Genomic DNA, 230,686 nt, shown 5'->3' with positions numbered 1-230,686 from the left:
GTCAGTATGTTCAGCTTTGAATTTTCGGGAGGAGGAGCTTATTTCAATAAGGTGATGGATTTTAATTCAGACACGCCTTCCCAGTATCCTATAGGTCAGTATCGAAACATTGATGCTCCTAGGGAACTAACTGGAGAAGACACCATTAGACTCAGTTCAGGTAATTATGCTTATCCGATCAATCTGGGCGTTCGGGTCAATGTCTTCAATACCATTACAATTGGCGCAGGATATGGACGGGAATTTGGACGGGTTTCCTTTCCTATAGGGGACAATTACAGATTGCTTTATGAAAATGAAAGTTACACCTTTGATAAATATTACGGGACAGTAGGGTTAGTACTCTATGATGCCAGAAAGAGGGCCAAATTTCTCAACTGGCGTTACAGAAAATATGCCTCACAAAATATTTACATGCAGGGTGAAAAAAACCAAAGGATCCGGCAGAACTATCCTTGGAGGTTTATTGCAGAAGGTGAGTTTGGCAACTTAATTTTAAGAAAAAACATTGATAGTAGGTTAGTTCCGGGTGATCAACCATTTTATGGTATAGCTTTGAGGATAGAGCGGGACTTCAGTGAATATGCAAGATTATTTATAAAAGGGGGTGCTGAATTCAGAAACTTTGTGTTTCAGGCCGAAAGTTTAAATGAATTTCAGAACTTAAATCAAACCCTTTATGTAGCCCAAGTAGGACTTTCCATCAGTCTTCCAGGAACTAAAAGATGTAAAGTCCCGGGTTGTGGAGTGGTTATGAAGCACTTACATGACGGAGTGGAATACAGAGGTAGTTCCATCTTTAGGCTTCAAAACAGAAGAGTTGGTCAGTGGTACGGCAATTGATGTTTTTACACCAGCCGTTGACCAAATAATCTATTTCAAAACCGTATTCTTTTTATTAACTTGCCCGCTTATTGAGCACGAATTAAACTATGGCGCAAGGAGAAAACGAGAACATTATACCTATTAATATCGAGGATGAAATGCGTGGAGCCTACATCGATTATTCGATGTCTGTCATTGTTTCCAGAGCACTTCCCGATGTAAGAGACGGACTGAAACCCGTCCATAGAAGGATACTTTTTGGAATGCAGGAACTCGGAGTCCTTCACAACAAACCTTATAAGAAATCAGCTAGAATCGTTGGGGAAGTTTTGGGTAAGTATCACCCTCATGGTGACTCTGCGGTCTACGAAACAATGGTCCGTATGGCTCAGCCCTGGTCCCTGAGGTATCCTTTGGTTGACGGTCAAGGTAACTTTGGGTCAGTAGATGGTGACAATCCGGCAGCGATGCGTTATACAGAAGCACGTCTAAAGAGAATCGCAGAGGAATTATTGATTGATATCAACAAAGAAACGGTTGATTTTCAGCTCAACTTCGATGATTCTTTGAAAGAGCCGGTAGTGCTTCCTGCCAAAATCCCTGCTTTACTACTGAACGGAGCTTCGGGAATTGCGGTAGGTATGGCAACGAACATGGCTCCCCACAATCTTGGAGAGGTAGTAGACGGCATTATCGCCTATATCGATAATAAAGAGATTACGGTCTCTGAATTGATGGAATATATAGTTGCTCCTGATTTCCCTACCGGCGGAATTATCTATGGTTACAATGGTGTGAAAGCAGCATTTGAAACAGGTAGAGGTAGGGTAGTCATAAGAGGAAAAGCAGAAGTAGAAACCAAGGATTCCGGAAAAGAGGCCATCATAATTTCCGAGATTCCTTATTTGGTCAATAAGGCAAGTATGATTGAAAAAACTGCCCAGTTGATCAATGAAAAGAAAATTGATGGTATTACCGCTATACGTGACGAGTCAGATAGACAAGGTATGCGTGTAGTATATGAATTGAAAAGAGATGCCATTCCCAACGTGGTACTCAACAACCTTTACAAGCAAACTCAGTTACAGACCTCATTCTCAGTCAATAATGTGGCACTGGTAAAAGGCCGGCCACAAACCTTAAACCTTAAGGACATGATTTTTCATTATGTCAACCACAGGCATGAGGTAGTGGTCAGGAGAACTGAGTACGAATTAAAAGAAGCTGAAAAAAGAGCTCATATCCTGGAGGGTTATTTGATTGCATTGGATAATCTTGACGAAGTCATTTCCCTTATCAGAAGCTCAAGAGATCCTGAAACTGCAAGGAATGGACTTATTGAAAGGTTTAGCCTTTCGGAAATCCAAGCCAGGGCAATCCTTGATATGCGACTTCAGCGTCTTACCGGAATGGAAAGAGATAAGATCCAAGAAGAATACAAGGAAATCATGGCCTTGATCGAGGATCTTAAGGATATTTTGGGAAGTGAAGAAAGAAGGATGCAGATCATCAAGGATGAACTGACAGAAATAAAAGACAGGTATGCAGATGCAAGAAGGACTGTAATCGAGCACAACGCGGAAGACTTCAGCTATGAGGATATGATTCCAAATGAAGAAGTGGTCATTACAGTTTCCCATCAGGGATATGTCAAGAGAACTCCTCTTACTGAGTACAGAACTCAGAGTAGGGGTGGCGTGGGATCTAAAGGGGTTTCGACCAAAGAGGATGATTGGACAGAATACCTTTTTACAGCTTCTACACACAATTACCTTTTGATATTTACCGACCATGGAAAATTATTCTGGCTGAAAACTTACGCCATTCCAGAAGGATCCAAAACTTCAAAAGGAAGACCTATCCAAAATCTGATCAATATCGATTCTGAAGATAAAATCAGGTCAATTATACAAGTCGGTGACCTCAATGACGAGGATTACATCAACAACCATTTCCTTGTAATGGTGACAAAACTAGGAATTATCAAGAAAACAACCCTTGAACAATATTCCAGACCTAGATCCAATGGTATTATTGCTTTGAATATCAGGGAAGATGATCAATTGCTGAGGGTAGATATGACCAATGGTGATTCACATATCATCATTGCTGCCAGATCAGGAAGGGCAATCCACTTCCATGAATCTACTGTAAGGCCAATGGGAAGGACTGCTACAGGTGTAAAGGCAATTAAGTTAAGTGATGTTAACGACGAGGTCGTTGGCATGGTATGTGCAGCCAGAGAAGATGCCAATCTTCTGGTAGTCTCAGAAAAAGGATACGGTAAAAGATCACCCTTAGATGAATACCGTATCACCAACAGAGGCGGAAAAGGTGTTAAAGCCATGAACGTGACCGAAAAAACCGGAAATCTAGTGGCTATCAAAGAAGTGGTAGATTCTGATGATCTGATGATTATCAACAAATCAGGAATCACCATTAGGACTCCGGTTGCCGATCTAAGAGTAATGGGACGTGCTACTCAGGGAGTGCGCTTGATCAAATTAAGTGAAAATGACCAAATTTCTTCTGTTGAAAAAATCGAAAAGGATGAAGAAGAAATTGTGGAAATTGAAAACCTTGAAAATATTGAGGGGGGAATAGCTCCTCAGGATAATGAAGAATCACCGGATGCTCCTGAAGAAAAAGGAGAAGAATAATCAGAATATATTTAGAACCATTCAATTAGCAAAAACAGTCAAATGAAAAAGTTAATCTTTACTCTAGCACTTGCAGCATTTACCACTGTTGCTTTTGCTCAAAAAAAAGTAGCTAGGTCAGCTGAAAGGAACTTCAAAAAAGGAAATCTTGAAGAAGCCATACAAGAAGCTGAAGAGGCATTGCAACACCCAGATACTCAAGGTGAGTCATCGGTTTTGCTTACTAAAGCTAAAGCCCAGACAAGAATGTTTGATATGGAAGAGGACATTACCGCTTCTACCGTGTCTTTAGGTCGAGATGCATTCCAAAACTTCGAAAAAGTGATGGAAATGGAAGGTGGCGATAAGTCAAGCAAGGTTGGAAAGGATGTATATAAGGATGATGTTCCTGAACTTCCTGAAAACCTAAGACCTTGGAATAAGAATACGCTTAAGATGTCAGCTTTTAACAAAGCGATAATTGCGTATGAAGAGGATGACTTCGAAATGTCTTATGAAATGTTTTCATTGGTATCAGACATCGACCCGACGGATACTACAGCCAATTTCAATGCAGGTTTTCTTGCCAATGACTTAGGAAAGTTTGATGAAGCTAAAAAGCATTTCAACAGACTTTTGGAAATCGAGGATTATAATAAACTGAATACCTACTACTTCTTGGTTCAGATTGCCAGTGGTGAGGAGCAAGACCCTGAGTTGGCTTATGAATATGTTATGAAAGCAAGAGAAGACTATCCTGAAGACAAGACTCTTGCTGAATTTGAAATCCAGCTTTTGCTTCAAATGAATAAAATGGATGAAGCATTGGCTTCAGTACAAGAAGCTTTGAAATCAGATCCTGATAATCCAGGCTTGCTTTTAAGATATGGATACCTTCTTGAGCAATCAGGTGACCTGGATGGTGCTTATGCTCAATACAAGAAATCAGTAGAAGCTGACGAAGAGTTCTTCGAAGGTAATTTCTATGCTGGCGCTATCCTTCTTGAGCAGGCTAGAAAAATCATTGCTGAAATCAATGAATTGTCAGATGATGAGTGGGAAGAAAAGGCTCCTGAAATGAGTGAGAAAGCAGATGGCCTTTATTCTGATGCCATTCCTTACTTTACCAGAGCATCTGAATTGAGAGAAGGTGAAGCATCTGCAGAAGCGCTTGAATTATTATTCCAGATCCATACGAGATTGAAGAATACTGAAGAAGCTGAAAAATACAATCAGAGACTGATCAGCATCTACGGACCTGACTGGATGGAAAGATAATTTTCCATCATCGAATAAGGCAAAAGCTATCCGATTTTCCGGGTAGCTTTTTTTATGTTTAAACGACCCGAAACCCTTTAATAAAAAATAAGTTTTTTTTATTCATTCCTTCTTTTAGATTTTCAACAAATTGTCAGATTATGAAAAACCCAAAATGCTTGTTGCTAGGCATATTTTCTCTGTTGATCACCCAGGCTTTTTCACAGTATCTTCCTTCATCAGTCCTGTATCATGATTTGCTGCGATTTGAGGAGACCAAAAGGGTACTTTATGTTGCAGCACATCCCGATGATGAAAATACAAGGTTGATTTCTTACCTCGCCAATGCCGAAAATGCTGAGGTTGCCTATCTCTCCCTGACACGAGGTGATGGGGGACAAAATCTCATTGGAAAGGAGCTAGGAATTGAGCTTGGTCTCATCCGTACGCATGAACTTTTAAAAGCTAGAGAAACAGATGGAGGAAGACAGCTTTTTTCCAGAGCACTTGATTTTGGGTTTAGCAAAAATCCCGATGAAACCTTTAACAATTGGGACAGGGAAAAATTGCTTTCGGACGTGGTCTGGATAATAAGAAATTATCAGCCAGATATCATTATTAACAGATTCAATACCATTCCCGGCACCACTCATGGACATCATACTTCCTCTGCAATTCTTTCGTCTGAGGCTTTTGAAATTGCTGCAGACCCTGCTAAGTTTTCTGAACAACTCAAATATACCCAGCCATGGCAGGCGAAAAGAATTTTCTGGAATGCCTATCAATGGGGCGGACAGTACGAACCTGAGGAGGGTAAGCTTTATCACGAGTTTGAAGTAGGTCAGGTCAATCCCTTTATAGGTACTACCTACTCGCAGATTGCCGCTGATAGCAGGACCATGCACAAGTCTCAAGGATTTGGATCCACCGCACAAGTCGGTGCCGCCAGTGATTTTATTCAATTGGTGGATGGGGAATCTTTTGATACACATCCATTTGAAGGGGTAGAAAGTAGGTGGCTGAGGTTAAATAAAGGAGCAGCTATACAAGAGGCTATTCAAAAAGTCAAAGAAGAGTTTAACTTTCTGGTTCCTGAAAGAAACATTGAAAATTTGCTGGAAGTGAGAATGTTGCTCGATTCTGAGAGCAGTGAGGAAAAGTGGTTTTTGGAAAAAAAGGCACAACTGAACCGGCTTATCTTGGATATCCTCGGCGTCAAAACAGAATTTATTGTCAAAAAGGAAATTGGTTTCCCCGGAGATAAGGTGAATGCTGAGTTTGTATTCAACAACCCTTCTAGTTTTCCTATACAAGTAAGTACTTTGAACAATGATTTTTTCACTGAAGGCATCAATAGGCTAGCACAGTCCAATGAACCTATCAGGAGTTCATTGGAATTGATTATTCCCATGGAATATCCTGTTTCCCAACCATTTTGGTTAGAAAACCCAATTGAAAACAGTCTTTTTGGAATCGAAGATCAGAAAAAAATCGGTCCACCTGTCAATGGCCCTAATGTCTCCGGAAAGCTTAAACTGACACTTGAGGGTGGATATGATATTGAATTGGATGTACCGCTGGAATTCAAATACAATGATCAAGTAGATGGTGAAGTCAAGCAACCTTTTACGCTAGTTCCGGAAGTAAATGTCAGCTTGGATAAAAGTAACCTTTTCCTGATTCCAGGTGCTGAAGATAAATTGACAGTGGAGGTATCATTTCGTGGAGACATTCTTAAAGGCAAATTGGAAGTAGAAGGTTTAGAAGCTTCCCAATATAAAGTGTCCGAACCTGAAGTGGATGAAAGGAGAAAGAAGCTTGATTACACCATTAAGTTTTTGGATTCAGACCAGCAAAAGAAGACTGTTCGGGTAAGGTTTAAAAGTGAGGATGGCAGGTCTTTCACCCAGGATACCAAAAGGATTATCTATTCCCACATACCCAACCTGACGTATTTCGTGGATACAGATATCAATCTTGTTAAAATGGATCTGAAAATATCGGGGCAAAAAATCGCATACATTCCTGGTGCTGGGGATGATGTTCCCGATATTCTAAAAAGCTTGGGGTATAATGTAAATATGGTGGAAAATGGCGATTTCACACTTTCAAAGCTAAAGGAGTTCTCTACAGTGATTGTAGGAATCAGGGCATTCAACGTCAATCAAACATTAGCCAACAATGTAGATAAGTTGATGCAATATGTAGAAGAGGGCGGAAATGTAATCGTGCAATACAATACCGCATCACCACTTTTGACCAGAGAGCTTGGACCTTATCCTTTTAGCATTTCAAGAGATAGGGTAACAGTAGAAGGGTCTCCTGTAAAAGCAGATTTTTCGCATCCTGTATTGAGTTACCCCAACCAAGTAACAGAGGTGGACTTCGATGGGTGGGTCCAAGAGAGGGGGCTTTACTTTGTTTCTGGATGGGATGAAAATTATACTGCACCATTGGAAATGAAAGATCCTGGGGAAAATGCTACCAAAGGCTCGCTCATACATACCAAATTCGGAAAGGGAACTTATACCTATACCGGAATTTCTTGGTTCAGGCAATTGCCGGCAGGTGTTCCTGGGGCTGTTAAGATATTTGTCAACCTAATAGAGCAGGGTGGTGGAGAATAAGATCAACTGGAGTAAATGGTATTGGGCCCTCATGATTACCTTGGGAGTCTTGGTCATCTTGTTTTATTGGCTACAAAGCACCTTTTCATGAGTTCATTAGATTGGATTGTCCTATTTGGGACCCTTATAGCTATTGTTGGATACGGAGTGTACAAAACCTACGGTTCACAGGATATGGATAGCTATATCCGGGGTAAAGGAAATATGAATTGGTGGACTATAGGACTATCCATTATGGCTACCCAGGCATCAGCTATTACATTTTTGAGCACACCTGGACAGGCGTATGAGGATGGGATGCGCTTTATCCAATTCTATTTTGGGCTTCCTTTGGCCATGATTATTCTTTCCGTCACTTTTTTACCTATTTATTACAAATTGAAGGTTTATACTGCATATGAGTTTTTGGAAAACAGGTTTGACTTGAAAACCAGAACTTTAGCTGCCTTGTTATTTTTGACCCAAAGAGGATTAGCAGCTGGTATTACTATTTATGCTCCGGCAATTATCCTTTCCACGCTTTTGGGCTGGAACCTGACCTTTACGAATATTCTTATCGGCGTTTTGGTGATTATATACACTGTTTCCGGTGGTACCAAAGCCGTATCTATCACCCAAAAGCAACAGATGGCTGTAATGATGGGTGGGATGATTTTGGCAGGTATTCTTGTGATACAAATGCTTCCTGTCAAATTCACAGAAGCGCTTCACGTCGCAGGTAAAATGGATAAGTTGAATATTGTCAATTTTGAGCTCGACCTTTCAGACAGGTATAATTTCTGGTCTGGCATGACCGCGGCTCTCTTCCTTTTTCTTTCTTATTTTGGTACCGATCAGTCACAGGTGCAGCGGTATCTCACCGGAAGTTCCCTAAAGCAAAGCAGAATGGGCCTTATGATGAATGGACTTCTGAAAGTGCCCATGCAGTTTGTTATTCTTTTTATCGGAGTAATGGTTTTTGTCTTTTATCAGTTTTTCCAACCTCCTGTAGTGTTCAATAAGGTGCAGACAGAAATGCTGGAAAACAGTTCTTATAGTCAGGAATATTTGCAGCTGCAAGAGGAGTTTGGTCAGTCATTCAATGAAAAAAACGATCAGATCATGGCCATGCTCGCAGCTATAGAAGCTAAGGATAATCAAGCAGTGGAAGAGTATAAGGAAAGTATCGCGCAAAGTTTCCAGAAACAGGAACAGGTAAGAAATGAAGTGAAAGAACTGATTGTGAAAAATAATCCTGAAGCCGAAACCAGGGATACTGATTATGTATTTATGCGCTTTGTAATGGATTATTTGCCAACCGGAATTGTAGGTTTGTTGTTTGCGGTAATTTTCAGCGCAGCCATGTCCTCAACTGCTTCGGAGCTTAATGCACTGGGTTCTACTTCTACTATTGATATCTACAAGCGCTCTTTGGTCAAGGAAAAAAGTCAACATCATTACTTGATATCCTCCAAGATGTTAACTGCCTTTTGGGGGGTATTTGCCATCCTCTTTGCTACTTATGCCACGCTTTTTGAAAACCTCATTCAAGCAGTTAATCTTCTTGGGTCTTTGTTTTATGGCACCATCTTGGGGATTTTTGTTGTAGGCTTTTATATGAAATGGGTAAGGGGACATGCTGTTTTTATAGCTGCCTTTATTGCTGAGGCGATCATTTTGCTGGTCCATTTTAATAATGGGGGAGAGCTGTTTGGTATTCCGATCAATATTGGTTTCCTCTGGTACAATGCGATAGGATGTATTTTGGTGATGTTTTTTGCTGCCCTGATCCAACCTATTTTGCCAGGAAAATCACCTAAAAGAAAAGAACCTGCCCAGTAAGTCTGAGCAGGTTCAATTTTGAGGATTTCTTTATAACTTTTCTTTCTGTCCTAGTGAATATCCACTGTTTTTTTCTGGTATACCTGAAGCACTTTTTGTTTGAAGGAATTGAGGAGCTAAAGCAGTTTGCTTAGAAGTTGAAATTTGCTTATCTGGTAATCGGTTGAGGAAATACTGCCATGCTCTCATGACCGCCTTCGCCTACTGCCTGCACGGCAAAGAAATAATTGTCTTTTGAGTAAGGAATGGTAAGTTCATTCTGCTCGGTGTAGAATTTTTTCTCCCACATGGAAGCATCGGTTTCCCTAATCAATACATAGTAACCTTTTGCTTTGCCAATAGCAGGAGCATCCCAACGTAATGTACTTGTGTTGCTAAGTCTTCTCACGTCTATACCGACCATTTGAGGTTCTGAAGGTGCAGAAGCCAAGGACGCCAAAGATGCCAAATTCATAGCTGCATTTTTTCTTATATACTCATAATCTACAAATTCTGGGAGATCCCCATATTGTTGACCATCTTCCAAGCGTACATTCTCATGCTGCCAGAAGTAATTTTCATTCATTTCAGTTACTCTGATTGCTGTGAAGCCTTCTCTGGCAAATGGTGTGTGATCCCCACCTCTTAGGAAGCGGTCATTTCTGTATATCAGTTTTACTTCCAATTGGTCGACATATCGTTCTCCAAGTTCTTTCATGTAGCGGGCAAGCTGTCTGGATTTAGAGTCGTTTTCGGCATTGGTGTACCTTCTGATGGCTGCCATTTGTTCGTTTTCTGCCATAGGCACTCCTTCTGAGAAAATCCTCACACGTGTATTGTCTTTGATATTGGTCTGTGAGGAAAGGCTGTTTCCCAGCATGTCATTATTGAGCATGGCAATAAGATTCCAGTTTTCTTTTTTGGCTTTCTCTGCTAAGTAGGCAGCACCTTTAAGTCCCTGCTCTTCTCCTGATACTATGACAAATATAATGGTGGCTGGAAAGGACCTTTGGGACATGATTCGGGCAAGCTCTATTACAGCAGCCACGCCAGACCCATCATCATTAGCTCCAGGAGCATCGATTTCAGTATCCATTACATCAAGTGCCCTGGAATCAATGTGCGCTGAAATGATGAAAATTCTATCATCGTCCGGATCAGTACCTTTGAGGGTAGCCATGATATTTCCGATCTCGGTGTTTTCAGGTATTCTCCTTCCATCAGCTTCTACTGTAAACCTGTCGATTTCAGAACTTAACCTTCCTCCGGCGTTTGACTCAAAGGATTTAAAGAGGCTGAGTACATATTTTTGTGAAGCTAGAATACCTCTCTTCGGCATCTGCGCTTAAAGTATGCCTTGTTTTAAAGGCTGCCAACTGTTCCACATAGTTCTGTAGATTTTCTGCCGAAACTTCGGAAACCATTTTTTCTATTTCAGCATCTCTATGAACAATGGTTTGTGCCATAAGCAAGTGCATACTGAAAAAGGCGATAAGGGATAAAATTCTTTTCATTTTTGAATCTATACTTAGGTGAATCTTATAAATTTACCTGTAGATACACATTATAAAAACGACAATTACATGAATGAGGCATTAATTCCAAAAGAGGGTGAATACGCTGCTTATTATGCAAAATATATTGCTCAGGTAGCTGATAAAGATATTTTTAAAGTTCTTATGGAACAACTCGAAGAAGTAAGGTCTGTTTTTGAAAAACTGGGAGAGGAAGGAAGCTGCCGTGCATATGCAGAAGGAAAGTGGACGGCTAAGGAAGTATTAGGTCACATGACCGACACTGACAGGGTCATGGCATTCAGAGCCATGTGCATAGCCAGAGGGGAAAAGCAATCTCTTCCCGGTTTTGACCAGGATATTTACGTGAAGCATGGAGGTTTCAATGAAGTTTCTCTTGTCAAGCTTTTGGAAGAATTTGAAATGACGCGATATGCTATCGTAGCTATGTTGAATAACCTGCCTGAATCTGTTTATGGTAAAATGGGAAATGCTAACAATACTCCTGTTTCTGTAAGAGGATTAATCTACATTATTGCCGGTCATACGCTGCATCATTTATCTATTCTTAAAGATAGATACATCTGATAATCAATTGTTTATTGTTGCGATTAAAATTTTGTTTCTTTACTTTAATAAAAATTCTGTAGTTTTGTAGAATTTATCCAATGGAAAATATCATGGGAACCCAAGTTTTGCTTTGTGAGAATTTATAAAATTTTTGAAGATAAAAGCGATTCAGGTTTCCTTTTTGGATGTTTAAAAAACTAAAATTTAATATATGAAAAGAACTAGAGCACAAGAATCCAGAGCAGCAATCGAGAAACTTTATATCACCATGAGGCACCTTTTTATGAGAGGATCTTACAAGCCAATGGGTGTTTCGGGAGAGTCGCTTGTGGATTCACTTTTGGTGTTAAGTCCAGAAATCTACGGATTGCTGGCGCAAGATGAAAAAATTGAATTGGACGGTCTTCTTTATGTCATGGAGAGGCTTCCAAAAGGAATAGAAGAATGCCGGTATATCAGGTTGATCAGTAGGGAAGGTTATGAAAACTCCAATTTTCAGGTGATCATTCCTGCCAAAAGACGAAGGAACTGTTATCGGGTAGATCAGGATCAGATGTATGTAGAGATGACCAGAGGAAGGTCTGACATTTACGATATCCTTACGCACCTGACTTTTCTATATATAGAGTCCGAAAAAATCCGAAATAACAGTGCTGATTCCAAAGGTAGAATAGGGCTCAATTGGGAGATGCTGGGTAAGATTGTAGAAAAGGAGGAAAATGGGGAGGAGTTTGATAGAGAAGTAGCCTGTTCTTATCTGAGTCATGTGATTGGAAGGACTTTTGACGAGACGCATGAAGCGGTGATGAAATTTGAATCATCCCCTCATGCCAACAGTTTGTTTAGGATAGTTTACCATCTTGGTAGCCTATCTATGAAAGAAGCCCATGAAGAAAGAGATAGAGAAATATCCTTTTCTGCCACACTTAGGCTTAGGGTAGGACATCATGTGTACGGAGAGCTTTGGGCAAACAAGATCAAGGCAGTCTTATTCGAACATAAGCTTATCGAAAGGCCATTGCACATTGTTTCAGCCAATTTGCATAGCTTCATGAATACCATCTATGGTCATCAGGCATTGGGCTTGAAGTCCTTTGAGGAAGTGGAGAAAGTGGCGATGGATATCAGTATTCAGGCCAAAGGGAGCAAAGCAAAAGAGATTTTGGCTTATGCCCATGAGAATGGATTTATTGAAGTAAATGACGATTCAGGAACCAATATTCATGTGCAGCTTTTTGATACAGCACAGATGTCTGAAAGTACTATTATTGAAGGAATTAAAATCCCTGAAGATCCTAAGAAAAAGCCGGTAATTCTGGTAATGGATTATGCTTTTGGAGAACAGGCCTATGAATGTTTTGACGAATTGCTAAAACCCTACGAAGCAGAGGATGGCAAAAGCTATCCTTTAGATGTTATTTCCTGCTCGATCATGGGTAAGGCAGGGATTCTAACAGGAAAAAAGGGAGATATTATGATTCCGGATAGTCATGTGTTTGAAGGTACTGCAGATAATTATCCATTCAAAAATGAATTGAGCAAAAAAGACTTTGAAGGTTTTGGTCTGGGTGTTTGTCAGGGAACGATGTTTACCGTTTTGGGTACCAGTCTTCAAAATAAAGATGTATTGAGTTATCTCATGGAGTCTTCATGGAAAGCGATAGGGTTAGAAATGGAAGGAGCTCATTACCAAAAGGCCATTCAATCTGAAAGTCTTATACGACAGAGTATCAGAAAGAGTGTTAAAGTGCTTTATGCATATTATGCTTCTGACAATCCATTGGAAACAGGTAGTACATTAGCCTCAGGAGCATTGGGTATGGATGGTGTCCGTCCAACATATTTGATTACTTATAAGATACTTGAAAAGATTTTGAAGTAGAATATTTTGTTATTTAGATAAATTTCGGAATCCTCAACTGTTGTTGAGGATTTTTTTTTGTGATTTAGATTGAGTTTCTCCCTAAAATTTGATCAGTGCGAAGTGTCATGAGTAAATATGATTTTGATCATGATTTTACTAAGCCTTTGTCTGCAATTTTGAATCATCAAACCAAACAAACAAGGCCATGATCAAATCAAAACTTACAATAATATTTCAACTGGCAGTGGCCCTTGCCTTAATGGCATCCCACTCCACAATCGCACAAAGCAAATACATACTGACTTCTTCTCCAAGCTTGAGCATTAAAGGTGGATCTACCTTACATGATTGGGAAATGACTTCAAGTGAAGCAAAAGGAGAGGGCATGTTTGTCACAGAAGGCAATCAACTGAAAGATATCAAAAGCCTTTCGGTGTCCATGAAAGCAGAAACTCTGAAAAGCGGAACCAGAGGATTGGACAACAATGCATACAAAGCTTTGGATACCAAGAAAAATCCAGAGATCAAGTTTGCTCTAAAGGAGATTAGTGGAAGTGGAAGTAGCTATACTGCGAAGGGAGATTTCACCATTGCAGGAGTAACCAAGCCAGCCTCATTTCCGGTCAAAGTCAACTCATCCGGCAATGCTTTTACATTTGAAGGGAAATTTGATACAAAGCTTAGTTATTTCTCCATCGATCCTCCTACGGCCCTTTTGGGTACTGTAAAGACCGATGATGAGATCAGTATTTTATTCAAAACAACATTTCAAAAACAATAACATCAATCTATAGAAATCATGAAAAAATATTTATTTACCCTAATCGCCCTTATAGGATTTGGATTTTCCGCTATCGGGCAAGGCGTTCAAAGAGACATGCAGTTTTGGAGACCCTATGACCAAAGAGGTCTGAATATTTTCGAAACCGGCAAAGCAGATACTGTAGCCTATGAAGGAATGACGGTAAGAGTAGGAGGGCACTTCGCTCAGCAATTTCAGAATCTTCGCCATTCCAATACAGCATCACCTGTGATGAATGACAATAATGTCAACCTTAATCAGCTGGTAGACATTGGTTTTGGAAGTAATTTGGCTACAGCCAACCTTAATATTGACGTTGCTTTGGCAGACGGTGTAAGATTGAATTTGGTGACTTACCTTTCTTCAAGACACCACCCAGAGGCATGGGTTAAGGGAGGTTTTATCCAAGTAGATAAATTGAATTTCTTAGGCCTTGGAGACATTGACTGGTTCAATAACTACCTGACTTTGAGAGTAGGTCATATGGAGATCAATTATGGAGACGCCCACTTTAGAAGATCTGATAATGGAAATGCAATGTACAACCCCTTCATAGGTAACTATATCATGGATGCATTTACTACAGAAGTCGGTGGTGAATTGTTTTTCCAAAATAACGGATGGCTGGCAATGGCTGCAATTACAGGCGGTGAGATCCAGGGTGGAGTGACTAACCCTGACAACCGTAAAGCAAGCTTTATAGGTAAATTTGGATACGACAAATACCTTAGTGATGACCTCAGAGTAAGATTGACTGGTAGTGTGTACACTACTTCTGGCTCCCAAAGAAACACCCTTTGGGGTGGTGATAGGGCAGGTTCCAGATACTACTTGGTAATGGAAAATACCCTAGCTACCACTGCAGGAAACTTTACTTCAGGCAGGTTCAATCCAAATCAGACAGATAACATTACCTCCATGGTGATCAACCCTTTCATCAAATTCAGAGGATTGGAGTTTTTTGGTAACTTCGAACAGTCTACCGGAGCAGCAAGAAATGAAGATTCTGATAGAACATGGAGACAGATTGGAACTGACTTGGTCTACCGGTTTGGAACATACGAGAAGTTCTATCTTGCAGGAAGATATAATAAAGTAAGTGGTACTATGTTTGGTTCAGGAATGGAGGTAGACATAGACAGGGTACAAGTAGGTGGAGGATGGTTTGTTACCAAAAATATCCTAGCCAAATTGGAATACGTCAATCAAAACTATAATGGATTTGCCCAGACAGATATCAGAAATGGTGGCAGGTTCAATGGTCTGATGATTGAAGGTGTAATAGGTTTCTAACACAAAACCCAAATTGATCATGCGTGTCCTTTTGGTCCTGATACTGTTCATGCTAAACCCACTTCTGGAAGAAAGAGAGGTGGTAATCACAAAGAAGATGATCACCGTAAGCGGTCAGACTTCATTGGGAAGCTTTAGTTGTGACTACAGTAAAAATGGGCTGAAGGACACGCTTTATTTTGATTACAATAATGTCAAAAAAGAGCTTTTGTTTGAGATACCGGTACATGATTTTTCCTGTGGTAATTTTTTGCTCAACAAAGACTTCAAAAAAACCATCAAAGCAGATGAGTTCCCCAAGGCTGAAGTAAGGGTACAGAACCTCAAATCAAGACATGGGGATTATACCTGTGACCTTAGGGTGAAAATTGTGGGTAAAAACTTGAATTTTAAGTCATTACCATTAAAAACAGTCCCAAATGGATTGACAGCTGAATTGGTATTGAGTTTTAATGAACTGGAACTGAGTGCTCCAAAGAAGTTTGGTGGACTGATTACTGTCCAAGAAGAACTTCACCTTGAATTCCAGCTTGGATACTAAAAAAACAGCTTGTCCATCTAGCGAGTGAAAGACAAGCTGCTTTGGGATTTACCCCTGAATCAACTTTATCAGACTGTCAGCTGTTTTTTGAAATTCAAACTGCGCGATGGATTTCTCCATTTTAGATTTGATTTCTTTGTTGCATAAATTGCCAATGCTGCCTTCGTGGCTGTGGTTTACCTTTTCCTGATCTGGCTGAAAATCCCCTTTTTCAATATCTAATCCTACTTTTTTGTAGGCGTCTCTAAAGGGCATGCCGGTGAGAACGAGGTCATTTACCACTTCTACGCTGAACACATGTTTGTAAAAAGGATCCTTTAAAATGTCTTTTTTGATCCTCACTTCTTTGAGCATCAGTATAGTCATGTCTATACAGTCCAGAAGTGATTCAATCCCAGGGAATATAGATTCCTTAAGTAGCTGTAAGTCTCTGTGATAGCCTGTTGTAAGGTTGGCCAGTAACAATGAAACTTCCTGAGGAATGGCTTGAATCTGATTGGTTTTGGCACGGATCAGTTCAAAGACATCCGGATTTTTCTTATGTGGCATGATGCTGCTCCCTGTAGTGAGTTCATCAGGGAAAGTGATAAAGCCAAAGTGCTGGTTCATGAAGATACAAACATCAGCTGCAAGCCTGTTGAGGGTACCTGCAAGTCCAGAAAGGGCAAAGGCAAGTGTCTTTTCTGTTTTCCCCCTGCTGTTCTGTGCATTGATGACATTGTGGTGAAGGTCTTCAAAACCCAACAGAGTCGTAGTCATGGTTCTATTCAAAGGAAAAGATGACCCATATCCTGCCGCTGAACCGAGTGGGTTTTTGTTGGACAGTTTATAAGCGGCAAAAATCAACTCCATGTCTTCACTTAAGCTTTCTGCAAAAGATCCAAACCAAAGTCCAAATGAAGAGGGCATGGCAAGCTGAGTATGCGTATATCCAGGCATCAATTCTCCTTTGTGCTTTTCGGAAAGCTCCAATAAGAGCCCGAAAAGTTCTTCGCTTGCTTCTACCAAATCCCGGATTGCGGAGCGGTAAAAAAGCTTAAGGTCTACCAAAACCTGGTCATTTCTTGACCTTCCACTATGAAGCTTTTTGCCAACATCTCCATACCTCTGAGTCAGGAGAAACTCTACTTGTGAATGCACATCTTCTACACCTTCTTCGATTTTAAACTGTCCCTTTTCAATCTCAAAGTATATTTCTCTAAGTCCTTTCAGCAGTGTGTCCAGCTCCTCGGAAGTTAAAAGCCCTATTTCTTTTAGCATACTGGCATGGGCCATGCTACCTAATACATCAAATGGGGCCAACACTATATCGAATTCAGGATCTCTTCCTATGGTGAATTTTTCCACTTCTTTGAGGGAGCCTTTATCTTTTTGCCAAAGTTTCATGTTCTGTATTTATATTGATAAATAAGTATTGATGATTGAAATGTATCCTTCTATTCCCTGTCTGATTTCATTAATGAAGATAAATTCATCTGCGGTATGTGAGCGGGCTGAATCCCCAGGGCCGATTTTCACTGATGGGTAAGGGATCAATGCCTGATCTGAAAGGGTAGGGCTGCCGTATTGGCGTAGGTTGAGTTTTTCGGCTACTTTCAGGATTTTATGTCCATCCGGAACTTTGGAGGAATTAAGTCTCAAAGACCTGGGGACAAGTTCGGCTTTAAGATGACTTCTCAATTCTTCCAAAGCTTCTTCTAAAGTATAGCTGTCCGTCACCCTTACATCTAGCGTAAATGTACATGTATCCGGTATCACATTGTGTTGGGAACCTGCCTGAATGACTGTGGCGGATACTTTTGTTTTTCCTAAAAAAACAGATTCCCTTTCAAATTGGAAATCCCTAATCACCAAAAGGTCATCTAAAGCTTTATAAAGCGCATTTTCTCCCTCTTCTCTGGCTGCATGACCTGCTTTTCCTTTGACTTTGGCATCTATGACCATAAGTCCCTTTTCAGCTACAGCCAAATCCATCAAGGTAGGCTCCCCAACAATGGCCAGTTCAAAATCCGGTAATTCATCCAATATGCTTTCGATTCCATTTTTACCGGAAATCTCTTCCTCAGCAGAAGCTACTAAGATAAGGTTGTAGGAAAGGTCTTTATTATAGAAATAACAAAATGTGCTGATGAGGCTGACCAGGCAGCCACCTGCATCATTGCTGCCAAGCCCAAATAGCTTTCCGTCCTTTTCAATAGGATCAAATGGCTCATTGGTATATCCCTCATTTGGTTTGACTGTATCATGGTGTGAGTTGAGTAAGAGGCATGGCTTATCCGGATCAAAATGTTTGTTGTATGCCCAGACATTATTTCCGGATCTTTCTGTAGAGATACCTTTTCTTGAAAAAAATTGCTCTATCAGGTCTGCGGTTTCTTCCTCTCCTTTACTGAAAGAGGGGGTGGAGATCAGTTGTGCCAATAAGTCTTTGGCTTGAAAAAAGAGCTTTTCCAATTCAGAGGATTCAATCGTCATTTGCCTGTTTTTTTTTGGAAAATCAGTAGAGGTCGTATTTATGAGTTTCAATATTGGTGCCTGATACTTTGCCTTTGGCAGCCAATAGGAGGTTTTCAGCTTTCCCGATCCACACATTGTTGACCCCTTTGTTAAGTGCGGCAAATGCATTGTCAAGCTTTGGAATCATGCCGGAATGAATGACATTTTCTTTGCGCAGTTCTGTATAAATGTCTTCATTGATCAGAGGAATAATTGAAGCATCATTTTTTTCATCGATGAGAACCCCCGACTTATTAAAGCAGAAATAAAGGTTTACCCCCATTCTTCTGGAAAGGGATGTAGCAATTTCAGAAGCTATGCTGTCGGCATTGGTATTGAGCAGTTGTCCTTTTTTGTCATGTGTAATGGCACAGATCACCGGAATGATATCGTTTTCCAAGAGGTCTTGAAGCAAATTTATGTTGACTGCTTCGATATCTCCCACATAACCATAATCGATGGATTTGACCGGTCTTTTATTAGACTGAATGAGATTTCCGTCTGCCCCGGTCATCCCTAGTGCGTTTTGATCCAAGCCTTGCAATTTGGCTACGATCTGCTTGTTGATCAGTCCAGCATAGACCATGGTCACAATTTCCAAGGTGTCTTTGTCTGTTATCCGTCTTCCATCAATCATCTGAGGCATTACCCCCATGCTTTCACCAAATTTGGAGGCCATCACGCCGCCACCGTGTACCAGAATTTTTTTACCCGGAAATTTGGAAAATAGGTAAAGGAATTCGTCGAGTTTTTCCGGAAAGTCAATTACATTCCCTCCGATTTTAATGATGCTTACATTCATGGTTTGTTAGGTTTTAGTGGTTTGAGTTTTAGTGGTAAGGGTATTATTTCAGCCTAAGATTTTGGAAATCACGGACTGAGCTGCATAAATTCTGTTTTTGGCCTGTTCCTGCACTAAGCTTCTTTTTCCATCGAGGATTTCATCGGAAAGTTCCACATTCCTTCTTACTGGAAGGCAGTGCATGACCTTCGCTTCTTTAGCCTGTTCAAAATGCTTTTCGGTAAGCATCCACGAAGGGTCTGTGGATACTATTTTCCCATAATCGTTAAAAGCTGACCAGTTTTTGACGTATACAAAATCAGCTCCCTCAAGGGCTTTTGACTGGTTCAATTCTATTTTGGCCCCATGGGTAAAGCTTTCATCTAATTCATAGCCCTGAGGATGGGTAATGGTAAGGTCATGTCCGCAACCTATTGCCCATTCAGCAAATGAGTTGGCTACCGCATGGGGAATGGCTTTGATATGGGGTGCCCAGGTCAGCACTACCTTTGGACTTTCCTTTTTAGCCCAATTTTCCTCAATGGTGATCATGTCAGCAAGACTTTGCAAAGGATGCCTAATGGCACTTTCCAAACTGATTACGGGTACTCCGGAATATTTCACAAACTGGTTGAATGTGAAGTCAGCCAAATCCTCAATTTTGTTGGTCAAGGAAGGAAAAGCTCTGATGGCAAGGATATCAAAATATGAACCTAACACTGCAGCAGCATCTTTGATGTGTTCAACAGTTCCCTTGTTCATGATAGCTCCTTCTTTCATCTCCAAGGCCCAGCCTTCTTTGTCCATATTCATCACAATGGGTTCGAGACCTAGGTTGATCGCAGCAATTTGTGTGCTGGCTCTGGTTCTCAGAGAAGGGTTGAGGAAGATACATCCTATTCTTTTACCTTCACCCAAGGCATTGTCAATACTTGGGTTGGATTTGTAAAAAAGGGCTTTTTCTATAAGTGAATCGGCTAGGGATTTATTTTCAAACTGTGTAAAATGCTTCATTAAGTTTGGATGATTTAGGCTTTGTACAGAAAGCTCAATTCAATATTTTCTTTAAACTATCCAAAAACGAAGATAGTTCATTCATTTCAATATTTAAAGGAGGAAGCAAACGAATGGTGTGTTTTCCGGCAGAACTTCCAGTAAATATTCTGTATTTTTTTACTAATTCAGAACGGACAGGCCCGGCTTCCCGGTCTAAATCGACGCCGATCATCAGTCCTTTTCCCCTGATATCAGTAATTCCTTTTATGTTTTTCAATTCTTCAAAAAGAAATTCTCCCATTTGGAGGGCATGCTCCATAAGATTTTCCTGATCGATGACTTCCAAGACTGCAAGTCCAGCAGCACAGGCCAAGTGATTACCACCAAAAGTAGTACCCAGCAATCCATGGGATGCCTCAAAGTTGGGATGTATCAAAACACCGCCAATTGGGAATCCATTGCCCATTCCTTTGGCTACAGTAATCAAATCCGGAATCAGTCCGTCTACCCATTGGTGCGCAAAAAACCTACCAGTTCTCCCATATCCGGACTGAACTTCGTCCAAAATCAACTTTGCCCCATATTCTTTACAAAGAGTGGAAAGACCGGCCAGAAATTCAGGGTCAGGCACTTGGATTCCTCCTACACCTTGGATTCCCTCTACAATAATTCCTGCAATGTTTCCTTTCTTTAGCTGATTTCTGACGGCATTGAGGTCATTGAAAGGCAGAATAAAAACATCTGTTCTCTGGTTACTTGGAGCAACTATTTTAGGATTGTCCGTCAAAGCTACTGCACCCGAAGTCCTGCCATGAAATGCTCCTGAAAAGCTGATAAAACCAGGTTTTCCTGTAGCAAAGGAAGCAAGTTTAAGCGCATTTTCGTTGGCTTCTGCACCAGAGTTACAGAGAAAAAGGCTGTAATCATGCAAGCAGGAAAGCTGGCCTAATTTTTCTGCCAATTGCTTTTGTATCGGAATTTGAACCGAATTGGAATAAAATGCCAGGTTGGCAAGCTGCTCATTTATGCTTTTGTTGAAATGTGGATGGCTGTGCCCAATTGAAATGACAGCATGGCCTCCATAAAGATCTAGGTACTCTTGACCTTGGTCGTCCCATATTTTGGCTCCAAGAGCTTTTACCGGGGTGACATCCATCAATGGATATACATCAAATAATTTCATGCCTCTTAGATTAGAATGCTATACTTTTTAATTTCAGGCCCGCGGTCTCCTCCAGGCCAAACGCAAGATTGAAGTTTTGAACTGCCTGACCTGATGCTCCTTTGAGAAGGTTGTCTATTGCTGAGTAAACAACCAATTGCCCTTGTGAAACCTGAACATTGACCAAGCATTTATTGGTGTTGACTACTTGCTTGAGGTCAATGTCTCTGTCGGACACTATGGTAAAAGGGGAGTCGCTGTAGAATTCCTTGTAGGCAGCAATGGCTTTATCAGAATTGCCGGTAAAAGGGAAGTAAGCCGTAATCCATATCCCCCTTGAGAAATTTCCTCTATAGGGAACAAACATAAGATCAGCATCAAATCCGGTATGAAGCTGGCTGAAGGTCTGCTTTATTTCTTTTAGGTGCTGATGTGTAAATAGTTTGTATACAGAAATATTGGAAAGCCTGTAGCTGAAATGGCTGGTTTCTGAAAGGCCTTTTCCTGCTCCAGTACTCCCCGTGATGCCACTGATATGGATGCTGTCAGTAATCCATCCTTTTGCCACTGCGGGTGCGAGTGCCAGTTGGATTCCGGTGGCAAAGCAACCTGGGTTGGCTATTCTTTTTGCTTTTTGGATTTTCACCTTGTTTACTTCCGGGAGCCCATAAGTGAATCCGTTGCTTTCATCCCTGAAGTCAGTGCTCAAGTCTATTATTACTGTTTCGGGTGAAAAACTGTACTTTTCCAAAAAACCTTTTGTCTGTCCATGGGGCAACCCTAAGAACACGGCATCAATTCCTTCAGTAATGACTTCATCCGTAAATACTAAATCTATATCACCAAGTAGGTCAGGATGGGAATCACTTACTTTTTTGCCTTTTTGACTATTGCTGTGGGCATAAACCAATTCACAGTGCGGGTGATGGACCAGAAGTCGTAACAATTCTCCACCTGTATACCCTGCAGCACCAATAATTGCTGTTTTAATCTTCTTCATTTTTATTGACTTGATGAAAAATGGCAGTTTGATTTCCTAGTATCCTGGTAAAACCTTTGACATCTTCTGCTGTATATCCTTTGTTCATTTCTCCGTAGCTGCCAAACTTGGAAGCCATCAGGTCATGTTCGGAACTGATACCGATGAGCTGGAAGCGATAAGGTTGTAGGAGGACTTTTACAGTGCCGGAAACATAGGTTTGCGTGCTTTGCAAAAATGCCTCTAGATTTCTCATTACCGGATCAAGGTAATGGCCTTCATGAAGGTGGTTGCCATAAAATTCCGCCAATTGGTTCTTCCAGAAAGTTTGCCATTTGGTAAGGGTGTGTTTTTCAAGTAGCTGATGTGACTTGATAATTATGAGAGGAGAGGCTGCTTCAAAACCAACTCTTCCTTTGATTCCAATGATGGTGTCTCCCACATGTATGTCTCTACCAATGCCATAAGGAGCTGCGAGCTCTTGGATCTTTAATATCGCATCTACAGGATTGGCAAAAGTTTCACCGTTTACACTTTTGACTTCTCCTGATTCGAAGCCAATGGATACTTCTTCCTGCCCGGATTTGCTTACTTGAATAGGCCAAGCATCTTCGGGCAAAGTTTGGTCAGAGGTAAGGGTTTCTTTTCCCCCTACAGATGTACCCCAAATGCCTTTGTTGATTGAATACTTGGCTTTTTCAAAATTCATCGATACACCATGTTTTTTTAGGTATTCGATTTCCTCTTCACGGCTCAATTTAAGGTCTCTGATAGGAGTGATGATTTCAATGTCCGGAACGATGGTCTGGAAAATCATATCAAAACGAACTTGGTCATTGCCCGCACCCGTACTTCCGTGGGCAACAGATTTGGCGCCGATTTTTTTGGCGTATTCGGCAAGGGATTTTGCCTGAAGAATCCTTTCAGCACTAACGGAAAGGGGATAAGTCTGATTTTTTAAAACATTTCCAAAAACGAGGTACTTTAATACTTCTTTGTAGTAAGTGTCAGTAACATCTAATATGGTAAAAGAAGCGATACCCAGCGTATTTGCCCTTGATTCCACCTCTTGGAGTTCCTCATCGGAAAATCCTCCGGTATTGATCAAAACGGCATGGACTTCATAGCCTAAATCTTTGGATAAGTGGAGTGCGCAAAATGTGGTGTCCAATCCTCCGCTGTATGCTAAAACTGTTTTTTTCATTTTTATGATTTGTTTTCGGAAAAGATCCGGATTAAAATAAGTTTAAGGTTTTATTTTTGGTTTTTTTGATATTGAGCAAAACATACTTTTTCAGTCTGGTCCATCTTTCAAAAAGCTTGATATTCTTTTTGAAGTCTTTTCTGAGTGCAGGATTTTCTTTTTTTGCTTTTTTGGCGGGGTCATAAAGCATGGCAGTACAGAGGCAGTTTTGTCTGTTTTTACTCTTTAGAATTTCTACATTGACACAACTGTTGCATCCTTTCCAGAAGTCTTCGTCGTCCGTAAGGTCACCATAAGATACAGGAATATATCCCAGCTCAGAATTGATTTTCATGACTGCCGGGCCTGTAGTAAGGCCAAATATTTTGGACTCAGGAAATTTTGTTCTGCTGAGTTTGAAAATTTCATTTTTAATCTGAGTAGCTAAACCATATTTTCTGAATTTTGGGGCTACGATCAGCCCGGAATTGGCCACGAATTTGCCATGTCCCCATGCTTCAATGTAGCAAAAGCCTGCCCATTCACCTTCTTTGGTCAAGGCGATTACAGCTTTTCCTTCCTGCATTTTGGTTTTGATGTATTCAGGAGATCTTTTGGCTATACCTGTACCTCTGGCTTTGGCGGATTCAGCCATTTCATCGGTAATGGTTTCAGCATATTGGATATGTGCTGCTGTGGCAGGTTTAATGATAAAGGAATAATTTTCCATTTTTTCCAATCAGAAGGTTTGATGATGGCATTGCTGCCATGTGGCTTGTTAAATAAATTATTAAAGTGACATGCTATTGTAGGCCTCCCACGTAGGGTGCCATTAAAATATACAGGGACTATGCCCTGAAGCTGTTCCTAAACCTCCTCAGTGGAGTCAAAAAAGACATAGCACAAGCAGGGGATGCTTTAAAAGTATTTGGCGCTATGTTAGAAAGGTTATTCATCATTACGTTGCTAAACGTTTACAAAACTTGTAAGGAATGATATAAAATGCAAACTTTCATTTCATTAATTATTGTTTTTTGGTCTAAACGGTAAAGATTTAACAGATTTTTGCGATTTTTTTTGAAAGGTCTTATGGTAATTTATGCAAATCAGCAATTAGACCATTAACCAATTTAAATAAGAGCCTAGATCAACCCGATACTAGTAGATATTGGATCCCCCTTGGCTGACAAGTTATCCATAAATAACCTGTCTTGGTTTATCCTTTTGATCGGCTTGAAATCATAGGTTTATTCCACTATTTAAAGTCTATTGGAAAGGAAGTGTATGATCATTTAGTAAATTACTGAATTATACAGTCACAATACAGTGAAAGGTTTATTTGTTGATCTATCATGCTCTTGTTCAAGAAAGTGATTTCAAGGCAAAGACAAACTTGTCCAGTTCTTTTGTGGTAGTATAGATGTTTGGGGTAATTCTGCAACCGTGTACTCCATGTTCATCTATAGCCACTGTGTAAATGTTGTGTTTTTCTAAAAGTTGCTTTGCCAATTCGTGGGGACTCATGTTTTCCGAACCTACATTGGCTATGCCACAGGACCTTTGAGGATCTTTTGGAGTATTGACCCTGATTCCTGGAACATCCCGAACCTGATCTGTCCAATAGTTCTGTAAATACCGTAGCCGATCTTCTTTTCTTTTGGGGCCGATCATTCCGTAATAATCTAAAGCATCATTGATGGCAAGCGTAGTTGCCACTGGCTCAGTTCCAATGTGACTGATGTTTTTCACAGTAAGCTGATCCAGTTCATAGGGAGCCAATAGCGGCCAGATTTTATTTATTTTTTCTTTTTTGACATATAGTAATCCTGCACCTAGAGGGACACTTAACCATTTGTGAAGGCTGCAGGCGTAGTAATCGCAACCTGTTTCGTCAATTTTAAAATCAAAATGCCCGATACAATGCGCCCCATCCAGCATGACTTCCACTCCGTGTGAATGGGCCATTTCTATTATTTTTTTTACGGGGAGGATTTGTCCGGTGATGTTGATCATATGCGAAACCATGATCAGCTTTGTGCTCGGTGTAATGGCATCTTCATAAATTTTTACTATTTGCTCATCAGACTCTGGGTGATTAGGGATGTTTACAATGACGTTTTTAGTGCCATGTCTTCTTGAGACCAGTTCAAACATGTTTTTGATACTTCCATAATCCTGAGCTGCAAAAATGGCTTCTTCTCCCTGTTGCCATGGGTAACCAGAGATTATGATGTCCAATGACTCCGTTGCATTTCTTGTAATGGCCACTTCTTCCGGAGAACCTCCAAAATGGTTTGACAACTTGGCGATGACTTTATCCTTATTTTCCCATTGTACAGTCCTGAAATACCAAGATCCTTGATAGTTTATTTTCTTAATGTGGTTGATATAATTTTCAAGTGTTTGTTGGGGTATAAAGCAATAATACCCATTTTCTAAATTGATGTAATCCGGCTTAAGCCTGTACCCTTCCCTAATTTTCATCCAGAAGCCTTCATCTTCAGCCAAATCAGCTGATGGAATATGGCTGTAGGATTCAATGGTTTTTGATAAAGCTTTGAAAGATGCTGATGCAGCTATACCAGTTAAGGCAAAATTTTTAAGGAAAGATCGCTTGTTCATTGGAAACCGAATTTCTTTCAATTTGTAAAAAAATCTTTAAAAATGAAAAAAATACATAAATGTTGAATAAATTTGTCAACAATAAAAAAGTCAACAAATGAAGACGCTTGCTACAATTTTGCTGGAAGCCAGAATTCAAAAGGAAATGTCTGTAAGGGCTTTGGCTCAATTGGCTGGTGTGGATGCTGCACTTATCACAAAATTTGAAAAAGGCCAGCGCTTACCGACTGAGGATAATCTTAAGTCTATTTCTGAGGGACTGCACGTCTCATTCGAAGATTTGCGCAAGGCTTGGTTGGCAGAAAAAGTCTACAAAATCCTTGAGTATGAAGATTTGGCTTTGGAAGTACTGAGCCTGGCAGAGTCAAGAGTTGCATATCTAAATAGCAAACAGGTTTTGGTGATGCAGGGGATTAGCCATGAAATCAAATCCAAGTTAAAGGAGATTGATTTGCTCAGAGATACATGGATTTCCAAAAAGCCTTTAAATGCTATTCAATTGCGGAAAATGAAAGAGTACTTTCATCTTGCCTACACTTTTGAGAGCAATAGAATCGAAGGAAATACCCTTACCTTGCAGGAGACACATTTGGTAGTCAATGAAGGGCTGACCATAGGAGGAAAGTCCATGCGAGAACACCTTGAAGCTATCAATCATGCTGAGGCCATTGCATACGTAGAGTCTTTGGTCCAGGATGAACTGGATTTTAGCCCTAGGGTATTGTCAGAATTGCATTACTTGATCCTGAAAGGAATTGATAGGGAAAATGCAGGTAAGTACAGGTCTGTTCCTGTTGCCATTTCAGGAAGTCAGCATGTGCCGTCACAGCCCTATTTGCTGGGTAAAATGATGGAATCTTATTTTGTACATTATGACAATCAAAAGAGAATACTTCATCCAGTGATTTTGGCAGCTGAGATGCACGAAAGACTTGTAAGTATACATCCGTTTATTGATGGAAATGGCCGAAGCAGTAGGCTGGTTATGAATATGATCTTGCTGAAGCATGGCTACACTGTTGCCAATTTGAAAGGAGATGCGACTTCAAGGCTGAAATATTACCAGGCTTTGGAGTCTGTACAGATAGATAATAACCCTGAGCCTTTTTACCATTTGGTAGCAGATGCTGTCATGGAGTCTCTTGTCAGTCATTTGGAGCTTACCTAAATTTCCTCAAACAGCCTTTGGCCAGTAGGTCGGAGGCTGTTTTTATAATAAAAAAAACATCAACATCATCACTGCCAATAGAATGGCTACCCATTGATATATAGGGTTTTGCTTTGGGAATTCATATTTGCATATAGGGCAGGAAGGAGCTTTACTATCAATTTCCATTGCACAGGAAGGACATTCTTTTGTAGACATAGAGTGAACCAAGTAGGGTGATTTTTCATTCTCTTTCTAAAGGTAAAAATTAAACTTATGAAAATAGAAATATGGTCGGACATCATGTGTCCTTTTTGTTACATCGGTAAAAGGAGGTTGGAATCTGCATTGGCTGACTTTCAATTTGGGGATAAAATCCAGATAGTCTGGAAAAGTTTTCTTTTGAACCCCGAGATGAAAACCGATCCTTCCAAAAGTACTTTGGAGTACCTTTCTGAAACGAAAGGCTGGACTATGGAGCAGACTAAAGAAATTACCCAACAAGTGGTCAATATGGCCAAAGAAGAAGGTTTGGAGTATCAAATGGACAAAACAGTGGTTGCAAATGCAAGAAATGTGCACAGGCTACTTCAATTGGCCAAAAGCTTGGAAAAGGGAGGCGAAATGAAGGAGAGGTTGCTTAAGGCCTATTTCACAGAAGGCAGCAATATAGACGATAAGACTAGCTTGATTTCAATGGCCAAGGAAGTTGGCCTTGATGAAAAAAGGGTCGTAGCATGTCTTGATTCCAATGAATTTGAGGATAAAGTAGATGAAGACATCTATGAATCAAGACAATTGGGAGTAAGGGGTGTTCCTTTCTTTGTTCTGGACAGAAAATATGGCATTTCCGGTGCACAGCCTAAGGAAGTATTTGTTCAGACTTTGGAAAAGGCTTGGGCTGATTATGTAAAAGAAAATCCTGTACTCCAGATGGAAAATGCTGGAGAAGGATCTCCATCTTGTGATGTGGATGGAAATTGTGACTGAATCCTTTAAAAGCAAAGGCATAAAAAAAGGCACCAAAAGCTTGTTGAAATATAGCTTTGGTGCCTTTGATTTTTTCAGCGAGTTATTTATTACCAAACACCTCTTGTTTTCATCTGAAGGGTGTATACAGAACCCATTGCCGTGATGAAAAGGGTTTTTCTGTCTGTACCACCAAACACCACATTTGCAGTCCAGTTTTCTTCAATAGGGATATGAGCAATTTGATTGCCACGGCTATTGAATACAGTAACACCTTTTCCGGTAAGGTATACATTGCCTCTGTTGTCGATAGCCATACCATCTGAACCCATTTCTGCAAAAAGCTTTCGGTTCGTCAGGTAACCATCTTCAGTGATTTCGTAGACGTAGGTTTTGTTGTCCCCGATATCCGCGACATACAATTTTTTGCCGTCAGGTGTGCCTACTACACCATTGGGTTTTACCAGATTTTCATCAACTCTGATAAACTGCATTTTGTCAGGACTTAGAAAGTAAAGGTGCTCTCCGTCTTGTTGCATTTCAGGATCTCTTTCCCAATAATCTCTTTTGTAAAGTGGGTCTGTTATGTACATGCCTCCGTAAGGGGATATCCAAAGGTCATTAGGTCCGTTGAGAAGGTTTCCTTTATAATTTTCTATCAGTACTTTTACTTCTCCCTTATCATTGATGGACCAAAGTTGGTTTTTTTCATCCGCACAGGTGATCAGGTTGCTATCTCTGTCGAAGTACATGCCGTTGGATCTGCCAGCATCTTCCATAAAAACACTGATTTCATTTCTGGTAGCAGACCAACGCATGATCCGGTTGTTGGGTTGATCTGTAAAATATACATCTCCATTTCGGTGAACAGCAGGCCCTTCTGTAAAAGAAAAACCATCTCCGATTTTTTCCAGTTTGGCATTTTTTGCCGTCAGTTTACTGATATTGTTTTTTTGTGCAAAAAGAGGGGTGCAGGCTAAAAACGCCGCTAGGGTCAATAGGTATAGGTTATTTTTCAGCATATTTTATATAAACAGGTTATTTTACTTAGTAATAAATTCAGCCCAAAGCGGGAAATGGTCAGAGATTCTGAAAGATAGTTGACTTATGGTGTAATCCCTTTTAGTCAAGACCAAATCTCTAAAGTCAAATACTCCACCCTGTGCATATTCCATGCAGATGTTGTCGTCAAACCAAGCAATCTGATCATAAAAGGAGTAGGTTTTTTTGAAAACCGTCCTATCAATATCCTGCAAATCATTCGGTACATGAAGACCTGTGGATACAAATGCATCGTACGTAGGGTCTCCTTTTCTAACTATATTGAAATCTCCTAAGGTTAGCAGACTATGTTTCCAGGAACTTAGATCCTTGGACCATTTGTATATCCAATCTGCTATTGCTTTGATCTCAGCCACCCGATCTGCTGGTTTACTCCCAAATAAAACATGTAAGGTCAACAAAACAAAGGTATTTTTTGCAACTTGGAAACTTACTCCATAAGGGGTTCTGGCAAACTGCCTTTGAAGTGCATCTGCTTGTATTTCTCTGTTTCTTTCCAAAACATCGTCTGGGATCACTATCTCGCAGGCCAATCCTGAAAGTTTTACTTTCCTATTATCAAAAATAAATCCCAACCTTTCATCATTTCCCCGTGAGCCTGCTGTCACATCAGTCATCAAAAAACTCCAGTCAGGACCTAAAAGTCTCATAGTCTCCCTCAATGCTTTGAAATTTCCCCTGATTTCCTGAACCGCTATAATGTCAAAGCGTCTTAATATCTCTACAATGCACAACAGTGAATGTCCGTCCCTTTTAGGGGAATGGTTGGCTCCAGCTTCCCAAGCCATAGTAAGATTGCCGAATACCCGGATGTTCCATGTACATATCAGTACGTTTCTATCCAGCTTTTTAGGTGGGATTTCCAGATCAAGTGCTTTTTTCAGGAAAATCAGTTCATCCAGAATTTCCTGAGGGGGGGCTTGTAGGTTGATGGACATGGCTTCTAAAGTTTAGCATGGTAGAATAGTTTGATTTTTAGAAAGCCTGCTTATTTTTGAGGCAACCGAATATAACCCATAATGAGCAAAACTACTTCAGAGAACCGGACCTTTTTGGATAGATTTTTGGATTTTATTGAAAAGGCAGGGAATAAATTGCCAGATCCTGCTATGTTGTTTTTGATGTTGATGTTGCTTACCTGGGTAATGTCCGCCATTCTTTCTCCTATTGATTTTGGGGCAATAGATCCAAGGTCCGGTGCAGATCTAAGGGTACAAAATCTGCTTACCGGTAATCAGTTTGCCAACTTCCTGTCCAACATGACGGGAGTTTTTATCAATTTTCCGCCATTGGGTGTGGTTTTGCTGGCTATGCTTGGTGTGGGAGTAGCAGAGCATTCCGGTTTTATCAATGCGGGACTTAAGTTTCTTCTTGGAATCACTCCCCGGATGTTGCTGACTCCGATTTTGGTTTTGGTGGCCATAGTCAGTCATACGGCCGCAGATGCGGGATATGTACTGGTAATTCCATTGGGAGGGGTGATTTTTTATGCCGCCGGTCGTCATCCTCTTGCCGGAATTGCAGCGGCTTTTGCGGGTGTTTCCGGAGGATTTAGTGCCAACTTTATCCCATCGAGTATAGATCCATTGATTCAAAGCTTTACCCAATCTGCCGCTCAGATCCTTGATTCTGATATCACACTCAATCCGCTCAACAATATTTATTTTACCGGGCTATCCAGCATGGTGGTGGTTGCTGTGGTCTGGTACCTAACCGACAGGGTCATCGAGCCGAGACTTAAAAAGAACGTGGCCGTAGATGAGAACCTAGAAGATATTCCAAAAATGGAAAGACTCAATACCAAAGAGAAAAAAGCTTTTTGGTTGGCTTTTTTAGTCATGGTAGTCTGCATGGTGATGTTGGTGCTATGGGCTATTCCCAATGATTCTGCTCTCAGGGATACCGAAGGTGAACTGACCTCTATCGGCGCACCTTTGATGAAGTCTATTGTCCCGTTGATTTTCGTTCTTTTTTGGATTCCCGGAGTGGCCTATGGTTTTCTGAGCGGGACCTACAAAAGTGCCCAAGACATGGTGCAATCCATGAGTAAAGCCATGGGAAGCATGGCATATTACATTGTAATGGCCTTTTTCTGTGCTTTGTTTATTGATGCTTTCGGTAAATCCAATATTGGGGCATTGACAGCGCTGAAAGGTGCAGACATCCTGCAATCCTTACAGTTGCCGGCTCAAGTGACTATAGTGGGAATTGTATTGCTAACCGCTTTTGTCAATCTTTTGGTTGGCTCTGCTTCCGCCAAGTGGGCACTGATCAGTCCGATCTTTGTTCCCATGCTGATGCAACTGGGGATTTCTCCTGACCTGACACAGGCTGCCTACAGGGTAGGGGATTCGGTGTCCAATATCATTACCCCATTGTTGCCGTATTTTCCATTGATAGTGGTCTTCTGCCAACGTTACGTTAAGTCCACGGGTATCGGTACTTTGGTCTCTATTATGCTGCCATACTCTTTGGTATTGCTCGTAGTTTGGACCTTGTTTTTGCTGTTATATTGGACTTTGGGGATTCCTTTGGGACTTCAGGCAACTTATGAATATTTGATGCCGGTCAGATAAAGAATAGCGAAAATTCATATTTGGTACGAGCTAAAAGAAGTCAATACTCTTGGTATTATTGAGATCTTTCCATTACCAAAACAAGTTTCTTTAGCTTTGGAGAATAAGCCATTCGACTGATGGAGTGATAGCCATTGACTTCAATATTGCCAGCTGATATCCATTCTGTTTTGTTGGCTTTTCTAAATAACAGTTCTTCTCCTTTTCCCATCAACAAAAGGTTTTTATTGAGCCAAATGAAATCCTCGACACCAGGAAGGGTATAACCATAATTGTGTTGAGTTTTTTTCTCAATATTATATCCTTTTATTGCAAAGACTTTTTCTCCATTAACTTCCTTGCTGTCATTTTTGTCAATGTAGGTGATAATTGGTGTTTTTGGACGTTTTCGGACCGCTCTACCTACGTTTTGGCTTATGGAAAGGATGTCTTCTTTGGAAAACGGGTAGAGTAAAGTGTTTGGTTGACCAAGTACAAACATGGCGGCCCTATTGTCATACCAATCGTAATATCCTACCGGCTCTATATCATCATAAAGGAGTTCCGGTTCACCAAAATTGGTCGGATAAAGCCACAACCTTTGCTTGCCGTCTTCTTCTACAGTGACTGCTGACACGTACAGTCCACAATCTGTGATGGCAGGGGAAAATTCATTCAGGTTTGGGGTTTTGGTGAGGTTTGTAAATTTCTCAGACTCGAAATTATAAATGATGATATCATGATTCCCTTTATCGTCAGCAGCAGAAAAAGCCAGTTGCTTTTCATTGATAAAATTCGGCTGATTGTCATAAAGGTTTCTGTCAGTAATATTTTTCAGGGTATTTTTGTCCATACTCAATTTACTGCCACTTGCTTTTGCATCCAAAACAATAATGTCCGTAGCGGTCTGGGCCAAGGATATGGTAATCAGAAAAAACAGGCAAAATGATGGTATTAAAGTTTTTAACATGGGGGTGACTCTTATTTTTTAAAACCTATTGAAGGCACTGTGGTTTAGAGGTTAATGGAGAAATTAAAGCTATACACTCAGGAGAATTTGGATAAACTCAGAAAACTGGGCGATCCTTTGGCAGATCAAGCAGTGTTGGATCTGATAACTCATCCTGATATTGTAAGCCTTATCAATTCCTATCAGAATTTTCCTTCTGAATCAGATTGGTCAGGTTTTCCGCTATCAGTGCAAAAATACTTCCAAAGCTTTAGCAGACAAGTAGAATTTCTAGATGAAAAGAAAATTGTATTGGCTCAGGAGTATTTTAGCCAAAATGGTCATTTTTATTTGTCCATGCTGGGCTTTTATTCCCTGCCTTATTGTTATGCCTTTGCGGATGGAGCCCAGGTCTTGGTTCGTTCCAAAAGAATCACCGAAGAATCCGGTAAAAGGCTTGCGGAGACGGCTTTGTTTCTTTTGGATTGCTTCAAGCCCGGAGGTTTTTTAGGTGATGATAAGCATGCACTTTTGAGTATTGCCAAGGTCAGGTTGATCCATGCTTTTAGCAGGTATTTTGTTGGAAAATATGCCACTGACTGGCAAGAAGCATGGGGGCTTCCCATCAATCAGGAGGACATGATCGGGACCAATCTTTCCTTTTCATTGCTGGTCATCAGAGGGATGGAAAAACTCAAAAAATCTACAGGTCAGAACGTGTACCTTGCAGTTTTTCATTATTGGAAAGTTATAGGCGCTTACCTTGGTTTGGATACTAGATTCTGGCCTGAAAATCCCAAAGAAGCATTTGAGCTTGAGAAAATGATTCGAAAAAGACACCTTAGGCCCTCGGAGGCCGGGAAAATTCTGATCAGGTCTTTATTGTCTTTTTATGAGGAAGATATTCCCAATCCCCAAATGGCAAAGGCTGCGGAGTCTTTGGTTAGTTTTTTTGTTGGGAATCAGGTATCTGAAGCCTTGGATATTCAGCAAATCCTTCCTTTAAGATCTGAACCTGTGAGGTTGCTATTGGAGTTTAATTTTTGGAAAGATGGCAATTCCAAAATGTCTTATTCTAAAATCCGAAGTCAATTTCTCTGTAGGCAAAAAGAGAAGTTTCCAGAGGGTTTATCCCTGTCAGTACCATTGGTAAATCGTTCATAATCGTACACTTTTTTGTCCGTTAATAGCTTCAAAAAGGGATCATATTGGGCAAAATGTGGCTAAAATGCTGTTTTTGGCATATGGCATCCTTTTCGTACTTTACCGGACAGATGAAAACAATCACTGGCATAGCGAAGAGGGTTCCTTTAGAACTGATCTTTTGGATCGGGGCTTTGATCGGCATCTTTCTTATTGATCCTTATGGATCGCATCATTTCACCTTGTGTCCTTTGGAAAACCTAGGTTTCCATTGGTGTCCAGGTTGTGGATTGGGCAGGGCTATGAGCCTTCTGTCCAAAGGGGACCTTAAAGCATCATGGTCAATGCACCCTTTGGCGATGTTTGCCTTTGCTGTGATTATCTATCGCATCATTGAATTAATCAGAAACTTCAAAACAACTAAAAACTATGGCTAATGTATTAAGACACCTTCCAGAGCTGGAGGGAATGGAATTAGGTTATATCCAGGGAATTCTCAAGAATATGGATGATGATCAGGCGAGCCTTTTTGCCCAAGTTTACAGGGCAAGAAGAAAAGACAATCAAATGATTCTTATCCTTTGCTTGTTGGGCTTTTTTGGGTTTGCCGGTCTTCACAGGTTTATTCTTGGACAGATTGGACTAGGTATACTTTATATTTTGACGCTGGGACTTTGTTTTATAGGAACTATTGTGGATTTGGTCAACTATAAAAGCCTGGCTTATGAATACAATGTAAAAGTTGCTCATGAAACTTTGTCAATGATGTCCACTAATGGAATGAAACCAAGTCAATCTACCAATGAAAATTTCTAAAACCTTTTGGATGCAGGGAGTGGGATGGGCAATGCTTTTGCTTGTCACTTCCTGTTATTTCCCGGAAAATACAGAAACTGTAGATATTGAAGAAACTTTCAGTGGGATCAAAGAAATTGAACTTAATGGAAGGTTTCTTGAAGTGTCCTACGAAGGACGAAGTGGAGAACAGGAAGTATTTTTGAGTGCTTTATTGGAATTGCCGGAAGATAGAGGCTATGAATTGAAATATAGAAAATCAGGTTCCAAGCTGAAAATTGACCTTGAAGGGAATGGGGATTTTTCTGTGTGGAACTTTGGGATTAATTCCAAAGGAACCATCATGTTGATTGGTCCGGAGGAAATCAAGTTAGATCTGAATGTCAGTTCAGGGTCTGTGGACGTCATGAATGTCCATCATGAAAGTATGAACGTTAAAGCCAATTCCGGAAGCATTAGACTCATGGGAGTAGAAGTGGGAACAGGTAATTTTACTGCCAGTTCGGGTTCTATACGTGCCGAGGCTGTGGCAGGTAAGCTGCAATGCCAGGTAAACTCAGGAAGTATCCGCTTGAAGGATGTTTTGGGAGATGTGGATGCCAAAGCCAGTTCGGGCAGCATCAAAATGGAAGATGTACAAGGCAGGGCTGATGCCAAAGTCAATTCCGGAAGTATCAGGCTCTCAGGAGTCAAGGAAATCGGTGAATTGAGTGCCAGCAGTGGAAATATCCGGGTGGAGCAATCTTTCTTAGGGCCAAATTCCTCTTTCCATGCCAATTCAGGTAATGTGCGGGTGGTTACCTTAAGCAATCTGGAAGATTTCAATTATGACCTCAGTGCGGGAAGTGGTGCAGTTAGGGTTGGGGAAAGCAGTGGCAGAAAAAACCTAAAAGTAAATAACAACGCCGAACACACTATCAAAGGAAAAGTTGGAAGCGGTTCCATCAGAATTGTGAACTGATTTTAGTTCAATTTAAACCACAAGTACCACAAGATAACATGGAAGAAAGGCTCCGAAAGGGGCCTTTTTCTTTTTACATCTTTTTCAATCTAAAGCAGTTTGGATTTTAGCAATTAAATTGGTTCCCACTTTTAGCTCATATACTTTTTATCCCACAGATATTTCGACAACTTTGTAGGGAGTTGTCACCTGAAGTAAATAAAATATGCAACGGAGTATTTACTTGTCTTTTTTCTTCATCATAGTTCTTGCATTTCCTGCCATCGCTCAGGAGAAATCAGACTCTCCCTTCCATATTATAGATGTGGGAAATGTAAGGGTGTTTGGAAAATCTGTCGACCATCAAACACGCTGTGTTCACTGGCATTCTCAGCTTGACGTGATTGCTATCAAGTTCAAATGCTGTGGCAAATACTATCCCTGTTTTTCATGTCATGAAGAGGAAGCAGACCATCCCCATGAAGTTTGGCCTACAGAGGAGTTTGATTCCAAGGCTATTCTCTGTGGGGTTTGTAGTCATGAAATGACAATTCAGGAATATATGGATGCAGACAATACTTGCCCCAAGTGTCAGGCAAGTTTCAATCCTGGTTGCAGCAATCACTATCATCTTTATTTTGAGACTTCTTCAAAAGATCCCAAGTCGGAAGAGAAATGGTAAAAGTTAACCATTCAAACAATACATTTAGCCATTATTGATTTTGTCCGTTTAGGTTTTTGGATTTTCCCTATATTGAAAGCTGTTTCAATCGATTGATCAATAAACCTATGAAACCTCAACAACTGCTTTGCAGGATAGCATTTCCTGCAATTTTTGTAGCTGCCTTTTCCTGTCAGGAAAAAGCAAAATCAACCGAAGAGCTGCACATTACCCAAATGGATCATGATGAAGTCAGAAAAATGGCTGATGAAATTGAATCCAGTCTTAGTCCTCAGCTTGCAGATGGTCTGACCATGAGTATTTGGGCGGTAGATTCCCTTATCGTAGACCCCATTTCCATCAGCATGGACGAGGATGGTTCCTTATACTATACCAGTTCAGGTAGGTTAGGAAAAGTAGAGTTCGATATCCGTGGCCATCAGGATTGGGAGATTGAGTCTATTTCTCTTCAGTCAATAGAAGAGAAGCGGGCATTTTTGAGAAAAGAGCTTTCCCCTGAAAATTCAGAAAAAAATAAGTGGCTCAAAGATTACAACAATGACGGTTCCCATGACTGGAGAGACATGTTGGAAATCAAGGAATCCGTCTACCGTATTAAGGATAGCAATGGAGATGGACTGGCCGATTGGTCTCAAAGGGTGGTCCATGATTTTCATGAAGAAGTTACGGATATAGCTGCTGCGGTGCTCAAGCATGAAGGCAATCTTTTCGTGGGAGTTGGACCGGATATGTGGAGGTTAGAGGACAAAAATGGGGATGGATTGATGGATGAAAAAACATCTATTTCCCATGGTTATGGCATCCATATTGGTTTTGGGGCTCATGGAATGTCAGGAGCTACGGTTGGGCCTGATGGCCGGATTTATTGGGCGATAGGGGATATTGGATTCAATGGTGTGGACAAAGATGGCAGGCAATGGAAATATCCGAACAGGGGAGTTGTGGTGCGTTCTAATCCTGACGGATCTGACTTTGAAGTATTTGCCATGGGGGTAAGAAATACCCATGAGTTTGTATTCGATGAGTACAATAACCTGATATCCGTGGACAATGATGGTGATCACCGTGGTGAAAGTGAGCGATTGGTGTACTTGGTCAATGGATCGGATACAGGCTGGAGGATCAATTGGCAGTTTGGAAAATACCGTGATCCGGACAATAATACTTATAAGGTATGGATGGATGAGAAGCTATATATCCCAAGACATGAAGGACAGGCTGCTTACATCACTCCTCCCATAATCAATTACGTCAATGGCCCCACGGGAATGATTTATAATCCAGGTACAGCAATGGCACCAAGGTGGAAAAACACATTTTTTGTCGTGGAGTTTGTGGGTAACCCTGCCCGGTCTGGTATCCATGCTTTCAAGCTAAAACCTCAGGGAGCTACATTTGAATTGGCCGAAACAGAAATGATCCAAAGCCACATGTTGCCGACCGGATTGGATTTTGGACCTGATGGAGCCATTTACGCAGCCGATTGGATCAATGGCTGGGGGAATAAAAATTACGGCAGAATCTGGAAGCTTGATGATGAGGAAGGAAAAAACTGGGAAGCCAGAAAAGAAACCCAGCGTAGGATTTCTTTGGACTTTAAGAAGATGTCGGAGAATGAGTTGTTGGATCATTTGATGTATGAAGATCTTCGAATCAGGCGGAAAGCACAGTTTGAATTGGCTAAAAGAGGTGCTAAGGGAGCAGAAGTTTTCCAAAAAGCCCTTGACCAAAAGGAGAACCAATTGGCAAGGGTCAATGCGATTGTAGGCTTGAGCCAATTGGCTAGAATGGAAAATGCTGATCATGCCAAAAAACTCATTCCTTTGCTAAAAGATGAAGACCCTGAGATCCGGGCTCAGGCGGCTAAGTGGCTAGGAGACATCAAGTACCAACCAGCAGCAACACAACTTTTAGGTCTTTTGACTGATGATTACCCAAGAAACAGATTTTTTGCAGCAGAGGCTCTGGGCCGTATGGAATATGGGTCTGCTTTCAAGGCATTGGTCGGTCTGTTGGAAAGGAATGCTGATGAGGATGCTTACATCCGACATGCAGCTTCATTGGCCTTGGCAAGAATCAATGAGCCTGAACAAGTAGCAGGGCTGTGGAACCATCCAAGTAGGGCCGTAAGATTAGGGGCAGTTTTGGCTTTAAGAAGGATGGAGCATCCTGGAATTGCCAACTTTATCCATGACAAAGATGAATACCTTATTACAGAATTGGCCAGGGCCATCAACGATGATTTTTCCATTGAAGAAGCCCTTCCAGCATTAGGAGATTTATTGGTGAGCACATCTTTTCAGAATGAGCCTCTGATTAGGAGAGCCATCAATGCCAATCTTAGGGTGGGTACGGAAAAGGCCATGCAAAACCTGATTGATTACATGCAGAAGTCCGAGGCCCCGACAGCGCTGAGACAAGAAGCTATCGAGGCCTTGGGAACTTGGACCAAGCCATCACGACTCGACAGGGTAGATGGGCGGTACAGGGGAGAAGTAACCCGTGAAGGAAACTTGGTGAGGGAAAAGTCTGCTGAGGCGCTGAAGAAGATACTTTCTGAAAGAAATGCTCCATTGCGTTTGAGCGCTGCAAAGGCAATTGGAAGACTGGAAATCCAAGAGGCCTCTTCGGCATTGTTGGCCATGATAAGCAGCGATTCAGATCCTGATGTTAAGATTGCAGCCATTCAGGCCTTGGCCAGAATGGAATCAGAACAAACCCCTAATGCCATTGAAAAAGCATTGGATGATAGAGACAAGTCCGTCAGGGTTGCAGGACTTACCTTGCTGGAGCAATTGGAATTGGACAGGGAACTTAAAGTTAACCTATTGGCGGAGGTCATTGAGAAGAGAACTACTGAGGAAAAGCAGGCAGCATTGATTTCACTTGGCAGAGTACCTGTGCAGTACACCAGAGCTACTTTTGAGACTTTGCTGGATAAAATGTCCAATGACAGACTTCCTACAGATATTTTGCTAGAGCTTTCGGAAGCTGTTGAGGCAGCGGATGATCCGGAACTTACTTCTCAATATGCGGCTTCTGCTGCTAAGCTATGGGATGGAGATGTAATTGCTTCTTACCAAAGTAGTCTCAATGGTGGGGATGTGGTGAGAGGAAGAACACTATTTTTCCAGTCGCAAACCGGTCAGTGCATGCGTTGTCACGCTTATGATGATATGGGAGGAAATGTGGGGCCACCAATGAACGGCATAGCTTCGGTATTGAGTAGGCAGGAATTACTGGAATCCTTGGTTGACCCCAGTAAGCGTATTGCTCCGGGCTATGGTATAGTAAGCTTAAACCTTGAAAATGGGAATAGGATTTCCGGAGTTTTGGCTGAGGAAAACAAAGAAAGTATTCTAATGAAGCAAGGTAGTCAGGCAGATACCTTGATTATGAAAAAAGACATCGCAGAGAGAAGAGATGCACCTTCAAGTATGCCAGACATGAAAGCTGTACTGAGCAGAAGGGAGATAAGGGATCTGGTTGCTTATCTTTCTACTTTGAGGGATTAAGGATAATCCGTTTTCATAATATGTATATCCGCAATTATACCACTAGCCAATTTAAATAAGTGCCCAATCAATCAGATACTAATAGATATTGGATATACATTGATATTGGCTAGAAATCATAGGTTTGTCCCATTATTTAGGTTCTACTGGCAAGTAAGCGGATAATCTGTTTTCATAATATGATAAAGTAAATTTTAGCCCTAATTTTCTCTTATTGCACAATAAAAAAAGCCACCCGTTTGAGTGGCTTTTTTTGGGTTGGTAAGGAATTACCTAGGGCGTGCTGAAAAACGCCAACTGGAGAATAAATGCTTTAAATTTTGATGAATACCCCGTTTGTCAAGTATTTTCTTTTTAAGCAGGTGCACGCTTATTCAAAGATATAGCTTGATTTCCGTGCTCCTTAAAATTTCAAAATTCGAAATTTTAAGGCTAGTCTCAGGCATACCATCTTCTTCATTGGGCTCACTCGAAGTATAAGCATACATCTTCATTCGCCCGCTTTGAATCTGGCATACCTGAGACTTTTTCAGCAAGCCTTACCTTGGAAGGTCATTACCCATGAATTCATTCGGATTAGCTCTTGGGATATTTGAGCCCCATTTTTCATTAATCCTGTCTATAAACAAGTTCGCAACAAAGGCATGAGCTCTTGCGTTTGGATGTACGCCATCCAATGAGAAGCCACCGTTTGGAGGAACAATAGAGGCAGTCAAGCCAACACCACCTGAGGAGACCTGTCCTGCTAAAACCCTATCCAAGAGATTATTCACATCTACTAAGACAAGGCGATCATTATTGGCCTGTACAGCGGCATTGATAAAGCCGTTGAAAGCTGTGATTTTATTGCTGATCTCTTCTTGCTCTTCAGGTGTAAGGACAAACTGATCTTCAACAGGAAAGCTAATACCTCTGATCAATGCCTGATTACCTCCCACCACTTGACCTAATGCTGAGGAAAGAGGTAGGGTAGCCCTGTCAGCAGATTTACTTTGTCTGATAGAAGGCAGACCCAAAGCCGTCAAGTTTGTAAGGTTTTCATCATCCATGACAAAAGCATTTTGTCCTGCTTGGAATTGGATTCTTCTGTATTCCTCTTCCTGTGCGGTGATCAGTCCAGCAGCCCTAACCTGTGCCAGACCAGCATTGTATGCTGCATATCCGGCATTTGCTTGAGTAGCCTGCTCTTGGGAAAGAGGCAGGGCATTCCAAGGGACCAAAGTGAAGTAAGGCAAAACAGACAAGCTTGGAATATTAGCTACCGCACCTTTTGCATCAGCATTGGCTTGAAGCATTGTTCCTAAAGCAGCATTTAAGCGCTGTTGAAAATCTGTGTCAGAAGTAAGAATGGCAGGATTGGAAGCACCACCTATTGCATAACCCAAAACGTCATTGCTACCCAGCCAGAATGTAAAGAAAGTGCCACCGTTTGCCAAAGCTGCTGCGGCATCTCCGATTACAGTGGAAGTTCCAGGATTGGAAGCAAACCTTTCATACAGTCTGTTATAAGCAGGATTTTCAGGTACTGCGGGACCACCAGTCTGAGGAATCAATGCAGTCAACAAGGTAATGCCAGGAACACCAAAGTTGTTGAGTTCAGCTTTATTGCCGGCATAATCTCCAGGTATGTCACCTGCACCAATAGGAGCGGGTGCTGCTGCGCCTGTATTTGGATTGACGGTAAGGATTAATCTTCCCAAAGGACCTTGGGGACCCATTTGGAAAAATCCATTTTCAGAATTGATAGAAGGGACATTGAAGTCGCCTCCGCCCACAGCTCTGGCCTGCTCAGCCAAAATCACAGCAAAAGAACTTTGTTGGCCTCTGTTATAAAGCGCTCCATCCATAAAACCGGCAGTAAGAGAATTTCCCACAGAAATGATTCTTGTGAAATCAGCTGACCCCGAAGTAGGCTGTTCTATCTGCGGCTCAGGGAATTCGTAAGTACAAGAGACTACGAGGGCCGCGAGTAATAGGTATCTAAGTTTATATAGTAACTTCATGTTATTCAGGTTATCAGTTCAACAATTCATCGAAAGTGATGGAGATGTAGTAGATCGCACCAATTGTAGGGCCTCCAAAGTTGAGGATGTACCTTTGATTGAAAAGGTTGGATCCTCCGATCTTGACAATTGATTTCAGATCTTTAAGCCTGTAGCTTACCTGTGCGTCAAATGTATGCACTTCCGGAACATCACCCTGAGCAAATGTAGCTTCCCATCTAAAAGCTGATTGGTACCTATATGTCACTCCAAATCCTAATTTATCAGTGACTTTTCTGTTTGCGAATGTGATGTTGGTTTTGTGCTCAGGAGTATTGAAGTCATTTAAGAAATCTTCCCCGATATTGGAGATCAGCCTGTTGAAGTTGTAGTTACCACCCAAAGTGAAATTGCTTGGTAGGTTGTAAGTCAGTCCTATTGCTGCCCCGTGAGCCCTGACTTCCTCGTCTACAATATTAGTATAGGTTTGGAAGGTGTTTTCCATACCGGGTACTGTGATTGGGGTAAGTAAAGTAGGAGCATTTATCGCATTGATAGCAGCTTGGTCAGTGTTAGGCATTGCACCTGGGAAAACCGGTCCTGGTGCCCTTCTTACAGCCGTCTGGGTAATGAAGTCATTGTAAATGTTATAGTAGTACGCAGCATCTATCAAAAGCCTGTTGTTAGCAATTAGACTTTTGTATCCAATTTCGAATGACTGAACTCTTTCCGGTCTTAGATCCGGTAAAGACTCTACTCTTTCAAGAAGCCCGGTCGCTCTTGGATCTACAGGAGAAAGTCCTGAGCCTACAGCGGCTACGTAGTTGTTGACAGAAGCAAGTGAAAAGGCGTTTTCAAAGATATTGTACTTATCCCTGTAAAAAGGAAGACCACCGATTAGTCTTGCAGATACCACATTAAGGTCAATATGCTGTGCTTGGGTTGTAGGGTTTCTGAAACCGGTCTGGTAGGATAACCTGATATTATTGTTTCCTTGGGTAAATACACCTGAAATTCTCGGGTTGAACTGCCCCTTGAAGTTTTCATTTTTGTCATAGCGGACTGAAGCTGTGATTTTCAGTTTATCGTCAATGAATCTTTTTGCACCTTGCGCGAATGCTCCGATTTCCTGAATCGTAATGTCATTACCTTCTACATCAGCGAAGATGGTTCCATTGGACCTTAAATCATAAACTCTATAAGAACCACCTACTTGAAGGTCCATGAAATCAATTTCATTTTTGAAATCATACATTCCTTCTAGCATGTTCATTCTGGATCTGTCGTCAAAAAGTGAACCTTGTGGGATTACTTCTCCTCTGACGGCACTTTTAGCAGCGTCAAATTCAGGAGTTCCAGGCAAGATTCTCCCCGTATCTGCAATGTCTCTTGCAAATCTATGCGCTGCAGCCTGTTGTTGTGGTGTTCCTAATTGGCCTGGAGCAACGCCTTGCCCCTGTATCAGATTTGTAAGATAAGCACCGGCGTAATCTCCAAACCACGCCGAATTAGACTTCCACCTGTCGTTAATGGCTACACCGGTAAGGTCAGCAATAAATGAATCGCCGGAATTTTCTATAGTGGTGTAAGCTCTAAGAAAGTAATTGTCTGCTTTCAACTCAAGTTTGTGCTGAATAATGGAGAAGTTGGCTAAAGAATAACGCTGGGCACCTGTATAAACTGAGGTACCAGCACCATAATTAACCACATAAGATAGCTCAGCTCTATCTGTGACCCTATAATGTAGGGCTCCGCTAAGTTTTAGGTTCTTTGCATTGTAATCTACCAAATGTCTTTCATCATACCCTGTCCTGGATACAATCTGGTCTGGCAAGCTATTTACGGCTGGTCCGAAGGCTTGTTGGAGAGCTGCTACATTTCGAAGAAGTCCCAAATTGTTAGCTACTTCGTCTCCAAAAACGTGAACTCTATCGGCGCCTGGGTTGAAGTCTAAAGCTCCTTGATTTTCTCTGGCAAGATCAGTCTGATCAGTTCCGTGCCAATCAAGGGCCTGCATATATGAGGCATTAAGTTTAAATGCTACTTTGTTGTTGAATGCCTTTGCGTATCGAATAGAACCTTCATACATAGGCTGTGCGTTTTGTGGCTCTCCCGGTCTTCCATTGATGTGGTTTACACCTTGTTTGTAGAAAGCACTTAGACCCTGATATTCAAACGGGCTTTTGCTATTGACCAAAAGAATTCCATTGAATGCGTTTGGACCGTAAAGGGCAGAGGCTGCACCTGGGATAAATTCCACAGATTCCACATCCAGTTCAGAAGGTCCGTTAAGGTTACCAATAGGAAAATTCAAAGCAGGCGCTTGTGTATCCATACCATCGGTCAACTGCACGAATCTGGTATTACCTGTGGAGTTGAATCCTCTGGCGTTGATGATCTGAAAATTGATGGAGGAAGTTGTGACATCTACCCCTTTGAGATTGGCTATGCCTTTATAGTAATTGTCTGCTGGAGTATCTCGAATGGCCAAAATGTCCATTTTTTCAATAGAAACAGGAGATTGCAGTATACTTTCTTCCACTCTGGATGCGGATACTACCACTTCCTGCCCAAGCATAGATTGTTCGGCAAGCTGAACCCTTAGGTTGCTTACATTGGCTTCTGTGATCTCCACTTCTTTAGAACCAAATCCGATCATGGAAAACACAAGAGTGAGTGGTGGAGCTTGGTTGACCCTTAAGGAAAAATTCCCTCTAAGGTCGGTAACGGTTCCTATCACCTTACCTTTAACCAGGATATTTACACCTATCAGTGTTTCACCTGTACCTTCCTCTGTGACTGTTCCTGAAATGGTCGTAGTCTGAGCCAGGGCCGGACCTACCCACAAGGAAACTAAAGCAAACAGCAACAAAACTGCCCGCCAATTACTTTTTGTAAATTTTTGCATAAGCTATAATGGGTTAATTGTTAAACTTTGCCGAAAAGCAATTATAACTTGTTAATTAGTGTGAAATTTAGATTAATTTCCCAATTATCAATAGGTTTGCCTTGAATTTATTTTGTGATTTTTGCCAGATAAGGAATAAATTTTTGGAAACCTGTTCATTTTCAATGGAAAACAAATATATCCCTAGGGAAAATAGGCCTATTTCTGAGATAGAAAGGGTTTGTTGATTTTACTGATGTTTTAGTTAGGGCGTGCTGAAAAACGCCAACTGAAGAATAAATGCTTTAAATTTTGATGAATACCCCGTTTGTCAGGTATTTTCTTTTTAAGCAGGTGCACGCTTATTCAATGTTATAGCTTGATTTCCGTGCTCCTTAAAATTTTAAAATTCGAAATTTTAAGGCTAGCCTCAGGCATACCATCTTCTTCATTGGGCTCACTCGAAGTATAAGCATACATCTTCATTCGCCCGCTTTGAATCTGGCATACCTGAGACTTTTTCAGCAAGCCCTAGTTAATGAGTAAAAACAAAAAACCTACCCGTATTATAGGTAGGTTTTTTGCTAAATTGGATTTAAAAAGGTTGAAGTCGAATAATTAGGCTCCAGTTTTCTTATTTTCTTCATTGACATGCTTTACCAACCTGTCACACAAATCTTTCATTTCTTCTGACATGTATTCATCGCCTGTACTGTTGAGAATGGTCTGTGCCATTCCTCCTATGATGTCTATATAAAAACGCTTCATTTCAGCTACAGACATGTCTTCAGTCCATAGGTCAATTCTCAATGTGCTGTGATTGAGGTTGTCCCATACATTTAAGCTGATGCTCTTGGTGCTTTCCGCCCCGCTGCCTTCTTTATCTGAGGCGTCCCACTGAATGGACTTAGGGAGATTTTTATCGTCTAGTTTTACGTTAAATTTTATTTCAGAATTTTTCATGATCATGGATTTAATTCGGACGCAAAACTATGAAAAAAAATTTTGTGCCTTTTTATTCGGGACTTCAATTCCTTTATTTCTATTTTTAAGCCATGCAATGGACTACTTCGTTTGATGTCCCCGAGGGACAATTAAAAATAAATCACCAATCTTCTATCTTTTCAATAGGTTCCTGCTTTTCCACTATGATCTCGGAAAAGCTTACTGAACGCAAGTTCCAGGTATTGAACAATCCTTTTGGTACCATTTTTAATCCACTTTCACTAGCGCAACTGATGGAGGACTCTATCCTTGAAATGCCCATCAGCACGGACGCCATGTTGGTGAGAGAGGGATTGCATTTGCATTATGGCATGCATTCTGACGTGGTAGCTTACAGTCAGGATTCTTTGGAAAGGTTGATTCACAAAAAGCAACAACACAGTAAACAGGTGCTGGAATCCGCTTCGCATATCGTACTTACTTTTGGAACTGCTTGGGTTTATGAACACTTGGATCTGGGTCTTGTTGTTGCCAACTGCCACAAACAGCCCGGTAAATTGTTTGAGAAAAGATTGCTTCATCCTGAAGAGATACAAAAAGCCTTCAGCGGATTTTTCAATATTCTCCAGCAGGTTAATCCTGAAGTGCAGGTATTGCTTACGGTCAGTCCGGTAAGGCACATTAAGGATGGTATTGCTGAAAATCAACTGAGCAAATCAATTCTCAGACTGGCTGCACATGACCTGACAGAAACTTACGATTTCATAGATTATTTTCCATCTTACGAAATAATGGTGGATGAATTAAGAGATTATCGCTTTTATAAAGAAGACTTGATACATCCCAATGCCCAAGCTGAGGAGTATATTTGGGAAAAATTCAAAAATAGCTGGGTGGACCCTGCAGCTTTTCCTTTGATTAAGGAGTTTGAAGGGATCAAAAGAGATTTGGCCCATAAGGCTTTCAACCCTGATAGTCCTGCACATATGAAGTTTTTGGACAACCTTCAGAAGAAACTGGAAAAGTACAGTCGGGATTATGATTTTTCGAAAGAGCTGGATGCATTGAGAAAGCAGCTTCAGTACAGAGGAAAATAGCAAAAGACTTGTTAACCTGATACCCGTCTTTTTTGAAACTCTTTTGAGTAAAATTATTTTGTAAAGGAATAAATGCTTTACCATGAACCGTCTGATCAATTCCAAGTCGCCTTATTTACTCCAACATGCTTACAATCCCGTGGATTGGTTCCCATGGAGCGAGGAAGCGCTCCTAAAAGCAAAATCCGAAAACAAGCCTATTCTGGTAAGCATTGGATATTCGGCCTGCCATTGGTGTCATGTCATGGAGAAAGAGTCCTTTGAGGATAAAGAGACAGCAGACTTGATGAATAATAACTTTGTCTGTATCAAAATCGACAGGGAAGAAAGGCCTGATTTGGATAATATTTACATGGATGCAGTGCAGGCTATGGGGCTTCAGGGTGGATGGCCTTTGAATGTTTTTTTGATGCCTGATCAAAAGCCATTTTATGGGGGTACTTATTTTCCCAATCCACAATGGAAATCCTTACTGCAGAATATTGCTGATGCCTACACCAAGAATTTTGACCAGCTTGCTGAAAGCGCAGAGAGTTTTGCCTTGAGCCTTCAGGCTTCGGAATTTGAAAAATACGGTCTTTCGCATGATGTCTTGAACCTATCGAAAAGTGAACTGTCTCAAATAGTAGGTCAGCTTGTATCCCAGTTTGATGAAGAATGGGGAGGCATGAACAGAAAGCCGAAGTTTCCCATGCCGTCTATCTGGGCTTTTGTCATGGAAGTAGCTTTGCTCCAAAATGACCAAATCCTATCAAATAAGGTGTTTTTCACTTTAGAAAAGATAGGTATGGGAGGGATATATGATCATTTGAGGGGAGGTTTTGCAAGGTATTCGGTAGATGGGGAGTGGTTTGCTCCCCATTTTGAAAAGATGCTCTATGACAATGGGCAGCTGATGGAGCTTTATGCCAAAGCCTATGCCCTTACCCGCAATGATTTTTTCAAGGAAAAATCTGATGAAACCATTTCCTGGCTTCAGCATGAAATGTCTGAGGAAAAGGGGGGCTTTTATGCCGCTCAGGATGCAGATTCTGAAGGAGTGGAAGGTAAGTTTTATACCTGGACTTATGATGAGCTTGAAAGCATTGTGGGAGATGATCTGAGTTGGTTTGCCAAATTATATAATGTAAAGTTTGCCGGTAATTGGGAAGAGGGAGTGAATATACTTTTTCAGACAGATAGTTACGAAAATCTGGCAGAAGAGGAGGGATTGACAAGAAGTGCTTATGTGAAGAGGTTACAAAAAGTCAAATCAAACCTCTTGGCAATAAGGAATATGCGTGTGTTCCCGGGATTGGATGATAAGGTGCTAAGTGGATGGAACGGATTGATGATATCCGGTCTGGTCAAAGCTCACCTATTTACCGGAAATGAAAGTGCTATGACAATGGCGGTGTCCTGTGGGGAGTTTATCCGGAATAAAATGTACCTTGATGGAAAGCTTTTTAGGTCATATAAAAACGGAGAAGCATATACCCCTGCTTTTTTGGAAGATTATGCTGCAGTGATTCGGGCTTTTATTGATTTGTACCAGATCACCTATGACCTCAGTTGGGTTCAATTCGCCAAAAAGCTCACCGAAGATGCATTGAAAGGATTTTACGATGAAAAAGACGGGTTTTTCTTTTTCAATAATCCAAGTTCCGAAAAGCTCATTGCCAACAAAAAGGAGCTCTTTGATAATGTGATTCCTTCCAGTAATTCGATCATGGCCAAAAATCTACAGGATTTGTCACTTATGTATTATGATGATATTTATGCGGAATTGTCCAAGAAAATGCTTTCTTCCATCAAACCTTTGATTCTTAAGGATCCTGGATTTTTGAGTAACTGGGCTTCTCATTATCTAAATAGTCTTGTGCCAAAAGCAGAAGTGGCAATAGTTGGTAAAGGAGCAATAGCAAAGGCCCGAGAATTGCAGTCAGCAGTTTTAGCCAATTGTGTCATTGCAGCTTCAGAAGAAATGAATGATCAATTGCCATTGCTGGTAGGTAAAAAGGCTGATGCCAATGGCAATGCCTTGATATATGTCTGCTATAATAAGGCCTGTCAAAAGCCTGTTTCAGATATTTCGGAAGCTATTAGCCAGATGCCACATTTATAATACACTGTTTTGGAAAATTTATTTGGAGAAAGTTTAGATCATGAATCAACTGCAACCGGACTTTTTGCAGATGTGATTATTCCTGTTCCTATTCCAAAGCTTTTCACTTACAAGATTCCAAAAAACCTTAAAGATGACATAGGTATTGGATACAGGATAATAGTACAGTTTGGCCAAAAAAAGATCCTCACAGGAATTATAGCCAAAGTCCATCAAAAACCGCCGGCAGCTTACGAAGCCAAACCTATTTTGGATGTGCTCGATCATCACGCCACTGTCAATCCCCTGCAGATCAGATTTTGGTCCTGGATGGCGGAATATTATTGCTGCAATATCGGGGAAGTGATGAATGCAGCACTTCCTTCGGGCTTAAAGCTGAGCAGTGAAAGTAAGATCCAGATCAATCCAACTTTTGATTCAGATACTTCTACTTACCCTTTGGATGAAAGGGAAGAGCTGATTTTGCAGGCTTTGGCCAACAAAGGTGAGATGACATTTGAAGATTGTCAGGTGGTATTGGGAATTAAGTCTGTCCATGGCATACTGAAGAGCATGGTGGTCAAGGAAGCCATTCTTGTATTTGAACAGGTAAAAGAGAAATACAACCCTAAGGTGGAGTCCAGGGTAAGGCTGACCAAGCGATATGCAGAAGATAAAAACGCCTTGGAAGGAGTCTTTCAAGAGCTTTCGTCCAAGCCTAAGCAGGAAGAAGTGCTCTTGAAGTACCTCCAGGAAGTGCCTGTATACAAAAAGCCAGAGCTCAATACTAAGGGGCTTGAAAAATCTGTCTTTTCTGAAGCAAACTTATCCGCATCTTCTCTCAAGACATTGATCAAAAACGGTATTCTTGAGGAATACAAAATCATCATAAGCAGGTTTGAGGAAGAGGAGCCGGAAGATGTTGAAATCCAATTGTCCGAACCTCAATACCAGGCTCTCAAAAGTATCAAAGAACAACTAAAGGAAAAAAACACCCTTTTGCTCCATGGAATTACAGGAAGCGGCAAAACTGAAATTTACATCACTCTCATCCAAGAGGCCATAGCAGGAGGAAGTCAGGTGCTCCTTTTATTGCCTGAGATTGCCTTGACCACACATATAGTCGGAAGGCTGCGCAAGGTATTCGGAAGCAGCATGGGTGTGTTTCATTCCAAATACTCGGATAATGAGCGGGTAGAAGTTTGGAATGGGGTGCTGAGTGGCAAAATCACTTTTGTAGTAGGAGCAAGGTCTTCTATTTTTTTACCATTTGATTGTTTGGGTTTGGTCATTGTGGATGAAGAGCACGAATCATCTTTTAAGCAGTATGATCCGGCCCCAAGATTTCAGGCAAGGGATTCTGCTATTATGTTGGCATGGCTGCATCAGGCCAAAACTGTTTTGGGATCTGCTACGCCTTCATTTGAGTCGTTTTTTAATGCCCGTACCGGAAAGTATGGCTATGTAGGTCTTACCCAGCGCTATGGAGAAGCTCAGCTTCCTGAATTTCAATTGGCAGATGTACTGATTGATAAAAAGAAGAACCTGCTCAAACTGGACTTTAGCCGCTTGTTGCGTGAGAGTATTCAGGAAGCCTTGAGTAAGCAAGAGCAGGTATTGATTTTTCAGAATAGAAGGGGATATGCCCCATACATCTCCTGTGAGGATTGTGGATGGATCCCTGAATGTGAGCACTGTGACGTCAGCCTTACCTACCATCAGTTCTCAGAAGAAATGCGCTGCCATTACTGTGGATTCAAAGAAAAAGTGCCCAGCTCTTGTCCGGCCTGTGGCAGCAGTAAACTGAGTGCCGTAGGCTTAGGGACTGAGCGGATTGAGGAAAGCATTTCACTTCTTTTTCCTGAGGCCAGGGTAGCTCGCATGGATTTGGATACTACCAGAAGTAAATACGGCTATCAGAGGTTACTTGAAGATTTTGGAAGTGGTAACGTAGATATTCTTGTGGGTACCCAGATGATTACTAAAGGGCTGGATTTTGATAAGGTGACCGTAGTGGGTGTAATGGATGCAGACCGGATCTTGTTTTTCCCTGATTTCAGGGCAGGTGAAAGGGCTTTCCAACAGATTACCCAAGTGGCCGGCAGGGCTGGAAGGAGAGACAAAAAAGGAAAAGTGATCATTCAGACCCGAAAGCCCGAACAACAGATCTTTAACCAGATTTTCCAAGGGGATTTCAAAAACTTTTACCTTCAGGAGATGGCAGACCGTCAGCGATTCTTTTATCCTCCTTTTGTCAAAATCATTAAAGTAAGCACCAGGCACAAAGACTATAAAACCGCTGAAAAGGCTTCCAATTCCCTTCATAACCTGATGGGAGACATTCAGGTCAAAAAAATCCTTTTAGGACCTGAAAAGGGACTTATCGGGAAAATCAAAAATCAGTACATCTTTGAAAGCATCATCAAGCTGGACAAAGGAGGCAATGCACAGGCGCAGTTCAAAATGGAGTTGCAACACCTTCTCACGGAGCTTCTGGCGCAAAAGGAATTTAGGTCTGTAAGATTTATAGTAGATGTTGATCCGTATTAAAGTTCAAATTTCTTATAGTGAGATCTTGAATAAACAATCATTGAAGTTTGGATGTTAAAAGATAGCATATATCTTTGCCAACAGATGAACAAAATTTTAATATATCAAGTATACTTTTATGCAACAGCTACTCAGGCTGCAGTTCATCATTTCCATCATTCCTCTTAAGGAGGAAAATTGTTTATATATCGCCCAAGGAAGGCTGTTGGTATTTGATACAGTCCTATTATCCAAAATCATTTATTTCATTTTGATACTAAACGTATATTGCATTCATGAATTCAATCATTAGGATTGCCGTTCAGAAAAGCGGCAGATTAAGTGACGACTCTTTAAGCCTCATCAAGGAATGTGGCATAAAATTTTATAACGGTACGGGTAAGCTTAAGTCTACTTCTACCAATTTCCCCATAGAATTTCTATTTCTAAGAGATGATGATATCCCCGGCTATGTAGCAGATGGTGTAGCAGACCTTGGGATAGTAGGTGAAAATGAGCTTGTCGAAAAAGACAAAGATGTCAACGTACTCAAGAAATTAGGTTTTTCCAAGTGCAGACTTTCCCTAGCAATTCCAAAAAGTGAATCTTACACCAATATTCATTATTTCCAGGGCAAAAACATTGCGACTTCTTACCCGAAAATCTTGGGAGATTATCTAGAGACGCAAAATGTACATGCTGAAATCCATGAAATTTCCGGTTCAGTGGAAATTGCACCAAGTATAGGCCTTGCCGAGGGGATCTGTGACATTGTAAGTTCAGGTTCTACACTCATGATGAACGGGCTCAAAGAAGTAGAGACAATTTTCAAATCTGAGGCTGTTTTGATCAGTAACAAAAAGCTGGATGCTGAAAAACTGGAAATTGTAGATAAGCTTTTGTTCAGGATAAATGCAGTTCAAAAAGGTAAATCCAATAAATATGTGCTACTCAATGCGCCGAATGATTCACTAGATAAAATCATCAGCCTGATACCTGGGATGAGAAGCCCAACTATATTGCCTCTGGCCCAGGAAGGATGGTCTTCTGTACATTCTGTGATTGCTGAGGATCAGTTTTGGGAGAATATAGAAGAATTGAGGGCTGCAGGCGCTGAAGGAATCCTTGTAGTTCCTATTGAGAAAATGGTTGTCTGATTGCCACATTGGCAGTAGCTATGGACCATTGTCATTAATCATTTAATGAATCATTATGAAAACAATTTTGAATCCGACCAAATCTGAATGGAAAAAGGCACTGAAAAGACCTGTTCAGAAAACCAAGGATATAGAGAAGATAGTAAAACCTATCATGCGCAAAGTCAAGAGGCTAGGAGACAAAGCCCTGATTAAATTTGCGCTGGAATACGACCATGTACAGATAGACAAGCTCATGGTCAGTGTCGAAGAGGTGCGCAAAGCCAAAGAATTGGTCTCCAACGAACTAAAGGAGGCTATTCTTCTGGCCAAAGAGAACATCAAAAAGTTTCATGAAGCTCAGGTTCAGGAAGAGCTAAGCCTGGAAGTGATGCCTGGGGTGACCTGTATGAGAAAATCTATTGCCATTCAAAAGGTAGGTCTTTATATTCCAGGTGGCACTGCCCCTTTATTTTCCACCGTCCTGATGCTGGGCATTCCGGCCAATATAGCAGGATGCGAAGAGATTGTGCTTTGTACCCCACCGGACAAAGAAGGCAATATCCACCCTGCTATCCTTTATACGGCTGATCTTATTGGAATAGATAAAATTGTCAAAGCCGGAGGGGCCCAGGCAATAGCAGCATTGACTTATGGGACAGAGTCAGTTCCCAAGGTGGACAAGATTTTCGGACCGGGCAACCAATATGTAACAGCTGCCAAACAGCTTGCAGTAAAAAAGGGAGTATCCATCGACATGCCGGCCGGACCATCAGAAGTTTTGGTCTACGCGGACAGCTCGGCAGTGCCTGCATTTGTAGCAGCGGACCTACTTTCTCAGGCCGAACATGGAGTGGATTCACAGGTTATATTGGTGGCAAGTACTGAAAAGGTGGCCGAAAAAGTAGAAAAGGAATTGGAAAAGCAATTGGCTGAACTTCCACGAAAGGAGATTGCAAAAAGGGCTTTGGAAAATTCTGTTACTGTAATCATTGGAAATGAGGAAAAAGCCATACAGCTGATCAACGATTATGCTCCAGAGCATTTGATTATTTGTGTAAGTAATGAAGAAGAGGTGGTTTCCCGTATCGTCAATGCGGGGTCTGTATTTATAGGGAATTATACCCCTGAATCTGCTGGAGACTATGCCTCCGGTACCAACCACACCTTGCCTACTTATGGCTATGCCAAAAGCTATTCTGGGGTTTCATTAGATAGTTTTGTAAAAAAGATCACCTACCAAAAGATTACAGAAGAAGGTATCAAAAGTCTAGGACCGACCATAGAAATCATGGCGGCTAATGAATTACTGGAAGCACACAAAAATGCTGTTAGCCTCAGGTTGAAATATTTAGAAGATAACTGAAAATGGACTTTGACCTGAAAAAACTATTAAGACCCCATATTTTGGGCATTAAACCCTATTCTTCAGCCCGTGATGAATATTCGGGAAAGATCGGGGTGTTTTTGGATGCCAATGAGAATCCTTATGGTGCGCTTACAGGGGAGAGCTTTAATAGGTATCCGGATCCCTATCAGGCCGATATTAAAGAAAGACTAGCTGATATCAAGGGGGTAAAACCATCCCAGATCTTTTTGGGAAATGGAAGTGATGAGGCTATTGACCTTTTGATGAGGGCATTTTGTACACCGGGAAAAGACAATATTATCCTTTTGCCCCCGACTTATGGAATGTATGAAGTATCCGCAAGCATCAATGATGTAGAGATCAAAAAAGTCCCTTTGACCGAGGACTTTCAACTTAAGCCTGATGAAATACTGAATGCAGTAGATGCCAACAGTAAAGTCATATTCATCTGCTCGCCAAACAATCCAAGTGGGAATAAAATGGACCGCAATCAAATCAGACAGATCCTTTCTGAATTTAACGGATTGGTAGTGGTTGATGAAGCATACATCGATTTTTCGGATGAGCCGAGTTTTACTACAGAGTTGGATAAATTTCCCAACCTGCTTGTCATGCAGACATTTTCCAAAGCATGGGGACTTGCCAATCTCCGTATAGGAATGGCTTATGCTTCGGAAGAAATTATCCGCATCCTCAATCTGATAAAGCCTCCTTACAACATATCGGGACTTACCCAGCAGAAAGTATTGGATTCACTTCAAAAGGCTGAAAAAATCCATGACCTTGTTCACCAAGTATTTGAAGAGAAGGTATTTCTGGAAAATAAGTTATCTCAATTTGTTTTTGTGAAAAAAATCTATCCTTCCCATGCCAATTTTCTTTTGGTGAAGATGAAGAAGGCCAGAGATGTCTATGAGTTTTTGATCAATCAAATGATCATTTTAAGGGACCGTTCTAAGGTAGAACTTTGTGAGGACTGCTTACGCATTTCTCTGGGAACGAGAGTAGAGAATAATGCCTTGCTTGAAGCTTTGAACACATATCAATCAAACCGTTTATAACCTCATTTTTATGAAGAAAGTATTGTTTATCGACAGAGATGGTACCATTATCAAAGAGCCTCCTACGGACTTTCAAGTGGACAGTCTGGAGAAATTGGAGTTTGTACCCAAAGCAATTTCCAATTTAAGAAAGATAGCAGAAGAAACTGACTATGAGTTGGTAATGGTCACCAATCAAGATGGCCTAGGCACAGACTCTTTTCCTGAGGCAGACTTTTGGCCGGCACAGTATAAAATGCTCAAAACCTTAGAGAATGAAGGGATCATCTTCTCTGCCATCCATATCGACAAGTCATTTGAACATGAAAATCTCCCTACCAGAAAGCCTGGAATTGACATGCTTCAAGGTTACTTGAATGGGGAGTATGATATGGCCAATTCCTATGTGATCGGAGATAGAAAAACCGATGTGCAATTGGCCAAAAACCTGCGCTGCAAGTCCATCTTTATCGGGGAAGGTATTTTGGAAGCGGATTTGTGTACTACAGACTGGGATGAAATTTATCAGAGGCTGAAAATGCCCGAAAGAATAGGAGAGGTGCGTAGAAAAACCTCAGAGACGGACATTCATATTATCGTCAATCTTGATGGAACCGGAAAATGTGAGATTTATACTGGACTGCCTTTCTTTGACCATATGCTGGAACAGCTGGGCAAGCATGGGGGAGTGGATTTGGTTATCGAAGTAAAGGGAGACCTGCACATCGATGAGCACCATACCATTGAAGATACTGCCTTGGCTTTGGGAGAAGCCTACCTCAAAGCACTTGGAGATAAAAAGGGGATTTCGCGATATGGATTCCTTTTACCCATGGATGATGTGCTGGCTCAGGTAGCGATTGATTTTGGAGGAAGGCCTTGGATGATGTGGGAGGCGGAATTCAAAAGGGAAAAAATAGGGGACATGCCTACAGAGATGTTCTTTCATTTCTTTAAGTCATTCAGTGATACGGCGAAATGCAACCTAAACATCAAAGCTGAGGGCAATAACGAACATCATAAAATCGAAGCCATATTTAAAGGCTTGGCAAGGGCTATCAAAATGGCTGTAAAAAGAGATTTAAATGCATTGAACCAACTCCCTAGTACAAAGGGTGTTTTGTGAAAAAAAAAGGAGAGTCCAAACTGGATTCTCCTTTTTTGATATATAGAGCACTTGTTTAACCTTGCACTACTGCACTTCTCAATCCATCACTGAGCAACAATCCCCCAAATTCGTTGATCACGGATTCTGGTACACTCAGGTTTACAGCAGCTTCTACTACTGCCTGTACAAATAAGTCATAATCCGCTTCTGTCACCAATCCAGTCATTCTGGAATTTACAGCTGGATTGTGCGCGTCCACCATATTGAGACCTGTATATTCTATATTTTGTGAACCGATGTTGGCGGCAAGAAAATCACTAAAATCACCTACAAGAGCATTGAACCCTGTAAAGTCATTGGCACCCACTTCTGCCAAAAGAACTGAAAAGTAGGGAAGGAGATTATCATATGTTCCACCCTCATTGGTAGCAATTACCAAAACTGTTTCTGTCACAACAGCTCTCAATGGGATATAACCGGCTTCTATCAATTGACCTTCATTATCAGGGTCCGCAACAAGACCCGAACCGCCCAGTCTGGTATAAAGGTCGAGCATTTCTCCATCAGCTCTTTGGACGATTGGTTCTCTTACAGATTCCAAAAGATCGCCTACAGGTCCTAATACTTCATTGGACGTGATGCCAGCTTGAGCCGCACCTTCCACTACAGCTTGGACAAACAAATCATAATCTGCGTTGTTGATCAGACCATTCATCCTGGAATTTCTGGCAGGGTCATGGGCCGCTTCCATGTTTAGGCCTGTATATTCAAAATTTCTGGCACCTGTAGCTTCTGCCAAAAATTCAGTAAAATCCATTACCAGCATATTTAGTCCGGAAGTTTCATCTCTTCCCACTTCTGCAAGAAGTACGGAGAAGTAGGGTTGCAAATCATCGTATGTTCCTCCTTCGTTGGTTGCAATAGTTGTCACTGTATTGATTACTACAGTTCTTAGATTCAGAATTCCCTGTTCTATCATATTTCCTGAATTCAGGGGATCTTGGACCATAGTTTCTCCTCCAAGAGCAGTAGCATAAAAGGAATCATCCGGATCATCAGTCATCGGAGGTTCAGGAGTATCGTCCCGATCACAGGACATTACGCCAAAGGTGAACATGAGTAAGGCTGCCATCAGCCATAGATTGGTCTTTTTCATGATTGTGTAGTTTAAATTAAATTTAATTGTGAAAGGACTTCTGGAAAAATGCTCCCAGCTTATAAGTCAGTGAATTTTTATCTATTGCTGGGCAGCTTTGGGCTAACATTTCATCTGAAGGTTGATAAAGACTTGCTTCCTGCATCAGTTCATTATTGATAGCCAGGACAAGGTCATGAGGTGAGTGCTTTTGGCGGTCATAAAGACATATGACGTGTCCGTTAGAAAAATTGACCCTAACATCCTTTATTCCTTCTTGGTTTTTCAAAAATTCCTTGATTGATTCACCGGTAGTTTCCTCTAAAGAGCTGGGGAAATCAAATCTGCTCATTGTAAGAGATGGTATAGCTCCGCTTTTAGGTTTCGTTACCATATAAATGTGCACGGCCAGTGTTCCTATCAAAAACAACATCAGGAAGATCGCTCCGAGTAGAATTCTTTTAATCATGACAATATTTGTTTTGGTTCAAAAAGATATACGATCCCATTTTTCAGATTGGATTTGGCTACAGATCAAAAAATCTGAAATCATGTAAGTTTTTTAGTTTTATTTTATTAGTTTTGAATAAAGTCTTGAAAAAGAATGAAGTACCTATATGTGTTCGTATCGTTGATTTTTCTTTCCTCCTGTTTTGGATCCTATACTGAGGGGGAATACTATTTTCAGAAGCAGGATTATGAAAAAGCCGTCTCACAGTTTTCCAAAGCGCTTTTCATCAATGTTACAGATATCAAAGCCCTACATATGAGGGCGCGGTCCTTTGAGGAGTTGGAAGATTTTGTGAGTGCCAAGCAGGATTACGAGGCTATTTTAAGGTTGGATCCTCACTATGCCCAGGCTTATGGGGGTATCGGAAAACTGTATTGGAAGATGGAGGATTATGTCAATGCAGAAATTTATTTTTTGAGGGCAGCACAAAAAGATCCTGAGGACTTCGAAATTATTTTTCTGTTAGGGAGGTCACTGATCAAAAACAGGCGATTTCGTCAGGCAGACGAGTTTTTTGATATTGCCAAGAGATTGGAGCCTGAAGACGCACGGGTATATTACTATCAGGGAATGGCAAGAACTCAAAAGGGTGACCTGCTTGGTGCGGCAGGTTCATTTAATATGAGTTTGAAATATGATCCCGATAACCTATCTGCACTTTACAATCGCGGGATAGTCAGGATGCTTGTCGGACACTCTACTTGGGCAGTGGAGGACTTCGATGAAGTCTTAAAAGCCAAGCCTGACCATGTGGAAGCCCTTGCAAGGAGGGGAAATGCCAAGATTAACGCCAATGATCCAAGTGGCTGCCAAGATTTACAAGATGCCGCCAACAAGGGCAGTTGGTATGCCAAAATGTGGTTGGAAAGATGTGGGAAATGAATGAGGGTATTGTAAAACATGGATATCCGCAATTATACCACTACCAATTTAAATCAGGGCCTATATAAATCCGATACTAATAGATATTGGCTATAAATTACAGGTTTGTTCCATTATTTAGGTTCTACTGGTAAGTAAGCGGATAATCATGTTGTAAATAATGGTTGTTCCACCAAAAAAAACTACCCTGAAACAATCAGGGTAGTTTAAGTTTTTTGAAGGGTGATTAACAATTTTTTCTATTTGATCATTAATTGACTTTTACGCTCAATACGGGTAAACTGGACTTGTACAGAATTGTGTCTGTCACTCCTACCAGGTAAGCATTTTTTCCTTTCCTATTGGTAGAAGCAATTCCTATGAAGCCCATTTTATTGGATTCAGCAAACTCCACAATACCATTTTCAGACTCCTTATGGTTGTAGATATGCTTGTGTATGACCATGTCTTCAAATCCTTTGGCATATTTGTCCATCTGTTTTTTTGCATCAGCTGAGTTTATGAAATCAGATGGGGTATTGACATAAAGAAAGTGAATAGAGGTTTTGAAGTCTTTAAGTACAGTTTTCATCTTAGTAAATGCCGGCCTGGAATCTTCATCAAACATGGAGGCAAAGGCCATTTTTCTCAAAGAATTACCATCCATTGGGCTTTTCACTGCCAATACCGGGCATTCTGCATCTCTCATTACTTTTTGAAGATTGGAGCCTAGGAACTTTTCCTGGGTATGACCTTTTCCATAGGCGCCAATCACTATTAAATCAGCTTTTTGTTGGGATGCAACATCCAAAATCACATTGGCTGGAAACCCTATTTCTACAAGGGTCTCCACGGGTACATTTCCAGATTTAAATTCCAGAACAAAGGCTTTTAGTTTGTCTTTGGCTTCTGACTCAGCGTCAAGGATATTTTGATGCTCATTTTTCTTTTTCTCAGTCAGATTTTTCCAATCCAGATCAGAACCTACCACATTTACACAGGTAATGCTGCTGTTGGTTTTATCTGCGATTTTAAGGGCAGTCAAAAATGCATTTTTAGCATATTCTGAGAAATCTACGGGAACAATTATTCTTTTCATGGCTAGGGTTGTTTGTTTTTCTTGAATTACAAAGCTCCACATATTTTCTAAAGCAAACCCTGATAAAAATCAGTTAATAACTTGATTATTATCCCCTTAAATCTCCTCGTTACTTTCTAGATTTGTTTTCAATCAAAGTCAAATTGGAATGGAAATCAAAGGAAAATATGCAGTCATAACCGGTGGTGCCGGTGGAATAGGAGAGGCTACAGCAAAGAGGTTTTTGGAGGAAGGTGCAGCCGGAATATTGTTGGTGGATCTCAATCAGGAACACCTAAGAAGAGTCAATCAGGATCTTTCCGATGAAAAAATACAAACTTACGCTGCAGATGTCAGTAAGGCAGAAGAAGTAAAAGCATATACAGATTTTGCAATAGACAAATTTGGAAGGATAGACATACTATTTCTCAATGCAGGCTATGAAGGGATTGTAAAACCGCTCACAGAATACCCTGAGGAGATGTTTGACAAAGTAATGGATATCAATGTAAAAGGTGTATGGCTTGGTTTGAAATACGGCTTTCCTCACATGCAGCAGAGTGGTGGAGGTGCTGTAATCATCACCTCTTCAGTGGCAGGGTTAAAAGGAACTGCACAAGTGATGGCTTATACAGCCAGCAAGCACGCGACCATAGGTGTTATGAAAGTGGCAGCACTTGAAGGAGCCCCATCCAAAATCCGTGTCAATTCCATTCATCCATCTCCGGTAGATAACAGGATGATGCGTTCTTTGGAGGAGGGTTTTGCACCAGGAGCAGGAAGTGAAGTAAAGTCAGGATTTGAAAAGATGATTCCCTTGGGGCGATATGCCCAAAATGAAGAAATAGCAGATTTGGCCTTGTTTCTTGCATCAGATAGAAGCAGGTTTATCACAGGCGCAGTGCATGTGATTGACGGAGGTTTTTGTGTTTAATTTAGTAGGTTTGGTGTGTAAAAAAGGGGCAGTTGTGTGACTGTCCCTTTTTCTTTGTGACTTATGTTACTATATTGAGTCAAATGCCCCATTATTTTTATAAAAATTTCATAAAGAATGAACCTAGAAGTACTTAAAAATACATTGCCTGAGATTACAGATCCCTCACTTTTGAAAGCCTTGATGGAAGAAGGGAATCTTCATGAGTTTCAGCCCGGAAAAATAATTACAGAACCCGGTAAGTTCATAAAGATGGTGCCCATTGTCTTGGAAGGATCCATTAAAATTCTTCGCGTAGATGAGGACGGTAAAGAACTTTTTCTCTATTACCTTGAACCTGGAGAAACGTGCGCTCTGTCTCTTACCTGTTGTTCTGCCAGTAGGCCAAGTGAAATCAAAGCCGTCACCGAAGAGAAAACCGTATTGCTCGGAGTTCCTATTCACAAACATGAGGAGTGGATGGATCAGTTTAAGCAGTGGAAAGATTTCGTTGCCATGACATATCAGAAGAGGTTTCAGGAAATGCTTGTCGCCTTGGATGCTGTTGCTTTTAAGCGGATGGATGAACGACTAATGCGGTACATTATCATGAAAATGAAACAACAAAAAACCAATGAGCTGCACACCACACATCAGGAAGTAGCCAATGAATTGGGAACCTCCAGAGAGGTGATTTCCAGATTGTTAAAGCAATTGGAGAAAAAGAAATGGATTGAGCTGGGAAGAAATGTGATATATATCAGGGATGATTTTGAAGAATTGGTCAGTGGCTGAGAAATTTTGAATAGACCAAAATCAAAAATCTTTTTCAAATCATCTGAGTTTGGCAAAAAAAGCACGACCTTTTGGGGAAAATTATAGACCATGAACCAAGACCCAAAGTTTCCGATAGGCAAGTTTGAACCGGAGGAAAATTATACTCTTGTACAGCTAAAGCAGTTTATTCAGGACATCAAAGCTTTTCCTGCTCAGGTCAAAAGTGAGTTGTTTAGGCTTGGAGAGGAAGGCCTCGAAACTCCTTACCGAGATGGAGGTTGGACTGCACGGCAGGTCATACACCATTGTGCAGACAGCCATTTCAACAGCTTCATGAGGTTTAAGTTGGCGCTAACTGAGGATACCCCCACCATCAAGCCTTACCACGAGAATTTGTGGGCTGAGCAAATTGACTATTCCCTTCCCGTAGAGTCCTCTCTTATGATTTTAGAAGGCCTTCATCAGCGATGGGTTGCACTTTTGGAGAATTTAGAGTCAGGTGATCTGAAAAGAACATTTTATCATCCCGAAATGAAATCTGAAATATCTTTGGAAAGGACCATTGCCCTTTATTCTTGGCATTGCAGGCATCACTTGGGACATTTGAAGTTGATTCAGATTGGAAAAAACATCTAGGCAGATTACCTTCACTTTATGATCAAACTTATTGAGTGTCCCAGAGATGCCATGCAGGGCAGGGCAGAATTTATTGATACAGCTATTAAGGCAGCTTATATTGACCAACTTATGCGGGTTGGTTTTGATACCATAGACTTCGGAAGCTTTGTAAGCCCAAAAGCGATTCCTCAGATGAGGGATACGGCAGAGGTTCTTTCCTTATTGGATATGTTCAAGTCAAGGTCCAAGTTACTAGCCATAGTGGCCAACACAAGAGGGGCTGAAGATGCTTTACAGTTTGAGGAAATTGATTACTTAGGATTCCCTTTGTCTGTTTCGGAGACTTTTCAGCAAAGAAATACCAACAAATCCATAGCAGAAGCATTGAAAACGGTAGAAGAAATCCAGAACAAATGTGAGGTAAATGGAAGGACATTGGTGACTTATCTCAGTATGGGTTTTGGTAACCCTTATGGAGATCCTTATTCTCCTGATTTGGTTGCGGAATTTGTAGGGAAACTATCTGATTTGGATATCAAAGTTATTTCTTTTGCGGATACCATTGGCAGTGCCACTTCTGACCTGATAAGTTCACTTTACAGTATTAATGCATCTGCTTATCCTGAAATCGAGTTTGGGCTACACCTGCATACCCACCCGGACCAGTTGAAAGACAAAGTAGTATCTGCCTATGAAGCCGGATGTCGCAGATTTGATGGGGCGCTAAAGGGCTTTGGAGGTTGTCCAATGGCAAAAGATGAGTTGATAGGAAATGTAGCCACAGAAAACCTGATTCAGATTCTGGAAGAAGTTGGGGAAAAGCTTGAGCTGGATAAAGAGCAATTGACAGAAGCCATGAAGCTGGCTAATGTAGTATTCTCTTAACCTAAAGCTGACCATTTTTAATTCCAGATAATCCAACCTGATTTAATTGTGTTTAAGCATTCACCCAAACTATGGAAAACGACATTTTTGATTTCTGGAAGTTTTTGGCAGGAATAGGAATCTTCCTTTGGGGCATGCATCAATTGGAAAATGCCATCAAAGAATTAGGAGGGAAGTCTTTCAGGGATTTACTTCAAAAATCTACCAATACCTCACTTAAGGGTATTTTGATAGGAGCATTGATCACGGCCGTGCTTCAAAGCAGTTCACTGGTTACTTTGATGGTCTTGGCATTTTTAGGTGCTGGAGTGATTACCCTTAGAAACTCCATTGGTGTGATTCTCGGTGCCAATCTAGGAACAACGATAACTGCTTGGATTGTAGCAACATTGGGTTTCAAATTGAGTGTCGCAGGTTTTGCCATGCCTTTCCTAGGTTTGGGAAGTTTGCTATTTATCTTTGGTTCGGGAAGACCTATATTGAAAAACATCGGTGCTTTTGGAATGGGCTTTGGGTTTCTCTTTTTGGGATTGGACTTTATGAAAACTGCCATTGAAGCCGTAGCAGATCAGGTAGATTTAAGTACTTTTCAGGCTTATGGATTATGGGTTTTCCTTTTGTTGGGAATCGTGGTGACTGCCTTGATTCAGTCCAGTTCTGCGATGGTAGTCATCATCCTGTCTTCCATCAATGCCGGGGTGATCGGTCTTGTTGAAGGGGCGGTTTTGATCATAGGAGCCAATATTGGAACGACTATTACGGTAGCCATTGGATCCCTTGGTGGCTCCGCAGATAAGAAAAGGCTGGCACTTGCCCATCTTTTGTTTAATGTCATTACAGGAGTTTTGGTCTTTGTATTTATCAGGCAATTGGTAGATATCACCATGTCGGTTTTCAAAATTACGGATCCATTGATGGAATTGGTGCTTTTGAATACTTTGATCAACCTCTTAGGTATATTGCTGTTTTTCCCTTTTATACCCAGATTGGAAAAGTGGCTTCAAAATAGATTTATATCTTCAGAGCCTGCGGGAGTTTCGAGATTTATCAAAAATGTAAGTCCGGAAGTACCTGAAATTGCCATTTCTGCATTGGAAAAAGACATTCAATTTGCTTTTGACCGTACCATATCATTTTTAGGAAGTGTATGGAAGGAAAGTGAAGAAAAGAAAAATCAGGTATCCATCTGGAGAAAGATTCTTCAACAACCTGTCAACCTAATGGAGCAATACCGACAGATCAAGCTTTTAGAAGATGAATTGACCAATTACCATATTGATTTACAAGAGGGAAATCTTAGCCTACAGGACGCAGAGAAACTGACTTCTCTTATGCTGACCCTGAGAACTTTGGTATATGCAGCCAAAGACCTCAAAGATGTTATGCACAATATCAAAGAGATGGAAGAAATGGAAGACCCTTTGACCCGAAAGTATCATCAATTGATCAAGCAATATACCTTCGAACAGATACAACAGATCAAAAGATTCCTAGAAGCAGGTCAAGAAGTAAATGAACCTGATTGGATAGGGAAAAATGCCCAAAAATATAATGATTGGATTGCTGACATTTACCACGAATACAAAAGTCACAATCAGGAGTTTCCCATTTCCACCATGACCAATGTACTCAAGCAGGTGATTTCCAGTCTGGACAATTTAAGCAGTGCTGCCATTCACTATAAAATGGACAGAATGAAAGTGATCGACAAGTAAGTTTACTTACAACGCTCCATTGTAATTATCCCAAGCAATAAATCATCTCATTCTTGCATGGACAATTCCCTTCTTGCTTTCAGGTCATGAACCAGTCCTGAAGAAAAGTCAAAAACCCAGGCATGAAGCTTGATTTCTATACCCATCTCAAGGGCTTCTTTATAAATAGAAGTCTGTTTGATATTTTCTATCTGTTCCAAGACATTCAGCTCCACCAGTTTATTTAATTTCTCAGCCTCATCTTGAATGCTGTTCAATTCATCCTTATGATGACGTATGACATCTTTGATATTGGCCAGCCAATTGTCCAATAATCCATTACTTTTGTTCTCGTAGGCAGCCTTGATTCCGCCACAGCCATAGTGCCCGTAAACTATGATATTCCTAATGCCTAGATTTTCGACTGCATATTGCATTACCGAAAGAAAGTTGAGGTCAGAGTGAGATACTACATTGGCAATGTTGCGGTGAATAAACAGCTCTCCAAGGTCTATGCCCAATACTTTAGATGGTGACACCCTGGAATCCGAGCATCCAAGGAGCATAGCTATCGGGCTTTGACCCTCGGTCAAATCCGAAAAATAATTGTTATTACTGTCAAACAGCTTCTTGGCCCAATCCTTATTATGATCGAGGTATTTATTTAAGTTAATCTGGCACATGTTTTATTTGTTGGTTTGGGTGGCGTAAGGGCTGTATTTTTCCAGTTCTGATTGATCAATGCTTTGATCAAAAGCGGACAATGCAAGGTTGTCGTCAATAAAAATATGGTCAGCTCCTATACAAGTCAGTATTTCCCATCTATTCAATACATCTCTAACAGGTCCTTTGATGCTGCTCATGCACACATCAATACCTGATTTTCTCCAAGACAAAATCCATTCGTTCAATTCATGTGCTCCTGTACTATCTATGTTGGTGACACTTTCCATGTTGAATACGATCATTTTGACTTTGTCTTCTTTTTCTTCAATCCATTTGTCCAGCTTATTTTTGATGTATTCTACATTGGCAAAATAAATAGGTCCGTCTATTCTGACCATTAGAAGGTCTTTTCTGCTTTCCAAATCGGAAAATCGGGCAAGGTTTCTGAAAATATTCGTGCCCGGTACACGTCCTAATTGGGCCATATGAGGTCTTGAAGCCCTGTAAATCACTACCAAAAGTGATAGAAGCATCCCGGCGATGATGCCTGTTTCTATTCCAAGTGTCAAAGTTATCAAAAATGTGGCAATCAGCATGGAAAAGTCTGCTTTGTCTTTTTTCCATAAGTGGATAGGCTCTTTGAAATCGATCAGACCGGACACAGCTACCAACACCACAGCAGCTAAAATGGCGCTGGGCAGATGGTAAAATAAGCCTGTGAAAAACAGCAAGGTCAATACTATCAATAGGGCCGAAATGATGGATGCCATAGTCGTTTTGGCACCTGATTCATTGTTGACGGCAGTTCTGGAAAATCCACCTGTGACAGGATAGCCTCTGAAGAAGGCAGCGCCAAAATTGGCAATTCCCAGTGCTATCAATTCTTGGTTGGAGTCAAGCTTGTAATTTTTGTGTTTGGCCTGAATGGTTTTGGCTACTGCAAAGCTTTCCGCAAAACCCACCAAAGAAATGGTCAGGGCTATGGGCAGTAAAGTCAGCCAAGTACCCATATCAAAAGATGGGGAAGAGGGACTAGGCAGTCCACTTGGTACATCTCCTACGATTTTCACTCCCTGTTCAGTGAGGTTAAATCCAGCTACCAAAGCAATACCGATGATTACCGCTACCAAAGCTGATGGGAAGTTCTTATGGAATTTTTTTCCGAATTTGATAATGATGATTCCCAGGATTCCGATTCCAAATGTGATCCAATGGATGTCACCTACATTGTTCCATAATGCGATCAGCATTTCCTGAACATGCTCCGAATTAGGAAGGTTGATCCTTAGAAGGTGCTTGACCTGACTGAGCCCTATGATGATGGCTGCGGCCGAAGTAAATCCGTTGATGACAGGGTGGGAAAGGAAATTGACTACAAATCCTAATCTCAAGGCCCCCATTCCAAACTGTATCAACCCAACTAGAAAGGCTAGGGTGAGGGCATAAAGTAGGTATTGTTCAGGTGAAGAAGCATCCAAACTTGCAATGCCTGCTGCCGTGAGCAAAGAAACCATTGCTACAGGCCCTACTGCCAATTGTCTGGAAGTACCAAAAATGGCATATAACAAAAGTGGCACAGTGACGGCATAAAGTCCATGAATTGGTTCCAGTCCGGCAAGCATGGCATAAGCCATTCCCTGCGGAATCAACATGATGCCTACGGTAAGACCTGCTGACAAGTCTCCCTGTAAATCGGTTTTTTTGTAATTGGGGAGCCAGTCCAGTATTGGTAAAAAGCGCTTGATACCTGAGGCGAATGTATTTTGCATAAGAGATTTCCTGATTTGAAATTACGAAAAATCAGATAAAGGCAGTCTTTTTCTGTTTTCAATACAAATGTCCAAACTTCTAAGAAGATACTCGGTGACCAATGTTACAGGAATAAATATGGGTAAAAGGCAGTTTATAGGGTAATATCTTTCCCAAAGTTTTAGACTTTGGAAAAGATAAACCTATAACCTTCTATAGATTCAGGGTTTTCAATCAGTACATCAGGTATTTTGCACGCATTTCCTTGTAGGCTTCAAGGTCTGACGTCCAGCTGTCTCTTATCTGCTGTTCAGTTTTCCCTGCAAGAATGTCTTTTCTCAATTGATCTGTGCCGGCCAGTTTGTCGAAGAAGTTATTGAAAAACTTTTCTTTTTTGCCTGACACTTGATAAGCGTGCAACAGGTATTCCAAAGTAAACCTGTGGTCAAGGCTTTCATTCCTGAGATCCACGCCGTAGCATTTTTTATTTTGCTGGGGAGGATTTTTGGACATGCCCGGTATGCTTACAGGCGTGAAAGTGAAATCACCGAATTTTGGGTCAGGATACCCGTAAACCTGAAATGGAAATTGTGTTCCCCGCCCTAGTGACACATCGGTTCCTTCGAAATAACATAAAGATGGGTAAAGTCTGATGGAAAGGTCATTGGGTAAGTTAGGTGAAGGCTTTACTTGAAGACTATAAGGATCTTTATGCGTCCAATTTTGAATGGGAATGATTTCCATTTCTGCCTTTACTTTGTTTTTAAGCAATCCTTCCCCATTGATCATCTTGGCTAGCTCGCCTACAGTCAGGCCGTGAACTACAGGGATGGGATGCATGCCTACAAAGCTTTCGAATCCTTTCTTTAGTACAGGGCCATCCACGTAGTCCCCGTTGGGGTTGGGCCGGTCAAGGATCAATAGGGGCATTTTGTTTTCTGCACAGCTTTCCATTACATAATGCATGGTACTGATGTAAGTATAAAACCGTATTCCAACGTCCTGTAGGTCATAGATAAGTATATCAATATCGCTCAAAGTTTTGGCAGAAGGCTTTTTCTGATCACCATAAAGAGAGACAATGGGAAGCCCGGTTCTTTTGTCTATTTCAGAATTTACTACTTCTCCAGCATCGGCATCACCTCTGAATCCATGTTCCGGCACAAATACCTTTACTACATTTATTCCCTCCATCATCAGGAAATCCACTAGGTGCATGTTGTTTTGGGATGTAAGAATTGAAGTTTGATTGACGACCAAGCCTACTTTTTTTCCTTCCAATAGCGGGAGGTATTTTTCAGGCTGATCCGCTGCTGGGAGGGCGTGTTGGTCCTTTGTAAGGTCCGACACTGTTTCCTTTTCAGGATTATTTTTACAAAATGCCAGTGTGGTGAGTAAAAAACTTAAAAGAAACATCAATTTGAAAACCTTCATAGTTAATTTGCGCTAGATTTTGACCAAAATACTAAATTACTTGAACCTTTCGTACTTCATTGCCAAAAGAATCAGTTTTAGACGTACAGGCGGTTTTACCGGTACAATTCACAGAATTGCTGTGGCCTCTGTAGCCATTGGTATAGCAGTGTCGCTGATTTCTTTTATGATCCTTGGAGGATTTCAAAGGGAGATTTCCGACAAGGTGTACTCCTTTACGGGGCATTTTCAGGTAATGAAGTTCATGTCAAGCAATGCCTTCGAAGAAAGTCCTACCAGTACCAATTCTAATTTTTATCAAAACTATACCCAAAATGATGCCATTAAGCATGTGCAGGTTTTTGCACACAAGCCTGGCTTGCTCAAAGGGGATGATGAGGTAGAAGGTGTTTTGATGAAAGGTATTGGACCTGATTTTGACAGCCTATCCTTTGGTAATTCCCTTGTCAAGGGCAGATTCATACAGTTCAGTGATTCGGGAGCGGTCAATGAGGTGGTATTGAGCACAAAAATCGCCAATAAACTTATGCTGGATGTGGGGGATAGGGTGATCATGTATTTTGTACAGGATCCTCCACGGTTCAGGCGATTGGAGATAGTGGGGCTTTATGAAACCTTTCTGGAAAATTTTGACGATAGGATTATCTTGGGTGATATCCAGACCATCCGTAACCTCAGCTCGTGGACGGAGGATCAGGTGGGCGGATTTGAAGTATTTGTTCATAATCCTGATAACATCGCATCCATTCAAAAGCCCCTTTACGCTGATCTTGATTATGACCTTCGTCTGATTTCCATTCAGGACAAATACCTGGAAATCTTTGATTGGCTGCAGCTGCTCAATAACAATGTTTATGTGTTTTTGACTTTGATACTTTTTGTGGCGGCCTTCAATATGGTATCTATACTATTTATCCTGATCATGGAAAGGACACAAATGATAGGTATCCTGAAAGCCCTTGGCGCGAGAAATAGACAGATCAGGAGGGTATTCGTCTGGAATGGAGTAAGAATTATCGGAAGGGGCTTGCTGATAGGGAATTCTTTGGCATTTGTGATTGGTTTTTTGCAGGACAGGTTCCAATTGATTCCGCTCAATCCTGAAAATTACTACATGAGTTTTGTGCCGATTTTCTGGAATTGGCCGGTGTTTGTTGCCATCAATATTGCGGTCTTGGTGGTGACTACTTTGGTGTTGTTTATTCCGGCGATGTTGATCAGTAATATACAGCCGATCAAAGCGATCCGCTTTGATTAGGTTTGTATTTTCTGAAAAGGCTTTTGAATTTCATGTAAATCACCCCAAACACAGCCTCCCTGAATATATGGGTGCTCATTTTAGAAGTGCCTCTTGTCCTGTCTGTGAAGATGATGGGAACTTCCACGATTTTGAAACCCAACATCCAGGCAGTAAATTTCATCTCTATCTGAAAGGCGTAGCCGATAAATCTGATTTTATCCAGATTGATCGCTTGTAACACTTTTCTTGTATAGCACTTAAATCCTGCTGTGGCATCTTTGATGGGCATTCCAGTTATAAATTGTACATACTTACTGGCAAAAAAAGACATCAAAACCCTACCCATTGGCCAGTTGACCACATTGACACCGGTGATGTATCTTGAGCCTATGACCATGTCTATCTCAGGTTGTCTGCAGGTTTCATAAAGTTTAATGAGATCTTCAGGATTATGTGAAAAATCAGCATCCATCTCAAAAATGTACTCATAGCCATTTTCCAGGGCATATTTAAAGCCTTCTATATAAGCCGTGCCCAGTCCTTGCTTTCCCACTCTTTCAATGAGATGGATCTTGTCAGCATAATTTTTTTGAAGTGTCTTGACAATGTCGGCGGTACCATCCGGGGAGCCGTCATCAATTACTAGAAGTTCAAAGTCACCCTTCAAGTCCATGACAGAAAGGATTATGTCTTGGATATTTTCCTTTTCATTGTAGGTGGGAATGATGACTAATTTTTCTTTTTTCATAGAATCCAAAAATCAAAAATAGAATATAAAAGCGGTTTTCACTGCGACAGGGGCACAAAATGACAAAAATCGACTATTATTGTCGTGAAGTTTAAAGTATTTTAACATGAAATTGGCTGTTGTTACATACGAGGCCCGCGGTTCTTATGCTGCGGAAACGGTTCCTGATGAAGACCTGATATTGTCAGAGATTCTAAATGAACTGAATGTCAGTTTTGAATTTGAAATTTGGTCTGATACTTCGGTTAACTGGAGTAAATACGAGCTTATTCTGGTGAAATCCCCTTGGGATTATTTTGATAGGTATGCCGAGTTTTTGCTGTGGTGCGATGTAATTTCCCAATTAGGAATACCTGTTTGGAATCCCATTGAAGTGATAAAGTGGAACTCTGATAAAAGGTACTTACATGAAATTCAGGAAAAGGGATTTCCAATTGTGCCTACCCGGTTTTTGGAAAAAGGCAGCAAATTGGATTTATTGAAGGCTTTTGAGGAATTTGATGCAGATCAACTGATTTTTAAACCATCTGTAAGTGGCGGGGCAAAAAACACGATCAAAATATCAAGGGATGACTGGAAAAATAAGAAGGCCTCACTTACCGGTTTACTTGCAGAGGAGGCCTATTTGCTACAGCCTTTTCTAAAAGAGGTAGCTGAGATCGGAGAGTACTCTTACCTTTATTTCGATGGAAAATTCTCACATGCAATTTTAAAAAAAGCCAAAAAAGGGGACTTCAGGGTACAGCATTTTTTCGGGGGAAGTATAGAAGAGGTGAAACCAAACCCTGAGGAGTTGGAGTATTTTGATAAATTACTTCAAGCTTTTGCAAAAGACTGTCTATATGCAAGGGTAGATGGAGTTTGGACAGAAGGAGTATTTTACCTGATGGAGTTAGAATTGATCGAACCATACCTCTTTTTGTTTTTATCCGATACGGCAAGGGAAAATTATAAATCTGCCTTGAAAAAAAGATTGGTTGAATTTTCTGTGATCAAATCCATTCTTTGATCACATTCTTTTTGCAGGATATGGTCAGAAAATTACCAAATTTCTGCGTTCAGTCAGCTTTAATGCTTCAAGGCAATAGGTGATTTGTCAACACCTATGGATATGGTGAGTTAAATTCAGTTGTACTTTCTCCAAATTCTGCTTAATTTAAACCTGATGCAAGTAGTTTTTTTCTTGCATATTAAACCCAATCTTACCCTGTCCGGATAATGATAAATGAACTTCTCGGAATAAAAGTCTTTTTTGACTCCAGTTCCATATCGTCTACGATCATAAGATTTGAGAAAGAAGATTTTTATCTGGATTATTATAATGGGCCTTTCAAAAAACTTTTCAGGCTAAATCAGACTTCCGAATCTACACTCAGGCTTTCAACGATGTACCTGCAATTGGGCCTTACGGAAGAAATGATCCAATCCCAAATTTATTTGACTCTTAAAGACGTACTTAGAGACAAATCTTCAAAAAGCTTCAAACTGGACAGAATTGAAAGAGGGGAAAAAGTTGTAGGAGGACTTAGCCTTGTTTTTACATTTCTTATGGAAAAGGAAGGTGTAGTCTATATTTCCCATACCTGTGAACCAAAGTCAAGTGAAGCCAAAAGAAAGGGAAAGGAAGTAAAGCTTTTCAGGCATGCAGAAGACTTTTCTAATTTTGGATTTTGGGAACTTGACCTCAAAGATGGAAGTCTCTATTGGTCAGATGGAGTATATAAGATAGTGGAAATAGATAAGGGAAGTATAGTTCTCAACCAAGAGACCGGTACCAATATCATCCATCCGGAGGATAGGGCAAAAGCTTTGGAGATGATGCAGAATGCTATTTCAAAAGGGGCGCCTTATAAGATCAACAAGAGATTTTTGCTACCAAATGGAAAAGTTAAAAATATCCTTTCCAGTGGTTCTACTATTTTTGACCATAGCAAACAACCTATTAAACTCATAGGGGTATTCCAGGATATTACTGAAAAGGTAGAGGAAGAATCAAAGCTCAAAGAATTCAGTGACAACCTTCAGATGTTGGTTAATTCTATTGATGGAATAATATGGGAAGCAGATCCGAAAACTTTCACGTTTACCTATGTCAGTCCCCAGTCCCTCAAAATTCTGGGGTATACTCCAGAAGAGTGGCTTCAAACGCCCAATTTTTGGGAAGATCACATCCATCCTGACGATAAGCAGAGTGCAATAGGATTGTGTCAAAAGGAAACGGCGGCTTGTAGAGATCATATTTTTGAATATAGAATGCTGTCCAAATGGGGCACTTATATATGGCTTCAGGATAGGGCAACCGTAATCAGCGAAGATGGGATTCCTCTCAAAATTAAAGGGGTGACGCTGGATATTTCCAAAGAAAAGACGCTCAATGAAGATATCAAGTTGATGGTCAACAATACGGATGAAGCTTTTATTTTAGTGAACTTAGACCTCAGCTGCAGGATTTTTAATGACCGATTTGATCAGCTTTTCCTTAAGTATTTTGGAAAAAAAATAAAGAAAGGAAAGTCAGTTTTATCTTACGTGGAAGAAGATGAAAGGGCTTCTACAAAGATCTTTTACGATAAAATTTTCGAGGGAAAGGAAAAGAAAACAGAATATTTTTTTGAGGATGAACAAAAAGGGAGAGTAGTTTTCTCGGTAGAATTCAAGCCAGCTAAAAATGACAAAGATGAAATCATTGGGGCGTTTATTACTGCCAAGGATGTGACGGAGATGGAGAGAAGGTTTAAGGAGATTCAAAAGAGTGAGGCAAGGTTTAGGGGTTTGTACGAATCCTCTACTTACTTTATTATTCGGACCAACCTCAAAGGGGAGTATACCTATGTTAATAAAAAATATGAGGATGCTTTTGGCTGGCTATATCCTGGAGAGACACTTATAGGTAAATCTACTTGGTCTACGGTTTTGGAACATGATATAGTGAAAGTCCAGGAAACAGGTGGATTGGCATTATCCCAGCCGGGTAAGGTTTTCAAGGTACAGCTGGAAAAGCCGGAAAAGGACGGTGGGGTAATACATACGCTCTGGGATTTTATGTCAGTGACTGATGAGAATGGTAATCCAATAGAAATCCAATGTATGGGATCAGACATAACCGACAGGGTCAAATTTGAGCAAGAGCTCAGGAATAGCAATGAACGCTTCGAACTGGTCATGCAGGCTGGTTCGGAATGTATTTGGGATTTTGATCCTAATACTGAAAACATGTTCCTAGGTGATGGTTTTAGAAGAAATTTTGGTTTGGAAATAAAATCACCGGAAGAAAATAATGCTTATATAAATGAAAAATTTCATCCAGAGGATAAGGATTGGGTCATAAAATATTTCAGGGAAACATTGAAAAATCCTGAAAAACGTCAATGGGTATCAAAATTTAGGCTTCAAAATGGTGAAGGCCATAACATGCAGGTAGAGGACAGAGCAGTCATTCTCAGAGATGAAAAGGGTAAGCCGATCAGGGCTGTTGGAGCGATGAGGGATGTAAGTCATGAGGTTTTTTATAGCCAATTGGAAATGATGGAGAAAGAGGTGATGGCTTATGCCATGCAGGTTGATGCAGAACTTCTTGATGTGATAAAGTTGCAGTTGGGTAAACTGGAGGAAATCTTCCCGGAAATGAAAAGCTCTGTAATGAGGGTCAAAAACGGTAAATTGCTCCATTTGATTGCTCCTTCCATGCCAAATGCATATATGGATGAAATTCACGGTGCAGAAATAGGAGAAAATGTAGGCTCTTGCGGAACCGCAGCTTATTTGAAGGAAAAAGTAATCGTCAGTGATATTTTTACCGATCCTAGGTGGAATGATTTCAAGCACTTGGCAGAAAAATACAACTTCCGCGCCTGTTGGTCACAGCCAATTTTTAATTCTGAAGGAGAGGTAGTGGCTACTTTTGCCAATTATTACGAAGATTTAAAGGAACCTTCTGAAAAGGAAATTCAAGCCATGGACAGGGCGCAAAGATTGGTTTCCCTTATCATGGAAAAATTTGACTTTATAGAGAAAATCAAATCGAGCAATGAACGCTTTGAAAATGTCACTGAGGCAACCAATGATGCCATTTGGGATTTTGATGTGGCCAACAATGTTCTTTTTTGGGCCAAAGGATTTGAAACCCTTTTCAAATTTGACCTGAAAAAAATTAACCCAAGTCTGGACTTTTTGATTTCCAGAATTCACGAAAAAGACAGGGAAAGGGTCCTTAGCAAAATCCGAGCTTTCATGTCCGATGGAACAAGTAGCAATTGGTTTGAGGAGTATCAATTTAAAACAGGAAATAATCGCTATGCTTATGTAATAGATAGGGCAAAATTCATCCGGGATCCTGATGGACAAGTGCTCAGAGTGATTGGTGCCATGACAGACATCACGCATCTCAAAGAATACGAGAAATCGCTGGAAAGCCTTAATAAAAGCCTTGATCAAAGAGCTAAGGAATTGGCACTTTCTAATGCTGAATTGGAACAGTTTGCCTACATCGCCTCCCATGACCTTCAGGAGCCACTCAGAATGGTGACGAGTTTTCTCCACCAGCTCGAAAAAAAATATGGAGAACTCATTGATGAAAGAGGAAAAAAATACATTCATTTTGCAGTAGATGGTGCTGAGCGCATGAGACAAATAATTTTGGACCTTTTGGAATTTTCTAGAGTAGGCAAATATTCTGATGAAATGTCGGTGTTTTCACTTGAAGAGGTAGGGAAAGAAGTAGTTCACCTCCTTAGAAAAAGTATTGAAGAGAAAGATGCCAAGATCACCTTTTCCAATCTACCTAAAATCAACTATTTTAAAACGCCATTTTATCAAGTCTTCAAAAACCTGATTGAAAATGCCATAAAATACAGCCGGGATGGTGATTTTCCTGTAGTTAAGGTTGCGGGATATGATCAAGGTAATGAATGGAAGATCTCCGTGGAAGATAATGGGATTGGTTTGGAAAAAGAGTATTTTGATAAGGTATTTGTTATCTTTCAGCGATTACATACCAAAGAAAAATATTCAGGAACAGGAATGGGCTTGGCCATAGTGAAGAAAATTGTTGATGGGATGGGTGGAGATATTTGGGTGGAATCCACGCCTGGTAATGGTAGTGTGTTTAGTTTTACAATTCCAAAAACCTTAATTGTACCTAATGAAAGCAGAACTTAAGATTGTACTGATTTATGTTTTGGTTGGTGTTCTTTGGATTTGGTTGAGTGACCAGGTGTTGTTGTTTCTATTCCAGGAAAATGAATTGGAACAGATTGCTTATCTCCAGACCATGAAAGGGGTTTTTTATGTATTATTTACAGCTACCTTATTGTACCTTTTGGTCAAAAAGTATTACGAAAAGCTTGACAATAAAGTAAAAGAACTAGAGGAATTGAATGCGGTGCTTAAAGAAAAAAGCAGGGAATTGGAAGCTTCAAATAAAGATCTGGAGCAGTTTGCTTTTGTAATTTCACACGATCTCCAGGAACCACTCAGGATGATAACCTCTTTTTTGGCCCAGCTGAAGAAAAAGTATCAGGGCCACTTGGATGAAAAAGCCCACCAATATATATTTTTTGCAGTAGATGGAGCCTCCCGTATGAAACAGATTATTCTTGACCTTTTGGAGTTTTCCAGAGTGGGTAGGTATAGCGAACCGTTGGAAGAAGTAGATGTCAATGAAGTGATGGAGGAGGTTTTCAGATCCAATCATCGACTAATAGAGGAAACTCAAGCAAAACTTTTGACCAAAGAAATGCCGGTCATCAGGGCTCATAGACAACCCATATTGCAGCTTTTCCAACATCTTATAGGTAATGCGCTGAAATACAGGTCTGATCTTAGGCTTCCTGAAATAGAATTAGGAGTGAGAGATGGGGATAAAGTCTGGGAGTTTTGGATCAAAGACAATGGCATAGGCATCAACCCTGAATATGCAGAAAGAATTTTCGTGATCTTTCAGAGGCTTCATACTACGGATAAATTCGGAGGAGGTACCGGTATAGGGCTGGCTTTGGTCAAAAAAATCGTAGATTATTACGGAGGATCGGTATTTGTAGAATCACAGGAAGAAAAAGGAAGCACATTTTACTTTACTATTCCCAAAAAAAGCGCCCTGTCAAATGACAGGGCAGCATAAAAATAATCGGGGAAATTTAGATTCTTATAAATAGTTTTTCTTTTGACCTTCTAACTTTTTTGGCATCTACCATAGGATCTTTTTCAATGTCTCTAAAACCAAGTGCAAGTAAAGCTGATGCCCCCAAACTTTGTGAATGAAATCCGAACAGCTCATCAATTTTACTCCGCTCAAAACCTTCCATAGGAGTAGTATCAATCTTTGCTTCGGCAGCAGCCACCATAGCCGTTCCTAAGGCGATATAAGCTTGCTTACTGGACCATTGAAATTGCTCTTCTTGACTCATTTTTGAGAAATTTGTTTTGAGTCTGTCAGCATAAGCACTTAAAGCATTTGGTGTGAGGTTCCTCTCTTCAGTTACCTGCTTGAAATAAGAGTCGATTCTCTCTTTAGATACTTCTGTCCACGCAGCAAAGATCAATAAGTGGGAACTTTCCAATACCTGCGGCTGATTAAAAGCGGCAGGAGCTATTTTTCTCTTTAACTGCTCATCTTCTACCACTATGACAGAAAACGGCTGCAGACCATTAGACGTAGCTGTGAGTTGAATAGCATTCAAAATACCATCCAGCTGTTTCTCATCAAGCTTTTGACCATTCATTCTTTTGGTAGCGTATCTCCAGTTAAGGCTTTCTAATGTAGTATTCATATTATTTGTCTGTGCAATAAATGTATATACATTAAACAAGATGATGAATAATTTGTTCAAAAGAGTATTCATTAATTTTTGAATCCTCTTTTCCAGATAATTACGGCACAAAGCGCAGCCAAAATCAGGTTCATGGGAATTACAGCCATTTCACTTCTTATCAAATGAAAGACTGCCGCAAGCAGTATGATGATCAATAAACCCAAAGCAGCCCATGAAGTGAGTTTTTTTTGGATTCCAAGTGCCATTGGCAGGATCAATCCTATGCCGCCTAAAACTTCGGAAATCCCAATAAATCTCGTAAGCCAGAAGGGTACATCTCCAGGCCAAATAATCTGCTCAGCCAATTTCTGGATGGAGCCAAAAAGTTTGACAGCTCCTGAAAATGCAAACAGAAGTCCAATTCCTATCTGAATGACCCAAAGACCTATGTTTTGATATTTTACAGCTTGTTTCATAGTTTTTCTGTTTAAACTGATGTGTGATTAGAATAAGCATATTCGGAATATTTCTATACAAATTTAGAAATCTGTGATCTTATAATCTGATTTGACTTGTATCTCACCACTTCTTTTCCTTATATTCAAACACCCAGCATAATTGAGAGAAATGACCACTAAAACAAAAAACAATGTAAAAATAACAGGCAAGCCTGAGCATCCCACCATAATGTTTGCACATGGATACGGATGCGATCAAAGTATGTGGAGGTTTGTTGTACCTTCCTTTACTGATGGATTTCAAGTGATTACCTTTGATCATGTTGGTTCGGGTAATTCCGATCAAAGCGCTTATGACTTTGAAAAATATGATTCTTTGGATGGCTATGCAGGAGACGTAATTGAAATCTTAGAAGAAAATGGATTGGATCAGGTCATTTTTATAGGCCATTCTGTAAGTGCCATGATAGGAGCATTGGTAGCCATAAAAAGACCAGAATTGATTAAGAAACTGGTAATGATCGGACCTTCTCCCTGTTACATCAATAAGGAGGATTATTATGGCGGTTTTGAAGAAAAAGACATTGAAGAAATGATATCTACCTTGGAAGATAATTATTTAGGTTGGTCCAGTTACATTACTCCCGTAATCATTGGGAGACCGGATAAGCCTGAGTTTTCTGAGGAATTGAACAATAGTTTTTGCAGTATCAGGCCGGATATTGCAAAGCATTTTGCCAAAGTAACTTTCACTAGTGACAACAGGAATGATCTTTCCAAAATCAAAGTGCCTACTTTAATCATCCAAACAGAACCTGATGTCATTGCTCCTGAAAAGGTAGGAGAGTATGTCTACCATCAAATCAGCGGAAGCGTTTTTACCAAAATTCAAACAGCAGGACATTGTCCACACCTTACAGCACCGGAGCTCACCATAGAGGAAATCAAAAAATTTTTGAATTATGGTGGTTAAGTTTGACAGCACGGATTATAATGAGCTATTTCACAAGGCCCCTTGCGGTTATCTTAAGCTAGATGCTTTTGGTAAAATCATTACAGTCAATGATACATTCTGCAACTGGCTTGGTTTTAATAAAAAGGACTTACTTTTCACCAAAAGTTTTCAGGATCTCTTGTCCATAGGGGGGAAAATGTTTTATGAAACTCACTTCTTACCGCTTTTGCAGCTTAGAGGTGAGGTATCTGAAGTCAACTTTGAACTTTTAAGCATCAGAGAAAAAAGATTGCCATTTTTAGTCAATGCAGTTACGGTATTTACAGATGATGGTCAAAAAGAGTTTAACATTACTTTATTTGACATTTCCCAAAGGATTTCTTTTGAAAGAGAATTGATAAAAGCCAAAAAAGAAGCTGAGTCCAATGCCAAAAGGCTAGAGGAAAAAAACAGGGAATTGGAGCGCTTTACCCACATAGTAACCCATGATTTAAAATCACCCGTAAGAACCATAGAAGGCTTGTTTGAGATAATGTCAAAAAAGGGTTATTTGAGCGAAGAAAAAGAAGCCAAAAGGCTACAAAAAATGGTTTTGGATAACCTTAGGAGAATGAAGGTTTTTATAGACGACCTTGTGGATCAGGCTATTTCTGAAAATGAGACAGAGTACGGGAAACTAATTGACCTGAACCAAATATGCCATTCTGCCATGGAAATGTTGGGAGATGAAATTAAGAAGGACAATGTCAAATTCTCAATCAATCCACTTCCGATAGTAAAAGGAAATGTCAGTCAACTTGTAAGGCTGTTTAGCAACCTTTTCAGCAATTCAATCAAATACAGAAGCGAAAGACCCTTGGAAATAGAAGTGAGTTTCGAAAGGTTGGATACTTGGGCAGAAGTGAAAGTAAAGGATAATGGGATTGGTTTTGATCCCGAATTCAAAGAGAGAATTTTTGAGTATATGAAAAGGTTACATTCCCATGAAATTTATCCTGGATCCGGAATAGGCCTTTATTCATGCAAAAGGATTGTAGAGGCACATGGAGGGAAAATTTGGGCAGAGGGCTTTTTGGATAAAGGGGCTGTTTTTCATTTTACTTTACCATTGGCCTGATAAAAAACCTGTTGAAAATGAGTATCAATTTTTTATTTCCTTTTCCAATTGTTCTACAATGTGGGTTTTGGAGACCACATTTCTGATCACTTTGTCAAGTTCAAAGGCAGATTGTTCCATCATGAATATAAGATTTTGATGTTCTTCGCCTTTTATTTCTTCTTTTAGAATCTGAATCAATCCCAGAATATTAGCAAGAGGAGCCCTTACCATGTGAGATTGAATCCATGCAATATCCCTAAGGATTTTGTTCTGCTTGGTAATAGAGGCTACATGCCTTTTTCTTTCTGAAAGGTCCACGCAAATGGCTACCAAAAACACTTCATCCTCAATACACATTTTTTGTAGGTGGGTTTCTACTGGGTATGCTTTTCCATTGCTTTTTACGTGTTCTGCTTCACAGATGATTTTGTCTTCCACACCCGAAAGTAGACCTTTGATTTTGGAAATCATGGATTTTCTATAATCAAGCCTCAGGACTTCCCAATAAGCCATTTGTCTCATTGCTTCTACACTGAGCTCCAGGTTTTGTACCGCAGCATTGTTGGCATGATATATCTGGTAAGAATCAGGATTAATGAGGTAGATTTCATGCAAAGCATTTTCAAAAATTGTTCTGAAACGCTCTTGATTGGCTTGAGAATGTATAAGGTCTGAAATATCTCGTCCCACTGACTGAAATTCCCGGATTTCTCCATCTTCATCCAACAATACCATGTCCGTCCATTCATGCCATTTTTCTTGCTTTTGGGCAGTGATGACTTTATGACGGATGGTCTGTGTTGGTTTTTTTTTACTTAACCCCTTGATTCCTTCCAATATAGATTTTCTTTGTTCCTTAGGGACAAAATTCAAAAATTTCTGGCCAACAATCTTATCTTTAGGATAGCCTAATTCTTTGCAGTATGCATTGTTTACAAATGTTATGGTGGTATCGGGAAGAAACCTGCAGATCATTTCATGCTGAGATTGTAATACCGACTCGAAAAACCTCTCATTTGCGATTATTTTTTCTTCAGCTCTTTTTCTTTGGTCAATGTTGCTGGTTGTGAAAGTCACTCCAATAATGTTCCCCTCACTGTCCTTAGCAGGATAAAAAGCACACTCGAACCAGATTTTATTTTTATTGAATGGAAGTTCGTTTTCGCTGATCACAGTTTCTCCTCGTAAAGCTGCTCGGAAATCATTTTCGAATGATTGTCGGTTTTGAGCTAAGATCTTCTCTCTGAAATCCTCTCCTTCTTTTATTTCCATGTTATGGAATTGCAAGGCCGTCAGGTTTGCCACTTTATTGAACGCAAGAACCCGAAAATTAGCATCCATTAATACACAGCTTTCTGAGGTACTGTCGAGTATGGTCTGTAAATGGAGTAGGCTTTCCTGACTGGGTTCTGAAATGCTTCCTATCCAGATAGATAGCTTTTCTGTAGGTTCTTCACTAGGAAAAAAGGCAACATCCCAGTTTAAGTAAACCGTGTTTTGAATTTTTGTTCTTTTCCCCAACTCAATATTTTTAAGAAAAAATGGAAAATCATTACTCAAAAATGCATTTTGAAGGTTTTCTAATTTGAATTTTGGGAAGATGGATTCTATTGAAAAATTTTCAAAAGGTTCATCCTTCTCTATACCAAAAAGCTTTGATAAACTGGGATTCAAATAAAAAATTTTACCATCTTGTCCGATGACTGCAACATAGATGGAAGTAGCGTTTTTTAGGTAGTCAACAATGTATAAATCCCCGTTCATTTAGTGTTTCCTATTCAAATAAGGTAATGGATGGTAGTTATATATTGCAAAAATAGATTAATAATTTATTATTTTTTCTTTTATGTACATGTTATAGGGAAAAAATTACATGTTTAATTTAAAATTAAATTTAATGTATGTAAGATCGTTTTTTTTGGGTAGATATGTATTAGATCATTTTTTAAAAATTTTTATAAACTTAGATAAAATAAACTATTTTTTTTAATTTGTATTTTTTACAATTTTTGAAGTATGAAAAGAAGAACATTTATTTCGGGTATCGCATTCGGCGCTGGGGCTTTCACCGTGAATCCTATAAGTTTGATTGGCAAAGAAGATGCTTCTAAAAAGAAAGTGCTTGTTTCTGAAAATTATAAGGTATTTGAAGCAGATTTAGTGGTAGCAGGTGGAGGATTAGGGGGATGTGCAGCCGCTCTTGCAGCATTGCGAAATGGAATGTCAGTAGTAATGACTGAAGAAACAGATTGGATAGGAGGACAACTCACACAACAGGCCGTACCGCCTGATGAACATCAATGGATAGAAACACATGGAGCCACTGCTTTGTATAGAGAATTTAGGGAACAAATCAGGATTTACTATAAATCCTACTATCCTTTGACAGAAGAGGCAAGAAACAGGGAATTTTTGAATCCCGGTGATGGGGCTGTATCAAGGCTTTGCCATGAGCCAAAAGTAGCCCTTCAGGTTTTGAAGCAACTTTTCGCACCTTATGAATCTTCCGGGAAAATAAAGATCTTGTTGAATCATAAAATATCCTCCGCTGAAAGTGATGGAATAAGGGTGAGTAACCTAGAGTCCAAATGTCTCTTTACAGGAAAGTCAGTTTTGCTGAAAGCTCCATATTTTGTAGACGCTACCGAATTGGGGGATCTTTTACCATTGAGCGATACAGCTTTTGTGACGGGAACTGAATCAAAATCCGAGACAGGTGAATTGCATGCTCCTGAGAAAGGTGACCCTGAAAATAACCAGGCTTTTACCATGTGTTTTGCCATGGATTATGTTCCTGGGGAAGATTGGGTAATCCCAAAACCGGAGCAATATGATTTTTGGAACAATTACATACCAGAACTATCCTCCCCATGGCCCGGGACCATGCTGGGACTACATTATTCTAATCCGCAGACACTGGAGCCCAAAGAATTGGGATTTCACCCCGAAGGTATTCCTACCGGTGATATGCTCAATCTTTGGCTATATAGAAGGTTACTTCACCGTAACAATTTTCAGCAAGGATTTTATGAAGGAGACATTTCCTTGGTCAATTGGCCTCAAAACGATTACATTCCCGGCAATCTTATCGGTGTGACTGAAAAGGAATTCAATAAACATATAGAAGGAGGGAAGCAACTCAGTTTGTCTTTATTATATTGGTTGCAAACGGAGGCGCCGAGACCGGATGGTGGAAAGGGCTGGAAAGGTTTGAGATTAAGGCCTGATATAGTAGGTACAGCTGATGGAATGGCGAAGTATCCTTATGTACGAGAATCGAGAAGGATCAAAGCCAAATTTACCATTTTGGAAGAACACGTTGGAAAAGAACAAAGAAGCATAATAAGTGGCCTTTCAGTAGAAGAATTGAGAGCAGCAGAATTTGAAGATAGCGTAGGAATTGGCTATTACCATATAGATCTTCATCCCAGTTCCAGAGGAGATAATTACATTGATTTTCCTTCCTTACCTTTTCAGATTCCTCTTGGAGCTCTAATACCCGAAAAAATGGAAAACCTCATTCCAGCCAACAAGAATATTGGTACCACACATATCACCAATGGCTGCTATAGATTGCACCCGGTAGAATGGAGCATTGGAGAAGCTGTTGGAATGTTGATTCCTTTTTCACTTACTAAGAATGTACCTCCAGCACAAGTTTATAAGGATAAAAATCTATTGAGGGAATTCCAAAGAATGGTGAGGAGTCAAGGAATAGAAACTGAATGGCCTAAAAATGCCTGATCTTTATTTATCCCTTGAAAAGCTTTCGTATCTACGTATTAATTTTTTATCCATTTCCGCAATTATACCACTAACCAATTTAAATAAGGGCCTAGATAAATCCGATACTAATAGATATTGGATCCGTCACAGCCAAATTATTCATTGATATTGGCTAGAAATCATAGGTTTGTTGCATTTTTTAGCTTCTACTAGTAAGTAAGCGGATAATCATGTAATTTTTTTTATCATCCTTCAATTTTATTTGTATAGACAAAAACTATCTGTCCCTTAGTACCATAACTATTCAATAGTTTTCATAAACACATAGAAATTTTCAATTAAAATATATTTGGATTAAATCTAAATAAGCTGATATTTGTCATTCAATTTAAATTCAATCTAAATAAATGAAAAGAATATTACTTGTTGTTTTCGTCATTTGCATGGCATGTCAGAATAGAGATGCTGGGGAAGAAAAGTTGGAGGATATGAAAATCATAACCGCAGGAGGTACGATTACTGAAGTTGTATTTGAATTGGGGTTTGGGGAAAAGATCATCGCTACGGATATCACTTCTACCTATCCATCCTCTATGCAGCAGTTACCCTCTATTGGCTATCGGAATCAGATCAAAGCAGAGGGAATTTTGGCATTAGGTCCGGATATTATTTTGGCTGAAGAAGGATATTTAAGCAATGATGTAGTCAATCAGCTCAAAGAATCAGGAATAGCAATAAAATTCTTTAAAAAGCCTGTAAAGGTGGAAGAAACCATTGACCTGATCCATGATCTTGCAGATTACCTTGAAGTGTCTGAAAAAGGAAATGAACTGGTTAATGATTTACAAGACGATTTGCAATTGTTGGAGGAAAAGACATCTTCTGAAAAGAACAGTAAGCCGAAAGTAGCATTTTTAATGGCAAGGGGTGAGGAAATGGTTTTTCTGGCAGGTGAGGAGACCTTCGCATCATCTATAATCGACTTGGCAGGAGGTCAGCATGCAGGAGAGGGGTTCAAAGATTTTATTCCCTTAACACCTGAAAGTCTCGTAAGAATTAGTCCTGATTACCTGCTGTTTTTTGAATCCGGAATCCAATCATTGGGTGGTCAGCAAGGTCTGAAAAAAATCCGTGGAATAGAACAGACGCCGGCATTTGCGGACGGAAACATCATTGCTTTTGATGGTCATTATTTATCTGGATTCGGTCCTAGGGTTGGAAAAGCCGCATTGGAATTGGCAGAAGCTTTGGGTTATTGATGCTGGTAAAGTCAGGCATATATCGCAAATCCAAAACCCAAGCGGCTACGCTTTTGGCTTTAGGCGCTCTGCTCTTTTTGGTCTTGCTCCTGTCTCTTTCAGTAGGTGCTTTTCCCATACCGGTGTATCAGGTCCTTTCAGTAATAATGAGCAATATTGGGATAGAGTTAGGTGACTTCACTACACAACAAAGAAGTGTTTTAGTCAATATCCGACTTCCTAGGGTAATATTGGCCATGTTAGTTGGTGGTGGACTTGGGCTCTCCGGGGCTGCATTGCAGGGATTGTTTAGGAATCCACTGGTAGAACCAGGACTGATAGGAGTGAGCAGTGGCGGGGCTTTATTTGCGGTTGTTTACATAGTTTTCGGTGCCAGCATACCATTGCTTCAAGGTTTATCAGGAATAGGGCTTCCACTCTTCGCATTCATGGGAGGGTTACTGAATACTTTTTTGGTATACCGTCTGGCAAGTAGTTCAGGCAAAACGGATATTTCACTTTTGATTTTGGCAGGTGTTGCCCTTAATGCATTATCTGGAGCTTTGATCGGGCTTGCCATATTCTATGCAGATGATGCAGCTATGAGAAACTTCACATTTTGGAGTTTAGGGGATGTAGGTGGTGCCAACTGGCAAAAGGTGTATACTGCTTTTTTATTGATCATTGGGCCTGCTGTGTTGGTTTTCACCCAATTCAGGCAGTTGAATGCATTGGCACTTGGAGAAAGTGAAGCATTTCATATGGGTGTAAATGTCCAAAAAGTAAAGTACATCTTACTTATCTCTTCAGCCATGATGGTGGGTACAGCTGTTTCACTTACCGGAACCATTGGTTTTGTAGGTTTGATTGTGCCACATCTCATCCGTTTGGGTTTTGGAGCTGACCATAGACTGGTCTTGCCCGCATCTTTTCTTCTGGGTGCGATATTACTAAGTGTGGCGGATGTTTTGGCAAGGACGCTGGTTGTTCCGGCTGAGCTGCCGATTGGAATAATTACGGCCATTATTGGTGCTCCTTTCTTTATATGGCTTATTATCAATTTCAAAAAACTTAGAAACTGAAATGCTACAAGCTACTGACATTCATTTTTGTATTCAAAACCGCCCGATAGTAAACAAGGCGTCTATCAAGTTGCTCCCAGGAGAGTTGACTGTGATTTTAGGTCCTAATGGGGCAGGGAAATCCAGTTTGTTTAAGGTTCTATCAGGAGATATTCAATGTAGACATGGTAATGTCCTATATAACGGGAAGACCTTGTCTGCATATAAAACCAGTCAACTTGCTCAGATAAGGGCGGTGATGCCACAGCATAGCACACTCTCATTTCCTTTTACTGTTCAGGAGGTGGTGGAGCTAGGATTACTTCCCTTGAAGAATGACTTTAAACAGGAAACCGTCCGCGAGGTCATGGAGGAAACCCAAACATGGCACCTGAGAGATTGTGATTATTCAGTCTTGTCGGGTGGAGAGAAGCAAAGGGTACAATTGTCCCGTGTACTCGTACAGATTTGGGAAAAGAAACCATACCCTAGGTTTTTACTGCTTGATGAGCCGACCAGCAGTATGGATATTGCTCTTCAGCATCATGTGCTGGCAATTATTCAAAAAATCAAATCAAGAAACATAGCTGTACTGGCCATTTTACATGACCTGAATCTTGCTGCCAATTATGCAGATCAGGTAGTACTTATGAAAAATGGTAATGTGATGTTTCAGGGTCCGGCTCGGAAGACCATGACTGCTTCCAAACTGATGGAAGTATTTGATCATCCGATTTCTGTTTTTGAGGGGGATAGTCATAGGCCAACAGTCATACACACTGTGCCTTTTTCACAAATAGATCAACAAATCAAACATGCATAATATCATGGAAACAACAATTATCGATAAGAATGAACGCTTAAAAATTGAATGGCAGAAGCTGAAGGCTGAAAAGCAGGGGCTAAGGATCAGAGATGCGGCCACTTTACTTGAAGTCAGTGAAGCAGAATTATTGGCCACACAGCTGGGAGAAGGTGTGTCCCGTTTGGAAGGGGATTGGGCCGTTCTGCTAACTGATTTAAAAAAGCTGGGTAAAGTAATGTCTCTGACCAGAAATGATGGTTGTGTTCTTGAGCACAAAGGAAATTTCCAAAAAATCGAAATACATGGTAATGCGCCCCATCAGGTGGCAACAGTCATCGGACCAATAGAGCAACGGGTATTCTTTTCAGCCTGGAAATTTGGTTTTGCCGTTCAGCAGGAAAGTCCTAGAGGTTTGATGAGAAGTTTACAGTTTTTTGATAAATCAGGGGAAGCAATACTTAAGGTATACCTTCAAGAGAAGTCAAATATCGAGGCCTATGAAGAAATTGTGAAACAATACTCAGCTGAAGTGCAATCCGGAGACCTACAACTGGAAGCATTTTCAGCTCCGGATTATGCCAAACAAATAGATCTTGACGCATTTAGGAGTGACTGGGAAAATATGAAAGATACCCATGATTTTTTTGGAATGCTCAGGAAGCACAAAGTTTCCAGACTTGATGCTGTCAAGTGGATTGATGACAAATGGGCCTATGAAGTAGACCGACTTGCAGCCAGAAAAATTTTGGAAGTAGCGTCTGGGGACAAATTGCCTATTATGATTTTTGCCGGAAACAAGGGGAATATCCAAATCCATCAAGGAAAAGTAAGAACCATCAGGCTAATGGGGGATTGGCTCAATGTACTCGATCCGGATTTTAATATGCATTTGAATGAAGATGCTGTTGAGCAGGCATTTGTAGTTCATAAAAATACAGAAGATGGTTTGGTTTCTTCTCTTGAACTATTTGACAAACAAGGTGAAATGGTAGCTCAGTTTTTTGGGCTTAGAAAACCAGGCTTGCCTCAGTTGCCTGCTTGGAAAAACCTTATAGACAGTCTTTAATCCTTTTGGGAGCATGATGCTCCCAAAAATTTTAATATTATGTTTAGAATTAATCCAAATAAAATTAGTCTGACTTACTTTCTTTTACTGTATTTAACAGTAGATGTTTTTGCTGGAAAAATCCATGGGAAAGTAGAAGATCAGGAGGGAAACCCAGTCCCATTTGCCATCATTCAGGAAGAAGGCGGCACAGGAACGGTAGCTGATATTCAGGGGCAATTTGTTTTGGGAGATTTTGAATACCCTGTTCAATTGAAAGTAAAAGCTCTTGGTTATTTGCCTGTCAGTATAAGGGTTTCCGACAAAGCTGAATTCATCCATATTATCCTTCAAGAGGATATTTCACAATTGGATGAGGTGGTGGTTACTGGAAATTTTGAAGCTCAGTCTGCCAGGCAATCTGTCTATCAGGTTCGGATTATTGATAAGGAACTTATACAAAAAAGAGCTGCCGGAAATATGCAGGAAGTACTCAACACAGAACTTGGTATACGTTTTTCCCAGGATAATGCCTTGGGTTCCAGTAACCTGGAAATGCTTGGGATGGCTGGTCAAAATGTAAAGGTATTGATAGATGGTGTTCCTATGGTAGGTAGACAAGGGGTTTCCAATGAGATCAACATCAATCAGATAGACATCAATCAAATTGAAAAAATCGAAATAATTGAAGGGCCCATGTCCGTAATGTACGGTGCTGATGCACTGGCCGGGGTGATCAATATCATTACAAAAAAACCTGGGGGAACTAAAGGTTATGGCTTATCTGCCAGGATTCAGGAAGAAACTGTTGGCAATGAGTATTCCCCTGTGTCAGGTGCGGGCAATCACATCAGAAACCTTCAAGGTCAATACAGAACTGGAGGGGGATGGAGTTTTGGAGGCGCATTTACCCAAAATAGATTTGGTGGTTGGAAAGGCAGGTTTACGGGAAGGCAGTTTGAATGGCTTCCCCGTCATCAGGATTTGGCAAATGCCTCTCTAGGCTTTCATAAGGGTATTCTTGAATTGGATTATGCTTTGGACCTGCTGGACGAAAGGATATTTTCTTTTGGCCCGGAAAATAGGATAGAGCATATCGATACGGAGTTTCACACCACACGGTGGATGCATAGGCTAAATGCAAGGGTTGATGCATCAGACAGATTTAAAGCTGCTGTGCAGACTTCTTTTACTGACTATAGTAGAGAAACGGTAACATGGATTACTAACCAAAGGACTTCGGAAAAGAGCCTTTCGAACGCCCCAAATGCACAGGCCTCACTTCAGTACCAAGGCTTTACCTTAAGAGCCACAGGACTTTGGTCTATTTCGGAAACTTTCAACCTTCAACCTGGATTAGACATCAATACAGAAAGCGGAGTGGGAGACAGGATTTCAAGCAATGAGGGTATTCAGGATTATGCCGTTTTCCTAAGTGGAGAACTCAGTTTATCGGACAAAGTCAAAATCCGTCCTGGACTTCGACGAACCTATAATTCTGCTTATGAGGCACCTCCTGTCATACCTTCTTTAAATATGAAATGGAAGCTTTCAGAAAGTCTTGATTTGCGTGTTGCTTATGCACAAGGATTCAGGGCTCCTTCTATTAGAGAACTGTACTTTGATTTCTTTGATGCCAGTCACAGTATCAGAGGAAACCCTGACCTCCAGGCGGAAACTTCCCATAGCTTCAATGGATCTCTCAATTTTTCCCGAAAAAAGAAAAGTGAAGTAATCTATTCAGCTGTTCTTACAGGTTTTTATAATCAAGTCAGCAATCAGATCAGCTATGGTATAGATCCTGTTGACCCTAGGATTACCACCCTTTTCAATTTAGAGGAATTTAGGACTGCTGGGGGGATGTTGAACCATCAGGTCAGGTACAGAGACTTTTCAGCAGGATTAGGACTGTCAAGAATAGGTAGATACAACAGGCTCTCTGCAGATGATTTTAATTTGCCGGAGATGCTTTTCACGACGGAAATAAATGCTAACCTGGATTATAAGGTTCCCTACATTGATACCTATTTAAGCTTTTTCTATAAATACACAGGGAGACTCCCTGGGTTTGAAATGGGAGCCAATGAACAGGGGGAAGCTATTCCGCGGCAAATTGAACTGGAAGGTTTTCACTGGGCAGATCTTTCATTGAGAAGGGATATCGGAAATCACCTACAAGTTCAGCTTGGAGTCAGAAACCTTTTTGACCTGACATCTATTCAAAGCACTGCCAATACAGGATCCGCTCACGGAGGCGGACCCCAGCGCCCAATGGGCTATGGCAGGTCATATTTCGCAGGAATTACATACCAACTATCAAAATAAATTTAATCAAATAAAAAAATGAAAAAGAACAACACATTCAGACAGGGTGCTATGGCCCTGATTGTAGCGGGACTTATAGCGTCATGTACAGAAAATGATGCTCCAACTGTAGAGGTGCCACCAGTAGAAGATGCATTTATGGAAATTCAGGGAGGCGGGGCTTCCTTTCCAAATTCGGTGTTTGTCAACCTCAGCAGTGAAATACAAAATTCAGTGAGAAGAGATACCTGGGATTTGGCGTTTTATACGGGAAGTGAGTTCAAAGTATTGATCAATGGTACTACCGGTGCCATGGCTTATGGGACAGAAGTAGAGGATTTTCAGGATCTTGAAATTGAATATGTTGAAAAACTTAAAGCAGAAGGTACCTTGGTGTTGGATTTCAATAACATGAACAGTATTCTATATGTAGATGATCCAAAAAATCCTGTAGCAAACGGTACAGCTCTTGGAACGGTCCTAAGCTCTGAAAGTGAGGCAAAAGTATTTATATATGAAAGAGGGAACAGCGGAGCGGAAGAAAAGCCTTGGAAAAAGATAAAAGTTTTTAGATCCGGTGACCTATATATTGTCCAGCATGCAGATATAGATTCGGAAGATTACACTACAGTTGAGATTACTAAGGACACGGATTTCAATTTTGTATATTTTTCTTTTGAATCCGGTAAAGTGGAAGTGGAGCCAAAGAAACATGAATGGGACTTTGTTTGGACTGCCGGTACCTCATCTACGCCTTTTCCACAAGCTGTAAATGGTACATTGGGCTACTTCTTCCAAGACCTTGTATACCACAATATTTATGGAGGTGTGCAAGCTGCTGTGGTAATGGAATCTGAAATCTCATACGATGAATTCTCTGATGCGAACGTTAATGGATTGACCTTTAACAGTGATGACAGGCTGATAATCGGATCCAGCTGGAGATCAGGTGGAGGACCTAATTCTGGTCCTGCAATCAGAGAAGACAGATATTATGTGGTCAGAGACAAAAATGAGAACGTTTACAAACTGAGGTTTCTTTCACTTACTTCAGGCGGTGAGAGGGGCAGACCTTCATTGGAATACTCTCTTGTGAAGTGATTCAGAATTTATTCAAAATCCACTATTAAGTTTTAAAAAAATCCCCTGAAGAATTCTTCGGGGGATTTTTTATAATATCACTTTTTCCTGATCAGATTTTGGAAAAGTGTATCTATCGATAACCTGTTCGGAGCCAGATCCGCTTCTTTTTTCCCATATCATGTGCTGGTCTGTCAAAATCACCTCGAATGTTCCGCTCAGAATCAATGTCCAGTCAAAATCTGCTGTCCACATGCATTCGTTCTCAAAGGTTATTGTATTGCCATTATTCGTGTAAGAACCTTTGCAAAGTGCAGGGTACCTGGACTTGGAGCTGTTTCCTTCCCATCTTCCTTCATTGACCAGAATGGTCACTTCAGCTTCCGGTCCGGAATTGTCTCCTGATATCCTTTGGAAAGTACCTTCCAGCTCTGCTTTTTCGATCATAAGGGTTACATTTTCGGCTTCAGCGCAAGATGCAAAGATCAGGCATGCCAGAATAAAATTTACAATGTGGGATATGGTCTTCATAGTAGTAAAGTTGGCTAAGTATTCATAAGACGAAATAAGCTGTTTACCTGTCCCAAACACCAGAAAAACTTTTTGAAAAGTATGGTCACTCGGGGCTTACTTCTTTCAAAAATTTAAGGCCAATTTCATGCCAATTATCCGATAATTGCTTCTTTCACAAAACCATAAGTTCAGGTTTTTGGTATGGTGAAATAAAATGTACTTCCTTCATCCACTTTTGATTCCAGCCAAATTTTTCCGTTCCAGGATTCTACGTTCTTTTTTGCGATGGCAAGACCTATACCTGTTCCTTCGTATTCATTTCTATTGTGCAACCTTTGGAACAAAACGAAAATCTTTTCAAAGTACTCAGGTTCTATACCAATTCTATTGTCTTTGATTTGAATCTGCCATGAGTTTACAGTTTCGCTTGCAGAAATCAGTATTTTAGGTGGGATACTCTCCTTGCCATATTTGATCGAATTGTCCAATAAGGAGTGTATGGCTTGGGTAAATGGAGGTTTGGATAATCTAACTGTGGGGAGATTTTCAAAGATAATAATGACATTTTTTTCTTCGATAATTTTCTTTCGTAATATTAAGTAGTCTTCAATGATGTCTTTGTCTACATTTTCGGGGGCTTCTAGATTTTTACCTACTCTTGAATATTCTAAAAGATCCAAAATGATCTGTCTCACCCTGTTCGCTCCATCAGTTGCAAAATAGATGTACTGATGTCCTTTTTCGTCTAGTTTACCCCCGTATTTTTTCTCCAGTTGTTTGAGAAAGCTGGTAATCATCCAGAGAGGTTCTTGTAGATCATGGGAGGCAATGTAGGCGAACTGTTCCAAGTGTTGGTTGGTGAATTCCAGTTCCCTTGCATGTGCAATGAGCATTTCATTTGTTTCTTGGATTTTTTTTTATGAAATCGGTATCATTATTTTGACCTATTATTATTCAATAAAACCAATTTTTGGTTAATTATTCCTTTCAATTTTAAAGCATATAATAATATAAAAAATGATTTAAAAATATAATGAAATAATGATATAAGCATAAAAGATATATTCATAATTATTGAGCGACTGTTAATACCTGTTATGAACCAATCCATTTACCATACTTTTTATCCCTAATTTCATCAAATTCATAAAATTATGTTTCTTTAAAAATGAAATCGGTTGCATTTTTTAAAAAAAATTCAGACGTTTAATTGATGATTGTTGTCAGATGTACTTGAATTGTCTTAGGTACAAAAGATGGTGGTCGTTTTTTACTATATCATTTCTCAATAAAACCAAAAACCATGGATTTTAAATCTACCGAAAAATTACGCTGCTACTTTCTTAGTAGCAGATGTGATTGGTGGTTTCGCCGGATTGGCGGGATACTGATCATGATTTTGGCAGGCCATTTGGCCTTTGCGCAGACAGTGAATATATCGGGTGTAGTGCTCGATGATGAAGGTTTGGGACTACCCGGGGCATCAGTGCGGGAAAAAGGTACCAATGTAGGAGTAGTCACCGGAATTGATGGTGATTTTGAAATCAGTGTTCAGAGTGGCTCCATTCTTATCGTTTCGTTTATTGGGTTTGAAACCCAAGAAATCCCTATCAATAACCAATCCCAGATAACAGTCAACCTCGTGGCTGACGTGAGTGCTCTTGAGGAAGTGGTCGTAGTAGGATATGGAACCATGCGGCAAGAAGCAGTAACTGGGTCGGTTGCATCTATAGCTGGAGACATCATGCGGGAAGTTCCTTCTGCTAATTTCTCACAAGCGCTTCAAGGGAGATTACCAGGTGTAGACATATCCCAGACATCCTCTCAGCCAGGAGCTACCATGCAGATTAGGATCAGGGGAAACAGGTCCCTTACAGCCAGTAATGATCCACTTATAGTTCTAAATGGTATTCCTTTTGGTGGGTCCATTGCTGATATCAACCCAGAAGATATTGACAGTATTGATATCCTCAAGGATGCGTCAGCCACAGCTATCTATGGTTCTAGAGGTGCCAATGGTGTAATCTTGGTGACTACCAAAAAAGGATTTAAAGGGCAGGAAGCACAAGTTAGGTACAACGGCTTTCATGGCCCAAGAACGGTTTTTTCTCCATATCCAATGATGGATGGACCAGAGTTTCTGGCCATGAGAGAAGCGGCAGGATTATTTGAAAACCCTGGTCCAAGCGAATCAAATGATGTAAATACAGATTGGCAGGGCTTGATGTATCAGACGGGTACCATGTCCAGTCATGACGTAAATGTATCAGGCGGAGGTGAGAAAAGTACATACAGTTTCGGTCTGGGATATTATCACGATGTAGGTGTGATCCCTACGCAACAGTTTGATAGGATCTCTATGCGAGCTGCTATTGATCAAGACATTGGAAATCACTTAAGAATAGGATTCAACAGTAATAGTAACTTCAATACACAGCAAGGATCTCAGGTAGGATTATATGGTATATTAAGTATGTCTCCACTAGCGAGTCCTTTTAATCCAGATGGTACACGTAGAAGAACCATTGGTATGCCTATGGATGATTCATGGGTAGGTACTCGGGACGTAATAGAGGATCTGGAAGGGCAGTGGTTGAACGAAACCCGAACATATGCTACCTATAATGCACTATATGCTGAGCTTAAAATTCCCGGTGTGGAAGGCTTGAAATACAGAGCCAACTTAGGTTTAAATTATCGTCAAACGAACAATGGTGAATTTACCGGCCGCGGTGTAACCAGTCCCAATCCGGACACTGAATCCTTCGCAGCAGTTGGGAATTCTCATAATTTTCACTGGATCATGGAAAACCTGATCACGTATGACAAAATTTTTGCAGATAAGCATATTATAAATGTAACGGCGCTTTATGCTAACGAGCAGAATAAGTTTTATAGCTCCAGGATGTGGGCAAGAGATATTGCCGCAAGCCAATTTCAATTTTATAATCTAGGACATTCTGATGGTGAAATCCAAATTAACCCAAATGATCAAAATTATCAGCTATGGGGACTAAGCTCCTTGATGGGCCGTGTGATGTATTCATATGATGACAAATACATGATTTCGGCAACGCTTCGGTCTGATGGATCTTCCAGACTAGCTCCTGGCTTCAAATGGCATACTTATCCAGCTGTTTCGGTAGGTTGGAACATTGGTAAAGAATCATTCATGAATAGTGTGTCTCAAGTAGATATGCTGAAACTAAGATTAGGATATGGACAGACTTCCAATCAAGCCATCGCACCCTATGCGACCTTGGGAGGGTTAGGTATCAGGCCTTACAATTTTGGAAACGAAGCTTTCTTGACAGGTTATTTTGTGAATTCATTGCCCAATCCAAATTTAGGATGGGAGTACTCGGAGACATACAATGTGGGAGTTGATTTTGGTTTTTTCAACAATCGTTTGACAGGTAGTTTGGAGTATTATATTACTAACACTAAAGATATTCTATTGGGTGTAAACCTTCCGGCAACTTCGGGTGTAGGTAGCTATACTGCAAACATAGGAGAAACTCAAAACAAAGGAGTGGAATTAGGTTTAAACGGATTGATTTTCGAAAACAATGACTGGAGTTGGGAAGTTGGATTCAATATTTATGCAAATAGAAATCAATTGGTTTCATTGGCTTCAGGCCAGGACAGAGATGAAGGGAACTGGTGGTTTGTCGGACATCCAATCGATGTGATTTTTGACCATAGATATATTGGATTATGGCAAGAAGGTGACCCACATAGAGATATCCTGGAGCCAGGAGGAAATGTTGGTATGATTAAAGTGGAATATACAGGTGATTATGATTCAGAAGGTATACCTACAAGAGCCATAGGGCCAGATGACCGGCAGATACTAGATCTTCAGCCAAACTTTATGGGAGGTTTTGACACAAGAATAGCTTACAAAAACTTTGATCTCAGTATTGTAGGTACTTTTAGAAGTGGTGGCATATTGATCAGTACATTACATTCATCAACAGGGTATTTGAACCTTTTGAGTGGAAGGAGAAACAATGTCTCGGTAGACTATTGGACGCCAGAGAACACCGAAGCTAGATATCCTGCTCCAGGTGGACTGGCTAGTAGTGACAACCCAAAATACGGAAGTACCCTAGGTTACTTTGATGCTTCATTTTTAAAGGTCCGTACCATGACTTTGGGGTATAATTTTGATAATGCAAGTAATTGGATGACCAGGGCAGGCATGAGTAGATTGAGAATCTATGGAGCTGTGCAGAATCCTTTTGTACTATTCTCTCCATTCAATAGAGAGACAGGTTTAGATCCGGAGACCAACTCTTTTGGTGACCAAAATGCAGCTATTACAAATGCCATTCCTAGTAGGTTGCTTACTATTGGTACAAATGCACCAGCTACCCGCAATTTTATCGTAGGTCTTAACTTGACATTCTAAAAGCCATGAAAAAGATACAATTTTACTTAAAATCAACAAAAGTATTTCTATTGACTGGTTTGCTTCTGGTTTCATGTACAGAGATCTTAGAAGAGCAGCCAAGAAGTATTTTTGAACCAGGATTTTTTCAAACACAAGAAGGAATTCTGGGTGGGATTACATCAATGTATGCACATTTGAGGTATATCTATGGACAAGCATATTATTATAATACTACTTTGACAGGCACTGATGAAGCTACCTATGCACAAAGTGCTGATCAAAATTTTCTTGTAATGGACTTGAGTGGACAAGGAGATATTGATGCTAACAATAGTAGGGCGGATGCCTTATGGGGAGCGGCATTCTCGAATATCAATACTGCAAATGGCGTAATAGAGTTTGCACCAGAAGCTGGGGTTTCTGATGCTCTTGTAGCAGAAGCAAGGTTCTTTAGGGCTTTTGATTACTTCTTATTGGTGCAGACCTTTGGTGGTGTTCCTTTAGATTTGGGTTCTGGTGAATTGGCTTTCAATATCGAACCTTCAAGAACCTCTGTCAGAAATACAGTTCCTGAAGTCTATACAAGAGGTATATTTCCTGATATGTTGCAGGCTATTGAGGATTTGCCCGTGAACCCACGGCTGACAGGTACAGCGACTAAAACCTTAGCAAGGTTGTATTTGGCTAAAGCTTATTTGACTTATGCATGGTGGCTGGAGAATCCAAACAATATTCCGACTTATCCAGAGACGCCAAGAGAGGATCCTGATGGGAATACAGCTCAATGGTACTACCAAGAAGCCTATAATATTGCCTTGGAAGCCATAAATGACCCGGGGCCATTTTATCTTCAAGAGACATTTTATGATGTGAATTTAGCTCAAAACGATAGAAATAGCGAATTATTGCTGTATGCTGATCATACAGAAGATAGTGAGTTTTATAATGGAGCTAGCCTTGTATGGGGTAATGGAAATGCTCCTGAAAACTTTGCAGGGTGGATGATGACTTGGAACTACACCGTGCTTAGAAGTAGTTCTTCAGCAAACGAATGGGTTGGGAATATCGAATCTGTCAGAAGGGAAGCGATACAAGCTACAGGTAGACCTTGGACAAGGATGGCACCACCAATCGGTGTTTTTACTAATACCTTTGCAGACAAAACCAATGACTCCAGATATGATGGTACATTTACCACGGTGTATAGGGCTAACACTGATAGGACTCCTGTGATCAGCGGACCAATGTATAATGCAAATTTGATGGAAGTACAAGCTGGTGATGCTATTTTGACATTTCTGGATGATGAACCTGATGAGGAGATTGATTATCCTTCACCTTCTAGTCTAGGTGGGAATATTGGTGCAGGAATTCTTCCAGGAAGATCTGATTTTGTGATTTCTCCAAATGGTATAAGCAGGATCGTTCACCCTGGACTTTGGAAGCTTGGTCCTTACAGGACAGATAGTGGAACAGGACTTGGTGAACCTAATGCAGGTAGTACCAGACCATACAACATTGCCAAGCTATCGGAACTTTATTTCATTGCCGCAGAAGCTGCTGTAAAGGGTGCTACTGGTCCTATGAGTGCTCGTGAGCTGATCAATGTGATCAGAGCAAGAGCTGGTGTATGGCGATGGGATAACAATGGAAATCAAGAGAAAATAGAAGATAATAGCGCTGAAATGATAGCCGCTACTCCAGCTGTAATTGATATTGATTACATTCTCGCTGAGAGATCCAGAGAATACTTTGGAGAAGGTTATAGGTGGTATGACCTGATCAGAACTCAAAAGTGGGAAGAACTGGCTGGAACTTATCAAATAGGAGGGATGAGTTATAGCGATCGTACACCTCAAACGATCACTAGGAGCATACAACCCTTTCATTACCTAAGACCAATTCCTCAAAGTCAAATCGATGCAATGACAGGTGACAGAACAGCATATCAGAATCCTGGATATTAATAAAAGCTAAAAAAGGGTGGAGATTTCTTCACCCTTTTTTTCAATATCAGGACTTTTTTAAAGTCAATTTTTTAATTTATTGAATCTTTTTCGGTTAAGAACCTGTTGATAAATATGATAGTGTATCAAATTCAATTGCGCAATAGAACGGGTTCTTAGATTGCTTTCATAGATACGATCATAATTCCTGCCAACAGCATTCCCATGATAATCAAAGAAATATCCTTAGAAGAAGCCTTACCAATAAGACAACAGGCCATGTGGCCAGATCGACCATTGGATTTTGTCCGGGTTCCAGATGACCAAAATGCCCATCATTTAGGACTTTTTGTAGAAAGAAAGCTTATTTCAGTCGTGTCCGTTTTTCCAAATAAGGATAGTGCCCAATTTAGAAAATTCGGAACATTGCCAGAATTCCGCAGAAAAGGCTATGGCAGCAAGCTACTGGTGTATATGATCGGCTTTTTGCAGCAATTGAATATCAAAAAGGTTTGGTGCAATGCCCGTATGAAAAGGGTAGAGTTTTATGAAAATTTCGGTTTCAAACCCACTGACCAGACTTTTGAGAAGTCTGGAATGCAGTATGTTATTATGGAAAGGGTAGAAGAGTTGGGGGACTAAAACCCTCCTGACTTTGACACTGGAACACCTAGATTCAAACTTCATAAAAAGTAAAGCAATTAAATGACCGTAATCATTATAAATTTGGAATGACAATTTTAACAATCAGGAAGTAAAGAATGAACTGCAAAAGGAAACAAAAGTTGACTGGAAGGAGTCTTTTATTTTCTTTTATGAGTATCTGCTTAATTGTCATATACCTATTATGAAATGGGACTTACGACTCTCGAAGTCAAGAGGAGAATAGCTTTATTATCATTCAAATGCTATTTGCCTTTCTTCTCCAGAATACTTTTTGATAGTAACTGAAGTGCAGTTTGAAGGGATTTGTACTTTTCTTGTAGACTGTGATAAATATCCACTCCCATATGGCATTTCAAAACAGGTAGGTTGTTCTTGCCCTTGGCCAAAGCAAATAATAAAATCATCTTGTTCCAAAACAACATATCCTAAGGTTTCAAGAGGTTTTGATCGTAGGAATGATTTTAGTTTCCCTCTATGTTGAGCAGCCACGAATAATGCTGCTCCCTCAGCTCTCTGCAACTCCACTAGGCTTCTGCCTTCACCTTCCACTAGGAAGCCAGAACCGGCCAAATGATTGGTGGTCCAACTTCCTTTACCATTTTTCTCCAAAAGAGTACCATACGAAGCATCATAGCGACCTGTCACAGTTTCATTTCCATAAAAGTTTCCTATGCCCATTGCCTTGCCTGTGAAATTGTCAAAATGGACTCCATAAATAGGAGCAAATTGTGCTACTACTGGAAGTGGCTCTAACTCGAATTTCCCTTCCGTACCCAGATACATATAGACATTGTCATGAATATAAGCAGTGTCCTGTGTGGTATCTTCAGGAAGATCTGTATTAAAAAAATCATCTAACTGGGTATTGGCATAGCCGGAAAATTTCAAAAACCTGTTTTTCCATCTCGGGACCTGTGCCACCAGCATATTTCTGCTGGCGATGGGGTAGTGCCCGTCCAACTGATGGGAGAAAATGATGGGATCAATGCTTCCATTTCCATCAAAATCGGCCGCAAACATTTTCATTGGGGTGTTTTTATTTACATTCCACCTGTTGTTTCTTCCAAGATTGCCAAGAATATATTCTTGTTGCCCCACTTGCACTATGCTGTTCCACCAACCGTTTGAAAACTTAGGTCCAAGTTCCTTATTGACTTTTGAAAATTTGATTTTATTATTTGACCTCATTTGTTTTAAGAAAGTGACAGGCATCCATTCTCCCAAGACGATCAGGTCCACAAGCCCGTCATTATCAAAATCCGTCCATAAGGCAGAAGTCACCATACCTAACTTACCTTGGTCTGGCAAAAAATCTCCACTGATATCTTCAAACTTTTCTCCATTGAATTTAAGCAGATAGGATTCAGGTGTTTCCGGATATCTCCCTGGACTGATTCTTCCTCCAACGAACAACTCCATCTGCCCATCTCCATCAATATCAGCAGCAGTAACAACAGATCCGCTGTTTCTCATTTCCGGAAGGACACCTTCAGCTTTTTTGAAGTTACCCTTTCCATCATTCCAATATACCCTATCCTGATAGGCTTCATGTCCTAAGACGTATCTGCTGCCTCCGCTTACTACATACAGGTCTAAATCGCCATCACCATCCAGGTCTATAAGCAGACAGCCCATGTCATCCGCTTGTTCTTCCTCAAATAATTCCTTTTTCTGAAAGTTACCGCCTGCATTTTGCAGAAACAAGACCCTAGGAAAACCTGCAGAACCTCCTACAAAAAGGTCATCTAAACCGTTGCCGGTGACATCTCCTACAGCCATGCCAGGACCGTTTTCTGAATGTTTGTGAGGAAGAAGTACCTGCCTGTTAAAATCATTGAAGGTCCTATGTTGATGGCTGTGGATCAAGCCTATTTCTTCACTAACCTCTAAAAATTCCGGTTCCATCTTTTCATTTTCTTCACGAGGATTTTCATAGGACTCGGAATAAGCAATTGTCAAAACAGTATCTTGGGGAAGCTTGTCCAATTGTTGGACTTTTCCGTCTGGCCATGTCACCTTTAGTTTGGTGTTGACCGGATCTTTTCCAAGGCCAAAAAACGCCATTGGTTCTACAAATGACTTGTAGCCTCTGGTGGGATAATGTTCATAAAACTGCCTGATTTCTTTACCCTTGCTTTCATAACTTAATTCGAGAAAAGTTCCTAATCCCATCCTATTATTTTCCTGACCTTCCAAACGGATTTTTAAATAGGCAGCCTCACCTGGCTGTTTTTCTCTGGTTTTATTATGGTAGAGGTAAGCTTCATCATTGAAGTTATTAATGACCAGATCCAGATCTCCGTCATTGTCAAAATCAGCAAATGCTGCCCCATTAGATATAGAAGCATGGAGCATGCCCCATTCCTTGCTTTTATCCTCAAAAAGTAAGTTTCCTTTGTTTCTGAAAACATAGTTTGGCAGGCTCACTTCATCTAGATTTGAAAGCGCATCCAATAGCATGGCCCTTCTTTCCTCTGGACTGGTAAATGGTCCAAAACTTTGGGTAAAATTGATGTGATCCAGATCGGTAATATCCTTTCCATATCCATTGCTAATAAATAGGTCTTTTTGACCATCATTGTCCATATCGAAAAATAGGGGAGCCCAACTCCAGTCTGTCTGGGCCACACCAGCGAGGTGAGCAATTTCACTGAACTTGCCATTTCCTCTGTTAAGTTGTAGGGTATTTTTGACGTATTGAGGTTCATAACCTTTGGAAAGGTTACTCATGTAAAGGTCATAATTTTCAGTAGGAGCAAACATGGTTTTTTGCCTGTAGTTGTCAGGAGGAAGCATGTCCAAAACCATAATATCGACCAAGCCATCATTGTTGTAATCTGCAATGTCCACACCCATGGCATTAAAGCTCTGATGTTTGAGCATTTCATCAATTTTATTTGTAAAAGTTCCATCCCCATTATTGATGTAAAGGATATCATTGGTAATAAAATCATTGGCCACATAAATGTCAGGATAACCGTCTTGATTGATGTCACTGATAGCCAAACCCAATCCATAACCCTCTATCAATATCCCAGCTTCTTTGGTAACTTCTGTAAATGTGCCATCACCATTGTTTTTATACAGTTTGTCATTGCTTTTACCTCTTCCGGTCATCTCTCTTGGCCTTGAAGTATTTCTTTGGAATGCTTCCAAAGCATTGGAAAGTATGTATAGGTCTAGAAAACCGTCTTTGTCATAATCAAAAAAAGCGGCTTGGGTATTGTATCCTCTGTCATCAATCCCATACGCTGCTGCCATTTCTTCAAAAACCGGTATGCCGTCTTCATTGATCCCTTGGTTGACAAAGAGTAGATTCGGGTCTGGGTTGCTTTCATCTCTATTGGACACACTGACATAAATGTCCAATAAGCCATCATTGTTGATATCAATCAAAGTGGCACCTTCAGCCCAGCTTTTGGTGCTGATATTAGAGGCCTTACTGATATCTCTGAATTTCATGTTGCCATCATTCAGATAAAGCTTGGAAGAAACCTGATTGCCTGCAAAAAAAATATCTGGTAAGCCATCGTTGTTGAAGTCACCAACAGCCACTCCGCCACCATTGTATATGTAATCAAAATCAAGGATATTGAAATCTTCATCTATTTGAATTTCATTTTTAAAGTTCAATCCTGTCTGATTGGGCGAAAGCAGTTGAAAGAGTTGATCCGGGTTTTCTTTATTGGAACAAGCAACAAAGAATGAAAAAGCCAAGATCAAGGTTAGATAGGGAGTATAAAAGAAACCATTTCCTAAATGGAAAATTTTCGGTCGAAGTAATTGAGAGCTGTTCTTCATAATGTTGAATTGGACAGGGCTTTTATCCAAATATCAATTTTATTGAGTTCTTAAATTAAAAAAATTCAGGAATAGTATGAGGATCTAGTTGTAAAAGAAAGGTTCAGTGAATGCAAAGGCCATGTAGCGTCCTTATAATTCACTGAACCTTAGGTTTAATAGGTATGAGTTGTAATAGGTTTAATAACCTGGGTTTTGATCTTCGTTACCCAGGGAAGGATTGTTATCGATTTCTGCAAAAGGCAAAGGAAGCAAGTCATGATGAGACCTGAAGTTAGGAACAGGCTCACCATCCAATAGGTTAAGCCTTCTCCATCTTCTGATATCCCTGTTTCTGATCTGCTCACCGGGAAACTCTACTTGTCTTTCATGCTGAATAGCTCTTCTCATCTGCTCTTGGGTACCTGTAGGGTACTGGGCAGTAGGGTAGAGGGGCATGTTGACATCAGCTCTTTGCCTCGTAGCATTGAGATATTCCAAAGCACCGGCAGTATTGCCCAGTTCATTTTCTACTTCAGCCATCATCAATAATACATCTGCATATCTGATTACTCTGAAATTGATACCTGAAGCCATGTTTTCAGCACTTTGCTTATATATCATGGTGTATTTTCTCCAACTTGGTCTGGTGTTGTCACCTTGAACCCCATCAGGAGTCAATACGCTATTGCCATTGTTGTAAGTATCTCCAACTTGGTAGAAGTTATAGGAAAATCTTGGATCGTCTTTTTCCGCTCCATTTTCTTCTTTTTCAAAAGCATTTACCAAAGACATACTAGGAACAAGGTTTCTCCATGCTGTTGGGCTATATTCCTGTCCACGGAAAGTGGAGAATGATATACCGGATCCGTCACCGTCCCAGACATTGGCATCACCAAAGTCCCTTGTCATGATCACTTCATGGATGGATTCGATGTTATGCTCATTTTCCTCTTCAAAATTATCCAAATACCTAGCTGTAAGGTCATACTCACCTGAACCGATGATAGCTTGCAAAAGCGGTCTTGCTGCTGCAAAATCTCCTCTGAAAAGATGTACTTTAGCCAACATGGCCTGTGCCGCTGCATTGGTAGCCCTACCTAAGTCGGAGCTTCCGTAGGCACTCTTTGGAGGCAACATTTCGGCAGCCATAGTCAAATCGCTGATCGCCTGCTGAAAAGTTTCTTCTTCTGTAGACCTTGGAGTTGCACTTTCAGTGGAAGTAGCCATAGTAGTCATCAATGGAACTCCTCCCCAAAGGGATCCCAGTTCATAGTATCCCCATCCACGAAGGAAGTAGGCTTCACCGATAATCCGGTTTCTTAAATCCTCTGTGATTTCCTCTGTGGCATTTTCTGCATTGTCCAGAACGATGTTGGCACGGTGAATGACCCTGTACCAACCTCTCCAATTAGAAATGATCAATGGGTTAGACGGGTCAATGGCACCTTGAAGTATCTGATTTCTATGTGCTTCCAACTGCCCCCCGCCTGACTCAGTATCGTCTGAAAGCATGTCATGAAGAAAGAAATACTCCCTGATATATAAGTCAAGTCCCTGAAGGGCTGAATATGCTGCGTTGATACCAGCCTCAAGCTGGGGTCCCGAAACAAAGAATGTTTCTACCGATAACTGGTTTGGGTTGACCGGGTTTAGTTTCTCCTCATCACAGGAAACAACCCCAATCAAAAGCAAACATGCTGTAATAAATAATCTGATTTTCATTTTTATGTTCTTTTAATTTTTGGGTTAAAATGAAAGCTGTACTCCGCCCATGATTGTTCTTGCTGCTGGGAATTGTCCAAAATCAATACCTTGACCTAATGTGGTGTTGATACCTGTACGGGCTGCTATTTCTGGATCAAAGCCTGAATAATTGGTAAACGTCAACAGATTTTGTCCTGAAAGGTATACCCTTACTCTTGAAATTGATCCATTGCTGATTTGTTCTAGCAAAGCCGGAGGAATGCTATATCCTATGCTGAGGTTTTTCAATCTTAGATAAGAACCATCCTCTATCCATCTTGAGCTGGCTCTGGCGTTTCTGTTTGGATCACCATTGACCGCTCTGGGCACATTAGTATCGGTATTTTCGGGAGTCCATCTATCCATTACTACTGTACTGGCATTGAAAAGCCTGGTCATACCTTCTGTATGGAATCTAAGTAGGTTGAAGATTTCATTTCCATGAACTCCTTGCCAGAACATAGAGAAGTCAAAATTCTTATAGTTAGCAGAAAAATTCGCTCCATAAGTAAAGTCTGGCATGTAATGGCCTAGGAATGTCCTGTCATTGGCATTGATTTCACCGTCACCATTCAAGTCAGCAAATCGAAGGTCACCTGCTGCTGTATGGATGCTAGGGTTATATGATTCGCCGGCATCTGGAAGGTTTTGTCTTGGTGCAGATTGAGCTTCTTCATTACTTTGGAAGATTCCATCTACCTGCCAGCCATAGAAGTAGCCAATAGGTCTTCCTTCTTCAGTGAAAGTCAATGGATCACCTTGGAAGTCAGGGCCGAATATGGTATTACCGGTACCTAGTGAAACCAACTCATTTCTTACAAATCCAATATTTCCATCTACTGCAAACTGGAAGTCACCGGTATATTTTCTATAACCTAAAGCAAGCTCAATACCTCTGTTAGACACAGTTCCCACGTTGGCTACAGGTGCTCCATCATAACCCAAAGACGGTGGAATCGGTACTCCTAGGATCATTCCTTCTGTAGTATTGTCAAACCACTCAAATGATAGGTTAAATGCATCATTGAATAGACCCAAATCAAATCCTATATTTCTCATGATGGTAGTTTCCCATCTAAGGTCCACATTCGCTAAGGCTGAAATTGTACTTCCTGGAGCTGTAGATCCACCAAATGGATAAAAGAAGTTACTGTTGATCGTGGCCTGATACACATAGTTACCAATCTGATCATTTCCTGTTTCACCATAACTGGCTCTCAATTTCAGGTCACTGACCTGAGTCAAACCCTGCATGAATCCTTCTTCACTTACTCTCCATCCTGCTGAAATGGAAGGGAAAGTACCCCATTTTGTACCTGGCCCGAATCTAGAACCACCATCTCTCCTGATAGATGCACTGAACAAGTATTTTTGATCATAATCATAGTTGACTCTGGCCAGGTAGGAAATCAAGGCATAGTCAATTCTTTCACTTGTAGACGTCATGTTCTGCACACCTTGTAGCTCGCGGATTTCATTGGTAAGGAAGTTTTGACCTGTTCCTCCCAAAGAGGTACTGAGGAAAGTCTGCTGCTCTACTACACCCAAAATGTCAAAGGTATGCTTGTCAATCTTTTTCCTGTAGTTCAATTGATTTGAAATCAAAGGGGAAAAGAAGCTGAACCTGTTTTGTCCGATTACCGCAAATGGTTGCTCATGGAAATCCCCAGACCTGAATCTTGGAGTGTACTCATTGTTGGTACCAAGCGCAAGGTCAGTTCCTACCAAAAACTTATACTTCAGTCCATCAATGATGTCCACGTCCAAGTAAGCAGTTCCGAGGATTTTATATTCCTGCTGTCTGTTGGTTCTCAATTCAGCATTCAGAACAGGGTTTTCAGGATCTGACCCATCAACTCTATCTGGAGAGCGGAATCCTCCTAGTCTACTTTCATCTCTTACAGGTATATAAGGTACGGATTTCACCATGTGCTCCAGTTGTGTTCTGCCACCGGTGAATGGCTCCACATTTCTGCTGGAATAGGCTATTGTCAAAGTCTGGCCTACTCTTACTCTTTTGTTTATTTTGAATTCTGTATTGCTTCGAAATGAAAATCTCTCGAAGTCAGTCCCTCTCATGATACCTTCCTGTCCAAAATATCCAACAGATACATTATATATAACAGACTCGTTACCTCCGGAAATACCTACATTATGATCTTGAATGGTAGCTGGTCTGAACATTTCACCTTGCCAGTCAGTGTTGACATTTGCCAAATCACCAAGATTGTCAAATCGCTGTGGTACAGGCTCACCTCCATTTGTTAGAAGGTCTCTTCCGAAGTCAAGGTATTGGGAAGTGTTCAGAAGATCGAGTTGTCTCCAAGCACTTTGAGTACCTACATAAGAGTCAACAGTAACCACAGGTCGTCCTATTTGACCTTTTTTTGTCGTTACCAAAATTACCCCGTTTGCTGCTCTTGATCCATAGATTGCAGCAGCCGAAGCATCTTTTAATACCTCAATGGATTCAATGTCGGCAGTGTTGATCTGATTAAGGCCACCTGCAGGTACTCCGTCGATAACATAAAGAGGATCATTGTTACCAACTGTACCGATACCCCTAATCCTAACTACAGGATTTGTTCCTGGAGCTCCTGCATTGGTAACGTTCACACCTGGAGCACGTCCCTGAATAGCCGAAGCAAGGTTAGGTACAGGCAATTCTCTGATTGTTTCGGAAGAGATAGAAGAAATGGCACTTGTCACCGTAGCTCTTTCCTGGGTACCATATCCTACTACGATTACTTCAGAGAGAGAATCTTGATCAGGATCCAAAACAACATTGAATGTGGTTGTATTTCCCACTCTTCTTTCTACTTGACCGTAACCGATAAAAGAAATAACCAATATGGCATCTGGTGAAGGTACTCTTAAAGTAAACCTACCGTCCATATCTGTGGCAGTTCCCGTAGTGGTACCTTTTATTAGGATGTTGACTCCAGGTAAAGTCTCTCCTGTGTCGGAAGCAGTGATGGTTCCTGAAACTCCAATGGGCTGGTTGGCGGCCTGTGCCCAAGTTTCCTGTGGGAGAAGCGTCAACCAAAGTGCAAGGAGGCACAGCAGACTTCTGCTTTTACTCCACTTGCTTTTTTGTTTTGAGTAAATTGTTTTCAACATAGGGTTTATTTGTTTGAGAATTAAATTGGTTTACAAGGGGAAATTTCAATGTTAGAAAAAACTGATCAAAACCAAGAATAAATTGTAATTGGAGGGAGGGAAAAGTAGGTCTCCCTTTGCAAATGTAGAAAGGTGTTCTATTTGATCTTTTGACACTAAAAAAAGTGCAGGTCATCAGTTTTTGGGTTTTATTGAAATTGATTCAAACCTAAATGCTTTCCTTCCTAAACTTTTTTAAAAGCATTAATATGGAAGTCAAATATGAATTTTGGCTTGTTTTATATGAATAAACTTAATAATAAAATGTTAAATTTACACTTATGAATTCGTTGTCAAAAGCCCAATTCACCCTAAAATTTCGCTTAGTGAAATAAAAAAAGAAGTGGTTTAAAAGCTTCAAAATGGATAATTGAATCAGAAAAATGTTTTAGCAAGGTAGAAATGGTTACAGAATTTATTTAGCTAATTTATTTCATTGCGCTTAAACATAAGTATTTGTATTTGAACAAGTTAAATAACTAATATTAGGCGTTAAAAATGAATGGTTTTTATACAAATCCAGTAATATTACTTCATATGGGGTAATGTGTAGACCAAATTTATTATCTTCCATTGATGCCGAAAACAACCTTGAAGGTGCATTTCAAACGATAATCTACCACATTTGTGAGAGTTTTATATATACTTAGTTTTCTGACTTGGGCTTTGTTCCAAACAAACATTTCTTCCTCAGCCCAAACTAAAGGGATTCTGGACCCATTGAGTGTTTCAGTCATAAAACTTTCGGACAAAACGCATTATGAAATAACAGAAAAGGTAGATTATTTTTTGGACCCTCAAGGCATTCTTAAAATTCAAGATGTCAGTGCGCAAGGTTTCCAATCACGGTTTCAAAAACCAACCAATCCTTATTTGGTAGATTCAGGTGAAGAAGGAGTACTTTGGATCAGGGTGACAGTAGAGAATCAAAGAAATAGAAGCCATGAAGCCTGGTTTTTCGAATCCTGGGGTTTTGATATCGGGAAAATCACCTTTTTTATGCCTGAAGCTGAGGGAGGATTTAGCGCAGATGAAGCCGGTTATAAATTGCCTTTTCCAAAAAGGGAAATTCAGCACAAAAACTTCAATCAAATCCTCAACATAAGACCCGGAGAGACACAAACCTTTTTTGTGAAAATAGAGCGCAGCTACTTCATGGGATTCAGCTTTCACCTAAGATCCCATCAGACATTTATAGGACATACAACCAATGAGTATTTCCTATTGGGAATTTATTATGGTGTTTTATTGATCGTATTGTTTTTTACCTTATACCTTCTTGCTAATCAAAAACAAGCCATTTATGCATATTTTGCTTTCTTTCTCTTGACTTGTATTTGGTATTCTTTAGCTAGAGATGGATTGGGTTTTCAGTACATATGGCCAAATTTTCCTGAACTCAATGTTTTGACCAAAAGACTTTTTACTCAACTGTTGCTGGTATTTTCAACTCTGCTATTTGCCAATCATTTTGTACAGAAATTGAAGTATTCCCGTTTGGTAAACCAAGCTACTTGGGGCGCAATTGTCCTGATCATCATGCTCACCCTCAATCAGGAGTATGGATACAAAATTGAGGATTTGCTGATGTTGCTGACTTTCAGTCTTATACTTTTGGTTCCTATTCTATTGATGATTAGGGTATTGATCACGAGTAGGCAAATGTCTTGGCCACATGCTTTTGCCATGCTTTGCATGTTGATAGCTTTATTACAATCTTATGCCAGTGAAGCAAATGTTACCCTATTCGAAAACCCCGTCATCAACTGGTACTTTGCTAACCCTGTCATTTTTGCGGAGGTGGTGTTGTTTTCAATTTCCATTTTCAATCAGCTGGGCCAATTGAGAAAGAAGAGCATGTTGGCCGATAAAGAATTGAACCAAGTACTTTTAGAAAAAAACAAGCTACAAAGTAAACTCAATTCCAAGCTTAAAAAGAAAGTCAAAAAGAGGACTGAAGAGATCAATGCATTGGCCGAAGAGCTTTCAAAGAAGAATGAGCAACTGTTGTTGGCCAACTCGCAACTCCAGAAGCTGAACCAAGAAGTAGTAGATGAAAATATAAGCCTCAGCCTTACCAACAAAGAACTTAAAGAAGGTTTGGAAAAAACCATTCAGTCCATGGTTCTGATGAAGGGCTTTGATTTTAATGAGTTCAAACAGATTTTTCCGGATAAAGATGCTTGCTGTAAATTCCTGTCAGAATTGAAATGGGCAGATGGTTACCATTGCAGAAAATGTGGTTATAACAAAGCCAGTATTTCTACTAGCTATGGAAGAAGGTGTCGTAACTGTAACTACAATGAATCAGCAACCAGCAATACCCTTTTTCACAAAATTAAATTTCCAATTGAAAAGGCTTTTTACATGTTATACCTATCTAACAGAAAGGATGTACACCTTACCCTTAATGAACTTTCTGAGGTTATTGAATTAAGGAGAGAAACCTGTTGGGCGTTCAAGCACAAGATAGAGCTTGCCAAAGCTAAGATCGATTTTGATGGAGAGTTTAATGGTTGGGAAATACTGGCTTTAGTTGAATTAGATGAGCAAAAGGAAGGGTAATTTGAGACATTGTTGGTGTGGGTGTCTTAGAGTCAAAGTCTGGGAAAAGTGTTAAATTATTGAGCCGAATTTCAAAAAAGGCATAAAAATAGCCCGGACTAACCGGGCTTTTTAACTTAGGTTTGATAGGCTGTGGTTTGTTTGAAATTTACCTTGTAAATAAGAGCTAAATTTTTTTATAGTTTCTAAGATTGCATTTGTGTTTATTGGAATAATTGAGGTGCAAATTCGCTCAAATAAACCCTCCAGTTTCTCCAGGTGTGTCCTCCTTCGCTTTCCACATACTCATAAGGCATTCCTAAGTCATCCAGTTTTTTTCTGTATTCAGTGTTGGCATCGTAGAGGAAGTCCGTTTTTCCAATAGCGATCCAATAAAGCTTATATCCATTTTCTTTTTGGGTTTTGAGTCCCTCATCCATGTTTTTGTACACATCTTTGCCAGAAGCATCTTCTCTGGGCATGATAGCAGCAGAGAATGGGCCTATGTAGTCAAAAGTGTTTGGATGGTAGCGGGAAATGTGAATGGTATGGAATCCCCCCATGGAAAGACCTGCTATTGCCCTACCAGATTTCTCGGCTTTGACCCTATAGTTATTTTCGACGAAGTTGATGATATCTTTGAAATTGGCTTCATAGTCACCATCCATGGTTCTTGGTTGCATAAATTGTGGCTTGTAGAATCCCTTATGCCCTTCTCCTGGTGCTGCGTCCTGAGCTACATTTCCATTTGGCATCACTACTATCATGGGTTTAGCCTTTCCTTTTGCTATAAGATTATCCATTATCTGAGCTGTTCTACCTAGAGAAATCCATGCCTCTTCATCTCCACCAGCACCATGAAGGAGGTACAAGACAGGTAATTTATCCTGTGAATTCTCATAGCCGGGAGGAGTGTAGACAGTCAGCCTTCTTTTGATTCCCAGTCCAGGAGAGTCATACCACCTTCTGGCTACGGTACCATGAGGTACATCATTTACTTTATACAAATCGGCATGTGCACCCCCAATGATGAAAATATTGGTTACAGAGGCGACATCTCTGATCAAAAAAGGATTGTTAGGATCTGTTGTCTTAAATCCGTCAATGATAAAAGAGTAATTGTACAGTTCAGGACTTAGTTTTTCTGAGGTAAATTCCCAGATACCACTCTCTCCTTTTTTCATTGCTACTTTTCCAGGCCCATCTACTTGGCCCATAGGAGAGTCGATTTTTTGGGTTGGAAGAAAATCTCCTGTAATTTCTACTTCTTTTGCATTGGGAGCCAAAACCCTGAAAATGACCGTCTGATCATCTTTTATTTCAGGTGATGTGATTTGCTGAGCGCCAAATAAGGCTTCTTGTGCCTGTGTTGTGAATGTGAAAGACACAAATAGCGCGATTAGGTAAATTAGGTTTTTGTTCATAAAATTTCTATTGTCTCATTTTGTGAAAATAGATATTTGGAATTTCAAATAAAAATTTGAAACAAAAAAAATCCATTTTTTTGGAAATGGATTTTCTGGAAGTCAGGCTTGCAATTTCAATATAGGTAGGATAAAACTGACTTTCAGGATGTCTTATTTTAGAGGTCTTGCAGGTACGCCTTCAAAAGTCATTGTTACAGGAAGAATTTTCCCGTTTTCATCAAATTCCATTTTATCTATACAGGTGACCCGATGATTTCGGTCGCTTTCTTCCAAAGGCCTTCTATGATAGACAATGTAGAAGTCATCCGTCTCAGGGATTTTCAATACAGAATGATGTCCAGCACCACGCCCTATATTGTCATCCTGCTCTAATATCACTCCTTCTCTTTCAAAAGGCCCAAAAGGACTGTCTGAAATGGCATAGGCAACCCTGTAATCAGGTCCTGTCCATCCACCCTCAGACCACATGAAGTAGTATTTTCCGTCTCGGATAAACATAAATGATCGCTTCTGGATCTGCATACCAGCCGTCAAAAACAGGATTTCCTGAAAATACCTCTTTTTTTTCTTTTGTCTCAGATGGATTACATGCAATTATGAAAATAAGGAGATATGATAAATATGTAGTTCTCATAGGTTCAATGATTTTTCTTTTAAAAGTGAATTTACTTTTTCATTATTGATAGCAATAATTTTTTCCAAATTGGTATGTAAAACGGTTGTAAATGGAAAGTAAGTTTTGACAATAATATGATATTTATGATTTCAGGTACACTTTTAATCCAAAAGCTTTTTAAATGTAATAATAACACTTAATTTAAAGGTTTGTAATTTATCTCAAACCGAAACAATAGAACCTATTAATTCCAATACAATGGAAAAACACTCAATCGATCATCTCGAAGGAATCTGTTCCCAGGTCCGAAGGGACTGTCTTCGCATGGTGCATGCCGTGCAGTCAGGCCACCCGGGAGCTGCCCTTGGCATGTGCGAATATGTTGTCGCACTCTTTTTCAATGAAATGGAGCATGACTCCGACTTCAAAATGGACGGAAAAGGAGAAGACCTTTTCTTCCTTTCCAACGGACACGTGTCTGCACTCTGGTACAGTGTGTTGGCCAGATCAGGTTACTTCGGTGTTCCCGAACTGGGCACCTTCCGTAAAATCAATTCCAGGCTTCAGGGCCATCCGGCTACAGAAGAAGGACTTCCCGGAATCAGGATTGCCTCGGGTTCTCTTGGACAGGGACTTTCTGTGGGAATCGGTGCGGCACAGACCAAAAAACTCAACCAGGATGACAAGCTTGTCTATGTGATGATGGGTGACGGTGAGCAGCAGGAAGGACAGGTATGGGAAGCTGCCATGTATGCGGCCCACCACAAGGTGGACAACCTGATCGCTGCCATTGACCTGAACAGACAGCAGATCGACGGCCCTACCGAAAAGGTCATGGACCTGATAGACCTCGGAGCCAAGTGGGAAGCTTTTGGCTGGCAGATCGTCAATATCGAAAAAGGAAACGACATGGCTTCCGTACTGGAAGGCTTGGCCAAGGCGAAGTCCCTGACCGGACAGGGCAAGCCCGTGATGATCCTGCTCCACACAGAAATGGGCTACGGGGTGGACTTTATGGTCGGCACGCACAAATGGCACGGCGTGGCACCGAATGACGAACAGCTTGAAAATGCCCTGGGACAATTGGAAGAAACATTAGGAGACTACTGAAATGGAAAAGACACTTGACTTAAAATACACCTATACCGAAAAGAAGGACACACGCTCCGGCTTCGGTGACGGACTGCTGGAAGCAGGAAGAAACAACCCCAATGTGGTAGGCCTCTGTGCCGACCTGATAGGTTCACTGAAAATGGGGGCCTTCCAGAAGGAATTTCCCGAGAGGTTTTTCCAGGTAGGTATCGCGGAAGCCAACATGATAGGACTTGCCGCCGGTATGACCATAGGGGGCAAAATCCCTTTCACGGGCACCTTTGCCAATTTCTCCACAGGACGTGTCTACGACCAGATCAGACAGTCTGTGGCCTATTCGGACAAGAATGTGAAAATCTGCGCCTCCCATGCCGGCCTTACGCTGGGCGAGGACGGTGCCACGCACCAGATACTGGAAGACCTGGGCATGATGAGAATGCTGCCGCACATGACAGTGATCAATCCCTGTGACTACAATCAGACCAAGGCCGCGACACTGGCATTGGTGGACCATGTAGGTCCTGCCTACCTCAGGTTCGGCAGACCAAGCTGGCCTATATTCACCCCTGCAGACCAGAAGTTTGAGATCGGCAAGGCCTGGAAAATGATCGATGGCAAGGACGTGACCATCTTTGCCACAGGCCACCTGGTATGGGAAGCAGTGGTAGCGGAAGCCATGTTGAGAGAGGAAGGCATTTCCGCCGAGGTAATCAACATCCACACCATCAAACCATTGGATACCGAAGCTATATTGGACTCTGTAGCCAAGACAGGCTGCGCGGTATCTGCCGAAGAGCATCAGCTCAACGGAGGTTTGGGGGACAGTATCGCCCAGACACTGATCAGAAACCATCCTGCTCCGCTGGAGTATGTGGGGGTCAACGATTCCTTTGGAGAATCAGGTACGCCGACACAGCTCCTGGAAAAATATGGACTGAATGCCGAGAATATTGTGAAAAAAGCTAAAATCGCTCTGAGAAGAAAATCAGGGTGAAATAGTGATGAAAATTCCAATTTGGATTTTACCTAAACAAAAGGATCAGGCGCAGCCTGATCCTTTTGTTATTTTTGTTGAAATATCCGGAAGAAAGCACTAACCAAGGTAGTAAAGTCAATTCTTGATGTCAGGTAAATAAATATCCCAGTATCAACTTAATATCAATTAGTATCTTCTTTAAAAACTAATTCAACTTCTAGGAGATGTTTGAATATTCCTAATATCATCTGTTTTTCCCGCCAAACAATACCACCATTCCTACACCACCTCCGCTAAAATTGTTGAGTCTTCCCTGAAGTCCAATCCGTTCATTGATGAAATAAGTCACTCCAGCTCCACCCGAAACGCCAAAAATATCTCCTGCGGTAACGCCAAGCTCCAAAAAGATATAGGTATTGTCAAGAACATGGAAATAATACCTTGGTAGTAACTGAACTAAAAACAATTCATTCACATAAGTTCCGTCAATGCCGAGTCCTATTTTATCTGAAAAGAAATAACCTACACCTGCCTGCACAGATGTAATGCCCTCACCAATAAAGAAGTTTCCACCCAAAGTGTATTTGCCTTTTTGTATGGGCCCTTTGAATGTTTGGTCATTTTCAGTTTGGCTTTGTGCATGTACATTGGAAGTAATTATCCAAAAAAAAGAAAGTAAAATTAAGTGCAGAATTTTTCTCATGATAATTGATGTTGTTGGATTTTTTAATGATAAACTTCATACGTTTAAAAAGAAACAAATATGTAGTTCAAAAATATATGAAAAATTTAGTTTTTATATTATAAATATTATTTTTTACTCTTAAACTATTAAAAAATTTATTTATCGACCAAACAGAGTTGGGGATAGAAAAAAAAAGAGGCTGGTTTTTCAAAATGTCAGCCTCTTTACTTTTTATGAATAATACTTAGAGCTCCAGCGCAATTCATTTTGAAGTTGCTTCAACTGCGTGTTTTGATCGATGGTCACATTTTCGATACCGGCAATTTTTGCAAAATCTTCTAGGTGTTCAGTGCTCAGGTTCTGACTAAAGCAGGTATGGTGTGCACCCCCGGCATAAATCCAAGCTGAACAGCCTGTTTGCATGTCAGGCAAAGGTTTCCACATCACCCTTGCTACCGGTAGCTTTGGAAGATCCTGTGGGATTTCCACTGCTTCTACGGCATTTACGACCAATCTAAACCTATTGCCCATGTCCACAAGAGAGGCATTCAGAGCCGCACCGCCTTTGCCATTGAATACCAATCTTACAGGATCTTCTTTTCCTCCTATTCCCAAAGGATGGACTTCGCATTTTGGTTTTTCTGCCGCCAATACCGGATCTACCTCTAGCATATGAGCACCCAATACCATGCTGTTTTCAGGATCAAAATGATAAGTATAATCTTCCATAAAGGCATTTCCGCCTTCCAAACCTGTTCCCATTACTTTCATTGCTCTGACAAGTGCAGCAGTTTTCCAATCTCCTTCTCCGGCATAACCATAACCCTCAGCCATCAGCCTTTGTGTAGCAATTCCGGGAAGTTGCTTCATCCCGTGCAAATCCTCAAATGTGTTGCTGAAACCTTTAAAACCACCTTCTTTCAGGAAGTTGCGCATTCCGACTTCAATCTGAGCAGCGTCTATCAAAGAAGACCTCCGATTAGCACCTTTCTTAAGATTGTCAGCCATAATATAGCTTGCTTCATACTCATCGATCAGCGCTTTGACCTCATTTTCAGTAGCAGCATTGACATAGGCTACCAAGTCACCGACAGGGAAAGTATTTACTGCGAATCCAAATTTCAGCTCAGCTTCCACTTTATCCCCCTCAGTCACCGCCACATTTCTCATATTGTCTCCAAACCTCGCAAACTTGGCACCCTGCCAATCTGCCCATGCTGAAGCAGCCCTTGCCCAAGCATCAATCTGTCTTATGGCTGCAGGATCCTGCCAATGACCTGTGACCACTTTTCGCTCAATATTCATTCTGGATACAATAAACCCGAATTCCCTGTCCCCATGCGCACTTTGATTCAGGTTCATAAAATCCATGTCAATATCATTCCAAGGTATGTCCCTATTGAACTGGGTATGAAGATGGAGTAGGGGCTTCTGTAGAACTTTCAGTCCTGAAATCCACATCTTAGCCGGAGAGAAGGTATGCATCCATGTGATAAGTCCTATGCATGACTTATCTTGATTGGCTTCTTGACAAACTGCATAAATCTCTTCAGAAGTTTTTACTATTGGTTTATAGACAATTTCTACACTTATTCCTTTTTGCTCATTAAGTGACTTGGCAATGGTTTGAGAATGTTCTGCTACTTGCTTTAAAGTCTCTTCACCATAAAGGTGTTGGCTTCCTGTGATCAGCCATACCTGATTAAGTTTTAGGTCGTTCATCATTAGGTTTGTTATTTTTATATTTTACATCCAAAAGAAATAATATAGTAATCCCACGATCAATATGATTCCTGCTGCTGAAAGGTTAAACGGCGTGGCCGTGTTGAAAAGCGCAGGATCAGTTGAAAGTGATTTAGGGTCTGCTGTTTTTAACCTTACATTGGTATAAAAAATGACACCCAGCATCAAAAGAAGGGAGGCCATCATAAAGGCGGATTCAATTCCAAATTTTCCCCAGACATCGAATTGAATAAAGGCAAGAGCAGCAATTGCTATACCCAATATCATAAAGAAAGAAGAGATTGTCACTGTGTTTCCTGCTTTGCTTTTTTCGCGGTAATCTGGGTTGAGAAAAGACTTTTTTTCAGTAAAGCTTATTACTGAAGCAACTAGAAGCAAGAAGATAAAAACATATCCCATCCGTAGGATAAAAGGCATGTCAGGATAAATCACCTTGCATAAGATGCCGGCAGGTAAGGTGGCTATTGCTGTCCACAAGGCCCCGTTTGCCGTAATCTGTCTCCAGAATAATCCCATACAGAAAACGGCAACTACTCCAGGATAGATATAGCCGGTGTATTCTTGAATATATTGGAAAACTTGATCCAAAGTAGCAAGTTGCGGGGCAACAAACATGGCAATCAATAAAGCAACCACGGCTACCAGTCTCCCTGAGTTTACCAACTGCCTGTTGTTGGCTTTGGGATTGAAAAATTCCCGGTAAATATCCATTGTGAAAATTGTGGAAGTACTGTTGATCATTGAAGCAAGTGAAGAGACAATAGCCGCAGCGAGCGCTGCAAAGGCCAAACCTCTGATCCCTGCAGGCACGAAGTTTTTCAAAAGCCAAGGATAAGCTTCGTCTGATTTATCAATCGTTCCAATCTGTTCTATCGGCAGATTGAGCATGGCTGACAATTCTTCGGGGCTGGATTTGTTGATCAACACCCAAGCAGCTATTCCCGGTATGACAACCAAAACCGGAATTAAAATTTTAAGATAACCCGCAAAGATCAATCCTTTTTTGGCTTCATCTATACTTTTTGCTGCCAATCCTTTCTGAATGATGTATTGATTGAATCCCCAATAACCTATATTGGTCAACCACATAGCCCCTAGAATTACTGCAATACCAGGCAGGTCTTGGTAGGCATCTTTTAAGCCACCTTCACCATCAGGAATCATGATTTCTCCTTGAGGTATGATCATTACAAAGTGCTCTTTAGCACCTTCATAAAGGTTGGACATGCCCACAAAAATACCCGAACCATCACCAACAGCATCAAGCGCCAAATATGTAGTGATAAGCCCACCCGCTATCAAAACTACTACCTGCACAACGTCTGTCCATGCTACAGCTTCCAGGCCTCCATATATGGAGTAAATTCCTGAGAAGATCAATAAACCTATGATGCCATATTGAAGGGGAACCCCCATGATTTTTTCTAAAGCCAAAGCTCCCAAATAACTTACTGATGTTAAGTTGACAAAAACATACACCAAAAGCCAAAATACTGCAAAGGCTGTACTAACCCTTCCATCAAATCTCGACTTCAGGAATTGTGGCATGGTGTATATGCCATTTTTAAGAAACACCGGTAGGAAATACTTGGCAACAATGATCAAGGTCACAGCAGCTATCCATTCGTATGCAGCTATTCCCAGTCCTATGGCAAAACCTGATCCTGATGTACCTATAAAGTGTTCTGCAGAAATATTAGCCGCAATGAGGGAAGCTCCTACAGCCCACCATGTTAGAGATTTATCAGCCAAAAAATATTCCTGAGCGGTTTTCTGGATACCTTTTTTAGTCCTGGAGACATAGAGTCCTACTGCTACTATGATGGTGGCATATACAGCAAAAACTATATAATCTAATGTGGAAAAGCCTGATTCCATTAGGTTTATTGGGGGTTTATCGAGATGTTATTAAATAGGTTTAAGTAATTAAGTGTCTTAATTACACATAAAAATTGTGATAAAAAAATTTTGGCAAAAAATTAATTGCTTTCGAAGAAGATTTCACTCTTTGGCATAAAGTTGTGAATACTCAAAAAATTGTCTTTATAGTGCCCTTCATCCAAACTGTAATAATATGCTCCTTTCTTGGAGCTTGATTTATCTTTTTCTTTTTCCTTTTTCAGCAGGTTGGTAGAAAGTAGTTTGCGGGTAAAATTCCTTTTGTCAATCTTAGTTTCATAAAGACCTTCGTACATGGCCTGCAACTGCGGTAAGGTGAATTTATCAGGTAAAAGTTCGAATAGGATGGGATGAAAAGCTGCCTTATACCTCAGTTTATTTAATGCAAGGTCTACCATTTCCTGATGATCAAAAATCAATTTAGGCAAAGATTTGAGTGGAAACCAATGTGCATGAAAGTTGTCATTGATTTGACGTTGGTATTTTTCTATATCAATCAAAGCGACATAGGGTATAGCCAACACTCTTTCTATGGGGTCCCTGTCTGGCCTGCTGAATGCCTGAATCTGCTCCATATAGATATCATGCAATCCGGTCAATTGATTCAGGATTCTGTTAGCGGCTTCATCTAGAGATTCAGTTTCCTGAACAAAACCTCCCATGAGACTCCATTTTTCCTTTTCAGGAGCGAATCCCCTTTGTATAAGAAGCAACTTGTATTCACTTCCGTCAAAACCGAAAATAATACAGTCTACAGCGACCAAAAGTCTTTTTTGATTTGAATATTGCATCTATTTATTTGATTTAATAGGCGACTAAATAGCTAAAGTAAGATTTGACGGTTACAAATTCATGTTTTTGTATACAATTTTTTATAGAGTGCCTGTTTCTGGAAAATACGGATATTCGCTATTATCGCTTTCTTGAAAAAGAAGCTGCGAGAAAAGGTATAGATCATTTCTCCAAACTTTAAAATCATGTCCTCCGGGCTCTACATAATAGATATGTGGCACCCCATGTTTTTTCATGTATTCATGGGTTCTTTCGCTGATATGAAAGAGGTTATCATCTGATCCACATGAGATCCAAAGCAGTTTAAGTTTGTCTTTAGCAGCATCTGGATCTGGTAGAAGTGTTTCCGGTAACCTTGTGTTCGGGGCAGAAGAAAAACCTCCGACCCAAGCAAATGTATCCAGATTGCCAAGACCGAAATTCAGAGATTGCCCGCCTCCCATGGACAGTCCAGCCAATGCACGGTTTTCTCTATCCGTTTTTATGGGGTATTTCTTTTCGATAAATGGGATTAGGTCTTTCAGAAGGTCTTTTTCAAAAGTAGAAAAGGCCTGTACCTTCAGGCTGTCAAAGATGTTTCCTGTTGCCCGATCGTCTTTCATTGCCCTTCCATTAGGCAGCACTACGATCATATCGGCTAGCTTTTTATCAGCATAAAGGTTGTCAAATATGACCTGAGGAGATCCTTGGTCTAGCCATTCTTTTTCGTCACCACCTATTCCATGAAGAAGATACAGAACAGGGTATTCCTTATTTTCATTAAAAGAAGGTGGAGTGTAAACCAAAGCCTTTCTATCTACCCCAACTGTACTGGACGGATAGGAGATCGTATCTATTCTTCCTCTTTCAATATTGGCCCTTTGTTGGTCAAATCCGATCGGAGCCTGTAAAGTATCTTTTTGTGCATTACACAAGATTGTAAACAAACATAAAACAAAAATTGGGAGCAATGTTTTTCTGGTCATTTGGCTTGAGTTTATTAAAGTGTAGTATAAACACTTTAAATATAAGGGATTTATTTTGAGATTTTTAAATGATTTTCATTTTATCGTAAACATAAGAAGTGTTTTAGCAAATTAAGTAAAGCAAAAATTCATTTTTAATATTTAGTGTTAAAAATACAATTAATGTTTTTATATTGTCCTTTCATATTGATCTGAAGGATATACATCAAAGTGTACTCAGAGTATTCAGATAACCGGAAGATAACCTAGACCCATGAGACCATTAATTATCATATTGTTATTATTTATTTTTCAATGTACCCTCTCTCAGCAGGCAAAAGCTCAGGATGATCAGGTGCAATTTTTCGATCTCAGGCAAGTAAAACTCAAAGATAGTCCTTTCAAAAGAGCTCAGGAGGTTGATAAAAAATACATTCTTGAAATGGATGTGGACAGACTTCTCGCTCCTTACATGAAAGAAGCGGGGCTTACTTGGTCCGCTGATAACTACGGAAATTGGGAAAACACAGGTCTGGATGGTCATATTGGAGGGCATTATCTTTCTGCCCTTTCCTTGATGTTTGCGTCTACAGGAGACCCTGAAATCAATAAAAGGTTGGACTACATGCTGGAGCAATTGAAGCTTGCACAGGACCAAAGTGGGGATGGTTATCTTGGCGGGGTTCCTGATGGCAGAAAAATTTGGAATGAACTTAAATCCGGTAAGATCAATGCAGGCAACTTTTCACTCAATGACAGGTGGGTTCCCTTATACAACATTCATAAAATTTTTGCAGGATTGAGGGATGCCTATTGGATAGGAGGGAAGGAAATAGCGAAACCTATGCTTGTATCGCTTTCTGATTGGTTTTTAGACCTCACGGATGGGTTCACGGAAGATCAGTTTCAGGAAATGCTCATCAGTGAGCATGGCGGCTTAAATGAAGTTTTTGCTGATGTTGCAGTGATGACCGGAGATTCAAAATATTTGTCATTGGCCAAGAAAATGTCCCACAATGCCATCCTCCAACCTTTAAAAGAAGAGAAAGACGAACTGAATGGCCTTCATGCCAATACCCAAATTCCCAAAGTGATCGGTTTTCAGAGAATTGCACAAGTGTCCAAAGATCAGAATTTACATCAGGCTTCTGACTTTTTCTGGAAGAATGTAGTGCACCAACGCTCCGTTTCAATTGGTGGAAACAGCGTGAGGGAGCATTTTCATCCTACAAGTGATTTTTCATCCATGCTTTCCTCCGAACAGGGACCCGAGACCTGCAACACCTATAATATGATGAGGCTTTCTGAAATGCTTTTTCAGCTGGCTCCTGACAGGAAGTATATTGATTATTACGAACGAGCTGTTTTCAACCATATTCTGTCCACCCAACATCCAGAAAAAGGTGGCTTTGTGTATTTCACTTCCATGCGCCCTCAACATTATCGGGTGTATTCCCAGCCACATGAGAATTTTTGGTGCTGTGTGGGTTCCGGTTTGGAAAATCATGCCAAATATGGTCAGGCCATTTACGCATACAGAAAAGATGATTTGTATCTGAATTTATTTATCGCTTCTGAACTGGACTGGCAGGAAAAGGGAATAAAACTCATTCAAAAAACCGATTTTCCTTACAAAGATGAGAGTGAAATTACCTTTTCCCATAAAGGGAAAAAGTCATTTAACCTTAAAATAAGATATCCGAATTGGGTTAAAGAAGGGATGTTGGAAGTCACAATAAATGGAGAACAGGTAGAAGTTAGCGTGGACAGGCATGGGTATATCACATTAAATAGAGAATGGACATCTAAAGATAAAATCAACCTCAAACTACCTATGGAAACAAAGGCAGAGAGACTTCCTGATGGATCCAATTGGGTGTCTTTCAGTCATGGGCCGATTGTGCTAGGTGCAAAAACGGGTGCAGATGATCTCAAGGGATTGTTTGCAGACGAAAGTAGGATGGGCCATGTGGCTGCCGGCAAAATGGTCCCTCTCGAACTCAATCAGGTTTTGAAAAAAGAGAACAATCCTCTTCCCGTGCAACAGGAAGGGTTTAGGTTTCTAATTGCTTCAAATGAATTTCACCAATCGGATGAACAAATTGAATTACTACCCTTTTTTGAAATTCATGATAGCAGGTATCAATTGTACTGGCCGATTGCTGATAAAGATGAGCTAGGAGAATTCAAAAACCAGCTTTATGAAAGAGATGAGCTGATGCGACGTTTGGAGGAGGTTACCGTAGATCAGGTGGCTGCCGGTGAGCAACAACCCGAAACTGAACATTCATTCAAAGGGAGGAATACTGAAATCGGGCAGGAAAACGGGAGATTTTGGAGACAGACTTCTGACTTTTTTCAGTATATCTTGAAGAACCAAGAAAAAGAGGGGAAAGTGATCAGGGTTATTTACCTTTTGCCTTCTTCTGATGAGGAATTCAATATTTATATCAATGGGGATTTGCTGAAAAAAGAATCATTGGCAGGGGTAAATGATCAATTATATATGGTTGATTACAATTTGGAAAACAAAAATGCTGAGATACTTGAATTCAAGATTGAAAGCAATGGTAGACTGAGCCCTAAAATTCACCATATCAGGCTTATGAAAAGGAGCCTATAACAGGTTTGAACTTATCAAGTAATCCATTAAAATAGATTTAACAATAAACACTCAACCAATAAAATTTATGAAAACCGGACGCTTAAAAGGACTGATGTTACTGGCAGCAGCATTGTTGCTTACATTTGTGACTACAGCCCAAAACCGCCTGATTGTTAATGCAGATCAGGGGACGGTCACCATCAACAGGCATATTTACGGACATTTTGCTGAGCATTTGGGTAGGAATATCTATGGAGGGATTTGGGTAGGCCCGGATTCGGATGTGCCCAATGAAGACGGGTACAGGAAAGATGTGATGCAGGCCTTGATTGATCTGGAAATCCCTAATCTGAGGTGGCCTGGAGGCTGCTTTGCTGACGAATACCATTGGACTGATGGGATCGGAGATCCTGCGGATAGGCCCAAAATGGTAAATACCCACTGGGGAGGTGTGACAGAAGACAACTCCTTTGGAACACATGAATTTTTGAATTTCGCCAAGAAGATAGGAACAGAGCCATACATTACAGGAAATGTTGGTTCCGGTTCGGTAGAAGAAATGTCCAAGTGGATAGAGTACATCAATTTTGATGGCGTGAGCCCAATGGCTGAATTGAGAAAAAAGAACGGTCAGGAAGAACCATGGAACATCAAATACTGGGGAGTAGGTAACGAAAGCTGGGGATGTGGCGGTAATATGACTCCGGAATACTATGCCAATGAGTACAGAAGGTATGCCACCTTTGCCAGGGATTATGGAGGAAATAAACTTTACAAGATTGCAGGTGGTGCCAATGATTGGGACCTGAACTGGACTGATGTTTTGATGAAAAATATTCCCCTAAACATGATGGATGGTTTGTCCCTTCATTATTATACGGTAACCGGTACTTGGGAGAATAAAGGAAAGGCAACAGAATTTACCAAAGAAGAATATCTTGAAACTTTAAGAAAAGCTTCAAGGGTAGATGAGTTGATCACCAAGCACAGCACCATCATGGACAAGTATGACCCAGAAAAGAAAGTGGGGATTATTCTGGATGAGTGGGGTACTTGGTTTCAAGTCGAGCCTGGAACCAACCCAGGTTTTCTGTATCAGCAAAATACCATGAGGGATGCCCATGTTGCGGCAATTTCACTCAACATCTTCAACAAGCATGCAGAAAGGGTTCACATGGCCAATCTGGCACAGACGGTCAATGTGCTTCAGGCAATCATTTTGACCAATGAAAATGACATGATTTTGACACCTACATATCATGTATTTGACCTGTACAAGCCTCATAAAGATGCTACACTTTTGTCACACCATTTGATCTCAGAGGAAGTTAGCTTTGGAAAAGAAAAGCTGGAAGCACTTAGTGTTTCTTCTTCCAAATCTGGTGATGGTACAGTGAATATCAGTATCGCAAACATCCATCCGGACAAAAAAATCGACTTGGATGTGGCCTTGAGAGGGATCGAAGCCAAAAATGTTACTGCCCAGATTGTAACTGCAGCTTCAATCGACTCATACAATTCTTTTGACAAAAAAGACGTGGTCAAAAAAGCTGATTTTAAGGATTTTAAATTGAACAAAGACAACCTGAAAATTGCAGTACCTGCCAATTCAGTATTAATGGTCAGGGTAAAATAAGTAGAAATATGAGCAAAGAGTATGTAATTGGATTGGATTATGGGACGGATTCTGTCCGGGCGGTATTGGTAGACAGTGCTGATGGCAGCACCTTGGCTAGTGAAGTCTATTGGTATCCCAGATGGAAAGCCGGAAAGTACTGTGATCCTGTTATCAATCGCTTCAGGCAACATCCATCTGATCATCTCGAAGGTCTGGAAATGACCATCAAAGGAGTAATTGCCCAATCTGAAATTGAACCAAGCCAAGTCAAGGCCATCTGTGTGGATACTACTGGGTCTTCTCCAATGGCTGTTGATAACAAAGCCCAGTCTTTGGCTTTTCATCCGGATTTTAAGGATAACCCCAATGCCATGATGGTATTGTGGAAAGACCATACCTCCATTGCGGAAGCTGATGAAATCAACCATGTTGCCCGTACTTGGGGAGGGGAGGACTTCACCAAGTACGAGGGAGGAATCTACTCATCCGAGTGGTTTTGGGCAAAAATCCTGCACATCATCAGACAGGATGACAAGATAAAAAAATCTGCCTTTTCATGGATGGAGCATTGTGACTTCATAACAGCCCAGCTGATTGGCTGCACAGATCCTTTGGCTTTGAAAAGGAGTAGATGTGCAGCTGGACATAAAGCACTTTGGCATGAGTCATGGGGAGGTTTACCACCCAAAGAGTTTCTCGGAAAATTTGATCCATACCTGGCAGATTTGAAAGACAGGCTTTATAGTGAAACCTACACTTCAGACGAAGTAGCAGGCAAACTCAGTGAAGAATGGGCAGATAAATTAGGACTTTCTACCGCTGTTGTTGTAGCAGTAGGCACTTTTGATGCCCATGCAGGTGCCGTAGGAGGGGAAATCACTGAAAATACACTTGTCAAAGTAATGGGGACTTCCACCTGTGATGTCATGGTTGCCTCCAAAGAAACTATAGGGGCCAAACTGGTCAAAGGAATATGCGGACAGGTGGATGGCTCGGTGATTCCGGGTACCATAGGCTTGGAAGCAGGCCAATCCGGTTTCGGAGATGTATTGGCTTGGTTTAAGAACCTTATTCTAAAGCCTTCTATCGCAATGATAAAAGAGAGCAAAACATTGGATGCAACACAGAAAAGCCAATTGATAGCTGAGTTGGAAGAACAGCTGCTGACCAGGCTTTCAGATGAGGCTTTGGCCATACCTGTTGCTGAGTCCAAGCTTGTTGCTTTGGATTGGATAAATGGAAGAAGAACCCCTGACGCCAATCAATCCCTTAAGGGAGCTATCAGAAACCTGAATATGGGTTCAGATGCAGCAAGGATTTTCAAGTCTTTGGTAGAAGCCATCTGTTTTGGTTCGAAAAGGATTGTTGACCGCTTCAGGGAAGAAGGAGTGCAACTTGATGCCGTAATCGGATTGGGTGGGGTGGCCAAAAAATCGACTTTGGTTATGCAGACCATGGCAGATGTATTGGATATGCCTATCAAAGTAGCTACATCCGACCAGGCTCCTGCATTAGGTGCAGCGATGTATGCGGCTGTGGCGGCCGGGATCCACGAAGATACCCAAAAAGCCATTCAGGCAATGGGCAGTGGCTTTGACAAAACCTACCATCCTATAGCAGAAAATGTCACCATTTACGAGAAGCTATATGCGGAGTATATGGAGTTTGGGAAAGATATTGAAGGCAACTGATATTAGATTTTAGAAGGTAGATTTTAGATTTGGAAAGCAGAATTTGAAGATCAAACACTTAAATTTATGATTATCAATCATGTTTTTTTAATTCTAAATTTTTATCGAAATGCAAAATCTGATCAAACAAAGGACAAAAAAATTTGCTCTTGATATTTTGAACCTTGTTGAAGTATTGCCGAATTCGGTTGGGACCAAAATAATATCCTTCCAGCTTGTAAAGTCAAGTACATCAGTCGGTGCAAATTATAGAGCTGTCTGTAGGTCAAGGAGTGATAAGGAGTTTATTTCAAAAATGCATATTGTATTAGAAGAAATAGATGAAAGTGCTTATTGGTTGGAGTTGCTTCATGAGAAAAGATGGGTTGATGTTAACAACCTATTGAAAGAAGCAGACGAATTGATAGCAATATTTGTAAGCAGTTTAAAAACTGTCAAAAGCAGAATCAACAACTCAAAAACAAGCAAATAACCGTCTACTCCCAAGTTCCCCCAATCTTAACTCTTCAATCTTAAATCTTCAATCTTAAATCTTCAATCTACAATCTTAACTCTAAGACCAAATGTACCAAGAACTTAAACGTGAATGCTACGAAGCAAATATGCAACTGCCAAAACTGGACCTGGTGGTTTACACTTTTGGGAATGTCAGTGCAGTGGATAGGGCAAATGGTGTTTTTGCCATCAAACCAAGCGGTGTGCCTTACGAAGAACTGAAGGTGGATGATATCGTCATTGTCGACTTTGACAGTAAGGTAGTCGAAGGAAAAATGAGACCTTCATCCGATACCAAAACACATGCTTTTTTGTATAAGCATTGGGAAACTATCGGTGGAATATGTCATACGCATTCCACTTATGCGGTGGCCTGGGCGCAGGCCATCATGGACATTCCCAATTTTGGGACCACGCATGCGGATCACTTGACTGCCGATATCCCTTGTGCTCCACCTATGGCCGACAAGCTGATTGAAGGGGATTATGAGCATAACACGGGGCAGCAGATTTTGGATTGCTTTGCAGAAAAGAAACTCAGTCCGCAGGAAGTAGAAATGATTTTGGTAGGCAGTCATGGACCTTTTGCTTGGGGGAAGGATGCATCCAAAGCTGTTTACAACAGCAAAGTTCTGGAAGAAGTGGCCAAAATGGCTTACCTCACCCTACAGATCAACCCCAATGCAGCGAGACTAAAAGATGCTTTGGTCAAAAAACACTATGAAAGGAAACACGGAAAAGATGCCTACTATGGGCAGGGATGCTAAATTTTACTGATATGTATAAACCGCTAACAAAATGCCTTATGGGTATTGCGCTGACTGGAATTCTTTTTTCCAGCTGCAATACTCCCCAAAAAGATGAAAAAGAAATGGACAAAGAAACAGTCAATTTTAAAGTAAAAGTCAATGAAGTGAAAGTTGGTGATAAAAATGCCAAAGTGTTTCACTTGGATAATGGAAATGGTATGGAGGTTGAAATTTCCAGCTTTGGAGGCATCATCTCTAAATTGATCGTGCCGGATAAGGAAGGCAATAGTGAAAACATTGTACTTGGTTATGAAAACATTGCTGACTATGACAATAACGATTACTATTTTGGTGCTGCCATAGGCCGTTTTGGAAATAGAATTGCCAAAGGACAGTTTGAATTAGACGGACAGACCTACCAATTGGCTACCAATGATGGCAACAATCATCTGCATGGTGGGCTTTTGGGCTTCAACAGGGTGGTTTGGGATGCTGATGTCCAGGAAGGAGAAAAATCTGTAAAGGTGATTATGTCTTATTCCAGTCCAGATGGTGAAGAAGGTTATCCCGGTAACCTGAAAACCACCCTTACTTTTGAACTGACAGCTGACAATAAGCTGCTACTGGAATTTGAATCAGAAACAGACCAAGCTACAATTGTAAACCTGACTCACCATGGATATTTCAACCTGAGTGGGATGAAGGAGGATATTTTGGGCCATCAACTTACCCTGAATGCTTCCAAATATACACCTGTGGATGATGAACTGATCCCAACAGGTGAGCTGGAACCTGTGGAAGGAACAGCTTTTGATTTTACCAGCAGTCATAAAGTAGGGGAAAGAATTGCCGAGGTACCAGGAGGTTATGACCATAACTTTGTAGTGAAGGAATCCCATTCCGATGAGCTGGTAAAAATGGCGGAACTTTACCACGAGGCCTCAGGAAGATTGATGGAATTGTACGCGGATTCTCCAGCAGTACAATTTTACTCAGGTAATTTCCTGGATGGAAAAGTAACGGTGGATAATGTTACCTACAATCAGTACATGGGACTTTGCCTAGAGCCCCAGACTTTTCCCAATGCACCAAATGAACCCTCATTTCCTACTGCCAGGTTGAACCCTGGAGAAAAATACACACATAAAATAGCCTATCATTTCAAAGTCAAATAAGAATTGTTTGACTCATTTCTCAAACCTATATCAAACCTAATTAACCATGAAATTTCTAATTTATTCATTTTTGGCAATGATTTTTGGATATTCAGTGATCTCAGAAATCAACGAAACCAAACCAAAAACCAATCCAGATGACAATCATGAATCGCTCGCCAAAGCAGCAGAAGGTCTCTTCAAAATCGGTACTGCACTGAATGAAAGACAACTTAACAGTGGAGAAAACCAATCCTTGGCCCTGACCAAACAACACTTTAATGCAATTGTAGCTGAAAACTGTATGAAAAGTGGCAGAATTCAGCCTGTAGAAGGGGAGTTTGTGTGGGAGCACGCGGACAGGTTCGTAGAATTTGGCGAGAAGCACGGAATGGAAATTAATGGACACACTTTGATCTGGCATTCACAGGCTCCGAGATGGTTTTTTGTAGACGAGCAGGGCAATGATGTTTCCAAGGAAGTTCTTATAGAAAGAATGGAAACGCATATCAACACTTTGGTTGGAAGGTACAAAGGCCGGGTCCATACTTGGGATGTGGTCAATGAAACCATCTTGGATGACGGTTCTTGGAGAAACAGTAAATTTTATCAGATTCTTGGTGAAGATTTTGTCAAAATAGCTTTTGAACTTGCCCATAAAGCGGATCCTGAGGCTCGATTGTTTTACAACGACTATTCTATGGCCATGCCGGGAAAAAGAGAAGGTGTGGTAAATATGGTAAAGAACCTACAGAAACAAGGTGTGAAAATTGACGGTATTGGTATGCAGGGACATGTTGGCTTGGATTATCCTTCATTGGAAGAGTTTGAGAATAGCATCAAAGCTTTTGCTGATTTGGGAGTGGAAGTCATGATTACGGAAATGGATGTGTCTGCATTGCCAAACCCAAGCAATCATCAAGGGGCGGAGATTTCTGACTCTATTGAGTATCAGCAGATGCTTAATCCCTATACAGAAGGCTTGCCTGATTCGGTTCAGCAAAGGTTCAATGAACGCTACCTCGATTTCTTCAATTTGTTTTTGAAATACAAAGACAACATCAGCAGGGTGACTTTTTGGGGTGTGACGGACAGGTACTCTTGGAAAAACAATTTCCCTGTAAGAGGAAGAACTGATTACCCGCTTTTATTTGATAGAGATTATCAGGCAAAAGCTGTGGTAAGTGATATCATAGAGCTTTTGGGCGAGCATCAGGCACAATAAGTGTAATTTTGGATCCGTCTTGATCCACGGATTTGGCTTAAATGATATTTTGAGAAGATATTTAATTGATACTAGATTGATATTTAGATATTGACCCGAAATAATCTATAATCCTAATAATTAAAGCTTCTGCCAAAGGAGTATGTAAACAATTAAGAATTTAATTTTTCCAGCTGTCTTGTCTATTTAAGGAAATGTTACCTAAAATAGATAAGGCAGCTGAAGTTTCATTACATAATTATAAAAATTCGAAATCAGAATCAATTTATTCATGCTATCAAACCCTTTTCCTAAGCAACTGCTGATTTTTGTGATTCTTTTTACCTTGGCAATTTTACCTAGATTGTCTTTTTCACAGCAAGCAAAAGCACAAAATCCAATCATATTTGCCGACGTGCCGGATCTATCGATGGTCAGGGTAGGAGATACCTATTACATGAGCAGCACAACCATGCACATGTCACCTGGTGTTCCCATCATGAAATCGACTGATTTGTCCAATTGGGAATTGATCGGCTATGCCTACGATCAGCTGGTGGATAATGCTGCGATGAACCTAAGTAAAGAAGAAAGTGCATATGGACGTGGTTCATGGGCCAGTTGTCTTCGGTACCATGAGGGAAGGTTCTTTTTGAGTACTTTTTCTGCAACAAGTGGGAAAACCCATATTTACATTACAGATGATATTGAAAAAGGGGAATGGAAAGAGGTGAATTTTGAACCATCCTACCATGACCACAGCATTTATTTTGATGAAGATGGAAAAATCTACATGATCTGGGGTGCAGGAGAGATCAGCATAGTAGAATTAGAAAAAGACCTGAGCGGGATTGTCCCTGGAACTGAAAGAGTACTGATCGAAAATGCCAGTAAACCTGCAGGTGAAAACATCATGTTGAATGCAGAAGGCTCTCAGATCTTCAAAGTTGGAGAGTACTTTTATTTGTTCAACATAGTCTGGCCCAGAGAAGACATGAGGACTGTATTGGTACATAGATCCAAAAGTCTACATGGTCCCTTCGAGGGAAAAGTAGTGCTCAAAGACAGAGGAATTGCGCAGGGTGGGCTGATCGATACACCTGATGGAAACTGGTACGCTTATCTTTTTAGAGATTATGGAGCAGTGGGAAGAATTCCATATTTGATTCCTGTCACTTGGGAAAATGATTGGCCGGTTTTGGGAGAGAACGGAAAAGTCCCTGATTATTTGGACCTTCCGGTAAATACAGGATTGATTTCTGGAATAGTGGCTTCCGATGACTTTTCAAGAGAGGAAAGAGATTCTACTTTTCTGCCGTTGGTGTGGCAGTGGAATCACAATCCTGTAGAAGAAAATTGGTCTCTTACAGAAAGGCCCGGGTTCTTAAGGTTAAAGTCGGATAGATTAGATAATAACTTTGTGGAAACCAGAAATACTTTAACCCAAAGGACATTTGGTCCAAAAAGTCAGGCAGTTACAAGGGTTGACCTGCAAGGTCTTGAAGATGGAGATGTGGTAGGCTTGGGACTATTGCAAAAAGAATATGGTTTTATCGGAATAAAAGCAGGGGATCAAAAAAAGGCACTTGTCATGTCCATTGGAAATGAAGATAATGAGCAGGTTATGGAAGAATTGTCATGGAATGAAGGCAATGTTTACCTTAAAGCTATTTGTGATTTTGAGAACCAAAAGGATTCAGCATTCTTTCAATACAGCAAAGATGGAAAGGAATGGAAAGATTTTGGGGCAGAACTTAAGATGAATTATACATTACCCCACTTTATGGGATACCGGTTTGGACTTTTTTATTATTCTACCAAATCAACCAGAGGCTATGCTGATTTTGATTCTTTTGAAATTTCTATTCCTGAGAATTGAAATTCTGGGAATGATTTAAAGACCAGGACGATAATTGGTTTGTCACTTGGTTTAGGTTTTCGAAAATAATGAAAGTCAACCAAGTATTGGTTTGATATATTCTGTAATAGGAATTTATGAGAGATAAGTTTACAGAGTTAAGAGTTTAGGTTTTTTCAAAAATGAACCTTTTATCATGATTTTAAGGTAGTTCGTTAATTTTTTTCAGTTAAATGTTGAAATCACACTTATTATTCCGATATTGGATTGCGTATGGAAAACAACAAATGATTTATATTAAAAAAGTATCACTTTTGCTTTTCGTACATTTCAATTTCTTAAACCTATTATACCTAAAAATTTTCCATGAACAGTACAGTTGATTGTATCAGGGGAATGGTAAACAGCACCGGGAAAAAGACGCTGGTTTTTTTCCTGGTGTGTTTGCTGAGTTTTGAATCAGCACTCATTGCCCAATCCCAATCTGAAAGAAAATTCGAAAACCCCATTTTAGCTGGATTTTATCCGGACCCAGGCATGTTCAGGGTTGGAGACGATTTTTATCTGGTTACTTCCACATTTACCTTCTTTCCTGGAGTACCCATTTTCCATAGTACAGACTTAGTCAATTGGAGACAATTGGGGCATGTTTTGGATCGTCCTTCCCAAATGGATGTAGAGGGTCTACAGCTTTCAGAAGGTATCTTTGCGCCTACCATACAGCACCATGAAGGTGTTTTTTATATGATTACCACTATTGTCGGTAAAGGGGGAAATTTTGTAGTTACTGCAACAGATCCAGCGGGACCATGGAGTGATCCGGTTTTCTTACCGGCTGTTCAGGGAATTGACCCTTCGATTTTCTTTGACGATGATGGCAAAAATTACATCATTTACAATGGTGATCCACCGGAAAACAAATCACTTTACAGAGGTCACCGAACGATCAGAATGATTGAGTTTGACACAGAAACCCTCAAGACAGTAGGGGATAATGTTATTTTGGTCAATGGTGGGGTCGACATCCATTCCAAGCCTGTTTGGATAGAAGCACCTCATATTTACAAAACAAGAGGTTATTACTACCTCTGGGCTGCTGAAGGCGGGACAAGTGTCAATCACTCACAGGTTGTATTTAGGACCAAAGACCTGAAAGAAATGTTTATTCCTTATAAAAACAACCCCATATTGACTCAGAGGCATTTGGATCCAGCGAGACCCAATCCGATTTCTGCCGCAGGTCATGCTGATATGGTGGAAACAAAAAACGGAGAGTGGTGGGCAGTTTTTCTTGCGACCAGACCTTACGACAAAAAGGATTATTACAACATCGGTAGAGAGGTGTTTTTGGCACCTGTCACTTGGACAGAGGATGACTGGCCTGTAATCAGCGCAGATTTTACAGAAGTGCAATATTTTTATGATGCTCCGGATCTTCCTGAAAATAAGGAAAATATACCATTCCCTGTATCAGGAAGTTTTACCATCAAAGACAACTTTGACAGCGAAAAACTTAAAGATTATTGGGTGTTTGTAAGAGTTCCAAAAGAAAAATGGCATTCTATCAATACCAAAGCGAAAAAGCTTACCATACAGCTTAGGCCAGAGACCATGTTCGAAAGGAAAAACCCAAGCTTCATCGGTAGAAGACAACAACATAATTTGGGATATGCAACCACCGACCTGACATTTGAACCAAAATCATCCAATGAAATGGCAGGCATGATGTTGCTTCAAAATGAGGAGCATCATATTTTCTTCGCAAAAGGAATAGATGAAGAAGGAAACCATTTCGCTAAGGTACTCAAAGCTACCAAGGAAGGCACTTATGAAGAGCTTTCCAATACCAAGTTAGGTAAATCCCCTAAGTCTACCCTTTCCCTAAAAGTGGAATTCGAAAATGCTAAATATACTTTTTCCATTAAGGAAAGAGGAGATAAGGACTGGAAAGAGGTACTGGAATTTGCTGAAGGGGAATACCTAAGTACCAGAATGGCCGGAGGCTTTGTAGGTGTTACCATGGGGCCATACGCTACTTCTTCTGGGGAGTCAAGTGATAATAGTGCTGATTTTCATCAATTCACCTACTCAGGTGAAAGCACTGCAGTAAAAAACCAAAAATAATGTATTTAAAAAAATGAATTTTAGGGTTTCTTGTAATAGAATGTTTTGATCTACAAGATCAAATCATTTTTAAAACCCCGATCAGAAACCTAATCTGAATCGGGGTTTTTCTTTTTCTGGGAATATTTAAATAATGGAGTCATTGTGTAAAAAATACAGTATTGTTTATATTGTCAAGATTTCCAATGTAAAAACCAAAGTAAGTCAAGGAGTATGTAAGGTTTTATGTATTTCCACAATTATGCCACTAACCAATTTAAATAAGGGTCTAGATCAATCCGATAATAATAGATACCTGCCTGCCGCAGGCAAGTTGGATCCGCCTCGGCGGACAAGTTATTCATTGATAACTTGTCCCGGTTTATCGGGATTAGCTAGAAATCATAGGTTTATTCCACTAAATAGGTTCTACTGGTAAGAAAGCTGATAATCATGTAAAGTTATAAATGAATTTTATTTGAATTAATGAATTGTAACAATCAGATATTCAATTATTTATAAATAGAAAACCTTAAACCTAATAACCGAAAAAAGATGAAACAAAAAAGCAAATCCCTTATGATCTTAGGGCTTGCCCTGGGATTAAGTATCTCTAATGGTATTGCTCAACAGGCAAATGTCAACCTTGAGTTTGACCCACAAAGAGACAAAGAAGGACTGATTCCATTCAGTGCCAGGATCAATTCACCGGAAGTACATGATGATAGGACCGTAACGTTTAGACTGATTGCTCCAGAAGCTAAGGAAGTTAAACTTGCCGGAATAGCACTGTTGACCGGTTTGGGAAAGGGTAATGAGCCCATCCCTTTTTCTAAAAATCAAGAGGGAGTGTGGACATTGACTGTCGGCCCCCTTCCTGCGGATATTTACGCATATCATTTTCATATTGACGGGGTACAGGTCACAGATCCCAGTAATACCTATGCGGCCTTTACGGCCATGCCACCTTACAGCCAATTGGTAGTTCATGGAGATGGTCCCGCATTTTACGATGCCAAGCAAGTTCCCCATGGAAATGTAACAAGGCATGTGTATCATTCGGAAGTGACTGATGGTGAGAGGGAAATGTATGTGTATACACCTCCGGGATACAGTGCTAATAAGAAATATCCTGTTTTGTATCTGCTGGGAGGAAGTGGTGAGTTGCCGTCCAATTGGATTTTTGATGGCAGAGCCAATTTTATCATGGACAACCTTCTAGCTGAAGGTAAAGCTAAACCCATGATTATTGCCGTTCCCAATAATCAAGTGCTCCATAGAAATCACCCTGAGCACACAGAATTGACTTTTGATATTTTTGAAAAGGAACTGAAAAACCATGTAATTCCACTTGTAGATCAAAACTACAGCACAATTCAAACACCAAAAGGCAGGGCATTGTCAGGTTTATCTATGGGAGGCCGGCACAGTATGTTTGTGGGTTTTAGGTCTTTGGATCAGTTTGCTAACTTCGGAATTTTAAGTGCGGGAGATACCGAACCGGAAACCTCTCTTTCCTACTTTTTAAATGATCCTGAAATCAATCAAAAAGTTGATTATCTCTTTATTGGTCAAGGAACAGCGGAAGCCAATGGTTTTTTTGGTGCTAGGGTAGAGGCTTTGGTTAATGCTCTTGAAGCACATGAAATTGAACATGAATATTATGATGGAGGTCACGGGGGACACGATTGGTCTACTTGGAGACATTTGTTATACTATAGGTTCCTACCAAATCTCTGGCAGAAATTAGATTAAAGATGAATTTTAAAGCCTTCTTGTTAAATACAAGAGGGTTTTTTTGTTTATTCTGAGTTTTAAAGTTTTTCCAGGTTGTAGCTTTGAAATAGTAATTTTTTGCTCAATAACCTTACTATATATTGTTCGGGGTTCAAGCTGTTTATATAAAATTTTATTAAAGTTCCTTTCATAAAATAAAATATACTGTTTTTACTGTTTGAATGAAATTTTCTGAAATTATCAATTCAAAAAATAAAATACTTAAATGATTGAAAATCAGCCATTTCACTTAAGCGAAATTAGTGTAATATTGACATTTAATAAAATCTTTCCAAATCATTTTTGAAGGATGATTTTTCGAAAATTTTACCTTTGGATAAACGCAATGTATTTATTTAAAATACTGATTTTCAATATTTTATAACTTTTTATAAAATTAATTTTTTTAATGGTCTCTATATATATTTGGTCAAGTCAGTAACGATTATTACCCAAAGTAAGATGAGTACCTTTAATACACTGTTCCTTGCTTCTGAAACAGAGCTTGTTATTCAGAATGATTTTTCCAAAAGTCAATCTGATATTCTTTTTATCAGGCTTCAATCACAAAATTCAGAAAGCAGATTAAGTAAGGAGAGGCAGCTTTATATCTCTTGTGAATGTTGCAAGCATTTATCTCCTTGGGTGAATTCAATCTTTTCTGATTATTCCGGTACTACCCAAACCTTAAACCCCAACTCTATGACTGTACATTTTAACACAAGTTAGACTGTCCCTGATGCAGGCAGTGAAAACTAATTAGCAATCCAAACCTAACATTAACCTAATAAAAATTTATGAAACGAAAATTACCAAAACCATTCCTTTTGCGGCTTGGTATGGCGATATGGTTTTTTGCAGGTTTCCTGATATTAGATGGAAACAAATCATACGCCCAGAAAGGTGAGGAAGTGGAAAACAACGGTTTTCTTTTTCAAAAGGATGACGTTGAAGAAACTTCTTTCAGCCCGGAGGGAACCTTGAGTATGGATATGTCTTTAGAGGATGGTCCAAGAGAATTGAGTTCGGGCAAAAAGCCCAAAAAAGTAAGTAATACTTCCAAAGCGAATAAGACTTCTGATAAAAGCGAAAAAGCAACAAGGGATTTTCAGGAAATCAGAGGTGTAATAATTGATGATACAGACGGTCAGCCTATCCCTGGAGTCACAGTTTTGATCAAAGGGACTACCAGAGGTGTTGCAACCGGTGTGGATGGTGAGTTTTCTCTGGATGCTCAACCCGGAGAAATTTTGATCATCAGTTTTATCGGATACAAAACCCAGGAAATTGCTGTTGAAGCCGGACGGACTACCTATAATGTAAGTCTGGTCAATGCTGACCAATCCTTGGAAGAAGTGGTGGTCATCGGTTATGGGGAGCAACGCAGGGAAACTTTAATCGGTGCAGTGAGCCAGACCAATAGTGCAGTATTGCAAAGAACGGGTGGTGTATCTAACCTAGGTGCGGCATTGACAGGAAACTTGCCTGGTTTGATTACTACTCAGAGTTCAGGCATGCCTGGAGATGAAACTCCCCAGATTTTTATTCGAGGTCAGAATAGTTGGAATGGCAACTCACCTCTCATATTGGTGGATGGGGTAGAGCGTCCTGAGTTTTTTAATCAAATGGACATTGGATCTGTAGAATCCATTTCGGTATTGAAAGACGCCTCCGCCACAGCTGTATTTGGATCCAGAGGTGCCAATGGTGTGATCATAGTCACTACCAAAAGAGGTAAAGAAGGTCGTGCAGAAATTGTCGCAAGGGTAAATGCTACTGTAAAAGCCCCTTCAAAGCTCCCTGGAAAAATGGATGCTTATGATGCAATAGGCATAAGAAACAGGGCTATTGAACGTGAGCTGACGAGCAGTCCTCAGGCTTGGTCTCAGATGATTCCACAGGCGATTAGGGAAAAATACCGTAATCCGGCTAATTTGGAAGAAGCAGAACGCTATCCAAATATAGACTGGCAGGATTACTTGTTTAAAGACTATGCAATGGCCTACAACGCCAATGTCGCAATCAGTGGTGGTACCAAGTTTACCAAATATTTTGCGGCCTTTGATTTTCAACATGAAGGTGACCTTTTTAAGGAAATTTCAAATGACAGAGGGTACCAGCCAGGTTATAATTTCAACAGGTTAAACTTCAGAAATAACCTTGATTTTCAATTGACTCCTACTACACAGTTAAAAGTAAATTTAGGTGGTATTTATGGCGTAAGACAGATTCCATGGGGAGGTGGCGATGATGCCAACTTCTGGAGAGCTGCTTACCGAAACCCACCTGATGCTTTCGTGCCAAGATACTCCAACGGTCTTTGGGGGTACTATCCTTTGGACGATTACGGAGCCATTAACTCTGCAAGGGTACTTGCCATTGGTGGTGTAGAAAATATTACCACTACCAGCCTTTCTACCAACCTTGTATTAGAACAGGATTTGAAAATGATCGCCAAAGGATTGTCTTTCCGGGGTACCTTGGCTGTGGACAATACTTTCATCGAAGTTGGAAGAGGGGTCAATGACCTGTACAATGACACAGAGCAGATGTGGATAGACCCAGTGACTGGCAGGATCAATTACAAAAACAACTTTGACAACAGTAACTTTGATTTCTTCCAACCAATTGCATGGACTACGCAAGGTGGAAATATTGCCTCTGATCAATTTAATGGACCACAGAGAAGGATGTTCTATCAGGCTCAGCTCAACTACCTTACTACCTTTGCAGATAACCACAATGTCAACCTGATGGGACTTTTCTCCAGACAGGAAGATGCCATTGGTAGCATTATCCCAAGTTACCGTGAGGACTGGGTTTTCAGAACTACCTACAACTACAAGAACAAATACCTGGCAGAATACAATGGTGCTTACAATGGATCAGAGAAATTTGGTATCGACTACAGGTTTGCATTCTTTTCCTCTGGAGGAATAGGATGGGTTATTTCTGAGGAAGGTTTTTTGAAAAACAATTCCGTAATCGATTTCCTGAAGGTTACAGCCTCTTATGGTCAAGTTGGGGATGATAATATCGGTAGCCGATTTTTGTATATGAACCAGTGGGCATTTGACGGGAGATCCAGAATGGCAACGATTGGTTGGAGAGATGATCTAAGCCCTTATACCTGGTACAGAGAGCAAGTAATCGGTAACCCAAATGTGCGATGGGAGACTGTTTACAAATACAATTTCAAAACAGAATTTAGTCTATTCAATGGTCTGATTGATGGTAGCTTTGATCTTTTCAGAGATGATAGAGTGGACATTCTAATGGCCGGAGATAGGTCGATTCCTAGCTATTACGGTGCCAATGCTCCTGCTGCCAACCTCGGTAGGGTAACCACTACGGGTTATGAAATTGAGCTTGGTTTCAATAGGGCTTTTGCCAGTGGAGTAAGGGTTTGGGCTGATGTTGCCATCACGAGGGCCATTGATATTGTTATCAACAGAGACGATCCTGAATTTTTGGTGGATTACCAAAAGCAGGCAGGTTTTCAGTTGGGACAGCACCGCTCTCATATCGACCACGGCTTTTACAATACTTGGGATGAGGTATATGGTAGCACAGCTCATAACACGAACAACGCCGGTAAGCTTCCGGGGGGATACCATATCCTTGACTTCAATGGTGATGGTATCATAGACGCATTTGATGCAGCTCCATTTGGTTTTTCCAATGTTCCTCAAAACACCTTCAATACGAACATAGGCATAGAGTACAAAGGCCTTTCCTTCTTTGTACAGCTTTATGGGGTCAACAATGTCACCAGAAATGTGCCATTTACCAATTTGGATGGTCAGAGAAACCTGGTATATGATGAGGGAACATATTGGTCAGCAGACAATCCCAATGCAGAGACGCCTCTGCCTGTATGGTTGACGCCGGTCTCTTACTATTATGGTGCCAGGTACCTATATGATGGTTCCTATTTGAGGATCAAAAATGCTGAATTGGCGTATTCCTTAAATCCATTGAGGGCCAGTAAGTTAGGTTTAAATGGGCTAAGGGTTTTTGTGAACGGAAATAACCTTTTTGTCTGGAGTAAAATGCCTGATGATAGAGAATCCAACTTCGGAACAGGTGCCGCTTGGGAAGGAGCTTACCCCATGGTAAGAAGGGTGAATTTGGGTGTGACAATGACATTTTAAATCGGAAAACAATGAATACTATTTATAAATCAATCATTAGAAAATCTGGCGCATGGGCTCTTTTGGCAGTGATGCTATTGAGTGCCTCGTGTGAGGATTACCTAGAAAGGACTCCTGAATCGGTCATTTCCGAGGAGATTGCCTTTCTGAATTTTGAAAATTTCCAGGGCTTTACAGAAGAACTATATCAGTGTATACCCAATTTTACGACCACTTATTGGACCAGTTCCTGGAATTGGGGCGAAGATGAAATGGTTTCTGCTGCCGGTAATTTCCATGTTACCTTCATGTTTGACAGAGGTAATTTCTGGGCATGGCAGGCAGAGCATAGTGGTCATGGTGGCCGCGCCAGCTGGTTGGACAAATGGATGACCCATACAGGTGATAATCCACATGACAAGGGTCTTTGGCCACTGGCTTGGTATGGAATCAGAAAGGCTAACCTAGGTTTGGAAAACCTTCATAGAATGACAGATGCGACCCAGGAGGAAAGAGAGTTGATTGAGGGTCAATTGCTATTCTTCAGAGGATGGTTTCATTTTATGATGATACAATATGTAGGAGGACTTCCTTACATTGATCGTGTTCTTCCTGGGGATGAGCCTTTGAGGGAGGCAAGACTCAATTATCACGAAAGTGCTGAAAGAGTAGCGGAGGATCTTAGAAGAGCTGCTGATCTATTGCCTATTGATTGGGATAATACTGTGGCCGGAAGAAGGACTCTTGGTAGAAATGAACTTAGAGCCAATAAAATCATGGCGCTGGCTTATTTGGGTAAAAATCTGCTTTATGCCGGAAGTCCTTTGATGAACTTCGAATCTACTGGAAGCAGAACCTACAATGCTGATTTCTGTAGAAGATCTGCTGAGGCTTTTGGAGAGCTTTTGGATTTGGTAGAGAGCGGTCAGACCCAGTATGCTTTGATGCCTTTTGACAGATGGCATAATAATTTTTACACCATGGGTCAAAACTGGGCTCTTTCAGGAGGTACTGAAGGTATTTTCAGGTCGCTTTATTGGTCTGGTGATCAGTCTAACTGGGGTATTACCAAGCAGTTTTTTCCTTCTGTAATTGTAGATGGAGATGCTACCAAATTTGTACCAACCGCCAATTATGTAAACCAGAATTTTGGTATGGCCAATGGGCATCCGCTTCCAAGTCAGATCGACCAGGCAGATGCCGAGTCGGGATACGATCCTCAATATCCTTTTAGAGGTAGGGACCCAAGGTTCTACAAAAGTATTGTCTTTGACGGCATGCAGGTAGTACAGGGTTCTATGCCTCCCAACCAAGAGGACAACAGACATGCCAACCTTCATACTGGAGGTAGCTATAGGGGAGAAGTGTCAGGAAGTCCTACAGGTTTTCTGAATAAAAAATTGGTACCTCTTACAGCCAATACTTATGACAATGCATTTGCTTTTGGGGCTGCACTGCACTTAAATGTGCCTTACCTGAGATTGGCTGATGTATACCTGATGTATGCAGAAGCAGCTCTAATGGGACATAATGCTGTGACAGGAAAATCAACCAACTTTGATAAAACTGCCTTAGATGCTGTCAATGTGATCAGAAGTAGGGCTGGAATGCCTAATGTGCTTTCTAGGTACTCAGCTTCTGTAGATGACTTTTTGCATGAGGTGAGAAGAGAGCGGGCTGTAGAATTGGCCTTTGAAGGCCACCGGTTCAATGACCTTAGAAGATGGCTTTTACTGATTGAAAGACCATATACGTTGAAAACCTCTTTGGAATTTAACAGAGCTCCGGATTCAGAACTTGGAGGTGATCCGGCTGAGATGAGGGTGGTAAATCTTCGCGAAGAAGTTTTGCTGGAAAGACCATTGGCGGAACGTCATTATTGGCTTCCTCTGAAAGTTTCAGATGTGACACTTTATCCTGAATTCCGACAGAATCCAGGATGGTAAAAACCTTTCAAATCATCAAAAAGGATACAATAATGAAACAAAGATATATCATAATATTTTGGCTGGTTTTAGCGGTGATTTTGCCTGATAAGGCATTCGCCCAAAATGAGCAGCTGCTCAGGATCAGCGGAGTAGTCAACACACAAAGTGGCCTTCCGCTTCCCGGTGCCACTATCATGAATGACGAAGAAGTAGTCTTGGCTACTACCGACGAAAATGGAGAATTTTCGATTGAAATACTCCCCAATTCCCTTCTGATCATAGAAAGGGAAGGATACGAAACCAAAGTACTTCGTGCAGGTGCTCAGTCTTCGGAGATCATCATGTTTTCTGAATGGGAATCAAGACAAGTGAATACTGCTTATCAGCGGCAGGATGCCAATAACCTATTAGGCGGTATCAACTATGTAAATGTACCTGAGCTTATCGAAAAGAATTACTTTTCTTTTCCATTGGACAACATGGATGCTTTTGCGCCGGGATTTCATGGAAACATTTGGGGAAATAACGAATACCTCCTTCTGGTGGACGGTGTACCGAGAGATGCAGGCAGCATTACCGCTCTGGAGGTAGAGCAGATTACCTTTTTGAAAGGAGTATCTGCTGTTGCACTTTATGGCAGTAGGGCCGCAAAAGGTGTCATAATGATTACTACCAAAAGAGGAGTTGCCGGAAAGCAACAGATAAGCTTCCGGGCCAATACAGGAATCCATACACCCAGAGAAATGCCTCAGTATTTAGGGTCTGCTGAATACATGACCTTATTTAATGAAGCCCGTCAAAATGATGGTCTTCAGCCTCTTTTCTCTCAGGAGGAAATCTATCATCACGGAGCCGGAACAAATCCGTACCGCTATCCTAGTATAGATTTTTATTCCCCTGAATACCTACAGGAAGCTTATGGCAGACATGATGGTACTTTCGAAATCTCAGGTGGAAATGACCGGGCAAGGTATTATACCAACCTGGGCTTTATGTCTGAAGGATCTCTGCTGGATTTTGGACAAGCTGTCCACAACAGGAATGAACGCTTTAATATCCGTGGAAATGTGGATATGAACCTGACCAAAAATATCACAGGTTTTGCTGATGCAGCGGTGATATTTTACAATGGCCGAGGAGTAAATGCAAATTTCTGGGAAGGTGCAGCCAACATCAGACCTCATAGGTTTACTCCTTTGGTACCAGTGAGCATGTTAGAGGCAGATGATGTGACTTCACAAAATTATGTCAATAACAGTAGTCATCTGATTGATGGTCGCTACTTACTGGGAGGTACCCAATTAGAACAGACCAACCCAATTGCAGGCATCTATGCGGGTGGATCCAGTCAGTTTACAAGTAGGCAATACCAATTCAACACAGGTGTCAATGCAGACCTGAAAAGCATATTGCCGGGCCTGACATTCAATTACCGTTTTGGATTGGATTATGCCACTTCCTATAACTTATCCTTTAATAACAATTATGCAGTATTTGAACCGGCTTGGAATAATTATGCAGGTCAGGACCTGATCAGTAATCTGACCAGATTTGGACAGGATGCCAGTACCAGGACACAGAATATCAGCAATAGTGTTTTCCAGCAGACCTTAGCCATGTCGGCGCAGTTCAATTACAACACTGTGATCAAAGAAGATCATCAGATCTCAGCCATGTTGATTGGAGGAGGATTCCAAACGGGCACATCTGCTTTGTACCATAGAATCAGCAATGCTAACCTAGGGCTACATTTGGGATACAACTACAAGAACAAATATCTGGTAGAGATGAACAATGCCATGATACACTCAGCCAGACTTCCTGAAAACAACAGAAGGGCTTTTTCACCGACCATGTCTTTGGGATGGAGGATAAGTGAGGAAGGCTTTATGAAAGGTAATTCAATTTTTGATAACCTATTGCTTTCTGTTTCTGGAGGTATTATCCATACAGATTTGGATATCCATGATTACTACCTATATGAGCAGATTTATACCCAACAGGGAGACGGAACTGTTTTTTATACCTGGAAAGATGGACTGAACAATATTTCTACCATTTCCAGAAGAGGTGCCAACCCGGATATGACCTTCCCAAGAAGGGAAGAAATCAATTTTGGAGTGGATGCTTCCTTATTCAAAAGCAGGTTGTTTTTCAATGGCTCCTTTTTCATCAGTAGGATGAACGGACTGTTGGTTCAGAGAGGAGATATCTACCCTAGCTATTTCACCACTGGTTGGCCAGCTTCTTCATTTATTCCTTGGGAAAACTTTAATAGCGATCAGCGTACCGGATTTGATTTTAATATCAATGTGCGCGAAAAGGTCGGTCAGGTGAATCTGAATGTAGGATTGGTGGGAACTTACTATGCTACCAGAGCTATTGAGAGAGGTGAAAACTGGTTGGATTCTTATCAGAACAGAACAGGAAGACCTATAGATGCCATTTGGGGCTTGAGAAACATGGGCTTTTTCCAAAGTGAAGAAGAAATTAACAGTGCTCCTAATCAGATTTTTGGCGAAGTGGTGCCAGGAGATATCAGGTACATGGATCAAAATGGAGATGGTGTGATCAGCCCACAGGATGAAGTATTTCTTGGTAGGGGAGGTTGGTTTGGAGCACCACTTACCTTGGGTCTAAACGTTAGTGCACAGTGGAAGAATTTTACCTTCTTCGCATTGGGTGTAGCAAGGAGAGGGGCATTTGCCATGCGAAACAGCTCATACTTCTGGATCGCCGGTGAAGCCAAATATTCTGAAGTGGTAAGAGACCGTTGGACTCCCGAAACGGCTGATGAAGCGACTTTCCCGAGATTGACTACCCTAAATGGTGCCAATAATTTCCGGAATTCTGATTTCTGGCTATACAGTACTGACAGGTTTGATTTGGCCAGGGTGCAGATCACTTACAATATCCCGGCACAGAGATTATTTGGCGGTGATTTTATCAAAGGAATGGATGTATACATGAGCGGAGCTAACCTGTTGACGATTGCTCCAAACAGAAAGATCCTTGAAATGAACATAGGCACTGCTCCTCAGACCCGCTTTTTCAATTTAGGTGTAGCAGCACAGTTTTAAATCCCGAAGATTATGAAGATTCAAAAAAATATATATGGTTTACTGCTAGTGTTATCAGTCCTGTTTTCAGGCTGTGATGACCTCTTTGATCCTGCCATACAGAATGTCAGGGATCTTGAAAGCAGTTACAACGAACCGAGATTTGCCCAGGGGCTTATCATCAATGGATATGCTCGTATCCCCAGAAATGGATGGAGTTTCAATGACATGGCAACAGACGATGCTGTGAGCAATAATGAAAACAATGCCTATTTCAATGTGGCCAGTGGTCAGTGGGCTGCGGATAATGATCCATTGAACCAATGGACCAATTCAAAAGCAGCCATCCAATACCTCAATATCATGATTCAGACTGCCGATTCAGTATCCTTTACGGTAGAAAACCCCTTGGTAGACAGGCTTTTTGCTGATAGGATCAAGGGTGAAGCTTATGGTTTAAGGGCATTGTTTATGTTCCATTTGCTTCAGGCTCATGGAGGCATGTCTGAAGGACAATTGCTTGGAGTCCAGATATTGGATGAGCCAAAGGATCTGCAATCTGAATTCAACGTTCCGAGAAATACCTTCGAGGAATGTATGCAACAACTATACACGGATGTGGAAATGGCTCTTGAGCTACTTCCTTTGGATTATGAAAATATTCCTACCGAAGATATGATGCCAGACAGGTATAAAGCTTTGGGAGCCAGTAGAAATGACTACAACCGTGTTTTTGGTGAAGATGCAAGGCAATTGCTCAGTGGAAGAATCGCCATGGCCATCAGGGCCCAGGCAGCATTATTGGCAGCAAGTCCAGCATTTAGCCAAGGAAGTACCACTACCTATCAGGATGCGGCGGATTTTGCCGGAGAATTGATTTCATTGAATGGTGGTGTTTCGGGTCTTGCTCCCAACGGACTGACTTGGTATACTAATGTTAATGAAATCAACAACTTAGGTGGTGGAGTAAATCCTCCTGAGATTTTATGGAGAAATTCATTGGGAGGACCGTCAAGTGGCTTGGAAGAATCACACTTTCCGCCTACACAGTTTGGTAATGGCTTGCTCAACCCAACTCAAAATCTGGTAGATGCTTTTCCTACTATCAATGGATATCCTATAAATCACCCTCAGAGTGAGTATGATCCAAGCAATCCATATTCAAATAGGGACCCTAGACTACAGCATTTTATCATTTACAATGGCAGTACTGCCGGACCAAACAATGCTGTGATCAATACCTCTGTTGATGGAGGTACAAATGATGGTTTCAATAGGGTGGAGGTCTCTACCAGAACTGGATATTATATGCGGAAATTGCTGAGACAGGATGTCAATCTCAACCCTGTTTCTGTAAATGGCCAGCTCCATGTACATCCTAGGATCAGGTATACAGAAATCTACCTTATTTATGCAGAGGCCGCAAATGAAGCTTACGGCCCTATGGGTACGGGTACACATGGATTTTCCGCATATGACATCATCCGAGCGATCAGACAAAGAGCAGGTATTGGATTGGACAATGGAGATGCTTACCTGGAGTCTGTAAAAGGTGATCAGGATGCCATGAGAGAATTGATCAGAAATGAGAGGAGACTCGAATTGTGCTTTGAAGGTTTCAGGTTCTGGGACTTGAGAAGGTGGGAGAAAAACCTCACTGAACCTGCCAGAGGTATAAGGATCGAGGCAAATGCTTTCGAAGTGGTCAATGTACAGAATAGGGTTTTTGGTGAGCACATGAAATATGGACCTGTTCCTTTGGGTGAATTGTTGAAATACAATGCACTCCGTCAGAATACAGGCTGGTAATCGATACATGTCGTTTGTGACAACTAATAATATTTAACGATTTAGAAATGAAAAAATCAATAATCATAGCAGCAGTATTGTTTACAGCAGGATTGGTTTCCTGTGTAAACGATGAATGGCAGTTTCCCAATTTCGACTATCAAACAGTCTACTTTGCCCATCAATACCCTGTCAGAACCATCACACTAGGAGATGACATTGTGGATACGACTTTGGACAATGAGTGGAAGTTTCAGGTCATGGCCACCACCGGAGGGGTTTACACCAATCAGCAGGATATTCAATTGGAAATAGAATACGATGCCTCTCTAGCAGAAGGCTTACTCTTTTCCGAAGGCGGAGACGAAGTAGTGGCTTTGCCTACTGAGTATTTTCAGATGCATTCCAATAGCATCACCATCCCAAGAGGTGAGATCATCGGAGGGGTTGAGTTTGAGCTTACCGGAGCGTTTTTCAATGATCCTAGGGCAATCAAAAATACTTATGTGGTTCCATTGAGAATTAAAAGTGTAGAAAACGCCGATTCAATTTTGGTAGGTCGCTCACCTCTTCCGAATCCTAATCCTCACGTAATAGGCGATTGGGATGTAACTCCCAAGGATTTCGTGCTATATGCTATCAAATATATCAACGAGTGGCATGGAATCTACCTCAGAAGAGGGGTGGACGTGATCACTGGCAAGGATGGTTACGAGGAATTAAGCGAAGAGCAGGTAAGAAGAGCAGAGTTTGTAGAGCAAGATGAGCTCAATGATATCCATACACATGCCTTGAACGCAGTTGAATTTCCTCTGACTTTCCAGGATCCTGAAGGGATGGATATAGAGGTACATCTTTTATTGACTTTTGATAACCAAGGAAATTGTACAATCAGTTCTTCCACCGATGGGGTGACAGCCTCTGGAAGCGGTTCATTTGTCAAGAAAGGGGAGAAGAAAAGCTGGGGAAATCAGGACAGGGACGCATTGTACCTTCAGTATGAAATTGATATGCCTAAAATGAGGGTAAGTACTGTGGATACCTTGGTGATGCGCAATAGAAATGTTGGGTTTGAAACATTCAACCCTGTGCTGAAATAGCCTGCTTACAAAGGGGTTGTAAAAGATTAAATGCTGATAATCAAATTGATGACTCCTTTTGTATGAAGTTTTTATGGAAGTTTTGTCCGATGACTGACAGGACAAATTCAAAAACTAAAAAGAAAAATAAACTGATGAAAAATAAAATATTAGGCTTAGGGATTGGCTGTATGTTGGGATTGTACTCCTGTGCAGATTTCGAATCCCTGGAATATGAGGTGGAAAAGCCACTCAGTGTGGAGCGACAGGAAGCCATTAACAATTATGGTGATCTCTTGGCCTACTTGGATAGTCTCGGAAATCCCGGGTTAAGATTGGGGGTAGCATTACCGCTATCCGATTACACTTCGGAAGGATTGAGATACAGGTTGATCAATAGAAATTTCAATGAGTTTGTACCCACTAGCGGTATAGATCATAGAAACATTGTACAAAACAATGGATCTCTGGACTTGACCCCGGTTTTCAGTCTTGCAGAACAAGCCAGTGAAAAGGGGATTTCTATATATGGCAGACCATTGGTTTGGCATAGAAACCAGAATGCTAGTTACCTCAATGGACTTCTTTCTCCTTTGATAGTAAATTCCCCTGCTTTCAGAAATGAACTGGAATTAATGGAACTGTCAGGCGGTAACTTGGAAGGATGGACTTACTCAGGAACTGCCAGTGTAAAAGAAGATGAAGGTATGGGAAGCGGTACTCCTGCGGTAGAATTGATTGCAGGTCAAAGCGCCTCCTCTCCGGATGATCTTCAGTTGGTATCTCCTGTGATACCGGTAATACCTGGGAAAACCTATGAAGTAATTGCTTACATCAAATCTGATCAGGATGGTGAGGGTAGGTTTACTTTTGCCGGACTAGAGGACAATGACCCAATGATAGACTACAACAATGACGGTATGCTAGATGAGTCTTTCACTACGAGTATTTCCTGGAAAGAAGTAAGGTTTCAGGTTAGTAATTTTGAAGATGATTATTTTCAGTTCAAGTTGGAGCTGGGTTATCATCCGGGAGTTACTTATTATCTGGATATCAACAACCTTTATGTTTATGATACTGACGGTGACCCAGTCGTGAACAATCTCATATCAGACGGGGATTTTGAATCCGGAATCGCTTGGGGCGGTTGGGGCAACAATTCTACCCGTGGTGTGACTGAAGAAGGAATGGGAGCAGGAAATACGGGCAGGGCTTTTTATGTAACCAATCCATCTCTTACGGGTGGTTTTTGGGAGGTTCAGACCATATATGAGCTAGCTGCTCCTGCACAGGAAGGAGAGACTTATAGGCTTAGCTTTTGGGTGAAAGGAGATGCAGAAGGTGTCATCCGTCCAGAGCTCCAAAGTCCTGATTTTTCTTCCAATGGATTTGGGCAAGTATTTGTTACAACGGACTGGAGGTTGATTACGGTATCAACTACTGTGACTGCAGCTGATAGAAACAGGTTTATTATCAGTTATGGAGAATTTGCAGGTACTGTTTACATAGATGAAGTAGTATTGGCAAGTGAGAGCCAATCAGGTGGATCTACTACTATTGTAGAAAAAACGGAAATTGAAAAAACAAATATCATTGAGAATCAACTGGACAATTGGATAAGTGAATTTGTCACCGAAACCAAGGAAATATTCTCAGTGAGGGAGGTAGTCTCTGAGCCTTTGAGTGATGCTAATCCCAATCAACTCAGGAGCGCTGGGGACACAGCTCCGGGAGATGGGGAGTTTTATTGGCAGGACTATATCGGCAAAGACTATGGAGTCAAAGCCTTTCAGTTGGCTAGAGAGTATGGTAATCCAGGTGATATCTTGCTGATCAATGAGAGTGGAATGGCCACTAATCTTACCAAGGCCCAGGCATTAGTAGATTATGTCACTTACATAGAAGAAAATGGTGGTTCTGTGGATGCAATAGGTACAAGAATACATCTTGACCTTTCCTCAGATCCTGAAACTGTCAGTGAAATGTTCAGGATATTGGCTGGTACAGGCAAAATGGTAAAGGTTACTGCTTTAGAAGTGAGCATACCAGATGGGGAGCAAGGATTTGAAATATTAACAGAGCAGGCCGATATGTACAAAGCCGTGATCAGTAAGTATTTAAATCTTGTACCAGTAGAGCAACAAATGGGAATAACGATCTCCAACCCAATCGATGGAAATGGCCAAAGAGCAGGGTTGTGGAACAATGCATTGACCAGAAAGCCTGCCTATGCTGGTGTGGCTGATGGTATTATTGATTGATAAGGTTAGTATATTCTGATTAAACTTCGGAGAGTTGGCTGAAAGTCATTTTCTCCGAAGTTTTCTTATTTTGATCCAAATGGTTGAGGAAAATCTCACAATTGGAGGGTCTTAGGTAATATGGCTTTATTCTCATTCCAGGTGAACCAATGCCAAAGTTTCCCATCCACTGAGCTCCTTATTGTGCTGCACTTTTTCCATGGCCAGAGCAATCTTGTTTTTGAAGGCCCAGCAGGTTTCTCTTCGGAGTTCCAGGATATCAGAAAGTTCATTTAGCGTCATATCCACATCTTTTCTATTGGAAAGGTAAAGGATATAAAAAGCTTTCTCTATTGGGAATTTGATTTTATGAAAAAGCGTATCCACAGTAGGTGATTCGTAATAATTACAGTTTTTACACCTTCTCCCATAATTGGCGTCTTCGTTGTATTTATTGTATTGGCATTTTTTACAGCTGTACCTATTTTTCCACTTTAGCTCAGAAAGGAATTTGAGACAAGACTCTTTGTCCGGGAATACCTGTTTGAAACCCTCAAAATCCAAGCCTTTCATCAAGGCAAGGTTCTTCGTAATTTCTTCTACGGATGTCTTCAGTTCTTCATTGTTTATTTGAAGTATTGAATTAAGCTGGGTTACTTTCGTATTGAGTTCCTGAAGTTTAAGGTTAGTGGTCTGTAACTCTACATTCTTTTGGGCCAAACTCTCGGCCATTTTTTCTATTTCTTCTGTTCTTTCTCTCACTTTTTCTTTCAGTTGGCTATTGAGTTCCAAAGTGAGTTGGTTGTTTTTTTCCAAGGCAAGGGTTTTTTCTTTATTAGCTTGTATGGATTCTTGCTGTAGGAATTTTATCTGATTGAAAATGGAAAAAGAAAAGAAAACAGTCTCAAGAAAAATAACAGGGTAAACCAAGTACCAATTGATTACAGGGTTGTTGAACAATTCAATGCTTTTTCCATAAGAATAAATAATGACCAGAAAAAGGCAGAGGTAAGCAAAAATATAAGGCCATGAATAAATTCCGGATTTGGCTAGAATATATAGTCCGTGACTGAACGGAATCAGGAGAATAATGATGGTAATTACGATGTAAGTAACGTAATAAAGTTCTACAAAATAGACCTGATTGATAAAAAAGCCGAGCTTAAGCAGGACGGCGAGTGAGGTCAGTTTGTGCGTTCTACTGCTTTTGGTATATTTTTGGATAAACCTGTTGGAAAACAGGAGAGTAGTCAAGATAATGATCAGCTCAATAAAATATTCGTTGTTGAGCCGATTGAGCCATGGATAATTGGGCCAAAGGTATTGAAAACCCAATCCATCCCTTCCCAAACAAAACCAAATGCAGGCCAGAATCAGACATATAAAGTAAATATAAAGCGTGTCCCTCATCTTGAAAAACAGGTACATATTGGAAATCACAATGAGTATCAGTACCCCATAATAAATGCCCAAGAGGAAGTATTCGTTGAAAGAATGATTCAGAAAAGCCTCATTGGTTCTAAGGAAAAAGGTAAATTCATGGTTATAGTGTCTGGTAATTCTGAGGTAGTATGTTTTTTCCTCGCCAGGTCTAAGGTCTAGATAATAATTGAAATTTTTATGTTTGATTCGTCTTTCGGGAAATGGAATTCCAAATCCGGCTTGTAAGGCAGAAAAAGTCCCATCGGAATTTGGAAAGTAGAAGGTAATATCTTTTATGTCGAAGCCCCAGGATTCAAAATACCATGAAATGTCCTCTTGGGTCATCTGATTACTAACCTGTAACCTCAGCCAGAGGGGGGAATCCAGATAGCCGTAAACTACATGGTTATCCGTGACTTTCCTAAATCTGCTTTGTAAATCCTCCGACGCAATCTCTTGAATGGAAAAAATTGCCGCTGTATCCAGTAAAAAGTCCATTCTTTTGATTATCGGCACCTTTGTGATACCATCGATCAATTCCACTTTGTCTTCCTGAGCTTGAAGTAAGGTAGGAAGACCTAAGATGAAAGTAAATAAAATGGCAACATATATCCTTAGTTGGATTTTCTGTAAAAGGTAATTCATAAGTGGTGTATGGAAACTTTTAATAAAATTCAGGTTTCAATTAAAGCAAACTTTATTTTAGATCAATAGGATATTTACATGACAAGTCCTTAAAACTGATGTATTACTTCGATTAGACATCAAATCCTAGTTATTTTAATTCCAAAGGGTAAACTTCCAGTAAGTGCCTACAACAGGTAGTTCTGTCATGAATTTGTTATTTAGTATAATTTAAAACAGGAATGTTAAAAATCACAGGAAATACAGATAAAAGATTTTAATGATTGAAATCGGTTATTAATCTGCAAGAAGTATAAGAGTGTAAGTGATGTATAATGTTAAAGCGTTTAAAATGAATTTGATAAATCGGATTATTTAGTATTTGATATAAGAATCTGAGTGCTTTATGTTCCAATAAATATTACAAGAAGAATAAAATGTGTCATGTACTGGATATTTGAATGAAACCGATTGCATTTTTACATTTTCATGATTAGGTTTAAAGCTCAAACCTATAATTGCATATTTTGATCAAACACTGATCATAAAACCTGCTCTAATACATGTCTTATAAATCCAAGATTCTTTGTTTTCTGATTTTCTTTGTTTTTTTAATTCGATCAGCTTCGATTGCTCAGGTTTTCGACCATCACATGGTTTCAGATTATGCGCTTCCGGGAAGCTTTCCTTTGGTAGATCAAGCAGCTGCAGACCTTGTATTTGATGGAAAAGATGAAGGAATTAAAATTGCGGTAGCCAATTTGTCAAAAGACATATTGGCTGTTACAGGCAAACAGTCTTATATCCAATCAAAAATCAGTAAGGGAAAACCATTGGTGATTATTGGGCAGCTAGGTAAAAGCCCTTTGATAGACCAGTTGGTCGGAGAAGGAAAAATTAAAACCTCAGATCTTTCCGGAAAGTGGGAAAAGTACAAGATACAGACCATAAAGGATCCATTTCCTGATGTTGATGAAGCTCTGATAATAGTTGGTAGTGATAAACGGGGAACAATATTTGGGGTTTATGAATTGTCTGAGCAAATAGGGGTCTCTCCATGGTACTGGTGGGCTGACGTGCCTGTGAAAGAGCGGACTTCACTTTATGTTGTCTCTGGTGAACATAGCAAAGGTAGCCCAGCTGTGAAATATAGAGGTATTTTTATCAATGATGAGGCTCCTGCATTGGCAGGATGGGCGACAAAAAAGTTCGGTGGATTTAACCATCAGTTTTATGAGCATGTTTTTGAATTGATCCTTCGACTTAAGGGCAATTACCTTTGGCCGGCTATGTGGGGTAGGGCTTTTTACGATGATGATCCCAAGAATGGCCCATTGGCTGATAAATACGGAATCGTAATCGGTACTTCTCACCATGAGCCGCTGATGCGTGCTCATGTGGAATGGTCTAGATATGGAGATGGCGATTGGAATTACCAGACAAATAAGGAAATCCTTCAGGAGTTTTGGAGGGAAGGAATGCAAAGGCAGGGAAATATGGAAGCCACCGTTTCATTGGGCATGAGAGGTGATGGTGATGAGCCTATGAGTGAAGAAAATAATATAGCCTTGCTTGAGGAGATCATAGAAGATCAAAGAAGAATAATTGAAGAAGTAACAGGAAAACCTGCCTCAGAGACGCCACAGTTTTGGGCTCTGTACAAAGAGGTGCAAGAGTATTATGATAAAGGAATGCGTGTGCCCGATGACGTGATGCTTTTGCTTTGTGATGACAACTGGGGCAATGTCAGAAAACTACCGGCAATCGGGGCAGAACCCAGAAAAGGGGGCTATGGCATGTATTATCATTTTGACTATGTAGGAGGACCAAGGAATTACAAGTGGATCAATACCAATCCCATTCCCAAAATCTGGGAGCAAATGAACCGGACTTACCGACATGGAGTGGATGAGTTGTGGGTGGTCAACGTAGGTGATATCAAACCCATGGAATTCCCGATTTCGTTCTTTCTGGATTTTGCATGGAATCCGGATAAAATTCCAGCTGAAATGCTTCAAGCCTATACCCAATCTTGGTCCGAAAAACAGTTTGGCCCTGAATATGCCAAACAAATAGGAGAACTTATTTCAGGATTTGGGAAATTGAGCGGAAGAAGAAAGCCCGAGCTTTTGGATCATAACACTTACAGTGTGCATTATTATGGTGAGATGAAAAGGGTCTCCGCAGAATGGAAAGCTTTGGAAGATTTATCTGATAAAATCAAAAGCGAACTGGATCCAAAGTATCATGATGCCTATTTTCAATTGGTCGAGCACCCAATCATAGCTTCAGCCAACCTTCATAGACTTTATGAAAGCACAGCGCTCAACCATCTTTATGCCAATCAAGAAAGAAACAATACTTCTAAGAAAGCGCAAGAAGTAAAGAAATACTTTGAAAGGGATCAGGAAATTTCTGATTTCTACAATCAGGAATTGGCAGGGGGGAAGTGGCCCCACATGATGGATCAGACACATATCGGATACACTTACTGGCAGCAACCTGATGAAAATGTGATCCCTGAAACCAAATCCATCAAGGTTCCCAAAAAAGGTGCGCTGGGTGTTTCTCTGACCGAAAGCCAGATGTTTTTCCCGGAAAGCAAAACATTAAAAACAGTGGAGCTATCTCCTTTTGATACGCATCCGGTTTATATGGAAATTTTCAATAGAGGACAAAAACCAATAGAGGTTACCATCAAAAACACCAACAACTGGTTGCTCTTTGATGCCGAAAAACTTGAAATAACTTCAGCAAATGAGATTCCAATAAAAGTAGACTGGGCAAATGCGCCCAAAGGCAAAAACGATGTAAGTTTTGAGTTGAAAAGCGGTAGAGAAACAGTGATGGTTGAGTTGGTGATCAATAATTTTGAAGTAGATGGAGATTTTAAGGGTTTTGTTGCTTCACGCGGTGTATTGGCCATAGACGCTGAGCATTTTAACTCCAAATATGAGGTGAGTCCTGTCCGCTGGAAAGTCATTGGGGATATGGGTAAGACCGGCAATGCTGTGATGGCAACACCGGAAACATCTTTTACTCTTGCAGAAAGTCCCCAAGGGAGCTATATCAGTTATGATGTTTGGGTAGAAGAAGCAGGTGATTTTGAAGTGAAGGTATTGGCCAGCCCAACTTTAAATTACCTCAACACACCGCAGGGCATACAGTATGGAATCGGGCTGGGTGAGGATGAACCTATTCTCATCAGTATGCATGGTGAAGAAAAACCAAGACAGTGGGACAATTGGGTGGCCAATAGTATCAACGTTTCCGGAGAAAAACTGAATTTCAAAAAAGGGAAAAACGAGTTGAGAATTTATTTGGTCAATCCAGGGATAGTGATTCAGCGCTTGTTGATTGATCTCGGAAATCTTCAGCCATCCTATCTAGGGCCACCTGAAAGTAAACATAACCTTAAGCTTAAATAATATATTTCTGGGTCAAAGAAGTACGGGGATTATGGAGTAATTAGTCCTACTTTGTCAGGTTAGAAAATGGCAATAAAAAACCTGACATGATTCTATTTGAGTTGATATAAAATAAATCTGTTTTGGCTTATAAACCTGGCAGGCTTGACCTAATGTGTTAATTTGACAAAGTAGGGGTAGTTTATTAAAGGATAATTGGGAATTATAAAGTATGGCTCTAAAGACAACTTACTTTTGGTTAAGTGCTTGAAATAAGAGGCTTGATATCATCCGCGGGAGAAACCGGAAAGGTGTTGGAATAAGCTTGATTTTTCACAACCTTACAACAGCTTTTACAACGCTTTCCTTACCAAAAAACAAAGGCTCAAACTTTGATGGAAGTTCATCGAATTCAATGGTATGGCTTATCCAGAAATCAGTATTGATTTCTCCTCTTTCTATCAATGAGATGATATTTCGAAAATCATTTGATAAGGCATTTCTACTCGCCATCAGTGTAAGTTCCTTTTTGTGAAATAAAGGATCATGGAATTCAAAATTGCCCTGAAACAGTCCTATAAATACAATAATTGCCCCATGGGCTGCCATTTCAAGCGTTTTTTTCATGGAATCAGGATTGCCTGTGGCATCGAGAATGACGGTAGGTAAATCTCCCTCAAAAAGTTTTCTGAGTGCTTCTATCGCGTCAAAATCCGATCCTTCAATGCATACGGTATCTTTTATCGGTAAATTCTCCTTGCAGATTTTCAACCTATCTTGGTTGATGTCCATGACAGCTACCTCAGTACTATGTAAGGCAGCAAATTGGGCTGTGCCTATCCCAATAGGACCTGCTCCAATGACCAATACTTTGTCTTCCTTCTGGATTTTGGCCCTTTGCACAGCGTGAAAGCCGATAGCTAAAGGCTCAATAAGAGCGAGTTGATCAAAGGACAATTTTGCAGAAGGGTGGAGATACTTTGCATCTATAAGAAACTGCTCCCGCATTCCCCCATCTTCATGTACCCCAAAAACGGAGATGGCCTCTCCGCAATTTGTTTTACCCCGCTTCACGGCTTGATCTTGAGACCTGTTGAAATAGGGTTCCAAGGAACAGCGATCTCCAACTTTTAGATTTTTTACATTTTCTCCAAGCTTCAGCACCTCTACACCCAGTTCATGGCCAAGGATTCTTGGATAAGAAAAAAATGGTTGTTTGCCTTTGAAAGCATGGATGTCTGTGCCACAAATGCCGATGGCATGCACCTTGACCAAAACTTCGTCGGGTTTTGGATCTTGTGGATATTCGGTTTCAATCAATTCCAGCTTTCCTGGGGTGTTTAGAATAATTGTCTTCATCTGAAAAGATTTTTTGGTTCTTGAGAAAATGCAGTGTGATCCTGTTTTTTTTAAGACTCACTAAAAATACTTCTTGTGCTTTTAGTTGGCTCGGTGACAGACATCCTGCGGTCCAAATGGATGTATCCTCCATCTACAACTATCTGCTGTCCGGTAGTATGGGAGGATAATTCGGAAATCAAGAACAGAACCGTATTGGCAATTTCTTCTGGGGTTGTCATTCTATTCCCTAAAGGAACAAGGGCATCTATTTTTTCCTTTTCGCCAGAGGGATCAGGGAAAGTACTCAACCAATCTTTGTAAGCAGGAGTCCAACTTTCTGATATGACCAAGGAATTGACCCTGATACCGAACTTGGAAAGGTCTACAGCCCATTCACGGGTAAGAGCCAACACAGCGCCTTTTGATGCGGCATAGCCGGAAGTCCCTCCCTGACCTGTCAAAGCTACTTTTGAGGAAATATTGAGGATGTTTCCTTTGGAAGCCTTCAAGAGCTTTAATGAATGCTTTGCCAAAAGGAAATAGTTGACAAGGTTCAAATGCAAGGATTCTATAAAATCTTCGTAAGAAGCCTCCAGGCCCACTCCGTCGTTGACCCCTACATTATTGACCAGCACATCCAGTCTTCCATATTTTTCTTCCACAGCCTCAACTGCTTCTCTACAAGCGGTTGGGTCAGTGAGATCAGTCTGAATAAAAAGGCAGTCATGTCCTTTTTCCAATAGTTCGGATTCGTAGGAATAACCCCTTGGATTTCTGTCCACAATCACTGGAATACCGCCTTCTTTAGCCACTTTCCATACCAATGTTTCGCCTATGCTACCTTTTTTGCCTGCCCCTCCGGAAATCAGGACTATTTTATCATTCAGGTTTACATTCATTTTTTCCTATTTTTCTTTTCTTCAAAATTTACCTTAGTGAATTTTGGCAATTCGGGTTTTTGTGGGGATCTGATTCGGTTTTTTCAATTTTCGATGTTCTTGAATTGATATACCTTCCCTTTTTCAGTGGGTATATCATAAACATGACCTTCCTCTATTTCAAGTAATTCCAATGAAAGATTTGGGGCTAGAATAGGTTCTGGTGTAACTGCTACCGAATAAAATGTATTCTGATTTTCCCCATCAGCTGAAGACAGGGTTTTGCCATCTGAGAAAACCAGGGATTCAGAAGACCTGATTCTCAAGTTTCCACCGAGTTTGGATTTGATACTGACTGATTCCAGGATCCCGTTGTTCCAAATCATGTCTACAATTTCGAAACCTCCTCTTGCCATTAGGCCCTTGACCTGACCCTTTGGCCAGGCATCCGGCAATGCAGGAAGTAAGTGGATTTCTCCATTGGCACTCTGAAGCAACATCTCTGCAATTCCTGAGGTGCAGCCAAAGTTACCATCAATCTGAAATGGAGGGTGGGCATCAAAAAGGTTGTTATAGGAACCTCCTCCCTCAAATGCACCTGTCACAGGAGAAAGTTGGTTTTGAATCAGCTTGTAGGCATGGTTGCCATCCAATAACCTCGCCCACCAATTGACCTTCCAGCCCATACTCCAGCCTGTAGAGATATCTCCTCGGTGGATCAGTGTGGTTTTGGAAGCTGAAGCCAATTCTGGGGTTCTGAAGGGTGAGATCTGGTTGGAAGGAAATAGGCCATAGAGGTGGGAAATATGGCGGTGATTATCCTCCGGATCATCTATGTCATCCAGCCATTCCTGAAGTTGACCATATTGGCCAATGTGCATAGGAGGGAGCCTATCTCTGTAATGTTGAAGGGAATCCAAAAACGCATTGTCTTCACCTACCAATTCTCCTGCCTGCAAGACTGTGGTGAATACATCAAAAGCTATTTGGTTGTCCATAGTGGTGCCTGCATCCAAAGAGGTGCCCTCGTGTGCCTTGGGGGCGTTTTCAGGAGATGTGCCAGGGTTAACCACCAACCAGTCATTTTCAGGATGTGGTACCAGGAAGTCCATGTAGAAAAGAGCAGTTCCTTTCAGCACAGGATAAATTCTTTTCAGAAAATCACTATCACCTGTGTAAAGATAGTGTTCCCATAGATGTTGGCTGATCCAGCCTCCGCCTCCATTCCAAATTCCCCAGAAAATATCATCTACAGGGCCGGTAATTCTCCAGATATCTGTATTGTGGTGAGCCATCCAGCCTCTGGTGCCATACATTTCCTTGGCAGTTTGTTCACCGGTTTCTGCTAGTTCTTCCACCATTCTGAGAAATGGTTCATGAAGTTCGGATAAATTGGTTCTTTCAGCAGGCCAATAGTTCATCTGAGCATTGATGTTGATGGTGTATTTGCTGTCCCAAGGTGGGTTGAGTCTGTGGTTCCAAATTCCCTGTAGGTTGGCAGGTTGCCCGCCTGGCTGTGAAGAAGAAATCAACAGGTATCTGCCGTACTGAAAATAGAGGGACACCAAATGAGGGTCATTTCCGGTTTTGAAAGCCTTTAATCTTTCGTCTGTGGGAAGGCTTGCTGCTTCAGTTGTCCCAAGATCCAGACTTACCCGATCAAAGTATTTCCGATAAGCCTCAATATGACGTTTTTTTAAGCTGTGAAAATCTTGTTTGGCTGCATTTTTCAAAGCTTCTTGTGCTTTCAGAACTTCATCTCCTGAAATGTCATCGTAGCGTTGAAAATTGCTGGCCATGGAAATATAGAGGTAAACAGAGTCGGCACCGTTTACTTCTATGCCTTCACCATTTTCTGTAAGTGTTCCTCCAAATGGTTTGATCTCCGCCAAAGCTTTGAACCTTACCAAACCCTCTACACCTTCATGGCTGGAAGTAGTACCGGACATTCCTAAAGTTGAAGAAGTTTCATGCTTAAGATTAGCCGTTTGATGAGGACTTGTAAACTTTGATTTAAAGTTCAATCCACCTTTTTTGTCAGTGCTAAGCTTGACGATGATGATATCATCTGCAAGAGAGGCAAAAGTTTCTCTGTAATAGGTATCACTTCCTATTTTGTAGCGGGTCAGCTGTGTGGCATTTTCAATATCAAGTTCCCTGTAATAGTTTTCCGGACTGTCATGTCCGCTAAATTGTAAATGTAGATTTCCAACAGGCTGATACATCTGACCATTGGATTTTTTTGATTGTATGTTTTCTTTGGCGAGCTGTTCTGCCTTTTTGTACTCCCCATCAAAAATCAGTTTTCTGATTTCTGGAAGGGCGGCTAATGCATCGGGGTTATCGTTGCGGTTAGGGCTACCCGACCATACCGTCTCTTCATTGAGCTGTATGATTTCTTCCGGATAATTTCCATATATCATGGCACCTAATCTGCCATTACCGATGGGTAGTGCGTTTTCCCAAGTATCTCCGGAAGATTGATTGTACCAAAGTTTAAGACCGGGATCATTCTGGGCCAAACTCTGGAGTACACAGAAAAAAAATATCAGGGCAACAAATTCTTTTTTCAACATAGGTTTAAGGAAAATCAGTTTTTGTCCGAATTTACCTTTTCCTGAGCTTATTATTCAGGTAAAAACAAGACGGAACTGTATAGGTTTGAAAGTTTCAATTTCACTATAAATATAAGACGGATGGGCCGGAATATCGTCCGGCCCATCCTAAAAAGAAGTTAATATCCTGGACTTTGTGTGATTTCAGGATTTCTTAATATTTCATTCAATTCTATAGGAAGGAAATACATCTTTTCTTCAAAGACTCTTTCCAGTAACTGGATTTCTACGTAGGTTTTTTCACCTGTATTCAGGTTTTTGATAATGTCCATTCCTCTTATCGGTCTGTTTTCAAAATCCGGAGCAATCTTCCACCTTCTGACATCCCAATACCTATGTTCTTCAAATGCCAACTCTATTCTTCTTTCATTGTAGATTCTTTGTCTCAATTCATCTCCTGAGACATTGTCAGGAATAGGGGGCATGTTGACCCTTTCCCTTACCATGGAAAGATAAGTGCGGGCAGTTGCCTCATCACCCAACTCGAATTTGGCTTCAGCATAGTTGAGGTAAATTTCACCCAATCTAAATATGATCCAGGGGTTAGTGTATGGTTCTTGCCAATTGAGCGGCACCCCATCTTCAGGCATGAATTTTCTAAGTACATAATTGGTCCTTGGGTTATCTCCACTTTGTCTGTAGGAATCAAATCCCCAAGATTCTCCATCTTCAGCTACCCACATTTCGAAAGTATCTCCGTGGTATACTGCCTCATCATGGATGATGGTCGCTGCAAATCTAGGGTCCCTATTTGCATAAGGGTTTTGAGGGTCATATCCTGAGGCAGGATTGATGGTCTTTTGCCCATTGTTGAAAATGAATGGAGGTTCTCCATTGATCATGTCATAATCATCCACCAGGTTTTGAGAAGGACCATTGCTGGCCCACCAGCCTCCATAGGCGCCATATCTTCGGTTCAGATTGTGCATAGGTGCCTGATGATAGGCTCCCGGAGAGGTAGCAAAAGGTCTGGCGAATATGATCTCATTGTTGGCACTTCCTGTTGGTTGATTGAACAGGGTGCTGTAATCAGGATGTAAGGAATAGCTGGAATTGATCAGTTCCTCAGCAGCATCTGCAGCTTTTTGCCATCTTGATCTGTCATTGGCCTCATTGAAAAGGGGAGAAGCCGCATAGAGAAACAAGCGTGACTTTAAGGCAAGGGCTGCATCTCTGGTAGCTCTTCCAAAATTCCCATCGGTGGTCTGATACCTTTGGGCCAAGTCGGGCATGGCTTCATTCAAATCATTTTCTATAAATTCAACACATTCTTCAAAACTGGATCTGGCAAAGGTCATTTCTGCTCCCAGTTCATAACTTCTGTCGACAATGGGAACACCACCGAATCTTTCTACCAAAAGAAAGTAAATGTAAGCCCTAAGGAACTTTGCCTCTGCGACCAATTGCTCTTTGTTGTTGAGGGAAATTTCTAATGTTTCCATCTGCTCCAAAAAGATATTGATCCTTCGGAGGTATTGGAAAGCAGTGTTCCAATAATATAAGCCCCCGCCACCGGTCCAATGATCGTTAGCAACAGCACCTACATTGTCAGGTCTAAGCTGTCCCGTTGGAATGATTCCGATATCCCAATTGATGGCGCAAAATGCCTCATCGGTGGCCTTTGAAAGCATGTGGATTTGGAAGCCATGCAAAATACTGTTGTATAATGCCGTATGGTATGCATTTATCAGGTTTGGATCATTCCAAACAGCCTCTTCCGATACCCTGTCTTGAGGAAGTACGTCGAGTATATCATCATTACATGCTGAAAATAAAAACAATGTAATGAAAAGGTATATAAGTTGTTTTTTCATTTCAGTAAGGATTAAAATTTAACATTGACACCAAGATTCATCAGTCTCAGTTGAGGATAAAACAGAAATCCTCCACTTGCTTCAGGGTCGGCCCATTTGATCTCTCTGGACCATGTAAGTAGGTTGAAGCCACTGGCAAATACCCGGGCGTCAGTCAAGCCGATTCTGGAAATCCAACCTTTTGGAAGAGAATAGCCAAGCTCGACATTTTTGAGCCTCACAAAAGTGGCATCAAATAGCCACATGGTATTGGCTCCCGGCTCTAAAGCATCTGCTCTTGGCATGCTTCCTCCCGGATTGTCTACCGTCCACCTGTCAGTTGCCCTGGCTACTGTAGAGTTATCAAAGGCGGCATTTCCCAGTACAGCAAACCTGTCGTCATAATTGATCACATTGGTCTGTCCTTGGAAAAAGACTGTCAGGTCAAAATTCCTGTATTGAAGATCAAAGTTAAGTCCGAAAACATACTCTGGAATATTGGTGAAATGATGTCTGAACCTGTCATTTCCATCGATCACCCCATCACCGTTCAAATCCACAAACCTCAAATCTCCTACCTGTGCATTGGGCAAGTGTGGATAGCTTTCCAGCTCTTCTTGGCTACTGAAAATCCCATCGGCTTGATAAAAAAGCCCTGCACCTACAGGTCGACCTGTTTGATTCATTCTTTCCTCCTGATTGGGAACTTCATCCATAAAGATTACCTCGCTTCTGGCAAAGGCAACATTCCCGCGTACTACAGCACTCAGCTCGCCGAAGTTTTTCTGGCTGGTCAAGGTCAGCTCATAACCGCGGTTATTGATTTCCCCTATGTTTTCATCAGGAAGACCTGGAAACCCGAATACATTGCTGACGGATACATTTCTGGTGGCAAGGATGTTGGATCTTTTCTCCTGAAACACAGTGAATTCAACTCCTAAAGCTCCTCTCCAAAGTATGGATTCCAATCCAAAATCTACTTTTTCACTTACCTCCCAAGTAATAAAGGGATTAGGAAGTACTCCTGGGTTAACTCCAGGATTTACATTACCTCCAAAAGGGAAGTTTCCACCAAAAGTAAATGCCTGAAGATGCTGAAAAGGTGCCACCAAGTCATTTCCAATCTGTCCATAAGAACCTCTAATTTTCAGTTGATTCACAAAGTCAACATTGTCCATAAAAGACTCTTCCGAAATCCTCCATCCTGCAGATACTCCAGGGAAGAAACCATATCTGCTGCCTTCTGGAAAACGTTGTGAACCATCATACCTGAAAAGGAACTCCAAAAGGTACTTGCCATCATAGTCATAGTTGAATCTACCAAAGTAATTATTGTAGCCACCAAGAATAGTAGAGCCACCTGTGTTCATGTCATCAGTGTCACTGCTTCCGGCATTGATCTGATCAATGGCAGAACTCACAAAATTTCTTCTGAAGGCATAAACCCAATTGTGAAAATCTTGCTGTTGCTCCGTTCCCAGCAAAACTCCCAAGTAATGCTTGTCAATGACTTTGCTGTAGTTTAGCCTGAAATTATAAAGTTGGGTGGTGAGTTTTCGGTTTGTCTGACCCAGTTCAGGTGCCGAAACTCCCGTTCCCATGATTTCATCATATTCACCGGTTTGGGTATTGAATTCATGAAATGAATAAGGAGTTCTCCACCTTCTTTCGATTTGGTGGTTTACGTCATAGTTGTAACTTGCTTCAAGCTTAAGACCATCGATAAATGGCACATCGTAAGTGGCCGTAAATGTGGAGAAAATTGGTGAATCATCTCTATTGAGGTACCCTCTTTGGTTCATAAGTAGTGGGTTTTCTCCCAATCTTCCCGGGGCAATCAATCCATTGGGATACACCGCCGGCAAAGTAGGGTTTGCCTGAAAGATATTGTGGAAGTTTACCCAAACCTCATCATTGGTGGCTACTGAACCAAAAGTCCTGTTGTTGAGCAATGCAGATACATTGGCCCCAACTTTCAGATTTTCCGTCAACTTCACATTGACGTTAACCCGCATGTTGTGTTGTTGAAATTCTGTGGGGTCATTTACAAGGCTTCCATCTTGGTAAACCGTTCCATAAGAAAGGAAGTAGTCAATATTTTCTGTGCCACCTCTTGCGGAAAGGTTCACCCTTCTTTGTATAGAATAGGGTTTGATGGCTTCTTGTGCCCAATTGGTATTCGGGTACCTTACCGGATCAGATCCATCTCTGAATCTATCGATGGCAGATTGGGAAAAAGGAGCTGACCAAGTGTCCAGATCAGGACGTCCGGCCCTGTACCAGGCACCTTCATTGTACACTTCTGCAAATGTCGGAGCATCCAGCATTTCAGGTACCATGGTAGGTTGCTGAAAAGCATGGTTGTAAGAGAGATTAAATTCTGGTTTTCCTTTTGCACCTGTTTTGGTCGTAATCAAGATGACTCCATTTGCTGCTCTGGCACCATAAATTGCAGCTGAGGCGTCTTTAAGTACGGAAACACTCTCTATATCTTCCGGGTTTAGCCGGGCCATTTCTGCCCTAGGTACGCCATCGATAATAATAAGGGGTGCATTGTTGCCAAAAGTAGCTACTCCACGAATAAGCAGATTGGGATCATCCCTTCCGGGCTCACCTGTTCTTTGGTTTACGGTCAAGCCGGGAAGTCGTCCTGCAAGGTTAGCAGAGACATTGGCAGAAGGACTTCGCCTGATTTCGTCGCCCTGGATGGCCACCACAGATCCTGTCATGGTTTCCTTACGCTGCTCACCATATCCTACTACCACGACCTCACTGAGCTGGGCCAAGTCAGATTCCAGCTCTATATCTATGACAGAATTGTTGTTGACTTGAGATTCAATGGTCCTGAATCCAATAAAACTAAATTGTAAAATGGCATCTGAGCCTACGGAGATGGTGTATTTGCCGTCAATGTCTGTTACAGTACCGTTGGTGGTGCCTTTTTCGATGACATTGACTCCTGGAATTGGATCACCTTCACTATCGGTGACCAAGCCTGAAACGTTTTGTTGCGCCATTGCCTGTTGGAAGCTGCAAAAAACAAATACCCAGAGGTACATCTGTTTTTTGGCAACAACTTTCCACAACTGCAAAATGCAACATTTTGCATGAGATAAAGATGTTTTCATTGGTTGATTATTTTGGGTTTGAGGCTGATAATTTTACCCTTTCGGGTTCTGATTTTCAGACATTTTTGTTTTGACTGCAATCAACATATTAGGAAGGTTATAAATAGTTATCGGTATATAATTTCCTAATTGATCTGCTGTCAATAGATAATTGCAATAAGTTGTTTTGTACCGGTATGATATTTTGAATTTTATAATTTAGAAAATGGCTTGCAAACGATTGGAAAAGTTTATTTACACAAACCTTTGCGCAAAGGTTTGTGTAAATTCCATTTTATATTTAAAAAAATAGTTTTATTCATAAAAACCGGATCGCTCATCCACTCGAAATCTTTCAGGTGGGATAAATTAGTTCAGTTTATATGCTTTTTGATTCCGTAAATACCCCTCTGGGGTGTATTGATATAATAAGTCGGATGGCTGCAGGTTTTTTTTCTTAACTTCAATTTTATAAAAACCCAATCACCTACATGTTCAACCTCAATCATTCAAATTATGGGAAGAAAAAGAGTTTCTCTTAAGGATATAGCGAATGAGTTGGGGGTTTCTATTTCCACGGTTTCGAGAGGACTCAAGGACCACTATGATATAAGTCCTGAACTAAAGAAAAAAATCAAAGATCTGGCTGAGAAATGGAATTATACTCCAAACCCATTGGCAATGGGCTTATTAAAGCAGAAAACCAACACCATTGGTGTCATTGTCCCGGATATTGTAACTTACTTTTATGCCTCTATCATTAGTGGTATTGAAAGTATGGCTACTGAACATGGGTATTACATTGTGATTGCATCTTCACAGGAGTCAATCAAAAAAGAAAAAGAAAATCTCAGGAATCTGCTCGACCTAAGGGTTGATGGGCTTATTGTTTGTCTGTCGCAGGATACAGATACATTTGAACATTTTGATGAAATAATTGAAGAAGAAATTCCATTGGTTTTTTTTGACAGGATCTGTAGGCAGCAGGAGGTTTCATCAGTGATCATTGACAATGTATCTGCGGCAAAAGAATTGACCATACACCTTATCCAAAACGGTTGTAAAAATATTGCCCATATTGCAGGGCCCCAACATCTGAATATTTCCAAAGAAAGAATTGAAGGCTATAAAATGGGCCTAAATGAATGTCGCCTACCTTACAGGCCTGAATTAATGGTGCACTGCAATCTGAGTATAGCAGATGCTGCAAAAGTGACCAATGAACTTTTGGACAGCAATCCTGTACCGGATGCCATATTTGGTGTAAATGATACGGTTATTTTTTCCGCGATGAAAGAAATCAAAAAAAGAAAGCTGAGGGTGCCTGAGGATGTAGCCTTAGTGGGTTTTACGGATGAATTTCATGCCACCGTTGTAGAGCCGAATCTTACAGCTGTGACTCACCCTACCTTCGAAATGGGGAGAGAGGCTTTTTCTCTGTTATTGGAAGATATGGATGAGAAAAAGGAAAATTCAGTCCGACAGACAGTTTTGCAAGCTAAATTGATACCTAGAGAATCTTCACTAAAAATAAATTACCCTTCCTTATCCCATAAGTAAGGAAATGGCTTGTGAGAACTCAGGGTTATCTCAGTTTTTTTCAACAATATTTCCGTGTTGGTGAGACAGTCTTCTCAAAAAGTAAAAGTGAACCGGATAAAAATTATTTGATTTTATAATTCCTTTCTGATTTTTCTCTATGTTTACGCTAATGTCTCATTTACGAGACATTAGTGTAAACCGCTTATTTAACTTGATTCAGTTCAAGGTAAATTGATCTACCCGAATAGAAAAAATCCTTATGTTGGCAATTTTAGGTTTGTTGACCATAGTACTGCTTTTGGTTGTTGTGATTTCCAAATGGATGTCACCTGTTTCTGCTTTGATTTTGGTGCCTGTATTCACGGCACTTCTGGCAGGTTCATTAGAAAGGCTTCCAGAATTTATTGCGGAAGGCTTGGTTAGCATAGCGCCTACAGGTGTGATGTTTGTTTTTGCCATCCTGTTTTTTGGGATACTTCTTGATGCAGGCACATTTAAACCAATTATCCGCAGGCTTTTGAATTTTGCAGGGAATGATCCACTGAAAATCTGTATAGCTACTGCTATCCTAGCCATGCTTATCCATTTGGATGGGTCTGGTGCGGTTACTTTTCTGGTGGTGATTCCTGCTTTGAAACCCATCTATGATCAGTTGGGGATGAACAGGTTAACATTGGCAAGTATAGTGGCCCTTTCGGCCGGCACTATGAATATATTGCCCTGGGGAGGACCGACCATCAGGGCAGCCACTGCACTTCAGGTAAATGTAACCACCTTGTTCAACCCCATTTTAATTCCAGTCCTTGGTGGCTTAGTCTTAGTGATAGGTATTGCCTTCCTGATGGGTAAAAAAGAAAAAAAGCTCTTGTTGGAAAGAGGAGGGTGTCTAAATCTTACAAAGCTGGATGAAAAGGAATCCATTTCACCAGAAGAAAGGCCTGGGCTTTTTTGGATCAATTTGATATTGATAGTTGTAGCCATTGGCAGTCTGATTTCAGGGATTGCACCTCCTTTTGTCATATTTATGATAGCATTTGCATTGGCCCTGACTATCAATTATCCCAAATTATCAGATCAGAAAGTCAGGATAGACATGCATGCCAAAGAAGCCATGTTGATGGCTTCAATTCTTTTTGCTGCAGGTTGTTTTACAGGAATTCTTAAAGGGACGGGAATGATGGAGGCAATGGCTGAAGCGGTTCAAGATCTTATTCATCCCCAAGTAGGGCAGCAGTTGCCTCTTTTGACCGGAATTCTAAGTATGCCGGCAAGTTTGATCTTCGATCCGGATTCTTATTATTTTGGTATTCTTCCTTTACTTTCTGAAACTGCCGCTGCATTTGGAGCTTCAGGAATTGAAGTAGGTCAAGCATCCATCATGGGACAGATGACCACAGGGTTTGCAGTAAGTCCCCTTACAGGATCTACTTTTCTACTGATAGGTCTGTGTGGGGTAGATTTGGCAGAGCATCAGCTTAAGACCATACCTTGGGCATTTTTGGTAACATTGACCATATTATTCCTTTCGGTAGTAATAGGCGTGATTTCAGTTTGATATGAAAAAGAACAAAATAAGAATAGGCTGTGGTGCGGGGTTTTCAGGAGACAGGCTTGATCCTGCAGTAAAGTTGGTAAAAGATGGCGAACTGGACTATTTGGTTTTAGAGTGTCTTGCTGAAAGGACCATAGCTCTGGCCCAAAAGAGAAAAATGGCTAACCCCGAATTAGGATACGATCCTTTATTGGAAGCAAGGATAGAAAGTCTACTTCCCTTGTTATTGGAAAAAAGGACTGTTTTGATTTCCAACATGGGAGCAGCCAATCCGGTTGCGGCTGGAAAGAAGATTCTTGAGATCGCAGCCAATATGGGCCTGAAAGTAAAAGTTGCAGTAGTATCCGGTGATGATGTAGTAGATAAATTGAGTCCTGAAATGGTCGTTTTGGAAAATGGTAAGGAGCTATCGAGTTTGGGAAAAATTATTTCCGGAAATGCCTATTTGGGTGTAGAGGCTGTTTTACCTGCTTTTCAACATCGTCCGGACATCATTATCACTGGTAGAGTCGCAGACCCTTCTTTGTTTTTAGCACCGATGGTCCATGAATTTGGCTGGGATTTGGGTGATTACAGTAAGTTGGGAAAAGGAACGGTAGTTGGCCACCTTTTGGAATGTGCTGGACAGCTTACAGGCGGATATTTTGCGGAACCTGTTATGAAACCTATACCGGGAATGGAAAATTTAGGGCATCCCTATGCGGATATTTTTGAAAACGGCGAATGCATCATCAGCAAAGTAGAAGGGACGGGGGGTGAAATCAGCGTTGCGATTGCAAAAGAACAACTTTTATATGAAGTCATCAATCCTTTTGCCTACCTGACACCTGATGTAGAGGCTGATTTCAGTTCGGTATCCTTTAGCCAATTAGGTAAAAATAAGGTTTCTGTAAAAGGTGGAGGTGGTAAAATTAAGCCGGAAAAGCTGAAAGTGAGTGTTGGCTATGAGGCAGGTTGGCTGGGTGAAGGAGAGATTTCGTATGCAGGGGTTTATGCGAAAGAAAGAGGAAAGTTAGCAGGAGAAATAATAAATAAAAGGATAGGAGAACTATTTGATGAATTGAAAGTGGATTTGATAGGGATCAATTCCCTTCATAGCCAAATATCAGATGAAGATTCTCTCCCCTACGAAGTAAGGCTTAGAATAGCTGGTAAATCCAAGGAGAAACATTTAGCAGAGAGGTTAGGACATGAAGTGGAAGCCTTATATACCAATGGTCCTGCAGGGGGTGGGGGAGCAAGAAAGTATATCACCCAGTTGGTAGGGATTGTTTCAATATTGCTTGATCGGGAAAAAATCAAATCTCAGGTCCACTTATTTGAAAATTGAAATCCATTGAGGTGCGGATTTCTGTCGTGAAATTGACTGTTTAGCGGATTCGCCTGAATTTGGATTAAAAGCAAGCTTTTGAGGTTGGGAAAAAATGTAGGTTACAAATAAATTGAAATGAAAAAATTATATGAATTGGCCCATTCCAGAGCGGGAGATAAGGGCAATATATTAATTCTATCCCTGATCCCTTTTCAGGAAGAGGATTTCGGCCTTCTTGTAGATCAGGTCACTGTAGAGAAGTTTAAGAAGCATTTTGCAGGTCAGGTCAAAGGGGAAGTCGTCCGGTATGTATTACCGGGCCTCAAAGCTTTACAGTTTGTTTGTCAGGAAGCATTGGGCTCAGGTGTGACAACTTCCCTGTCTATGGATACCCATGGCAAATCTTTGAGTTATGCTTTTTTACAATTGGAGATCGATGTGAAAAAGTCAATTGAATCAAGTTCAATTGTTTGAAATATGGAAAGGCAGATTGGAAAATCCCCTTGGAATCAGCTTTCTTGGAATAGACCTTATAATTATTTCAATTTGAGATGGAGTTTGTTTTTCAAGGTTTCAGTTTTTCCAATAAGTCATCATAGTAGCTTGTGCTTACAGGAACCGATTTTCCGAGTACAATGACTTGATGCTTTTCCACTTTATCTATTTTATGCAGGTTGACCAGAAAAGACCTATGGGTTTTGACAAAATAGGAGGGAAGTAATTTTTCCGTTTCTGCCAAGGTCATGCGGCTGAGAATTTTTTTTTCTTCCAAATGAAAATTGACATAATTGCCATTGGCCTCACAGAAAATCAAATCTTCAAAATTGATTTTAATCTGCTCAAAACCGGTTTTGATAAAAACCGAACTTTGACTGGTTTTTGAGCCATTTTTGAGCTCATACAGTTCCTGAGCTTTCTGACAGGATTTTAGAAACCTGCTGAGATTAAATGGTTTGAGAAGGTAATCTATGGCGTCCAATTCAAAACTTTTGACTGCATGCTCTGAGTACGCCGTAGTGAAAATGACCATGGTTTCTTTAGGTAGCAAAGTCGCCAATTCCATCCCGGAAATATCAGGCATTTTGATGTCCAAAAATATCAGGTTTACTGGCTTGTCTTTTAAAAACTCAAGTGCCTTGATTGCATTGGTAAAAGTGTTTTCCATGCTCAAAAATGGAACTTTAGAAGCATGTGATTTTATCACTTCCAAGGCCATCGGTTCATCATCTATGGCAATAGCGGTTAACATTTTTAATTGAGATATGGTGGAAATATGGTTGAAATAAAGTAGAAATAAGGTGGAAATATTGTTGAAATAACATAGAAATATGATGATGCTGTGAAAGGAGTTTTTACATTAAACTTAGTCTATATCAACTTTATTTCGCAAAGCTTATTTCAACTATATTTCTTCTATTACATTGTTCACCCGTAATTAAACTAAATATCATCACAGTTTAATACTCAAATGGACAAAATATTCTGCATCATTTTCCCGGATGATCAGTTCATGTTTTTCAGGGTACATTAGCTCAAGCCTTTGTTTCACATTTTCCAGACCTATGCCTGATGCTTTTTTCTCCGGGTCTTCTTCATTTGTTCGGTGAATGCTGTTATTGACATCCAAGTGTACAGAACCGTCCATGCAACGCAGGCTGATTTTGACCCAGGATTTTTTCTGTAGGCTGATACCGTGTTTGAAGGCATTTTCCACAAAAGGGATCAGAAGCATTGGGGCTATTTCGCCTGCGCAGCTGTCTTCGCTTCTATGAAAAGAGATTTCTATATTTTCCTGATCTTTAACTCTAAGATTTTGAAGATCTACATAGTTTACGAGATACTCTTTTTCACGGATGACGGGGATTTTTTCCTGATTGTTTTCATGAAGCATAAAGCGCATCATATCTCCCAGTTTTTGGATTCCCTCTGAAGTCTTATCGGCATTTTCCTGCAAGGCAGTTCCGTAAAGTGTATTGAGCACATTGAACAGAAAATGTGGATTGATCTGAGATCTTAAAAATGCCAAGTCGGCACTGCCCTGATCCACTTTTACCGAAAGCGTATTCAATTGGCTCAAGTAGTTGTCATATTTTCTGAAGAGGAAATTGGATACTGGAAAGATGAATACCAGGATGCAGAATATGACAATCAGGCCTATTAACAATGCTTCTGGAGCGTCGCTTTGCACATAAATAGTGAAAAAAATTGCTGCTATTACAAACTGAAGCAATATATTGAAGGCCAGGGCTTCGCTATTTCTTCCCAGCTTTTTATAGTTGTATATCAAAAAGAAATTGTAGATCATCAAAACGATAATTGCAGGGAATACCACGACAAACAAAAATGCAATGGCTTCTTCTGCAATTCTTTGAAACTGCAAGAGAAATATCACAAGAAAGATATAGATCAGCGTGATTCTAATTCCATTGTACATGCGGTAATCAGGATCTTGATCTGTTAAAAGAATCTGGTTCAATGTATAAATGATTACACAATAGGCTGCATAAATAGCGAGACTATTAAAGTAAAAAGGCATCAGAAAGTCTGTTGTAAAACCTGCTGAAACTGAAAATGCTCCGATTGAAATAAAAGATCCGAAAAAGATCAATAAGGTATAGATGATCAGTTTTGCTTTACTATTGTCTTTAAAGTAATTCGGTAGTACCCTGATGTGGAAAAGGTAAAAGCTTCCCATAAAAATCAGCGGAATAAAAATTTTGGCAAAATAGATAACTCCCTGCTGATTGCTCATGCTGAAATTTGGAGTATTGATGATATTGGATAAAATGATAGCTACAAATAGGAAGGTCAACACCCACCATTCAATTTGTCTAAAAGGTAAAGCCTGTTTCATGATTTTTGAAAATTAATGTTTTGTTTCCTGTGTCACAGCAATAGCAAAGTTTATTCAGATAGCCTGTATCCAAAGCAGAAAGTTGTAAATCAAGCCTATGATGATCAGAAATCTGTATCTGTATTTTTGATTTTTCATATTATTCCCTGCTGCTTAGGACAAGAATAGGGGTGGCTTTATCCTTTGGCAAAAAAATGTGTCGAAACCCGTAGATTTTGGGACGAAACCAGTTTTTGTGTGGGTATCAAAGATAAAAAGACGAAAATACAGGACCTGAGCCCCAATTTTTCAATTGATATTTTTAATCCGCTTTGATGGCTTTGATAGGATTGGAGACCGCTGCTTTGAAAGATTGAAAACTGATGGTAAACCAGGCAATCAACATGACCAATATTCCTGCCCAAAGAAAGCTGAAAATCTTTACCCCTACACTGAATGCAAAGTTTTGCAACCACCACTTTTCCACCATATACCAAGCGATCGGTACAGCAAATACAAAAGCGGTAATGACCATCTTGGAGAACTCTTTGTTGAGCATAAGGATGATGGAAAGTACAGAAGCACCAAGAACTTTCCTAACACCTATTTCTTTTGTTCTCAGTTGGGTCACATAGGCGGAAAGGGAAAATAAGCCAACACAACTGATAAAGATAGCGAGGACTGCAAAGGTACTGAACAAAGTAGCTGTCTGCTGTTCAGAGCGATATTGTTCATCCAGTTGTTCATCCAAAAAGGAATATTGGAAAGGTTCTTCAGGAACAATGGCATTCCATTTTTCAGAAATGGATTGAATCACTTCATTGGAATTGCTTTGGTCTATCCTGGCTACTGCGTATTGACCTAATCCTCCACCAAAGGCTTCGTTACTCTGGATTACCAAGGGAGTGATGTTATCTCTTAATGAGATGAAATTAAAGTCCTGCACTATGCCAATCACAGTGTAAACAACTTCCACCGATTCTCCAGCTATTTCTATAAAATGTACTAACCTGGATCCAATGGGGTCTGCAATTCCCATTGCCTGAACTGCGGTTTCATTCAACATTACATGCAACGAATCATTAGTGGATTCTGAAAATTTCCTGCCTTCCAACAAGCGTAACCCTAAAGTTTCTGGCAAATCATCGAAAACAACCATTGACTTGGTGGTCAGAATTTCATCAGATCCAATTGGTCTGAACTGTGCACCAAAGAAGCTGCCTTCTCTACCAGGCAGTGCAAATGTTCCAGCAGCATTGACCACACCGGGTATGCTCTTGATTTCACTCAAAAGTGTGTTAAGGTTTGCTTGGCCTATGTCAAAGCCCCGGTCAATGACCAAAACCTGTTCTTTGTCAAAACCTAAGGAAAATTCCTGCATGAATTTCATTTGATCTTGGATCACCAAAGTCCCGATAATGAGGACAATTGATATCCAAAACTGGAAAACAACAAGCCCATTTCTGACCCAATTACCTTTTGTAGACCCTGAATATTTTCCTTTTAAAACTTCTACAGGCTTGTGTGATGAAAGGATAAATGAAGGGTAAAGTCCTGCCAGTAATCCGACAGTAATGATTAAAGCCAAAAGTGCCAAAAGCCAGTTAGGATCAAGTGGAAAAGAAAGGTTTCGCCCGATCAGTGAATTAAAGTAACCAAAGCAAATTGCTGATATCAATACCGCAATTAAGACCCCAATACTGCTGAGAATAAGGGCTTCAGTGAGAAACTGTCCAATCAGTTGTTTGCGTAGAGATCCCAAAACTTTTCTAATACCAACTTCCTTGGCCCTCTCAAATGATTTTGCTGTTGATAAATTCATGAAATTGATACAGGCAATGACAATTATCAATACCGCTATGGCTAACAAAGCAAGAATGGAATTGATGTTTCCAGAAGGTTTTAATTGAACTTCGAGGTATTGAGGAAAAAGATGAATGTCCTTTAATTGCTGTAGGAAATAACGGTACCCATTTCCAGCCTGTTGATATTCTGACCAGGATTTTCCAAGTTCCCTTTCTATCTGAGCAGCCGCATACCTGTCTACCAATGATTTCCATTGATGCTCCACATTTTCCGGATCTGCCCCATCTTTGAGTTTGATATAAACATAGGATGAAAATCCTGTGAAATTTTCCCTGTTGAAGTTCGGAATATTATAGGGTGAAATAAGCGCACTGAACCTAAAATGTGAATTTTCAGGAACATCCTGCATAACTGCTGAGACCAAAAAATCCTGGCCTTGTGTGCTGAGAATTTTTCCTATGGGATCAATATCTCCAAAATATCTTTCCGCAAAATCTTCAGTAATGACAATCTGGTTTCCGCTTGTAAGTGCCTTTTCCCTGACTCCTTTTTTAATTTCAAAATCAAAAACACTTAAAAACAGGCTGTCGGCAGCTAACAATTGAGGCTCATCAAACTTCCTGACTTCTCCGTCTTCTGGAATATATGTAAATGTGACATTGGTGATATTCATGGCTAAGGTGGCCATATCTATATCATTGATGTCTTCAGCAGCTACCTGTGCAAAAGAATGAGGAATAACTGCATAATATGTGGAATGATTAGGGTAAATTCTTTCTAGGGAAACTTTAAATATCTGCTGATGCCCACTGAAAAATTTGTCATAAGAGAGCTCATGAATAATGTACAACCCGATCAGCAAGCTGGCAGCCACTCCTATACTCAACCCAAAGATATTGACCATAGAGTAAAGTCTTTGTTTGACGAGATTCCTATAAGCGATTTTAAAGTTATTCCTAAACTGCATGGATGATTAGATCAAAATATTTACGAATATTTTCGTAGTATTGCGATTTATGTGCCAAATTGAATTCATCTTTATTTGGGCCAAAATGCTGGATTTCTATGATTCAAAGTCCGTTTTTGGACAAAATTGTTCGGTTAAGGACGATTTAAGTTTAAGTTTAGGGTTTTCTGAATCAAAAAAAATAAGCTATGAATTTGGTACAAATCGGGCATTTCGGAAAAGAGTAGATAGTCAAAGATTTGAATGGGAAAATTCTAAGAGTTCTATTTGCACCATTACTTCCGAGACAGATTGTTTCCTAAAATCCATTTGCCCGTCCTCTTATCTTCTAAATTCAACTATCTTAGAAGCATAAAAAAAGCTAACAAGGATGTTATCAGTAGTTTAGAATAATGCCTTGATGGAATTTTAGATTTTATACCTTTTAAAACATGAACCCAAATGGAAAATACAGCGCCAACTCAATCAGAAGAAAGTTCAGCACAGAAAAGATGGACCAAAAGTTTTTTCATTCAGACTTTGATAGGGGGTCTGCTATTGGTTTTGCCAACTATCATTATTCTTTTTTTACTTTCCTTGATATTTAAGTTTGTTTTTAATTTGGTAGAGCCAATAAGTGCATTGCTGGATCAAAATTCAGGATCGCATGCCTTTTTTATCAAAGTACTGTCATTGCTGATTCTGGTCGCATTTATTTTCCTTATTGGACTGATTACCAGGGATACTAGAAGCAGGAGGTATTTTAAGACCTTTGAAAGAAAATATCTGCTCCAAATACCGCTTTATTCTACACTACAGGAAATCGTAATTCAATTTTCCGGAGCCAAAAAAATGCCCTTCAGTCAGGTAGTTTTGCTGGATCCTTACAATACAGGTGTACTGATGACAGGATTTGTGACTGAAGTTGTTTCTGAAAATATTTACACTGTTTTTGTACCTACTGCCCCCAACCCTATGAATGGAAATATTTATCATTTTCCCGTATCACAATTGAAATTTTTGGACATAGAACCTGAAAAAGCAATGCGGACTATAATTGGAATGGGTACAGGTTCTTCCTTACTGTTCGAAACTGAAGAAGGAACAGAGAAATTGGAAGCCAGAGATGGCTCCAAGTTCGAAAGTGAGGGATTGTAAATGATAATAAATACCTGATCCAGTGAATTGCCCAGCATCAAATGCTGGGCAAATTCATTATGGTGATGGCCTTATTCTCGGCTGTTCTTAGGATGATTGAAAAGCTTTTAGCGGGCTCATAATTTATTTTGATCTGTTTTTGGATATCTACTGTCGCAGGATCTAAAGTTTTAAGATGATGAAGAATAGAAGCTTCATAGTTGTCCGGAAAGACTTTGGAAACTTTTCCTTCATTTTCAATCAAATGTTTGATATGATAATTGACCTGAACGATATCGGAATTAGGGTATTCAGCCTGGATTATACCGATTTTCTTGGTGGCTTTGTGGTGCTTACCGTGGTAATATTCATGAGTCATTAAGTCAATGCTATAGGATGCTTTTCTTAAAAAACCTTTTTTATCTGTTTCCCTGACTATAAACATCGCAAAGTCATCCGCTTGGTAATTCTCCAATGATTTGATAGAGCTTTCTTTTTCGTTGATGGTTAAAGTGATGTTTTTGGTTTTTTTCCATTGCTCGTAAACTTCAGGTTTGATAGACTTTTTATCTGGGGGAGTTAAATACAAAATTCTAGTTTTAATCTCCGGATGGGCTTTTTGTAAAACTGTCAATTTTTCAAAAGTAATCTCATCAAAAAACGGAAACTCAGTGACCTTGTATTTTTCCTTTTCATCCAAGGCCAAATAGGCTTTTCTGAGTGATGGCAGGTCCAGTTTTTCCAGGTCCAAATGGTAAGGATTATCCTCTCGGAAGCCTTGGGAAAGCAAGTCTTCGTAATCCTTTATTGAACTAATTTTCATTACACCAAAGGGCTTACTTGAAGATAAAGAAATCATCAAAAATCCCAAGAGCACAATACTAAAAGATTGAAGTGCTTTTATCTTCAATGCCGAACTCGACTTCCCCATCATTACCAATCTACTTTTTGTAGATGAGAAGTTAAAAGCACTGCTTATGGAGAGAGGGGATTCTTGTCCGGCCACTTTGTGGAAAAGTAGCCATTGGTAAGCAGTTTTGTTTTTGAATTTACGATTGACGGCTTCATCAGCGAGGAATTCATGGTTGAGCTGTATGGCGTTTTTGTAAATGAAAAGCAATGGGTTAAACCAAAAGATTATTTTCATCAACTCGACCAACAAAATATCCCATGTGTGTTTTTGCCTGATGTGAACTAGTTCATGATAGATGATTTCATCCTCGATCATTTTGTTTTGATAGGCTTCTTTATTGAGAAATAGAAAGTTCAAAAAGGTAAAAGGAAGTATATTTTGCTCCAACAAAACATAGGTGCATTCTTTTTTCTTGATGTTTGGATTTTTTCCAGCCAAACTGATCAGCTGTTTTAATTGAACTATAAACCTGAGCAAAAAGAAGGTAAAACCAACTAGGTAAATGCCTACGAATAGATTAGCCCAGTTAAATTGTCTTTCCTCCTGCAAAGTCACTTGTTCAGCTTTAATTTGGGCTTGGACCAACAAAGTCTGGGAAGAAACTGACTCAGCGTTGTTTTCCAAATATTGTTCAGAGGCCAACAGGGCTTTTTCAGGGAAGAAGCTATCCTTGATGGATATATCAAATGGTGTTGGAAGAAATGGGACAATCAGGGAAAAGCAGATGGCAAAAATCAGGTAAAACCTGTTGAAGGTATACATGCTTTCTTTGACCAGCAGAAGGCGGTAAAAAGCATAGCAAATGGCCAATGAAATCGTGGCCTTTAAGATAAATATGATCATGGCTTTTGGGATTTTAATTGTTCTTCTATGATGTTTTTTAAGGCTTCCAGTTCATGAGTGTTCAATGCAGTTTCTTTTGCAAAAAAGGAGGCAAACTGAGCCGGTGAATCATTGAAAAAATCCTTGATCATGACATTCACTTTTTTGGAGAAGTAGTCACTCTTTTCCACCAAAGGGAAATACTCTCTTGAATTGCCATATACTTCAAAAGAAATTGCCCCTTTTTCCTGTAGCCTTTTGAGTAGGGTGGCAACTGTGGTACTTGCAGGCTTAGGTTCAGGATAGGATTCCAAAATATCCTTCATAAAGGCTTTTCCTTTTTCCCAAATCAGATTCATTAGTTGCTCTTCAGCATTTGAAAGATTCATATTCTAGTATTATAGATCCTGTTCTACAAACATAGAATAAAAATTAAATTTAAAAAACAGTTTTGATGAAAAAGTTAGTTTTTTATTGAGGTTTCATAAATTAATTGGATAATAATTTTTATATAGATTGACCGTGAATTCCACTGTTATTAAAAATAAAAAGACAGAAGGAAGTTCCCTCTGTCTTTTTTATCAACTAAACTAAATACCTCTAGAAAAGAACTTTTCGGAAAAGAGAGGCATGACTTTTCCTGAAGGGCTTAAAGGATAAATTTTGATGGTAGAGTGTGCCTAAACTCACATATCAAGTATTCCTTAGGTGGCCATTATCCTACTTTCTTACTGTAAGACTATAATAGTTGGTAGTACATATAATACCATCAACTATGCCAATAATAATAAGGCTGCTCAGAACGCGTGTCGCAGGTATTCTTTAAATGTGCTTGTCCGATACTGCACATATTGATTCCGATACAGGACAAACTTTTTCTCCTGAAAATAATTTCGGGCCTTTTAAATGTCAGTTTGCTTTTATTTATGATATGAATATCCGGATCCTTGCACATTAAACCTTAAGATCCAAACCGCCAACTTTACTTTTAACAGTAAATTTGGGTATTGGAGGGTGGGATGAATTTCGACCGGGCCAGCGCAGGCCTTGAGCGTGGATAGAGCCTGTCCCGATTTTCTCGGGAATTCGAAATTCTTGATTTTTTGGCTACTTTTTCATCAAAGCCTGTCCCGAAAATCGGGAGAAAAAGTAGCTTCATAATCAAATTTTGATTAGAATTTAGCAGATAGAACTGGTTCAAAACAATCTATTGCTACGTACAATGAAGCGTATACTCATAATTTATGATGAAGGAACTCCAAATTATCGTTAAAATTTTCTGATAAATTTTATTACTACCATTTTTTTTAGTTAAAATTGGGAAGTATTCTTATTTCTGTTTTTTATTTTATTATATGAAGAAATTTTACTGTTTGTTGGGCTTTGTGTTTTTTGCTATAAGCCTGGCCAATGCTCAGAAAATTACCATCAGTGGAAATGTAAAGGATGCTGCTTCAGGTGAAGTTTTAATAGGTGCTAACATCTACGATAAAATTTCAAAAAAAGGAGCTGTGGCCAACCAGTTTGGTTTTTATTCTTATACGACCACGGCTGACAGCGTAGACCTTTTCTTCAGTTTTGTAGGTTTTCAAACTCAGAGAATTTACATGTCCGTCACCAAAGATACAGTCATCAATGTGCAGTTGGCGGCAGATGGAGTGTTGGATGAATTCGTCGTTACTTCTGACGCAGTAGACCCCATTCAGGAAATCACCAGAATGGGAACGATCAATGTTCCCATCAAACAGATCAAAGAGCTTCCCGCTCTTTTGGGAGAGGTGGATGTTTTTAAGGTATTACAATTACTTCCCGGAGTGCAGTCCGGTACTGAGGGAGCGAGTGGTTTGTATGTAAGGGGAGGTGGGCCGGATCAGAACCTTATCCTTTTGGACGGAGTACCTGTGTACAATGCCTCGCATTTATTTGGTTTCTTTTCTGTCTTTAATGCAGATGCCATCAACAATGTGGAGTTGATCAAAGGAGGCTTTCCTTCCAGGTATGGAGGCAGGCTTTCCTCAGTTATTGATGTCACCATGAAGGAAGGCAATATGCAGGAGTTCAAAGGAGAAGGCTCTATTGGGATAATTGCTTCTAAATTGACGCTGGAAGGTCCTATCAAAAAAGATAAAACCTCATTTATACTTTCAGCAAGAAGGACCTATTTGGATATTCTTGCAAGACCGATCATTCAGGCAGCTACATCAGGAAATGAATCTGTAGGATATTACTTTTATGACCTCAATGGCAAGGTCAACCATATTGTCAATGATAAGAACAGGCTTTATTTGAGCGTTTATTCCGGAGATGATAAAGCATACGCCAGAAGTAGAAATTTTTATGTAGACAATAACCAAAGGACAGATTATCGTGATGAGTTTGGACTAAAATGGGGGAATTTCATTTCTGCTTTGCGCTGGAACAATATTATCAATAGCAGGCTTTTTGCCAATTATACTTTCACCTATAGTCGCTATAATTTTGATCTTTTTAGTGAATACGAACAAGAAGTTTCCGGAGCAGGAGCTTCAGAAAAGCGGTTTTATGCGGAGAGGTATTTTTCCGGGATCCGCGATTGGGCTGCAAAAGCAGATTTTGAATATGTTCCAAACCCTGACCACTACGTCAGGTTTGGAGGGAATGCCATTTTGCACCGCTTTTCGCCTGGAGTCTATGCCAGCGAAAGCACGCAGAGAGATGAGGATATGGTCTTGGGCTCCGAAGAACTGAATTCAACAGAGTATGCCTTTTATGTAGAAGACGATATCAATATCACAAGCAGACTTAAGGCCAATGTGGGACTCCATTATTCAGGATTTTTGACCGATGGGGAGCATTACAGGTCTTTACAACCACGGTTGGCTGCCAGGTATCTTCTTGATGAAAGTACTTCAATCAAAGCTTCTTTTGTGACCATGGCACAATTCATACACCTGCTGACCAATGCAGGTTTGGGCCTGCCAACAGATCTCTGGGTACCGGCTACTCCACAGATAGGGCCTCAGCAGTCCATGCAGCTTGCTTTGGGGGCATTCAAGACTTTCAAAGGATTTGAGTTGAGTGCCGAAGCCTACTACAAAACCATGGACGGATTGATTGAATACAGAGATGGGGCTACCTACCTCAATATTGATCAGGATTGGCAGGAAAAAGTGGCTGTAGGCGAGGGGAGGAGTTATGGTATAGAATTGCTGGCTCAAAAGAAAGTGGGTAGGGTTTCAGGATGGGTAGGATATACCTGGTCCAATACCGAAAGAAGGTTTGATGAGATAAATTTTGGAGAATGGTTCCCATTCAAATATGACAGGAGGCACGATATCAGCATAGCCCTTACCCATGATTGGAAGAAAAACAGAGATTTTTCTTTGGTATGGGTTTACGGGACCGGTAATGCCGTTTCCCTTCCCACTCAGCGCTATGAAGGTGCATTTTCAAATCGCTGGGGTACTCCAATGAGAACCCAGATTGAGTTTTATGAAAGCCGGAATAACTTTCGATACAGGGCTTATCATAGACTGGATTTAAGTTTTAGCTGGTGGAAAGATACCAGTTGGGGGCAGAGAAAATGGACTTTGGGTATATACAATGCCTACAATAGGTTAAATCCATTTTTTATGGATGTAGGCTTTGACAGGTCAGGAAACAGAAAAATCGTTCAGTACAGTCTGTTTCCGATGATTCCTTCTTTTTCTTATTCATTTAAATTCTAAGCTGAAATGAAAAAATACGTACATCTTCTTTTTGCTCTTTTGGCTCTTATATCCTGTGAAACAGTAGTCGATGTGGACATTCCCTTTGGAAGACCGAATGTCACGGTAGTTTCCAAGCTGACTGCCGGTCAGTCTCCAGAAGTGAGATTGACTTTTAGCAGACATATTTTAGATAATAACTCCGGATTTAATATTATTCCAAATGCTGAAGTAAGCCTGAAAACTGCTACTTCTACCTTTCCTTTAACTTATAGTGTGACCTCTGAAACTTATGGCAATAAAGATATTACTCTGGAGGAGTCTGAAACTTATACCATTATGGTAAATGTGCCCGAATATGAAGTCATTGAGTTGATTGAAACTGTCCCTCAATTAGTGCCTATAAGGGAATTTATAGTCCGGAATGCTTTCTCAGGTGAAGGGGTTATGCAAGATGAAATCAGTATTATTTTTGATGATCCTGTGGGTGAGAACTTTTATGAAATTACTGCTTATCAAAAAAGAACTTATACTTATACCGATCAAAGTGGCAATGAACGGGTTGAATCACAGATCCATCCCATTGGCTTAAGACCAAAAGACCCTGTATATCAACAGGAATATAGCTGGAATACTATTTTATTTAATGACAGGCTATTTGAAGGTAGGACTTTTGATATGGAAATCATCACCTCCGGAAGTTTTTTCTCAAGACAAGAATGGGAATTACCTGAAGGGTTTAGTGTAGAGGTTTATGTTATCCTCAAATCAGTTTCAGAAAGCTATTTTCTTTATGAAAGTACATTTAATCTTCAAAATTACACGGATGGTGACCCCTTTGCACAACCTGTTCAGGTATTTACCAATATCAAGGGTGGATTGGGAATTTTAAAAAGTGAAGCTCCTTTTGAGCTTCTTGTTGTGTCTTGGTAAGGTTAAAGCCAGTATTTAATCTATAAGAAATTATTGATCAGCGAGTTGTGTGAATTTGTTTTAGAGGTTTTTAATTTTAAAGGTATATTTATCTAGTAATGCAAAGAATCGAAGACTTATGAAAAATGAATTTTTTTGAAGAATACCGTAAAAAAAGGCTTTACGGTATGTAGTTTGCTTAAAATTTATTAGTTGTATTGGTATTAATTATTAATTTTATCTTTTAACATAAAACACACTATATATGAAAAGTCTAATTGAAAAAATCAACGCTGAGTTTGAATCATTTAAATCTGATGCAGAATTACAGGCAGAAAAAGGAAACAAAGCTGCCGGAACCAGAGCGCGTAAAGCTACATTGGAATTGACCAAACTAATGAAAGAATTCAGAAAAGAGTCATTGGAAGCTTCTAAAAAATAAGCAACCTTTTTACCGAATAGAGCTCCCCTTTTTTGGGGAGTTTTTTTTTAATCTTTGGCAATTTCAAAGAAATAAGCAGAACCATCAAGAGGTCTGCTGTCAATCACCAACTCATTGGATGAAATATCAAACATTATAAATCATTGGAAATTAGTATGATAAATTTAAATGAGATTGAAGTAAAATAAATCTGAATACCTATTGATTTTATTAACGGAGATTTAAGGTACTTAGATATTTGATTTCTTAAAAATGACTTTTGGGTTTAGTTTAATAATCGATTTTTTAGGACTTTGTGTTTCTGTTTCCTATTTTCACATATTGAGACAATATAATCTCTACACAAACCTAAGCGCTATAACCTATGAAAAAGTTTTTTTTATCAAGCCTATTGATTTGTCTGGCTTATTACTCCGTATTTGCCCAAAAAGGGCACAAAGAACGTATTCAAATCCACAGTACAGCACTTGAGGGGAATTTAATTGGAGACCCTGCCGAGCGTGATGTAACGGTATACTTACCACCTTCTTACAATTCCAATCCGGAAAGCCGGTATCCTGTCCTGTATATGCTTCATGGATTTACAGATACTGATGCCCAATGGTTTGGATGGGAGGATCATTGGATCAACCTCCAAACTGTAATTGAGGAATCCCTTGCCGAGGGACTTTCCAAAGAAATGATTGTAGTGATGCCCAATGCATATAACCGGTTTAAGGGAAGTATGTATGCCAGTTCAGTGACCATAGGCGATTGGGAAACATTTGTCACCAAAGAATTGGTCAGTCACATAGATGACAATTATCGGACGATTGCCAAGAAAGAAAGTAGGGGACTTGCCGGACATTCCATGGGAGGATATGGTACTTTGCGACTGGGAATGAAATACCCTGATGTATTTTCCTCCATTTATGCCATGAGCCCTTGTTGCATGGATGGCGGAGCCAGCACTGAAGAAGCGCTTATGGCCAAGTTGGAAAACTTTACCGTTGAGGACCTGGATGGTGCCAATTTCTTTGAGATCGCTACTTTGGCCACTTCTGCAGCATTTGCACCCAATCCTAAAAACCCACCATTTTACCTGGATCTTCCTGCCAAAAATGGAGAAGCAAGACAGGAAGTGATCAATAAAATCATTGCTAACCGAACGCTGAATTTTGTTGACCAATATGTCTTTCATCTTAAAAGACTAAAAGCCATTGCGATTGATGCAGGTCTACAGGACAGAGGGATCAGTGAAGCTACAAAAACACTTCATGGCATCTTGGAGGCTTATGAAATTCCCCATGTTTACGAAAGCTATGAAGGGGATCACCTCAACCGTATTGCAGAAAGAATTCAGACCAAGGCACTTCCTTTTTTTACCAAAAACCTGGAGTTCCAAAGTACACTTTCTGAAATCATAGAGGAAGGAGGAACAGGTGACTTCCCTGCTATCATGTTGACAGAAGTTTCATTGCCAACCCATACTGTTTTTAAGCCACAGGATATGGGTAAGTTTGGTAAAAAAAATAAGCTCCCTATCATTGCCTGGGGAAATGGTGCTTGTTTCGATTCACCCTTCGAGCACGTTAACTTTCTCAATGAAGTGGCTTCTCATGGATTTTTGGTAGTAGCAATAGGGAATATGCCCAAACAAACAGATGTTCGCTCCCAGTCACTCAAGCTTTTGGAAGCGATTGACTGGGCGATTGCTCAAAACAGTGACCCGGAAAGCCCTTATTATCAAAAGCTGGATACCGAAAAAATTGCAGTGAGCGGAATGTCCTGCGGGGGTCTTCAAACACTTGAAGTGGCAGACGATCCCCGGATTTCCACGGTAGGAGTGTTCAACAGTGGAATATTGCCTAATCCAGGTGCAGGCATGCCAGGCATGCCGCAAGTGAACAAAGATCAGCTTGATAAAATCAAAGTACCCACACTGTATCTTTTGGGTGGGGAATCAGATATTGCCTATCGCAATGGAATGGACGATTTTGATCGCATTAACCATGTCCCTGTTTTTGTAGGAAATCTGGACGTAGGCCATGGAGGTACTTATGCCCAGCCCCACGGAGGAGACTATGCCAGGGTGGCCACACATTGGTACAAGTGGCAGCTAAAAGGGGACGAGGAAGCAGGTAAGCTATTTACAGGGAAAACACCTGGACTTTCAAAATATAAAGGTTGGAAATGGGACAAAAAGAACATGGATTGACCCATATTTCTATAATTGGTAAGGACGTTTTGATAATTTTCAAAATTTAGAATATAATAAAAGGAGGATGGGGAATTTGATACTTATGATTCCAAATCCTCCCTTGTATTGAAATTTTTAAAAAGGGACTCGTCAAAATCTAGGGAATTTTCCATAGGAATTACCTCATGTTTGTTGTCCCTGATGAAATCTATCATTTTTAATTTTTCACCTGCAACATGACTTGCAACATTTGATTCAAGGGATTTGGGATAGATGCTGAATAATGGGTTGGGTATGCCTCCAATACTTGCAACTGTAATTCTATCCTCCTGATGAGACCGGATCAAATGAAGATAAGCTTCTTTAGGAATCAAGGGCATGTCACAACCTATTATAAATGCATTTGAGGTGGGAGAATCTTTTAATGCCGTTAATAAACCGCCCATGGGACCTTTATTTGGAACTACATCAGGCAATAGGGGGAAGCCATGATTTTTATATGCCTTATTCGAAGTGATGATTTTGATCTGAGGTCCTATAGACTTAAGCTTTTCCAGAACTTGCTTTACCATTTTTTCTCCATTTACCTCTACAAGCCCTTTGTCTTCACCCATCCGGCTACTTTTTCCCCCTGATAAGATATAAAATGATAATTCCATGATTTTAGGATATCTGATGAATATAAGTAAATGTCTCCATTTTCTTTAATTAATTCAAGTTTTTAAAGTACAAATAAGTAATATGACTTAAAAATACTGACATGAATTTTATTAAAATAAGTAATAATACTTAGATTACTTAAAAATATTGATTACATTGCCAATGCTTTAGCCAATAAACAATAACCCAAGGTTTTCCAGATCTCTAACCATAAACCACAACAACTATGAAAACCTCTAGTAAAAAAGCAACATCAATTAACCTGTTAAACTTCCGTACACCACAGATGAAAGCTTTCCATTTATCATGGATAGCTTTCTTTCTGTGTTTTTTCGGCTGGTTTGGTATTGCGCCTTTGATGGCGGTAGTCAGAGAAGAGCTAGATCTTTCCAAATTCCAGATCGGAAACATCATCATTTCATCGGTTGCCATTACCATTTTTGCACGTCTTGCTATTGGATGGCTTCTTGATAGAATTGGGCCTAGAATTACCTATACCTACCTGTTGATATTGGGAGCTATTCCGGTCATGTTGATCGGCTTTAGCAACAGCTATGAGAGCTTTCTTGTTTTCAGGCTGATGATAGGAGTAATAGGAGCAGGCTTTGTGGTTACCCAATACCATACTTCTATGATGTTTGCTCCAAATGTGGTAGGCACTGCCAATGCCACCACCGCAGGCTGGGGAAATCTTGGAGGTGGGGTAACCCAAATGCTGATGCCACTTATTTTTGCAGGTTTTGTGTCCATAGGGTTTCTGGATCAGGAAGCTTGGAGGTTGGCCATGGTAGTGCCTGGAATATTAATGGTAATTTGCGGATTTCTGTATTACCGTCATACTACGGATCTGCCTGAAGGAAATTTAAAAGACCTCAAGAAGGAAGATTTTGCGGATAAAGTGGAAAAGAAAGCTTCCAAAGTAAGCTTTGCCACTGTTTCAAAAGACTACAGGGTGTGGTTGCTTTTTCTGATTTACGGAGCATGCTTTGGTGTAGAATTGACCATCAATAATATAGGAGCAATTTATTTCCATGATTTTTTTGAGCTTGACCTCAAGACAGCAGGATTAATTGCAGGTTTGTTTGGACTGATGAACCTATTCGCCAGGTCTATGGGAGGTTTTTTTGGGGATAAAGCCGGAATGAACTGGGGGCTAAAAGGCCGGGTATGGCTACTTGGCGCAGTACTTCTTGCCGAAGGATTGTCACTGGTACTTTTTTCCCAAATAAATATCCTACCATTTGCGATCGGTTCCATGATTGTATTTAGCCTTTTTGTACAGATGGCTGAAGGGGCGACTTACGCTGTGGTTCCTTTTGTGAACAGAAAAGCCATTGGTACTGTCTCAGGAATAGTAGGAGCAGGTGGCAATACAGGTGCGGTCTTGGCAGGATTTCTCTTCAAGTCTGAATCCCTTAGCTATTCAGATGCACTTGCCATTTTGGGCATTACGGTAACCTTAGTTTCTGTTTTTTCATTTCTGATCAGATTCAGCAAAGAAGATGAGCAAGAAGCATCCGAAGAACTCATCAATTCCATTGCCGAAAAAAATATGGAGGTTGCCCCTGCCTATCTGATGGAAAAATAAGATCTAAATTGATGGAGTCATGAAACCTGAAAAATTTAAAAGTACCTGCTCTTATTGCGGTGTCGGTTGTGGTATAGTCATACACAAAGATGCCAAAGGCAAAATAAAAGTGGAAGGCGATCAGGATCATCCTGTCAATAAAGGTATGCTGTGTTCTAAAGGCATGAACCTTCACTATGTAGTGGAAGATAAGTCGGACAGGCTTTTTTTTCCACAGATGAGATGGGGAAAGGACCATCCTTTGGAAAGGGTTGATTTCGATACGGCATTACAAAGAGCAGCGGCAGTATTCAGGACTTTTATCAAAAAATATGGTCCGGATTCAGTTGGTTTTTATGTTTCCGGACAATGCCTTACTGAGGAATATTATTTGGTCAATAAACTGGTGAAAGGATATTTGGGAACCAATAACCTGGATACCAATTCCAGGTTATGCATGAGTTCTGCGGTAGCAGGCTATAACCTCACACTAGGGGAGGACAGTGTTCCGGTAAGCTATGAGGACATTGAATTGGCAGATTGTTTTCTGGTTGCAGGAGCAAACCCAGCATGGTGTCACCCGATCATTTGGAGAAGAATTGAAGCGCATAAGGAGAAAAATCCTGCTACAAAAATTATTGTGATCGATCCACGGAAGACCCAGTCCTGTGAATTGGCAGATCTTCACTTACAGATATTCCCCGGCACAGATGTAGTCCTTTTGCAGGCAATTGGTAGATGTCTTATAGAGTCAGGGGACATTGACTGGACGTTTATCACTGAGCACACACAGGGATTTGAAGCTTACAAGAATCAGGTTTTGGAGAAAAGCCTGGAAGAGGCCTCAGAAATCTGTGGGGTAAATAAAAGGGATATCAAACGGGCAGCAGCTTATATTGGGGAGTCAAAAGGATTTCTAAGCCTCTGGGCAATGGGATTGAACCAAAGCAGTGATGGCGTGAATAAAAACCTTGCGCTAATCGCCCTGAACTTGATTACAGGCCATATAGGCAAACCCGGATCAGGTCCTTTTTCCCTCACAGGTCAGCCAAATGCCATGGGAGGAAGAGAAGTGGGCGGAATGTCGACCTTGCTTTCAGCCCATAGAAAACTATCTGATCCGAAACATCTAAAGGAAGTTGCAGATTTTTGGGGTGTAGAAAGCTTGCCCGACAAGCCGGGCCTTACAGCCACACAGATGATAGAGGCCATAGAAGAGGATAAACTTAAGGCCATCTGGATAATCTGCACCAATCCCATAGTCAGCCTTCCTGATTCTGTCAGGGTAAAAGAAGCGCTGAAAAAGGCAAGGTTTGTCGTGGTTCAGGACATTTCTGTCAACAATGAAGCCATTCCTTATGCAGATTTGGTTCTTCCAGCAGCCGGATGGGCCGAAAAGGAAGGGACCATGACGAATTCAGAAAGGAGGATTTCTTACCTTAATAAAGCTGTTGAGGCACCAGGAGAGGCTTTGCCGGATGGAGAGATACTGATCAGGTTTGCCAGGCAAATGGGTTTTTCGGGTTTTGACTTCAATGGAGCTGAAGAGGTATTTTGTGAACATGCGGCACTTACCAAAGGAACCAATATTGATATTTCCGGGCTGGATTATTCCTATCTAAAAAAAACAGGAACTGCTCAATGGCCATTTATCCATCCATCGGATAAACCGTCAAAAAGGCTTTTTGAAGATAAGGTATTCTATAACCCGGATGGAAAAGCGCGTATTTTACCTTCTCAGTATACTTCTCAAAATGAGGCTATCGATCCGGATTTCCCACTGATTCTGACCACTGGAAGAATCAGAGATCAGTGGCATACCATGACCAGAACCGGTAAGGTCAAAAAACTGGGCAGACATATTCCACTTCCTTTCCTTGAAATCCATCCATACGACGCTTTGGAAAGGGGAATCATAGAAGGACAGACAGTTATCGTTTCTGGAAGGAGAGGACAGGTGAAAGTTCATGCGCGACTAACCAAAAGTATCAGACAGGGAGTTGTGTTTCTTCCCATGCACTGGGGTAAGATTTTGGAAGAAGATTTTGCAAAGACCAATAACCTCACAGGCAATTCAATAGATCCGATTTCCAAACAACCGGATTTTAAATTTTCTGCTGTGCAGGTAGCCAAATTTTCCAAACCCAGGCAAAAAGTGGTCATTGTGGGAGCAGGTGCAGCGGCCTACAGGTTTATACAGACTTACAGGGAATTGAATGGCGAGGATGAAATCCACTGTTTTTCAAAGGAGGAGTTTCCTTTTTACAACAGGGTGTTATTACCTGAGTATGTGAGCAGACACAAGACTTGGGAGGATCTTCAGAAATTCAAATCCGGAGAACTTGAAGGGCTAAATGTCCATCTATACGTTTCAAATGGCATTTCTGCTATAGACAGGGATAAAAAGACTGTCACTGACGAGCGGGGAAAGATCCATCATTACGATATTCTTATTTTGGCAACAGGAAGTAGGGCTTTTGTTCCTTCAGATGCTCCGGCCCACCTGCCTGGAATTTTCACGATGAGAAGCAGGGGGAATGCGGATGAGCTTGTCAATTACCTAGAAGGTAAAGGTCATGTCATGATAGTTGGCGGAGGATTATTAGGATTGGAGCTGGCGGCTTCCTTACGGGAAGTTAATATAGATGTGACCATCATTCAGTTGGCCTCAAGGCTGATGGAGCGGCAATTAGACCCAGTTGCCAGTGCCCTTTTGAGAAATCAGATTCAAGAAATGGGGGTAAGGCTATTTCTCAACAATCAGGTGGACAGGGTTGCTCAACTTGATGAGAAAAACATGGAAATCAGCCTGAAAAGCGGTGCAGTCATCCAATGCAATGCAGCTGTATATGCTATCGGTACCCGACCCAATTCAGAATTGGCTAAGTCAGTTGGCTTGGATTGCGGATTGGGAATTAAAGTAAATGCCTACATGCAAAGTTCAGATCCGGATATATTTGCCTTGGGGGAAATTGCGGAATTCAACCAAAAGCTAAACGGGATTACTGCAGCTGCCGAGCAACATGCAGACATCGCTGCCAGGTTTATCAACGGAGACAGACTCAGCTTTTATTCTGGAACAGTGCCTATGAATATCCTGAAAATTTCTGATCTTGAACTTTGTTCTATCGGAATTCCTGAAATTCCGGCGAATACGGAAGGATATGAAGAAATAATTTTGATGGATTCAGCTCAGACCTATTATAAAAAATGCATAGTCTTTCAGGACAGACTGGTTGGTACCATCTTATTGGGGGATAAATCCGAATTTGCTGAATTCAAGGAGCTGATAGAAAATCAGACAGAACTTTCTGATAAAAGGAAGGAGCTTCTGAGAGGAAAATCTTCGAAAGAGGGACTGATAGGCAAATTGGTCTGTTCCTGTGGAAATGTGGGAAAAGGGAATATTGAAAAATGTATTGCTTCCGGTCTGACAGATTTCAGGGAAGTATGTAAACAGACAGGGGCAGGACAGGGGTGTGGAAGTTGCAAGCCAGAAGTAAAAGCCATTCTTGACCTGGTTTCCAAAGACATAGATTAATCTATAGATTGAAGTTGTATTGCCTATAATGCTTATAATCAATAGAAAATAATGGAAGAAATAAAGTATATTGATAATATTGAGTCCAAAAAATCTGAACTGGTCAGGGTATTGGTCAAGGGCGGTATCCTTTCTCCCGGTGACTTTCAAAAAATTGTGCTCACGGCGCAAAAGCTTGGAGCACCCTGTATACACCTGGGCTCCAGACAGGATATACTTTTTTCTCTAAAAGATAAAAACCGCGAATTACTGGAGGAAACTTTTAAGTCCATACAGATTGATTTTGATACTGATGGGGAATCATTCCAGAATATAGTCAGCTCTTATACAGCACTGGATGTCATGCCCACCACACATTGGCTGGCTTCACACATTTACCATTACATCCTGGACACATTTGATTTTAAGCCCAAGTTGAAAATCAATATCACAGACCCTGTTCAGAGCCTGGTACCGATTTTCACAGGTAATATCAACTTTGTGGCATCTCCCAAAGAAAATTATTGGTACCTCTATCTCAGGTTTTCAGAAATAGACCCTAAACCTTGGTGTGCTCCGAAACTGGTTTATAGTTACGATTTATCAGAAATAGCAAAAAAAATTGAGGTATTGAATCCTCAAGCATCAGGTTTAGGCTATGAAGAAATCTTCGAAAAGGCCATTGAAGGGATAGATAAAAAACTTCTAAACTTGGAGCAAAAGCTTGTGTTTGGGGAACCTACTTCTATTTATTATGAAGGAATGAACAGGGTGGCTGGAGGAAAATACTGGCTGGGGCTCTATTGGAGAGACAATAGATTTTCCATCAATTTCCTTAGGGCAATGTGTGAGTTGTGCCTAGAAACCAATATTGGAAAGCTCAGTCTTACTCCTTGGAAATCATTGATCGTTAGGGGGGTAGAAGAAAAAGACAGACTGAGTTGGGAGAAGCTTCTTGGGAAATTCGGAATCAACATCAGGCACAGTTCTCTGGAGTTGAACTGGCATGTTCCGGTACTGGATAAAGATGCACAGGAGATCAAAGATTTTCTGGTTAGAAAATTGGATAAAATGGATATCAGTACCTATGGTCTTTCATTTTCTATCAAAACCGGTCATATGATCGCTTTCACTTCTGTAGTGATAGAGAGAATTGCAGGTCGGTCTGAAAAAGCACCTGACTCTTTCAATATCCTATATTCAAAAGACTTTAATCCAAACCTGTCTGAGTATTATTATTTTGTCAAAGGTGTTTCTTTGGAAACCATTCCAGCCCTATTGCTTCAGTTAAGTTATAAATATTATGATCAGTTGAATGTCAAATCTTTAAATACTCAAAAGAAGCCTGACAACAAAAAAAACACTGATTCTTCCAACAAATATCAATGCTCTTCCTGCCTGACAATTTATGATGAAAAGCTTGGGGACCGGATCAACGGAATAGCCCCTGGCTTTGAATTTTCCAAGCTTCCTTCAGATTATTGTTGTCCGGTCTGTGAAAGTCCAAAATCTGCCTATCGGCTACTTTAGGAGGTTAATCCTGCTCAAGCGCTGCCTTTATCAAATTCAGCGACTTGGGTGAATGAGACATGTTTAAAGCTGCTTGATGTCCTTTTTCAGACATTTTTTTCCATGTCTTACGGACAATGGAAATGATTTTATCTTCCTCATTTGCATGTTTTTCAATAAAATCATCAAAATAATACTTTAAAAATACCAAGCATACTACATCCTCAAGACATTGTGCCTCATGATCGGTTTTCAACCTTCTTTTGTTGATCAGATCATCGACATGACCTATTTCAGCCTCATGATATCCCATTTTTTCCATTAGGTCAGAGGTGACTTTTCCGTGAAAATTTTTGAGTTCAGTACGCCACATGAGGTAGCCTTTTCGATCCATAGGATAGGATTCTCTTGGAATTTTCCAGCGTTGAATGTGTTGTGCCCTGGTAGCAATCTGCAATGGTTCAGAAGCCATTGGCTCATAATCCATTAACATTTTGGACATTCTTTGGCTATACAACAATTCTTTGGGGATCATCTTTCCATCATTATTATCATAAAATGGATCCTCTGCATTTAACCTGTCTATTTCGGCTATAGTCTGGCTTAATTTTTCTGTCTTCATGGCTGCATGCGCTGGTGAGTGGGGTAAAAATAGATATTTTAAAGGGAATCCATGGAACTTGTCTCCATAAGCTGATGCATGCTTTCTTTAAGTTTTAATTGTTCAAGGATCACTTTCCCTATTACAATAAGGGCAGGGGAGCCAATAGGCTCAGTATCCTGCTTTTTTAAAATATCCCGCAATCTTCCTGTCAGCATTTTTTGATTTGCCAAAGAGCCGTTTTGAATCAGGGCAATAGGTTCCTCTTCGCCCCTGAAAGTTTTGAAAATTTCTATGATGGACTTTAGTTTATTGATTCCCATCAAAATGACTATTGTGGCACTGCTCTGAGCGGCCATAAAAAGGTCATTGGAAATACTACCGTCTTTCAGGGTGCCAGTGACCACCATAAAGCTTTCATTGATGTTTCTTTTTGTCAGTGGAATTCCGCAAAGGCCCGGTACTGATATGGAGCTACTAATGCCCGGAACATAGCTTCCAGGAATGTCATGTGACAATGCGTATTCCAGCTCCTCATGGCCTCTGCCAAATACATAAGGATCTCCGCCTTTTAGCCTTACCACATGGCCCATGCTTCGGGCATACCCTACGATCATTTTGTTTATTTCGAGTTGCTGTTTTTGATGCAACCCTGCTCTTTTCCCTACAAATATCTTCAAAGTAGTTTCAGGAGCATGCTCCAAAAGAACCGGATTTGCCAACGCGTCATAAAGGATAACATCAGCGCTTGAAATCGCTTTTATCCCCTTCAAAGTGATCAGGTCAGGATCTCCAGGGCCTGCTCCTACCAAAGTAAGAAATGGTTTGTGCTTCATTTTTAGATTTCTAAGTAGTTTGAGAAATTAAAATTAAGTAAAAATACGTAAAATTACTTACAATTATAAAAATTATCTTTTAATTTAGCAGTGTAATCTAAGTATTAATACTATTTGAGATTCGTTGATGAGCTTGCTGATTGTAGATATTTTATAGAAACCAAAGTCCAAAAAAATATTATCATATGAAAAAGGTAGTTGTGATCGGAAATGGGATGGTGGGTTACAAGTTTTGTGAGAAGCTAAGAACCAAGGATCCCGGAAAACAATTTGAAATTACGGTGTTTGGGGAGGAGCCTTGGCCTGCTTATGACAGGGTTCATCTTAGTGCTTATTTTTCGGGCAAAAAGGCAAATGACCTTTTATTGGCTTCCCGATCTTGGTATAGGGAAAATCAGATCGACCTTAGAACTAAGGAACTTATTGTTCTGATTGACAGGGAAAACAAGTATGTACTGAGTCATTTGGGTCACAAAATCCATTATGATTATCTGATCCTGGCTACAGGAGCATCTGCTTTTGTTCCGCCGATTCAGGGAGTGGAAAAGCGTGGAGTGTTTATGTACAGAACTTTGGAGGACCTGGAATCTATGATGCAATATGGACAAAAAGCCAAATCTGCCGCTGTGATCGGGGGAGGGCTGCTTGGGCTGGAGGCTGCCAAAGCTGTCTTGGACATGGGCCTGAAAACCCACGTTATAGAATTTGCACCTAGGCTCATGCCCAGACAGCTGGATGAAGCTGGTTCAGGACTGCTTCAAAGCAAGCTTGAGGAACTAGGAATCAGCATTCATCTGAACAAAAATACCAGAGAGATCAAAGGAAACGGTAAATTGACAGGGTTGGAGTTTGCAGACGGATCTTTTTTGGAGGTGGACATGCTGGTGGTTTCTGCTGGCATCAAACCAAGGGATGAGCTTGCGGAAAAGGCAGGTCTGGAAAAAGCAGCCCGAGGAGGTTTTGTGGTCAATGAGTTTTTGCAAACCAATGACCCTGATATTTTTGCCATTGGTGAAGCAGCTTCTTACAATAATATGGTTTTTGGATTGGTGGCACCGGGTTATGAGATGGCAACACAGGTAGTCAACCAACTTATGCAAAATGAAGTCAGACCTTTTACAGGTTATGATATGTCAACCAAGCTGAAACTTATAGGTGTTGAGGTAGGAAGTTTTGGGGATGCCTTCGGTGAATCAGAACCGAGTAAGCCCATTGTTTATGAAAATAAAAGTAAGGGTATATATAAGAGAATTAACATTTCTGAAGATGGTAAGCGACTGCTTGGAGGAATCCTGGTAGGGGATACGTCTGTATACGGCATGCTTCTTCAAATGGTGCAAAACAATATGCCACTGCCTCCTGAGCCGGAAGACCTTATTCTTGGTGCAAGAGGTGGGGAGAAAGAAATGGGATCAGGTGTAGATGCACTTCCGGCTACAGCTCAGGTTTGTTCCTGCGAAAACATCAGTAAATCAGACCTGTGTGAAGTCATTTCCGAAGGGGTACATGATGTAGACGCTTTAAAGAAATGTACCAAAGCAGGGACGGGCTGTGGCGGGTGTATGCCTTTGATCAAAGACCTGCTACATGCAGAGTTGAAAGCCATGGGGAAAAATGTGAAAAATGTAGTCTGTGAGCACTTTGATTACTCCCGTCAGGAGCTATTGGATTTGATAAAGGTCAGAGGGATAAAAACTTATGATGCCCTTCTTGATGAATTTGGTGAAGGTGACGGTTGCGAGGTATGCAAGCCTTTGGTAGCATCTTTATTGGCCAGTACCTGGAATGAACTGGTTGTTTTGCAGGATACCATACAAGATACAAACGACCGTTTTTTAGCCAATATCCAAAAGGGAGGTACTTATTCTGTGGTACCTAGAATTCCCGGAGGTGAGATCACTCCTGATAAGCTCATTGTAATCGGTGAAGTTGCTAAAAAATATGGATTATACACCAAAATCACCGGAGGACAAAGGATAGACATGTTCGGGGCCAGAGTGGATGAGCTGCCTGATATTTGGGAAGAACTCATAGATGCGGGTTTTGAAAGCGGTCATGCTTATGGAAAGTCACTGCGAACTGTTAAAAGCTGTGTGGGAACAACATGGTGCAGGTACGGCGTGCAAGATGCTGTTTCTTTTGCCATTCGGGTTGAAGAAAGATACCGGGGTCTTAGGTCTCCACATAAACTCAAAGGTGCAGTTTCGGGCTGCACGCGGGAATGTGCGGAAGCCCAGAGTAAGGATTTCGGTATCATTGCCACCGAAAAAGGCTGGAACCTTTATGTATGTGGTAATGGTGGGTCTAAACCTCAACATGCAGTACTCTTGGCCAATGATCTGGACGATGAAACCTGCTTGAAATATATTGACCGTTTTCTGATGTTTTATATCAAGACGGCCGAACCACTCAATAGGACAGCCACATGGCTGAATAAAATGGAAGGAGGGATTGCCTACCTGAAAGATGTAGTGGTGAACGATTGTCTAGGCCTAGGTGAGGAGTTAGAGAAGGAAATGGCATTTATGATAGAGACCTATTCCTGTGAATGGAAAGAAGTAGTCAATAATCCTAGCCTTAGGGCCAAATTCAAACATTTTGTCAATTCAGAAGAAAAAGATCCGACAGTAGGATTTCAACCAATGAGAGGACAAAAGCGACCTGTTGATTGGTCTTGAAAAATTAACGGTTTAAATAATTGTTGTATTCCAGATTCATTTACCAAACCTATTTTAACATGTTTACAGAATTAGAAAAATACAAAAAAGCTGAGCAATCTGAAGAGATTACATGGTTTAAGGCGGCTTCTGTATCGGCTTTTCCTGAAAATGGCGGAGCCTGTGTCAAGTACAAGGATTTGCAGATTGCTGTCTTCAATTTTACAAGAAGGAATGAATGGTATGCCTGCCAGAACTTATGCCCACATAAGATGCAGATGGCCCTTTCACGAGGGATGATCGGCTCTTGCGGAGAAGAACCCAAGGTTGCTTGTCCATATCATAAAATGACTTTTTCTCTTAAAAACGGAAATAACCTCGATGGAGATGAATGCTCCATCATCACCTATCCTGTGAAAGTGGAGGATGGCTTCGTTTTTATAGGATTTGATCAAAATTACTGAGAATTAATTTCATTTGTATTGTTCAAATTGCGTATTTACACTTAATATTGGTTTAAATACTTAAATTTGAATTTAAAAATTAAGTATATGGATTCTGGTGAACAGGGTATAAAAAGGTTTTCAAACCTCCGATGGAGGTACCTGTTTGCATTGTCTGCAATAGCCTTGACTATTTTGATCAGTCAGGGAATTCTCCAGTACTATATTTCCCAGCAGGAAAGTGATTCCAGAGAGGTGAACCTTTCCGGCAGACAGCGTATGCTAAGTCAAAAAATCACCAAAACAGCTTTACTTTTTTCCAATGCTCAGGGTCCCGAAAGGGATCAATACCGAAAGGATTTGGCCAAAAGTCTTCAGGAATGGACCATAGCCCATGAAGCCCTATTATCCGGCAATCATAAATTGGGTGTCAAAGGTGTTACTGATAGGGAAGTCCTGCTTCTTTTCAATCAAATTCGGCCCAATTTCGAAGCTATAGTGTCAGGGGTTTCCAGCTTGTTGGCAGATAACTTAGAGCAATCCTTGGAAGATGATGCTTTGGATTCAATTCTTGCAAATGAAGGGGCTTTTTTGGAAGTCATGGACCGGATTGTAGATCAAATAGACCGATTGGCCCAGGCTAAAGTATCCCGGTTGCGTAAGGCAGAACTCGTTTTACTCGGGCTTGCTCTCTTTCTGATATTTCTCGAGCTGAGGTTTATTTTTTGGCCTTCAGCCCAACTGATAAAAAGCAATTTTAAAGAATTGGCTGAAAAGGAGTCCAAGTCCAGGAAAATGACCTTGGAAATATCGGCACTATATGAATCTTTGGAAAAATCCTACCTAGAATTAGCAGAGGCAGAAGTTGAAGTAGAGGACCTGACACTCTATGCCCAATGCAGTCCAACCGGTGACTTCACTTATTTTTCTGAAAAATTTTCCGAGATTATGACTTTTGGGGATGTGAAACCTTTGAATCTCTTTATCTGGTTGGAGAATCAAGGGTACAATTCCAAATTTGTCCAAAAAATCAAAGACCTGCTCCATGAAGGTGAAAGCTGGGAAGGAGACCTAAAGTTGGTCAATGAAGAAGGAGACTTTGTCTGGCTTCAACTGCATTTGGTTCCGGTTCTCGATAAGGAATCCCAGATAGAAAGCCTGATGCTGATTTCAGTGGATGAGACTGAAGTGAAGGAGGCACAGGCACGATCTCAGGAAATTCACAAGGAAAAACTGGACAAACGACTTAAGGAACAGCAGTACAGGTCAGCATTGATTCTGGAGGGACAGGAAGAAGAGCGGAGAAGGATTTCAAGGGACCTTCATGATGGCATTGGTCAGTACCTTTCTGCACTCAAATTCAGTCTAGACGGCATCAATGAGGTGAAAACTTTTCAAGAGGAAAAAAGACTTGAAGTGTCCAAAAAGCTGATTGCTGATGTAATAAAAGAAGTCCGAAGAATATCCTTTCACTTGACACCTGTAGCCTTGTCGGATTATGGACTGGCAGCCGTGCTCAACAAGTTTGCCGATGAAATGTCCAAAATTTCCAAAATCCCTGTGGTTTTTGAAAACAGGACTGGCTTCCTTTCCAGGTTAGAAGTCAAGACGGAGAACAATATTTACCGCATCGTACAGGAAGCTGTAAACAATGCGATCAAGTACTCGGAAGCAAGCCAGATCAAAATCAGGCTTGCGCACAACACAAAATTTCTAAATTTGGAAATTATAGATGACGGGAAGGGCTTTGATTATGGCAAACTGACCCAAGAAGGCCATTTTAAAGCCTCAGGTCATGGAATCTTTAACATTAAGGAAAGAGTAAACTTTATCAATGGCCAGTTTTTGTTGGAAACAGCTCCTGGAAAAGGAACCAAGATCCAAATTGATTTACCATTGGAATATAAATAATAACCCAAATGACGACAGATCAGATAAATGTAGTATTGGCAGATGACCATACCGTAGTACGAAACGGTATTAAACTATTGCTCGAAACAGAAGGTGAAATCAAAGTCATCGGAGAGGCCAATGATGGATTGGAAGCCCTCGAAGCCGTAAAGCAGCTGCAACCGGATGTACTTGTGATTGATATCCGGATGCCCAACATGAATGGCTTGGAGGCAACCCGAAAACTCAAAGATTATTCTGAAAAGACCAGGGCATTGATCCTCTCCATGCACAATGATGAAGAGTATATCCTACAATCAGTAGAAGTGGGGGCATCAGGATACCTGCTGAAAGATACGAGCAAAGATGAATTTCTCAAAGCTATCCGCTCCATACACAAAGGAGGAAAATATTTTAGTGGGGATATCAGCAATGTGCTGATCAATTCCTACCTGACCGTTAAAAATCCAGGTGAGCCGGTCCAAAAGGACTCAGAGTATGATTATGACCTTACCAAGCGTGAAAAGGAAATCCTTCAACTTATTTACAGTGGTGTGAACAATAAGGAGATTGCTGATCAGCTCAAAAAAAGCATCAGAACCATTGAGACACACCGCTTTAATATAATGAAAAAGCTGAATGTCAGCAGTGTGGTGGAATTGCTCAAAAAGGTAGAAGATGAAAAGGGGTTACGACTGATTGTGAGGAAAGATTAACACCTTAATTATTTTCTTTCTGTAAAATTCCAACCTAAAGAAATGCATAAAGAATATTTCACCAAATCAACTGGTTAATCTATTTCTTAGATGGGATGGATCAGCAGGATTAATCCACTACCATTGCTTACTTCCTGAATTTTGACAATGGTGCTATTGCCCATCGCTTACCGGACTTATTTCTGAACTTTTGGAAAGCTCACCGTTGACATCTTCTTTGTAGACCCATAAATCTTCCAAATCTTTGAGAAATAAGCCTGCATTAGTGGATACAAAAATCCGGTTATTAAACAATTCAATATCTTTTACCCAAAGACCTTCCAAACCTTCATTGATCAATTCTACAGCCTCAATATTTTCCGGGTCCGTGTAGTTTTTTAATTCATAAATTTTGTCTGTTCCCACCCATGTAATCAAGCGATCATCTATGAATTTCAATCTATGCCATTGGTTGGAGTATGCTACTTGCTCAAAATTGTAGATATCACCATTGTTGGAATAAAAGATCATTCCTTCTGTACTTAAAAAGGAGTCACCATTGGGGCCTTCAATAAAGGAAAATACTACAAACCTTTCGTCAAGAGAACGGATAGGTGTGGCATTTCCTTCTTTTGTAATGAAAAAAGAACTACAAATACCTCCTATACATCCAGAAACCAGCCATCCATCTTTGTGAGTAAATGCCGAAATCAGATCCAGTCGGGTAGCTCCCTGAATTTCAAGATCAATTTTGATTTTCCTGACAATTGGATCTGTTGGATTGATATATGGCCCAAAAGAAGATGTGGCCTGATTCAATTCAAGGATAAAGGTATTATCGAAGAGATCCATACCAGATTCAAAAATATTTCGGTCCCAAGTTGAAATAATAAAATTATCATTGATCGCATAATTAGGAACCTCAAACCAGCCCGGTTTCACCTGTGCTTCCAATGGAAGTTCCGGGATATTTAGTGGTGTGAGTCGGGCTGTATAATTGTCCATAAAATTGGTGTTCGGCATGACCAATAAAGTTTTCCGGCTTTGGACTACTCCCGCAGAAAACAATTCCGAAAACGAGTGACCAAACTTCATGTCATATTCCTGTGCGGCCAATACATGCTGATTGTCCTCCATATCAAAAAATCCTGGATTGATAACATTTGAAAAATAAAGCCTGTCATTGATTTTTTTCAAATTCCCAAAATCTCCTCTTGAGTGCTGAAGGTTCCAATACCGTTCAAATTTTGCAGGACTTTCTTCTACTTCAGGAAGGACGTCATCGTCAGTACACGACTGTAGAAAAGTCAGAATTAAACATAATACTAAAGGAAGACAAAAGTTACTTAAAATTCTTTTCATTAATATAAAATTTAGTCCAGATCACTAAAGTAATAATTTGATATAAATATTACCCCATTAAATTAGAATATTTTTACCCTTTTTGGATTTTAATTAATACTAACCTAAATTTTTTTAAGAAAAGAAACACTAGATTTCATATTAGATTTCTGTTCAAATTGCATTTCCAAATTGTTTTATATAGGTTTGAGGAAACTTTAGGGGTGTCCTTTACGGACTGAGATCATACCCTACGAACCTGATGCAGTTAGTACTGCCGAAGGGAAAAGTGAAATAATGCATGCCGATTACCATGGCTGTGTTTTCGTTTTTTGATCCGTTTCTGCGGGCCATTCCTGAAGTGATTTATTTTACCAAAACTTATTCAAGGATGGATATTACCGTAAACAATGAACCTCTTCAGATTTCGGGCTCCTGCTCAATTTCCCAGTTATTTCAAAACCATATTCAGATCAATGCCGCCGGAATTGCCGTGGCAGTGAATCAAACTGTGGTTCCCAAGGAAAATTGGGACGAGACTTTCATCAGTTCCGGGGATCATATCATCCTGATCAAAGCAACTCAAGGAGGATAAAACCACAGCAGCATGAAAAAAGAAAAAACACCAAAGAACCAAAGCATCACCACTAGTCCATTTCCTGCTTCGCAAAAAGTCTACTTGGATGGAGAGATCCATGCCATCAAAGTCCCTATGCGGGAAATTGCCCTTCAGGATACCAAAATTCATTACAAAGGCGCAGCTGTCAGTCAAAACCCAGCAGTGACGGTGTATGACACCAGTGGCCCATATACCGACCCTTCTTATCAGGTAGATCTTGAAAAAGGACTGCCCAGAAATTTCGAAAAATGGATTCTGGACCGGAAGGATGTGGCCTATCTCGATGACATCAGCTCCGAATACGGTCAGCAAAGGAAGCAGGACAGTTCGCTCGATTCCATTCGCTTTCCTAACATCAATAAGCCATTGCGCGCGCTTCCTGGCAAAAATGTCTCACAGATGCACTATGCCAAGCAGGGCATCATCACTCCAGAAATGGAATTTGTCGCCATCAGAGAGAATCAGCGCATAGCATCACTGGGCAAAAAAGACCCCGCCAATCAGGCCCTATTACACCAACACGAAGGCCATAGCTTCGGAGCCAATACACCAAAAGGCTTGATCACACCGGAATTTGTCCGTCAGGAAGTTGCTATGGGAAGGGCAGTCATTCCCGCCAATATCAACCATCCCGAGGTGGAACCGATGATCATTGGGAGAAGTTTTCTGGTAAAAATCAATGCCAACATAGGCAATTCGGCAGTCAGCTCCAATATTGAGGAAGAAGTAGAAAAGGCAGTATGGGCCTGTAGATGGGGGGCGGATACGATCATGGACCTATCTACAGGGAAGAACATCCACGAAACCAGGGAGTGGGTGATTAGAAATTCCCCGGTTCCGATAGGTACTGTTCCGATCTATCAGGCTTTGGAAAAGGTAAACGGAAAAGCCGAGGACCTGACTTGGGAGTTGTTCAGAGATACTTTGATTGAGCAAGCAGAGCAGGGGGTGGATTATTTTACCATCCATGCAGGTGTTTTGCTCAGGTATATTCCCCTCACTGCCAAAAGGGTGACGGGAATAGTTTCACGTGGGGGTTCTATTATGGCCAAGTGGTGCCTGGCGCATCATAAGGAAAACTTCCTTTATACCCATTTTGAAGAGATCTGTGAAATCATGAAAGCTTACAATGTGACCTTTTCTCTGGGAGATGGATTGAGACCGGGCAGTATAGCAGATGCCAATGATACCGCCCAGTTTGGAGAGTTGGAGACCTTGGGAGAGCTGACCAAAATCGCCTGGAAGCATGATGTACAGACGATCATTGAAGGGCCTGGGCATGTGCCTATGCACCTTATTAAGGAAAATATGGACAAGCAGCTAGCGCATTGTGGGGAAGCACCATTCTATACCTTGGGCCCTTTGACTACAGATATAGCTCCTGGCTATGACCACATCACTTCTGCCATCGGCGCAGCGATGATCGGCTGGTATGGTACGGCGATGCTCTGCTATGTCACTCCAAAGGAACACCTGGGCCTGCCCAACAAAAAAGATGTGAAAGACGGGGTCATTACTTACAAAATCGCAGCACATGCCGCAGACTTGGCCAAGGGGCATCCGGGAGCTCAATACAGAGACAATGCTCTGAGCAAGGCACGATTTGAGTTCAGATGGGAAGACCAGTTCAATCTTTCCCTTGATCCGGATACCGCAAAGTCCTTCCATGATGAAACCTTGCCTGCCGAAGGGGCCAAAATCGCTCACTTTTGCTCCATGTGCGGGCCAAATTTCTGCTCTATGAAAATCACGCAGGACGTGAGAAAATATGCTACTGAGAACGATCTGGAGGAAAAAGAAGCCCTCGATAAAGGCCTTGAGGAAAAGGCCAGGGAGTTTAAAGAGAAAGGCAGTGAAATCTACCTCTGATCTGGAGCTGATCGTCATTTCATCTCCTGTACCTGTTCCAAATGAAGCTGATGGCATCCAACAGCTGTTTGAGGCAGGTATGGAGCTTTTCCATTTGAGAAAGCCTGACATGGACCAAGATGCTTTTCTCAAGCTGCTTGCTCAGATGGACAGCAAGTATTGCAACAGGATGGCCATTCATCAGCACCATGATCTGGCGGATGATTTCGGGATCAAAAGGCTTCACTTTACTGAGTGGAAAAGGAAAAATACTGCAAAAGATGAACTCCTTGGATTGAAAGAAAAAGGGTTGAAAATCAGCACTTCAATTCATGATTTAGGTTTGCTTACCAGTCTATCCCATTTCGATTATGTCTTTTTCAGCCCTGTGTTCGACAGCCTTTCCAAGAAGGGATACAGCAGTAGTTTGGAAAGTGGGTTTAAGCTTGTGAAGCCTGTTGGTTCTCCCAAGGTAATGGCTCTTGGAGGTGTGGAATTGAAAAATCTCTCTCAGGTCAAAGCCATGGGATTTGACGGAGCAGCCGTTTTGGGGGCGATTTGGAATCAGACCGAAAAAGAAAGGCCAAAAATCCTTCAAGCGCTTATGAAAAAGGAAATAAACAAACTCCACTATATCTCTCAAGAGCCGCCCTTCAATTCACACCTAGAGTCCATCCTGCATGCGCTGGAGGCGGGTTGTAAATGGGTGCAACTGAGAGTGAAAAATCTGCAGGAGCAGGAGGTTTTGGACATTGCCAAGGTAGCAAGGCAACTCTGTACAGAGCATCAGGCGCAATTGATCATCAACGACTATGTCACTGTAGCTAAAGAAGTTAATGCAGATGGGGTTCATGTCGGATTGAATGACATGTCTGTCGCAGCAGCCAGGCAAATTCTTGGGCCGGATAAAATCATCGGAGCCACAGCCAATACCATAGATCAGGTGATCATGCATGCCAAAGCCCATCCGGATTACATAGGAATAGGCCCTTTTAGGTTTACCCGTACGAAGGAAAAACTCAGTCCCATACTGGGTTTGGAAGGCTATGCCAGTATCCTGAATGCCATGAACAGCCTGAAAATCAATATCCCGGTAATTGCTGTCGGAGGTATCATAAGTTCGGATGTGCCCGCTTTGCTGGCCCAAGGTGTACATGGAGTGGCCATCTCAGGTGACATCAACCATGCCACCGAAATGGAAAGGAAAGTAGAAGAGATCTATCAAATGCTTCAGGTAGCAAAATAAATAGAACAAGTATGCAAAAAGACATCAAGAAACTAAAAATAGGAGGGGTTGAATTCAATTCAAGGCTCTTCACGGGTACAGGTAAATTCAGCTCTACAGAAATGATGGAACAATCTATTCTGGCATCAGGATCGGAGTTGGTCACGGTGGCATTAAAGCGTGTTGATGTGAGAAATCACGAGCAGGATGACCTGCTGGACAAGCTTCGGCATCCACACATCAAGCTGCTCCCCAACACCTCTGGAGTCAGAAATGCCAAGGAAGCCATATTTGCCGCACAATTGGCCAGGGAAGCTTTGGATACCAACTTGATCAAATTGGAGATTCATCCAGACCCAAAGTACCTGATGCCAGATCCTATAGAGACGCTGCAGGCTACAGAAGCTTTGGCAAAATTGGGCTTCGTAGTGATGCCCTATATCCATGCCGATCCGGTATTATGCAAAAGACTGGAAGATGCAGGCACTGCAGCTGTCATGCCATTGGGCTCTCCGATAGGGAGCAACAAAGGCCTGAAAACCATTGATTTTCTAGAGATCATCATTGAGCAAAGCAATGTTCCTGTCATCGTAGATGCAGGAATCGGCGCACCTTCCGATGCTGCTAAAGCCATGGAAATGGGAGCCGATGCTGTTTTGGTCAATACAGCCATTGCCGTTTCACCAGATCCGATTGCCATGGGAGAAGCTTTTAAAATGGCAGTAATCGCCGGTAGGATGGCCCATGAAGCCAAGCTTGCCCCCCAGTATTCTAGCGCAAAAGCCAGTAGTCCCCTAACCTCCTTTTTGTATGACTGAATTCAAAGCGCTATTTGATACTTATTCTTGGGAAGAGGTGAAGCAGAGCATATATGCCAAAACAGCTGCTAATGTGGAGCGGGCTTTGGCTTCGGGCAAGAGGAGTTTGGAGGATTTCAAGGCACTGATCTCTCCAGCAGCTGAACCCTATCTGGAGCAGATGGCACAGATGAGCCATGCGATCAGTCAAAAGCGATTTGGTAAAGTCATACAACTGTATGTCCCCTTGTACTTGTCCAATGAGTGCAATAATATCTGTACTTACTGTGGATTTAGCTTTGACAACAAAGTCAGGAGAAAAACTTTGTCCGAAAAGGAAATCCTCCAGGAGGTGGCTGCGATCAAAAAGATGGGTTATGACCATGTGCTTTTGGTGACTGGAGAGGCCAACCATACCGTGCATGTGGATTACTTCAAAAAGGCTTTGGATTTGGTCATGCCGCATTTTTCCAATGTGTCCATGGAGGTGCAGCCTTTGGATCAGGATGAATATGAAGCTTTGATTCCCAAGGGGCTGCATGCTGTCTTGGTCTATCAGGAAACCTACCATCGGGAAGATTATAAGATTCACCATCCCAAAGGGAAAAAATCAAATTTTGACTACAGATTGGGTACACCGGATAGGTTGGGGAGAGCAGGGATCCATAAAATGGGTCTTGGGGTCTTGATCGGCTTGGAGGACTGGAGGACAGATTCTTTTTTCACCGCCTTGCATTTGTCTTATTTGGAAAAACAATATTGGAAAAGCAAGTACAGCATTTCCTTTCCAAGGTTGAGGCCATTCTCCGGTGGATTGGAACCCAAAGTGAACATGGATGACCGTGAGTTGGTGCAATTGATCTGCGCTTACCGGATTTTCAATGAAGAAGTCGAGCTTTCGCTTTCTACCAGAGAATCTGAGGTATTCAGGAACAATGTCCTCAAACTTGGGATCACTTCCATGAGCGCAGGCTCTAAGACCAACCCAGGCGGTTATGCTGTGGAACCTCAAGCCTTGGAGCAATTTGAAATTGATGATGAACGCAGTCCAGCACAAATCGCCCAAATGATCAAAGCCCAAGGCTATGAACCTGTATGGAAAGATTGGGATGTAGCCCTCAGTCAATAATTGAAAATCTATGGAAAATCAGGAAGAGAGCAAGAGATATAGCCGCCAGGTTATGCTGCCTGAATTCGGCCCCGCAGGTCAGGAGAAGCTGAAGCAGGCCAAAGTTTTGGTCATAGGTGCAGGAGGCTTGGGCTGTCCCATTTTACAATATTTAGCAGCTGTCGGGGTAGGGCATTTGGGTATCATCGATGATGATCAGGTATCCCTGAGCAATCTCCACAGGCAGATTCTTTACCATTCCGGAGATATCGGAAAAAATAAGGCCAGTACAGCTGCGGAAAGGATTGCTGTCATCAATCCTTATGTGAAGACAGTTCCCCACTGTGTCAGACTAGGGGAGTCGAATGCCAAAGCACTGTTTGAAGGTTATGATCTTGTCATTGATGGTTCTGATAATTTTAGCACAAGGTACCTGGTCAATGATACCTGTGTGGCATTAGGAATTCCCTTGATTTTTGGATCTATTCTGAAGTTTGAGGGTCAGGTTTCCGTATTCAATTATCAGGATGGCCCTGAATACAGGGATTTATTCCCCGAAGCACCGCCAGCCGATGAAGTGCCCAACTGCTCCGAAATCGGGGTGATCGGAATCTTGCCGGGTCTGATAGGCATGTACATGGCCAATGAAGCCATCAAAGTGATTTGCGGAATAGGGCAGACCTTGTCCGGCAAATTGCTGGTCTTGGATACTTTGAGCAATTCAAATTTGGTATTTGATATCCCGAAGAAGAAAAAGAAGGGGACTCCCATAATCCATCAAGCAACCTTGAAATACCAGGAAATCAGCCACAGCAGTTACCTGGCCATGCTGGAAGCAGATCACGAAGGCATAGCAGTAGTGGATGTAAGGGAAGAAGCCGAATTTCAGCGTTACAATATGGGAGGAATCAATATTCCACTCCAAGAATTGGCGAACAGAATGGATGAGGTTCCTAAAGACAAGCCTTTGCTTGTATGTTGCCAAAGTGGTATCAGAAGTCAATCAGCCGCAAGCCTCCTGAGCAGATATTTTTCACAAGACGTGTATAGTCTGATTGGCGGACTGAGTCAAGTACCGGAGGAGTTTTTGGAGGGCTGAGGTATTTATCGTTTATGATGCGCAAGCAAATTTCTTAGGGTGATTTAGGATTGTAATTTTTATTTTCTTAGTTTCAGTAGTTGTTTTTGCAAACAATATCATCAAAAACTTAGAAATGAATATTTTATTAAACTATATACTATTTTTCACTGTAATAATAAATCCAATCTTGGAGGGAAGGTGGGTAATTGAAAGGTTTATAACCTTTGAAATTGTCATCAATTCAAAAAACTTTCAAAATTTAGACGCTGAACAACAAATAAGGGGTTTAGAAATGTACAACTTATATTTGGAGGGAGTTGATTTAAATTTCACAGGTGATACTGTATATTTTAAAGACTTGAAAAACGAAAAAATTATTAACAAAATAGGTCTCTGGTATATTGATAAGGATACTTTAATCATAAATGATTTAGAAGTTATGGCTACCTATAAATATTACATAGAAACCTTATCAGAATGTAACCTTCATCTTATTCCGGTTCTTCCCAGAGGTTTAGTAGGTAAAGGGGGAAGTACATTCATAAAGGACACTTGTTCTTAGTAGAGGAATTTGAGGTTTTGCATTGTTTTTCAATTTTAATTTGGATAGGACGAAAGGGTAGGACAAGTATTATAGAATTGCCTCTTTGGATTATTCTAGTCTTGGGTAAGGTCTAGGGTCACAAACTTCTGCCAAGCCAATTGGATTTCAAAGCTTGCCAGGTGAAACAATACCTAAATAAAGAATATTACATATCACGCAGAAAAATTCTTTGAAATTGAATTATGGATAATATTTAAAAATATGAACAGTTTCAAGACATTAAAGCCAATGTTTAATGAATCCTGGACTAGTAAAACTTAAACTTTGAAATGGTTATGTTTAATTTTTTCAGAAAAAAGGAAAAGCCAAAGAAATATGGAACTTTTGGAGCGTACGGTATGGAAGATCTTTATGATTTTTTAACCGAAGAAAAAATTTTAAACAAAGCTATGGAATTGAAAGATCAACCAACTCTTGGAACTTCTTTTGATGATTTCTTAAATAAAGAAGTGGTAAAATCTCCAAGTGGTGAAATTTATTTTTTTCTATGGTTATTATGGATTTTCCCTAATGATTTAAAATTAACACTTGAATTATTTAGAAGAAGAAGCTTTTATTCCGAAAATGATTATCCAAAAAAAGAATCTTTGAAAAAAGTTTGGGAAAATCATGTGGAAACAATGAATATAATGCTTGAAAGAGAGCCTGATAATCAATATTATAAATCATACAAGAGAAATATTTATTGGATTGAATATAGCTTGTTTTACACCGAGATTTTAAAAAATATAATCAACCTTTTCAATACTAAAATATTTTCTGACCTCAATATAACAGGAATTCACAAGAGAAAGGGAACAAAGATCCAAGCCGAAACATTTGAAGCCACAATTAGAGCAAGAAGAAACTATACTGGATTTATATTAACTTTTAAAAGCCCTGAATTAATAGATCCTATTAAAGTAATTATTGATAGTGAAAATAGGGAAAGCTTTTTTTTCAATTGGTTTTCTAAAACTTACAAAGTGGCAATGTCAAAAGAAACTGCAACAATTGCTCTTCATAAAATTGAGGGAGATGATGATAGTCTACTAAATAATACAGATTTCATTATAATAATTGAAGATATGATAAGAGAATACCTCAATAATTTTGATTCAATTTCAAAGAGGTTTGAAAATGACCATTTAAAAGACCCTATTAATGTTTTCTTTAAATATGCTTTGGGAATACCTCAGCTCAACCATGAAATACGAACTCAAATTATACATGCTATTGAATTAAAAAATGGGGTTTGGGGAACTTTTTCAGATTACAACTAAATAATATTTATTAACATGGTTCTTTAATCTAGTAGCTTTTTTAAAAAATTTAAGCCTAAAGTATTAGTGAATTTTCATTTTTCAACTCAGGGTCTTTCCAAAAGGCTATTCCATGGTTCAATTTGAAAACAGTTCTTACAATGGTAAGAAAAGCTTTGTTTTTACTGCTTTGAGAAAAGGTTGACTAAACCAATTACTAAAAAGGATCTTACAAGATGTTTAGTAAATGAAAAGATAAATCCAATCATGGTTAATTAACTGAATGCTTATAATATTACCAATCATCATCTAAACCTGAAAATGTTGCTCCCTCTCTTAAAACCCTTTCGAATTCTATAAATGTGTTTATGGCTGCAAAATGGGAATTATAGAAAGCTTGTCCGTAAAAATTCTTTTCACCTGCTGAAGGGTTGAAAGGAAAAGTTCCTGAAATTGGTTGATCAGCAGTAGATACAAATCCATTCATATCTGTACTAGTAATTTTATAATTTGTTAAAGAAAGAAGTACTCTACATCTATTTTCTTTTATGTCGACACGTAGAATATGAAAAACACTAAATGCTCTAGTAACTAAGCCAGAGCCAATATGAACATTTGGAAAAATACCTTTTCCGATAAGCCTTCCAGCTTCTTCATTTTTTTCTTGTATTACTGAATTTCCATCATTGTATTTATAAACAAAATATGAATTCGCCCTATCAAAAATTTCATTTTCTGTTAGGTTAAGATTATCGAAAACTCTAACATAAGTAATATTGCCGCTATCATCAACTTCATATAGACCATTGATCTCGTTAAGAAGTCCTGCTGTTTTCCTAGATTGGGCAAATGTATTTGTAACTGTAATTGATAGAATTAAAAATGTAAAAATTAATTTCATAGCTTTTTTTCTTTAAAACTATAAAATAGGACTAATTAAAGATAAGTTCCTCAATTTCTTTTAAAGAAATTTTTTCGGATTGTTTAATTAGATTAAGTAGCTCTTCTGGGTGGAAATTGGCTAAGTTCTAGGTGAAGAATGCCCACCTTGCATTCAAGCTACTCGCTAATTCCGATTACTATCGATATCAATGAGGCTTTTTCTTACGCTTGGCCACCATCTCCTTATTTTTAGAACCCTTCCAGTAGTCGGGAGTAATTCCCTTTTTCAATTCAAATCCGCTATAAGAAGAGAGTCAGGGTTTTTGTTGTGGATCATTTCCCATATTCTATAAGCAGACTTTTAATAAGCTTAATCTGCCATCCTCGATAATGAACGTGGGCTTAATCGGTAATAATTCGCGCGAATTGCTCCATCTGCCTTAATATGCTTATAAGCCGTTTAAATATTTATTGTTCCATCCACTTTTCCAAGAAGATATCACCACTTTCATATTCTGTCAGGATGTTTTTGCCACCCTTGAGATAAGAGGAAGTGATGATAATTTAAGATTCTCCAATTTTGGTAGTTGCAACAATATTTAATTTACCAAGCCTTAATTATTCATACTTTAATAATTTTACAGGATTGACCAGGGATGCTTTTGAGGATGTTTCAGGTAAGGAAATATAAGAATTTTTGAAGGAAGTATTAAACAATTCATTTGAACCTGTTTACCCGGTAGTTCCTGATGAAAAAGGGAAAATCATGGCTACACTTAGGATGATGTCGGACCAGAACTGCGCCTTGATCGTGACTACAGGAGGTACAGGCCCATCGCCAAGAAATGTAACCCCGGAGGCTAAGGAGGAAGTCTGTGACAAAATATTGTCCGGATTTGGGGAATTGATGCGTCAGGTGAGCTTGCAATATGTACCGACGCCGATTTTATCACGACAGACAGCTGGGGTTTACAAACAATGTCTGATTGTCAGTTTGCCAGGTAAGCCATCTGCGATCCGACAATGTTAGGAGTCTGTTTTTCCTGCTATTCCTTAATGCCTTGATTTGGTCGGTAGCCCTTATTTGGAATGCGATGAATCAAAGATTAAGGTCTTTAGGCCAAAAAGCTAGCAGTGTTAAACTGTTTCAGGAATGACAGTCTTTGCAATAGCCTTCTATAGCAATAGTTTCAGGATTGATGTTTTTTCCAGTTAAAGTATTAAGGTATTCCACGGGTAAATCTGGAAGGACTTCAACTTTCTGGCAGCATTTACACCTGAATTTTGGACTTTTGCTGATTTCCTTATCTGAAGTTTTGAGTGTAAAAAGAAGGTTTCCATCTGTACAGGGGATTTTTTGAAGAATGTCCTTTTCTGTAAAAAGGATCAAAATGCGGTAAACTGTAGTTCTATCCATTTTCTCCCTGAACAATTGATGAAGGTTGCATAATGAAAAGGCCTTGTTGCTTTCTGTCAAGTGTTGAAGTACCATTACCCTGTTTTCATTGGGCCTAATCCCATGGATTTGAAGTATGTTTTTAAACTTTTCCATTGGATTTGTTTTTTTTAGGAACTGGATCATAGCCATAAGTGCCCCAAGGATGGCATTTGGACAATCTTTTAATGCCAAGCCAGAGCCCCCTAAAGGCACCATGGGTTTGTATGGACTGAATCATGTAGTTGGAACAACTTGGCTGATGCCGACAAGAAGAGGGGAACATTGGACTGATGAACCATTGATAGAGCTTTACAGGAAATATGAAAAGCCACCTGATCATGGTTCAAAATCTTTATAGAGCATACTTGCCTGAATCCCGTCGTTGTTTTGATACTTTCCAGTGCTATAAGTTTCAAATGGCTTTGATATATCATGATAATATATCTGACAGATTTCAATTCCCGGATATATCTTTATGGGCTGTACACAGAAGATTTCCAAAGTCCAGTAACCACTGAATCCCACATCCCCAAAACCGGCAGTAATGTGTACGAAAAGGCCAAGTCGGCCAATTGATGACCTCCCTTCCAGCATGGGTACCAAGTTCTCTGTTCGGGTATATTCGACCGTCCTGCCCAAATACAACCTGTTAGGTTCAAGAATTATCCCCTCTTCTGGTATGATCATTTCTTCAGTGACATGTTGTTTTTTCATGTCTAAAAAATCATCATTGTAAACCAAAAGCTTGTTGTCCAGACGGAGGTTGTAACTGTTTGGGTTGATCCTTTCTTCACTAAATGGATAGATAAATATGTCTTTGTCCAGACGGTTTTTAATTTCAATTCCACTTAAGATCATAGGGTATAAGCTTTTGATTTAGAAGCAATAGCATTCTGAATGAGTCTTTCGATACCTTTTCTCTCAATGTCCCTACCTATGAAGATCAAAACCAATTTTTGGGATTCATCTTTTTTATACTGATTGGAAATTGTGAGCTTGTTTCCAGTTGATTGAACCAAAACAGCTTGTTCTTCCCCTTTCAACCTTACAAATCCTTTGATCCTGTACAGTTGATGATAATACAAAAAAATAGAAGTTGACAGGACTGCATACAATTGGTCCCTGTCAAACTCAAAAGGTACTTCCACAGCTATACTTTTCATGCGGTGAGCTGGTGTAATAGCATCCAATTTTGACTGGTTTACCTTTACAAGAATACTTTCCGTGCTTTTATCCAACAAATCAAAGTCAAATTCCCCAAAAGAGGTGAGCGTAATCTTTGCAAGAGGATTGATACTTTCAACCCCAGCCTTAACGGATTCGGCATATTTTTCCTGAACCAGGTCAGTTTTATTGATCAGAATAAGGTCCGAAGCTACAATTTGACGGTACATCTCAGGCACTTCCTGTACCCTGTCCTCAAAATTTTCGGCGTCCACCATGCAGACTACCTGTTGAAAATCAAAATACTGCATGACATCATCACGTTTGAAAATAGAGGCCAACTGTCCTGCATCTGCCACACCTGAGGCTTCTATGAATAGGTTGTCCGGTAAGGTATCTGCCTGTATCATTTGGACCAGTACTTCAATCAGCTCATTGTCAAGGGAACAGCAAATGCATCCGTTGTTCAGTTCAAACAATTTGTTGTAATTTTTCACAACCAATTCAGCGTCTACAGAATTTTTACCAAATTCATTTTCTATAACAAAATTGAGTTCTGATTTACTTTTGGACAAAAGGTGGTTTAAAAGTGTTGTCTTTCCTGCTCCCAAAAATCCCGTGAGAAGATAAGTCTTGATTCTTTTGGACATGTTCATTTTTTTTTATGCAAGATATATTTCAAAAAATTTAAATGCAACAATGTTGCAATAAAGATAACTTGTATCTACTTTTGGCAATAAATAAAAATATAATAATTCTATGAAAAAATTAATTTTACCGGTAGCCTTTTTATTCCTCGTAACCTCCAATTCCTGTCAGGAAAGGGAGAGTCCGATCGAGCAGCCGCCCACTTTTGAAGAAACAGAAAGTGAATGGATAAGGCTTGCGAAATGGGATGTAAATTCCAATTTTTCACTTTTGAGTCCATTAAACCAATCTGTGAGCACACCTGATATTAGACCGTTTCATGCTCAAAGTGGCAACTATCTTTCTTCCTCGGGCAGGTATATCGTTTCAATAGAGAGAAACGAAGGTATAGTGAGGTTTTTGGATACAGGAATTGAAAATCACCAAGATCATGGGCATGAATATTCTGTAAAGTGGCTTAATGCAACAGCTGAAGCACCTCTTCCTACACATTTTTCAGCCACTCAAGGAAATATTGTGATATTTAATGACGGAGATGGTAGTGTCACACTGGCAAGAGAATCCAATATGATTGCACCGGGATTCAGTCCTTCCATAATTGCTGACTTTGGTAATGGTGTACATCATGGTGCTGCTGCCTGGCTGATGGGGAATAAAATAGCTGTAACATTCAAAGACGAAACAGTACCGGGGGCATTGCCCCAATGGGTGAAATTGATCAATACTTCCGGAGAAGTGATTGCCGAAAATCCAGAAGTTTCTGTAACCGGTATTCATGGCGATGCTTCCAATGGAAACTATGCTGTTTTTGGAGCTACTGAAGGAGTGATAGTGGCAGCTGCAAATGATGACATCAAGCTGATACCCAATCCCGATCCTTTGGAGCCGACATCAGGCAATTGGATGGGAACTATCAGGGCCAATGATCATATCCATAAGTTTTATGGATATGCAAGAAACCAAGGTGTTTTTGCCATAGATCCCGAAGCGGGAGCTATTGAACCTGTTTTTTTGTCAAACAATATCAGGTCATATATGCTCAGTGCCGACGGAGGACATCTGATCATTCAGACAAATGATAATCTGGTAAAGGTATTTGATACAGCGACAGGCAATGAGCTGGCCAGTAAAACGGTGACTGTAGCTGATGAGGTAGCGGGGAATCAAAGGCAGTCTTTTGGCGAATTTGAACATTACCGGCAGATGAGTGAAGAAAACCCAGTTATCACCGCATCTGAAAATTTTCTCTATGTGTTAGAGCCTAGCAGGACAAAAATTCATGTAAGAAATCTTAAAGACCTATCTACTGTAGAAGTTATGGAGCTTTCCGGCAAAGTATCCAACATCATGAGGGTAGGCTTTCAAGTAAAATAAAAGGTTGAACAAATAGGTGATAAGAAAAGCCATCGGCAATGCCAATGGCTTTTCATTTTACACCAATGAATTTATATAGGTAAAAAATGAAAGAACTTTTGGAAATCAAGGTTCTTTTTCAATTGATTATGAGTATACGCTTCATTGCACGTAGCCATAGATTGTTTTGTACCAGTTCTTTCTGCTAAATTTTAATCAAAATTTGATTATGAAACTACTTTTTCTCCCGATTTTCGGGACAGGCTTTGATGAAAAAGTAGCCAAAAAATCAAGAATTTTGAATCCTATCCACGCTCAAGGCCTGCGCTGGCCCGGTCGAAATTCATCCCACCCTCCAATACCCAAATTTACTGTTAAAAGTAAAGTTGACGGTTTGGCTCTTAAGGTTTAACGTGCACGGATCCGGATACTCATACAATTATTTTTAAGATTAAAATTAGAACCAATAAAGGCCCACGTTTTTTTGTGTATTCTGATTTTGTGCTTTAGCTTAGTTTGGATTTTCAAACCAATAATATTTATGCAACAGGCATTATTCGATACTGTGGAGCAATATCATAGCTTTCTTGCATATTTTTATGGCAAGGGTAATTACAATAGGAGGGTCTTTACAGTTCATCTCCGCATTGCGGAAGAATTTTCCAGCCTTTCATAGGATAAATAGAAGAATATATTTAGGTGTAGCGCTTCTGACCAGTATCACTGGAATATTGATAAACCTGCTCAATAAACCCTTGGGGTCTCAGTTAAATGCCAATCTTACGGCATTCAATGGTGTTCTGATCGTTGTATTCACCTACTCTGTTTACACCCGGGCCAAAAGCAGCATGGTCCCTTCCCACAGAAGATGGGGGCTCAGGCTATTTATGGCTGCAAGCGGTGTCTGGTTTTTCAGAATAGGTCTTATGTTTTATATTGGTGAGCGTTTGTTATCTTTTTTTTCATAAGAAATCTATTGACGGTTTTCTCCCACTTCTTCTATTTTTAACAGCCTCTGATCCTCAATAAAATTTTTATACTCTTCAATTCTTTCTCTTTCTAGGTCGTCCTCAGGCTCCAACTGGGCTTCCCAGTTAAAATCAACTCTTTCCCAACTTAAATCATTTCCTTTAATGTTGATTAAAGTGAAACCAGGCTTATAACCTTTCCAGTTACCTCCCCACCATGCAGCACTTACTGACTGGCTGGTGATGTACCATATACCGTTGAATCTATAGTCTTCAGGGATATGACTGTGCCCTTGGAGAACTGCTTTGACATTGTGACGTTCAATGATCTGTCTAAATTTAAGAGTATCCGCAACAACCATGTGATTCATGGCCAAAAGTTCAGGACTTGCATTAATCTGACCAATATTATTAAAGGCAGCAATATGGGTTACGATTACCGTTGGTATTTGATGGTGTTTTCCTAAATCATAGCGCAACCATTCAAGTTGCTCTTCTCCAAATGCATGTGTCTGACTAGGCCCATGTTCTGCATCTACCTCAAGCAAAGAATCCAGTATAACAAAGTGCCAGCCTTTATGATTAAAGCTATAATAAGGTTTCTTCATGCCGAATGCATCCATGTACATTTTTTTACCAATGTCAGGGTCATCAGGGCTTGTCTTTCTTCTTGCACTTCTCCCAAATACATCGTGATTGCCAATGCAATGATATGCGGGGATTTCCAATTTTTTAGATACTTCTGAAAAAACATACAACTGGTCTTTGTACTCCTCCTTTTCAGTATACATTCCATCAAAAACCTGGTCTCCTCCATAAAGAATAAAATCAGGTCTTGGTTCAAGCCCATTTACTTTTTCAACACAGGTTTCAAATCCTTTGTGGCCCATGCGTTTTCTTCTGACATGGGAATCTGTTAAGTGAAGGAAAGAAAATGAACTATCCCTAGGGGAAAAGGCCATTCCAGTATTACTTAGGCTAAGCCCTACACCGGAAATGGCCAATTGTTTTATAAAACCTCTTCTATTTGTCATTTAGCGTACTGTTACATTTACTTCTCGGGAAACCGGAAAGTCAGGCAGATTGGTATTGGTAATCCTAGCTTCCATGGATATTACTGTCCCTGCTTCAATACCATTAGGGATGGTATAATTAAATAATAGAGAATCGGTTTTTGTGATATTGGAAAATGCAGGTTCATAGGGCCTGTCATCAAGCCTTTCAGGATTTGCACCACCTACCTTCACCCAGAACTGAATCCGGTCGATTTCACCTTCTGACCAATACCTTAAGTCAAAAGTACAGTCTGTACCTGCGGTGGGACTTGTTTCAGAGGCAGTGGGAGATCGTAATGTGAAATTTGAAATTACCGGAATATATCCTAAATCTTCCTGTATAATATCCTGTAGTGCATCAGTTGGGCCAATGTCACAAGATGAAATAAAGGTGGATAGAGTTAAAACAAAACCTATGATAAAATATTTAAGAGTATTCATGATCTTTTGATTTAATTGTTAAACAACCACAATGGAACTCCTTGATTTGGAATCTCCGGGAGACAGGTGTTGGTACCTGGTTCATCATCAGCTATGTTTGATCTTTGGATCCAAGGGTTACCTGGAATCTGGTTTATTACAGGCTGGGATAATCCGGGATATACCTCTTGAGCGTATTGATATCTTCTCATATCCGTCCAAGTCTCAATCTGTAAAAACAAAGAAATATACTTTTGAAGCATGATATCGCTAAGTTGCAAATTTAATGCTCCTACAGCGATCAGTTCATTGCTTAAATATTGATTTACCTCTTCATTTGGAACACCTATTTTCACCAGACTGGCTTCAATTCCATTGAGGTACGACTGATAGGACAGCTCCCTGTTTGAACTGAAATATGCTTCGGCTTTGATAAACTGCAGTTCTGAGTAAGTGATCATCAACAAAGGAGCGATGTCTCTACTGTACCAAGTATCTGCGGTAAGGTTTACGTTCACATCAGGATTGTCTCCGACTAACCTTCCTGCTTCTACTCCTGTGAAATTGTCCGGATCTGAGGAAGCCATGTAAAACGGCAGTCTTGGATCTTCCACACCGGGATATTGAGCAGTTCCATTCATCATATTGGTTATGTAGGATCCCGGCTGCATTATTTTATTTACAGGATTGCCAAGAAATGACCACCAAGGATTCTGAATGTTTTCTTCGTACATTAATTGAAGGTCATCTTCAATACTTGTGAATGCCATATCCACATCATTTGCTGCCTCATTGATGAGGGAGGGATTTCTGGATGACATATGAAGGTGATATCTAGCTCTTAGGGCATAAGCGGCTTTAAGCCATTTGTTCAAATCCCCGTTATAGATATAGTCATTTCTTACCACAGTTAAAGTTGGCAGTTCGGGAAGAGGTCTCTGCAGATCCTCTATCGCTGAATTTATTAGTTCCGGAATGTGAACCTCATAGAGACTTTCCATCGTGTCGTAACAGGGGTATAAATTGCTGGTTCCCTGGTTGGCCTCTGTATAAGGTAAATCGCCGAAAATACTTGATCCTGTTAGCATATTCATAGCCAATAAAACTTTTGCTATTCCACTGTAATTAAATGCTTCCACTTCTTCTGCTCGGACAATGATTTCCTGTAAGCTGGGAAATGCATTTGTATAGAGAGGTCTCCATAATTGGTCAAAACCATAGGGTGTGTATTGGCTGATCGCTTGCCCACCTAAGTATTGGGGATATTGAACTCCGTACTGAGATGCGCCAAATTGAACATTGGCAGTAAATCTTATGGCTGAGGGCAATAGGTTCGGAATGGTGACCTGGTCTTCTGAAATTCTTCCCGGATCTACATTAATATCCAAAAGGTTGTCACATGCAGTGGTACCAAATAGTAGAAGGACCGTCGATAATATTGTTTGAATAAATCGTTTCATGATAGATCAGAAATTAAAGTTTAACCCAAAAAATACACTTCTAGTAGCAGGGACATTTGTTCCGACATAGCCGAAAACGTTACTCCCAGGTCCATAAGCACTCTGCTCAGGATCGAACCCAATAAATGGAGTGGTCATCCATAAATTATTGCCTGTGACTGAAGCTGTAATACTATTGAACGGTGTTCTACCAATCCATCTTTCAGGCAAGGTGTAGTTTAATGCCACATTTTGCAATCTTAGCCAGCTGGCTTCCTGGAATCCGTTAAATTCAGAGGCAAGTCTGTACCTGAATGCCTGTCCGTATAAAGTACTTACCCCAATGGGCACAGCTTCTTCATTTGGTACCCAATTTGGATTTTCAATTGAGCCGGTGTTGGTTACACCCTGGAAAACCACCAACCTGTTTCTCAGTTCGGTCTCAGCACCTGAAGGTGCTTCCCCTCCGGCTTGACCATATCTCATTCTTCTGTTGATATCAAATACATACCCACCTTTCCTAAACGTGAAAAGGAATGACAGCTCCAGATTTTTATATCTCAAAGAATTGTTCCAGCCTCCTTCCCAGTCCGGAAAGGCATTTCCTATATAACTGTCTTCAGCCAATGGTACACCTCTCCAGTTGTTATTCACGTCCGGATATCCGTCTACAATGACCAATTCGCCAAAAAACGGAGAGTTAGGATCCTCTACACGGCTCATTGGCCACCCGTACCAGTCTCCAGGTCTACCACCTACCTGAACCCTCTGTTTGACCCATGGACTTTCAGGCTGGAAAACTATCTGATCCAAACCTTCCGGTAAGGATAAAACCCTGCCCCTCAGTCTGGACCAATTAAAAATTGAATTCCAAACAAAGTTTTGATTTTGTACTACTGTAATATCTGCGGTCAGTTCCCAGATATTGTTTCTAATCTCACCTGCATTGATGACAAAATTTGTAAACCCAGTTGCTCTTGAAACTGGTATCGGGACAATTTGGTCAATTGAAGTCTGAATCGCATAGTTAGCATCAAGTCTCAACCGATTGTTGAATAAACCAAGGTCTATTCCAAATTCAACCCCTCTTGTTCTTTCTGGCCTAAGCTCTTCTGAACCTATAGTACTATTTCTTTCTACTCCTGCTACTCCGCGAAAGGGAACTAAGGTACTGTAGTAGTTCCCTACCAGATATGGTGCTGCATCTTTTCCGACTTCAGCAAATGATGCCCTTAGTTTTCCGTAGCTGATAGTATTTGAACTAGAAAGATTCAAGGTTTCAGTGAAAAGATAGGCCATACTTACAGAAGGGTAGAAAAAGGAGCGGTTTTGCCTTGGTAAAGTAGATGACCAGTCGTTTCTCCCTGTGATATTGAGAAACAAAGTCTGTTTATAATCAAACTTGGCATCCGCAAAAACACCTATGATTGACCTGCTTGTCGGAAAAGATCTTGCCTGGTACTGGCTCAGGTTATTCACTGACCAAAAATCTGGGATCACGAAATTGGAACCCGAAGCTGTAAGATTTGTAGTATTAATGGTGGTTACCTGATTACCTATGGTCACATCCATATTGATGTTTTCTGAAAGGCTTCTACTGGCGGTTAGGAGGAAATTCGAATTTATCTCCTGATAACCGATAGATTGCTCATTAATACTTCCATTTGAACCTGCTCCTATAAGTGTGGTAGGAGAAGTAAGAATAAATCTATTGTCTACATATTGGTCTATACCTGCTCTATAACTTGCCGTCAACCAATCATTAATCAGGTAAGTAGCCCCTATATTGCCTAAGAATCTGTTCACATTCTCTTCCTGAAACGCATTGTTGGCAAAATATAAAGGATTGTCCAACTGGGTAGAATATCTTATTTGTGAACCATCTGGATTGATAAAGTCACTTATATTGACATCCGGGGCGTATCTTGAGGCATAAGAAATCACGCCTGCTCCACCGATTCCCATTCTCGGATTTACACCCGCAGAATTTATATAGGTGGCTGCTCCATCTAGGGTAAGCTTATCATTAGCCTTTAGAGAGCCTGCTATTTTTATATTTGTTCTCTCAAAATTGGAATTAGGCAGAATCCCGGACTGGTCCAATCTTCCTAAAGATCCATAGAATGTGGCATTATCATTCCCTCCGGAAAAGGAGAAATTGTTTTGGAACGTATTGCCAGTTCTGAAGGTCTCATCCCATTGGTTATAAATAGGTGTGCCCTCAGGGACCGGAGGCCCATCAGCTCTATAGTCTGTGGGGTTATAAAGCCCGTTGAATCCTCTCAGATACCTTTGCTGCATAGGTGGAGTGCGTCCTACTTCATCAAAACTTGCTGTAGTTCTGTAATTAAAAACTGTTTTCCCGCTTTTTCCTGACTTTGTCGTGATAATCACTGCTCCATTGGCTGCCCTAAGACCATACAGTACTGATGCGGCAGGCCCTTTTAAAATACTGATGGATTCAATATCATCAGGGTTGATATCCGCTGCTCTGTTAGTATTGGAAAAATTTGCCCCACCTCGTCCTCCAGTGATATTTGTCTCATTCGAAACAGGTATGCCATCTATTACAAACAATGGCTGGTTATCAGCATTTGGGTTAAGGGAGTTTATTCCCCTGATCACAATGTTTGTTCCCGCTCCCGGTGCTCCCGAACTGCTGGTGATGTTTACACCGGCAATCCTGCCCCTTAATGCATTTAGGGCATTAGGTTGATTGGTCTCTGTAATCAGTTTGTTGTCCACTTCCTGCACTGCATAGCCAAGAGATTTTCTGTCACGTTCTATTCCAAATGCAGTAATCACCACTTCTCCCAATGCTTCGGTGGAAGGTTCCATAATTACCTCAATGTTACTTTGGTTTCCAACTCGTATTTCTTTCGATCTGAAGCCAATAAATGAAAACTGGAGGATACTTTCTTCACTCGGAACTGATATGGAGAAATTCCCGTCAATGTCCGTGACGGCGGCCCTTGTGGTACCTTTCAGTACTACGTTTACACCCGGTAACTCTTCATCGTTTTCCGATGAAAGTACCTTTCCTGATATTGTTGTTTGAGCCTGTAATGATTGCCAATGGCCCGCAAACAATAACAAAAGGATTAGTAAAGCTTTGTTCATGTTATATTTGGTTAAGGTAAATTATTCAGTTCATTTTAACTTTACATATATTATATACTGCTGTTTTTTGCATTATTTAACTGCTTCTTCTAGCAAGAAAATAATATATGCCAATTTATGCAAGAAAAAAATGTATAAAGTATCAATTTAATTGATGTAATCAAATTAATATTATGAAATAATTAATTTTAATGCATTTTCTTGCAGTTATATTAAAATTGAGGTAAAAGAAGTTTGATTTATATAAACTTTCTTTAATTTTTGTGTGAAAACCCACTTAATCCAACCCATGCTCAAAGAAGAAAGACATAAATTAATTCTGGGAGAAGTAAATCTTCACAACCGTGTATTGCTTTCTGATCTTGGGGAAAACCTGAATGTTTCTATAGATACAGTAAGAAGAGACGTAAAAGAATTGGATGCTGATAGGAAACTTAAAAAAGTCCATGGAGGTGCCATTGCAACAGGTTTTCTTGCTTCAAATGGTCAGCAGGCTGTTTTTTTACAAAATGAGAAGCAGAAAATTGCAGAAAAGGCTGTTTCGCTTTTAAAAGAAGGCCAGGTTATTTTAATGAGTGGTGGCACGACCAACCTTGAAGTAGTTAGGTTTTTCCCTAGAAAAACACCTTTAACTGTGCTCACACCAAGTTTGCAGGTTGCAACAGAATTGCTTAATTACCAAAACATTGAAGTTATTTTTTTGGGAGGAAGACTTGATCATGAATCAAAATTTGCAATTGGAGGAACCGTAATCCATACGCTATCCCAAATAAAGGCTGATATCTGCTTTCTGGGAACAGGTTATCTGGATCCTGAGTTCGGTCTGACTGAGATTGACTGGGAAGTAGTGCAAGTGAAAAGAGCTATGATTACAGCATCTAAAAAAGTGGCTCTTCTTTGTGTTTCCAATAAACTCTTTAGTACACAAAGATACAAAACCTGTGATCTTGCCTCAGTAGATATCCTTATTACCGAACTAGACCCTGATTCTAAAAAACTGGATCCATTTAAACAGGATATTGAAACAATTATATAGGTAAAGAATGAAGTTTCTGAAATGGTATTTTTAAGTTTGGAGTATGGTTGAAAATTAATTCATGCAGGTTAAGGAACAATGGATGGGCCTGTGTTCGTTTTTTAAAGTAATAGTTTCCAAAGTAGGGAAGTGTTTTTCTTTAAATATTGATGTGATGGTACTTAAAGAACAATTTTATTTTTGATCATCACTGGCTTTATTGATTATCTTTTAGCCAATTGAAGAGGGAAAAAGGGTGAAATCCAAAATTTCACCTTTTTTTAACCTTTTTCCGCATACCTGTTGAATTGAGATTTTTGGCCTCAATGTAAATATCTGATTTCCAGTAAATATAGATGAAAAATGAGTGGTATTGAGCAATCAATTTTTATTGAGATATAATATTATTGTAGAATGAATATCAGGAAACAAGTCTACTTTAAGATTAATCATTGTCATTTCGCTGGCCTTTCTGTGTGAATTTCTAGAATTGTCCCCAAAAGTTATTTCGTATTCAGAATCTGAAAGTTGAAGTTGCAACTTGGTTTCTCTGACAAAACCCTGACGAACCCTTTCTTTTGTAAGCACATAAGGACTTTGTCCTGTTTGTTTCAGATCATCTTGTAGGTATTGATAGGTGACTGATTTAGAATCAAATAAGAAATTACCTACCGCACCTTCAAACCTCCAAACACTGTCCTGCGCATTTGGAGCTGGCCCAAAAGTAACCCATGCTTCATTTACATACCAGTTTCCCAAAAGGCTTTCAGTAGCCTCTTCTTCAAAGTCGTGGCAGGAGAAAATGCAGGGAATCAAAAGTAAAAAAAGGCAAAGTTGAATGTCTCTTTTAAATACTTTAAAATTTATCCTTGATGCGAATTTAATTTTCATGCCTAAATCAAATTTCTTGAATCTTATCTGTTGAAAGGCAATTCATTGACCCAATGGAAGCCTCTGTTCATCAATAAATAATCTTCTTTGAGTTTTCTTCTGGTCAAAAATGTAGCGTTTCTTTCGCCTATTTCAAATTTCAACGAATATGTTGCGCTATCGAATTCATTTACTTTGAGGGTATAAGGTTGTTCTTGGTCATGCTGGGAAAGAAAATTAATCTCTCCCTCATTCCAAATATTGTCAATACTGTAAATTTCTCTTTCCTTGTTAGTTGTAATACAGATAATGGATTTTCCTTGTATAATGATTTTCTCCCATTTTGAAAATCTTCCACTGACCTCATTTCCTGCAAGTTGGTATTCTGTTATTTCATAGACACCTTCCCACTCGTTTGGATAGGTTCGGAACTCCTGACTTTGGATGTGTCCTATCAACATTCCTAACGGTACAATTCCTACAAAATATACTTTGGAAACCCAATAGCCGACTTTTCTCCTTTTGTTATAAAGTGGATATTTAATTGTACTGACCATTGAAGCTTTGTGCAGAAGGAAAAAATCTATCAAAGCCCTGAGATAAGGAAGGGCTGTCAAGATGGAAAAAAACAAAAGGTGTCCCGAAAAAAGCTTGACAGGCACATCAAAGGATAAATTGACTATAAAAATATTTGTTGTAACAGCGATAGCTATTAAGGCTCCCAGCAATTGGGTTCTCCTAAAAAGCAACAAAGCACCTGCGAGAATTTCAGAAACACCCATAAATGCCTTGTAAAGGTCTGAGTAGCCGAAAAATCTCCAAGCCAGCCCCATTGGTGAAAAGTCTCCATAGGAACTTTCCAGAGCAAGGTAGCTAGGGCCTGGAAACTGTCCATGAAGAAATTTGATTACCCCGTAGGAAATCAGGGTCAAGCCTACAAAATATCTCATGTAAACAAGGATAAACTTGTAAAATAGGTTGAGATTAAACCGGTTTCGAACAAGGACCAATATTGGAATCAATATCAAAATGGCCAGTAGGGCATAGCTCAGGATAGAAATATAATCCAAAGTAGTATCACCACTGCCATTCATTGGTACATATTCGAGATGCTCAAAACCTAGAATATACTTACCCACAAACAAATTTAGACTGCCTTTGAACTTGTCTATTGGCTGGGTAATATACATACTTCCATATGGAAGGTGGTGGAGAGGAAAAGGGAATATGTAAATCAGTACATAAAGTCCAATGTATGTTTTAATGACAGTTATCAAAAAGTTGAACTTACTCATATGCAAAATTATTTTTACCAGCGATGGAGAACCTTCTAATATAGCTATATTTTTTATATGCATATTACTATACCTATGCTCCTTGTTGTCATCAAAATTTAAATATTGTTGCGTTTGTGGGACAAGAATTTAAATTCAGTTTGTCAATTAAAATTCTAGTATCTGAATTTTTCCAAAACTCGCTTGTTAGGCGAATCTGTAAATTATTATCGATTCAACTTTTCAGCCACCATTTTATAATAAGAGCGCCCTATGGGGATATTTCTTCCATTTATTCCCAACTCAAACGAACACCACCTATCCACCAGGTCCAAATTGACTATATATGACCGGTGAACTCTCAAGAAACCTTTATTTTTCAGTTTGCCTTCCAACTCGCTGATCTTTTGAAGGATTTTAATTTCACCGTCTTTTGAAATTATCCTGGAATAATCTCTCTGACTTTCTATAAAAATTATGTCTTTTAATACGAATTTATAGTTGACTTTGTCTTTTTGAAAATAAAGAAATTCATCCTGAAATCTGTCTTGAGCTAGGAGTGGGTAGTCCTTTGTTAATCTTTGCACCTTGTCAACGGCTTTCAAAAACCGTTCGAAAGGTATAGGCTTTAGGAGATAATCTACAACATCGAGTTCAAAACCTTGTAGGGCAAATTCCCTATAAGCAGTTGTCAGGATGACTGCAGGTGGGTTTTTTAATGATTTGATAAAGTCCAAACCTGAGATTTTAGGCATTTGAATATCCAGAAAAATAAGATCCACAGGATCATCATGAATGGCCTGAAACGCCTTTAATGGATTCAAAAAGATGCCTTTTAGTTCGATTAACTCTGTAGCAACAATATACGAGGCTATCACCTCTGTCGCCAGAGGTTCATCATCAATAATATAACAGGTCAATTTCATGCTGATTATCCGTAAATGCCCTTTCTGTTTTCAGTTTCAATTTAACCAAATAGCTGTCCCCCTGATCTTTAAAGTCAATTTTGTAATTGCCTTTCCCATAGATCAATTTAAGCCTCTTTTGTACATTTTGAAGACCGATTCCATCATGTTCATGGTTTGAAGTTGCATTCTGGGATTCTTTGCTGTTGTGAATGCTAAATTCCAGATCTTTTTCACCGATGATCACCTGAATATTTACCCAAACATCATCCAGTTGCTTTCCGGCGCCATGTTTGAAACAATTTTCAACAAGGGGCAAAATGAGCAATGGAGGTATTTCAACTCCTTTGGATTCACCTTTTTCAGTATAGTCAAGAACGAGCCTGTCACCAAACCTGACTTTTTCGAGGGAAATATAAGTTTTGATCTGTTCCAATTCCTTGGGAAGTGGTACTGTTTTTTTATTGCTTTCATAAATCAGGTAGTTCAAAAGCTGTGACAATTTCAACACCACCTTACTGGCTTGATCTGATTGTTTTAGTGTCAAAGCATATAAACTGTTTAAAGTATTAAAAAGGAAATGCGGATTGATCTGGGTTTTCAGGAAGTTAAGTTCAGCCTCTATCTTGTCTTTCTGCATCTGCTGGTGTTTCCGGTCTGCTTCATACCAATACTTCAAGATCTTGATCAATGCTACAACCACTACAATTGGGTAAATGCTAATTACTGTTTTGAAAACAAGGGCGGTAGTGGGATACAAAGTGAAATATTCCTGTTCGGGCTCAATAAACCTACCAATAAACTGACTGTGAAACACTCTTTGCAAAAAACTGGCAATAAGAAGTGTAAGGATAAGACTGATTACAAACTGCCAGATTTTTTTATGGATAAGATATTTCGGAATGAGGACATAGACGACGAAATAGGAAGCTAGAATTTTCAAAGGTAAATCATACAGTTCCCATTTGAAAGGGTGAAGAAATTCCTGCCTCATATACCCAAAGAGAAAAGTATGGTAAAGCAGATAAGATAGCCAAAAGGCCATATGCATCACTATCCTTTTGAATCGGGGAAGGAATGTGGAATTTATGGGGTTCAGAGGCTTCATTAACCTCAAGTTAAGATAAATATTTCTCATTATGTCATGTGTCAGACCAATGAAGGCCAATTCATGCCGAAAGACAGAAGCATAAAGCCAAATGTCATTGGAATCTCATTTTCATAATATATGTCTTCCATTGGCTGTCGTCTATCTGTTCTGGTTTCTATTGGAAACATTACTTTTTACTTTCAGAGGAAGAGTTGATCAAAAAAATAAAACCAAACCCATACAATGATGAAAAAATCAATGAAATTGATCCTTTTGGCAATTGGAATCCAAATTGCATCAGGATGTTTTGGACAACAAAAAGGTGAAAAGTCACTTGATTCGAGAGCCTCAACAAAAGTTGGAGGGGGATGCGACGGCTGTGAAGAAATGTATTATGGAATGCCGGAAGAAATGACCGCTGCAGACACCAGTTTGGGCTGGTACGACAAAGGACAGAAGTTGTTGGTAACAGGAACAGTTTTTAAACTGGATGGTCGGACACCTGCACCGGGGGTGATTCTTTATTATTATCAAACAGATGAAACAGGCTATTATCCTAAAAAGGAAGGTCTGGATAAAAGGGTCAAAAACCATGGTTCAATCCGGGGTTGGATAAAAACTGATGAGCAGGGCAGGTATGCCATCTATACCATTCGGCCAGCTCCTTATCCTGATCGTTCTTCTCCGGCCCATATTCATGTGTTGATCAAAGAACCCAATATTGAAAATGAATATTTTATTGACGATTTTGTCTTTGATGATGATCCACTGGTGTTTGCTCAAAAAAAGAAAAGGCCTTTTGAAAACCGTGGAGGGAGCGGAATTTTAAGGCCGTTATTGGCTAGTGATTTTCAGGTTGCAGAACACAACATCATATTAGGACTCAATATACCTGATTATCCGAAATACTTAAAGGCGGAAACAGAATCAGGACTTCCAGTAGGAGAGACAAGCCCTTCTTTTATGCCCTATCATGCATGGGGGCCTGATAAAGGCACTAAAACATGTCCAATCTGCAAATATGGACGCTATCATGGAATAATATATTTTGTCGGAAAGCATACAGATTGGGAGGATATCAAAAATTGGCTGGGGTTTCTGGAAATGCAAAGTATTATACGTAATCAGTACTTGAAAGCTTTTTTTGTATACAGTAGTGAAAAAGAAAAGAATCCCTCTGAAGCTAAGATGGAGCTGGAAAAGCTCGGCAGAGAACTAGATATAAAAAATATTGCATTGACTTTTGTGCCTTCTTTTTCAGATACAACTTCTGAAGTGAATCTTTATAGGATCAACCCTCATGTTGAAAACACATTTATTATTTACCGTCACAGGGACATTATTGAAAAATTTATAGACCTCACTGCCGGAGGGGACAGTTTCGAATTGATTTCGCTGACCTTAGACAGGACACAAAGTTCATATTTTGACCTGAAGGAGTCTTGGCAAGATTGAAAAAAAAGGTACATGTTCATGAAGTACTGTTTTGTTGAGGAAAAAACGGTATCTCAAGAGGCGTATTTGCCTTTGGCAATTGTTCTCCACCGAACAAAATTGCTCGGTTTGGTACATACAAAAACTTTAAATACCCTTTAAATGGTAGATTCAGAACGATTTATCTGTGGCACCAATTTGGAATTTTACACGCCACACCTGAACCTTTCACTCCATGTTTAAAAACTACTTCTTGGTTGCCATCCGCAATATGAAAAGGGAGAAAATCTATGCCCTGATCAATATCTTCGGTCTTTCAATAGGGATTGCGTTTTGCTTGCTCATCACCTTGTTTATAAAGGATGAACACAGTTATGATAAGTTCCATCCCGAGCACGAGAAGATTTTCCGTGTTTCTATGTTGGAAAATTACCCTGACGGAAGGGAATATTTCAACACCGCCACTTCACAGGTCTTGGGACCCACTCTGGAGGAAAATTTTCCTCAGATTGAAAGGACTATCAGAACAGGTTTTTTGAGTGGTATGGTTGTGGAAAACGGGGAGAATTTTCAGGAAAGTATGCTAACAGCAGACCCTGATTTTTTCAATAAGTTCAATTTCCCTTTGGTTTCAGGGGAACCTTCCCAAGCACTGGATAAAATTAATAACCTGGTCATTACAGAAAATTATGTATCAAAATATTTTGCAGGCCAGGATCCCATAGGCCAATCTCTGACCATAAGAATGGGGGAAGTTGAGGAAGATTATGTGATTTCAGGGGTTGCCAAAAATCCGCCAACCAATTCCAGTATTCAGTTTGATATGGTAATTCCTTTTGAAAATACCATAAGGAGTACTGCTGAAAATGCAAGAACCAATTTCTTTTATGTAAATGTAACTACTTATGCATTTTTGGAGGAGTCCTTGAAATCAGAGCAGGTAGAAGCGGGTTTTAGTGGATTATTTAAAAAGTTATTTCCGGATTTCTCAGGCGATATCACAGTGAAACTACAGCCATTGGCTTCTGTAAGGCTTGATACCGATTACCCTGGTGCGGCCAGTGACCCTTTATATTCTTATATATTGGGTGGCCTGGCCTTACTCGTGATACTTATAGCAATTATCAATTTTGTCACACTGTCTGTAGGTAAGTCTGTAGATAGGGCTAAGGAAGTCGGCGTCCGTAAGGTAATGGGTGCTGTAAGGAAGCAATTGATCGGACAGTTTTGGGGTGAAGCCATAATAATCAGTTTGATATCTGTTTGTATAGGATTGGTACTTTCTGAGGTAGCACTGGTTAAATTCAATGAACTTTCAGGAAAATCAATACCTCAGGTCTTGTCATTTGAGGTCATCTGGATATGCCTATTGCTTGCTTTGCTGGTAGGCTTTTTGGCTGGGTTTTACCCTTCTGTATTCCTGTCCAGATTCAATCCGGTCGAGGTTCTTAAAGGCAAAATGAAAGTTGCAGATGCCGGGCTGATGAGAAAATCACTTGTAATCTTCCAGTTTGTAATTTCTGTGTCCCTGATTGTATGTGCCTTGGCCATGAACAAGCAAATGAAATATATTCAGACCAAGAACTTGGGTTTTTATAAGGAACAGGTAATAGCCATACCGACAGGTTTAAATGAAGCCAACAGTCAGGCCCTGGCGGAGAGGCTCAAAAACAAAATCATCAGTAGAGAGGATGTAGAAAATGTGGGAACCTCTTTTTTTGCAATTGGGCAGTCATGGGGTGAGGGTTCTTTTACTGATGCGGATGGTGTTTATAGATCCTTGGCCTTTAATGTGGTGGATGCAGGGTTTTTAAGAACAATGGGAGTTGAAATTTCCTCGGGCAGAGACTTTTATGAAGATAATGATGGGGATAAAAATGAAGGAGTAATCGTAAATGAAGCCTTGGTAAGAGAATTCGGTTGGGATGATGCCATAGGTAAAAGTCTACCGGGTAATAACTTTCCACAGCATCAAATTGTCGGGGTAGTCAAAGATTTTCACTATGCCCCGCTTAGAGAGGTCATTGAACCATTAATTTTACCCATGTCCCCGTCAATTTTAAATGGTTTTGGAGATATAATGTATTCTACCTCACCTGCAAGAAAAATCACAGTTAGAGCCAAATCAGAAGATTTGACAAGTTTTATGGCAGATCTAGAGAATGCTTGGAAAGAAGTAGCCCAAGGCCAGGAATTCAATTTTTTCTTCATTGACCAGACATTGGCAAACCAATATGAAGCTGAAATTCGAATCGGAAACATCATAGACTATTCCTCCTTCTTTGCTTTGGTCATTGCCTGCTTGGGACTCTTTAGTCTGGCTACTATGATTATCAAAAAGCGGGTGAAAGAAATAGGAGTGAGAAAAGTACTGGGGGCTACTGAAACCAACATTGCACAGATGTTTTCTTTTGAGTTCCTTAAATTGGTACTGATTTCAATTTTACTATCGGTTCCACTTTCCTTTTTCTTTATCAGCAAATGGATGGAGTCATTTGTGTACAAAGCAGATATTGGAATGGACATTTACCTGATTTCAGGATTTTCAGCCATAATTATTGCTTTGGTAAGTGTTGGATATCAAGCGACAAAAGCAGCTTTGATGAATCCCGTAAACAGCCTGAGGAGCGGGGAATAAAAGACCATTTTCAATTATCCCTACTCTTAACTTAAATGGACTTTCCACCATTGCCTTCTTATTACTCTTTTACTGTCTATAGAGACTGTTTTCAGGTCACTAGATTTCTTTAAAGTACAGTCAAAGTTTGATTTTCTAGAAAAGTTTGATTTTTTGGTTAAGAATGCCTTGTCATTTGAGCTCAATGGGGGTGTCCGAAAAGTCGAGACACCCTTTTTTGGATCTGCTACATTTGATTGGACATTAAGTTAAGCTCGATTAACTTAGTAGATATGGAAAAGAAAAAAAGAAGGTCATTCGATAAATCCTTCAAGTTAATGGTTGTTGAATTATACCGTAATGGAA

At 40.4% G+C, this 230,686-nt stretch carries 163 protein-coding genes, 2 pseudogenes and 1 riboswitch (1 of these 166 cut by a window edge); of the genes and pseudogenes, 99 read left to right on the top strand and 66 right to left on the bottom strand.

The genetic code is table 11. The features are described 5' to 3' along the window. From EGN73_RS11745 to EGN73_RS11725, 5 genes are all read left to right on the top strand, one after another. Positions 1-843, top strand: the 3' portion of a protein-coding gene (locus EGN73_RS11745) for a hypothetical protein (protein WP_219289855.1). The gene continues 144 nt to the left of window position 1, outside the view; the window shows 843 of its 987 coding nt (coding positions 145-987); the start codon falls outside the window, past its left edge; the stop codon is at positions 841-843. Between the two features lie 89 nt (positions 844-932). Continuing rightward, a complete protein-coding gene (gyrA, locus tag EGN73_RS11740; protein ID WP_219289852.1) occupies positions 933-3,485 on the top strand; it encodes a DNA gyrase subunit A in 2,553 nt (850 codons plus the stop codon). A 42-nt stretch (positions 3,486-3,527) separates the two neighbouring features. After that, on the top strand, positions 3,528-4,742 hold the full coding sequence (locus EGN73_RS11735; protein ID WP_219289849.1) for a tetratricopeptide repeat protein: 1,215 nt from the start codon (positions 3,528-3,530) through the stop codon (positions 4,740-4,742). A 140-nt stretch (positions 4,743-4,882) separates the two neighbouring features. Further along, on the top strand, positions 4,883-7,348 hold the full coding sequence (locus tag EGN73_RS11730; RefSeq protein WP_219289846.1) for a PIG-L family deacetylase: 2,466 nt from the start codon (positions 4,883-4,885) through the stop codon (positions 7,346-7,348). An 87-nt stretch (positions 7,349-7,435) separates the two neighbouring features. After that, the gene (locus EGN73_RS11725; RefSeq protein WP_219289843.1) at positions 7,436-9,169 is read left to right on the top strand and encodes a sodium:solute symporter family protein; all 1,734 of its coding nucleotides are present in this window, start codon (positions 7,436-7,438) and stop codon (positions 9,167-9,169) included. 148 nt (positions 9,170-9,317) lie between these two features. Here EGN73_RS11725 and EGN73_RS11720 read toward each other — a convergent pair. After that, a pseudogene (locus EGN73_RS11720) lies at positions 9,318-10,662 on the bottom strand (M20/M25/M40 family metallo-hydrolase). Positions 10,663-10,731: 69 nt separating this feature from the next. Here EGN73_RS11720 and EGN73_RS11715 point away from each other — a divergent pair. From EGN73_RS11715 to EGN73_RS11695, 5 genes are all read left to right on the top strand, one after another. Then, positions 10,732-11,250, top strand: coding sequence for a DinB family protein (locus tag EGN73_RS11715; protein ID WP_219289840.1), 519 nt, complete (start codon positions 10,732-10,734; stop codon positions 11,248-11,250). Positions 11,251-11,443: 193 nt separating this feature from the next. Continuing rightward, on the top strand, positions 11,444-13,114 hold the full coding sequence (locus EGN73_RS11710) for a DUF6909 family protein (RefSeq protein WP_219289838.1): 1,671 nt from the start codon (positions 11,444-11,446) through the stop codon (positions 13,112-13,114). A gap of 187 nt (positions 13,115-13,301) precedes the next feature. Next, positions 13,302-13,877 carry a YceI family protein gene (locus EGN73_RS11705; RefSeq protein ID WP_219289835.1) on the top strand — a complete coding sequence of 192 codons (576 nt, stop codon included), beginning with the start codon at positions 13,302-13,304 and terminating at the stop codon, positions 13,875-13,877. 18 nt (positions 13,878-13,895) lie between these two features. Beyond that, complete coding sequence (locus EGN73_RS11700; RefSeq protein WP_219289833.1) at positions 13,896-15,191, top strand: hypothetical protein; 1,296 nt, start codon at positions 13,896-13,898, stop codon at positions 15,189-15,191. Between the two features lie 19 nt (positions 15,192-15,210). Further along, positions 15,211-15,732: a hypothetical protein gene (locus EGN73_RS11695; RefSeq protein WP_219289830.1), complete on the top strand. Its 522-nt coding sequence runs from the start codon at positions 15,211-15,213 to the stop codon at positions 15,730-15,732. Between the two features lie 48 nt (positions 15,733-15,780). Here the strand turns inward: EGN73_RS11695 and argH are convergent, their stop codons facing one another. The 9 genes from argH to EGN73_RS11650 form a co-directional block, all read right to left on the bottom strand. Further along, positions 15,781-17,118, bottom strand: coding sequence for an argininosuccinate lyase (argH, locus tag EGN73_RS11690; protein WP_219289828.1), 1,338 nt, complete (start codon positions 17,116-17,118; stop codon positions 15,781-15,783). A 9-nt stretch (positions 17,119-17,127) separates the two neighbouring features. Beyond that, the gene (locus EGN73_RS11685; protein ID WP_219289826.1) at positions 17,128-18,207 is read right to left on the bottom strand and encodes a M20 family metallo-hydrolase; all 1,080 of its coding nucleotides are present in this window, start codon (positions 18,205-18,207) and stop codon (positions 17,128-17,130) included. A 22-nt stretch (positions 18,208-18,229) separates the two neighbouring features. After that, entirely contained in the window at positions 18,230-19,030 is an 801-nt protein-coding gene (gene argB / locus EGN73_RS11680; RefSeq protein WP_219289823.1) for an acetylglutamate kinase, read from the bottom strand. Positions 19,031-19,078: 48 nt separating this feature from the next. Continuing rightward, positions 19,079-20,023, bottom strand: coding sequence for a Rossmann-fold NAD(P)-binding domain-containing protein (locus EGN73_RS11675; protein WP_219289821.1), 945 nt, complete (start codon positions 20,021-20,023; stop codon positions 19,079-19,081). A 34-nt stretch (positions 20,024-20,057) separates the two neighbouring features. After that, positions 20,058-21,188 carry an aspartate aminotransferase family protein gene (locus tag EGN73_RS11670; RefSeq protein ID WP_219289819.1) on the bottom strand — a complete coding sequence of 377 codons (1,131 nt, stop codon included), beginning with the start codon at positions 21,186-21,188 and terminating at the stop codon, positions 20,058-20,060. Positions 21,189-21,198: 10 nt separating this feature from the next. Further along, the gene (argC, locus tag EGN73_RS11665; protein WP_219289816.1) at positions 21,199-22,167 is read right to left on the bottom strand and encodes an N-acetyl-gamma-glutamyl-phosphate reductase; all 969 of its coding nucleotides are present in this window, start codon (positions 22,165-22,167) and stop codon (positions 21,199-21,201) included. Beyond that, entirely contained in the window at positions 22,154-23,350 is a 1,197-nt protein-coding gene (locus tag EGN73_RS11660; protein WP_219289813.1) for an argininosuccinate synthase, read from the bottom strand. Before EGN73_RS11660 ends, argC begins: the two co-directional genes overlap by 14 nt. 31 nt (positions 23,351-23,381) lie before the next feature. Further along, the gene (locus EGN73_RS11655; RefSeq protein WP_219289810.1) at positions 23,382-24,059 is read right to left on the bottom strand and encodes a GNAT family N-acetyltransferase; all 678 of its coding nucleotides are present in this window, start codon (positions 24,057-24,059) and stop codon (positions 23,382-23,384) included. Between the two features lie 632 nt (positions 24,060-24,691). Further along, a complete protein-coding gene (locus EGN73_RS11650; protein ID WP_219289808.1) occupies positions 24,692-25,951 on the bottom strand; it encodes an aminotransferase class V-fold PLP-dependent enzyme in 1,260 nt (419 codons plus the stop codon). A gap of 97 nt (positions 25,952-26,048) precedes the next feature. Between EGN73_RS11650 and EGN73_RS11645 the strand changes: the two genes are divergently transcribed. Both EGN73_RS11645 and EGN73_RS11640 read left to right on the top strand, forming a co-directional pair. Then, positions 26,049-27,119, top strand: a complete 1,071-nt coding sequence (locus tag EGN73_RS11645; RefSeq protein WP_219289806.1) for a Fic family protein — start codon at positions 26,049-26,051, stop codon at positions 27,117-27,119. A 255-nt stretch (positions 27,120-27,374) separates the two neighbouring features. Beyond that, entirely contained in the window at positions 27,375-28,088 is a 714-nt protein-coding gene (locus tag EGN73_RS11640) for a DsbA family oxidoreductase (protein ID WP_219289804.1), read from the top strand. Positions 28,089-28,177: 89 nt separating this feature from the next. Here EGN73_RS11640 and EGN73_RS11635 read toward each other — a convergent pair whose 3' ends face one another. Further along, positions 28,178-29,089, bottom strand: coding sequence for an SMP-30/gluconolactonase/LRE family protein (locus EGN73_RS11635; protein ID WP_219289802.1), 912 nt, complete (start codon positions 29,087-29,089; stop codon positions 28,178-28,180). A gap of 21 nt (positions 29,090-29,110) precedes the next feature. Beyond that, positions 29,111-30,067 carry an endonuclease/exonuclease/phosphatase family protein gene (locus EGN73_RS11630; protein ID WP_219289800.1) on the bottom strand — a complete coding sequence of 319 codons (957 nt, stop codon included), beginning with the start codon at positions 30,065-30,067 and terminating at the stop codon, positions 29,111-29,113. 81 nt (positions 30,068-30,148) lie between these two features. Between EGN73_RS11630 and EGN73_RS11625 the strand changes: the two genes are divergently transcribed. Continuing rightward, a complete protein-coding gene (locus EGN73_RS11625; RefSeq protein ID WP_219289798.1) occupies positions 30,149-31,705 on the top strand; it encodes an AbgT family transporter in 1,557 nt (518 codons plus the stop codon). Between the two features lie 55 nt (positions 31,706-31,760). Here EGN73_RS11625 and EGN73_RS11620 read toward each other — a convergent pair whose 3' ends face one another. Next, positions 31,761-32,654 carry a TolB-like translocation protein gene (locus EGN73_RS11620; RefSeq protein WP_219289796.1) on the bottom strand — a complete coding sequence of 298 codons (894 nt, stop codon included), beginning with the start codon at positions 32,652-32,654 and terminating at the stop codon, positions 31,761-31,763. Between the two features lie 54 nt (positions 32,655-32,708). Here EGN73_RS11620 and EGN73_RS11615 point away from each other — a divergent pair, with 54 nt between their 5' ends. The 6 genes from EGN73_RS11615 (at position 32,709) to EGN73_RS11590 (ending at position 39,708) form a co-directional block, all read left to right on the top strand. Then, the gene (locus tag EGN73_RS11615; protein WP_219289795.1) at positions 32,709-33,797 is read left to right on the top strand and encodes an oxygenase MpaB family protein; all 1,089 of its coding nucleotides are present in this window, start codon (positions 32,709-32,711) and stop codon (positions 33,795-33,797) included. An 80-nt stretch (positions 33,798-33,877) separates the two neighbouring features. Next, positions 33,878-34,213, top strand: coding sequence for a DUF2752 domain-containing protein (locus EGN73_RS11610; RefSeq protein ID WP_246611560.1), 336 nt, complete (start codon positions 33,878-33,880; stop codon positions 34,211-34,213). After that, positions 34,206-34,592: a TM2 domain-containing protein gene (locus tag EGN73_RS11605; RefSeq protein WP_219289793.1), complete on the top strand. Its 387-nt coding sequence runs from the start codon at positions 34,206-34,208 to the stop codon at positions 34,590-34,592. Before EGN73_RS11610 ends, EGN73_RS11605 begins: the two co-directional genes overlap by 8 nt. Then, positions 34,579-35,532: a DUF4097 family beta strand repeat-containing protein gene (locus EGN73_RS11600; protein ID WP_246611559.1), complete on the top strand. Its 954-nt coding sequence runs from the start codon at positions 34,579-34,581 to the stop codon at positions 35,530-35,532. Before EGN73_RS11605 ends, EGN73_RS11600 begins: the two co-directional genes overlap by 14 nt. 205 nt (positions 35,533-35,737) lie before the next feature. Beyond that, positions 35,738-36,193, top strand: coding sequence for a CHY zinc finger protein (locus tag EGN73_RS11595; RefSeq protein ID WP_219289790.1), 456 nt, complete (start codon positions 35,738-35,740; stop codon positions 36,191-36,193). Between the two features lie 107 nt (positions 36,194-36,300). After that, the gene (locus EGN73_RS11590) at positions 36,301-39,708 is read left to right on the top strand and encodes a HEAT repeat domain-containing protein (protein ID WP_219289787.1); all 3,408 of its coding nucleotides are present in this window, start codon (positions 36,301-36,303) and stop codon (positions 39,706-39,708) included. A 539-nt stretch (positions 39,709-40,247) separates the two neighbouring features. On the opposite strand, the gene EGN73_RS11585 is transcribed toward EGN73_RS11590, so the two are convergent. The 3 genes from EGN73_RS11585 to gldC form a co-directional block, all read right to left on the bottom strand. Further along, complete coding sequence (locus tag EGN73_RS11585; protein WP_219289784.1) at positions 40,248-41,711, bottom strand: SGNH/GDSL hydrolase family protein; 1,464 nt, start codon at positions 41,709-41,711, stop codon at positions 40,248-40,250. A 13-nt stretch (positions 41,712-41,724) separates the two neighbouring features. After that, positions 41,725-44,598: a TonB-dependent receptor gene (locus EGN73_RS11580; protein WP_219289780.1), complete on the bottom strand. Its 2,874-nt coding sequence runs from the start codon at positions 44,596-44,598 to the stop codon at positions 41,725-41,727. 597 nt (positions 44,599-45,195) lie between these two features. Continuing rightward, a complete protein-coding gene (gldC, locus tag EGN73_RS11575; protein ID WP_219289777.1) occupies positions 45,196-45,540 on the bottom strand; it encodes a gliding motility protein GldC in 345 nt (114 codons plus the stop codon). A 92-nt stretch (positions 45,541-45,632) separates the two neighbouring features. Between gldC and EGN73_RS11570 the strand changes: the two genes are divergently transcribed. The 7 genes from EGN73_RS11570 (at position 45,633) to hisB (ending at position 55,902) form a co-directional block, all read left to right on the top strand. Next, complete coding sequence (locus tag EGN73_RS11570; protein ID WP_219289774.1) at positions 45,633-46,619, top strand: GSCFA domain-containing protein; 987 nt, start codon at positions 45,633-45,635, stop codon at positions 46,617-46,619. Positions 46,620-46,701: 82 nt separating this feature from the next. After that, positions 46,702-48,723, top strand: a complete 2,022-nt coding sequence (locus EGN73_RS11565) for a thioredoxin domain-containing protein (protein ID WP_219289771.1) — start codon at positions 46,702-46,704, stop codon at positions 48,721-48,723. A 9-nt stretch (positions 48,724-48,732) separates the two neighbouring features. Next, positions 48,733-51,252 carry a replication restart helicase PriA gene (gene priA / locus EGN73_RS11560; protein ID WP_219289768.1) on the top strand — a complete coding sequence of 840 codons (2,520 nt, stop codon included), beginning with the start codon at positions 48,733-48,735 and terminating at the stop codon, positions 51,250-51,252. 275 nt (positions 51,253-51,527) lie between these two features. Then, positions 51,528-52,388, top strand: a complete 861-nt coding sequence (gene hisG, locus EGN73_RS11555; RefSeq protein WP_219289766.1) for an ATP phosphoribosyltransferase — start codon at positions 51,528-51,530, stop codon at positions 52,386-52,388. Positions 52,389-52,443: 55 nt separating this feature from the next. After that, positions 52,444-53,733 (top strand): histidinol dehydrogenase, encoded by a 1,290-nt coding sequence (gene hisD, locus EGN73_RS11550; RefSeq protein WP_219289764.1) that lies wholly within the window; start codon positions 52,444-52,446, stop codon positions 53,731-53,733. Positions 53,734-53,735: 2 nt separating this feature from the next. After that, the gene (hisC, locus tag EGN73_RS11545; protein ID WP_219289762.1) at positions 53,736-54,797 is read left to right on the top strand and encodes a histidinol-phosphate transaminase; all 1,062 of its coding nucleotides are present in this window, start codon (positions 53,736-53,738) and stop codon (positions 54,795-54,797) included. 10 nt (positions 54,798-54,807) lie between these two features. Continuing rightward, positions 54,808-55,902 (top strand): bifunctional histidinol-phosphatase/imidazoleglycerol-phosphate dehydratase HisB, encoded by a 1,095-nt coding sequence (gene hisB, locus EGN73_RS11540; protein WP_219289760.1) that lies wholly within the window; start codon positions 54,808-54,810, stop codon positions 55,900-55,902. A gap of 55 nt (positions 55,903-55,957) precedes the next feature. On the opposite strand, the gene EGN73_RS11535 is transcribed toward hisB, so the two are convergent. Together EGN73_RS11535 and EGN73_RS11530 are read right to left on the bottom strand one after the other, a co-directional pair. After that, complete coding sequence (locus tag EGN73_RS11535; protein WP_219289759.1) at positions 55,958-57,040, bottom strand: globin family protein; 1,083 nt, start codon at positions 57,038-57,040, stop codon at positions 55,958-55,960. Positions 57,041-57,062: 22 nt separating this feature from the next. After that, entirely contained in the window at positions 57,063-57,488 is a 426-nt protein-coding gene (locus tag EGN73_RS11530) for a heavy-metal-associated domain-containing protein (RefSeq protein ID WP_219289758.1), read from the bottom strand. 135 nt (positions 57,489-57,623) lie between these two features. Here EGN73_RS11530 and EGN73_RS11525 point away from each other — a divergent pair, with 135 nt between their 5' ends. After that, positions 57,624-58,412, top strand: a complete 789-nt coding sequence (locus EGN73_RS11525) for a tetratricopeptide repeat protein (RefSeq protein ID WP_219289756.1) — start codon at positions 57,624-57,626, stop codon at positions 58,410-58,412. Between the two features lie 250 nt (positions 58,413-58,662). Here the strand turns inward: EGN73_RS11525 and EGN73_RS11520 are convergent, their stop codons facing one another. Further along, positions 58,663-59,490, bottom strand: coding sequence for a universal stress protein (locus EGN73_RS11520; RefSeq protein WP_219289753.1), 828 nt, complete (start codon positions 59,488-59,490; stop codon positions 58,663-58,665). A gap of 148 nt (positions 59,491-59,638) precedes the next feature. On the opposite strand from EGN73_RS11520, the gene EGN73_RS11515 reads away from it, so the two are divergent. The 5 genes from EGN73_RS11515 (at position 59,639) to EGN73_RS11495 (ending at position 64,377) form a co-directional block, all read left to right on the top strand. Then, positions 59,639-60,403, top strand: coding sequence for an SDR family NAD(P)-dependent oxidoreductase (locus tag EGN73_RS11515; RefSeq protein ID WP_219289750.1), 765 nt, complete (start codon positions 59,639-59,641; stop codon positions 60,401-60,403). 117 nt (positions 60,404-60,520) lie between these two features. Next, a complete protein-coding gene (locus EGN73_RS11510) occupies positions 60,521-61,177 on the top strand; it encodes a Crp/Fnr family transcriptional regulator (RefSeq protein ID WP_219289747.1) in 657 nt (218 codons plus the stop codon). Positions 61,178-61,267: 90 nt separating this feature from the next. After that, positions 61,268-61,795 carry a YfiT family bacillithiol transferase gene (locus EGN73_RS11505; protein ID WP_219289744.1) on the top strand — a complete coding sequence of 176 codons (528 nt, stop codon included), beginning with the start codon at positions 61,268-61,270 and terminating at the stop codon, positions 61,793-61,795. Between the two features lie 18 nt (positions 61,796-61,813). Continuing rightward, positions 61,814-62,662, top strand: a complete 849-nt coding sequence (locus tag EGN73_RS11500) for a hydroxymethylglutaryl-CoA lyase (RefSeq protein WP_219289741.1) — start codon at positions 61,814-61,816, stop codon at positions 62,660-62,662. A 71-nt stretch (positions 62,663-62,733) separates the two neighbouring features. Next, the gene (locus EGN73_RS11495) at positions 62,734-64,377 is read left to right on the top strand and encodes a Na/Pi cotransporter family protein (RefSeq protein WP_219289739.1); all 1,644 of its coding nucleotides are present in this window, start codon (positions 62,734-62,736) and stop codon (positions 64,375-64,377) included. A 47-nt stretch (positions 64,378-64,424) separates the two neighbouring features. Here EGN73_RS11495 and EGN73_RS11490 read toward each other — a convergent pair whose 3' ends face one another. The 3 genes from EGN73_RS11490 to EGN73_RS11480 all read right to left on the bottom strand — a co-directional run bounded on the left by EGN73_RS11490 (position 64,425) and on the right by EGN73_RS11480 (position 68,205). Beyond that, positions 64,425-65,039: a carbonic anhydrase gene (locus EGN73_RS11490; protein ID WP_219289736.1), complete on the bottom strand. Its 615-nt coding sequence runs from the start codon at positions 65,037-65,039 to the stop codon at positions 64,425-64,427. A 3-nt stretch (positions 65,040-65,042) separates the two neighbouring features. After that, the gene (locus tag EGN73_RS11485; RefSeq protein WP_219289733.1) at positions 65,043-66,791 is read right to left on the bottom strand and encodes a SulP family inorganic anion transporter; all 1,749 of its coding nucleotides are present in this window, start codon (positions 66,789-66,791) and stop codon (positions 65,043-65,045) included. Positions 66,792-67,005: 214 nt separating this feature from the next. Then, positions 67,006-68,205 carry an exo-beta-N-acetylmuramidase NamZ family protein gene (locus EGN73_RS11480; RefSeq protein WP_219289729.1) on the bottom strand — a complete coding sequence of 400 codons (1,200 nt, stop codon included), beginning with the start codon at positions 68,203-68,205 and terminating at the stop codon, positions 67,006-67,008. A 40-nt stretch (positions 68,206-68,245) separates the two neighbouring features. Here EGN73_RS11480 and EGN73_RS11475 point away from each other — a divergent pair, with 40 nt between their 5' ends. After that, complete coding sequence (locus EGN73_RS11475) at positions 68,246-69,463, top strand: ABC transporter permease (protein ID WP_219289726.1); 1,218 nt, start codon at positions 68,246-68,248, stop codon at positions 69,461-69,463. Here the strand turns inward: EGN73_RS11475 and EGN73_RS11470 are convergent. Further along, on the bottom strand, positions 69,441-70,193 hold the full coding sequence (locus tag EGN73_RS11470; protein ID WP_219289723.1) for a polyprenol monophosphomannose synthase: 753 nt from the start codon (positions 70,191-70,193) through the stop codon (positions 69,441-69,443). The genes EGN73_RS11475 and EGN73_RS11470 overlap by 23 nt on opposite strands. A gap of 106 nt (positions 70,194-70,299) precedes the next feature. On the opposite strand from EGN73_RS11470, the gene EGN73_RS11465 reads away from it, so the two are divergent. The 3 genes from EGN73_RS11465 to EGN73_RS11455 all read left to right on the top strand — a co-directional run bounded on the left by EGN73_RS11465 (position 70,300) and on the right by EGN73_RS11455 (position 76,311). Next, on the top strand, positions 70,300-71,202 hold the full coding sequence (locus EGN73_RS11465; protein WP_219289720.1) for an ATP-grasp domain-containing protein: 903 nt from the start codon (positions 70,300-70,302) through the stop codon (positions 71,200-71,202). Positions 71,203-71,411: 209 nt separating this feature from the next. Beyond that, on the top strand, positions 71,412-75,350 hold the full coding sequence (locus tag EGN73_RS11460) for a PAS domain-containing protein (RefSeq protein ID WP_219289717.1): 3,939 nt from the start codon (positions 71,412-71,414) through the stop codon (positions 75,348-75,350). Next, entirely contained in the window at positions 75,334-76,311 is a 978-nt protein-coding gene (locus EGN73_RS11455) for a sensor histidine kinase (protein WP_219289714.1), read from the top strand. The genes EGN73_RS11460 and EGN73_RS11455 overlap by 17 nt, the downstream gene beginning before the upstream one ends. Before the next feature lie 16 nt (positions 76,312-76,327). On the opposite strand, the gene EGN73_RS11450 is transcribed toward EGN73_RS11455, so the two are convergent. Further along, complete coding sequence (locus EGN73_RS11450) at positions 76,328-77,032, bottom strand: nitroreductase family protein (RefSeq protein WP_246611558.1); 705 nt, start codon at positions 77,030-77,032, stop codon at positions 76,328-76,330. After that, the gene (locus tag EGN73_RS11445) at positions 77,032-77,418 is read right to left on the bottom strand and encodes a DoxX family protein (RefSeq protein WP_219289711.1); all 387 of its coding nucleotides are present in this window, start codon (positions 77,416-77,418) and stop codon (positions 77,032-77,034) included. The genes EGN73_RS11450 and EGN73_RS11445 overlap by 1 nt, the downstream gene beginning before the upstream one ends. 151 nt (positions 77,419-77,569) lie before the next feature. Between EGN73_RS11445 and EGN73_RS11440 the strand changes: the two genes are divergently transcribed. Both EGN73_RS11440 and EGN73_RS11435 read left to right on the top strand, forming a co-directional pair. Continuing rightward, positions 77,570-78,373, top strand: coding sequence for an alpha/beta fold hydrolase (locus EGN73_RS11440; protein WP_219289708.1), 804 nt, complete (start codon positions 77,570-77,572; stop codon positions 78,371-78,373). Continuing rightward, positions 78,363-79,472 (top strand): ATP-binding protein, encoded by a 1,110-nt coding sequence (locus EGN73_RS11435; protein WP_219289705.1) that lies wholly within the window; start codon positions 78,363-78,365, stop codon positions 79,470-79,472. The genes EGN73_RS11440 and EGN73_RS11435 overlap by 11 nt, the downstream gene beginning before the upstream one ends. A gap of 24 nt (positions 79,473-79,496) precedes the next feature. Here the strand turns inward: EGN73_RS11435 and EGN73_RS11430 are convergent, their stop codons facing one another. Continuing rightward, the gene (locus EGN73_RS11430; protein WP_219289702.1) at positions 79,497-81,218 is read right to left on the bottom strand and encodes a PAS domain-containing protein; all 1,722 of its coding nucleotides are present in this window, start codon (positions 81,216-81,218) and stop codon (positions 79,497-79,499) included. Between the two features lie 252 nt (positions 81,219-81,470). On the opposite strand from EGN73_RS11430, the gene EGN73_RS11425 reads away from it, so the two are divergent. From EGN73_RS11425 to EGN73_RS11395, 7 genes are all read left to right on the top strand, one after another. After that, a complete protein-coding gene (locus tag EGN73_RS11425; RefSeq protein WP_219289700.1) occupies positions 81,471-83,198 on the top strand; it encodes an FAD-dependent oxidoreductase in 1,728 nt (575 codons plus the stop codon). 389 nt (positions 83,199-83,587) lie between these two features. Beyond that, complete coding sequence (locus EGN73_RS11420; RefSeq protein ID WP_219289698.1) at positions 83,588-84,439, top strand: heme/hemin ABC transporter substrate-binding protein; 852 nt, start codon at positions 83,588-83,590, stop codon at positions 84,437-84,439. Next, a complete protein-coding gene (locus EGN73_RS11415) occupies positions 84,439-85,500 on the top strand; it encodes a FecCD family ABC transporter permease (protein WP_219289696.1) in 1,062 nt (353 codons plus the stop codon). Before EGN73_RS11420 ends, EGN73_RS11415 begins: the two co-directional genes overlap by 1 nt. A 1-nt stretch (position 85,501) precedes the next feature. Next, the gene (locus EGN73_RS11410) at positions 85,502-86,302 is read left to right on the top strand and encodes a heme ABC transporter ATP-binding protein (RefSeq protein WP_219289694.1); all 801 of its coding nucleotides are present in this window, start codon (positions 85,502-85,504) and stop codon (positions 86,300-86,302) included. Between the two features lie 4 nt (positions 86,303-86,306). Continuing rightward, positions 86,307-87,350: a hemin-degrading factor gene (locus EGN73_RS11405; protein WP_219289692.1), complete on the top strand. Its 1,044-nt coding sequence runs from the start codon at positions 86,307-86,309 to the stop codon at positions 87,348-87,350. Positions 87,351-87,389: 39 nt separating this feature from the next. Beyond that, positions 87,390-89,654 carry a TonB-dependent receptor gene (locus EGN73_RS11400; RefSeq protein ID WP_219289690.1) on the top strand — a complete coding sequence of 755 codons (2,265 nt, stop codon included), beginning with the start codon at positions 87,390-87,392 and terminating at the stop codon, positions 89,652-89,654. An 18-nt stretch (positions 89,655-89,672) separates the two neighbouring features. After that, on the top strand, positions 89,673-90,734 hold the full coding sequence (locus EGN73_RS11395) for an HmuY family protein (RefSeq protein ID WP_219289688.1): 1,062 nt from the start codon (positions 89,673-89,675) through the stop codon (positions 90,732-90,734). Between the two features lie 69 nt (positions 90,735-90,803). Here EGN73_RS11395 and EGN73_RS11390 read toward each other — a convergent pair whose 3' ends face one another. Together EGN73_RS11390 and EGN73_RS11385 are read right to left on the bottom strand one after the other, a co-directional pair. Beyond that, entirely contained in the window at positions 90,804-91,244 is a 441-nt protein-coding gene (locus EGN73_RS11390) for a hypothetical protein (RefSeq protein WP_219289686.1), read from the bottom strand. A 170-nt stretch (positions 91,245-91,414) separates the two neighbouring features. Further along, positions 91,415-92,119 (bottom strand): sensor histidine kinase, encoded by a 705-nt coding sequence (locus tag EGN73_RS11385; protein WP_219289684.1) that lies wholly within the window; start codon positions 92,117-92,119, stop codon positions 91,415-91,417. Between the two features lie 410 nt (positions 92,120-92,529). Here EGN73_RS11385 and EGN73_RS11380 point away from each other — a divergent pair, with 410 nt between their 5' ends. From EGN73_RS11380 to EGN73_RS11370, 3 genes are all read left to right on the top strand, one after another. Beyond that, the gene (locus EGN73_RS11380) at positions 92,530-95,640 is read left to right on the top strand and encodes a SusC/RagA family TonB-linked outer membrane protein (RefSeq protein WP_219289682.1); all 3,111 of its coding nucleotides are present in this window, start codon (positions 92,530-92,532) and stop codon (positions 95,638-95,640) included. A gap of 5 nt (positions 95,641-95,645) precedes the next feature. After that, the gene (locus EGN73_RS11375; protein WP_219289680.1) at positions 95,646-97,589 is read left to right on the top strand and encodes a RagB/SusD family nutrient uptake outer membrane protein; all 1,944 of its coding nucleotides are present in this window, start codon (positions 95,646-95,648) and stop codon (positions 97,587-97,589) included. 204 nt (positions 97,590-97,793) lie between these two features. Further along, on the top strand, positions 97,794-98,210 hold the full coding sequence (locus tag EGN73_RS11370) for a GNAT family N-acetyltransferase (RefSeq protein WP_219289678.1): 417 nt from the start codon (positions 97,794-97,796) through the stop codon (positions 98,208-98,210). 255 nt (positions 98,211-98,465) lie between these two features. On the opposite strand, the gene EGN73_RS11365 is transcribed toward EGN73_RS11370, so the two are convergent. The 3 genes from EGN73_RS11365 to EGN73_RS11355 all read right to left on the bottom strand — a co-directional run bounded on the left by EGN73_RS11365 (position 98,466) and on the right by EGN73_RS11355 (position 106,880). After that, positions 98,466-102,035, bottom strand: a complete 3,570-nt coding sequence (locus tag EGN73_RS11365) for a VCBS repeat-containing protein (RefSeq protein ID WP_219289676.1) — start codon at positions 102,033-102,035, stop codon at positions 98,466-98,468. A 180-nt stretch (positions 102,036-102,215) separates the two neighbouring features. Beyond that, positions 102,216-103,739, bottom strand: a complete 1,524-nt coding sequence (locus EGN73_RS11360) for a RagB/SusD family nutrient uptake outer membrane protein (RefSeq protein ID WP_219289674.1) — start codon at positions 103,737-103,739, stop codon at positions 102,216-102,218. Positions 103,740-103,763: 24 nt separating this feature from the next. Further along, positions 103,764-106,880 (bottom strand): SusC/RagA family TonB-linked outer membrane protein, encoded by a 3,117-nt coding sequence (locus EGN73_RS11355; RefSeq protein WP_219289672.1) that lies wholly within the window; start codon positions 106,878-106,880, stop codon positions 103,764-103,766. 666 nt (positions 106,881-107,546) lie between these two features. Between EGN73_RS11355 and EGN73_RS11350 the strand changes: the two genes are divergently transcribed. Further along, positions 107,547-109,484, top strand: coding sequence for a 7TM-DISM domain-containing protein (locus EGN73_RS11350; RefSeq protein ID WP_219289670.1), 1,938 nt, complete (start codon positions 107,547-107,549; stop codon positions 109,482-109,484). A 203-nt stretch (positions 109,485-109,687) separates the two neighbouring features. On the opposite strand, the gene EGN73_RS11345 is transcribed toward EGN73_RS11350, so the two are convergent. Then, a complete protein-coding gene (locus EGN73_RS11345; protein WP_219289668.1) occupies positions 109,688-110,887 on the bottom strand; it encodes an esterase in 1,200 nt (399 codons plus the stop codon). 153 nt (positions 110,888-111,040) lie between these two features. After that, the gene (locus tag EGN73_RS11340) at positions 111,041-111,424 is read right to left on the bottom strand and encodes a family 43 glycosylhydrolase (RefSeq protein ID WP_281422268.1); all 384 of its coding nucleotides are present in this window, start codon (positions 111,422-111,424) and stop codon (positions 111,041-111,043) included. A gap of 340 nt (positions 111,425-111,764) precedes the next feature. Here EGN73_RS11340 and EGN73_RS11335 point away from each other — a divergent pair, with 340 nt between their 5' ends. Together EGN73_RS11335 and EGN73_RS11330 are read left to right on the top strand one after the other, a co-directional pair. Continuing rightward, positions 111,765-112,616 carry a transketolase gene (locus EGN73_RS11335; protein ID WP_219286905.1) on the top strand — a complete coding sequence of 284 codons (852 nt, stop codon included), beginning with the start codon at positions 111,765-111,767 and terminating at the stop codon, positions 112,614-112,616. A 1-nt stretch (position 112,617) separates the two neighbouring features. After that, positions 112,618-113,592 (top strand): transketolase family protein, encoded by a 975-nt coding sequence (locus EGN73_RS11330; protein ID WP_219289666.1) that lies wholly within the window; start codon positions 112,618-112,620, stop codon positions 113,590-113,592. A 226-nt stretch (positions 113,593-113,818) separates the two neighbouring features. Here the strand turns inward: EGN73_RS11330 and EGN73_RS11325 are convergent, their stop codons facing one another. From EGN73_RS11325 to EGN73_RS11305, 5 genes are all read right to left on the bottom strand, one after another. Further along, entirely contained in the window at positions 113,819-114,277 is a 459-nt protein-coding gene (locus tag EGN73_RS11325; RefSeq protein ID WP_219289663.1) for a hypothetical protein, read from the bottom strand. A 213-nt stretch (positions 114,278-114,490) separates the two neighbouring features. Beyond that, on the bottom strand, positions 114,491-115,981 hold the full coding sequence (araA, locus tag EGN73_RS11320; RefSeq protein ID WP_219290372.1) for an L-arabinose isomerase: 1,491 nt from the start codon (positions 115,979-115,981) through the stop codon (positions 114,491-114,493). 24 nt (positions 115,982-116,005) lie between these two features. Continuing rightward, a complete protein-coding gene (locus EGN73_RS11315; protein ID WP_219289660.1) occupies positions 116,006-117,880 on the bottom strand; it encodes a sodium/sugar symporter in 1,875 nt (624 codons plus the stop codon). Positions 117,881-117,981: 101 nt separating this feature from the next. Then, on the bottom strand, positions 117,982-118,692 hold the full coding sequence (locus EGN73_RS11310) for an NUDIX hydrolase (RefSeq protein WP_219289659.1): 711 nt from the start codon (positions 118,690-118,692) through the stop codon (positions 117,982-117,984). Positions 118,693-118,773: 81 nt separating this feature from the next. Continuing rightward, positions 118,774-119,658 (bottom strand): alpha/beta hydrolase, encoded by an 885-nt coding sequence (locus EGN73_RS11305; RefSeq protein ID WP_219289656.1) that lies wholly within the window; start codon positions 119,656-119,658, stop codon positions 118,774-118,776. Between the two features lie 253 nt (positions 119,659-119,911). Between EGN73_RS11305 and EGN73_RS11300 the strand changes: the two genes are divergently transcribed. The 16 genes from EGN73_RS11300 (at position 119,912) to EGN73_RS11225 (ending at position 149,138) form a co-directional block, all read left to right on the top strand. Next, positions 119,912-122,260 (top strand): glycoside hydrolase family 127 protein, encoded by a 2,349-nt coding sequence (locus tag EGN73_RS11300; protein WP_219289655.1) that lies wholly within the window; start codon positions 119,912-119,914, stop codon positions 122,258-122,260. 67 nt (positions 122,261-122,327) lie between these two features. Continuing rightward, positions 122,328-123,878: an alpha-N-arabinofuranosidase gene (locus tag EGN73_RS11295; RefSeq protein WP_219289653.1), complete on the top strand. Its 1,551-nt coding sequence runs from the start codon at positions 122,328-122,330 to the stop codon at positions 123,876-123,878. An 8-nt stretch (positions 123,879-123,886) separates the two neighbouring features. Further along, complete coding sequence (locus tag EGN73_RS11290) at positions 123,887-125,551, top strand: ribulokinase (protein ID WP_219289651.1); 1,665 nt, start codon at positions 123,887-123,889, stop codon at positions 125,549-125,551. A gap of 109 nt (positions 125,552-125,660) precedes the next feature. Further along, positions 125,661-126,023 (top strand): four helix bundle protein, encoded by a 363-nt coding sequence (locus EGN73_RS11285; protein WP_219289648.1) that lies wholly within the window; start codon positions 125,661-125,663, stop codon positions 126,021-126,023. Positions 126,024-126,114: 91 nt separating this feature from the next. Beyond that, positions 126,115-126,813, top strand: coding sequence for an L-ribulose-5-phosphate 4-epimerase (locus EGN73_RS11280; protein WP_219289645.1), 699 nt, complete (start codon positions 126,115-126,117; stop codon positions 126,811-126,813). A gap of 11 nt (positions 126,814-126,824) precedes the next feature. After that, the gene (locus tag EGN73_RS11275; protein WP_219289642.1) at positions 126,825-127,970 is read left to right on the top strand and encodes an aldose epimerase family protein; all 1,146 of its coding nucleotides are present in this window, start codon (positions 126,825-126,827) and stop codon (positions 127,968-127,970) included. 46 nt (positions 127,971-128,016) lie between these two features. Continuing rightward, the gene (locus EGN73_RS11270) at positions 128,017-129,174 is read left to right on the top strand and encodes an endo-1,4-beta-xylanase (protein WP_219289640.1); all 1,158 of its coding nucleotides are present in this window, start codon (positions 128,017-128,019) and stop codon (positions 129,172-129,174) included. Positions 129,175-129,445: 271 nt separating this feature from the next. After that, positions 129,446-131,032, top strand: a complete 1,587-nt coding sequence (locus EGN73_RS11265; RefSeq protein WP_219289638.1) for a glycoside hydrolase family 43 protein — start codon at positions 129,446-129,448, stop codon at positions 131,030-131,032. Between the two features lie 345 nt (positions 131,033-131,377). Continuing rightward, on the top strand, positions 131,378-133,135 hold the full coding sequence (locus EGN73_RS11260; RefSeq protein ID WP_219289635.1) for a glycoside hydrolase family 43 protein: 1,758 nt from the start codon (positions 131,378-131,380) through the stop codon (positions 133,133-133,135). 534 nt (positions 133,136-133,669) lie between these two features. After that, positions 133,670-134,869, top strand: coding sequence for an esterase (locus EGN73_RS11255; protein ID WP_246611557.1), 1,200 nt, complete (start codon positions 133,670-133,672; stop codon positions 134,867-134,869). Between the two features lie 818 nt (positions 134,870-135,687). Continuing rightward, positions 135,688-139,044: a SusC/RagA family TonB-linked outer membrane protein gene (locus EGN73_RS11250; protein ID WP_246611556.1), complete on the top strand. Its 3,357-nt coding sequence runs from the start codon at positions 135,688-135,690 to the stop codon at positions 139,042-139,044. Between the two features lie 11 nt (positions 139,045-139,055). Then, complete coding sequence (locus tag EGN73_RS11245) at positions 139,056-140,969, top strand: RagB/SusD family nutrient uptake outer membrane protein (protein ID WP_219289633.1); 1,914 nt, start codon at positions 139,056-139,058, stop codon at positions 140,967-140,969. 32 nt (positions 140,970-141,001) lie between these two features. Next, a complete protein-coding gene (locus tag EGN73_RS11240; protein WP_219289630.1) occupies positions 141,002-144,031 on the top strand; it encodes a SusC/RagA family TonB-linked outer membrane protein in 3,030 nt (1,009 codons plus the stop codon). 12 nt (positions 144,032-144,043) lie between these two features. Further along, entirely contained in the window at positions 144,044-145,819 is a 1,776-nt protein-coding gene (locus tag EGN73_RS11235) for a RagB/SusD family nutrient uptake outer membrane protein (RefSeq protein ID WP_219289627.1), read from the top strand. Between the two features lie 47 nt (positions 145,820-145,866). After that, on the top strand, positions 145,867-146,898 hold the full coding sequence (locus EGN73_RS11230) for a DUF5627 domain-containing protein (RefSeq protein WP_219289625.1): 1,032 nt from the start codon (positions 145,867-145,869) through the stop codon (positions 146,896-146,898). Between the two features lie 134 nt (positions 146,899-147,032). Then, a complete protein-coding gene (locus EGN73_RS11225; protein WP_219289622.1) occupies positions 147,033-149,138 on the top strand; it encodes an endo-1,4-beta-xylanase in 2,106 nt (701 codons plus the stop codon). A gap of 132 nt (positions 149,139-149,270) precedes the next feature. Here the strand turns inward: EGN73_RS11225 and EGN73_RS11220 are convergent, their stop codons facing one another. Beyond that, entirely contained in the window at positions 149,271-151,184 is a 1,914-nt protein-coding gene (locus EGN73_RS11220; RefSeq protein ID WP_219289619.1) for a 7TM-DISM domain-containing protein, read from the bottom strand. Positions 151,185-151,726: 542 nt separating this feature from the next. On the opposite strand from EGN73_RS11220, the gene EGN73_RS11215 reads away from it, so the two are divergent. Next, positions 151,727-154,591 carry a glycosyl hydrolase 115 family protein gene (locus EGN73_RS11215; RefSeq protein ID WP_219289616.1) on the top strand — a complete coding sequence of 955 codons (2,865 nt, stop codon included), beginning with the start codon at positions 151,727-151,729 and terminating at the stop codon, positions 154,589-154,591. 312 nt (positions 154,592-154,903) lie between these two features. On the opposite strand, the gene EGN73_RS11210 is transcribed toward EGN73_RS11215, so the two are convergent. From EGN73_RS11210 to EGN73_RS11190, 5 genes are all read right to left on the bottom strand, one after another. Further along, on the bottom strand, positions 154,904-155,929 hold the full coding sequence (locus EGN73_RS11210; protein ID WP_219289613.1) for a zinc-binding alcohol dehydrogenase family protein: 1,026 nt from the start codon (positions 155,927-155,929) through the stop codon (positions 154,904-154,906). Positions 155,930-155,979: 50 nt separating this feature from the next. Beyond that, positions 155,980-156,810 carry an SDR family oxidoreductase gene (locus tag EGN73_RS11205; protein ID WP_009035061.1) on the bottom strand — a complete coding sequence of 277 codons (831 nt, stop codon included), beginning with the start codon at positions 156,808-156,810 and terminating at the stop codon, positions 155,980-155,982. 83 nt (positions 156,811-156,893) lie between these two features. Then, positions 156,894-159,365 carry a glycoside hydrolase family 95 protein gene (locus EGN73_RS11200; protein ID WP_219289610.1) on the bottom strand — a complete coding sequence of 824 codons (2,472 nt, stop codon included), beginning with the start codon at positions 159,363-159,365 and terminating at the stop codon, positions 156,894-156,896. A 158-nt stretch (positions 159,366-159,523) separates the two neighbouring features. Then, positions 159,524-161,218 carry a RagB/SusD family nutrient uptake outer membrane protein gene (locus EGN73_RS11195; protein ID WP_219289607.1) on the bottom strand — a complete coding sequence of 565 codons (1,695 nt, stop codon included), beginning with the start codon at positions 161,216-161,218 and terminating at the stop codon, positions 159,524-159,526. Positions 161,219-161,229: 11 nt separating this feature from the next. Beyond that, positions 161,230-164,325, bottom strand: coding sequence for a SusC/RagA family TonB-linked outer membrane protein (locus EGN73_RS11190; protein WP_219289604.1), 3,096 nt, complete (start codon positions 164,323-164,325; stop codon positions 161,230-161,232). 495 nt (positions 164,326-164,820) lie between these two features. Here EGN73_RS11190 and EGN73_RS11185 point away from each other — a divergent pair, with 495 nt between their 5' ends. From EGN73_RS11185 to EGN73_RS11170, 4 genes are all read left to right on the top strand, one after another. Beyond that, positions 164,821-165,864 (top strand): LacI family DNA-binding transcriptional regulator, encoded by a 1,044-nt coding sequence (locus tag EGN73_RS11185; protein ID WP_219289601.1) that lies wholly within the window; start codon positions 164,821-164,823, stop codon positions 165,862-165,864. A gap of 241 nt (positions 165,865-166,105) precedes the next feature. Further along, positions 166,106-167,401, top strand: a complete 1,296-nt coding sequence (locus tag EGN73_RS11180) for a CitMHS family transporter (RefSeq protein ID WP_219289598.1) — start codon at positions 166,106-166,108, stop codon at positions 167,399-167,401. 1 nt (position 167,402) lies between these two features. After that, positions 167,403-168,728 carry an acyclic terpene utilization AtuA family protein gene (locus EGN73_RS11175; RefSeq protein WP_219289596.1) on the top strand — a complete coding sequence of 442 codons (1,326 nt, stop codon included), beginning with the start codon at positions 167,403-167,405 and terminating at the stop codon, positions 168,726-168,728. A gap of 117 nt (positions 168,729-168,845) precedes the next feature. Continuing rightward, positions 168,846-169,184, top strand: a complete 339-nt coding sequence (locus EGN73_RS11170; RefSeq protein ID WP_219289594.1) for an AtuA-related protein — start codon at positions 168,846-168,848, stop codon at positions 169,182-169,184. A gap of 91 nt (positions 169,185-169,275) precedes the next feature. On the opposite strand, the gene EGN73_RS11165 is transcribed toward EGN73_RS11170, so the two are convergent. The 3 genes from EGN73_RS11165 to EGN73_RS11155 form a co-directional block, all read right to left on the bottom strand. Continuing rightward, entirely contained in the window at positions 169,276-169,959 is a 684-nt protein-coding gene (locus EGN73_RS11165) for a LytR/AlgR family response regulator transcription factor (protein ID WP_219289590.1), read from the bottom strand. Positions 169,960-170,160: 201 nt separating this feature from the next. Further along, on the bottom strand, positions 170,161-171,564 hold the full coding sequence (locus tag EGN73_RS11160; protein ID WP_246611555.1) for a sensor histidine kinase: 1,404 nt from the start codon (positions 171,562-171,564) through the stop codon (positions 170,161-170,163). Between the two features lie 301 nt (positions 171,565-171,865). Further along, a complete protein-coding gene (locus EGN73_RS11155) occupies positions 171,866-174,316 on the bottom strand; it encodes an ABC transporter permease (protein ID WP_219289589.1) in 2,451 nt (816 codons plus the stop codon). A 441-nt stretch (positions 174,317-174,757) separates the two neighbouring features. Here EGN73_RS11155 and EGN73_RS11150 point away from each other — a divergent pair, with 441 nt between their 5' ends. Then, positions 174,758-175,453, top strand: coding sequence for a DUF502 domain-containing protein (locus EGN73_RS11150; RefSeq protein WP_219289588.1), 696 nt, complete (start codon positions 174,758-174,760; stop codon positions 175,451-175,453). Between the two features lie 37 nt (positions 175,454-175,490). On the opposite strand, the gene EGN73_RS11145 is transcribed toward EGN73_RS11150, so the two are convergent. Beyond that, entirely contained in the window at positions 175,491-177,188 is a 1,698-nt protein-coding gene (locus tag EGN73_RS11145; protein WP_219289586.1) for a M56 family metallopeptidase, read from the bottom strand. Further along, positions 177,185-177,556, bottom strand: coding sequence for a BlaI/MecI/CopY family transcriptional regulator (locus tag EGN73_RS11140; RefSeq protein ID WP_219289584.1), 372 nt, complete (start codon positions 177,554-177,556; stop codon positions 177,185-177,187). The genes EGN73_RS11145 and EGN73_RS11140 overlap by 4 nt, the downstream gene beginning before the upstream one ends. A 966-nt stretch (positions 177,557-178,522) precedes the next feature. Here EGN73_RS11140 and EGN73_RS11135 point away from each other — a divergent pair. The 4 genes from EGN73_RS11135 to EGN73_RS11120 all read left to right on the top strand — a co-directional run bounded on the left by EGN73_RS11135 (position 178,523) and on the right by EGN73_RS11120 (position 184,404). Next, on the top strand, positions 178,523-180,874 hold the full coding sequence (locus EGN73_RS11135; RefSeq protein ID WP_219289582.1) for a TonB-dependent receptor: 2,352 nt from the start codon (positions 178,523-178,525) through the stop codon (positions 180,872-180,874). A gap of 6 nt (positions 180,875-180,880) precedes the next feature. Beyond that, the gene (locus EGN73_RS11130) at positions 180,881-181,786 is read left to right on the top strand and encodes a DUF4249 domain-containing protein (protein WP_219289580.1); all 906 of its coding nucleotides are present in this window, start codon (positions 180,881-180,883) and stop codon (positions 181,784-181,786) included. A 244-nt stretch (positions 181,787-182,030) separates the two neighbouring features. Next, positions 182,031-182,207: a histone H1 gene (locus EGN73_RS11125; RefSeq protein ID WP_219289578.1), complete on the top strand. Its 177-nt coding sequence runs from the start codon at positions 182,031-182,033 to the stop codon at positions 182,205-182,207. Between the two features lie 364 nt (positions 182,208-182,571). Further along, positions 182,572-184,404, top strand: coding sequence for an alpha/beta hydrolase-fold protein (locus EGN73_RS11120; RefSeq protein ID WP_219289575.1), 1,833 nt, complete (start codon positions 182,572-182,574; stop codon positions 184,402-184,404). An 83-nt stretch (positions 184,405-184,487) separates the two neighbouring features. Here the strand turns inward: EGN73_RS11120 and mobA are convergent, their stop codons facing one another. Continuing rightward, complete coding sequence (gene mobA / locus EGN73_RS11115) at positions 184,488-185,045, bottom strand: molybdenum cofactor guanylyltransferase (RefSeq protein WP_219289572.1); 558 nt, start codon at positions 185,043-185,045, stop codon at positions 184,488-184,490. Between the two features lie 227 nt (positions 185,046-185,272). Between mobA and EGN73_RS11110 the strand changes: the two genes are divergently transcribed. From EGN73_RS11110 to EGN73_RS11100, 3 genes are read left to right on the top strand one after another with little or no spacing between them, the layout of a single operon-like run. Then, positions 185,273-186,634, top strand: a complete 1,362-nt coding sequence (locus EGN73_RS11110) for a NarK family nitrate/nitrite MFS transporter (protein WP_219289569.1) — start codon at positions 185,273-185,275, stop codon at positions 186,632-186,634. A gap of 19 nt (positions 186,635-186,653) precedes the next feature. Next, positions 186,654-190,154 (top strand): nitrate reductase, encoded by a 3,501-nt coding sequence (locus EGN73_RS11105; RefSeq protein ID WP_219289566.1) that lies wholly within the window; start codon positions 186,654-186,656, stop codon positions 190,152-190,154. 51 nt (positions 190,155-190,205) lie between these two features. Beyond that, positions 190,206-191,663 carry a rubredoxin gene (locus tag EGN73_RS11100; RefSeq protein ID WP_219289563.1) on the top strand — a complete coding sequence of 486 codons (1,458 nt, stop codon included), beginning with the start codon at positions 190,206-190,208 and terminating at the stop codon, positions 191,661-191,663. Between the two features lie 4 nt (positions 191,664-191,667). Here the strand turns inward: EGN73_RS11100 and EGN73_RS11095 are convergent, their stop codons facing one another. Both EGN73_RS11095 and cobA read right to left on the bottom strand, forming a co-directional pair. Continuing rightward, the gene (locus tag EGN73_RS11095) at positions 191,668-192,264 is read right to left on the bottom strand and encodes a DUF4202 domain-containing protein (protein ID WP_009032390.1); all 597 of its coding nucleotides are present in this window, start codon (positions 192,262-192,264) and stop codon (positions 191,668-191,670) included. A 38-nt stretch (positions 192,265-192,302) separates the two neighbouring features. Further along, positions 192,303-193,079 carry a uroporphyrinogen-III C-methyltransferase gene (gene cobA, locus EGN73_RS11090; RefSeq protein WP_219289559.1) on the bottom strand — a complete coding sequence of 259 codons (777 nt, stop codon included), beginning with the start codon at positions 193,077-193,079 and terminating at the stop codon, positions 192,303-192,305. A 185-nt stretch (positions 193,080-193,264) separates the two neighbouring features. On the opposite strand from cobA, the gene nirB reads away from it, so the two are divergent. The 4 genes from nirB (at position 193,265) to EGN73_RS11070 (ending at position 198,785) form a co-directional block, all read left to right on the top strand. Continuing rightward, positions 193,265-195,757: a nitrite reductase large subunit NirB gene (nirB, locus tag EGN73_RS11085; RefSeq protein ID WP_219289556.1), complete on the top strand. Its 2,493-nt coding sequence runs from the start codon at positions 193,265-193,267 to the stop codon at positions 195,755-195,757. A 59-nt stretch (positions 195,758-195,816) separates the two neighbouring features. Continuing rightward, positions 195,817-196,200: a nitrite reductase small subunit NirD gene (nirD, locus tag EGN73_RS11080; RefSeq protein ID WP_219289553.1), complete on the top strand. Its 384-nt coding sequence runs from the start codon at positions 195,817-195,819 to the stop codon at positions 196,198-196,200. A gap of 87 nt (positions 196,201-196,287) precedes the next feature. Next, positions 196,288-198,090: a sensor histidine kinase gene (locus tag EGN73_RS11075; protein ID WP_219289549.1), complete on the top strand. Its 1,803-nt coding sequence runs from the start codon at positions 196,288-196,290 to the stop codon at positions 198,088-198,090. Positions 198,091-198,098: 8 nt separating this feature from the next. Beyond that, entirely contained in the window at positions 198,099-198,785 is a 687-nt protein-coding gene (locus EGN73_RS11070) for a response regulator transcription factor (protein ID WP_219289546.1), read from the top strand. 153 nt (positions 198,786-198,938) lie between these two features. Here the strand turns inward: EGN73_RS11070 and EGN73_RS11065 are convergent, their stop codons facing one another. After that, complete coding sequence (locus tag EGN73_RS11065) at positions 198,939-200,126, bottom strand: hypothetical protein (RefSeq protein ID WP_219289544.1); 1,188 nt, start codon at positions 200,124-200,126, stop codon at positions 198,939-198,941. Positions 200,127-200,315: 189 nt separating this feature from the next. After that, positions 200,316-200,408, top strand: a riboswitch (TPP riboswitch). On the opposite strand from EGN73_RS11065, the gene thiS reads away from it, so the two are divergent. The 8 genes from thiS to EGN73_RS11025 all read left to right on the top strand — a co-directional run bounded on the left by thiS (position 200,407) and on the right by EGN73_RS11025 (position 208,649). Then, the gene (thiS, locus tag EGN73_RS11060; RefSeq protein WP_219289542.1) at positions 200,407-200,700 is read left to right on the top strand and encodes a sulfur carrier protein ThiS; all 294 of its coding nucleotides are present in this window, start codon (positions 200,407-200,409) and stop codon (positions 200,698-200,700) included. Its footprint overlaps the riboswitch before it by 2 nt. 12 nt (positions 200,701-200,712) lie before the next feature. Then, positions 200,713-202,593, top strand: coding sequence for a phosphomethylpyrimidine synthase ThiC (gene thiC, locus EGN73_RS11055; RefSeq protein WP_219289540.1), 1,881 nt, complete (start codon positions 200,713-200,715; stop codon positions 202,591-202,593). Beyond that, entirely contained in the window at positions 202,577-203,818 is a 1,242-nt protein-coding gene (locus tag EGN73_RS11050; RefSeq protein ID WP_219289538.1) for a thiamine phosphate synthase, read from the top strand. Before thiC ends, EGN73_RS11050 begins: the two co-directional genes overlap by 17 nt. 11 nt (positions 203,819-203,829) lie before the next feature. Beyond that, positions 203,830-204,615, top strand: coding sequence for a thiazole synthase (locus EGN73_RS11045; protein WP_219289536.1), 786 nt, complete (start codon positions 203,830-203,832; stop codon positions 204,613-204,615). Then, positions 204,608-205,723 (top strand): 2-iminoacetate synthase ThiH, encoded by a 1,116-nt coding sequence (gene thiH, locus EGN73_RS11040; RefSeq protein WP_219289534.1) that lies wholly within the window; start codon positions 204,608-204,610, stop codon positions 205,721-205,723. Before EGN73_RS11045 ends, thiH begins: the two co-directional genes overlap by 8 nt. Positions 205,724-205,733: 10 nt before the next feature. Then, entirely contained in the window at positions 205,734-206,801 is a 1,068-nt protein-coding gene (gene moeB, locus EGN73_RS11035) for a HesA/MoeB/ThiF family protein (protein WP_219289533.1), read from the top strand. A gap of 115 nt (positions 206,802-206,916) precedes the next feature. After that, positions 206,917-207,345 (top strand): hypothetical protein, encoded by a 429-nt coding sequence (locus EGN73_RS11030; RefSeq protein WP_219289530.1) that lies wholly within the window; start codon positions 206,917-206,919, stop codon positions 207,343-207,345. A 317-nt stretch (positions 207,346-207,662) separates the two neighbouring features. After that, entirely contained in the window at positions 207,663-208,649 is a 987-nt protein-coding gene (locus EGN73_RS11025; protein ID WP_219289527.1) for a hypothetical protein, read from the top strand. Between the two features lie 274 nt (positions 208,650-208,923). On the opposite strand, the gene EGN73_RS11020 is transcribed toward EGN73_RS11025, so the two are convergent. Beyond that, positions 208,924-209,529 carry a DUF4468 domain-containing protein gene (locus EGN73_RS11020; protein WP_219289525.1) on the bottom strand — a complete coding sequence of 202 codons (606 nt, stop codon included), beginning with the start codon at positions 209,527-209,529 and terminating at the stop codon, positions 208,924-208,926. Between the two features lie 627 nt (positions 209,530-210,156). Between EGN73_RS11020 and mog the strand changes: the two are divergent. Beyond that, a pseudogene (mog, locus tag EGN73_RS11015) lies at positions 210,157-210,642 on the top strand (molybdopterin adenylyltransferase). A gap of 15 nt (positions 210,643-210,657) precedes the next feature. On the opposite strand, the gene EGN73_RS11010 reads toward mog, so the two are convergent. From EGN73_RS11010 to EGN73_RS10995, 4 genes are read right to left on the bottom strand one after another with little or no spacing between them, the layout of a single operon-like run. Further along, positions 210,658-211,062, bottom strand: coding sequence for a Fur family transcriptional regulator (locus tag EGN73_RS11010; RefSeq protein ID WP_219289522.1), 405 nt, complete (start codon positions 211,060-211,062; stop codon positions 210,658-210,660). Next, positions 211,049-211,231 (bottom strand): membrane protein insertion efficiency factor YidD, encoded by a 183-nt coding sequence (gene yidD, locus EGN73_RS11005; RefSeq protein ID WP_343207108.1) that lies wholly within the window; start codon positions 211,229-211,231, stop codon positions 211,049-211,051. Before yidD ends, EGN73_RS11010 begins: the two co-directional genes overlap by 14 nt. Before the next feature lie 53 nt (positions 211,232-211,284). Continuing rightward, positions 211,285-211,806 (bottom strand): dCTP deaminase, encoded by a 522-nt coding sequence (gene dcd / locus EGN73_RS11000; RefSeq protein WP_219289516.1) that lies wholly within the window; start codon positions 211,804-211,806, stop codon positions 211,285-211,287. Then, on the bottom strand, positions 211,803-212,762 hold the full coding sequence (locus EGN73_RS10995; protein ID WP_219289513.1) for a CobW family GTP-binding protein: 960 nt from the start codon (positions 212,760-212,762) through the stop codon (positions 211,803-211,805). Before EGN73_RS10995 ends, dcd begins: the two co-directional genes overlap by 4 nt. Before the next feature lie 109 nt (positions 212,763-212,871). Between EGN73_RS10995 and EGN73_RS10990 the strand changes: the two genes are divergently transcribed. Both EGN73_RS10990 and EGN73_RS10985 read left to right on the top strand, forming a co-directional pair. After that, on the top strand, positions 212,872-214,134 hold the full coding sequence (locus EGN73_RS10990; RefSeq protein WP_219289510.1) for a hypothetical protein: 1,263 nt from the start codon (positions 212,872-212,874) through the stop codon (positions 214,132-214,134). Positions 214,135-214,700: 566 nt separating this feature from the next. After that, positions 214,701-215,081 (top strand): DUF2306 domain-containing protein, encoded by a 381-nt coding sequence (locus EGN73_RS10985; protein WP_281422262.1) that lies wholly within the window; start codon positions 214,701-214,703, stop codon positions 215,079-215,081. 5 nt (positions 215,082-215,086) lie between these two features. Here EGN73_RS10985 and EGN73_RS10980 read toward each other — a convergent pair whose 3' ends face one another. From EGN73_RS10980 to EGN73_RS10965, 4 genes are read right to left on the bottom strand one after another with little or no spacing between them, the layout of a single operon-like run. Further along, the gene (locus tag EGN73_RS10980) at positions 215,087-216,115 is read right to left on the bottom strand and encodes a metallophosphoesterase family protein (RefSeq protein WP_219289503.1); all 1,029 of its coding nucleotides are present in this window, start codon (positions 216,113-216,115) and stop codon (positions 215,087-215,089) included. Further along, entirely contained in the window at positions 216,116-216,577 is a 462-nt protein-coding gene (locus tag EGN73_RS10975; RefSeq protein ID WP_219289500.1) for a hypothetical protein, read from the bottom strand. A gap of 11 nt (positions 216,578-216,588) precedes the next feature. Continuing rightward, positions 216,589-218,016 (bottom strand): SusD/RagB family nutrient-binding outer membrane lipoprotein, encoded by a 1,428-nt coding sequence (locus EGN73_RS10970; RefSeq protein WP_219289498.1) that lies wholly within the window; start codon positions 218,014-218,016, stop codon positions 216,589-216,591. Between the two features lie 6 nt (positions 218,017-218,022). Further along, positions 218,023-221,115, bottom strand: coding sequence for a SusC/RagA family TonB-linked outer membrane protein (locus tag EGN73_RS10965; protein ID WP_219289493.1), 3,093 nt, complete (start codon positions 221,113-221,115; stop codon positions 218,023-218,025). Between the two features lie 289 nt (positions 221,116-221,404). Between EGN73_RS10965 and EGN73_RS10960 the strand changes: the two genes are divergently transcribed. Continuing rightward, positions 221,405-222,151, top strand: a complete 747-nt coding sequence (locus tag EGN73_RS10960; RefSeq protein ID WP_219289490.1) for a DeoR/GlpR family DNA-binding transcription regulator — start codon at positions 221,405-221,407, stop codon at positions 222,149-222,151. A gap of 360 nt (positions 222,152-222,511) precedes the next feature. On the opposite strand, the gene EGN73_RS10955 is transcribed toward EGN73_RS10960, so the two are convergent. From EGN73_RS10955 to EGN73_RS10940, 4 genes are all read right to left on the bottom strand, one after another. Continuing rightward, complete coding sequence (locus tag EGN73_RS10955) at positions 222,512-223,021, bottom strand: hypothetical protein (protein ID WP_219289487.1); 510 nt, start codon at positions 223,019-223,021, stop codon at positions 222,512-222,514. Positions 223,022-223,044: 23 nt separating this feature from the next. Continuing rightward, positions 223,045-224,295, bottom strand: coding sequence for a hypothetical protein (locus tag EGN73_RS10950; RefSeq protein WP_219289484.1), 1,251 nt, complete (start codon positions 224,293-224,295; stop codon positions 223,045-223,047). 206 nt (positions 224,296-224,501) lie between these two features. Beyond that, positions 224,502-225,200, bottom strand: coding sequence for a LytR/AlgR family response regulator transcription factor (locus EGN73_RS10945; RefSeq protein ID WP_219289481.1), 699 nt, complete (start codon positions 225,198-225,200; stop codon positions 224,502-224,504). Continuing rightward, entirely contained in the window at positions 225,175-226,287 is a 1,113-nt protein-coding gene (locus EGN73_RS10940; RefSeq protein WP_219289478.1) for a sensor histidine kinase, read from the bottom strand. Before EGN73_RS10940 ends, EGN73_RS10945 begins: the two co-directional genes overlap by 26 nt. Before the next feature lie 228 nt (positions 226,288-226,515). Here EGN73_RS10940 and EGN73_RS10935 point away from each other — a divergent pair, with 228 nt between their 5' ends. The 3 genes from EGN73_RS10935 to EGN73_RS22835 all read left to right on the top strand — a co-directional run. Next, a complete protein-coding gene (locus EGN73_RS10935; RefSeq protein ID WP_219289476.1) occupies positions 226,516-227,724 on the top strand; it encodes a dioxygenase family protein in 1,209 nt (402 codons plus the stop codon). A 214-nt stretch (positions 227,725-227,938) separates the two neighbouring features. Continuing rightward, positions 227,939-230,341, top strand: coding sequence for an ABC transporter permease (locus tag EGN73_RS10930; protein ID WP_219289473.1), 2,403 nt, complete (start codon positions 227,939-227,941; stop codon positions 230,339-230,341). A 272-nt stretch (positions 230,342-230,613) separates the two neighbouring features. Next, on the top strand, positions 230,614-230,686 hold a 73-nt coding region (locus EGN73_RS22835), incomplete at its 3' end, for a hypothetical protein (RefSeq protein ID WP_425515029.1).

It is taken from the genome of Arthrospiribacter ruber (assembly GCF_019343195.1).
In the GTDB taxonomy this organism is placed as follows: Bacteria; Bacteroidota; Bacteroidia; order Cytophagales; family Cyclobacteriaceae; genus Arthrospiribacter; species Arthrospiribacter ruber.
The sequence above is the reverse complement of the archived record's forward strand: the minus strand, read 5'-3'. Positions and strand labels throughout refer to the sequence as shown.

Coding starts and splice junctions, on each gene's coding strand:
- EGN73_RS11275 (WP_219289642.1), top strand. CDS start 126,825: ATGTATAAACCGCTAACAAAATGCCTTATGGGTATTGCGCTGACTGGA.
- EGN73_RS10995 (WP_219289513.1), bottom strand. CDS start 212,762: ATGTCCAAAAGAATCAAGACTTATCTTCTCACGGGATTTTTGGGAGCA.
- EGN73_RS10940 (WP_219289478.1), bottom strand. CDS start 226,287: ATGAAGCCTCTGAACCCCATAAATTCCACATTCCTTCCCCGATTCAAA.
- EGN73_RS11500 (WP_219289741.1), top strand. CDS start 61,814: ATGATCAAACTTATTGAGTGTCCCAGAGATGCCATGCAGGGCAGGGCA.
- EGN73_RS11260 (WP_219289635.1), top strand. CDS start 131,378: ATGAACAGTACAGTTGATTGTATCAGGGGAATGGTAAACAGCACCGGG.
- EGN73_RS11520 (WP_219289753.1), bottom strand. CDS start 59,490: ATGAAAAGAATAATTGTTCCCGTAGATTTCTCAGAATATGCTAAAAAT.
- EGN73_RS11465 (WP_219289720.1), top strand. CDS start 70,300: ATGAAATTGGCTGTTGTTACATACGAGGCCCGCGGTTCTTATGCTGCG.
- EGN73_RS11670 (WP_219289819.1), bottom strand. CDS start 21,188: ATGAAATTATTTGATGTATATCCATTGATGGATGTCACCCCGGTAAAA.
- EGN73_RS11235 (WP_219289627.1), top strand. CDS start 144,044: ATGAAGATTCAAAAAAATATATATGGTTTACTGCTAGTGTTATCAGTC.
- EGN73_RS11170 (WP_219289594.1), top strand. CDS start 168,846: ATGAAAAAATTATATGAATTGGCCCATTCCAGAGCGGGAGATAAGGGC.
- EGN73_RS11150 (WP_219289588.1), top strand. CDS start 174,758: ATGGAAAATACAGCGCCAACTCAATCAGAAGAAAGTTCAGCACAGAAA.
- EGN73_RS11385 (WP_219289684.1), bottom strand. CDS start 92,119: ATGCTCATTGCACATGCAAGGGAACTGGAATTCACCAACCAACACTTG.
- nirD (WP_219289553.1), top strand. CDS start 195,817: ATGTTTACAGAATTAGAAAAATACAAAAAAGCTGAGCAATCTGAAGAG.
- thiH (WP_219289534.1), top strand. CDS start 204,608: ATGACTGAATTCAAAGCGCTATTTGATACTTATTCTTGGGAAGAGGTG.
- EGN73_RS10980 (WP_219289503.1), bottom strand. CDS start 216,115: ATGACAAATAGAAGAGGTTTTATAAAACAATTGGCCATTTCCGGTGTA.
- EGN73_RS11630 (WP_219289800.1), bottom strand. CDS start 30,067: ATGTCCATCAACCTACAAGCCCCCCCTCAGGAAATTCTGGATGAACTG.
- EGN73_RS11420 (WP_219289698.1), top strand. CDS start 83,588: ATGAAAAGAATATTACTTGTTGTTTTCGTCATTTGCATGGCATGTCAG.
- EGN73_RS11045 (WP_219289536.1), top strand. CDS start 203,830: ATGCAAAAAGACATCAAGAAACTAAAAATAGGAGGGGTTGAATTCAAT.
- argB (WP_219289823.1), bottom strand. CDS start 19,030: ATGAATGTAAGCATCATTAAAATCGGAGGGAATGTAATTGACTTTCCG.
- EGN73_RS11075 (WP_219289549.1), top strand. CDS start 196,288: ATGGATTCTGGTGAACAGGGTATAAAAAGGTTTTCAAACCTCCGATGG.
- EGN73_RS11020 (WP_219289525.1), bottom strand. CDS start 209,529: ATGAAATTAATTTTTACATTTTTAATTCTATCAATTACAGTTACAAAT.
- EGN73_RS11195 (WP_219289607.1), bottom strand. CDS start 161,218: ATGAAAAAACAACTTATATACCTTTTCATTACATTGTTTTTATTTTCA.
- argH (WP_219289828.1), bottom strand. CDS start 17,118: ATGAAACTTTGGCAAAAAGATAAAGGCTCCCTCAAAGAAGTGGAAAAA.
- EGN73_RS11445 (WP_219289711.1), bottom strand. CDS start 77,418: ATGAAACAAGCTGTAAAATATCAAAACATAGGTCTTTGGGTCATTCAG.
- EGN73_RS11635 (WP_219289802.1), bottom strand. CDS start 29,089: ATGCTGAAAAATAACCTATACCTATTGACCCTAGCGGCGTTTTTAGCC.
- EGN73_RS11435 (WP_219289705.1), top strand. CDS start 78,363: ATGGTGGTTAAGTTTGACAGCACGGATTATAATGAGCTATTTCACAAG.
- EGN73_RS11685 (WP_219289826.1), bottom strand. CDS start 18,207: ATGACGATTGAATCCTCTGAATTGGAAAAGCTCTTTTTTCAAGCCAAA.
- EGN73_RS11485 (WP_219289733.1), bottom strand. CDS start 66,791: ATGCAAAATACATTCGCCTCAGGTATCAAGCGCTTTTTACCAATACTG.
- hisD (WP_219289764.1), top strand. CDS start 52,444: ATGAAAACAATTTTGAATCCGACCAAATCTGAATGGAAAAAGGCACTG.
- EGN73_RS11200 (WP_219289610.1), bottom strand. CDS start 159,365: ATGTTGAAAAAAGAATTTGTTGCCCTGATATTTTTTTTCTGTGTACTC.
- argC (WP_219289816.1), bottom strand. CDS start 22,167: ATGAAGAAGATTAAAACAGCAATTATTGGTGCTGCAGGGTATACAGGT.
- EGN73_RS11565 (WP_219289771.1), top strand. CDS start 46,702: ATGAACCGTCTGATCAATTCCAAGTCGCCTTATTTACTCCAACATGCT.
- EGN73_RS11155 (WP_219289589.1), bottom strand. CDS start 174,316: ATGCAGTTTAGGAATAACTTTAAAATCGCTTATAGGAATCTCGTCAAA.
- EGN73_RS11700 (WP_219289833.1), top strand. CDS start 13,896: ATGAAAAAATATTTATTTACCCTAATCGCCCTTATAGGATTTGGATTT.
- gldC (WP_219289777.1), bottom strand. CDS start 45,540: ATGAAAAATTCTGAAATAAAATTTAACGTAAAACTAGACGATAAAAAT.
- EGN73_RS11140 (WP_219289584.1), bottom strand. CDS start 177,556: ATGAATCTTTCAAATGCTGAAGAGCAACTAATGAATCTGATTTGGGAA.
- EGN73_RS11365 (WP_219289676.1), bottom strand. CDS start 102,035: ATGAAGAACAGCTCTCAATTACTTCGACCGAAAATTTTCCATTTAGGA.
- EGN73_RS11380 (WP_219289682.1), top strand. CDS start 92,530: ATGGATTTTAAATCTACCGAAAAATTACGCTGCTACTTTCTTAGTAGC.
- EGN73_RS11620 (WP_219289796.1), bottom strand. CDS start 32,654: ATGTTAAAAACTTTAATACCATCATTTTGCCTGTTTTTTCTGATTACC.
- hisC (WP_219289762.1), top strand. CDS start 53,736: ATGGACTTTGACCTGAAAAAACTATTAAGACCCCATATTTTGGGCATT.
- EGN73_RS11330 (WP_219289666.1), top strand. CDS start 112,618: ATGGAAAAGACACTTGACTTAAAATACACCTATACCGAAAAGAAGGAC.
- EGN73_RS11215 (WP_219289616.1), top strand. CDS start 151,727: ATGTCTTATAAATCCAAGATTCTTTGTTTTCTGATTTTCTTTGTTTTT.
- EGN73_RS11355 (WP_219289672.1), bottom strand. CDS start 106,880: ATGTTGAAAACAATTTACTCAAAACAAAAAAGCAAGTGGAGTAAAAGC.
- EGN73_RS11480 (WP_219289729.1), bottom strand. CDS start 68,205: ATGAAGGTTTTCAAATTGATGTTTCTTTTAAGTTTTTTACTCACCACA.
- EGN73_RS11300 (WP_219289655.1), top strand. CDS start 119,912: ATGAGACCATTAATTATCATATTGTTATTATTTATTTTTCAATGTACC.
- EGN73_RS10990 (WP_219289510.1), top strand. CDS start 212,872: ATGAAAAAATTAATTTTACCGGTAGCCTTTTTATTCCTCGTAACCTCC.
- EGN73_RS11270 (WP_219289640.1), top strand. CDS start 128,017: ATGAAATTTCTAATTTATTCATTTTTGGCAATGATTTTTGGATATTCA.
- EGN73_RS11305 (WP_219289656.1), bottom strand. CDS start 119,658: ATGACCAGAAAAACATTGCTCCCAATTTTTGTTTTATGTTTGTTTACA.
- EGN73_RS10955 (WP_219289487.1), bottom strand. CDS start 223,021: ATGAAAATTAAATTCGCATCAAGGATAAATTTTAAAGTATTTAAAAGA.
- EGN73_RS11535 (WP_219289759.1), bottom strand. CDS start 57,040: ATGAAAAAGACCAATCTATGGCTGATGGCAGCCTTACTCATGTTCACC.
- EGN73_RS11640 (WP_219289804.1), top strand. CDS start 27,375: ATGAAAATAGAAATATGGTCGGACATCATGTGTCCTTTTTGTTACATC.
- hisB (WP_219289760.1), top strand. CDS start 54,808: ATGAAGAAAGTATTGTTTATCGACAGAGATGGTACCATTATCAAAGAG.
- EGN73_RS10935 (WP_219289476.1), top strand. CDS start 226,516: ATGAAAAAATCAATGAAATTGATCCTTTTGGCAATTGGAATCCAAATT.
- EGN73_RS11725 (WP_219289843.1), top strand. CDS start 7,436: ATGAGTTCATTAGATTGGATTGTCCTATTTGGGACCCTTATAGCTATT.
- EGN73_RS11410 (WP_219289694.1), top strand. CDS start 85,502: ATGCTACAAGCTACTGACATTCATTTTTGTATTCAAAACCGCCCGATA.
- EGN73_RS11655 (WP_219289810.1), bottom strand. CDS start 24,059: ATGGAAAATTATTCCTTTATCATTAAACCTGCCACAGCAGCACATATC.
- EGN73_RS11370 (WP_219289678.1), top strand. CDS start 97,794: ATGATAATCAAAGAAATATCCTTAGAAGAAGCCTTACCAATAAGACAA.
- EGN73_RS11135 (WP_219289582.1), top strand. CDS start 178,523: ATGAAGAAATTTTACTGTTTGTTGGGCTTTGTGTTTTTTGCTATAAGC.
- araA (WP_219290372.1), bottom strand. CDS start 115,981: ATGAACGACCTAAAACTTAATCAGGTATGGCTGATCACAGGAAGCCAA.
- cobA (WP_219289559.1), bottom strand. CDS start 193,079: ATGAAGCACAAACCATTTCTTACTTTGGTAGGAGCAGGCCCTGGAGAT.
- EGN73_RS11730 (WP_219289846.1), top strand. CDS start 4,883: ATGAAAAACCCAAAATGCTTGTTGCTAGGCATATTTTCTCTGTTGATC.
- EGN73_RS11145 (WP_219289586.1), bottom strand. CDS start 177,188: ATGATCATATTTATCTTAAAGGCCACGATTTCATTGGCCATTTGCTAT.
- EGN73_RS11595 (WP_219289790.1), top strand. CDS start 35,738: ATGCAACGGAGTATTTACTTGTCTTTTTTCTTCATCATAGTTCTTGCA.
- EGN73_RS11530 (WP_219289758.1), bottom strand. CDS start 57,488: ATGATTAAAAGAATTCTACTCGGAGCGATCTTCCTGATGTTGTTTTTG.
- EGN73_RS11210 (WP_219289613.1), bottom strand. CDS start 155,929: ATGAAGACAATTATTCTAAACACCCCAGGAAAGCTGGAATTGATTGAA.
- EGN73_RS10930 (WP_219289473.1), top strand. CDS start 227,939: ATGTTTAAAAACTACTTCTTGGTTGCCATCCGCAATATGAAAAGGGAG.
- EGN73_RS11395 (WP_219289688.1), top strand. CDS start 89,673: ATGAAAAAGAACAACACATTCAGACAGGGTGCTATGGCCCTGATTGTA.
- EGN73_RS11515 (WP_219289750.1), top strand. CDS start 59,639: ATGGAAATCAAAGGAAAATATGCAGTCATAACCGGTGGTGCCGGTGGA.
- EGN73_RS11440 (WP_219289708.1), top strand. CDS start 77,570: ATGACCACTAAAACAAAAAACAATGTAAAAATAACAGGCAAGCCTGAG.
- EGN73_RS10970 (WP_219289498.1), bottom strand. CDS start 218,016: ATGAAACGATTTATTCAAACAATATTATCGACGGTCCTTCTACTATTT.
- EGN73_RS11100 (WP_219289563.1), top strand. CDS start 190,206: ATGGAAGAAATAAAGTATATTGATAATATTGAGTCCAAAAAATCTGAA.
- gyrA (WP_219289852.1), top strand. CDS start 933: ATGGCGCAAGGAGAAAACGAGAACATTATACCTATTAATATCGAGGAT.
- EGN73_RS11580 (WP_219289780.1), bottom strand. CDS start 44,598: ATGCAAAAATTTACAAAAAGTAATTGGCGGGCAGTTTTGTTGCTGTTT.
- EGN73_RS11095 (WP_009032390.1), bottom strand. CDS start 192,264: ATGAAGACAGAAAAATTAAGCCAGACTATAGCCGAAATAGACAGGTTA.
- moeB (WP_219289533.1), top strand. CDS start 205,734: ATGGAAAATCAGGAAGAGAGCAAGAGATATAGCCGCCAGGTTATGCTG.
- EGN73_RS11470 (WP_219289723.1), bottom strand. CDS start 70,193: ATGAAAAAAGAAAAATTAGTCATCATTCCCACCTACAATGAAAAGGAA.
- EGN73_RS11390 (WP_219289686.1), bottom strand. CDS start 91,244: ATGAAGACCATATCCCACATTGTAAATTTTATTCTGGCATGCCTGATC.
- EGN73_RS11240 (WP_219289630.1), top strand. CDS start 141,002: ATGAAACAAAGATATATCATAATATTTTGGCTGGTTTTAGCGGTGATT.
- EGN73_RS11335 (WP_219286905.1), top strand. CDS start 111,765: ATGGAAAAACACTCAATCGATCATCTCGAAGGAATCTGTTCCCAGGTC.
- EGN73_RS11645 (WP_219289806.1), top strand. CDS start 26,049: ATGAAGACGCTTGCTACAATTTTGCTGGAAGCCAGAATTCAAAAGGAA.
- EGN73_RS10960 (WP_219289490.1), top strand. CDS start 221,405: ATGCTCAAAGAAGAAAGACATAAATTAATTCTGGGAGAAGTAAATCTT.
- EGN73_RS11030 (WP_219289530.1), top strand. CDS start 206,917: ATGAATATTTTATTAAACTATATACTATTTTTCACTGTAATAATAAAT.
- EGN73_RS11415 (WP_219289696.1), top strand. CDS start 84,439: ATGCTGGTAAAGTCAGGCATATATCGCAAATCCAAAACCCAAGCGGCT.
- yidD (WP_343207108.1), bottom strand. CDS start 211,231: ATGTTCCCCTCTTCTTGTCGGCATCAGCCAAGTTGTTCCAACTACATG.
- EGN73_RS11290 (WP_219289651.1), top strand. CDS start 123,887: ATGAGCAAAGAGTATGTAATTGGATTGGATTATGGGACGGATTCTGTC.
- EGN73_RS11510 (WP_219289747.1), top strand. CDS start 60,521: ATGAACCTAGAAGTACTTAAAAATACATTGCCTGAGATTACAGATCCC.
- thiS (WP_219289542.1), top strand. CDS start 200,407: ATGCCGATTACCATGGCTGTGTTTTCGTTTTTTGATCCGTTTCTGCGG.
- EGN73_RS11650 (WP_219289808.1), bottom strand. CDS start 25,951: ATGAACAAGCGATCTTTCCTTAAAAATTTTGCCTTAACTGGTATAGCT.
- EGN73_RS11245 (WP_219289633.1), top strand. CDS start 139,056: ATGAATACTATTTATAAATCAATCATTAGAAAATCTGGCGCATGGGCT.
- EGN73_RS11600 (WP_246611559.1), top strand. CDS start 34,579: ATGAAAATTTCTAAAACCTTTTGGATGCAGGGAGTGGGATGGGCAATG.
- EGN73_RS11625 (WP_219289798.1), top strand. CDS start 30,149: ATGAGCAAAACTACTTCAGAGAACCGGACCTTTTTGGATAGATTTTTG.
- EGN73_RS11585 (WP_219289784.1), bottom strand. CDS start 41,711: ATGAAGTTACTATATAAACTTAGATACCTATTACTCGCGGCCCTCGTA.
- EGN73_RS11230 (WP_219289625.1), top strand. CDS start 145,867: ATGAAAAAATCAATAATCATAGCAGCAGTATTGTTTACAGCAGGATTG.
- EGN73_RS11310 (WP_219289659.1), bottom strand. CDS start 118,692: ATGCAATATTCAAATCAAAAAAGACTTTTGGTCGCTGTAGACTGTATT.
- EGN73_RS11675 (WP_219289821.1), bottom strand. CDS start 20,023: ATGAAGCATTTTACACAGTTTGAAAATAAATCCCTAGCCGATTCACTT.
- EGN73_RS11120 (WP_219289575.1), top strand. CDS start 182,572: ATGAAAAAGTTTTTTTTATCAAGCCTATTGATTTGTCTGGCTTATTAC.
- EGN73_RS11615 (WP_219289795.1), top strand. CDS start 32,709: ATGGAGAAATTAAAGCTATACACTCAGGAGAATTTGGATAAACTCAGA.
- EGN73_RS11105 (WP_219289566.1), top strand. CDS start 186,654: ATGAAACCTGAAAAATTTAAAAGTACCTGCTCTTATTGCGGTGTCGGT.
- EGN73_RS11185 (WP_219289601.1), top strand. CDS start 164,821: ATGGGAAGAAAAAGAGTTTCTCTTAAGGATATAGCGAATGAGTTGGGG.
- EGN73_RS11570 (WP_219289774.1), top strand. CDS start 45,633: ATGCAATGGACTACTTCGTTTGATGTCCCCGAGGGACAATTAAAAATA.
- EGN73_RS11710 (WP_219289838.1), top strand. CDS start 11,444: ATGAAAAGAACTAGAGCACAAGAATCCAGAGCAGCAATCGAGAAACTT.
- EGN73_RS11460 (WP_219289717.1), top strand. CDS start 71,412: ATGATAAATGAACTTCTCGGAATAAAAGTCTTTTTTGACTCCAGTTCC.
- EGN73_RS11450 (WP_246611558.1), bottom strand. CDS start 77,032: ATGAATACTCTTTTGAACAAATTATTCATCATCTTGTTTAATGTATAT.
- EGN73_RS11495 (WP_219289739.1), top strand. CDS start 62,734: ATGGAAAACGACATTTTTGATTTCTGGAAGTTTTTGGCAGGAATAGGA.
- EGN73_RS11715 (WP_219289840.1), top strand. CDS start 10,732: ATGAATGAGGCATTAATTCCAAAAGAGGGTGAATACGCTGCTTATTAT.
- EGN73_RS11265 (WP_219289638.1), top strand. CDS start 129,446: ATGCTATCAAACCCTTTTCCTAAGCAACTGCTGATTTTTGTGATTCTT.
- EGN73_RS10975 (WP_219289500.1), bottom strand. CDS start 216,577: ATGAATACTCTTAAATATTTTATCATAGGTTTTGTTTTAACTCTATCC.
- EGN73_RS11280 (WP_219289645.1), top strand. CDS start 126,115: ATGTACCAAGAACTTAAACGTGAATGCTACGAAGCAAATATGCAACTG.
- EGN73_RS11065 (WP_219289544.1), bottom strand. CDS start 200,126: ATGAAAAGAATTTTAAGTAACTTTTGTCTTCCTTTAGTATTATGTTTA.
- EGN73_RS11490 (WP_219289736.1), bottom strand. CDS start 65,039: ATGTGCCAGATTAACTTAAATAAATACCTCGATCATAATAAGGATTGG.
- EGN73_RS11605 (WP_219289793.1), top strand. CDS start 34,206: ATGGCTAATGTATTAAGACACCTTCCAGAGCTGGAGGGAATGGAATTA.
- EGN73_RS11125 (WP_219289578.1), top strand. CDS start 182,031: ATGAAAAGTCTAATTGAAAAAATCAACGCTGAGTTTGAATCATTTAAA.
- EGN73_RS11430 (WP_219289702.1), bottom strand. CDS start 81,218: ATGAACGGGGATTTATACATTGTTGACTACCTAAAAAACGCTACTTCC.
- EGN73_RS11190 (WP_219289604.1), bottom strand. CDS start 164,325: ATGAAAACATCTTTATCTCATGCAAAATGTTGCATTTTGCAGTTGTGG.
- EGN73_RS11455 (WP_219289714.1), top strand. CDS start 75,334: ATGAAAGCAGAACTTAAGATTGTACTGATTTATGTTTTGGTTGGTGTT.
- EGN73_RS10950 (WP_219289484.1), bottom strand. CDS start 224,295: ATGAGTAAGTTCAACTTTTTGATAACTGTCATTAAAACATACATTGGA.
- EGN73_RS11590 (WP_219289787.1), top strand. CDS start 36,301: ATGAAACCTCAACAACTGCTTTGCAGGATAGCATTTCCTGCAATTTTT.
- EGN73_RS11285 (WP_219289648.1), top strand. CDS start 125,661: ATGCAAAATCTGATCAAACAAAGGACAAAAAAATTTGCTCTTGATATT.
- EGN73_RS11255 (WP_246611557.1), top strand. CDS start 133,670: ATGAAACAAAAAAGCAAATCCCTTATGATCTTAGGGCTTGCCCTGGGA.
- EGN73_RS11070 (WP_219289546.1), top strand. CDS start 198,099: ATGACGACAGATCAGATAAATGTAGTATTGGCAGATGACCATACCGTA.
- EGN73_RS11505 (WP_219289744.1), top strand. CDS start 61,268: ATGAACCAAGACCCAAAGTTTCCGATAGGCAAGTTTGAACCGGAGGAA.
- EGN73_RS11705 (WP_219289835.1), top strand. CDS start 13,302: ATGATCAAATCAAAACTTACAATAATATTTCAACTGGCAGTGGCCCTT.
- EGN73_RS11110 (WP_219289569.1), top strand. CDS start 185,273: ATGAAAACCTCTAGTAAAAAAGCAACATCAATTAACCTGTTAAACTTC.
- EGN73_RS11130 (WP_219289580.1), top strand. CDS start 180,881: ATGAAAAAATACGTACATCTTCTTTTTGCTCTTTTGGCTCTTATATCC.
- EGN73_RS11295 (WP_219289653.1), top strand. CDS start 122,328: ATGAAAACCGGACGCTTAAAAGGACTGATGTTACTGGCAGCAGCATTG.
- EGN73_RS11165 (WP_219289590.1), bottom strand. CDS start 169,959: ATGTTAACCGCTATTGCCATAGATGATGAACCGATGGCCTTGGAAGTG.
- EGN73_RS11375 (WP_219289680.1), top strand. CDS start 95,646: ATGAAAAAGATACAATTTTACTTAAAATCAACAAAAGTATTTCTATTG.
- EGN73_RS11425 (WP_219289700.1), top strand. CDS start 81,471: ATGAAAAGAAGAACATTTATTTCGGGTATCGCATTCGGCGCTGGGGCT.
- EGN73_RS11325 (WP_219289663.1), bottom strand. CDS start 114,277: ATGAGAAAAATTCTGCACTTAATTTTACTTTCTTTTTTTTGGATAATT.
- EGN73_RS11525 (WP_219289756.1), top strand. CDS start 57,624: ATGAAGTACCTATATGTGTTCGTATCGTTGATTTTTCTTTCCTCCTGT.
- EGN73_RS11345 (WP_219289668.1), bottom strand. CDS start 110,887: ATGAACAAAAACCTAATTTACCTAATCGCGCTATTTGTGTCTTTCACA.
- EGN73_RS11405 (WP_219289692.1), top strand. CDS start 86,307: ATGGAAACAACAATTATCGATAAGAATGAACGCTTAAAAATTGAATGG.
- EGN73_RS11220 (WP_219289619.1), bottom strand. CDS start 151,184: ATGAATTACCTTTTACAGAAAATCCAACTAAGGATATATGTTGCCATT.
- EGN73_RS11250 (WP_246611556.1), top strand. CDS start 135,688: ATGAAACGAAAATTACCAAAACCATTCCTTTTGCGGCTTGGTATGGCG.
- hisG (WP_219289766.1), top strand. CDS start 51,528: ATGAATTCAATCATTAGGATTGCCGTTCAGAAAAGCGGCAGATTAAGT.
- EGN73_RS11660 (WP_219289813.1), bottom strand. CDS start 23,350: ATGAAAAAAACAGTTTTAGCATACAGCGGAGGATTGGACACCACATTT.
- EGN73_RS10945 (WP_219289481.1), bottom strand. CDS start 225,200: ATGAAATTGACCTGTTATATTATTGATGATGAACCTCTGGCGACAGAG.
- EGN73_RS11175 (WP_219289596.1), top strand. CDS start 167,403: ATGAAAAAGAACAAAATAAGAATAGGCTGTGGTGCGGGGTTTTCAGGA.
- mobA (WP_219289572.1), bottom strand. CDS start 185,045: ATGGAATTATCATTTTATATCTTATCAGGGGGAAAAAGTAGCCGGATG.
- nirB (WP_219289556.1), top strand. CDS start 193,265: ATGAAAAAGGTAGTTGTGATCGGAAATGGGATGGTGGGTTACAAGTTT.
- EGN73_RS11610 (WP_246611560.1), top strand. CDS start 33,878: ATGGCATCCTTTTCGTACTTTACCGGACAGATGAAAACAATCACTGGC.
- EGN73_RS10965 (WP_219289493.1), bottom strand. CDS start 221,115: ATGAACAAAGCTTTACTAATCCTTTTGTTATTGTTTGCGGGCCATTGG.
- EGN73_RS11735 (WP_219289849.1), top strand. CDS start 3,528: ATGAAAAAGTTAATCTTTACTCTAGCACTTGCAGCATTTACCACTGTT.
- EGN73_RS11025 (WP_219289527.1), top strand. CDS start 207,663: ATGTTTAATTTTTTCAGAAAAAAGGAAAAGCCAAAGAAATATGGAACT.
- EGN73_RS11695 (WP_219289830.1), top strand. CDS start 15,211: ATGCGTGTCCTTTTGGTCCTGATACTGTTCATGCTAAACCCACTTCTG.
- EGN73_RS11360 (WP_219289674.1), bottom strand. CDS start 103,739: ATGAAAATCAGATTATTTATTACAGCATGTTTGCTTTTGATTGGGGTT.
- EGN73_RS11315 (WP_219289660.1), bottom strand. CDS start 117,880: ATGGAATCAGGCTTTTCCACATTAGATTATATAGTTTTTGCTGTATAT.
- EGN73_RS11205 (WP_009035061.1), bottom strand. CDS start 156,810: ATGAATGTAAACCTGAATGATAAAATAGTCCTGATTTCCGGAGGGGCA.
- EGN73_RS11160 (WP_246611555.1), bottom strand. CDS start 171,564: ATGAAACAGGCTTTACCTTTTAGACAAATTGAATGGTGGGTGTTGACC.
- EGN73_RS11010 (WP_219289522.1), bottom strand. CDS start 211,062: ATGGAAAAGTTTAAAAACATACTTCAAATCCATGGGATTAGGCCCAAT.
- EGN73_RS11225 (WP_219289622.1), top strand. CDS start 147,033: ATGAAAAATAAAATATTAGGCTTAGGGATTGGCTGTATGTTGGGATTG.
- thiC (WP_219289540.1), top strand. CDS start 200,713: ATGAAAAAAGAAAAAACACCAAAGAACCAAAGCATCACCACTAGTCCA.
- EGN73_RS11400 (WP_219289690.1), top strand. CDS start 87,390: ATGTTTAGAATTAATCCAAATAAAATTAGTCTGACTTACTTTCTTTTA.
- EGN73_RS11180 (WP_219289598.1), top strand. CDS start 166,106: ATGTTGGCAATTTTAGGTTTGTTGACCATAGTACTGCTTTTGGTTGTT.
- dcd (WP_219289516.1), bottom strand. CDS start 211,806: ATGATCTTAAGTGGAATTGAAATTAAAAACCGTCTGGACAAAGACATA.